Annotated in this window: 198 protein-coding genes, 3 tRNA genes and 5 pseudogenes (2 of these 206 cut by a window edge); 126 read left to right on the forward strand and 80 right to left on the reverse strand. The window is 72.1% G+C overall.

The genetic code is table 11. The features are described from left to right. Nucleotides 1-284, forward strand: the 3' portion of a protein-coding gene (locus tag ACFY3I_RS19165; RefSeq protein ID WP_390861603.1) for a hypothetical protein. It extends 109 nt beyond the left edge of the window; the window shows 284 of its 393 coding nt (coding positions 110-393); its start codon lies beyond the left edge, outside the window; it ends in the stop codon at nt 282-284. Here the strand turns inward: ACFY3I_RS19165 and ACFY3I_RS19170 are convergent. The 4 genes from ACFY3I_RS19170 to ACFY3I_RS19185 form a co-directional block, all read right to left on the reverse strand. After that, nucleotides 232-918, reverse strand: coding sequence for a hypothetical protein (locus ACFY3I_RS19170; protein ID WP_390861605.1), 687 nt, complete (start codon nt 916-918; stop codon nt 232-234). The two genes, ACFY3I_RS19165 and ACFY3I_RS19170, sit on opposite strands and share 53 nt — an antisense overlap. Before the next feature lie 78 nt (nt 919-996). After that, the gene (locus ACFY3I_RS19175; protein WP_390861606.1) at nt 997-2,841 is read right to left on the reverse strand and encodes a glycoside hydrolase family 3 protein; all 1,845 of its coding nucleotides are present in this window, start codon (nt 2,839-2,841) and stop codon (nt 997-999) included. A 357-nt stretch (nt 2,842-3,198) separates the two neighbouring features. Next, on the reverse strand, nt 3,199-3,999 hold the full coding sequence (locus ACFY3I_RS19180; protein WP_390861607.1) for a sugar phosphate isomerase/epimerase family protein: 801 nt from the start codon (nt 3,997-3,999) through the stop codon (nt 3,199-3,201). A 17-nt stretch (nt 4,000-4,016) separates the two neighbouring features. Then, nucleotides 4,017-4,952 carry a GNAT family N-acetyltransferase gene (locus tag ACFY3I_RS19185; RefSeq protein WP_390861609.1) on the reverse strand — a complete coding sequence of 312 codons (936 nt, stop codon included), beginning with the start codon at nt 4,950-4,952 and terminating at the stop codon, nt 4,017-4,019. 361 nt (nt 4,953-5,313) lie between these two features. Between ACFY3I_RS19185 and ACFY3I_RS19190 the strand changes: the two genes are divergently transcribed. Beyond that, nucleotides 5,314-5,793 (forward strand): hypothetical protein, encoded by a 480-nt coding sequence (locus ACFY3I_RS19190; RefSeq protein ID WP_390861610.1) that lies wholly within the window; start codon nt 5,314-5,316, stop codon nt 5,791-5,793. A gap of 642 nt (nt 5,794-6,435) precedes the next feature. On the opposite strand, the gene ACFY3I_RS19195 is transcribed toward ACFY3I_RS19190, so the two are convergent. Beyond that, the gene (locus ACFY3I_RS19195) at nt 6,436-7,482 is read right to left on the reverse strand and encodes a LacI family DNA-binding transcriptional regulator (protein WP_365292066.1); all 1,047 of its coding nucleotides are present in this window, start codon (nt 7,480-7,482) and stop codon (nt 6,436-6,438) included. A 251-nt stretch (nt 7,483-7,733) separates the two neighbouring features. Here ACFY3I_RS19195 and ACFY3I_RS19200 point away from each other — a divergent pair, with 251 nt between their 5' ends. The 7 genes from ACFY3I_RS19200 to ACFY3I_RS19230 all read left to right on the forward strand — a co-directional run bounded on the left by ACFY3I_RS19200 (nt 7,734) and on the right by ACFY3I_RS19230 (nt 15,048). Then, nucleotides 7,734-8,891 (forward strand): Gfo/Idh/MocA family protein, encoded by a 1,158-nt coding sequence (locus ACFY3I_RS19200; protein ID WP_390861612.1) that lies wholly within the window; start codon nt 7,734-7,736, stop codon nt 8,889-8,891. Beyond that, entirely contained in the window at nt 8,888-10,039 is a 1,152-nt protein-coding gene (locus ACFY3I_RS19205) for a dihydrodipicolinate synthase family protein (protein ID WP_390861614.1), read from the forward strand. The genes ACFY3I_RS19200 and ACFY3I_RS19205 overlap by 4 nt, the downstream gene beginning before the upstream one ends. A gap of 32 nt (nt 10,040-10,071) precedes the next feature. Then, nucleotides 10,072-10,872, forward strand: coding sequence for a sugar phosphate isomerase/epimerase family protein (locus ACFY3I_RS19210; RefSeq protein ID WP_390861777.1), 801 nt, complete (start codon nt 10,072-10,074; stop codon nt 10,870-10,872). 257 nt (nt 10,873-11,129) lie between these two features. Then, nucleotides 11,130-12,212, forward strand: a complete 1,083-nt coding sequence (locus tag ACFY3I_RS19215; protein WP_390861615.1) for a MerR family transcriptional regulator — start codon at nt 11,130-11,132, stop codon at nt 12,210-12,212. A gap of 298 nt (nt 12,213-12,510) precedes the next feature. Beyond that, a complete protein-coding gene (locus ACFY3I_RS19220) occupies nt 12,511-13,578 on the forward strand; it encodes a DUF5937 family protein (protein WP_390861617.1) in 1,068 nt (355 codons plus the stop codon). A 93-nt stretch (nt 13,579-13,671) separates the two neighbouring features. After that, nucleotides 13,672-14,088 carry a hypothetical protein gene (locus ACFY3I_RS19225; RefSeq protein ID WP_365292056.1) on the forward strand — a complete coding sequence of 139 codons (417 nt, stop codon included), beginning with the start codon at nt 13,672-13,674 and terminating at the stop codon, nt 14,086-14,088. A gap of 78 nt (nt 14,089-14,166) precedes the next feature. Beyond that, nucleotides 14,167-15,048 (forward strand): hypothetical protein, encoded by an 882-nt coding sequence (locus ACFY3I_RS19230; protein WP_390861618.1) that lies wholly within the window; start codon nt 14,167-14,169, stop codon nt 15,046-15,048. A gap of 28 nt (nt 15,049-15,076) precedes the next feature. On the opposite strand, the gene rbsD is transcribed toward ACFY3I_RS19230, so the two are convergent. The 9 genes from rbsD to ACFY3I_RS19275 all read right to left on the reverse strand — a co-directional run bounded on the left by rbsD (nt 15,077) and on the right by ACFY3I_RS19275 (nt 24,543). After that, a complete protein-coding gene (gene rbsD / locus ACFY3I_RS19235; RefSeq protein ID WP_390861620.1) occupies nt 15,077-15,466 on the reverse strand; it encodes a D-ribose pyranase in 390 nt (129 codons plus the stop codon). Then, nucleotides 15,463-16,365, reverse strand: coding sequence for a ribokinase (locus ACFY3I_RS19240; protein ID WP_390861622.1), 903 nt, complete (start codon nt 16,363-16,365; stop codon nt 15,463-15,465). Before ACFY3I_RS19240 ends, rbsD begins: the two co-directional genes overlap by 4 nt. Nucleotides 16,366-16,438: 73 nt before the next feature. Then, complete coding sequence (locus ACFY3I_RS19245; protein ID WP_390861624.1) at nt 16,439-18,385, reverse strand: substrate-binding domain-containing protein; 1,947 nt, start codon at nt 18,383-18,385, stop codon at nt 16,439-16,441. Continuing rightward, nucleotides 18,375-19,901, reverse strand: coding sequence for a sugar ABC transporter ATP-binding protein (locus ACFY3I_RS19250; protein ID WP_390861626.1), 1,527 nt, complete (start codon nt 19,899-19,901; stop codon nt 18,375-18,377). The genes ACFY3I_RS19245 and ACFY3I_RS19250 overlap by 11 nt, the downstream gene beginning before the upstream one ends. Continuing rightward, nucleotides 19,898-20,929, reverse strand: coding sequence for a LacI family DNA-binding transcriptional regulator (locus ACFY3I_RS19255; RefSeq protein ID WP_365292032.1), 1,032 nt, complete (start codon nt 20,927-20,929; stop codon nt 19,898-19,900). Before ACFY3I_RS19255 ends, ACFY3I_RS19250 begins: the two co-directional genes overlap by 4 nt. A 201-nt stretch (nt 20,930-21,130) precedes the next feature. Then, a complete protein-coding gene (locus tag ACFY3I_RS19260) occupies nt 21,131-21,988 on the reverse strand; it encodes a PhzF family phenazine biosynthesis isomerase (RefSeq protein WP_390861627.1) in 858 nt (285 codons plus the stop codon). A gap of 160 nt (nt 21,989-22,148) precedes the next feature. Continuing rightward, entirely contained in the window at nt 22,149-22,931 is a 783-nt protein-coding gene (locus ACFY3I_RS19265; RefSeq protein ID WP_390861628.1) for a VOC family protein, read from the reverse strand. A 120-nt stretch (nt 22,932-23,051) separates the two neighbouring features. Further along, nucleotides 23,052-24,017 carry an SGNH/GDSL hydrolase family protein gene (locus tag ACFY3I_RS19270; protein ID WP_390861629.1) on the reverse strand — a complete coding sequence of 322 codons (966 nt, stop codon included), beginning with the start codon at nt 24,015-24,017 and terminating at the stop codon, nt 23,052-23,054. A 121-nt stretch (nt 24,018-24,138) separates the two neighbouring features. Continuing rightward, a complete protein-coding gene (locus tag ACFY3I_RS19275) occupies nt 24,139-24,543 on the reverse strand; it encodes an ATP-binding protein (RefSeq protein WP_390861631.1) in 405 nt (134 codons plus the stop codon). A gap of 206 nt (nt 24,544-24,749) precedes the next feature. Between ACFY3I_RS19275 and ACFY3I_RS19280 the strand changes: the two genes are divergently transcribed. From ACFY3I_RS19280 to ACFY3I_RS19300, 5 genes and pseudogenes are all read left to right on the forward strand, one after another. Next, nucleotides 24,750-25,586, forward strand: coding sequence for a helix-turn-helix transcriptional regulator (locus ACFY3I_RS19280; RefSeq protein WP_390861632.1), 837 nt, complete (start codon nt 24,750-24,752; stop codon nt 25,584-25,586). Between the two features lie 8 nt (nt 25,587-25,594). After that, nucleotides 25,595-25,741: pseudogene (locus ACFY3I_RS19285) on the forward strand (DUF397 domain-containing protein); the annotation flags it as partial. 6 nt (nt 25,742-25,747) lie between these two features. Further along, on the forward strand, nt 25,748-25,957 hold the full coding sequence (locus tag ACFY3I_RS19290; protein WP_390861779.1) for a DUF397 domain-containing protein: 210 nt from the start codon (nt 25,748-25,750) through the stop codon (nt 25,955-25,957). A gap of 66 nt (nt 25,958-26,023) precedes the next feature. Beyond that, entirely contained in the window at nt 26,024-28,309 is a 2,286-nt protein-coding gene (locus tag ACFY3I_RS19295; protein ID WP_390861633.1) for an ATP-dependent RecD-like DNA helicase, read from the forward strand. A gap of 179 nt (nt 28,310-28,488) precedes the next feature. Further along, nucleotides 28,489-29,778 carry a citrate synthase gene (locus ACFY3I_RS19300; RefSeq protein ID WP_365292006.1) on the forward strand — a complete coding sequence of 430 codons (1,290 nt, stop codon included), beginning with the start codon at nt 28,489-28,491 and terminating at the stop codon, nt 29,776-29,778. A gap of 652 nt (nt 29,779-30,430) precedes the next feature. Here ACFY3I_RS19300 and ACFY3I_RS19305 read toward each other — a convergent pair. The 3 genes from ACFY3I_RS19305 to ACFY3I_RS19315 all read right to left on the reverse strand — a co-directional run bounded on the left by ACFY3I_RS19305 (nt 30,431) and on the right by ACFY3I_RS19315 (nt 34,044). Continuing rightward, nucleotides 30,431-32,710, reverse strand: coding sequence for a heavy metal translocating P-type ATPase (locus ACFY3I_RS19305; protein WP_390861634.1), 2,280 nt, complete (start codon nt 32,708-32,710; stop codon nt 30,431-30,433). A gap of 148 nt (nt 32,711-32,858) precedes the next feature. Further along, nucleotides 32,859-33,098 carry a heavy-metal-associated domain-containing protein gene (locus ACFY3I_RS19310; protein ID WP_390861635.1) on the reverse strand — a complete coding sequence of 80 codons (240 nt, stop codon included), beginning with the start codon at nt 33,096-33,098 and terminating at the stop codon, nt 32,859-32,861. 73 nt (nt 33,099-33,171) lie between these two features. Beyond that, nucleotides 33,172-34,044 carry a PrsW family intramembrane metalloprotease gene (locus ACFY3I_RS19315; RefSeq protein ID WP_390861781.1) on the reverse strand — a complete coding sequence of 291 codons (873 nt, stop codon included), beginning with the start codon at nt 34,042-34,044 and terminating at the stop codon, nt 33,172-33,174. Nucleotides 34,045-34,597: 553 nt separating this feature from the next. Here ACFY3I_RS19315 and ACFY3I_RS19320 point away from each other — a divergent pair. Then, the gene (locus ACFY3I_RS19320) at nt 34,598-35,641 is read left to right on the forward strand and encodes a zinc-dependent alcohol dehydrogenase family protein (RefSeq protein ID WP_390861636.1); all 1,044 of its coding nucleotides are present in this window, start codon (nt 34,598-34,600) and stop codon (nt 35,639-35,641) included. Between the two features lie 34 nt (nt 35,642-35,675). Here the strand turns inward: ACFY3I_RS19320 and ACFY3I_RS19325 are convergent, their stop codons facing one another. Continuing rightward, a complete protein-coding gene (locus ACFY3I_RS19325) occupies nt 35,676-35,876 on the reverse strand; it encodes a MerR family transcriptional regulator (RefSeq protein WP_351328093.1) in 201 nt (66 codons plus the stop codon). A 413-nt stretch (nt 35,877-36,289) separates the two neighbouring features. Here ACFY3I_RS19325 and iolC point away from each other — a divergent pair, with 413 nt between their 5' ends. Genes iolC through mmsA form a run of 5 tightly spaced genes read left to right on the forward strand, consistent with a single transcriptional unit; the run spans nt 36,290 to nt 42,383 of the window. Continuing rightward, a complete protein-coding gene (gene iolC / locus ACFY3I_RS19330) occupies nt 36,290-37,240 on the forward strand; it encodes a 5-dehydro-2-deoxygluconokinase (protein WP_365291996.1) in 951 nt (316 codons plus the stop codon). Between the two features lie 53 nt (nt 37,241-37,293). Then, on the forward strand, nt 37,294-38,175 hold the full coding sequence (locus ACFY3I_RS19335; RefSeq protein WP_390861782.1) for a deoxyribose-phosphate aldolase: 882 nt from the start codon (nt 37,294-37,296) through the stop codon (nt 38,173-38,175). Nucleotides 38,176-38,182: 7 nt separating this feature from the next. Continuing rightward, on the forward strand, nt 38,183-38,998 hold the full coding sequence (gene iolB / locus ACFY3I_RS19340; RefSeq protein ID WP_390861637.1) for a 5-deoxy-glucuronate isomerase: 816 nt from the start codon (nt 38,183-38,185) through the stop codon (nt 38,996-38,998). Continuing rightward, on the forward strand, nt 38,995-40,866 hold the full coding sequence (gene iolD, locus ACFY3I_RS19345) for a 3D-(3,5/4)-trihydroxycyclohexane-1,2-dione acylhydrolase (decyclizing) (RefSeq protein WP_390861638.1): 1,872 nt from the start codon (nt 38,995-38,997) through the stop codon (nt 40,864-40,866). Before iolB ends, iolD begins: the two co-directional genes overlap by 4 nt. A 14-nt stretch (nt 40,867-40,880) precedes the next feature. Next, nucleotides 40,881-42,383: a CoA-acylating methylmalonate-semialdehyde dehydrogenase gene (gene mmsA / locus ACFY3I_RS19350; RefSeq protein ID WP_390861639.1), complete on the forward strand. Its 1,503-nt coding sequence runs from the start codon at nt 40,881-40,883 to the stop codon at nt 42,381-42,383. Nucleotides 42,384-42,437: 54 nt separating this feature from the next. Here mmsA and ACFY3I_RS19355 read toward each other — a convergent pair whose 3' ends face one another. Further along, nucleotides 42,438-43,262 carry a hypothetical protein gene (locus ACFY3I_RS19355; RefSeq protein ID WP_390861640.1) on the reverse strand — a complete coding sequence of 275 codons (825 nt, stop codon included), beginning with the start codon at nt 43,260-43,262 and terminating at the stop codon, nt 42,438-42,440. A gap of 349 nt (nt 43,263-43,611) precedes the next feature. Between ACFY3I_RS19355 and ACFY3I_RS19360 the strand changes: the two genes are divergently transcribed. The 5 genes from ACFY3I_RS19360 (at nt 43,612) to ACFY3I_RS19380 (ending at nt 52,638) form a co-directional block, all read left to right on the forward strand. Next, on the forward strand, nt 43,612-45,009 hold the full coding sequence (locus tag ACFY3I_RS19360; protein WP_390861641.1) for an APC family permease: 1,398 nt from the start codon (nt 43,612-43,614) through the stop codon (nt 45,007-45,009). Between the two features lie 444 nt (nt 45,010-45,453). Then, a complete protein-coding gene (locus tag ACFY3I_RS19365; protein ID WP_390861642.1) occupies nt 45,454-48,102 on the forward strand; it encodes a CocE/NonD family hydrolase in 2,649 nt (882 codons plus the stop codon). Next, on the forward strand, nt 48,099-48,953 hold the full coding sequence (locus ACFY3I_RS19370) for an ABC transporter permease (RefSeq protein WP_390861643.1): 855 nt from the start codon (nt 48,099-48,101) through the stop codon (nt 48,951-48,953). The genes ACFY3I_RS19365 and ACFY3I_RS19370 overlap by 4 nt, the downstream gene beginning before the upstream one ends. Nucleotides 48,954-49,114: 161 nt before the next feature. Then, complete coding sequence (locus ACFY3I_RS19375; RefSeq protein WP_390861644.1) at nt 49,115-50,614, forward strand: VWA domain-containing protein; 1,500 nt, start codon at nt 49,115-49,117, stop codon at nt 50,612-50,614. A gap of 113 nt (nt 50,615-50,727) precedes the next feature. Further along, the gene (locus tag ACFY3I_RS19380; protein WP_390861645.1) at nt 50,728-52,638 is read left to right on the forward strand and encodes an AMP-dependent synthetase/ligase; all 1,911 of its coding nucleotides are present in this window, start codon (nt 50,728-50,730) and stop codon (nt 52,636-52,638) included. Nucleotides 52,639-52,708: 70 nt separating this feature from the next. On the opposite strand, the gene ACFY3I_RS19385 is transcribed toward ACFY3I_RS19380, so the two are convergent. Next, nucleotides 52,709-53,119, reverse strand: a complete 411-nt coding sequence (locus tag ACFY3I_RS19385; RefSeq protein WP_365291978.1) for a rodlin — start codon at nt 53,117-53,119, stop codon at nt 52,709-52,711. Nucleotides 53,120-53,350: 231 nt separating this feature from the next. Continuing rightward, the gene (locus ACFY3I_RS19390; RefSeq protein ID WP_390861646.1) at nt 53,351-53,764 is read right to left on the reverse strand and encodes a rodlin; all 414 of its coding nucleotides are present in this window, start codon (nt 53,762-53,764) and stop codon (nt 53,351-53,353) included. Nucleotides 53,765-54,034: 270 nt separating this feature from the next. Between ACFY3I_RS19390 and ACFY3I_RS19395 the strand changes: the two genes are divergently transcribed. The 3 genes from ACFY3I_RS19395 to ACFY3I_RS19405 all read left to right on the forward strand — a co-directional run bounded on the left by ACFY3I_RS19395 (nt 54,035) and on the right by ACFY3I_RS19405 (nt 55,860). Continuing rightward, a complete protein-coding gene (locus tag ACFY3I_RS19395) occupies nt 54,035-54,451 on the forward strand; it encodes a rodlin (RefSeq protein ID WP_390861647.1) in 417 nt (138 codons plus the stop codon). A gap of 241 nt (nt 54,452-54,692) precedes the next feature. Next, entirely contained in the window at nt 54,693-54,920 is a 228-nt protein-coding gene (locus ACFY3I_RS19400) for a chaplin (protein WP_390861783.1), read from the forward strand. 115 nt (nt 54,921-55,035) lie between these two features. Beyond that, nucleotides 55,036-55,860, forward strand: coding sequence for a chaplin (locus tag ACFY3I_RS19405; RefSeq protein ID WP_390861648.1), 825 nt, complete (start codon nt 55,036-55,038; stop codon nt 55,858-55,860). A 66-nt stretch (nt 55,861-55,926) separates the two neighbouring features. Here ACFY3I_RS19405 and ACFY3I_RS19410 read toward each other — a convergent pair whose 3' ends face one another. Both ACFY3I_RS19410 and ACFY3I_RS19415 read right to left on the reverse strand, forming a co-directional pair. Then, nucleotides 55,927-57,183, reverse strand: a complete 1,257-nt coding sequence (locus ACFY3I_RS19410; RefSeq protein ID WP_390861649.1) for an FAD-dependent oxidoreductase — start codon at nt 57,181-57,183, stop codon at nt 55,927-55,929. After that, complete coding sequence (locus ACFY3I_RS19415; RefSeq protein ID WP_390861650.1) at nt 57,183-58,544, reverse strand: ATP-grasp domain-containing protein; 1,362 nt, start codon at nt 58,542-58,544, stop codon at nt 57,183-57,185. Before ACFY3I_RS19415 ends, ACFY3I_RS19410 begins: the two co-directional genes overlap by 1 nt. A 125-nt stretch (nt 58,545-58,669) precedes the next feature. Between ACFY3I_RS19415 and ACFY3I_RS19420 the strand changes: the two genes are divergently transcribed. Next, nucleotides 58,670-60,004 (forward strand): glycoside hydrolase family 26 protein, encoded by a 1,335-nt coding sequence (locus tag ACFY3I_RS19420; RefSeq protein ID WP_390861651.1) that lies wholly within the window; start codon nt 58,670-58,672, stop codon nt 60,002-60,004. On the opposite strand, the gene ACFY3I_RS19425 is transcribed toward ACFY3I_RS19420, so the two are convergent. The 9 genes from ACFY3I_RS19425 to ACFY3I_RS19465 form a co-directional block, all read right to left on the reverse strand. Beyond that, nucleotides 60,001-61,119 carry a GNAT family N-acetyltransferase gene (locus ACFY3I_RS19425; RefSeq protein WP_365296917.1) on the reverse strand — a complete coding sequence of 373 codons (1,119 nt, stop codon included), beginning with the start codon at nt 61,117-61,119 and terminating at the stop codon, nt 60,001-60,003. The two genes, ACFY3I_RS19420 and ACFY3I_RS19425, sit on opposite strands and share 4 nt — an antisense overlap. After that, a complete protein-coding gene (locus ACFY3I_RS19430) occupies nt 61,116-61,763 on the reverse strand; it encodes a lipopolysaccharide biosynthesis protein (protein ID WP_390861652.1) in 648 nt (215 codons plus the stop codon). The genes ACFY3I_RS19425 and ACFY3I_RS19430 overlap by 4 nt, the downstream gene beginning before the upstream one ends. Then, nucleotides 61,760-62,899 carry a glycosyltransferase gene (locus tag ACFY3I_RS19435; protein WP_390861653.1) on the reverse strand — a complete coding sequence of 380 codons (1,140 nt, stop codon included), beginning with the start codon at nt 62,897-62,899 and terminating at the stop codon, nt 61,760-61,762. Before ACFY3I_RS19435 ends, ACFY3I_RS19430 begins: the two co-directional genes overlap by 4 nt. Continuing rightward, nucleotides 62,900-63,589 carry a polysaccharide deacetylase family protein gene (locus tag ACFY3I_RS19440; protein ID WP_390861784.1) on the reverse strand — a complete coding sequence of 230 codons (690 nt, stop codon included), beginning with the start codon at nt 63,587-63,589 and terminating at the stop codon, nt 62,900-62,902. It abuts the gene before it with no gap. Nucleotides 63,590-63,653: 64 nt separating this feature from the next. Further along, nucleotides 63,654-65,342, reverse strand: a complete 1,689-nt coding sequence (gene murJ, locus ACFY3I_RS19445; protein ID WP_390861654.1) for a murein biosynthesis integral membrane protein MurJ — start codon at nt 65,340-65,342, stop codon at nt 63,654-63,656. After that, the gene (locus ACFY3I_RS19450) at nt 65,339-66,634 is read right to left on the reverse strand and encodes an O-antigen ligase family protein (RefSeq protein ID WP_390861655.1); all 1,296 of its coding nucleotides are present in this window, start codon (nt 66,632-66,634) and stop codon (nt 65,339-65,341) included. The genes murJ and ACFY3I_RS19450 overlap by 4 nt, the downstream gene beginning before the upstream one ends. A 2-nt stretch (nt 66,635-66,636) precedes the next feature. Further along, nucleotides 66,637-68,058, reverse strand: coding sequence for an exopolysaccharide biosynthesis polyprenyl glycosylphosphotransferase (locus ACFY3I_RS19455; protein WP_390861656.1), 1,422 nt, complete (start codon nt 68,056-68,058; stop codon nt 66,637-66,639). Then, on the reverse strand, nt 68,055-69,221 hold the full coding sequence (locus ACFY3I_RS19460) for a glycosyltransferase (RefSeq protein ID WP_390861657.1): 1,167 nt from the start codon (nt 69,219-69,221) through the stop codon (nt 68,055-68,057). Before ACFY3I_RS19460 ends, ACFY3I_RS19455 begins: the two co-directional genes overlap by 4 nt. A gap of 57 nt (nt 69,222-69,278) precedes the next feature. After that, nucleotides 69,279-70,406, reverse strand: a complete 1,128-nt coding sequence (locus ACFY3I_RS19465) for a DUF3344 domain-containing protein (RefSeq protein WP_390861658.1) — start codon at nt 70,404-70,406, stop codon at nt 69,279-69,281. A 255-nt stretch (nt 70,407-70,661) separates the two neighbouring features. On the opposite strand from ACFY3I_RS19465, the gene ACFY3I_RS19470 reads away from it, so the two are divergent. From ACFY3I_RS19470 to ACFY3I_RS19500, 7 genes are all read left to right on the forward strand, one after another. After that, a complete protein-coding gene (locus ACFY3I_RS19470) occupies nt 70,662-70,901 on the forward strand; it encodes a chaplin (RefSeq protein WP_390861659.1) in 240 nt (79 codons plus the stop codon). Nucleotides 70,902-71,232: 331 nt separating this feature from the next. Beyond that, nucleotides 71,233-71,988 (forward strand): hypothetical protein, encoded by a 756-nt coding sequence (locus tag ACFY3I_RS19475; protein WP_390861660.1) that lies wholly within the window; start codon nt 71,233-71,235, stop codon nt 71,986-71,988. A 145-nt stretch (nt 71,989-72,133) separates the two neighbouring features. Next, nucleotides 72,134-72,424, forward strand: a complete 291-nt coding sequence (locus ACFY3I_RS19480) for a hypothetical protein (protein ID WP_365295091.1) — start codon at nt 72,134-72,136, stop codon at nt 72,422-72,424. A gap of 130 nt (nt 72,425-72,554) precedes the next feature. After that, nucleotides 72,555-73,055 (forward strand): DUF5949 family protein, encoded by a 501-nt coding sequence (locus ACFY3I_RS19485; protein ID WP_390861661.1) that lies wholly within the window; start codon nt 72,555-72,557, stop codon nt 73,053-73,055. 130 nt (nt 73,056-73,185) lie between these two features. Then, the gene (locus tag ACFY3I_RS19490) at nt 73,186-73,701 is read left to right on the forward strand and encodes a hypothetical protein (RefSeq protein WP_390861662.1); all 516 of its coding nucleotides are present in this window, start codon (nt 73,186-73,188) and stop codon (nt 73,699-73,701) included. A gap of 134 nt (nt 73,702-73,835) precedes the next feature. Beyond that, a complete protein-coding gene (locus ACFY3I_RS19495; RefSeq protein WP_390861663.1) occupies nt 73,836-74,330 on the forward strand; it encodes a tyrosinase cofactor in 495 nt (164 codons plus the stop codon). Continuing rightward, the gene (locus ACFY3I_RS19500; protein ID WP_365295084.1) at nt 74,314-75,180 is read left to right on the forward strand and encodes a tyrosinase family protein; all 867 of its coding nucleotides are present in this window, start codon (nt 74,314-74,316) and stop codon (nt 75,178-75,180) included. Before ACFY3I_RS19495 ends, ACFY3I_RS19500 begins: the two co-directional genes overlap by 17 nt. A gap of 63 nt (nt 75,181-75,243) precedes the next feature. Here the strand turns inward: ACFY3I_RS19500 and ACFY3I_RS19505 are convergent, their stop codons facing one another. The 3 genes from ACFY3I_RS19505 to ACFY3I_RS19515 all read right to left on the reverse strand — a co-directional run bounded on the left by ACFY3I_RS19505 (nt 75,244) and on the right by ACFY3I_RS19515 (nt 77,670). Further along, entirely contained in the window at nt 75,244-75,537 is a 294-nt protein-coding gene (locus tag ACFY3I_RS19505) for a chaplin (protein ID WP_390861664.1), read from the reverse strand. Between the two features lie 241 nt (nt 75,538-75,778). Continuing rightward, nucleotides 75,779-76,708 carry an NAD-dependent epimerase/dehydratase family protein gene (locus ACFY3I_RS19510; RefSeq protein ID WP_390861665.1) on the reverse strand — a complete coding sequence of 310 codons (930 nt, stop codon included), beginning with the start codon at nt 76,706-76,708 and terminating at the stop codon, nt 75,779-75,781. A 26-nt stretch (nt 76,709-76,734) separates the two neighbouring features. Continuing rightward, complete coding sequence (locus ACFY3I_RS19515; RefSeq protein WP_390861666.1) at nt 76,735-77,670, reverse strand: ScbA/BarX family gamma-butyrolactone biosynthesis protein; 936 nt, start codon at nt 77,668-77,670, stop codon at nt 76,735-76,737. Between the two features lie 459 nt (nt 77,671-78,129). Between ACFY3I_RS19515 and ACFY3I_RS19520 the strand changes: the two genes are divergently transcribed. Beyond that, the gene (locus ACFY3I_RS19520) at nt 78,130-78,945 is read left to right on the forward strand and encodes a response regulator transcription factor (RefSeq protein WP_390861667.1); all 816 of its coding nucleotides are present in this window, start codon (nt 78,130-78,132) and stop codon (nt 78,943-78,945) included. Nucleotides 78,946-79,101: 156 nt separating this feature from the next. Beyond that, nucleotides 79,102-79,710 (forward strand): ScbR family autoregulator-binding transcription factor, encoded by a 609-nt coding sequence (locus tag ACFY3I_RS19525; RefSeq protein WP_390861668.1) that lies wholly within the window; start codon nt 79,102-79,104, stop codon nt 79,708-79,710. Between the two features lie 59 nt (nt 79,711-79,769). Here the strand turns inward: ACFY3I_RS19525 and ACFY3I_RS19530 are convergent, their stop codons facing one another. Next, nucleotides 79,770-80,351 (reverse strand): TetR family transcriptional regulator, encoded by a 582-nt coding sequence (locus ACFY3I_RS19530; protein WP_390861669.1) that lies wholly within the window; start codon nt 80,349-80,351, stop codon nt 79,770-79,772. 406 nt (nt 80,352-80,757) lie between these two features. Between ACFY3I_RS19530 and ACFY3I_RS19535 the strand changes: the two genes are divergently transcribed. The 40 genes and pseudogenes from ACFY3I_RS19535 to ACFY3I_RS19730 all read left to right on the forward strand — a co-directional run bounded on the left by ACFY3I_RS19535 (nt 80,758) and on the right by ACFY3I_RS19730 (nt 121,999). Then, nucleotides 80,758-81,381, forward strand: a complete 624-nt coding sequence (locus tag ACFY3I_RS19535; protein ID WP_390861670.1) for an OvmZ protein — start codon at nt 80,758-80,760, stop codon at nt 81,379-81,381. A gap of 61 nt (nt 81,382-81,442) precedes the next feature. After that, nucleotides 81,443-81,631: a hypothetical protein gene (locus ACFY3I_RS19540; protein ID WP_390861671.1), complete on the forward strand. Its 189-nt coding sequence runs from the start codon at nt 81,443-81,445 to the stop codon at nt 81,629-81,631. Between the two features lie 349 nt (nt 81,632-81,980). Next, nucleotides 81,981-82,352, forward strand: coding sequence for a dehydrogenase (locus ACFY3I_RS19545; protein ID WP_390861672.1), 372 nt, complete (start codon nt 81,981-81,983; stop codon nt 82,350-82,352). Further along, nucleotides 82,349-83,356 carry an ester cyclase gene (locus ACFY3I_RS19550; protein ID WP_390861673.1) on the forward strand — a complete coding sequence of 336 codons (1,008 nt, stop codon included), beginning with the start codon at nt 82,349-82,351 and terminating at the stop codon, nt 83,354-83,356. Before ACFY3I_RS19545 ends, ACFY3I_RS19550 begins: the two co-directional genes overlap by 4 nt. A gap of 121 nt (nt 83,357-83,477) precedes the next feature. Continuing rightward, nucleotides 83,478-83,882 (forward strand): nitroreductase family deazaflavin-dependent oxidoreductase, encoded by a 405-nt coding sequence (locus ACFY3I_RS19555; protein ID WP_390861674.1) that lies wholly within the window; start codon nt 83,478-83,480, stop codon nt 83,880-83,882. Further along, nucleotides 83,879-84,469 carry an NADPH-dependent FMN reductase gene (locus tag ACFY3I_RS19560; RefSeq protein WP_390861676.1) on the forward strand — a complete coding sequence of 197 codons (591 nt, stop codon included), beginning with the start codon at nt 83,879-83,881 and terminating at the stop codon, nt 84,467-84,469. The genes ACFY3I_RS19555 and ACFY3I_RS19560 overlap by 4 nt, the downstream gene beginning before the upstream one ends. 65 nt (nt 84,470-84,534) lie before the next feature. Further along, nucleotides 84,535-85,839 carry a cation:proton antiporter gene (locus ACFY3I_RS19565; protein ID WP_390861677.1) on the forward strand — a complete coding sequence of 435 codons (1,305 nt, stop codon included), beginning with the start codon at nt 84,535-84,537 and terminating at the stop codon, nt 85,837-85,839. 180 nt (nt 85,840-86,019) lie between these two features. Then, nucleotides 86,020-87,489, forward strand: coding sequence for an MFS transporter (locus tag ACFY3I_RS19570; protein ID WP_390861678.1), 1,470 nt, complete (start codon nt 86,020-86,022; stop codon nt 87,487-87,489). A gap of 211 nt (nt 87,490-87,700) precedes the next feature. After that, nucleotides 87,701-88,621 (forward strand): MarR family winged helix-turn-helix transcriptional regulator, encoded by a 921-nt coding sequence (locus ACFY3I_RS19575; RefSeq protein WP_390861679.1) that lies wholly within the window; start codon nt 87,701-87,703, stop codon nt 88,619-88,621. A gap of 143 nt (nt 88,622-88,764) precedes the next feature. After that, a complete protein-coding gene (locus ACFY3I_RS19580; protein WP_390861680.1) occupies nt 88,765-90,477 on the forward strand; it encodes an NAD(P)/FAD-dependent oxidoreductase in 1,713 nt (570 codons plus the stop codon). Nucleotides 90,478-90,675: 198 nt separating this feature from the next. Continuing rightward, nucleotides 90,676-91,548 carry a glucose-1-phosphate thymidylyltransferase RfbA gene (gene rfbA / locus ACFY3I_RS19585; protein ID WP_390861681.1) on the forward strand — a complete coding sequence of 291 codons (873 nt, stop codon included), beginning with the start codon at nt 90,676-90,678 and terminating at the stop codon, nt 91,546-91,548. Nucleotides 91,549-92,044: 496 nt separating this feature from the next. Then, nucleotides 92,045-92,704 (forward strand): hemerythrin domain-containing protein, encoded by a 660-nt coding sequence (locus ACFY3I_RS19590; protein ID WP_390861682.1) that lies wholly within the window; start codon nt 92,045-92,047, stop codon nt 92,702-92,704. A gap of 145 nt (nt 92,705-92,849) precedes the next feature. Next, nucleotides 92,850-94,106, forward strand: a complete 1,257-nt coding sequence (locus ACFY3I_RS19595) for a nucleotide disphospho-sugar-binding domain-containing protein (RefSeq protein ID WP_390861683.1) — start codon at nt 92,850-92,852, stop codon at nt 94,104-94,106. A 6-nt stretch (nt 94,107-94,112) separates the two neighbouring features. Continuing rightward, nucleotides 94,113-94,712 (forward strand): dTDP-4-dehydrorhamnose 3,5-epimerase family protein, encoded by a 600-nt coding sequence (locus ACFY3I_RS19600; RefSeq protein ID WP_390861684.1) that lies wholly within the window; start codon nt 94,113-94,115, stop codon nt 94,710-94,712. Nucleotides 94,713-94,852: 140 nt separating this feature from the next. Beyond that, on the forward strand, nt 94,853-96,448 hold the full coding sequence (locus tag ACFY3I_RS19605) for an MFS transporter (protein ID WP_390861685.1): 1,596 nt from the start codon (nt 94,853-94,855) through the stop codon (nt 96,446-96,448). Nucleotides 96,449-97,508: 1,060 nt separating this feature from the next. After that, nucleotides 97,509-98,471: a dTDP-glucose 4,6-dehydratase gene (gene rfbB / locus ACFY3I_RS19610; RefSeq protein ID WP_390861686.1), complete on the forward strand. Its 963-nt coding sequence runs from the start codon at nt 97,509-97,511 to the stop codon at nt 98,469-98,471. Nucleotides 98,472-98,482: 11 nt separating this feature from the next. After that, the gene (locus ACFY3I_RS19615) at nt 98,483-99,466 is read left to right on the forward strand and encodes an NAD-dependent epimerase/dehydratase family protein (protein WP_390861687.1); all 984 of its coding nucleotides are present in this window, start codon (nt 98,483-98,485) and stop codon (nt 99,464-99,466) included. 80 nt (nt 99,467-99,546) lie between these two features. Continuing rightward, a complete protein-coding gene (locus ACFY3I_RS19620) occupies nt 99,547-100,374 on the forward strand; it encodes an NAD(P)H-binding protein (RefSeq protein ID WP_390861688.1) in 828 nt (275 codons plus the stop codon). Nucleotides 100,375-100,579: 205 nt separating this feature from the next. Next, a complete protein-coding gene (locus tag ACFY3I_RS19625) occupies nt 100,580-101,767 on the forward strand; it encodes an acyltransferase family protein (RefSeq protein ID WP_390861689.1) in 1,188 nt (395 codons plus the stop codon). Nucleotides 101,768-101,915: 148 nt separating this feature from the next. Beyond that, nucleotides 101,916-102,722 carry an SAM-dependent methyltransferase gene (locus ACFY3I_RS19630; RefSeq protein ID WP_390861690.1) on the forward strand — a complete coding sequence of 269 codons (807 nt, stop codon included), beginning with the start codon at nt 101,916-101,918 and terminating at the stop codon, nt 102,720-102,722. 227 nt (nt 102,723-102,949) lie between these two features. Beyond that, a complete protein-coding gene (locus tag ACFY3I_RS19635) occupies nt 102,950-103,513 on the forward strand; it encodes a flavin reductase family protein (protein WP_390861691.1) in 564 nt (187 codons plus the stop codon). A 1-nt stretch (nt 103,514) separates the two neighbouring features. Then, nucleotides 103,515-104,991: pseudogene (locus ACFY3I_RS19640) on the forward strand (acetyl/propionyl/methylcrotonyl-CoA carboxylase subunit alpha); the annotation flags it as partial. Between the two features lie 71 nt (nt 104,992-105,062). Beyond that, a pseudogene (locus ACFY3I_RS19645) lies at nt 105,063-105,296 on the forward strand (acetyl-CoA carboxylase biotin carboxyl carrier protein subunit); the annotation flags it as partial. Nucleotides 105,297-105,353: 57 nt separating this feature from the next. Then, nucleotides 105,354-106,271 (forward strand): hypothetical protein, encoded by a 918-nt coding sequence (locus tag ACFY3I_RS19650; RefSeq protein WP_390861692.1) that lies wholly within the window; start codon nt 105,354-105,356, stop codon nt 106,269-106,271. 59 nt (nt 106,272-106,330) lie between these two features. Beyond that, nucleotides 106,331-107,797, forward strand: a complete 1,467-nt coding sequence (locus ACFY3I_RS19655; protein ID WP_390861693.1) for an FAD-dependent monooxygenase — start codon at nt 106,331-106,333, stop codon at nt 107,795-107,797. A gap of 121 nt (nt 107,798-107,918) precedes the next feature. Beyond that, nucleotides 107,919-108,248, forward strand: a complete 330-nt coding sequence (locus tag ACFY3I_RS19660) for a TcmI family type II polyketide cyclase (RefSeq protein ID WP_217549284.1) — start codon at nt 107,919-107,921, stop codon at nt 108,246-108,248. Further along, a complete protein-coding gene (locus tag ACFY3I_RS19665) occupies nt 108,245-109,519 on the forward strand; it encodes a beta-ketoacyl-[acyl-carrier-protein] synthase family protein (RefSeq protein WP_351328193.1) in 1,275 nt (424 codons plus the stop codon). Before ACFY3I_RS19660 ends, ACFY3I_RS19665 begins: the two co-directional genes overlap by 4 nt. Further along, entirely contained in the window at nt 109,516-110,724 is a 1,209-nt protein-coding gene (locus tag ACFY3I_RS19670; protein ID WP_390861695.1) for a ketosynthase chain-length factor, read from the forward strand. Before ACFY3I_RS19665 ends, ACFY3I_RS19670 begins: the two co-directional genes overlap by 4 nt. Before the next feature lie 231 nt (nt 110,725-110,955). Further along, nucleotides 110,956-111,231, forward strand: a complete 276-nt coding sequence (locus ACFY3I_RS19675) for an acyl carrier protein (protein WP_390861696.1) — start codon at nt 110,956-110,958, stop codon at nt 111,229-111,231. A 110-nt stretch (nt 111,232-111,341) separates the two neighbouring features. Beyond that, on the forward strand, nt 111,342-112,127 hold the full coding sequence (gene fabG, locus ACFY3I_RS19680) for a 3-oxoacyl-ACP reductase FabG (RefSeq protein WP_365295037.1): 786 nt from the start codon (nt 111,342-111,344) through the stop codon (nt 112,125-112,127). 29 nt (nt 112,128-112,156) lie between these two features. Beyond that, nucleotides 112,157-113,095: an aromatase/cyclase gene (locus ACFY3I_RS19685; protein WP_390861697.1), complete on the forward strand. Its 939-nt coding sequence runs from the start codon at nt 112,157-112,159 to the stop codon at nt 113,093-113,095. 3 nt (nt 113,096-113,098) lie between these two features. Beyond that, nucleotides 113,099-115,384 (forward strand): SDR family oxidoreductase, encoded by a 2,286-nt coding sequence (locus tag ACFY3I_RS19690; protein WP_390861698.1) that lies wholly within the window; start codon nt 113,099-113,101, stop codon nt 115,382-115,384. A gap of 4 nt (nt 115,385-115,388) precedes the next feature. Then, a complete protein-coding gene (locus ACFY3I_RS19695; RefSeq protein WP_390861699.1) occupies nt 115,389-116,957 on the forward strand; it encodes an MFS transporter in 1,569 nt (522 codons plus the stop codon). A gap of 2 nt (nt 116,958-116,959) precedes the next feature. Further along, on the forward strand, nt 116,960-117,415 hold the full coding sequence (locus tag ACFY3I_RS19700) for an acyl carrier protein (RefSeq protein ID WP_390861700.1): 456 nt from the start codon (nt 116,960-116,962) through the stop codon (nt 117,413-117,415). An 8-nt stretch (nt 117,416-117,423) separates the two neighbouring features. Beyond that, nucleotides 117,424-118,269 (forward strand): 4'-phosphopantetheinyl transferase family protein, encoded by an 846-nt coding sequence (locus ACFY3I_RS19705; RefSeq protein ID WP_390861701.1) that lies wholly within the window; start codon nt 117,424-117,426, stop codon nt 118,267-118,269. Between the two features lie 7 nt (nt 118,270-118,276). Beyond that, the gene (locus tag ACFY3I_RS19710; RefSeq protein ID WP_365295026.1) at nt 118,277-119,890 is read left to right on the forward strand and encodes an acyl-CoA carboxylase subunit beta; all 1,614 of its coding nucleotides are present in this window, start codon (nt 118,277-118,279) and stop codon (nt 119,888-119,890) included. After that, entirely contained in the window at nt 119,887-120,198 is a 312-nt protein-coding gene (locus tag ACFY3I_RS19715; protein WP_390861702.1) for an acyl-CoA carboxylase epsilon subunit, read from the forward strand. The genes ACFY3I_RS19710 and ACFY3I_RS19715 overlap by 4 nt, the downstream gene beginning before the upstream one ends. A gap of 36 nt (nt 120,199-120,234) precedes the next feature. Further along, nucleotides 120,235-120,834: a nuclear transport factor 2 family protein gene (locus ACFY3I_RS19720; RefSeq protein ID WP_390861703.1), complete on the forward strand. Its 600-nt coding sequence runs from the start codon at nt 120,235-120,237 to the stop codon at nt 120,832-120,834. 3 nt (nt 120,835-120,837) lie between these two features. Beyond that, nucleotides 120,838-121,146 (forward strand): acyl carrier protein, encoded by a 309-nt coding sequence (locus ACFY3I_RS19725; RefSeq protein ID WP_365295022.1) that lies wholly within the window; start codon nt 120,838-120,840, stop codon nt 121,144-121,146. Nucleotides 121,147-121,309: 163 nt separating this feature from the next. Next, the gene (locus ACFY3I_RS19730) at nt 121,310-121,999 is read left to right on the forward strand and encodes a GAF and ANTAR domain-containing protein (protein WP_390861785.1); all 690 of its coding nucleotides are present in this window, start codon (nt 121,310-121,312) and stop codon (nt 121,997-121,999) included. A 163-nt stretch (nt 122,000-122,162) separates the two neighbouring features. On the opposite strand, the gene ACFY3I_RS19735 is transcribed toward ACFY3I_RS19730, so the two are convergent. Next, a tRNA-Arg gene (locus ACFY3I_RS19735) sits at nt 122,163-122,235 on the reverse strand. Nucleotides 122,236-122,554: 319 nt separating this feature from the next. On the opposite strand from ACFY3I_RS19735, the gene ACFY3I_RS19740 reads away from it, so the two are divergent. The 5 genes from ACFY3I_RS19740 (at nt 122,555) to ACFY3I_RS19760 (ending at nt 129,634) form a co-directional block, all read left to right on the forward strand. Then, nucleotides 122,555-124,162 carry a dynamin family protein gene (locus ACFY3I_RS19740; RefSeq protein WP_365295005.1) on the forward strand — a complete coding sequence of 536 codons (1,608 nt, stop codon included), beginning with the start codon at nt 122,555-122,557 and terminating at the stop codon, nt 124,160-124,162. A gap of 480 nt (nt 124,163-124,642) precedes the next feature. After that, on the forward strand, nt 124,643-126,691 hold the full coding sequence (locus ACFY3I_RS19745; protein ID WP_390861786.1) for a YfjP family GTPase: 2,049 nt from the start codon (nt 124,643-124,645) through the stop codon (nt 126,689-126,691). Nucleotides 126,692-127,007: 316 nt separating this feature from the next. After that, nucleotides 127,008-127,478, forward strand: coding sequence for a single-stranded DNA-binding protein (locus ACFY3I_RS19750; protein ID WP_365295003.1), 471 nt, complete (start codon nt 127,008-127,010; stop codon nt 127,476-127,478). A gap of 371 nt (nt 127,479-127,849) precedes the next feature. Next, complete coding sequence (locus ACFY3I_RS19755) at nt 127,850-129,232, forward strand: Cys-Gln thioester bond-forming surface protein (RefSeq protein WP_390861704.1); 1,383 nt, start codon at nt 127,850-127,852, stop codon at nt 129,230-129,232. A 36-nt stretch (nt 129,233-129,268) separates the two neighbouring features. Continuing rightward, nucleotides 129,269-129,634, forward strand: coding sequence for a hypothetical protein (locus tag ACFY3I_RS19760; protein ID WP_390861705.1), 366 nt, complete (start codon nt 129,269-129,271; stop codon nt 129,632-129,634). 76 nt (nt 129,635-129,710) lie between these two features. Here ACFY3I_RS19760 and ACFY3I_RS19765 read toward each other — a convergent pair whose 3' ends face one another. The 5 genes from ACFY3I_RS19765 to ACFY3I_RS19785 form a co-directional block, all read right to left on the reverse strand. After that, nucleotides 129,711-130,211 carry a DUF3761 domain-containing protein gene (locus tag ACFY3I_RS19765; protein ID WP_365294997.1) on the reverse strand — a complete coding sequence of 167 codons (501 nt, stop codon included), beginning with the start codon at nt 130,209-130,211 and terminating at the stop codon, nt 129,711-129,713. A 179-nt stretch (nt 130,212-130,390) separates the two neighbouring features. Then, on the reverse strand, nt 130,391-130,996 hold the full coding sequence (locus tag ACFY3I_RS19770; protein WP_390861706.1) for a GNAT family N-acetyltransferase: 606 nt from the start codon (nt 130,994-130,996) through the stop codon (nt 130,391-130,393). Beyond that, the gene (locus tag ACFY3I_RS19775; RefSeq protein ID WP_390861707.1) at nt 130,993-132,090 is read right to left on the reverse strand and encodes a ThiF family adenylyltransferase; all 1,098 of its coding nucleotides are present in this window, start codon (nt 132,088-132,090) and stop codon (nt 130,993-130,995) included. The genes ACFY3I_RS19770 and ACFY3I_RS19775 overlap by 4 nt, the downstream gene beginning before the upstream one ends. 710 nt (nt 132,091-132,800) lie before the next feature. Then, a complete protein-coding gene (locus tag ACFY3I_RS19780) occupies nt 132,801-133,361 on the reverse strand; it encodes a GNAT family N-acetyltransferase (RefSeq protein WP_390861708.1) in 561 nt (186 codons plus the stop codon). Nucleotides 133,362-133,512: 151 nt separating this feature from the next. Beyond that, on the reverse strand, nt 133,513-133,722 hold the full coding sequence (locus ACFY3I_RS19785) for a hypothetical protein (protein WP_390861709.1): 210 nt from the start codon (nt 133,720-133,722) through the stop codon (nt 133,513-133,515). Between the two features lie 610 nt (nt 133,723-134,332). On the opposite strand from ACFY3I_RS19785, the gene ACFY3I_RS19790 reads away from it, so the two are divergent. Continuing rightward, entirely contained in the window at nt 134,333-135,349 is a 1,017-nt protein-coding gene (locus ACFY3I_RS19790) for an SGNH/GDSL hydrolase family protein (protein ID WP_390861710.1), read from the forward strand. Between the two features lie 86 nt (nt 135,350-135,435). Here the strand turns inward: ACFY3I_RS19790 and ACFY3I_RS19795 are convergent. Continuing rightward, nucleotides 135,436-135,627, reverse strand: a pseudogene (locus ACFY3I_RS19795) (IS5/IS1182 family transposase); the annotation flags it as partial. A 518-nt stretch (nt 135,628-136,145) separates the two neighbouring features. On the opposite strand from ACFY3I_RS19795, the gene ettA reads away from it, so the two are divergent. The 3 genes from ettA to ACFY3I_RS19810 are packed head-to-tail and all read left to right on the forward strand — an operon-like array spanning nt 136,146 to nt 138,895. After that, the gene (gene ettA, locus ACFY3I_RS19800) at nt 136,146-137,810 is read left to right on the forward strand and encodes an energy-dependent translational throttle protein EttA (RefSeq protein ID WP_390861711.1); all 1,665 of its coding nucleotides are present in this window, start codon (nt 136,146-136,148) and stop codon (nt 137,808-137,810) included. A 6-nt stretch (nt 137,811-137,816) separates the two neighbouring features. Next, on the forward strand, nt 137,817-138,230 hold the full coding sequence (locus tag ACFY3I_RS19805; protein WP_390861712.1) for an acyl-CoA thioesterase: 414 nt from the start codon (nt 137,817-137,819) through the stop codon (nt 138,228-138,230). Next, nucleotides 138,227-138,895, forward strand: a complete 669-nt coding sequence (locus ACFY3I_RS19810) for a hypothetical protein (RefSeq protein WP_390861713.1) — start codon at nt 138,227-138,229, stop codon at nt 138,893-138,895. Before ACFY3I_RS19805 ends, ACFY3I_RS19810 begins: the two co-directional genes overlap by 4 nt. A gap of 48 nt (nt 138,896-138,943) precedes the next feature. Here ACFY3I_RS19810 and ACFY3I_RS19815 read toward each other — a convergent pair whose 3' ends face one another. Then, on the reverse strand, nt 138,944-139,348 hold the full coding sequence (locus ACFY3I_RS19815) for a globin (protein ID WP_365288944.1): 405 nt from the start codon (nt 139,346-139,348) through the stop codon (nt 138,944-138,946). 78 nt (nt 139,349-139,426) lie between these two features. Between ACFY3I_RS19815 and ACFY3I_RS19820 the strand changes: the two genes are divergently transcribed. Continuing rightward, on the forward strand, nt 139,427-140,410 hold the full coding sequence (locus ACFY3I_RS19820; protein ID WP_390861714.1) for a methyltransferase domain-containing protein: 984 nt from the start codon (nt 139,427-139,429) through the stop codon (nt 140,408-140,410). 30 nt (nt 140,411-140,440) lie between these two features. Here the strand turns inward: ACFY3I_RS19820 and ACFY3I_RS19825 are convergent, their stop codons facing one another. The 14 genes from ACFY3I_RS19825 to ACFY3I_RS19890 all read right to left on the reverse strand — a co-directional run bounded on the left by ACFY3I_RS19825 (nt 140,441) and on the right by ACFY3I_RS19890 (nt 159,341). Further along, on the reverse strand, nt 140,441-141,961 hold the full coding sequence (locus ACFY3I_RS19825) for an FHA domain-containing protein (protein ID WP_390861715.1): 1,521 nt from the start codon (nt 141,959-141,961) through the stop codon (nt 140,441-140,443). 82 nt (nt 141,962-142,043) lie between these two features. Continuing rightward, entirely contained in the window at nt 142,044-143,384 is a 1,341-nt protein-coding gene (locus ACFY3I_RS19830) for a VWA domain-containing protein (protein ID WP_390861716.1), read from the reverse strand. 124 nt (nt 143,385-143,508) lie between these two features. Continuing rightward, nucleotides 143,509-144,894: a PP2C family serine/threonine-protein phosphatase gene (locus ACFY3I_RS19835; protein ID WP_390861717.1), complete on the reverse strand. Its 1,386-nt coding sequence runs from the start codon at nt 144,892-144,894 to the stop codon at nt 143,509-143,511. Then, nucleotides 144,895-147,405, reverse strand: coding sequence for a tetratricopeptide repeat protein (locus ACFY3I_RS19840; RefSeq protein WP_390861788.1), 2,511 nt, complete (start codon nt 147,403-147,405; stop codon nt 144,895-144,897). It lies immediately after the preceding gene. A 23-nt stretch (nt 147,406-147,428) separates the two neighbouring features. Continuing rightward, the gene (locus ACFY3I_RS19845; RefSeq protein ID WP_390861718.1) at nt 147,429-148,760 is read right to left on the reverse strand and encodes a hypothetical protein; all 1,332 of its coding nucleotides are present in this window, start codon (nt 148,758-148,760) and stop codon (nt 147,429-147,431) included. 47 nt (nt 148,761-148,807) lie between these two features. Next, nucleotides 148,808-149,833 carry a glutamate ABC transporter substrate-binding protein gene (locus ACFY3I_RS19850; RefSeq protein ID WP_365288960.1) on the reverse strand — a complete coding sequence of 342 codons (1,026 nt, stop codon included), beginning with the start codon at nt 149,831-149,833 and terminating at the stop codon, nt 148,808-148,810. Nucleotides 149,834-149,862: 29 nt separating this feature from the next. After that, nucleotides 149,863-151,275, reverse strand: a complete 1,413-nt coding sequence (locus ACFY3I_RS19855) for a hypothetical protein (protein WP_390861719.1) — start codon at nt 151,273-151,275, stop codon at nt 149,863-149,865. Nucleotides 151,276-151,496: 221 nt separating this feature from the next. Further along, complete coding sequence (locus tag ACFY3I_RS19860) at nt 151,497-152,468, reverse strand: N-acetylglucosamine kinase (RefSeq protein ID WP_390861720.1); 972 nt, start codon at nt 152,466-152,468, stop codon at nt 151,497-151,499. Continuing rightward, complete coding sequence (locus tag ACFY3I_RS19865) at nt 152,459-153,727, reverse strand: 6-phospho-beta-glucosidase (RefSeq protein ID WP_390861721.1); 1,269 nt, start codon at nt 153,725-153,727, stop codon at nt 152,459-152,461. Before ACFY3I_RS19865 ends, ACFY3I_RS19860 begins: the two co-directional genes overlap by 10 nt. Nucleotides 153,728-153,734: 7 nt before the next feature. After that, complete coding sequence (locus ACFY3I_RS19870) at nt 153,735-154,631, reverse strand: carbohydrate ABC transporter permease (RefSeq protein WP_390861722.1); 897 nt, start codon at nt 154,629-154,631, stop codon at nt 153,735-153,737. Nucleotide 154,632: 1 nt separating this feature from the next. Next, the gene (locus ACFY3I_RS19875; protein WP_365288935.1) at nt 154,633-155,574 is read right to left on the reverse strand and encodes a sugar ABC transporter permease; all 942 of its coding nucleotides are present in this window, start codon (nt 155,572-155,574) and stop codon (nt 154,633-154,635) included. 2 nt (nt 155,575-155,576) lie between these two features. Then, on the reverse strand, nt 155,577-156,920 hold the full coding sequence (locus ACFY3I_RS19880; protein WP_390861723.1) for an ABC transporter substrate-binding protein: 1,344 nt from the start codon (nt 156,918-156,920) through the stop codon (nt 155,577-155,579). Nucleotides 156,921-157,014: 94 nt separating this feature from the next. Continuing rightward, nucleotides 157,015-158,226, reverse strand: coding sequence for an ROK family transcriptional regulator (locus ACFY3I_RS19885; protein ID WP_390861724.1), 1,212 nt, complete (start codon nt 158,224-158,226; stop codon nt 157,015-157,017). 281 nt (nt 158,227-158,507) lie between these two features. Beyond that, nucleotides 158,508-159,341, reverse strand: a complete 834-nt coding sequence (locus tag ACFY3I_RS19890) for a hypothetical protein (RefSeq protein WP_390861725.1) — start codon at nt 159,339-159,341, stop codon at nt 158,508-158,510. A gap of 254 nt (nt 159,342-159,595) precedes the next feature. On the opposite strand from ACFY3I_RS19890, the gene ACFY3I_RS19895 reads away from it, so the two are divergent. Then, a complete protein-coding gene (locus ACFY3I_RS19895; RefSeq protein WP_390861726.1) occupies nt 159,596-160,132 on the forward strand; it encodes a hypothetical protein in 537 nt (178 codons plus the stop codon). A 99-nt stretch (nt 160,133-160,231) separates the two neighbouring features. Here the strand turns inward: ACFY3I_RS19895 and ACFY3I_RS19900 are convergent, their stop codons facing one another. Next, nucleotides 160,232-161,335: a mechanosensitive ion channel family protein gene (locus ACFY3I_RS19900; RefSeq protein WP_390861727.1), complete on the reverse strand. Its 1,104-nt coding sequence runs from the start codon at nt 161,333-161,335 to the stop codon at nt 160,232-160,234. Between the two features lie 348 nt (nt 161,336-161,683). Here ACFY3I_RS19900 and ACFY3I_RS19905 point away from each other — a divergent pair, with 348 nt between their 5' ends. After that, nucleotides 161,684-162,220 carry an HNH endonuclease gene (locus ACFY3I_RS19905; RefSeq protein ID WP_365288929.1) on the forward strand — a complete coding sequence of 179 codons (537 nt, stop codon included), beginning with the start codon at nt 161,684-161,686 and terminating at the stop codon, nt 162,218-162,220. Nucleotides 162,221-162,255: 35 nt separating this feature from the next. On the opposite strand, the gene ACFY3I_RS19910 is transcribed toward ACFY3I_RS19905, so the two are convergent. Beyond that, complete coding sequence (locus tag ACFY3I_RS19910) at nt 162,256-162,561, reverse strand: hypothetical protein (RefSeq protein ID WP_390861728.1); 306 nt, start codon at nt 162,559-162,561, stop codon at nt 162,256-162,258. 25 nt (nt 162,562-162,586) lie between these two features. Then, a pseudogene (locus ACFY3I_RS19915) lies at nt 162,587-163,036 on the reverse strand (RNA polymerase sigma factor); the annotation flags it as partial. Between the two features lie 152 nt (nt 163,037-163,188). On the opposite strand from ACFY3I_RS19915, the gene ACFY3I_RS19920 reads away from it, so the two are divergent. The 3 genes from ACFY3I_RS19920 (at nt 163,189) to ACFY3I_RS19930 (ending at nt 165,996) form a co-directional block, all read left to right on the forward strand. Continuing rightward, nucleotides 163,189-163,398 carry a hypothetical protein gene (locus tag ACFY3I_RS19920; protein ID WP_390861729.1) on the forward strand — a complete coding sequence of 70 codons (210 nt, stop codon included), beginning with the start codon at nt 163,189-163,191 and terminating at the stop codon, nt 163,396-163,398. After that, on the forward strand, nt 163,399-165,591 hold the full coding sequence (gene malQ / locus ACFY3I_RS19925) for a 4-alpha-glucanotransferase (RefSeq protein ID WP_390861730.1): 2,193 nt from the start codon (nt 163,399-163,401) through the stop codon (nt 165,589-165,591). A 138-nt stretch (nt 165,592-165,729) separates the two neighbouring features. Further along, the gene (locus tag ACFY3I_RS19930; RefSeq protein WP_365288923.1) at nt 165,730-165,996 is read left to right on the forward strand and encodes a hypothetical protein; all 267 of its coding nucleotides are present in this window, start codon (nt 165,730-165,732) and stop codon (nt 165,994-165,996) included. Nucleotides 165,997-166,087: 91 nt separating this feature from the next. Here the strand turns inward: ACFY3I_RS19930 and ACFY3I_RS19935 are convergent, their stop codons facing one another. Then, nucleotides 166,088-166,687 carry a TetR family transcriptional regulator gene (locus tag ACFY3I_RS19935; RefSeq protein ID WP_390861732.1) on the reverse strand — a complete coding sequence of 200 codons (600 nt, stop codon included), beginning with the start codon at nt 166,685-166,687 and terminating at the stop codon, nt 166,088-166,090. A 177-nt stretch (nt 166,688-166,864) separates the two neighbouring features. Here ACFY3I_RS19935 and ACFY3I_RS19940 point away from each other — a divergent pair, with 177 nt between their 5' ends. Further along, a complete protein-coding gene (locus tag ACFY3I_RS19940; protein WP_390861733.1) occupies nt 166,865-168,331 on the forward strand; it encodes an FAD-dependent monooxygenase in 1,467 nt (488 codons plus the stop codon). Nucleotides 168,332-168,357: 26 nt separating this feature from the next. On the opposite strand, the gene ACFY3I_RS19945 is transcribed toward ACFY3I_RS19940, so the two are convergent. From ACFY3I_RS19945 to ACFY3I_RS19955, 3 genes are all read right to left on the reverse strand, one after another. Further along, on the reverse strand, nt 168,358-168,810 hold the full coding sequence (locus tag ACFY3I_RS19945) for a DUF5707 domain-containing protein (protein ID WP_365288920.1): 453 nt from the start codon (nt 168,808-168,810) through the stop codon (nt 168,358-168,360). A 228-nt stretch (nt 168,811-169,038) separates the two neighbouring features. Further along, complete coding sequence (gene pepN / locus ACFY3I_RS19950; protein WP_390861734.1) at nt 169,039-171,612, reverse strand: aminopeptidase N; 2,574 nt, start codon at nt 171,610-171,612, stop codon at nt 169,039-169,041. Between the two features lie 130 nt (nt 171,613-171,742). Further along, nucleotides 171,743-172,759 (reverse strand): aspartate-semialdehyde dehydrogenase, encoded by a 1,017-nt coding sequence (locus ACFY3I_RS19955; RefSeq protein WP_390861735.1) that lies wholly within the window; start codon nt 172,757-172,759, stop codon nt 171,743-171,745. Nucleotides 172,760-173,056: 297 nt separating this feature from the next. Between ACFY3I_RS19955 and ACFY3I_RS19960 the strand changes: the two genes are divergently transcribed. Together ACFY3I_RS19960 and ACFY3I_RS19965 are read left to right on the forward strand one after the other, a co-directional pair. Continuing rightward, nucleotides 173,057-173,584 carry a sigma-70 family RNA polymerase sigma factor gene (locus ACFY3I_RS19960; RefSeq protein WP_365288917.1) on the forward strand — a complete coding sequence of 176 codons (528 nt, stop codon included), beginning with the start codon at nt 173,057-173,059 and terminating at the stop codon, nt 173,582-173,584. A 2-nt stretch (nt 173,585-173,586) separates the two neighbouring features. Next, nucleotides 173,587-174,309, forward strand: coding sequence for a hypothetical protein (locus ACFY3I_RS19965; protein ID WP_390861736.1), 723 nt, complete (start codon nt 173,587-173,589; stop codon nt 174,307-174,309). Nucleotides 174,310-174,429: 120 nt separating this feature from the next. On the opposite strand, the gene ACFY3I_RS19970 is transcribed toward ACFY3I_RS19965, so the two are convergent. Then, on the reverse strand, nt 174,430-177,726 hold the full coding sequence (locus ACFY3I_RS19970) for a S8 family serine peptidase (protein WP_390861737.1): 3,297 nt from the start codon (nt 177,724-177,726) through the stop codon (nt 174,430-174,432). Between the two features lie 211 nt (nt 177,727-177,937). Here ACFY3I_RS19970 and ACFY3I_RS19975 point away from each other — a divergent pair, with 211 nt between their 5' ends. From ACFY3I_RS19975 to ACFY3I_RS20000, 6 genes are all read left to right on the forward strand, one after another. Beyond that, nucleotides 177,938-178,402: an NUDIX hydrolase gene (locus ACFY3I_RS19975; protein ID WP_390861738.1), complete on the forward strand. Its 465-nt coding sequence runs from the start codon at nt 177,938-177,940 to the stop codon at nt 178,400-178,402. Between the two features lie 308 nt (nt 178,403-178,710). Next, nucleotides 178,711-180,489, forward strand: a complete 1,779-nt coding sequence (locus ACFY3I_RS19980) for a TIGR03767 family metallophosphoesterase (protein ID WP_390861739.1) — start codon at nt 178,711-178,713, stop codon at nt 180,487-180,489. Between the two features lie 107 nt (nt 180,490-180,596). Beyond that, a complete protein-coding gene (locus tag ACFY3I_RS19985; RefSeq protein WP_390861740.1) occupies nt 180,597-181,790 on the forward strand; it encodes a serine hydrolase domain-containing protein in 1,194 nt (397 codons plus the stop codon). A gap of 42 nt (nt 181,791-181,832) precedes the next feature. Beyond that, nucleotides 181,833-182,249 (forward strand): YciI family protein, encoded by a 417-nt coding sequence (locus tag ACFY3I_RS19990; RefSeq protein ID WP_390861741.1) that lies wholly within the window; start codon nt 181,833-181,835, stop codon nt 182,247-182,249. Next, nucleotides 182,249-183,394, forward strand: a complete 1,146-nt coding sequence (locus ACFY3I_RS19995) for an RNA polymerase sigma factor (RefSeq protein ID WP_390861742.1) — start codon at nt 182,249-182,251, stop codon at nt 183,392-183,394. Before ACFY3I_RS19990 ends, ACFY3I_RS19995 begins: the two co-directional genes overlap by 1 nt. Nucleotides 183,395-183,705: 311 nt before the next feature. Next, complete coding sequence (locus tag ACFY3I_RS20000) at nt 183,706-184,908, forward strand: glycosyltransferase (protein ID WP_390861743.1); 1,203 nt, start codon at nt 183,706-183,708, stop codon at nt 184,906-184,908. A gap of 79 nt (nt 184,909-184,987) precedes the next feature. On the opposite strand, the gene ACFY3I_RS20005 is transcribed toward ACFY3I_RS20000, so the two are convergent. Next, nucleotides 184,988-186,025 carry a hypothetical protein gene (locus ACFY3I_RS20005; RefSeq protein ID WP_390861744.1) on the reverse strand — a complete coding sequence of 346 codons (1,038 nt, stop codon included), beginning with the start codon at nt 186,023-186,025 and terminating at the stop codon, nt 184,988-184,990. Nucleotides 186,026-186,232: 207 nt separating this feature from the next. Beyond that, nucleotides 186,233-188,812 (reverse strand): aminopeptidase N, encoded by a 2,580-nt coding sequence (pepN, locus tag ACFY3I_RS20010; RefSeq protein ID WP_390861745.1) that lies wholly within the window; start codon nt 188,810-188,812, stop codon nt 186,233-186,235. 136 nt (nt 188,813-188,948) lie between these two features. Between pepN (ACFY3I_RS20010) and ACFY3I_RS20015 the strand changes: the two genes are divergently transcribed. Further along, nucleotides 188,949-189,611 (forward strand): DsbA family protein, encoded by a 663-nt coding sequence (locus tag ACFY3I_RS20015; RefSeq protein WP_365288906.1) that lies wholly within the window; start codon nt 188,949-188,951, stop codon nt 189,609-189,611. Nucleotides 189,612-189,703: 92 nt separating this feature from the next. Here ACFY3I_RS20015 and ACFY3I_RS20020 read toward each other — a convergent pair whose 3' ends face one another. The 6 genes from ACFY3I_RS20020 to ACFY3I_RS20045 form a co-directional block, all read right to left on the reverse strand. Next, nucleotides 189,704-190,597 carry a TauD/TfdA family dioxygenase gene (locus ACFY3I_RS20020; RefSeq protein ID WP_365288905.1) on the reverse strand — a complete coding sequence of 298 codons (894 nt, stop codon included), beginning with the start codon at nt 190,595-190,597 and terminating at the stop codon, nt 189,704-189,706. Between the two features lie 11 nt (nt 190,598-190,608). Further along, on the reverse strand, nt 190,609-191,958 hold the full coding sequence (locus ACFY3I_RS20025; RefSeq protein WP_390861746.1) for an LLM class flavin-dependent oxidoreductase: 1,350 nt from the start codon (nt 191,956-191,958) through the stop codon (nt 190,609-190,611). Beyond that, entirely contained in the window at nt 191,955-192,668 is a 714-nt protein-coding gene (locus ACFY3I_RS20030) for an ABC transporter ATP-binding protein (RefSeq protein ID WP_365288903.1), read from the reverse strand. The genes ACFY3I_RS20025 and ACFY3I_RS20030 overlap by 4 nt, the downstream gene beginning before the upstream one ends. Then, nucleotides 192,644-193,480 carry an ABC transporter permease gene (locus ACFY3I_RS20035; RefSeq protein WP_390861747.1) on the reverse strand — a complete coding sequence of 279 codons (837 nt, stop codon included), beginning with the start codon at nt 193,478-193,480 and terminating at the stop codon, nt 192,644-192,646. Before ACFY3I_RS20035 ends, ACFY3I_RS20030 begins: the two co-directional genes overlap by 25 nt. Beyond that, nucleotides 193,477-194,544, reverse strand: a complete 1,068-nt coding sequence (locus ACFY3I_RS20040) for an ABC transporter substrate-binding protein (protein WP_390861748.1) — start codon at nt 194,542-194,544, stop codon at nt 193,477-193,479. The genes ACFY3I_RS20035 and ACFY3I_RS20040 overlap by 4 nt, the downstream gene beginning before the upstream one ends. 224 nt (nt 194,545-194,768) lie before the next feature. Next, nucleotides 194,769-195,953: an ROK family protein gene (locus ACFY3I_RS20045; RefSeq protein ID WP_390861749.1), complete on the reverse strand. Its 1,185-nt coding sequence runs from the start codon at nt 195,951-195,953 to the stop codon at nt 194,769-194,771. Nucleotides 195,954-196,396: 443 nt separating this feature from the next. On the opposite strand from ACFY3I_RS20045, the gene ACFY3I_RS20050 reads away from it, so the two are divergent. After that, nucleotides 196,397-196,981, forward strand: a complete 585-nt coding sequence (locus ACFY3I_RS20050) for a biotin transporter BioY (RefSeq protein WP_390861750.1) — start codon at nt 196,397-196,399, stop codon at nt 196,979-196,981. A gap of 68 nt (nt 196,982-197,049) precedes the next feature. Here ACFY3I_RS20050 and ACFY3I_RS20055 read toward each other — a convergent pair whose 3' ends face one another. Further along, nucleotides 197,050-197,745 carry an LPXTG cell wall anchor domain-containing protein gene (locus ACFY3I_RS20055; protein WP_390861751.1) on the reverse strand — a complete coding sequence of 232 codons (696 nt, stop codon included), beginning with the start codon at nt 197,743-197,745 and terminating at the stop codon, nt 197,050-197,052. 384 nt (nt 197,746-198,129) lie between these two features. On the opposite strand from ACFY3I_RS20055, the gene ACFY3I_RS20060 reads away from it, so the two are divergent. Next, the gene (locus ACFY3I_RS20060; RefSeq protein ID WP_390861789.1) at nt 198,130-199,836 is read left to right on the forward strand and encodes a protein kinase; all 1,707 of its coding nucleotides are present in this window, start codon (nt 198,130-198,132) and stop codon (nt 199,834-199,836) included. A 12-nt stretch (nt 199,837-199,848) separates the two neighbouring features. On the opposite strand, the gene ACFY3I_RS20065 is transcribed toward ACFY3I_RS20060, so the two are convergent. Beyond that, nucleotides 199,849-201,327 (reverse strand): amino acid permease, encoded by a 1,479-nt coding sequence (locus ACFY3I_RS20065; protein WP_390861752.1) that lies wholly within the window; start codon nt 201,325-201,327, stop codon nt 199,849-199,851. A gap of 205 nt (nt 201,328-201,532) precedes the next feature. Here ACFY3I_RS20065 and ACFY3I_RS20070 point away from each other — a divergent pair, with 205 nt between their 5' ends. After that, a complete protein-coding gene (locus ACFY3I_RS20070; RefSeq protein WP_365288896.1) occupies nt 201,533-202,018 on the forward strand; it encodes a ribose-5-phosphate isomerase in 486 nt (161 codons plus the stop codon). A 213-nt stretch (nt 202,019-202,231) separates the two neighbouring features. Continuing rightward, entirely contained in the window at nt 202,232-203,035 is an 804-nt protein-coding gene (locus ACFY3I_RS20075; protein ID WP_390861753.1) for an Fpg/Nei family DNA glycosylase, read from the forward strand. A 43-nt stretch (nt 203,036-203,078) separates the two neighbouring features. On the opposite strand, the gene ACFY3I_RS20080 is transcribed toward ACFY3I_RS20075, so the two are convergent. After that, the gene (locus ACFY3I_RS20080; RefSeq protein ID WP_390861754.1) at nt 203,079-204,320 is read right to left on the reverse strand and encodes a GNAT family N-acetyltransferase; all 1,242 of its coding nucleotides are present in this window, start codon (nt 204,318-204,320) and stop codon (nt 203,079-203,081) included. 175 nt (nt 204,321-204,495) lie between these two features. On the opposite strand from ACFY3I_RS20080, the gene ACFY3I_RS20085 reads away from it, so the two are divergent. Both ACFY3I_RS20085 and ACFY3I_RS20090 read left to right on the forward strand, forming a co-directional pair. After that, nucleotides 204,496-205,659, forward strand: coding sequence for a PP2C family protein-serine/threonine phosphatase (locus tag ACFY3I_RS20085; protein ID WP_365288893.1), 1,164 nt, complete (start codon nt 204,496-204,498; stop codon nt 205,657-205,659). 298 nt (nt 205,660-205,957) lie between these two features. Beyond that, a complete protein-coding gene (locus tag ACFY3I_RS20090; RefSeq protein ID WP_390861756.1) occupies nt 205,958-206,410 on the forward strand; it encodes an HD domain-containing protein in 453 nt (150 codons plus the stop codon). Nucleotides 206,411-206,430: 20 nt separating this feature from the next. Here ACFY3I_RS20090 and ACFY3I_RS20095 read toward each other — a convergent pair whose 3' ends face one another. Beyond that, nucleotides 206,431-207,570, reverse strand: a complete 1,140-nt coding sequence (locus tag ACFY3I_RS20095; RefSeq protein WP_390861757.1) for an acyltransferase family protein — start codon at nt 207,568-207,570, stop codon at nt 206,431-206,433. 462 nt (nt 207,571-208,032) lie between these two features. On the opposite strand from ACFY3I_RS20095, the gene ACFY3I_RS20100 reads away from it, so the two are divergent. After that, complete coding sequence (locus ACFY3I_RS20100; RefSeq protein WP_054231893.1) at nt 208,033-208,227, forward strand: hypothetical protein; 195 nt, start codon at nt 208,033-208,035, stop codon at nt 208,225-208,227. Between the two features lie 207 nt (nt 208,228-208,434). On the opposite strand, the gene ACFY3I_RS20105 is transcribed toward ACFY3I_RS20100, so the two are convergent. After that, a tRNA-Gly gene (locus tag ACFY3I_RS20105) sits at nt 208,435-208,508 on the reverse strand. Nucleotides 208,509-208,671: 163 nt separating this feature from the next. Here ACFY3I_RS20105 and ACFY3I_RS20110 point away from each other — a divergent pair. From ACFY3I_RS20110 to clpX, 5 genes are all read left to right on the forward strand, one after another. Beyond that, nucleotides 208,672-208,748: transfer RNA gene (locus tag ACFY3I_RS20110), tRNA-Pro, on the forward strand. Nucleotides 208,749-208,935: 187 nt separating this feature from the next. Then, on the forward strand, nt 208,936-210,318 hold the full coding sequence (tig, locus tag ACFY3I_RS20115; protein WP_390861758.1) for a trigger factor: 1,383 nt from the start codon (nt 208,936-208,938) through the stop codon (nt 210,316-210,318). 345 nt (nt 210,319-210,663) lie between these two features. Continuing rightward, nucleotides 210,664-211,269: an ATP-dependent Clp protease proteolytic subunit gene (locus ACFY3I_RS20120; RefSeq protein ID WP_365288955.1), complete on the forward strand. Its 606-nt coding sequence runs from the start codon at nt 210,664-210,666 to the stop codon at nt 211,267-211,269. A gap of 73 nt (nt 211,270-211,342) precedes the next feature. Next, a complete protein-coding gene (locus ACFY3I_RS20125) occupies nt 211,343-212,008 on the forward strand; it encodes an ATP-dependent Clp protease proteolytic subunit (RefSeq protein ID WP_390861759.1) in 666 nt (221 codons plus the stop codon). 189 nt (nt 212,009-212,197) lie between these two features. Further along, nucleotides 212,198-213,484 (forward strand): ATP-dependent Clp protease ATP-binding subunit ClpX, encoded by a 1,287-nt coding sequence (clpX, locus tag ACFY3I_RS20130; protein ID WP_351319384.1) that lies wholly within the window; start codon nt 212,198-212,200, stop codon nt 213,482-213,484. Between the two features lie 72 nt (nt 213,485-213,556). Here clpX and ACFY3I_RS20135 read toward each other — a convergent pair whose 3' ends face one another. Next, nucleotides 213,557-214,501 carry a hypothetical protein gene (locus tag ACFY3I_RS20135; RefSeq protein WP_390861760.1) on the reverse strand — a complete coding sequence of 315 codons (945 nt, stop codon included), beginning with the start codon at nt 214,499-214,501 and terminating at the stop codon, nt 213,557-213,559. 137 nt (nt 214,502-214,638) lie between these two features. Here ACFY3I_RS20135 and ACFY3I_RS20140 point away from each other — a divergent pair, with 137 nt between their 5' ends. The 11 genes from ACFY3I_RS20140 to ACFY3I_RS20190 form a co-directional block, all read left to right on the forward strand. After that, complete coding sequence (locus ACFY3I_RS20140) at nt 214,639-217,269, forward strand: valine--tRNA ligase (RefSeq protein ID WP_365288888.1); 2,631 nt, start codon at nt 214,639-214,641, stop codon at nt 217,267-217,269. A gap of 196 nt (nt 217,270-217,465) precedes the next feature. Beyond that, a complete protein-coding gene (locus ACFY3I_RS20145) occupies nt 217,466-219,919 on the forward strand; it encodes a SpoIIE family protein phosphatase (RefSeq protein ID WP_390861761.1) in 2,454 nt (817 codons plus the stop codon). Between the two features lie 46 nt (nt 219,920-219,965). Next, nucleotides 219,966-221,510 carry a bifunctional folylpolyglutamate synthase/dihydrofolate synthase gene (locus ACFY3I_RS20150; protein ID WP_390861762.1) on the forward strand — a complete coding sequence of 515 codons (1,545 nt, stop codon included), beginning with the start codon at nt 219,966-219,968 and terminating at the stop codon, nt 221,508-221,510. Between the two features lie 2 nt (nt 221,511-221,512). Beyond that, a complete protein-coding gene (locus ACFY3I_RS20155; protein ID WP_390861763.1) occupies nt 221,513-221,869 on the forward strand; it encodes a DUF4233 domain-containing protein in 357 nt (118 codons plus the stop codon). Between the two features lie 105 nt (nt 221,870-221,974). Beyond that, complete coding sequence (gene ndk, locus ACFY3I_RS20160; protein ID WP_351319394.1) at nt 221,975-222,388, forward strand: nucleoside-diphosphate kinase; 414 nt, start codon at nt 221,975-221,977, stop codon at nt 222,386-222,388. 329 nt (nt 222,389-222,717) lie between these two features. Then, on the forward strand, nt 222,718-223,737 hold the full coding sequence (locus ACFY3I_RS20165; protein ID WP_004001297.1) for a rod shape-determining protein: 1,020 nt from the start codon (nt 222,718-222,720) through the stop codon (nt 223,735-223,737). A 148-nt stretch (nt 223,738-223,885) separates the two neighbouring features. Further along, on the forward strand, nt 223,886-224,896 hold the full coding sequence (mreC, locus tag ACFY3I_RS20170; protein ID WP_390861764.1) for a rod shape-determining protein MreC: 1,011 nt from the start codon (nt 223,886-223,888) through the stop codon (nt 224,894-224,896). A 16-nt stretch (nt 224,897-224,912) separates the two neighbouring features. Then, complete coding sequence (mreD, locus tag ACFY3I_RS20175) at nt 224,913-225,587, forward strand: rod shape-determining protein MreD (protein ID WP_390861765.1); 675 nt, start codon at nt 224,913-224,915, stop codon at nt 225,585-225,587. Nucleotides 225,588-225,681: 94 nt separating this feature from the next. Continuing rightward, nucleotides 225,682-227,931, forward strand: a complete 2,250-nt coding sequence (gene mrdA, locus ACFY3I_RS20180; RefSeq protein WP_365288882.1) for a penicillin-binding protein 2 — start codon at nt 225,682-225,684, stop codon at nt 227,929-227,931. A 28-nt stretch (nt 227,932-227,959) separates the two neighbouring features. Further along, entirely contained in the window at nt 227,960-229,159 is a 1,200-nt protein-coding gene (gene rodA, locus ACFY3I_RS20185; RefSeq protein WP_365288881.1) for a rod shape-determining protein RodA, read from the forward strand. Between the two features lie 164 nt (nt 229,160-229,323). Beyond that, on the forward strand, nt 229,324-230,686 hold the 5' portion of the coding sequence (locus tag ACFY3I_RS20190; protein WP_390861766.1) for a CHAD domain-containing protein. Its footprint extends 143 nt past the window's final position; the window shows 1,363 of its 1,506 coding nt (coding positions 1-1,363); the start codon lies at nt 229,324-229,326; the stop codon falls past the right edge of the window.

The following is a 230,686-nucleotide window of genomic DNA, read 5'->3' on the forward strand; positions in this document are numbered from 1 at the left end:
ACGGCTGCGCCGGGCGCCAGGTGCGGACGCTGCCCTTCCGCACCGGTGTCGTGCACGTCTACCGTCAGGGCGGCTACGTCTGCGCGATCACGCTGCCCAGGGCGTCCGGCGGCAGGCGCGTGATGTCCGTCAGCGTCCAGGCCCGCGGCAACCGGCCGGTCGTCGACAAGGGCAGGTACCAGTTCCACGCCGGGCCGGTGACCGTGCACGCCGGGCACCGGTGCGTCTGGGTCAGGGGCGCGGTGGGCCGCTCGTCGGGGAGTTCGGGCTGGATCCTGTGCTGAGGCCCTGACCGGCCGTCCGCACCCGGCGGGCGCAGCCCACCGGCCGGTCGCCGCCGAGCCGGACGTACAGGGCCGTCGACGCCGGACACCGGTCCCGCGCGGTCACCGCCCGGACCACCCGGTACCGCGGCTCGCGCCGCCCCGAGCCGTCGCAGGCGGTCTCCCGGACCCGGCCGCGGCCCGAGCCGTAGAGGCAGTCGCCGACGATCGTGCGCGGTCCGCCGCCCCCGCCGGGGTCACCGGGGTGCGGCGGCTCCAGGCTGCGCATGCAGGCGTACCCCCGCGGGACCCGTCCGCCCCCGCCCGGGCCGCCGCCGGTGCGCTGGGCGCCGATGTGCAGCACGAAGTCGGTGGTCGCCGGGCACGGCGGGCCGGCGGCGATCGTGCCGTCGTGGCGGGCGACCACCCGGGCCGCCGCCCGTTCACCGGTGCAGGGCACCTCGGTGAAGCCCGCGGTCCCGAACGAGCTGCACTCGCCGGCCGCGAGGAACCGCGCGCCGTACCCGGACGGCGTCCCGCCACCGGTCGGCCGCGCGCCGCCCGCCGGCGCCCCGGACGAGGACGGCGAGCACCCGGCCAGCAGCAGGGCGACGGCTGCCGTCACCAGCGTTCCGGTGAAACGTCCGCGCCCCATGTCGCCCCCCCCTGCCGGCGTGGCCCGCGCGCACGGCCCGCGCCGGCCGTGTGGGATGCTTTCCACCCGTTGGGGGCGTTACGCCCGATCCGCTGCGTACGTCTGGTACGTCAGCCCGTGACCGATCGGGTACAGCACCCGCGCCGGATCGTCCGCCCGCTGCACCGGTACCGGCAGTCTGCCCCGCGGCGCGACCCGCCCGGCGATCACCCGGGCCGCGGCACGCAGTTCGACGTCGGTCCACGAGTAGGCCGCCAGGAAGGCCGGTACGAAGGGAAGTTGGGCGATGTCGTACGGGTTGCGCACGGCCACCGCCACCACCGGCCGCCCGGTCGCGACCAGTTGCTCCACCAGAGGCCGCTGTGCGCTGTCCGCCGTCACGTTGTAGGTCGCGACGACGACCGCGTCCACGTCCCGGGCCGCCGCGACCGCCTGTTCGGCCGTCGCCCCCGAAGGGGCCGTGCCCGTGGACAACGCGGTGGCGGCGAAGCCCAGTTCGGTGAGGGCGGCGGCGAGCACCCCCGTCGGCGGGCCGGTGGTGCCGGACGGGGAGGCCGGGTCCGCGCCCACCACCAGCACCCGGCGGTGCGTACGGCGGGACAGCGGGAGCAGCTCCGCCTCGTTGACCAGCAGGGTGGTGGTGCGCTCGGCGATCCGGTCGGCGGTGGCGAGGTGCGGGGCCGTGCCCACCACCCGGTCGACGTCCTCGGTGTCGACGTACGGCCGGGCGAGCAGACCCAGCCGGGACTTCAGGCGCAGGATCCGCAGGATCGACTCGTCGAGCCGCGCCTCGGTCAGCTCTCCGCCCCGTACGGCCGTCAGGACCGCGTTCCAGGCCACGTCCAGGGAGGGCGGGTCCAGGAGCTGGTCGACCCCGGCCCTGAGGGCCAGTACGGGCACCCGGTCGTCGCCGTACTTGGTGCGCACCCCCTGCATGCCCAGCGAGTCGGTCACCACGACCCCGTCGTAGCCGAGCTCGCCGCGCAGGATGCCGGTGAGGATCGGGTGGGAGAGGGTCGCCGGGTCGCCGGAGTCGTCCAGCGCCGGGAACTGGATGTGGGCGGTCATGATCGAGTCGATGCCCGCCCGCACCGCCGCCCGGAAGGGGACCGCGTCCAGCCTCTCCCACAGGTCACGGCTGTGCGTGATCACGGGGAAGCCGGTGTGGCTGTCGACGGCGGTGTCCCCGTGGCCGGGGAAGTGCTTGGCGGTGGCCGCGACCCCGGCGTCCTGGTACCCGCCTGCCGCGGCCGCGACCAGGTCGCCCACCGCGTCCGGGTCGGCTCCGAAGGACCGGACGCCGATGACCGGGTTGGCCGGGTTCACGTTGACGTCGGCGTCGGGGGAGTAGTCCTGCCGGACGCCCATCGCCCGCAGCTCCGCGCCGGAGATCCGGCCGAGGGTACGGGCGTCGGCGCGGGAGCCGCCCGCCCCCATCGCCATCGCGCCCGGGAAGAGCGTGGCGGGTTCGCCGATCCGGCAGACGGCACCGTGCTCCTGGTCCGTGGCGATGAGCACGGGCAGCCCGCGCGGCTGTTCCAGGGCGGCCCGCTGGATCCCGTTCGACAGGCCGGCGACCTGCCGCGGATCGCGGGTGTTGTGCGTCCAGGTGAAGTAGATGATGCCGCCGACGCGGTACCGGGCGATCAGCTCGGCGGCCGTGCGGACGCCGATCTCCTTGAGATTGGCGTCGATGTCCGCCTGGTCGGGGTCGGTGGCGGAGTGGCCGTAGACCCGCGCCACGAACAGCTGGCCGACCTTCTCCTCCAGGGTCATGCGGGAGATGAGGGAACGCAGACCGCGGTCGTCGGCGTGGTGGTGGCCGGCGCCGCGGCCGACGCCGAAGGCGGGCGCGCCGGTGCCGACGGTCAGTCCCGCGGTGACGCCCGCGGTCGCGGCGAGAACGGTGCGTCTGGAGGGCACGTGCGCTCCTTCCGGTGGGGAAACCGGGTGAAGGAAACTTCCGTAGCCACACCAATATTCGGGAAGTTTCTTTCCGTCAAGGGAACACGCGGACCCCCGGGGGCCGCCGTCGGCGCAAGGGAGGGGGCGCGCCGACGGCGGCGGGCCGGCGGCCGTGGTGCGGCGAAGGGGCGGGTCGGCGACCGCGGATCAGCGGCGAGTGCCGAGACCGCACCACGGAGGCTCTTCCGACGGCCCGCGCGTTGGACGGACGGGGACGGGACGGGGTTCCCGGGCGGCCGGGAATCACCGGAAGTCGGGAGAGGGGGGACCGGTGCGGCCGCTGGTGCGCCGCCCCCGCTCGCCGGCCCGTGCCGGTCAGGCCGATTCGGTGAGCAGGCGGGTCAGGTGGTCCCGCCCCGCCGTCAGCAGGCCGGGCAGCGGGGCCGCGTCCTCGTACCAGCGCTTCTCGTACTCCCAGCACAGCCAGCCGTCCCAGCCGTGCCGGGAGAGCACCTCCACGCAGTCGGAGAGCGGCAGCGTCCCGGCGCCGAGCGGCAGCGGGGCGGTGTCCTCGGCGGAGGCGATGTCCTTGACCTGGACGTATCCGAGGTGCGGGGCGAGGGCCGCGAAGGTCTCGGCGGGCTGCTCGCCGCCCAGCCAGGTGTGCATCACGTCCCAGAGCGCCCCGGCCATGCGGTGGCCGACCGGGCCGAGGACGCGGATCGCGGCGGCTCCGGTGCGGTGCGAGTCGTGCGTCTCCAGCAGGACCCGGACGCCGAGCGCGGCGGCGTCCTCGGCGACCGTGCCGAGGCGCCGGGCGGCGATGGCGTCGGACTCGGCCGCGGGCAGTTCCGGGTCGGCGCCGGGGAAGACGCGCACGAAGGAGGCGCCCAAGTCGTGGGCCAGCTGGAGGAGTCGGCGCATCTCGTCGAGGACCGGGGCGTCCTCGCCGGGAGCCGCCGCCCGCGCGTACCCGGCGACGCCCATGACCTCCACGCCGGCCGCCGCGAACTCCGCCGCCACCTCGGCGCGTGCCGCCGGACCGAGGCCGGGATGCACCGGCTCCTCGGGGTGGGCGCGCAGTTCGACGCCCTGGTAGCCGTGCGCGGTGGCGAGTGCCAGCACGTCCGGGATCGGCAGACCGGGAACCCCGAGGGTGGAGAAGGCGAACCTCATGCCCACCAACCTACGTCTCACCCGCCGGTTCCGTGCAGGTCCAGGCGCCAGTCCTGCCCGACCAGGTCCTTTCCGAAGGAGCGGTGCGGGGTCTCGGCGCTGAGGACGAAACCGTGCCGCCGGTACAGGCGGCGGGCGGCGGAGAGGACGTCGTTGGTCCACAGCACCAGGTCGCGGTAGCCGACTCCGCGCGCGAAGTCGGTCACGGCGGTGACCAGCCGGTCCCCGATGCCCAGCCCCCGCGCCTCCGGTTCGACGAGCAGCAGTCGCAGCCTGGCGGTGCCGGGGGCCTCGTCCCGCACGCACATCACGCACCCCATGGGCCGCCCCGCCCGCTCGGCGATCCAGACCCGTTCCAGGTGCGGGTCGTGGTCCTCGGCGTAGTCGGCGACGATCCGGGCCACCAGGCCCTCGTAGTCGGTGTTCCAGCCGTACTCGGCCGCGTACAGCGCGGCGTTGCGCTGCACGATCCAGCCCAGGTCGCCGGGGTGCGGCTCGCGCAGCACCACCTCGTCGCCGCCGTCGGGGGCGTGCGCGTCGCCGAGGATCGTCCGGATGGTGCGCATGGCCTCGGTGAGCCGTGGCCGCGCGCTCGGGTCGACGGTGTCCAGCAGTGAGCCGACCGAGTCCCGGGCTCGCCCGTCGAGCAGTTCGGCGGCGGAGAGGCCGGCCGCGGTGAGCGACACCCGCCGCCGCCTCGGGTCCTTCCCGGAGGGCGCGCGCCCGATCAGGCCGGCCTCCTCGAACTTGTTGAGTATCCGGCTCAAGTACCCGGCGTCCAGCGCGAGATCGGCCCGCAGGTCGGCCGCGTCGGTGTCGGCGGAGTGCGCGAGCTCGTACAGCACCCGGGCCTCGGTGAGGGTGTACGGGGCGTAGAGGTGGCGGCCGTGGTCGAGGGCGCCGATGACGTTGGTGTAGAAGCGGTTGAAGGCGCGGACGTCCTGGACGGTCATGGCTGGACCCCGATGATTGACTGAGTCAGAGAAACCGTGGTCCGAGGCTAGCCCGTCGCTTCGGACGGCCGGAAGGCGTCGGCGCGAACGACGGCCCGGCTGGCTTTACTTGTCCATCCTTGCCTGGTTTCGTTCCTGCTTTTGACTTCGTCGCGCCCGCGCCGTAGGTTTATACACGAACGTCACTAATGTCCGTTTCAACCTCGGATATGACGTGGTCCGCCGAAGGGCCCGTGCCGGTGCGGAGAAACCGGTCTCGGGCGGCGGACGCGCTCAGAGCTGCGCGCAGGCTCTGGAGTGCACGCAAGGCGGCCCCCAAGTGGCCGTCGTAACACAACCACACCCTCGGAGAGGGGCGATCATGCGCGCGCACACCACACGTATGAAGAGGGTCGCCATCGCTGCGATCTCGGCACCGATTCTCGCGCTCGGCGCGGGTGCCGGAATCGCCAGCGCGGCCACCCACTCGTCGGCGCCTGACCACGTTGTTTCCTTCCAGAACAACGGAGGCGGCGGCGGAGGCCACGGCGGCGGTGGCGGAGGCCACGGCGGCGGCGGCGGTGGCCACGGCGGTGGCGGCGGTCACGGTGGCGGCGGCTACGGCGGTCACGGCGGCGGCGGTTATGGCGGTCGCGGTGGCGGCGGCTACGGCGGCTGGGGCGACAACGGCTACGGCCGTGGTGGCTACGGCGGCTGGGGCGACAACGGCTACGGCGGCTGGGGTGGCGGCGGCTACGGCGGCCATGGCGGCGGCGGCTACGGTGGCGGCGGTCACGGTGGCGGCGGCGGTCACGGCGGCGGCGGTGGCGGTGGCCACGGCGGTGGCGGTGGCGGTCGGTGACTGACTGACACAACCCTGACAGCAAAGGAATGGGTCCGGGTGCCCGCGTTCGGGCACCCGGACCCATGCGTCTGCCACCACGCTCACAACGGGGCGCGGGACTTCCCCGGGGTGCGGGACTTCCCCGGGGTGCGGCGCTTCCCTGGGGCCAGACGCCATCGGCCCGGCGGGCGCGGGGGCCGGCGCGGCGGCGGCCGGACCGGGGGCCGGTCTGGTGGGGGCCTGGGATCCGACCCCGTGGCGGCTGGGACGCCATCGGCCCCGCGGGCACGGGGCGGGTGCGGCAGCGGCCCGGGGGCCGGTCTGGTGGGGGTACGGGATCCGACCCGGTGGCGGCTGGGACGCCATCCGCCCGGCGGGAACGGGGCGGGTGCGGCAGCTGCCCAGGGCTGGTCTGGTGGGGACCTGGGGATCCGACCCGGTGGTGGCCGGGTCGCCTATCCGTCGGTTGCCCGGGGAACCGGCCGGGCGGCGTCTGAGGAATCGTTCCTGCTGGCTCGGTGCCGCGTGGTTCGTCCGCCCGCCGGTGCTCCCGCCTTCCGTCCCGGTGTCGCGAACCCTCCGGGCTCACGCCCCGCGCGTCCCCGTACCCGCGCCTACCCGGCCGGCCGCGTACCGCTTCCGCCGTCCGGCCACCCGCGCTCAGCCGCGCGGCACGCCCGAGGAGCCGCGGACCATCAGCTCCCCCCGGACCGTCGCGATGCCGCCCGGCGGCGGCTCCTCGCGGCCCATGGCGATGCGGCCCGCCCGGGCACCCGCCTCCGCCAGCGGCAGCCGTACCGTCGTCAGCGAGGGCACCGCGTCGATGCTGAACGGCAGGTCGTCGAAGCCGGCCACCGACACGTCCGCCGGGATCCGCAGTCCCGACTCCCGCAGTGCCGCGCACGCGCCCAGCGCCACCGAGTCGTTCGCCGCCACCACCGCCGTCAGCGACGGGTCGCGGCGCAGCAGTTCGAGTGTCGCCTCGTACCCCGCCCGCCGGTCGTAGCGCCCGTGCACGGTCCAGCGCGGGTCCTCCTCGACGCCGGCCGCGGCCAGCGCCTCCCGGTGGCCCTCCAGGCGGTGCCGGGTGGTCGTCCGCTCCTCGGGGCCCGCGATGTAGCCGAGGCGCCGGTGGCCCAGCCCGATGAGGTGCTCGGTGAGCTGCCGTCCGCCGCCGCGGTTGTCGAAGGTCAGGGCGACCGCGTCGGTCTCCGGTGCCGGCGGCCGCCCGCACAGCACCACCCGGGTGCCCGCTTCCGCCAGCCTGCGCAGCTTCGCCGCCACCGCCGCCGCGTGCGGCGCGTCCTCCACGGCCCCGCCGGTCAGGATCACCGCCGCCGCCCGCTGCCGCTGCAGCAGGGTCAGGTAGGTCAGTTCCCGCTCGGGTGCCCCGCCGGTGTTGCACACGACCGCGAGCCGTTCCCCGCCGGCGCGCCCGCCCGGGCCGCCGATCTCCGCCTGGATCGCGCTCGCCATGATCCCGAAGAACGGGTCGGCGATGTCGTTGACGAGGATGCCGACCAGGTCGGAGGTGGCCGCCGCGAGCGCGCTCGCCGGGCCGTTGAGGACGTAGTCCAGCTCGTCCACCGCCCGCAGCACCCGCTCCCGCGTGGAGGCCGCCACCGGGTAGTTGCCGTTCAGTACGCGCGACACCGTCGCGGGCGAGACCTGGGCGCGGGCCGCCACGTCCGCCAGGGTCACCGTCATCTCGTCGTCCTCCGGTCGCGCGTCTCTCGGTACGCCGTCGTACACAGCCTGATCAAAGGAAGCCCCCTTGCCGTGCAGACCATAAGGCCATTCACTCGAGTTGTTCGCCCCCTCGAACAACTCGACCCCATCACGGTCTTGTACGGACCAGTGGTGAAAGGCTAGCTTCAGACCATGTAGAAAGCGCTTGCTGCAACGGCGCGGCGCACACGGACGGCATCAGTGCGGCGCACACGGACGAAAGGAATCACGTGACACGCAAGACGGTGCGTATCGCCATGAACGGCGTGACCGGACGCATGGGCTACCGCCAGCATCTCGTCCGCTCGATCCTCGCGATCCGCGAGCAGGGCGGCCTCGACCTCGGCGACGGCACGGTGCTGTGGCCGGAACCGGTCCTCGTCGGCCGCCGCGAGCCGGCGCTCCGCGAGATCGCCGACCGCCACGGGCTGCCCGCCGGGCACGTCTCCACCGACCTGGCGGCCGTGCTCGCCGACCCCACCATCGACATCTACTTCGACGCGCAGGTCACCTCCGCCCGCGAGGGGGCCATCAGGCTGGCCGTCGCCGCCGGGAAGCACGTCTACACCGAGAAGCCGACGGCCACCGGCCTGGCGGGCGCGCTGGAACTGGCCCGGCTGGCACACGCGCGGGGCGTCCGGTCCGGTGTCGTCCAGGACAAGATCTTCCTGCCCGGCCTGCTGAAGCTGAAGCGGCTCGTCGACGGCGGCTTCTTCGGCCGGATCCTGTCGGTCCGCGGCGAGTTCGGCTACTGGGTCTTCGAGGGCGACTGGCAGCCCGGGCAGCGCCCGTCCTGGAACTACCGCGCCCAGGACGGCGGCGGCATCGTCGTCGACATGTTCCCGCACTGGGAGTACGTGCTGCACGAGTTGTTCGGGCGGGTGACGTCCGTCCAGGCCCTCACCGCCACCCACGTCCCGCAGCGCTGGGACGAGAACGGCAAACCCTACGACGCCACCGCCGACGACGCCGCCTACGGCATCTTCGAGCTCGACGGCGGCGCCGTCGCCCAGATCAACTCCTCCTGGGCGGTCCGCGTCAACCGTGACGAACTGGTCGAGTTCCAGGTGGACGGCACCGAAGGCTCAGCGGTCGCCGGCCTGCGCAACTGCCGTGCCCAGCACCGCAGCGCGACCCCCAAGCCGGTCTGGAACCCGGACATCCCCGCCACCTACGCCTTCCGCGAGCAGTGGCAGGAGATCCCCGACAACACCGACTTCGACAACGGCTTCAAGGCGCAGTGGGAGCTCTTCCTCAAGCACGTCTACGCCGACGCCCCCTACCACTGGGACCTGCTGGCCGGCGCCCGTGGCGTCCAGCTCGCCGAGCTGGGCCTGAAGTCCTCGGCGCAGGGCCGCCGCATCGACGTACCGGAGATCTCCCTGTGACCATCCGGCTTCCGGGCGCCGACGGGGCGCTGCGGACCTACGAGCCGCGCACCGAGCCGCTCGCCGCCACCCCCGGCGCCCCCTTCACCTCCCGTACGGTCTTCTCGGCGGCCCACGTGGTCGCCGACCCGTTCGCCGACGTCTCCCCCGACTCGCCCGCCGCCGTCGACTGGGACGCCACCCTCGCCTTCCGCCGCCACCTGTGGGCGCACGGCCTGGGCGTCGCCGAGGCGATGGACACCGCCCAGCGCGGCATGGGCCTGGACTGGGCGGGCGCGGCCGAGCTGATCCGCCGCAGCGCCGCCGAGGCGAAGGCGGCCGGCGGCCGGATCGTCTGCGGCGTCGGCACCGACCAGATCAGCGGCGGCACGCTCGCCGCGATCCGGGCCGCGTACGAGGAGCAGCTCGCGCTCGTCGAGGAGTCCGGCGCCCGGGCCGTCCTGATGGCCTCCCGGGCGCTCGCCGCCACCGCCGCCGGACCCGAGGACTACCAGGAGGTCTACGGCCACCTGCTGCGCCAGGCCGCCGAACCCGTGGTCCTGCACTGGCTCGGCCCGATGTTCGACCCGGCGCTGACGGGCTACTGGGGTTCGGCCGACCTGGACGCGGCGACGGAGGTGTTCGTGGAGATCATCGCCGCCCACCCCGACAAGGTCGACGGCGTCAAGGTCTCCCTGCTGGACGCGCGGCGGGAGATCGACCTGCGCCGGCGGCTGCCGCGGGGCGTCCGCTGCTACACCGGCGACGACTTCAACTATCCCGAGCTGATCGCCGGTGACGAGCAGGGTTTCAGCCACGCCCTGCTCGGCGTCTTCGACCCGCTGGGACCGCTGGCCGCGCGGGCGGTAAGGACCCTGGACACGGGCGACACGGCGGGTTTCCGCGCGCTGCTCGACCCGACCGTGGAACTCTCCCGCCACCTGTTCCAGGCGCCCACCCGCTTCTACAAGACGGGCGTGGTGTTCCTGGCCTGGCTCGCCGGCCACCAGGATCACTTCGCCATGGTCGGCGGCCTCCAGTCGGCCCGTTCCCTGCCGCACCTCGCCCGCGCCTACGAACTCGCCGACGGCCTGGGGCTGTTCCCCGACCCGAAGCTGGCCGAGGACCGGATGCGGACCCTCCTCGCCCTGTACGGGGTGACCCGGTGACCGGCGACCTGTCCCGTTTCTCCATCAACCAGATGACGGTGAAGCAGCTGTCGCTGCCCGAACTGGCCGACGCCTGCCGGGAACTGGGCGTGCCCGGTGTCGGCCTGTGGCGGGAGCCGGTGCGGGCCTACGGCGTGGCGGCGGCCGCCAAGCTGGTCCGCGACGCGGGCCTGACCGTCACCACCCTGTGCCGGGGCGGCTTCCTCACCGCGACCGACCCCGGGGCGCGGGCGGCGGCCCTCGCCGACAACCGGAGGGCGGTCGAGGAGGCGGCGGCCCTCGGCACCGACACCCTCGTGCTGGTCTCCGGCGGCCTGCCGGCGGGCTCCCGCGACCTGCGCGGGGCGCGGGAGCGGATCGCGGACGCGCTCGGGGAGCTGGGGCCGTACGCGGAGCGGCACGGGGTCCGCCTGGCCGTCGAACCCCTCCACCCGATGTACGCCGCCGACCGCTGCGTGGTCTCCACCCTCGCCCAGGCCCTGGACCTCGCGGAACGCTTCCCCGCCCACCAGGTCGGCGTCGCCGTGGACACGTACCACCTGTGGTGGGACGACCGGGCGCCCGCGCAGATCGCCCGGGCGGGCGCGGACGGCCGTATCCACACCTTCCAACTGGCCGACTGGACCACGCCGTTGCCCGCGGGCGTCCTCAACGGCCGCGGCCAGATCGGCGACGGCGCGATCGACATGCGGGAGTGGAGGGGGTACGTGGAGGCGGCCGGTTACACCGGCGCCATCGAGGTCGAGCTGTTCAACGAGGGGTTGTGGGCGCGGGACGGGCGCGAGGTGCTGGCCGAGACCGTGAACCGGTTCACGGAGCACGTGGTGGGCTGACGGGCCGGTGGCCTGCCCGCGTCCGGTGATGACGGGCAGGCCACGCCCCTGGTGCCGGGGCGAAACCCGGACGGACGTCGACGCCCGGACACGTCGGCCGGATCATCGTGAAGGACCTCGAGTCCTTCCAGGTCCCGCGAAGTCGGTCTCACGCCGGCCCGCCCCAACAGCCGAGTGTGCCGCCGAGAGCGGGGGTGCTCGGTCGGGTTGACCCTCGACCTTGTGCAGGGCCCACAGTGTCGGATGTGGAGAACGACATGCGCAGCATCGGGGAGCTGGCCCGCGACAGCGGCCTGGGCGTGAGCGCCCTGCGGTTCTACGACCGTGCCGGTGTGCTGGTTCCGGCCTGGGTGGACCCGGTGAGCGGGTACCGCTGGTACGAGCCCGGCCAGCTGGAGGAGGCCCGTCTGCTGGCCTGCCTGCGCCGGGCCGGCATGCCGCTGGCCGACATCCGGCTGGTGCTGGCCAGCTGGTCCGGAGCGGACTCCGATCTGGTCCGGAAACTGCTCGGGGAGCACCTGCGCCGCCTCGAGAAGGGGCTGTCCGACGCCCGCGGTGAGTTCGCCACGCTCCGTGACCGACTCGATCTCCGGGAGAACCCCATGACCTCGCTCCGCAGTGCCACCGTCCGTCTGTCCGTCGCCGCGCCGGAGCTGGCGGCCGCGCTGGACGCGGTTCGCTTCGCGGCCGGCACCGACCCCGAGCTGCCGATGCTCGGCGGGGTGCTGTTCGACGTCGAGGGCGAGAACCTGCACACGGTGGCCACCGACCGGTACCGGATGGCGGTCGCGCGGGCCGGCGTGGCCGGGCACGACGGAAGCCGGGTGCAGGTCATCGTGCCCACGCCGCTCGTCGACGCGATGCGTGCGCTGGCGGACGGCGAGGGGCCCGTGCGTCTGACCCTCGACGGTGACCGCGTGTCACTGGAGGCGGGGAACGGACAGGTGGCCGGACAGTGCCTCGACCACGAGTTCCCCGACTACCGCCGTCTGCTGCCCCGGCCCGGCGGGCGCAGCACCGTCGTCGAGGTGGCGGCCTTCCGGCAGGCTCTGGAGACGGGTCCGGTCCGCTTCGAAGAGGCCGGGGGGCACGAGCTCAGCGTGCTCCGGGTGGAGGACGGCGGCGCGGTGACCCTCCACGCCGACGGCGAGGGAACCGGTGCCGACGAGGACCCGAACCGCGTCGCCGTCAACCGTGGGTTCCTGCTGGCCGCGCTGGCCGCCGGCGCCCGCGACCGGCTGGTTCTGGAGTTCGGTGCGCCCACGGCGCCGATCACGATCCGCCGCCCCGACGACGAGGGCGCCTTCTCGCTCCTGATGCCGGTCAGGCTGGACGACTGACGGCACGTTCGTCCCGCCCGGCCGCCGGTACCCGGAAAAACCTCCCGTCCCCCGCACAACCATCCCCCCGCCCAGCCGGTCGTATTGGGCGCCGGGACTTCGGAGGGGGTCTGGGGGGATCACGGGGGTTCCGGCCGGAGGGGGAAGACCGAGGGGGTTCGATCGACGGATCGGGCCCCCTCGAAGCATGTCCCGGCGTTCTCGGGGTGTCCGGCCGGTTCCCGCGTTGTTCGTGGGGGCCGCGTGCCCCAGGCTGCTGCCTGAACGGGACGACTTGTCGACTCGGGGGGCGGCTCTCGTGCTGCGTATCCACTTCACGCCTCAGGATCTGGCCCGCGTCCGGGTGGCGACCGCTCCCGACCCGCTCTGGGAGATCACCTGCAGCCTGCACCGATTACAGACCTCGCGGGGCCGCTGGGCCTACGCCGACTGGTACCGGGAGACCCGGGCCGCCCTCGCCGGCACCCAGCTCGGCGCGGCCGTCCGGCGGCTGCTGGTCCCGGTGCTGCCCCGGGCCCGCTACCTGCCCGACTTCCTCACCCCGCACGTGTCCGCCGACGGCCTGGACCACGGGCTCGCCGCGATCGTCGACACCCCGCCCGAGCGGGTCGACCTCGAGATACGGACGCTGGACCGGATCACCGGCGCCCCGGACTGGGCGCACCGGCTGCGGGAACGCGAGACCCGGGAGGAACTCGCCAAGCTCCTGCGCACCTACCACGAAGCGGTGATCGCCCCCCACGAGAGCCGCGTCGGCGCCGCCCTCGCCGGCGAGCGCGCCCTGCTCGCGCGCCACACCCTCGACACCGGCCTCGACGGACTGCTCCGCGGGCTGTCACCGGCCGTCCGCTGGCGGCCACCGGTCCTGCACGTCGACTACGTCGAGGACCGGGACCTTCACCTGGCCGGCCGCGGACTGCACCTGGTCCCCTCGTACTTCTGCTGGCAGTCACCGATCTCGATGGCGGACGACACCCTTAAGCCGGTCCTCGTCTATCCCGTGCACGGAGTCCGCGCGACCGCCCCCGACGTCCCGGCGGACGCCACGCTCGCCGCGCTGCTCGGCCGGACCCGCGCGGCGGCGCTGCGCAGTCTCGCGCTCGGCGCGACCACCTCCGAACTGGCCCGTCAGCTGGGCGTGTCGGTGCCCACGGCCTCCCACCACACCACCGTGCTGCGCGACGCCGGCCTGGTCTTCAGCCACCGACACCACAACACGGTGCTGCACACCCTCACCCCGCTCGGCGCCGCCATGCTCAGAGTGACGTCACGTCAGGAGCCACGGCTCTCCGGAAGCCCACAGATCACAGGAGCCACAGAGGCATCGCCGGAGCAGCGTGCTCCGCAGCCTGGCGCGGGACTTTAGAGCCCCGTCGAAGGGCGTGGTCCACGGGGCGGGTGCTCTGCGAGCGTTTCGGTTGCTCGATCCGGCCACAACCGATCACCGCAAGGGGGAACCATGAGGAAGGCCATCGCCGCGGGCGCGCTCGCGCTCGTCTCCGCCGCAGGCTGTCTGGTGCTCGCGCCCGCCGCGTCCGCCGCCCCGGCCGCCTGTGTGACCGTGACGCTGAAGACGGGGGCCTACCAGGGCGTCGGCGGCACCGCGACCAAGTCGTCGTCCAGCAGCTGCGGCGACCTCAACCTGACCTACTCGGACGACTCCACCACCACGTACGGCGACGAATACGCCGGGCGTCTCTACCACACCTCCAGCAGCTCCTGGGTGACCTGCAACAAGGGTTACGTCTGGGCCTCCGACGGCAGCCACAGCGTCAACGACTCCACGTACTGGCTGTGCACCGACGTGTCCGGCGGCACCAAGTTCACCGTGGCGAGCTACTACGACGGCGGCGACACCGTCCACATCACGCACTGACCCGGTGCCGCCACTCCAGAGGTGCCGCGGGCCCGAGCGGCCCGCGGCACCCGCTCCCACCCCCGCAGGCAGGACCCCATGACCCGGATGCTCCGCGCGGCCCGTCCCGCCGCCGCTCTCGCCCTGCTCGCCGCCGTCACCGCCGCCGGCTGCACGGCCGGCCCGGCTCAGCAGCCCGTCTCCGGTCCCCGCGCGGCCACCGTGACCCCGGCCCGGCTCAGCGACACCCTGCCGGCCGACCCGGTGCGGATGGTGCTGCCCGCGACCGGCGCCGAGTCCCGCTGGACCCAGGGGCTGGACGTGTTCGTACGCCAGGTGCAGCGTGTCGCCGCGGCCTCCTGCGCCCGTGACCGCGGCTTCACCCTGCCCGAACAGGTCCCGCTCGCCTTCATCCGCTACTACGAACTCCCCGACCTGGACTTCATCGCCCGGCACGGCACCAGCGAGAGCGCCGCCGTGCCCGCCCCGCCGGCGAGTTCGGCCCCGGCCCGCACCGGATCCGCCGCCGACGTGCGCGACTGTCTCGCCGAGGGCACGGCCGCCGCCCAGGCCCTGCGCGAGCGCTATGCCGGCGTCCAGGGCCAGTGGTTCGGCACGCTCACCACGCTGCGCCGCGATCCGGCCACCCTCGACGCCCTCGGCACGCTGCCGGACTGCCTGGCCCGGTACGGCGTCCGGGCCCGCGACGAGAACGCCTTCTTCGCCCTCGCCGACGCCAGGATGCAGACCGCGGGCCCCGACGGACCCGCCCCGGGGGACAACGCGCTGGGGCGGGCGTACGCCACCTGCATGCGCCCGGTGGAGGCGGTACGGGAGCCCGCCCGCGCCGGGCTGCGCACCCGGTTCCTGGCCGCACCCGGACACGCGGACGCGGTCCGCGCGGTGCGCACCACCCTCGTCCCGGCCCTGCGCGCGGCCCAGCGCCGCTACGGCGTGCCGCTGGTGTTCCCCCAGCCGTGACACCGGGGCCCGCGGCCCCGGCCGGTACCTAGAAGAACACCCCGCACCGCAGCAGCACGTTCGCGTACGGCCGGGCCTCGCCGGTGCGCACCACCAGGTGGGCGCCGCCCGACAGCTCCTTCAGCCGCTCGTGCGGGACCAGGGCCAGGTCGGGGAAGTACCCGTCCAGCAGTCCGGCGGCCGCCGGATTGGCCCCGCGTATCTCGGTCGCCGCGGTGGCACCCTCCACGACCAGCTCGGACAACAGCCCCTCCAGCACCTCCGCGAAGGACGGCACCCCGGCCCGGAAGGCCAGGTCCACCACCCGCGGCCCCCGCGGGATCGGCATCCCGGCGTCGCAGACCAGCACCCCGTGCCCGTGCCCCAGCTCCGCCAGCGCACCCGAGAGATGCCGGTTCAGGATTCCCGTCCTCTTCACAGCGCCTCGACCTCCGCCGCCGTCGGGTACGAGTCCTGCGCGCCCCGCCTCGTGACCGCCGCCGCCCCGACCCGGGCCGCGTAGGTTGCCGCCTCCGTGAGCGACGCGCCCGCCCCGAGCCGTACCGCGAGGGCCGCGGTGAAGGCGTCCCCGGCCCCGGTGGTGTCCACCGCGTCGACCTTCACGGAGGGGACCGCCTCGGTCCCGTGTGCGTCGGCGACCAGCGCGCCCGCCGCGCCCAGCGTCACCACCACCGACCTCGGGCCCCTGGCGAGCAGGAGCCGCGCCCAGTCGGCCGGGTCCTCGCCCGCGCCCGCCTCGCCGAGGAGCACCTTCGCCTCGTGCTCGTTCACGATCAGCGGGTCGCAGGCCGCGAGTACCTCGTCCGGAAGGGGCAGCGGCGGGGACGGGTTGAGCACGAACAGGCTGCCGGGAGCCAGGTTCCGCACCACCTCGACGACCGTCTCCAGCGGGATCTCCAGCTGCGCGGAGACCACTCGGGAAGCCCCGATCAGGCCCGCGGCGGCCCGTACGTCCGCCGGGGTGAGCCGGCCGTTGGCGCCGGGGGAGACCACGATGCTGTTGTCCCCGGAGGGGTCGACGGTGATCAGCGCGACGCCCGTCGGGGCCCCGCCCACCAGCACGCCCGCCGTGTCCACCCCGGCGGCCCGCTGCGAGTCGAGCAGCAGCCCGCCGTGCGCGTCGTCGCCGACCCGGGCCAGCAGGGCGGTGCGGGCACCGAGCCGGGCGGCCGCGACCGCCTGGTTGGCGCCCTTGCCGCCGGGGTGCGTGGCGAGGTCCCCGCCGAGCACGGTCTCACCGGCGGCCGGCCGCCGGTCGACCCCGATCACCAGGTCGGCGTTGGCCGATCCCACGACCAGGAGGTCGTAGTCGTACATGAAGTGACTCCCTAAGAGAACGAGTTGAGGCGGCCGGGCCCGGCAGGTCGGGCCCGGCCGCCTCCTTGGTACCTCAGCCCGTGAACCCGGCCACGTTCTCCTTCGTGACCACCTTCACCGGAACCTTGATCGTCGACTCGACCTTCTTGTCCTGGATCGCCTTCAGGGCGTTGTCCACGGCGATCTTGCCGAGCTGCGAGGGCTGCTGGGCGACCGAGGCGTACAGCGTGCCGTTCTTGACCGCGGCCAGACCGTCCGGGGTGCCGTCGAAGCCGACCACCGAGACCGACTTGCCGGCCTTGGAACCGAGCGCCTTGATCGCGCCGAGCGCCATCTCGTCGTTGGCGGCGATGACGCCCTGGACGTCCGGGTGGGCCTGCAGCAGGTTCGACATCACGTCGAGACCCTTGGTGCGGTCGAAGTCGGCCGGCTGCTGGGCCACCACCTGGATGCCCGGGAAGGCCTTCAGGCCGGCGGCGAAGCCCTGCGCGCGCTCGCGGGCGGCCGAGGTGCCGGCCTGGCCCTGCAGGATCACGATCTTGCCGTGGCCGCCGAGCTTGTCGCCGATCGTCTTGGCGGCCAGCTCACCGCCGGCCACGTTGTCGGAGGCGACCAGCGCGTCGGTCTTGGCGTTGTTGACGCCGCGGTCGACGGCGATGACCGGGATGTCCGCCTTGTTGGCGGCCTTCACGGAGTTGCTCGCCGCGTCCGAGTCGACCGGGTTCACGATGACCGCGCCCAGTCCCGAACTGGTGAAGTTCTGGAGCTGGTTGGCCTGCTGCGAGGCGTCGTTCTGGGCGTCCGTGACGGTCAGGTCCACACCCAGCTTCTTCGCCTCGGCCTGCGCGCCGGAACGGATCTGCACGAAGAACGGGTTGTTCAGGGTGGACAGGGACAGCCCGACCTTCGGGTTGCTCCCGCCGGAGCCCGTGTGCAGGAGCGAGGTCGCGGCCACCAGGCCCACGGTGACGACCGCCGCGAGCGCGTAGGTACCGGCCTGCTTGCCCTTGTTCCCGCCGGTTCCGGCGGCCACCGGGGTGGCCCCGGCCTTGCGGCGGACGGTGTCCAGCAGCACGGCCAGCGCGATGACGACACCGATGACGACCTGCTGCCAGAACGCGGAGACGTTCAGCAGGTTGAGGCCGTTGCGCAGCACCGCGAGGATCAGCGCGCCGATCAGCGTGCCGGAGGCCTTGCCGGTACCGCCGGCCAGCGACGCGCCGCCGATCACCACCGCGGCGATGGCGTCCAGCTCGTAGCCGTTGGCGGCCTGCGGCTGCGCCGAGGACAGCCGGGAGGCCAGCACGATGCCCGCCACGGCCGCGAACAGCCCGGACAGCGCGTAGATGGCCAGCTTCTGCTTCGACACCCGCAGCCCGGACAGCCGGGCGGCCTCCTCGTTGCCGCCGATCGCGTACATCGAGCGTCCGATGTACGTACGGCCGAGCACGAAGGCGGCGATCAGACCCATGACGATCATCACGAGGACCGGCACCGGCAGCCAGCCGCCGAGCGTGTCACCGAGGTGCGAGACCGAGTCGGGGAAGGCGATCGGGGAGCCCCCGGAGATCACCAGCGAGAGACCGCGGGCCACCGACAGCATGGCCAGGGTGGCGATGAACGGCGGCAGCTTGCCGTACGCGATCAGGAAGCCGTTGACCAGACCGGCCACTATGCCGGTGGCGACGGCCAGCACCACGGCCAGGAACACCGGCACCCCGTGCGAGGTGGCGCTCCACGCCAGCACGGTGGCCGACAGGGCGGCGACCGATCCGACCGACAGGTCGATGCCCGCCGCGACGATCACGAAGGTCACGCCGAAGGCGAGGATCGCGGTCACGGCCGCCTGGACACCGACGTTCAGCAGGTTGTCGGTGGTGAGGAAGTCGCCCGACAGCGCCGACATGGCGATGACGAGGACGATCAGCGCGGTGAGCGCGCCGTTGTCGAGGAGCAGCCGGCGCACGCCGGAGACGCCACCGGCGCCCGCGTTCTTGCTCTTGAGGGTGTCAGTGGCCACGTCCGGCCTCCTTGTCGGTTGTGGTGGTGGGGGTGGAGACGGCGAGGGCCATCACGGAGTCCTGGGTGGCCTGGTCGGCGGAGAGTTCGCCCGCGATCCGGCCCTGGGCCATCACCAGCACCCGGTCGCTCATCCCGAGCACCTCGGGCAGATCGCTGGAGATCATCAGGACCGCGGCCCCGGCGGCGGTCAGCTCGTTGATCAGCTGGTAGATCTCGACCTTGGCGCCGACGTCGATACCGCGCGTCGGCTCGTCGAGGATCAGCACCTTGGTGTCGGCCAGCAGCCACTTGCCGATGACGACCTTCTGCTGGTTGCCGCCGGAGAGGGTGCGCACGTGCTGGCCGAGACCGGCCATCCGCACACCCAGCTGCCCGGCGATCCGCTCGGCGGCGACATGCTGCCCCCGGAGGTCGACGATCCCGGCCCGGGTCGCCCGGCGCAGGGTCACCAGGCCGAGGTTCTCCTCGACGGAGGCGTCCAGCACCAGCCCCTGGCCCTTGCGGTCCTCGGGGACGAGCCCGATCCCGGCGGCCATTGCCGCGTTCACGTCGTGCCGCTTCAGCGCCGTCCCGGAGACCTGCACGGCCCCCTTGTCGTACGGGTCGGCTCCGAACACCGCCCGCACCACCTCGGTGCGGCCGGCCCCGACGAGACCCGCGATGCCGACGACCTCACCGGCGTGCACCTGGAAGCTCACGTCGTGGAAGACGCCGTCGCGGGTCAGTCCGTCCACGGACAGCAGCACGGCGCCGGTCTCGGCCCGCTCGCGCGGGTACTGCTGCTCGATGGAGCGTCCGACCATGAGCCGGACCAGTTCGTCCTCCGGGGTGGTGGCGGGCACCTGGCCCACGCTCTTGCCGTCCCGGATGACGGTGACCCGGTCGCCGATCGCGGCGATCTCCTCCAGGTGGTGGGTGATGAAGACGATCCCCACCCCGTCCGCGCGCAGCTGCCGCACGATGGTGAAGAGCTTGTCCACCTCCTCGGAGGTGAGCACGGCGGTCGGCTCGTCCATGATGAGCACGCGCGCGTCCAGGCTGAGCGCCTTGGCGATCTCGACCATCTGGAGACGGGCGATACCGAGCTCACGCACCCGAGCCCGCGGCGAGACGTGCACACCGACCCGCTTGAGCAGGGCCTCGGCGTCCGCCTCCATCCGCTTGCGGTCGATCATCCCGAGGCGGCGCGGCTGCCGGCCCAGGAAGATGTTCTCGGCGACCGTGAGATCGGGTACGAGGTTGAACTCCTGGTAGATGGTGGCGATCCCGAGGCGCTCGGAGTCCTGCGCACCGTGGATGCGCACCTCCTCGCCGGCGGCCAGGATCCGCCCCTCGTCGGGGGTGTAGGCACCGGAGAGCATCTTGATGAGGGTGCTCTTGCCCGCTCCGTTCTCACCGAGGAGTACGTGCACCTCGCCGCGGCGCAGATCGAAGTCGACACCGTCGAGCGCGATCACGCCGGGGAAGGATTTCCGTATGCCCTCGATACGCAGCAACTCGTCCGGGTTGCTCACGACGTGCTCCTTTGCACAGGGGTCTGGTTCATCCCGGGGCGCGCGCCGCAGGAGCGGCGCACGACGAGCCGGGCGGGGAGGGTCACGGACTGCGGAGGCCGCCCCTCGATACGGTCGATGAGCGCGCGTACGGCGGCGCGTCCCAGTTCGCCGGTCGGCTGGGCTATCGCCGTGACCGGCGGGTCGGTGTGCACGAACCACCGGATGTCGTCGAACGCGGCGAGCGCGATGTCGTCCGGCACCCGCAGACCGCGGGCGCGTACGGCGTCGAGCGCGCCGAGTGCCATCAGGTTGTCGGCGGCGAAGACCACCTCGGGCGGCTCGGGCAGGTCGAGGAAGCCCTCGGTGACCCGCCTGCCGCTCTCGGCCTGGAAGTCGCCCTGGCCGATGTACGCGTCCGGGAGGGGGACGCCGTACTCGGCGAGCGCGTCCCGGAAGGCCCGCACCCGCTCACTGCCGGTGGTGGTGGCGGCGGGGCCGGAGATGATCGCGAGCCGCCGGTGCCCCAGCCCGTGCAGATGGGCGACGAGGTCCCGTACGGCGGCCTGTCCGTCCGCCCGCACCACGGGCACGTCGACGCCGGGGATCCAGCGGTCGACGAAGACCATGGGCGTCCCGCCGCGCGCCGCCTCCAGCATCAGCGGGGAGCCGCCGTCGGTGGGGGAGACGAGCAGCCCGTCGATACGGCGGTCGAGCAGCGTCCGGACGTGGTGGTCCTGCAGCTCGGGGCGTTCGTCGGCGTTGCCGATGATCACGCTGTAGCCGACCGCGCGGGCCTCTTCCTCGACCGAGCGGGCCAGCTCCGTGAAGTACGGGTTGAGCACGTCGCTGATGACCAGGCCGAGGGTGCGGGTCTGGTCGGTGCGCAGGGAGCGGGCGACGGCGTTCGGGCGGTAGCCCAGCGTCTCGACGGCGGCCAGCACGCGGGTACGGGCGTCGGCGCTGACCGACGGGTGGTCGTTCAGGACACGGGACACCGTGGCGACGGAAACGCCCGCCGCGGCGGCCACGTCCTTGATACTCGCCATCGCCGCTCCACCTCCTCGTGGAACTCGTGGAATCGATTACACGCACTGCGTAGAGAGGATTGGAAACGATTACACGAGGGCTCTGCAAGAGGTCTGGAGTGGCCGAAACCGAATCGTGACCGTGGCTCGTCGTCGACCGCGGGTGCGACCAGCCCCCACCGACCCGCGGCCGACCGCGGCGGCGCGGCCCGGTGGTGCCCGTCAGCCGATGCGGGTTCCCGTGCCGCTGACCCGGACCCGGGGGTCGCCCGCCCGCAGGGTCACCGTGAGTTCGCCGGGGCGGCCCAGGTCCTCGCCCTGGTGCAGGGTGAGGACGGCCTCCTCCGGGACCAGGCCCAGCTCACGGGCGTACGCCCCGAACGCGGCGGCCGCGGCCCCGGTCGCCGGGTCCTCGACGACACCCCCGACGGGGAACGGGTCGCGGACGTGGAAGACGGTGGCCGACTCCCGCCACACCAGCTGCACCGTGGTCAGGTCCAGGCGGTGCATCAGGGCCTCCAGGCGTGCGAAGTCGTACGCGAGATCCGCGAGGCGCGCCCGGGTCGCCGCCGCGAGCACGAGGTGGCGGGCGCCGGCGAACCCGATCCGGGGCGGGAACGCCGGGTCGAGGTCGGCGGCCGGCCAGTCGAGCGCGGCCAGCGCCTCCGCGAGGTCGGCGTCGGCGATCTCCTCGACGTGCGGCTCGACGCTGGTGAGAGTGGCGGTCACCGTCCCGTCCCGCTCGGTCACCGTCACCGGCACCGTGCCGGCGCGCGTGGCGAACACCAGCTCGCCGGGGCCGGTCCGTTCGGCGATCGCGATCGCGGTCGCGATGGTGGCGTGCCCGCAGAACGGAACCTCGGCCTTGGGGCTGAAGTACCGGACGGTGTAGGCCCGTTCGGTCGCGGACGGGGTGAGGAACGCGGACTCCGAGTATCCGAGGCCGGCGGCGATGGCCAGCATGGCACCGTCGTCCAGACCACGGGCGTCCAGCACCACGCCGGCGGGATTCCCGCCCTCGGGCCGTCCGGAGAAGGCGGTGTATCGCAGGACCTCGGGGTGCGGCGCGTTGGTCGTCATGACCGCGCAACGCGGCGCGGCGGCGGGGCTATTCCGGCGGGGGAGACCGGCGGCCGCCCCCGCCACCGCGCGCCGGTCGCCCCGGGGCCGTACCGGGCACGCGGCCGAGGGACCGCCGAACGCCGCGAGCCCGGCGGTCCGTTGGCCTGCCGGCGGTGGGTCACATGGGCTTCGGCTTGAAGACCGCGAAGGTCGCGCCCTGCGGGTCGGCGACCACCGACATCCGGCCGGCCATCATCTCGAACGGCGGTGCCAGCACCGAGCCGTTCCGCTTGACCAGCGCGTCCACGGTGGAGTCGACGTCGTCCACCGCGAAGTACGTCAGCCAGTGCGGCGGGACGCCGGGCCGGTCCTCGCCCAGCCGGGCGGCGCCGCCGACGCCCTTGCCGCCGATGTTCAGCGCCCAGTAGTCGCCGTCGGCGCCCTCCATCGGCTGGATCTCGATGCCGAAGGACTCGCCGTAGAAGCCCGTGGCGGCGGGGACGTCGCTGGTGTTCAGCTCGTTCCAGATCAGCGCGCCCGGCTCGTTGACCAGCCCGGCGCCGTGGAAGGTGCCCGGCTGCCACACCCCGAACACCGCGCCCTGCGGGTCGGCGGCGATCAGCATCCGGCCGAGGTCGCCGACCTCCATCACGGGGGCCAGCAGGGTGCCGCCGGCCGAGACGATCGCGTCCTGGGTGGCCGGCGCGTCGGTGCTGGCCAGGTAGGTGGTCCAGACGGTCGGCGGTTCGGGCTGGCCCTCGGGCGCCATGGCCGGGCCGATGCCGGCCACCGGCTTGCCGTGCAGCGTGCAGACCGCGTACCCGCCGAACTCGCCCGGGCCGATCTCGCCCTGCCAGCCGAACAGGTCGCGGTAGAAGTCCAGCGCGGCCTGCTGGTCCTGCGCCATCAGGTCGACCCAGCACGGGGTGCCGGTCGCGTACGGAGTGGTGATCTCGGGCATGTCGGACTCTCCCTGCGCGCGAAAATTTCCCCGCCGCCCACCCTTACCGCCGACGGCGGTTCCCGCCACCCGGGCCGCGGGAGAAATTACGTTCGCCTGCCGCCCCGGTTCGGCACCGGGTCAGCCGTGGCCGACGGCGTTCAGGAGTGCGGAGGCGACATGGGCGGCGGCGTTGCGCTGGCCCTCGGCGTTGGGGTGGACCAGGGCCGGCCGCCCGTCGTGGTCGAGGATGCCCTCGACCCACTGGTCGGTGTCGCAGACGCTGTGCCTGCGGGAGGAGGCGGACAGGTCCACGAAGGACGCCCCGTGACCGTCGGCGGACTTCTCGATCGCGGTGTCGAGGGGGCCGAGGACGTCCCGGCGCAGCCAGTCCAGGTCGCCCGGGGTGACCGAGCCGAACTGGCGCAGGTCGCCGTAGCGGCAGCGGGAGGTGTCCTCGGGGACGACGGTGGGATAGCCGACGGCCAGGATCCTCGCGTGCGGGGCCCTGGCGCGGAGCGCGCCGAGCATCCGGCCGTACTCGTCGGCCACCGCGGCCAGCCGGCCGGGGACGCCGGCGGCGAGTTCGTCCCGGCACGGTGTGCCGGTGCCCTTGCTGCCCTCGCCCAGGAGCAGGCACCGCCCGACGATGTCGAACCCCAGGCTGTTGCCGCCCACACCTACGGTGATCACGTCCGTGCCCGGCCCCACGGCCTCCGCCTGGGCGGGCACGGGCGGGAACGGGTAGTCCGGGTCCTCGGAGTAGGGCGGCAGGTGACGGCCGTTCGGCTGCTGGGCCTTGGAGGTGACGTTCTCGATGGTGGCGGCGGCGCAGCTGACGTCGGTCAGGTCGACGAGCGCGCCGAGGGCGCGGTGGATGATCCGCGGGTACGACTGGTCGGTCCGCTCGCAGCCGTCGCGGGGTGACTCGTAGACGTCGCCGGTGGCCGGGATGCCCCCGGCGGTGTACGAGTCGCCGAGGGCGACCCACCGGTACTCCGCCGTGGCGGCGGCCCGCGCCCCGGCGGACTGCGCGGGAGCGAGGACGCCCGCGGCGAGTGCGGTGGCCGACCCCAGCAGTGCCAGGTACGTGCGGAAACGAGCCATGGATCCTCCGTCCGTGCGGCTTTGGTGCCGCTATGACCATATGGAGATGGTCGCGTTCCGTGCCACACCGGATACGCAAGGTGATGACGGGCGCACCTCCGGCCGACGGCGTCGGCCGCGATCAGGCGGCGGCCAGCTCGCACCGCGCGTACTTGCCGCGGTTGCCGAACCTCGACAGGGGCTGCCAGCCCCACAGGTCCGAACGCGCCCGCACCAGTGCCAGCCCCCGCCCGTCCTCCGTCTCCGCGAACCCTTCCAGCGGCTGCGGGGGCTCGGGCGGCCCGGGATCCGCGTCCCACGCACCGATCCGCAGTGTGCCGGGCGGCGGCCACCGCACGCGCAGGGCCGCGGGCCCCCTCGTATGCCGTACGGCGTTGGAGACCGGCTCGGTGGCGAGGAGTTCGGCGACGTCGAGAAGGTGGGTCAGCCCGTGCGCGGTGAGGATCAGTCTCAGCGCGTGCCGGCTGACGGTGACGGCACGGAGGTCGTTGGGGATGCTGAGCGTGTACTCCCAGGTTTCGGGCATGCGTCATCAACTCCGTTGAATGTGGGGGACTTTCGCGCAGGGTGGCGTTGTCGCGGGCCACCGGGCAGGGCGGGGCGGGGCACTTCCACTGCGTGAGCGGTGCGTCACTGAAGGTAGACCTGAAAGTTTCGGTTGAGCAAGCCGGTCGCGTAATCTGACCCTCGAACCAGTTGCACCGACAGGTGCGTTGGAGCGGGGAGTGGTCGATGGGTACCAGGCGTGAGCCGACGGCCCGGCAGTTGCGCCTGGCGACGGAGCTACGCAGACTCCGCGACGCGGCCGGACTCACGGCCCGGGAGGCGGCCAAGCTGCTCGGCGTGAGCAACGTGCAGATCAGTCAGATCGAAGCGGGCTTGTCCGGCGTGAGCGAGCAGCGACTGCGCCGTCTCGCTTCTCATTACGCCTGTACGGATGAGGAGTTCATCACCGCCTTGGTGGCGATGGCGACCGATCGGACGCGGGGATGGTGGGAGAACTACCGGGGTCTGCTGCCTACCCCATTCCTGGACCTCGCCGAGTTGGAGCATCACGCCGCTTTCCTGCGTGATGTGGCGATCCTCTTCGTGCCGGGGCGATTGCAGACGGCCGACTACGCCCGCGCGGTTTTCTCGTCCAGGCTGCCTGAACTCACCGACGGCGAAATCGATGTGCGTGTCCGGCATCGGATGCAGCGTCAAGAGCAAGTCGTCCCGCATGAGGTCGTCATCCACGAGGCGGCCCTGCGCATGAGGGTCGGCGACCGCGCCACTTCCAGGGCTCAGCTCACTCGGCTGCTCGAGTTCTCGGAGGCGCCCCATATCGCCCTGCGTGTCGTCCCCTTCGACCTGGACGGCTTTGCCGGGGCGTCGGGCACGATGACGTACGCAGGTGGCCGCCTGTCCAAGTTGGACACCGTGGTGCGTGACGCACCCCATGGCTCGGTGCTGATCGACTCCGAGGCTCAGCTCAACACCTACCGAACAAGCTTCCGTAGAGTGGAAGCGGCGTCACTTGACGCCGACAGGTCGCGTGACTTCATCCGCAAGCTGGCAGAAGAGTTGTGAGGCAAACCGTGGACAACTGGCGGAAGTCGTCTTACTCCGGCGAGGGCGATGGCAACAGCTGTGTGGAAATCGCGAACACCGACACCCACGTAGCTGTCCGCGACTCCAAAGTCCCCGCCGCTCACACCCTCATCTTCCCCGTCGAAGCCTTCACTGCCTTCATCGGTAACTTCAGGCGTGGCGGCTGGCGGAAGTCGTCCTATTCAGGGCCGGACGACGGCAACGACTGCGTAGAGGTGGCCGCCACCCCGACCCACGCCGCCGTCCGCGACTCCAAGGCCCCCACCCGTGCCACCCTGACCTTCCCGGTCACGGCCTTCGTCGCGTTCGTCGAAGCGGTGAAGGAGCGGCCCGCGCACCCCGGTCGATGAACGCCCCGTCCACAGGGGCCGACGGACGGCCGTGGCCCTGTCGGTGCTCACCGGTACCGTCGGGTCATGGCTCAGCAGACGGGGACCCCCACCGGTGAACGACGGCTCGCCACCGTCGAAGGCGTGCTCGAACGGATCACCTACGCCAACGAGGAGACCGGTTACACGGTCGCCCGGGTCGACACCGGCAGAGGCGCCGGTGACCTCCTCACCGTCGTCGGCGCGCTGCTCGGCGCCCAGGTGGGGGAGTCGCTGCGGCTGGAGGGCCGCTGGGGGTCGCATCCCCAGTACGGCAAGCAGTTCACCGTCGAGAACTACACGACCGTGCTGCCGGCCACCGTCCAGGGGATACGGCGGTATCTGGGGTCCGGGCTGGTCAAGGGGATCGGGCCGGTGTTCGCGGACCGGATCACCCAGCACTTCGGCACGGACACCCTCCGCATCATCGAGGAGGAGCCGAAGCGGCTGATCGAGGTGCCGGGGCTCGGGCCGAAGCGGACGAGGAAGATCGCCGACGCCTGGGAGGAGCAGAAGGCGATCAAGGAGGTCATGCTCTTCCTCCAGACCGTCGAGGTGTCGACCTCCATCGCCGTAAGGATCTACAAGAAGTACGGCGACGCGTCGATCTCCGTCGTGCGGAACCAGCCCTACCGGCTCGCCGCCGACGTCTGGGGCATCGGGTTCCTCACCGCCGACAAGATCGCCCAGTCGGTGGGGATTCCGCACGACAGCCCGGAGCGGGTGAAGGCCGGGCTGCAGTACGCCCTGTCGCAGTCCGCCGACCAGGGGCACTGCTACCTCCCCGAGGAGCGGCTGATCGCGGACGCGGTGAAACTGCTCCAGGTCGACACCGGGCTCGTCATCGACTGCCTCGCCGAGCTGGCCGCACCACCGGAGGACGGGGAGGACCCGGGGGTCGTACGGGAGAGGCTGCCCGGGGCCACGCCCGGGGCCGAACCCGTCACCGCCGTCTACCTGGTGCCCTTCCACCGGGCCGAAGTGGCGCTCGCCGGGCAGCTGTCGCGGCTGCTGCGCACCGGCGAGGACCGGATGCCGTCGTTCCGTGACGTGGCCTGGGACAAGGCGCTCGCCTGGCTGAAGGACCGCACCGGCGCCGACCTGGCCCCCGAGCAGGAGGCGGCCGTCAGGCTGGCGCTGACCGAGAAGGTCGCCGTACTGACCGGCGGGCCCGGCTGCGGCAAGTCGTTCACCGTCCGGTCGATCGTGGAGCTGGCCCGGGCCAGACGGGCCAAGGTGGTGCTCGCCGCCCCAACCGGCCGGGCCGCCAAACGGCTCGCCGAGCTGACCGGCGCCGAGGCCTCCACCGTGCACCGCCTGCTGGAGCTGAGGCCCGGCGGCGACGCGGCCTACGACCGGGACCGTCCGCTCGACGCCGACCTGGTGGTGGTGGACGAGGCGTCGATGCTGGACCTGCTGCTCGCCAACAAGCTGGTGAAGGCCGTACCGCCGGGCGCGCACCTGCTGTTCGTCGGGGACGTCGACCAACTGCCGAGCGTCGGGGCGGGCGAGGTGCTCCGGGACCTGCTCGCCGAGGACAGTCCGCTGCCCGCCGTCCGGCTCACCCGCGTCTTCCGGCAGGCCCAGCAGTCGGGGGTGGTGACCAACGCGCACCGGATCAACGCGGGACAGCATCCGGTAACCGACGGCATGAAGGACTTCTTCCTCTTCGTCGAGGACGAGACGGAGGAGGCGGGGCGGCTCACCGTCGACGTCGCCGCCCGCCGGATTCCGGCGAAGTTCGGGCTCGACCCGCGCCGGGACGTGCAGGTGCTCGCGCCCATGCACCGGGGGCCGGCGGGCGCCGGGGTGCTCAACGGCCTGTTGCAGCAGGCCGTCACGCCCGGGCGGCCGGACCTCGCCGAGAAACGGTTCGGCGGCCGGGTGTTCCGGGTGGGCGACAAGGTCACCCAGATTCGCAACAATTACGACAAGGGAAAGAACGGTGTCTTCAACGGCACCGTGGGCGTGGTCACCTCGCTCGACCCGGTCGACCAGCGCCTGACGGTGCTGACCGACGAGGACGAGGAGGTTCCGTACGACTTCGACGAACTGGACGAACTCGCCCACGCCTACGCGGTGACCATCCACCGTTCACAGGGGAGTGAATATCCCGCCGTCGTGATCCCGGTCACCACCGGCGCCTGGATGATGCTGCAGCGGAACCTCCTCTACACGGCGGTCACCCGGGCCAGGCAACTGGTCGTCCTCGTCGGTTCACGCAAGGCGATCGGCCAGGCGGTGCGCACGGTGTCGGCGGGCCGGCGGTGCACAGCGCTGGACTTCCGGCTCCGCGGGGCCATCACGAAAAATGATCGATCAAATGAGTCGTGAAGGTCACAGACCACTTCCAGATGGGGAATCAAGGGGGCAGGATGAGCAGGTTGGCGGCACTGAGTGCCGCCGATGGGCCTAATGGTCGACCCCGAGTGCACTCTCCTGAGCCAAATGGGGGATGGTAGAGACAGTCAGGGCACCTCGAAGATGAGGCACTACGTCGGGTGAGGGAAGACGTGAGCGACAACTCTGTAGTACTGCGGTACGGCGACGGCGAGTACACCTACCCGGTGGTCGACAGCACCGTCGGTGACAAGGGCTTCGACATCGGGAAGCTCCGCGCCCAGACCGGTCTGGTGACCCTGGACAGCGGATACGGCAACACCGCCGCATACAAATCGGCCGTCACCTACCTCGACGGCGAGGCGGGCATCCTCCGGTACCGCGGCTACCCCATCGAGCAGCTGGCCGAGCGCTCCACCTTCCTGGAGGTGGCCTACCTGCTGATCAACGGTGAGCTGCCCACGGTGGACGAGCTCACCACGTTCAAGAACGAGATCACGCGGCACACCCTGCTGCACGAGGACGTCAAGAACTTCTACAGGGGCTTCCCCCGGGACGCCCACCCGATGGCCATGCTGTCCTCGGTGGTCTCCGCGCTGTCCACCTTCTACCAGGACAGCCACAACCCGTTCGACGCGAAGCAGCGCGACCTCTCCACGATCCGGCTGCTCGCCAAGCTTCCGACGATCGCCGCGTACGCGTACAAGAAGTCGGTCGGCCACCCGTTCGTCTACCCGCGCAACGACCTCTCCTACGTGGAGAACTTCCTGCGCATGACGTTCTCGGTGCCGGCCCAGGACTACGAGCTGGACCCGGTCGTCGTCTCGGCGCTCGACAAGCTGCTGATCCTGCACGCCGACCACGAGCAGAACTGCTCCACCTCGACGGTCCGCCTGGTCGGCTCCTCGCAGGCGAACATGTTCGCGTCGATCTCGGCCGGCATCTCCGCCCTGTGGGGTCCCCTGCACGGTGGTGCCAACCAGTCCGTGCTGGAGATGCTGGAGGGCATCCAGGCCTCCGGCGGCGACGTCGACTCCTTCATCCGCAAGGTGAAGAACAAGGAGGACGGCGTCCGCCTGATGGGCTTCGGCCACCGGGTCTACAAGAACTTCGACCCGCGCGCCAAGATCATCAAGGCTGCCGCACACGACGTCCTCTCGGCCCTCGGCAAGTCCGACGAGCTGCTGGACATCGCGCTGAAGCTGGAGGAGCACGCGCTCTCCGACGACTACTTCGTCTCGCGCAGCCTCTACCCGAACGTCGACTTCTACACCGGCCTGATCTACCGCGCCATGGGCTTCCCGACCGAGATGTTCACGGTCCTGTTCGCCCTCGGCCGGCTGCCGGGCTGGATCGCCCAGTGGCAGGAAATGATCAAGGAGCCGGGCTCCCGCATCGGCCGTCCGCGCCAGATCTACACGGGTGTCGTCGAGCGCGACTTCGTGCCGGTCGAGGAGCGCTGACCCACCGCCCACCGGTCAGGGGGCGCCGACTTCATCGGCGCCCCCGCCGCGGGCGCACGGATACGCGCGGGCGTGAAGCCACGCGCTGACATACGGGCACAGCAGAAGGCGCCCTGGAGCGCCGGTCCCCCCACGGGCCGGCGACCAGGGCGCCTTCCCGTGTCCCGGTACGGATTCCCCCCACGGGATCCGGCCGGGCGCTCGGTGCGGCAGCGCCTGAATTCGCTGCTTCGGGCACGGCGAGCAGAACTCGCCGTGCCACGTGCTGAACTGCTGTTGTGCTCCAGTGATGCGGTGCGATCTGCCGGGACGCGTACCGCACGGGAGGGCCGCTCAAAGCTTCCCGTCGTACGTGTCCCGGCGACGCATCTCTGAGGAAGTCCCCCAAGACATCCCCAGATGCCAGGTCAGCGCCCCCCAAGACGCCGGTCTGACATCGCCAACTTAGACCTTCGAACCCCTTCGATGGTTACGTTCACATCACTGTGATCTGTGTCTCTTGCATATGTCCGTTAGATGCGCAAGAGCCCCGATACGGCGATCGGAGCTCAAGCGTAAGGATGATGCACGAGCCTTGTGAAGAGCTTATGTGAGGTGCGCGTTGGACTCCAGGGGGACTGCCGCATCCGCTGGCGCGAACCGGCGGTAACTTTCAGCGGAAGGTACGCAGTCGCAGACTGTTCGTCACCACGAACACCGACGAGAAGGCCATCGCCGCCCCGGCGATCATCGGATTGAGCAGTCCGGCGGCGGCCAGCGGGAGCGCGGCCACGTTGTAGCCGAAGGCCCACACGAGGTTGCCCTTGATGGTGGCGAGGGTCCGACGGGAAAGCCGGATCGCGTCCGCCGCCACCCGCAGGTCGCCGCGGACCAGGGTCAGGTCGCCGGCCTCGATCGCCGCGTCCGTCCCCGTTCCCATCGCGAGCCCCAGATCGGCGGCGGCCAGCGCGGCCGCGTCGTTGACACCGTCGCCGACCATGGCGACCGTGCGGCCCTCGCCCTGCAGCCGCCGTACGACGTCGACCTTCTCCTCGGGCAGCACCTCGGCGACGACCTCGTCGATCCCGGTGGCCCGGGCGACCGCCTCGGCCACCGCCCGGCTGTCGCCGGTCAGCAGCACCGGCCTCAGTCCGAGGGCGCGCAGCTCGCGCACCGCCCCGGCGCTGGTCTCCCTGACCGTGTCCGCGACGGCGAGGACCGCGCGGGCCCGTCCGTCCCAGCCCGCCAGGACGGCCGTACGGCCCTCCTGCTCGGCGCGGGCGCGGGCGGTGGCCAACTCCTCGGGCACGATGTCGAAGAGGCGCCCCACGGCGACCTCGTGGCCCTCCACCAGCCCGCGGACACCCCGCCCGGGGACGTTCTCGAAGCGGTCGGAGGCAGGCAGGGTCCCGACCCGCTCCGCGGCCCCGGCCGCGATCGCCCGCGCCACCGGATGCTCCGAGGCGTGTTCGAGGGCGCCCGCGAGCCGCAGCACCTCGTCCCGGTCGGCGCCGTCGGCGACGTACACCGCCTGGAGACTCATCCGCCCGGTGGTCACCGTGCCGGTCTTGTCGAGGACGACGGTGTCCACCCGGCGGGTGGACTCCAGCACCTCCGGGCCCTTGATGAGGATGCCGAGCTGCGCGCCCCGCCCGGTGCCGACCATCAGCGCGGTCGGTGTGGCCAGGCCCAGGGCGCACGGGCAGGCGATGATCAGCACGGCGACGGCGGCCGTGAACGCGGCGGCCGTGTCACCGGTGACGCCGAGCCAGACCGCGAAGGTGCCGAGCGCGATCAGGATGACCGCGGGGACGAAGACGGCGGAGATCCGGTCGGCGAGCCGCTGTGCCTCGGCCTTGCCGTTCTGCGCGTCCTCCACCAGGCGTGCCATGCGCGCGAGCTGGGTGTCGGCCCCCACCCGGCCGGCCTCGACGACCAGCCGCCCGCCCGCGTTGACGGTCGCCCCGGTGACGGCGTCGCCCACGGTCACGTCCACCGGCACCGACTCGCCGGTCAGCATGGACGCGTCCACCGCCGAGGCGCCCTCGACCACGGTCCCGTCGGTCGCGATCTTCTCCCCGGGCCGTACGACGAACCGGTCGCCGACCGTCAGCGAGGCCACCGGGACCCGTACCTCGCGCCCGTCCCGCAGCACCGCCACGTCCTTGGCGCCCAGCTCCATCAGCGCCCGCAGGGCGGCCCCCGCGCGCCGCTTGGAACGGGCCTCCAGATAGCGGCCGAGCAGGATCAGCGCCACGACCCCGGAGGCGACCTCCAGGTAGATCGAGGACGCGCCCCCCATGCCGTCGTCCGCCCTGGAGACGGTGAACCGGAACGTGTCGTGCATGCCGGTCATGCCCGCGTGGCCGAAGAACAGCGCCCACAGCGACCAGCCGAACGCGGCCAGCGTGCCGACCGAGACCAGGGTGTCCATGGTGGCCGCGCCGTGCCGGGCGTTGGTCCAGGCGGCCCGGTGGAACGGCAGGCCGCCCCAGACGACCACCGGAGCGGCCAGCGTCAGGGACAGCCACTGCCAGTTGTCGAACTGCCACGCCGGAACCATGGCGAGCAGCACCACCGGCGCCGCCAGCAGCGCGCAGACCAGCAGGCGCTCCCGGAGGGCGGCGAGTTCGGGGTCCCGCCCGGGCCGCTCCCGCGGCTCCGGCGCGCCTTCCGGCTCCGGCTCCGGGGGCGCGGGCTCCTCGGCGGTGTACCCGGTCTTCTCGACCACGGCGATCAGGTCGGCGACCCGTACCCCTCCGGGGTACGTCACCTTCGCCTTCTCGGTCGCGTAGTTCACGGTGGCCGTGACGCCGTCCATCCGGTTGAGCTTCTTCTCGACCCGGGCCGCGCAGGAGGCGCAGGTCATCCCGCCGATGAGAAGCTCGACCTCGGCCGTCGGGCCGGGCGCGGGCTCGGCTATCCGGGTCTCTGCGGTGGTGGTGCTGGTCATGTCCGGACTCCAGACAACTGACCGGACCGTACGGATCCAGTATCAGCTGGTCGGCACGGCCCGGCGGAGAGATACGTTTCCGTCGTACGTACTGTTCGTGGTGCGCGTGTTGCTCGTACCGCGGGTACCGCCCGCCGGGGCCCCGATGTCAGGCGCGGCCGACGAGTTCGAAGCCGGCCTCGTCGACGGCGGCGCGGACCGCCTCCTCGTCGAGCGGGGCCGCGGAGACGACCGTGACCTCACCGGTGGACGCGACGGCCTTGACCGAGCCGACGCCCGGCAGCTCGGAGATCTCGGCGGAGACGGAACCCTCGCAGTGTCCGCAGCTCATGCCGGTCACCTGGTAGACGGCGGTCACGGAACCCGGGGTGTCGGTCTGGGCGGTCATGTCGTTCTCCTCGTCGAGGCGTGTGGGGCCGGTGGGGCCCGCGAGGGAACCCCACTGTTTTCACACTATACCCCTAGGGGGTATTTCTCCAAGGGATGCCGCGGCGCGCCAGCGAGCTCACCCAGGCGATGCCGAGCAGCGACACCAGCACCAGCAGGCCGACCGAGAACAGGGTGAAGAGGTGCTCCTGCGCCGCCGTGGGGCGCGGGAGGTACCCCTCGGCGAACAGCCGCCGGTCCGGCCCGGCGCCCGCCAGCCGGGTCGCCAGCCAGAGCGCGATGCCGTGCGTGGAGTCCCACAGCGCGTGCAGCAGGGCCGCGCCGAGGCAGGTGGCCGCCACCGGCGAGGTGACGCGGAAGCGGCCGTTCGGGCGGCGGCAGGACAGCAGGACCCCGCCCGCGATCGCCGTCCACAGGCCGTGCCCGACAGGGGCGAGCACCCCGCGCAGGAACTCCGTCTCGATCAGTGCCCGCGGATCGGCGCCCGCGGTGGAGACCGCCGCGTCGAAGGCGTAGCCGGCGCCCTCCAGGGCCGCGAAGCCGAAGCCGACGGCGGCGCCGAGCACCAGCCCGGCCCGCACGCCCCGGATCCCGGGCAGCCGGCGCAGCACGAACACCAGCGCGCCGAGCTTCGCCGCCTCCTCGATCAGGCCCACGCAGACGAACATCCCCCAGGAGGGCTGTACGAGGTAGGACTCCGCGGCGCAGGCGCCCAGCACCCCGAGCGCGCCGCCGGCCAGGAAGCAGCCGAGGACCGCGCTGACCCCGAGGTCGCGGCTGTGCCGCTCGTACGCCCACAGCACGAAGACGACCGGGACGAGAAAGCTGCCGAGCAGGATGAGCGCCGGCAGCGGCGCGGTGTCCTGCGTCGCGTAGGTGACCGCCGCGGCCAGGGTCCACAGGCCGAGCCCGCCGCCGAGGCAGCGCCTCCACAGCCCGGCGCGGATACGGGGGTACGGCGGGGGCGGCTGCTGCGGACCGGGAATGCGGGCCTGCGGCCGACGGGGCGACGGAGAGTGGGTCACGGCGGGATCCCCCTGGGTGCTCCTGCGGGCGCGCTCGGCGCATGGCGGATCGGGGCGAGGCGGTCACCCGCACTCTAGGCATATGCGCGAAATGTCGCAGTCCGAAGAACCCGCGCCAATCCGATTCCGCCGGTCGAGGGCAGCCGGCCTCAGGGGCGCGGGGAACCGCGCGCCCGGCCCCCAGTGTTCGGACGACCGTGGCACGCGACAACCGATACCGCCGGTCGAGGGCAGCCCACCTCAGGGGCGCGGGGAACCGCGCGCCCAGCCCCCACCGGCCCGCAGGCTTCGGACCACCGTGGCACGCGCCAATCCGATTCCCCCGGTCGAGGGCAGCCCACCTCAGGGGCGCGGGGAACCGCGCGCCCAGCCCCCACCGGCCCGCGGGGACACCTCGGCCGTCCGCCCCCCCGCACCGTCGCCGTCGGCCCCCCACCCCCCTAGTCTTCGCGCAGCCCCCGAAAGGAGCACCCGCATGCGAGCAGTCGTCTTCGACCGGTTCGGCGGTCCCGCCGAGGTGCGGGACGTGCCGGACCCCCGCCCGGCCCCGCACGGAGTGGTGGTCCGGGTCGAGGCCACCGGCCTGTGCCGGAGCGACTGGCACGGCTGGGCGGGCCACGACCCGGACATCACGCTCCCGCACGTGCCCGGCCACGAGCTCGCCGGGGTCGTCGAGGAGGCCGGCGCCGCCGTGAGCGGCGCCCGCCCCGGCGACCGGGTCACCGTCCCGTTCGTTTGCGCCTGCGGCCGCTGCCCGTCCTGCGCCTCCGGCGACCAGCAGGTCTGCGAACGCCAGACCCAGCCCGGGTTCACGCACTGGGGCTCCTTCGCCCACTACGTGGCCCTGGACCACGCCGACGTGAACCTGGTGCCGATCCCGGAGGACATGGCGTACACCACGGCCGCCGCCCTGGGCTGCCGCTTCGCGACCGCGTTCCGCGCGGTGGTGCAGCGCGGCCGCGTCGCCGCGGGCGAATGGATGTCGGTGTACGGCTGCGGAGGCGTGGGCCTGTCGGCGGTGATGATCGCGGCGGCGGCCGGCGCGCGGGTGATCGCGGTCGACGTCTCCGCCGGGGCGCTGGAGCTGGCGCAGAGGTTCGGCGCGGCGCACTGCGTGGTCGCCGGCGAGGGGGCCGACCCCGCCGCGGCGGTCCGCGAGCTGACCGGCGGCGGCAGCCACCTCTCCCTGGACGCCCTCGGCTCACCGCGCACCGCCGCCGCCTCGGTCGACTCCCTGCGCCGCCGCGGGCGGCACGTCCAGGTGGGCCTGGTGCCGTCGCCGGACGGCACCACCCCGGTACCGCTGGCCCGCGCGCTCGCCCTCGAACTGGAGCTCCTCGGCAGTCACGGCATGGCGGCGCACGCCTACCCGGCCATGCTGGAACTGGTCCGCGCGGGCACCCTGCGCCCGGACCTCCTGGTGACCTCGACGATCGCCCTGGACGCGGCCCCACGGGCCCTGGCCGCGATGGGTGAGGGGCCGGGGCCGGGGGTGACGGTCATCGAGCCGTGGGCCTGAACACCGCGCCGGGCGCCGGTCCGGGCCGCTCCGCTCAGTCCTCTCTGCGGTTTCTGTTGCCCGGCCGGGAGGCGACCCAGGCGCGGACCGTGTCCGCGTACCAGTAGGGCTTGCCGCCCTCGACGTGGTCGGGGGGCGGCAGCAGCCCGTGCTTGCGGTAGGAGCGGACGGTGTCGGGCTGCACCCTGATGTGCGCCGCGATCTCCTTGTAGGACCACAGCCGTCGGTCGGTCATGAGATGCACCTCCCTGCGCGCGCCGCGGGGGCGACCGGAGGCGGTCGTCGGGGGAGCCGGGCGCTGCGCTGGCGATCACAAAGCCTGCGCCCGGTGAACGACGGAGCGTGACGGTGCGCAAGCGGCCGTGGACCTGGTGTGACGGAGAGGCCGCGTAGGCGCGACATGTGTGACACAGGAGGGGTATTTGTGACACGGCTGGAGCACAGGGGTTCGCCGGGTCGCGGGCGGGGCGCGTTGACATCCGGGCCGGCGGCGGTGGCGGGCGGGTGGTGCGGCCGGTTCGGCGGGTCCCGACCGGCGCGTGCGGTCCGGTTCTCGATGTACTCTCGTCCGAATGTCCGGACAAACCATTGACACGACCTCCTGTCCCGGACTACAAACCGGGGGAGAGCCGTGACGAAGGGAAGCCGATGGCGTACGACCTGATCACCATGGGGCGGATCGGGGTGGATCTCTATCCGCTCCAGACCGGGGTCCCGCTCGCCCAGGTGACGACCTTCGGCAAGTTCCTCGGCGGTTCGGCGACGAACGTGGCCGTGGCGGCCGCCCGCCTCGGCCGCGCCACCGCCGTCATCAGCCGCACCGGCAAGGACGCCTTCGGCGCCTATCTGCACGAGGCGCTGCGCGACTTCGGGGTCGATGATCGCTGGGTCACCGAGGTGCCCGGACTGAACACCCCGGTCACCTTCTGCGAGGTCTTCCCGCCGGACGACTTCCCGCTGTACTTCTACCGGCAGCCCAAGGCCCCCGACCTGGAGATCGACGCCCACGACCTGGACCTCGACGCCGTCCGCGAGGCCCGGATCTTCTGGGTCACCGGCACCGGCCTGAGCGAGGAGCCCAGCCGGACCGCGACCCTCGCCGCCCTCGCCCACCGCGCCAAGGCCGGCACCACCGTCTTCGACCTCGACTGGCGGCCGATGTTCTGGAGCGACCCGGACGCGGCCCGCCCCTTCTACGCGGAGGCCCTCAGGCACACCACCGTCGCCGTCGGCAACCTCGACGAGGTCGAGGTCGCGACGGGCGTGCGCGAGCCGCAGGCCGCCGCACAGGCACTGCTCGACGCCGGGGTCGAGATCGCCGTCGTCAAGCAGGGGCCCAAGGGCGTCCTCGCCGTCCACCGCGACGGCGACCGCGCCGAGGTGCCGCCGCTGCCGGTGAACGTCCTCAACGGCCTCGGCGCGGGTGACGCCTTCGGCGGCTCCCTGTGCCACGGCCTCCTCGAAGGCCGGGACCTGGAGACGATCATGCGGCACGCCAACGCGGCCGGCGCCATCGTCGCCTCCCGCCTGGAGTGCTCCTCCGCCATGCCGACCGCCGACGAGATCGCGGCCGCGCTCGCCGCCGGAGCGGTGCTGTGAGGGCCGGCCGGGTCGCCGGCTCGCACCACGGGAGCGGGACCCCCGACCGGCAGGTGAAGGTGGACGTCTCCGCCCTCGTCCACACCCGCACCCACCACCCCGAGGCGATCGCCGAGGCGGCCGCCCGCCGCGTCCGCCGTCCGCTCCTCGACGAGGACGGCCGGCTGATGATCATCGCCGCCGACCACCCGGCCCGCGGCGCCCTCGGCGTGGGCGGCGACAAGCTCGCCATGGCCAACCGGGCGGAACTGCTGGAGCGCCTCTGCCTGGCACTGTCCCGGCCCGGCGTCGACGGCGTCCTCGCCACCGCCGACATCCTCGACGACCTGCTGCTGCTCGGCGTCCTCGACGGCAAGGTCGTCATGGGCTCGATGAACCGCGGTGGCCTGCAGGGCGCCCGCTTCGAACTCGACGACCGGTTCACCGGCCACCGCGCCGAGGACATACAGCGCCTCGGGTTCGACGCCGGGAAACTGCTGCTGCGCATCGACTACGACGACCCGGGCTCGCTGACCACCCTGGAGTCCACCGCCCGCGCCATCGACGACATGGCCGCGCGCCGGCTGCCGGTCTTCGTCGAACCGTTCATCAGCGGCCGCACCCCCGAGGGCAAGGTCAGGAACGACCTGTCCGCGGAGGCGGTCACCCGGTCCATCGCCATCGCCTCGGGCCTCGGCGGGAGTTCGGCCTACACCTGGCTGAAGCTGCCGGTCACCGAGAACCCCGACGACATGGCCCGGGTCATGGAGACGTCCACCCTGCCCGCCGTGCTGCTGGGCGGGGAGGTGGGCGAGGACCAGGACGGCGCCTACGAGAAGTGGCGCGGCGCCCTGCGCCTGCCCACCGTGCGCGGCCTGGTGGTCGGCCGCTCCCTGCTGTACCCGGCGGACGGCGACGTGGCCGCCGCCGTGGACACCGCCGTAGGACTGCTGTGAGGCCCTGATGACGACGAACGAGCTGCACCTGAGCAAGGGTTCGACCGCGAACGCGCAGTACGTGCTCGATGTCGACCCGAAGCGGGCCGGCTGGGCGCACAGCAGCCTCCGCGTCGTCGAACTGCCGCCCGGCGGAAGTCACTTGTTCACCACCGGGGACAGCGAGTGGATCGTACTTCCGCTGCAGGGCGGTTGTACGGTGCGGACAGAGGGAACAGAGTGCCAGATCCTGGGCCGGGAGAGCGTGTTCGCCGGAGTCTCCGACTTCGCCTACGTGCCCCGGGACGCCCAGGTCCAGATCGCCTCCGGCGCGGGAGGCCGCTTCGCCCTGGCAGGAGCGAAGTGCGAGCGACGACTCCCCGCCCGCTACGGCCCCGCGCCGGAGGTCCCCGTCGAAGACCGCGGCAGCGGCACCAGCGCCCGCCGGGTGCGCAACTTCGCCTCCGCGGACTCCTTCGACTGCGACAAGCTGATCGCCGTCGAGGTGATCACCCCCGGCGGCAACTGGTCCTCGTACCCGTCGCACAAGCACGACGAGTACCGGCCCGGCGAGGAGTCGGTGCTGGAGGAGATCTACTACTTCGAGATCGACGGCCCGAACGGTTTCGGCTATCAGCGCGTATTCCCCTCCCGTGAGGGCGGTACCGACGTCCTCGCCGAGGTCCGCTCCGGCGACGCCGTGCTCGTTCCCGACGGATGGCACGGCCCGTCGATCGCGCAGCCCGGGCACGACATGTACTACCTGAACGTCATGGCGGGGCCGGGTGAGACGCGGGAGTGGCGGATCTGCTTCCACCCGGACCAGACCGAGGGGTATCGATGACGATACGGCTCACCGTCGCGCAGGCGCTCGTCCGCTTCCTCGCCGCCCAGTACACCGAACGGGACGGCGAGCGCCGCCGGCTGATCGGCGCCACCTGGGGCATCTTCGGCCACGGCAACGTGGCGGGCCTCGGCCAGGCGCTCGTCGAGTACGCGGACGAGATGCCCTTCCACCAGGGCCGCAACGAACAGGCCATGGTGCACGCGGCCGTCGGCTACGCGCGTCAGTCGAACCGTCTCGCCACGCACGCCGTGACCACGTCCATCGGCCCCGGCGCCACCAACCTGGTCACCGGCGCCGCCCTCGCCACCGTCAACCACCTCCCGGTCCTGCTGCTGCCCGGCGACGTCTTCGCCGGCCGCCCCGCGGACCCGGTCCTCCAGCAGCTCGAGGTCCCGCACGCCGCCGACGTGTCGGTCAACGACACCCTGCGGCCGGTGTCGAGGTTCTTCGACCGGATCAACCGCCCCGAACAGCTGATCCCCTCGGCCCTCGCGGCCGTCCGGGTCCTCACCGACCCCGTCGAGACCGGCGCCGTCACCCTCGCGCTCCCGCAGGACGTCCAGGCCGAGGCGTACGACTGGCCCGAGGAGTTCTTCGCACAGCGGGTGTGGACGATACGGAGGCCGGGCCCCGACCCGGCCGAACTCGCCACCGCGGTCGAGGCGATCAGGACCGCCCGCCGCCCCCTGGTCGTCGCGGGCGGCGGGGTCCACCACAGCCGCGCCGAAGCGGTCCTCGCCGAGTTCGCCGAGGCCACCCGGATACCCGTCGCGTCCACCCAGGCAGGCAAGGGCTCGCTGCGCTGGGACCACCCGCAGGACGTCGGCGGCGTCGGCCACACCGGCACCGCCACCGCCGACGAACTCGCCCGCACCGCCGACCTGGTGATCGGCGTCGGCACCCGCTACACCGACTTCACGACGGCCTCCGGCACCCTCTTCGAGAACCCGGACGTCCGTTTCCTCAACCTCAACATCGCCTCCCACGACGGCCACAAGCTCGCCGGCCTGCCCCTGGTCGCGGACGCCCGCGACGCCCTCGCGGAGCTGTGCCGGGAGCTGGACGGCCACCGCACCGCCGACTCGTACGTCACCGAGTACACCGAGGACAAGGAGCGCTGGGAGCAGCGCGTCGACGCCTGTTTCGAGGCCGGGGAGCCGGACGTCCGGCCGACCCAGCCGCAGGTCCTCGGCGCCCTGGACGCGCTCGTCGACGAGAGCGACATCCTCGTCAACGCGGCCGGTTCGCTCCCCGGCGACCTGCACCGGATGTGGCGGACCCGGTCCCGGGACCAGTACCACCTGGAGTACGGCTACTCGTGCATGGGCTACGAGATCCCGGCCGCCATCGGGGTGAAACTCGCCGCGCCCGAGCGGAACGTGTGGGCGCTGGTCGGCGACGGCACGTATCTGATGATGCCGACCGAGATCGTCACCGCCGTACAGGAGGGGATCGCCATCAAGGTGCTGCTGGTGCAGAACCACGGCTACGCCTCCATCGGCGGCCTCTCCGAGGCGGTGGGCGCCGAGCGGTTCGGCACCGCCTACCGGCTCCCCGCGGGAGACGGCACCCTCACCGGTGCCCCGCTCCCCGTCGACCTGGCCGCCAACGCGGCCAGCCTCGGCATGCGCGTCCTGCGCGCCAGGACCGTCGACGACCTGCGCTCGGCGCTCGCCGAGGCGCGGGCCGCCGACACTCCCACATGTGTCTACGTGGAGACCGAAACGGCCGACACTGTGTCGGGCCCGCCTCCCGCGCAGGCCTGGTGGGATGTACCCGTGGCCGCGACCGCGACCCGATCGTCCGCGGTCAAGGCCCGTGAGCTGTACGAACGGCACGTCTCGACCCGACGCCGCCATCTGTGAAGGAGTAACCGGTCATGACGAAGATCGTCAACCACTGGATCGGCGGCAAGACCGTCGAAGGCGCGTCGGGCACGTACGGGCCGGTCACCGACCCGGCGACCGGCGCCGTCACCACCAAGGTCGCGTTCGCCTCCGTCGACGAGGTCGACGCGGCGGTGCAGGCCGCCAAGGAGGCCTACGCGACCTGGGGCCAGTCCTCGCTGGCCAGGCGCACGGAGATCCTGTTCCGCTTCCGCGCCCTGCTGGACGCCAACCGGGACGCGATCGCCGAGCTGATCACCGCCGAGCACGGCAAGGTGCACTCGGACGCGCTCGGCGAGGTCGCCCGCGGCCTGGAGATCGTGGACCTGGCCTGCGGCATCAACGTGCAGCTCAAGGGCGAGCTGTCGACCCAGGTCGCCAGCCGGGTGGACGTCGCCTCGATCCGCCAGCCGCTGGGCGTGGTCGCGGGCATCACGCCGTTCAACTTCCCGGCGATGGTCCCGATGTGGATGTTCCCGATCGCCATCGCGACCGGCAACACCTTCGTCCTCAAGCCGTCCGAGAAGGACCCGTCCGCCTCGATCAAGATCGCCGAGCTGCTGGCCGAGGCCGGTCTGCCGGACGGCGTCTTCAACGTCGTGCACGGCGACAAGGTGGCCGTGGACCGGCTCCTGGACCACCCGGACGTCAAGGCCGTCTCCTTCGTCGGCTCGACCCCGATCGCCCGTTACATCCACACCACCGCCTCGGCCAACCACAAGCGCGTGCAGGCCCTCGGCGGCGCCAAGAACCACATGCTGGTGCTGCCCGACGCCGACCTGGACGCGGCGGCCGACGCGGCCGTCTCCGCCGCCTACGGTTCCGCGGGCGAGCGCTGCATGGCCATCTCGGCCGTGGTCGCGGTCGGCTCCGTCGGCGACGAGCTGGTGGCGAAGATCCGCGAGCGCGCCGAGAAGATCAAGATCGGCCCCGGCAGCGACCCGGCCTCCGAGATGGGCCCGCTGATCACGGCCGTCCACCGCGACAAGGTGGCCTCCTACGTCTCCGGCGCCGCCGCCGAGGGCTGCGAGGTCGTCCTGGACGGCACCGGCTACACGGTGGACGGCTTCGAGGACGGCCACTGGATCGGCATCTCGCTCCTCGACAAGGTGCCCACGTCCGCGAAGGCCTACCAGGACGAGATCTTCGGCCCGGTGCTGTGCGTACTGCGCGTGGACACCTACGAGGAGGGCGTGGCCCTCATCAACGCCTCGCCGTTCGGCAACGGCACCGCGATCTTCACCCGGGACGGCGGCGCCGCCCGCCGCTTCCAGCTGGAGATCGAGGCCGGCATGGTCGGCGTGAACGTCCCGATCCCGGTCCCCGTCGGCTACCACAGCTTCGGCGGCTGGAAGGACTCGCTCTTCGGCGACCACCACATCTACGGCAACGACGGCACGCACTTCTACACCCGCGGCAAGGTCGTCACGACCCGCTGGCCGGACCCGTCCGAGGCCCCGTCCGGCGTCGACCTGGGCTTCCCGCGCAACCACTGAGAACGACGGCGCCCCGCCTCCCGTCCAGGAGGCGGGGCACCGGTGCGTCCGGGGTCAGCCCTTCCGCTGCGACTTCACCAGCTCGGTGAGGTCACCGGTCTGGGCGGCCGGCGGAGCCTTCACCGGGGCCGTGGCGCCGAACTTCTCGAAGTCCATGGTCACGGTCATCTTGCCGATCCGCTCCTTCAGGCGGACCGGCAGGTCCTTGGCGTCGAGCCACAGGTTCATCGTCATCGAGCCGCCGCCGGTCATCGCGTTCACGGTGTCGTTGGCGAAGGCGTCCTTGAACTTCCCCATCTGCGCCTGGCTGACGACGGCCTGGTAGTGGGTCGTGCGCTTTCCGTCGACGGTCTCCGTGCCGAAGTCCTTCACGTGGTCCGCGTACTTGATGTACTTCAGCGTGGCCGCCGGGTTGCCCGCGGTGTTCCCGCTGAAGGCCTGGGCGCCCTTGTCGCCGAAGAGGGCCGACGAGTCGATCTTCATCCACTGCTTGCCCTTGAGCGGGCCGGCGGGCTGCGGGTCGACGTCGTAGTAGTAGGCGCCGTCCACGAACAGGGTGCGGATGGTCGGGCTGTGCTGGAGCGCCTCCATCTTCGTGGCCTTGGTGTCCATCAGGACGTCCATCGCCAGGCCGTCTCCCCAGGAGAAGGTGCCGTTCATGGCGATGGGGGTGCCGGTACCGAGGTCGGTGCTCATCCTGACCTTCGCGGAGCCGAGCGCGTCGGTCCGGTCGGTCGCGCGGGACAGCAGGGCCATGATCTTGTCCCCGTTGTCCACCGCCTTGGTGGCCGCCTTCACGCCCTCGGATCCGCACGCGGACACCGCGACCATCGCCGCCGCCGTGAACCCCACCCAGGCGGCGGTGTACTTCAGCTTCATGAGTCCCCACCCATTGCTGTGATTCGGTTGTGAGTTCTGCTGTCGATGACTCTAACGGGACACACTGACAGGTCCGGATACCGGACGTCCTCACGTTTTTTTGACGCCGGTGCTGCGGTTCCCGTACGGGACCAGGGCGCGGAACCGCCTACCTCGTACCGACGCATGCGCGGAAAACGGCGAGTGGATCAACGAATTCCGTAGGTTAACAACCATTGACGCAATGGTTTTCGTCGGGGTTCCATGCATCGCAACCGGGAGCGGACGAAGAGACATACGAGACGAGCCGCCGGAGGCGATAACACTCCCGGCCGGAACTTCTCGCCGCTTCAGTCGATCGGAACGCCGCATGACCGACACGCTCCGCCCTGTCGAGACCGCCCTCCCCGAGGTGTCCGACAGCCCCAAGACCCTCAAGCGCTCCATCGGCGTGGTCGGCGGCACCCTCCTGACCCTCTCGTGCGTCACTCCGGCCTCCACGCTCTTCGTGGTCGTCCCCGACCTGTTCGGATCCCTCGGCACCGCCACCGCCCTCACGATCGCCATCGGCTCCCTCCTCTGCATCGCCGTGGCGTTCTGCTACTCGGAGCTGGGCACCCTCATCCCGAGCGCGGGCGGCGAGTACGCGATGGTCTCCACGATGGCGGGGCGGCTGGCCGGCTGGCTGGTCTTCGTGCTCTCCCTCCTCGTCGTGATGATCGTGCCCCCGGTGATCGCCATGGGCACCGCCGACTACCTCGCCCCGATCGTCCACCTCGATCCCGCCATGACCGGCGCCGGCGTGATGCTCCTCGCGACCCTCGCCGGCCTCCTGGACCTGCGCGCGAACGCCTGGATCACCGGAATCTTCCTGGTCCTGGAGGTCATCGCGGCGGGCGTGGTGGCCGTCCTCGGCTTCTCCCACAGCCACCGGGGCGTCGGCAGCCTGACCTCCATGCAGGTCGCGGACTCCGGCGGTCACACCACCACCGTCACCGCGATGCTGGTCGTCTCCGGCCTCGCCATCGCCCTCTTCGTCACCCAGGGCTTCTCGACGGCGGTCTACCTCTCCGAGGAACTGGAGGACCCGCGCCGCAACGTCGCCCGTACGGTCCTCGCCACGCTCGCCATCTCCACGGTGATCATCCTCGTCCCGGTCGCCGCGATCACCATGGGCGCAACCGACCTCAAGGCCCTCACCGGCGGCGACATCAGCTCCATGGTCACCGCCTGGTCGAACTCCGCGGTCGGCACCTTCGTCAGTCTCTGCGTGGCCCTCGCGATCATCAACGCGGGCATCGTCATGGTCATCCAGAACTCCCGCGTCCTGTTCGCCTCCGCCCGCGACAAGGCCTGGCCGGCCCCGGTCAACAGCGCCCTCTCCCGCCTGGGCCGCTTCGGCTCCCCCTGGGTGGCCACCCTCGCCGTCGGCGTCCCCGGCGCCCTGCTCTGCTTCGTCAACCTGGACACCCTGTACGGCGTGACGGGCGTGTCGGTGACCGGCATGTACCTCCTGGTCGCCGTCGCCGCCCTGCTGGCCCGCCGAGGCGCCCACAAGCACACCCCGGCCTGGCGGATGCCCCTGTGGCCGGCGATGCCGATCCTCCTCATCGCCGTCCTCGCCTACATCCTCACCCAGCAGGAGGCCGTCTACCTCCTGTGGACCGGCGGCATCACGGCAGCGGCAACCCTCTACTGGGCCCTCTACCTCCGCCCCCGCAAGGACACCCACTGGGTCGTCTCGATCCCGGAGGACGTCCGGTCCTGAGACCCACCGGCCCACGGTGGGCCACGGGCGGGTCCGGCACCGCCGGGTGCAGCCATGCACCCCGGCGAGCCCGACCGACCCAAGGGGCGCGGGGAACTGCGCGCCCGACCCCCTACCGGCCCGCGGGGCACCACGGTCGTGGTGACGGACCGTTGCAAACACCGGGCAGGACAGCCCACCCAAGGGGCGCGGGGAACTGCGCGCCCGCCCCCCACCGGCCCGCGGGGCACCACCGGCGGCCCCCGCACCGGCCCCCCATCGGCCCGCCGGACACCACCGGCGGCCCCCGCACCGGCCCCCCATCGGCCCGCCGGACACCACCGGCGGCCCCCGCTCCGTACCGCGCTCGAAGTACGCCCGTACCCCCCGTACTCCTGAGGGATGGCCCGCTGTTCAGCCCACCGTCGGCATCGGATGCCGGACCGGGCCCGTACCGTTGAAGCCATGGATCTTCGACCCCCCGGCCTACGAGCCCTGCTCCGGCGGCCGCGACGGCTGGCGGCCGCCGCGGCCGCCGTCGTCGTGCTCGTCGGCGCCGGCACCTGGACGGCCGTCGCCTCCGACGCCCCGCCCCCGGTGCACCGGTCCGACCAGGTCATGGCCGTCGACGGGGTGCGGCTGGACACCTCGTACTTCACCACCGCCGGCACCGCCCGCCGCCCCGCCGTCCTCCTCGCCCACGGCTTCGGCGGCTCCAAGGCCGACATGCGCCAGGAGGCCGAGGACCTCGCCCGCCAGGGCTACGCGGTCCTCACCTGGTCCGCCCGCGGCTTCGGCAGGTCGACCGGCCGGATCGGCCTGAACGACCCGAAGGGCGAGGTCGCCGACGTCTCCCGGCTCATCGACTGGCTGGCGAAGCAGCCCCAGGTCCGGCTCGACAAGCCCGGCGACCCCCGCGTCGGCATGGCCGGCGGCTCCTACGGCGGCGCGATCTCCCTCCTGACCGCCGGTCACGACCCGCGCGTGGACGCCATCGCCCCGTCGATCACGTACTGGAACCTCGCCGACGCCCTGTTCCCGGACGGCGTGTTCAAGAAGCTGTGGGCCGGGATCTTCTTCAACACCGGCGGCGGCTGCGCCCGGTTCGAGCCGGCGCTGTGCGCGATGTACGACCGGGTCGCCGAGTCGGGCAGGCCGGACGCGGCCGCGGTCGCGCTCCTCGAGGAGCGGTCGCCGTCGGCGGTCGGCAGCCGCGTCAAGGTGCCCACCCTGCTCGTCCAGGGCCAGACCGACTCCCTCTTCACGCTCGCCCAGTCCGACGCCGCCGCGAAGGCGATCAAGGCCAACGGCGCCCCCGTCGACGTCGACTGGATCGCCGGCGGCCACGACGGCGGGGACCTGGAGACCGGCCGGATCGAGGGCCGGGTCACCTCCTGGTTCGACCGCTACCTCAAGGGCGACCGGTCCGCGGACACCGGCCCGGCCTTCCGGATCACCCGCACCGGCGGTGTGGACTCCACCGACGGCACCGCACAGCTGCGGGGCGCCACCTCGGACCGCTATCCGGGCCTGACGGGCGACCGCAGGTCCATCGCCCTGACCGGCGGCACGCAGCGCGTGGAGAACCCGGCGGGCGCCACCCCGCCCGCCGTCTCCGCGCTGCCCGGCCTCGGCACCGCGGGCGGCCTCGCCCAGCTCTCCTCCCTCGGCGTCGGCGTCTCGCTCGACTTCCCGGGCCAGTACGCGCACTTCGACTCGGCGCCGGTCGCCGACAACCTGCAGATCACCGGCTCACCCACGGCCACCGTCCACATCACCTCGACCAGCGACGACACCGTGCTCTTCGGCAAGGTGTACGACGTCGGCCCGGACGGCACCCGCAAGGTGCTGCCCTCCCAGCTCGTGGCGCCGGTCCGGGTCGCGGGCACGAGGTCCGGCAAGGACGTCACGATCACCCTCCCGGCCATCGACCACGAGGTGCAGAAGGGCCACCGCCTGAGCCTGGTCCTCGCCTCCACGGACCTCGGCTACGCCTCCCCGGCCGCCCCGGCGGTCTACACCGTCTCCCTGAAGGGCGCCCTCGGCGTGCCGACGGCCCCCCGGGTGGAGACGGCCGCCGCGGCCCTGCCCGCCTGGGTGTGGTGGCTGCCCCTGGCCGGAGCGCTCGCCGCCGCCGCCCTGCTGGTCACCGGCCGCCGCCGCACCGCCGCCCCGGCACCGGACCCCGGACTGGCCGGAGTCCCGCTGCAGATCACGGACCTGAGCAAGCGCTACGCCCGCTCCACGGACCGGTACGCGGTACGGGAGCTGTCCTTCCGCGTCGAGAAGGGCCAGGTCCTCGGCCTGCTCGGGCCGAACGGCGCGGGCAAGACCACCACCCTGCGCATGCTGATGGGCCTGATCAAGCCGGACGGCGGCGAGATCCGGGTCTTCGGCCACGCGATCCGTCCGGGCGCCCCCGTCCTGTCCCGGGTGGGTGCCTTCGTGGAGGGCGCCGGCTTCCTGCCGCACCTGACCGGCCGGGAGAACCTGGAGCTGTACTGGCAGGCCACCGGCCGCCCGGCGGCCGACTCCCACATGGAGGAGGCCCTGGAGATCGCGGGCCTCGGCGACGCCCTGGCCCGCGCGGTACGCACCTACTCGCAGGGCATGCGCCAGCGCCTGGCCATCGCCCAGGCCATGCTCGGCCTGCCGGACCTGCTCATCCTCGACGAACCCACCAACGGCCTCGACCCGCCGCAGATCCGCGAGATGCGCGAGGTGATGATCCGCTACGCGGCGGCGGGCCGTACGGTGATCGTCTCCAGCCATCTCCTCGCCGAGGTCGAGCAGTCCTGCACCCACCTCGTGGTGATGGACCGCGGCCGGCTCGTGCAGGCCGGACCGGTCGCGGAGATAGTCGGCTCCGGCGACACCCTGCTCGTCGGCACCGGTGTGCCCGTGGAGGAACCGGTGGTGGAGAAGGTGGCCGCGCTGCCCGGCGTCGCCTCGGTGACCCGTACCGACGACGGACTCCTGGTCCGCATGGAGCCCGGCGGCAGCGCACCCCGCCTGGTCGCCGACCTCGTCCGGCTCGACGTGCCGGTGGCGTCGGTGGGGCCCCACCGCCGTCTCGAAGACGCCTTCCTCACCCTGATCGGAGGTTCCGCATGAGCACGCTCACCGAGGCCGCCTCCGGCTATCAGGCGGGCCGCACCCTGCCGCTGCGGGTCGAGCTGGTCCGCCAGCTCAAGCGCCGCCGCACCCTGGTGATGGGCGCGATCCTGGCCGCGCTGCCGTTCGTGCTGCTGATCGCGTTCGCGATCGGCGGCCAGCCGGGCGCCCGGAACGGCCAGGTCACCCTGCTGGACACGGCCACCGCGTCCGGCGCCAACTTCGCCGCCGTCAACCTCTTCGTGTCGGCGGGCTTCCTGCTGGTCATCCCGGTCGCCCTGTTCTGCGGGGACACGGTGGCCTCGGAGGCCGGCTGGTCCTCCCTGCGCTACCTGCTGGCCGCGCCCGTGCCCCGGGCCCGGCTGCTCCGCTCCAAACTGGTCGTCGCCCTCGGCCTCAGCCTGGCCGCGATGATCCTGCTGCCCCTGGTCGCGCTGGCCGTCGGCACCGCCGCCTACGGCTGGGGGCCCCTGCAGATCCCGACCGGCGGCGAACTCGCCACCGGCACCGCCGCCCAGCGCCTCGCGGTCGTGGTGGCGTACATCTTCCTGTCCCAACTGGTCACCGCCGGCCTGGCGTTCTGGCTCTCCACCAGGACGGACGCGCCCCTCGGCGCGGTCGGCGGCGCGGTCGGCCTGACCATCGTCGGCAACGTCCTGGACGCGGTCACCGCGCTCGGCCACTGGCGCGACTTCCTGCCCGCGCACTGGCAGTTCGCCTGGGCGGACGCCGTACAGCCGCATCCCGAGTGGTCCGGCATGATCCAGGGCGTCGCGGTCTCGGTAACGTACGCCCTGGTGCTGTTCGCCCTGGCCTTCCGGGGTTTCGCCCGCAAGGACGTGGTCTCCTAGGTCACCGGACGATCTCCCTCCGGCCTCGAAACCCCTGGTCCGTGCCCGGTTCGAGATCCATCCGCAACGCTTTGGGCCGCACGTTCCACCCCCCTGCGCCGTCACAGTCGACACCAGGCCACAGAGCCAGGAAGCGACTCCGACCGGCACAGGGGGCACACATGACAGACCGACACCGGACCCGACGACAGCTCTCCGGGGCGCTGCTCGCCCTCACCGCCGCGAGCGCCCTGCTGCTGACGGCGTGCGCGGCGGACGAAAACGGCGGGTCGGCGACCGACTCCAGGTACGGCAACGGCGTTCCGGCCCCGGCGCCCGACCGGCCGCGCGGCGAGGACTCGGCGACCGCACCGTCCGCCGACCACCTCTCCACCTTCGCCCTGGACGTGGACACCGCCTCCTACGGCTACGCCCGCCGCACCCTCGCCGACGGCAGGCGTCCGGCGCCCTCGACCGTCCGCGCCGAGGAGTTCGTCAACAGCTTCCGCCAGGACTACCCGACCCCCGACGGCAACGGCTTCACGGTCACCGTGGACGGCGCCCGCACCAGTGATCCGGACTGGTCCCTGGTCCGGGTGGGCCTCGCCACCCGGACCGCCGACGCCACCGCCGAACGCCCGCCCGCGGCCCTGACCTTCGTCATCGACGTCTCCGGCTCCATGGACGAGGAGGACCGGCTGGACCTCGCCAAGCGGTCCCTGGACACGATGACCGACCGGCTGCGCGACGACGACTCGGTGGCGATCGTCACCTTCAGCGAACACGCCGAGAAGGTCCTGCCGATGACCCGCCTCGGCGGACATCGCGGCCTGGTCCACCGCGCCGTCGACGGCCTCGCCGCCCGCTACTCCACCAACCTCGGCGAGGGCGTGGAGACCGGCTACGCCACCGCCGTCGAGGGCCTGCGCAAGGGCGCCACCAACCGTGTCGTCCTGATCTCCGACGCCCTCGCCAACGACGGCGAGACCAGCCCCGACGCCATCCTGAAGCGCATCGCCGGCGACCGCCGCGAGTACGGCATCACGCTGTTCGGCGTGGGGGTGGGCGGCGACTACGGGGACGCGCTCATGGAACGCCTCGCCGACCGGGGCGACGGCCACACGGCGTACGTCTCCGACACCGCCGGCGCCGACCGGGTCTTCTGCGAGCAACTCCCCGAGAACATCGAGCTGGTGGCCCGTGACGCCAAGGCGCAGGTGGCCTTCGACCCGCAGACGGTCGACGACTTCCGTCTCATCGGCTACCAGGACCGCGAGGTCGCGGACGAGGATTTCCGCGACGACCGGGTGGACGGCGGCGAGGTGGGCCCCGGCCACACGGTGACGGCCCTCTACGCGGTCCGCACCAGGCCGGGCGCGGACGGCCACCTGGCCACGGCCACGGTCCGCTGGCTGGACCCCGGGACCCGCGCCCCGCACGAGAACACCGGGTCGGTGGAGACCAAGGTCCTGCACGACGACGTCTGGTCGGCCTCCCCACGCTTCCAGGTGGCGGCGGTGGCGGCCTACTTCGCGGACGCGCTGGCGAACGGGAAGTACGACATGCCGGGAGCACCGAGCCTCACGACGCTGCAATCGCGGGCAACGGCTCTGGCGAGGGCGGCCGAGGACGAGGACGTGGCCGAACTCTCCACGGCGATCGGTGAGGCAACGCGGCTGTAGGGGCACGGGAGCCGCGCGGCCGGCCACGACGCACCCGCACTCGGCACACGCCACCGCATCCCCTGCGGCGCAACCCATTGACCTCACCTTACTTGTGAGTAAGTTGGCGTCCCATGGGCGTACGCAGCGACCTCGAGCGAGCACGTCGACGCACCGACCTGGCCGCCCGCGGCCGGATCGACGTCGTCAGGGACGGGAACGGCGTCGTGAGGGAGGTGCGCCGTGAGCGTCTCGCCGCCCCGCTCGCCGGCGGATCCCTGGCCGACCTCCCGTTCACCAACGCGGCGGTGGACCCCCGCGCCACGGCGGTCCGCCGCGACGCGGGCACCGTCACCGCCGCGGAGTTCGCCGCCCAAGTGACGGCGGTGGCCAAGGGGTTGATCGCGGCCGGCCTCGAACCGGGCGGCCGGGTGGCCCTGATGTCCCGCACCCGCTACGAGTGGACGGTCCTCGACTTCGCCATCTGGTCGGCCGGCGGGGTGAGCGTCCCCGTCTACCCCACCTCCTCCGCCGAGCAGGTGGAGTGGATCGTCCGGGACTCCGGCGCCCGCCACGTCGTCACCGAGACACCGGAGAACACCGCCACCGTCACCACCGGCACCGTCGGGCACCCCCGACTCCCGCGCGTCTGGGAGCTGGACGCGAACGCGCTCGCCGAACTCGGTGCCCTCGGCGCGGACCTCCCCGACGAGGCCGTCGCCGAGCGCCGTGCCGGACTCACCCCCGGCTCGACCGCCACCATCTGCTACACCTCCGGCACCACCGGCCGCCCCAAGGGCTGCGTCCTCACCCACGCCAATCTGCACGCCGAGGCCGCCAACACCGTCGAGCTGCTGCACCCGGTCTTCCAGGAGGTCACCGGGCAGCGCGCCGCCACCCTGCTGTTCCTCCCGCTGGCCCACATCCTGGGGCGGACCCTGCAACTCGCCTGCCTGATGGGCCGGATCGAGATCGGGCACTTCCCGAGCGTCAGCCCGGACGAACTCAGGCCCGCACTACGGAAGTTCCGGCCGACCTTCCTGGTCGGCGTGCCGTACCTCTTCGAGAAGATCCACGACACCGCGCGGGCGACCGCCGAGAAGATCGGCCGGGCCGCCTCCTTCGACCGGGCGGAACGCGTCGGCACGCGGTTCGCCGAGGCCCACCTGAACAGGTTCCTCGGCACCGGCAAGGGTCCCGGCCTCGGGCTCTACGCCGCCTGGACGCTGTACGAACTGCTGGTCTACCGGCGCATCCGCGGGGAACTCGGCGGCCGGATGCGGTACGCGGTCAGCGGCGGCTCCCCGCTGGACCGGAACCTCAACCTGTTCTTCCACGGGGCCGGGATCGTCGTGTACGAGGGCTACGGGCTGACCGAGACCAGCGCGGCCGCCACGATCGTGCCGCCGCTGGCCCCCCGCCCCGGCACGGTCGGACAGCCGATCCCCGGGACGGCCGTCCGGATCGCCGACGACGGCGAGGTGCTCGTCAGGGGGCCGGTGGTCTTCGGGTCGTACTGGAACAACCCGGCCGCCACCGCCGAAGTGCTGCCCGGCGACGGCTGGTTCGCGACCGGCGACCTCGGCGCGCTGGACGCGGACGGCTATCTCACCATCACCGGGCGCAAGAAGGACCTCATCGTGACCTCCGGCGGCAAGAACGTCTCCCCGGCCGTCCTGGAGGACCGGCTGCGCAGCCGCGCGCCCGTCGGCCAGTGCCTGGTGGTCGGCGACAACCGGCCCTTCGTCGCCGCCCTGATCACCCTGGACCCCGAAGCCCTCGCCCACTGGCTGTCCGTACGGAAGCTGCCGCCGGACACCCCGCTCGCCGGGCTGGTGCGCGACGACCGGCTGCGGGCCGAGGTGCAGAAGGCGGTCGACCACGCCAACGCGGCCGTCTCCCGCGCCGAGTCGATCCGTGCCTTCGCGCTGGTCGAGGGCGAGTTCACGGAGGCCAACGGACTGCTCACCCCGTCGCTCAAGGTGAAGCGGCACGCCGTGACCGCCCGCTACGCCGAGGCGATCGAGGCGCTGTACCGGAAGTGAGCCGCGGAACACCAAAAGGCGGCGGGCCACCGGGAGAACCGGTGGCCCGCCGCCCGCGGAAACCTCTGGACTACTGGTTGCCGGTGCCGTTGGCGGACAGCGCCGAGATGTCGTCCAGGATGTGCGACAGCGGCTCGTCACCCTTGGCCTGGGTGGAGTTCTCGGCGCACTGCTGGTTCTGCGGCGCCGACAGGACCGGCACGTCCTGCAGGACGCCGACGGCGGCGGCGCCGACCAGGCCCTGGAGGTTCGCCTTGACCGGGAGACCGACGCACGGCTTGTTCAGCGTGCCCTGAACCAGCGAGAGCTGCGGGCTCTGGTCCCCGAACGTGGCCGAGTTGCCGAACTCCGACTTGGCCAGGTTGCCGCTGGCCGAGGAGGTGCCGTTGTCGTTGCCGGTGGCCAGGGCCTGCGGGGCGGCCGTCGCGGCGAAACCGGCGACGGTGGCGGCGACGGCCGCGGTTGCCCACAGCTTCTTCATGTTCGATCCCTTTCGAAAGGCGGACTCCGGGGAGGAGCTGCGTGATCGTCAACGGCCGGAACCCCGCGGGGGTTGCGTGCTGTGCCTCCATCGGAGTAGCGCAGTCCGATTAGGCGAAGAGCGCCCCGTCCGGGAGCGACGGCGCCGGAAAAGACGCAGGCCGGCGGGGCGCCGAGAAGTCGGCGGCCCGCCGGCCGGAGGCGCCCCGAAGGGGCCCGGAAGGCGCGGGGACTACTTGTTGCCGGTGCCGTTGGCGGACAGCGCCGAGATGTCGTCCAGGATGTGCGACAGCGGCTCGTCGCCCTTGGCCTGGGTGGAGTTCTCGACGCACTGCTGGTTCTGCGGCGCGGAGAGGATCGGCACGTCCTGGAGGACGCCGACGGCGCCGAGGCCGACGAGGCCCTGGGCGTTCAGCTTGGCGGGCAGGCCGATGCACGGCTTGTTGAAGGAGCCCTGGATCAGTGCCAGCTGCGGGCTCATGTTGCCGTACGTGGCGGAGTTGCCGAACGCCTGCGAGGCGCCGTTGCCACTGAACGAGGTGGTGCCGTGGTCGTTGCCGGTGGCCAGGGCCGGCGAGGCGGCGACGGCGGTGGCGCCGGCCGCGGAGGCGGCGACGGCGGCGACGGCCAGAACCTTCTTGATCACTTGCGATTCCCTTCAGGAAGAACCCCGTCCACCGGAGCCCACTGGTCAACTCCCCGCGACGCTTTTGGTTGCTCGGATTCACTCCGATGGCCCACACGCCGAAAATCCCCGAAGTCGCCGTGGGAGCCCGCGTCCGCACGGGAATTCCGGGTCCTTGGCCGGTCCGATCGGGTGACGTGCCGCGCCCCCGCCGCAACCATTCCGGGCGCGGACGGTTGATGCGGGGCAGGAACGTGCGTCTTGCGCACGGAGCCAGGAAAGGAAAGCGAAATGCTGAAGAAGGCAATGGCCGCGGCGGCGGTCGCCGCGTCCGTCGTGGGTGTGTCGGCGGCGGCAGCCCCCCAGGCGCTTGCCACCGGCAACGACCACGGCACCACCTCCGCCAGCGGCAACGGCGCCCAGGAGCAGTTCGGCAACTCGGTGACCAAGGGCAAGATGAGCCCGCAGGCCACCCTGGTGCAGGGCTCGCTCAACAAGCTGTGCGTCGGTCTGCCCGCCAAGGCGAACCTCCAGGGGATCCTCGGCCTCATCGCCGCTGTCGGCGTGGCCCAGGACGTGCCGGTCCTGTCCGCGCCGCAGAACCAGCAGTGCGCCGAGAACTCCACCCAGGCCAAGGGCGACGAGCCGGTCTCGCACGTCCTGGACGACATCTCGGCCCTGTCGGCCAACGGCGTCGCCAACCAGTGACCCCGGCCCCCTGAAATCCGCCCGGACGGCGCGTTCACGCGCTGTCCGGGCGGATTTCGCTGTGCCCGGAAATTGTCGCGGTGAAGGCGTTCGAGTGAATTACCCGATGGTGCGCGTTCCGTAGTTTCTTCGGCCGCCTATTTCTCGTTCTACAGTCCGCCGGTCATGAAGCGAGCCGTTCATGCTGTGCTCGCTCGGTTTCGGCCGTCATACGGGCATGACCGCAGAGAAGGGAAATTTCATGAAGAAGACCGCTGCTGTCGCTGCCGGTGCGATCCTGGCCCTGGCCGGTGCCGTCCCGGCCTTCGCGGACTCGGGTGCCGAGGGCGCTGCCGTCGCCTCCCCGGGCGTCGTCTCCGGCAACGTGATCGAGGTTCCGGTCCACGTCCCGGTCGAGGTCTGCGGCAACACCGTCGACGTCATCGCCCTGCTGAACCCCTCGTTCGGCAGCGCCTGCGTCAACGACTGACGACGTCGCGGCACACCAGCCGTCCGGCTGTGTCATGGCCGGCCTCGGACCGCCGATCCTTCGCATCCGCGCTCCGAGGCCGGCCTTTCCACTTATGAGCAGGAAGACCACGAGAATGCGACAGACCCTCGGCAGGGGAATGGCCGTGGCCGCCGCCGCGACCGGCATTCTGTCCCTGTACGCCAGTCCCGCGCTCGCCGACTCGGACGCGACCGCGACCGCGGGCGGTTCACCGGGTGTCGTGTCGGGAGACAACGTCCAGGCCCCGGTGGACGTGCCGGTCGACGTGTGCGGCGGCTCGGTGGACCTGGCGGCGGCGCTGAACCCGGCCTCCGGCAACTCCTGCGCCGACGAGCCGGATTCCGGCGAGCCGGCCGCCGACCGGGCGCACGAACCGTCCTACGGCGATACGGAGTGCGACCCGGGCCACGGCACCGAGACCCCACCCACGGACACCCCGCAGCCGTACGGCGAGGAATCCTCGCCTGCCTATGGCGATGAGAAGCCGTCTGCGTATGGCGATGAGAAGCCGTCGGCTTACGGTGACGAGAAGCCGCCTGCCTATGGCGATGAGAAGCCGTCGGCTTACGGTGACGAGAAGCCGCCTGCCTACGGTGACGAGAAGCCGCCTGCCTACGGGGAGGAGGCGCCGCCCTCCTGCGGCGGGAGTCCGAGTCCGACGCCGCCGTCACCGACGCCGCCCGGCCGGACGCCCCCGGCGCCGACTCCGAGTCCGACGCCGCCCGTGCCGAGCCCGACGCCTTCGTCGCCGAGCCCGACGCCCCCGCCCGGCGGTCACCACGGCCCGCCGCCCTCCCTGCCGTACACCGGCAGCGACCGCGGGACCATGGTCGCGGCCTCGTCCGCCGCCGCCGCGCTGATCGCGGCCGGGACGATGCTCTTCCGCCGGGGCCGGGCCGCCGCCTCCCGCCGCCCCTAGGGCCGGCCGTATCGGCCCACCCCGGGTGCCGGCCCCCTCCGAGGAGGAGGCCGGCACCCGCGTTCGTCAGCTCCGCACCGCGTCCGGCACCGGGTCGCGGCGGTCCGCGCCGACACCCCAGCCGGCCGGACCCGACCGCAGTCGCCGCCGGACCCCGCGCACCAGTGTGTCCGCGGTGAACGTGGCCCCGTGCACGAAGCGCATCGCCGGGCCGAAGCCCGAGGCCGTGATCAGACCGGCCAGGAACAGCCCGGGGTACGACGACTCGAAGCCCCGGTCGACCTCCGGGGCCCCGTCGGCCCCGGTCCCCAGCGTCGTCCGCAGGCCGTCGGACAGGAGCCGGAGCCGCTCGCGGGTCGCCCTGAACCCCGTGGCCGCGATGACGTGTTCGGTGGTCAGGGTGTCCGTACCGTCGCCGCGCACGGCCGTGTCCAGGCGGACCCCGCCCGGGGTCGCGCGGGCGGCCATCACCTCACGGCCGAGCAGCACCTCAACCCCGGACTCCACCCGCTCCCGCACCCACCAGGCGCCGGCCGGGCCGAGTGCCGTGGCCGCGATCCGCGCCCGGGTCGGCTCCGTCAGCCGCCGGTACAGGCCGGGTCGCTCCGAGTAGAACCAGTTGCGCCAGCCGGGGCCGAGGCCGCTGTGCGGCGCCCGCGCCGACTGCCACCAGGGGCGTTCCCAGGGCGGCGGCACCTCGTTCCAGCACAGCTCCTTCGCGCGCACCAGCACCCTCACCCTGCCGCCCTGTTCGGCGAGGAGCGCGGCGGTCTCCAGGGCCGCCTGGCCGCCGCCGACCACCGTGACGTCCCGGCCCCGGAAACGGTCGAGGTCGGCGTGGTGGCTGCTGTGCGAGACCAGGTCGGGGGAGAGGCCGCGCAGCGCGGACGGGATCTCGACGAACGGCAGAACGCCGACCGCGAGGGCGACGGTCCGTCCGCACAGCGTCTCGCCGTCCTCCGTCGTCGCGTCGAAGCCGCCGGTGCGGGGCTCGATCCGGATGACGGTGCGCTCGTCGACGGGCGGAGCGGCGTTGCGGGCGAACCAGAGCCCGTACTCGGCGAACATGTCCAGCGGGATGGGCCGGCCGTGCCGGGCCTCGACCCCGCGGCCCGCGCAGTACGCGTCCAGCCGCCAACGCGCCTCGGGGTCCGAGAGGTTGGAGGCCCAGGGCTCGGACTTGAGGAACATCCCGCGGGGCATGTGGTCGCGCCAGGACGCCATCGGGCGGCCGAAGAGGCGGACGTTCAGCCCGGCCGCCGCCGCGTGGGACGCGATGGACAGACCGTACGGGCCCGCGCCCACCACCAGCAGGTCGTACATCAGCGGCTGCTCGCTTTCTCGTCGTCGGACCGGTCGGACCGGTCGGACCGGTCGGGCGGACCGGCGCGGCCGGCGGCGCCGGACACCGTGGAGAGTTCCTCGTCGGGGACCACCGGGCGGCGCTCCCCGGCCGGTTCCCCGGCCTGGCGGACCACGACGGAGGCCGGAGCGGGGACCGGGGCCCGCCCGGGGCGCAGCCGGCCGAGGAGCCGGCCCGCCACGTGCCGGCCCCACAGCGCCCACATCGCCAGGCCCGGTCCCCGGTCGTCCGGCGCGCTCCAGGCCAGCTCGCGTCCGCGCGGGGCCGGCCGCAGCGCGCTCAGCGGCGCGTAGTTCTCCACCACGAACGCCCGCCCGGCCAGCGGCGCCCCGGCGGTCAGCGGACAGTTGGTCAGGTCCAGGTGCAGGGCGCGTACGACGTCCAGGCCCATGCCGTCGGTGAAGAGCCGGAACTGCGCGCCCGGACGCGGGTTGAAGTCGAGGAGGTGGTAGCGGCCGGTGCTGCCGCAGCGCCGGAAGTCCAGGTCGAAGATGCCCCGGAAGCCCAGTTCGCCGGTGAGCCGCTCGGCCAGTCCCTGCACCTGCGGGTTGGGCGTCCACAGTCCGACCGAGGTCAGGCCCGCCCCGCGCGGCCAGGACCGCTGCTTGCGGCCCGAACCGCCGGCGCGCACCGTCCCGGTGCTGTCGGCGTAACCGTGGAAGAACCAGTCGCGGTCCTGGCCGGGCGGCAGGAACTCCTGGAGCAGCAGCCTGCTGCCCGCCTCCTCGGCCCGCAGGAACAGCTCCCGCGCCTCCCGCGCGGAGCGCACCACCACCGTGCTGCGCAGCCCGGATCCGGCCGGCAGCAGCCAGGGCCGGCTCCACTTGGCGACCACCGGGAGTCCGAGCCGCCAGGCGGCGGCAGCGGCCTGCTCGGCGCTGTCGGGGACGAGGGTCTGCGGGTGCGGGATGCCGGCCGCCGTGCACACCTCGGCCAACTCGGCCTTGTCGGCGACCTGTTCGGAAAGCAGGGCGGGCTGCTGCGGCAGCAGGTAGGCGGGATGGAGTTCCTCGCGGTACCGGCCGACGGCGATCGCGCTCGCGTCGTCCATCGGGATCAGCACCGCCGGCCGGGCGATCCGCGCCGCCACCCGGCGCAGCACGGCCACGATCTCCGTGGCGGACGCGCCCGGCGCCGGCGGCGGATGCAGCTGCCGTACGAAACGGGACCTGCCGACCGGGCTGCCGGTGGAATCGGCGACCAGATGGACGTCCACGCCTGCTCTGCCGAGCGAGCGGACGGCCCCGAGGGTGCCGTGGTGAAAGGGATTCCGGTCGATCCGCAGCAGAACCGCGGGAACCCGGATGTCTAGCAGCGACACGGACTGTTTCCTTTGCGTCGGTTCACCCGCGCGGGCGTTCGGCACACCCGAAAGCCGCAGCCGCACTGGCGGAATTCATATTGATATGACTGAGTGTCAGTAATGTCGTGGAGAAAGGAGCAGGAATGGCTCCACAGCAGCGAAAGCAGCCGAGGTCCCGGTCGCACCGGGGGGCTGTGGTCGCGGCGGTGGCGGCGGCCGTCGTAGCCTCGGCGACCCTGGCCACCGGTCCGGGATTCGCCGCGGGTGCGGAGGTGGCGCTGGTCACCGACCCGACACCGGCTCCGACCCCCACGACCTCCGTCCCGGCGTCGGCGGCTCCGCTGCCGGCGGTGGTGAGTCCGGCGGCGGTACCGGCGAGTCCGGTGCCGGTCGCGGCCTCATCCGCCAAGGCGGCGCCGCCGGCCTTCGGGGCCTTCCTGGACTCCGGCCCGCTGGGCGTGGCCCGCATGGCCCAGCTGAGCGGCTGGCTCGGCGGCACCGAACTGAAGGTCGCGCACACGTATCTGCCCGGCGACCGCTGGGCCGACATCGAGGGCGCACCCGGATTCCTGGACGTCTGGGCGCACTGGCGGCGGGAGAAGGACGACCGGATGCTCGTCCTCAACGTGCCCATGCAGGAGCGCAACGAGGACCACATCGGGGACGCCGAGGTCCGGTCCCTGCTCGCGCGGGGCGCCGCCGGGCAGTTCGATCACCACTTCAGGGCGCTGGCCGAACGGCTGGTGAAGCTGGAGGTGCCGGACACGGTCGTGGTGCTCGGCTGGGAGATGAACGGCATCACCTACACCCATCGCTGCGGGCCCGACCCGGAAGCCTGGAAGAAGTACTGGAACCGGATCGTCACCACCATGCGCGCGGTGCCGGGCCAGAGATTCCGGTTCGACTTCACGCCGAGCCGGGGCCGCGACGCGGTGCCGTGGACGCAGTGCTACCCCGGGGACGACACGGTCGACATCGTCGGCATGGATTCCTACGACCAGCCGAGCGGCCTTTCCTTCGACGAGCAGGTGCGGGAGCCGTTCGGGCTCCAGGAACACGTCGATTTCGCGAAAGCCCACAAGAAGCCCGTCTCCTATCCGGAATGGGGCCTGTTCCGCAACGGCGACAACGCCGAGTACATGCGGCGCATGCTCGCCTGGATGGAGGAGCACAAACCGCTCTACAACACGCTGACCGACTACTGCCCGCACGGTGTCTGGCAGTGCTCGGACAACCCACTCGCGTCGCGGGTCTACCGGACGGCCCTGTCCGGCCGGACCGACACCGCGACCCCCACCCCGGCCGCCTCCGAGCCGAAGCCGACACCCACTCCGACACCCACTCCCACTCCGACTCCCACTCCCGGCACCACGCCACCGGCCGGCTGCGCGCCGATGGACCTGGGCGACTGGATCGAGTACTGGCTCGGCGGGAAACTGTGCCTCCGCCTCGACTGGTGGTCGCGCACCCGGAGCTAGTCCTGCCGGCGCTCCTTCCAACGGTGCCGCACCTCCTTGACCCGCTGCCGGGCGGCGGCGTCGCACAGCGCCGCCGTCAGCAGCGGCGCGGTGCGGCGCCGGGCCAGCAACAGCCGCTGGTTGGCGACCGGCCGGGGCCGCCAGTGGTGCTTGTACGGCTCGTTCCCGCGCAGCAGGCTCAGCGCGCCCCGGTCGCCGGCCCCGGTGTGCTGGGTACAGGCGTCGAGCAGCATCACCGCCACGTCCGCCTTGCGCTCCCGCAACCGCGGATGCGCCCCGTACAGATAGCCGCCGGCCAGGCTCGGCGACAGCAGCGTCAGATCGACGGCGACCACCTCGTCGTCGAGCCGGAACTCGGTGACCACCGCGTCCCCGGAGCGCACCATCGGCCCCACCGAGCGCACCAGGTGCTCCCGGAACCGCGACTGGAGGTGTTCCGTCGTCACCTTCCGCTCCTGCCACTGCAGCCGGTGCAGATCGAGGAGCCGGCCGAGCGCGGTGTCCACGCCCTCCGGTGCCACGACGTCCCGGCGCACCCCGAGCGAGCCGAGCTTGCGCAGCTTGGCGCGCACCCGCTGGGCCTGCTTCGCGGGCAGCCGGGCCATCAGCTCGTCCATGGGGACGGCCGGCAGCTCCAGGCACAGCGAGTCGGGCACCTTCCGGCACGGTCCGTGCCAGCGCTCGTACACCCGTTCCACCGCACCGCCCGGACGCACCTCGCGGAAGTCGATCAGCGCGGTCCGCGCCGCCACGGCGAGTTCCCGGGTGAGGGCGTCGGCGGCCCGGCCGTCGTCGCCGTCGGCGAGCAGCACGTCCGTGTAGTCCGAGATCGCCCCGCCGAGCGGTACCAGCGCGGGCAGCGGCCGGTGCGCCAGCATCAGGGGGGCCGCGCCGACCAGTTCGCCGCCGTGGCGCACCAGGACCAGGCGGAGCCGGCCCGGAACCCCGTAGGAGCGCCACCAGGAGTGCAGCCAGGCGTGGCTCTGGAACGGGGTGGCCGTACCGCACCGCCGGTACAGGCGCCCCCAGGCGGGGGCCAGTTCGGCGAAGACGCGCTCGTCGGTGACGAGTTCCGTGGTGTGCGCGGCGAGCGTCGGGTGGGCCGTCGTCGTCACAGCTGGCCGTGCACGTCGGCGGCGACCGTCGGTCCCGGCACGGAGGCCTGCGGGACGCTCTCCTCCTCGCGGCGCCGGGGCCGCACCAGCAGCGCCAGCCCGGCCAGCAGCCCGCCCGCGCTCGCGCCCACCAGACCGGTCACCTTCGTCGACGCCGAGGTGGGCGCGGCCGGCTTCAGGGCCCGGGAGAACTGCAGGAGTTCGACGTGCGTGTCGGCCTTGGTGTCGTTGGCGTGCTGGGTGAGCGAGCGGGCCACCGCGTTCGCCATGTCGGCGGCCTGCAGGGGGTGCGGCGAGGTGGCCGACACGGCGACCATCGGCGCGTCCGGCGAGGTCTCCGACTGCACGCTCCGCCGCAGCGTGTCCACCGGCACCCCGGCCCACGCCTGGGCGTCCCCGAGCACCGCGAGCTGGGTCGCGACCCGGCCGTAGGCCTGCGCGAAGCCCTGCGCGGTGGCGGTGTCGGACCGGTCCGTGGGCACCACGACGACATAGCTGGTCGCGGTGTAGTCGGCGGGCGTGAGCACGCCGTAGGCGCCGCCCAGCAGCCCGCCGGCGAGGACCCCGGCCGCCAGCAGCGACCAGGGTGGGACCCCGCGGGTGCGGGTGAACGGGCGGGCTGCCCTGATGGTGTTCTCGGTCATGGCGTGCTGACTCCCTGAGGGACGGTGGCGAGTGCGGCCGCGTAGACGTCCATGAGCTGGGCGGCGCTGCGGGTGATGCAGTAGTGACGGGCGGCCTCCGGCGCGGTGCGCGGGCCCGGCCCGGCGGCGCGGACGGCGGCCAGCGCCCCGGCGAAGGCGTCCGCGCCGCCCTCGACCCGGCGGGCGGCGGGGGCGGCCCCGGGCGGCAGGTCCTCGACGGCCGGGCACGAGCTGTAGAGGACGGGCAGCCCGGCGGCCAGCGCCTCGACCACCGCGAGCCCGAAGGCCTCCTCGGCGCAGGGCGAGGCCAGGACGTCCATGGCGGAGGCGAGGGCGGGCAGGTCGGGATCGGCGGGATCGGCGGAGAGGTACGGTCGCTCACCGGCGAACACGACCCTGGCGGCGACCCCGTACTGCTCGGCGGCCCGGCGGAGCGGCCCCTCCTGCGGCCCGCCGCCGACGAGCAGCAGCACGCAGTCGGGCGGGAGTTCGAGGAGCGCCCGGATCAGGACGTCGAACCGCTTGCCGGGCGCCAGCCGCCCGACGCCGCCCACCACGAACGCGTCCCGCGCGATCCCGAGCCGGTCCCGGGTACGCCGCCGCAGCTCCGGGTCGTGACGGAACCGCTCCAGGTCGATGCCGTTCGGGACGACCTCGATCCGGGGCCCCGGCACCCCCCAGCGGCGCAGCCGCATGGCGACGCTGGGGGAGACGGCGACCGTGGACCGGCCGAGCCGCTCGCCCGCGAGGTACAGCGCCCGGACCCCGGCGGTCAGCCTGCGCCCCTCCAGCTGGGTGTCGCCGAGCGAGTGCTCGGTGGCGACGACGGCCCGGACACCCGCGAGACGCGCGGCGATCCGCCCGTAGAGACAGGCCCGGTAGAGATGGGTGTGGACGAGGTCGTAGCGGCCCTGCCGGATGACCCGGACCAGGCGGGGGAGCGCGGCCAGGTCCCGGTTCCCGGCCATGTCCAGGTTGACCACCCGCACCCCGTCGGCGGCCAGCCCGTCGGCCACCGCACCGGGGTTGGTGAGCGTGACGACGTCACAGGAGACCGGCAGATGGCGCAGCAGCAGCCGGAGCTGCTGTTCCGCACCGCCGACCCCGAGCCCGGTGATGACATGCAGAGCCCTCATTCACAGCCCCTCGACGGGACGCCGGCGCAGCCGGTGCAGCCGGTACTTCAGGAAGAGGCGCAGGGCCCGGTCGCGCTGGCCGACGTGCACCCGGGGCAGGGTGTGGAGGCCGGTCAGCTCACCGGGGTCGATGGCGCAGCCGTAGCCGTATCCGGCGTCCCGCACGGCCTCGACGGCGCGCCGGTCGACGGTCCCGTAGGGGTAGCAGAAGCCGTCCACGGGGGCCTGGACCAGCTCCTCCAACAGGGCCCGGCTGTCGGCGGTCTCGGCCCTGAGGGTGTCCGCGTCTGCCTTCGTCAGGTCGACGTGGGTGAGCCCGTGCGAGCCGATCTCCACGCCGCCCGCCGCCGCCCGCCGGACCCCCTCGGCGGTCAGCAGCGGCTTGCGCGGCCCGAGCGAGTCCCAGCGGTTGTCGCTGCCCAGCCGCCCGGGCAGGACGAAGAGAGTGGCGCCGCAGCCCCAGCGGTCGAGCAGCGGCAGGGCGTGATCGAGGAAGTCGGCGTAGCCGTCGTCGAAGGTGAGCCCCACCAGCCGCCGCCCCTCGCCGCGGGCGCGGGCGGCGAGCAGTTCGCGGACCGACACCCCGCGCAGCCCGCGCCGGCGCAGCCAGCTCAGCTGTCCGGCCAGCCGGTCGGGACTGACGGTGACCTGGTACGGGTCGTCCGAACAGTCGCCCACGGAGTGGTACATGGCGATCCAGGGAACCGGGCCCGTCAGGTGTCTGACGCGCTCGGCGGACTCGATCTCGGCGGACTCAATGGAAGACGGCATGCGCGAGCCTTCGGGTGACGGTGCCTACGGAACGGAGTGCGGGTGCGAAGCCCTGGGCGTCCAGCGCCCAGCCGAGCAGGACGAAGACCGCGGTCACGGCCGCGGAGCCGGCCAGCAGGCCGGTGAACGGGTCCGCGGGCCGCGCCGCGACGAAGGTGCCGACCACCGTGGCGATCACGGCGGCCCGCACCGGCCGGCTCAGTTCGGCCAGCACCCGCCGGGTACGGATCGGGACGCTGCGCGGGCCCATGCCGGACAGCAGGAGCACGGCGGTGACGGTGATGCCGGTGGCGTTGGCGGCGGCGATGCCGGTGACGCCGTACCGGCCCACCGCCATGGCGCCGATCCAGGAGGTCACGACGATCCCGGCGGCCATGGCGGCGACCGGGTACCAGGTGGCGCGGCCCGCCGAGAAGTAGGAGCGGACCAGCACGCCGACCATGGTCTGCCCGAGCAGCCCGAGCGCGTAGACACGCATCACCGCGGCGGTGGCGGCGGTGTCCGCCGCGGTGAACGCCCCGCGCTGGAACAGGAGATGGATGAGCTGCGGCGCGCACGCCACGACCACGGCGGTGCCGAGCAGGACGACGGCGGCGGCCACCGACAGGTCCCGCTCCACCCGGCGCCTGGCCCGTTCGGTGTCGCCCTCGGCCAGCGCCCGGGCCACCACCGGGAAGGTGACCGTGCACAGCATCAGCGACATCGACATCGGGATCTGCGCGACCTTCTGCGCGTAGTTGAGGTGCGAGATGGCCCCCGAGTGCAGATGCGAGGCGAGGAACCGCTCGATCAGCACCTGCGACTGCCGGCACAGCGCGAACAGCAGCACGGTGGCCATCAGCACGATGTTCAGCGGCTCCGCCTCGGCGACCGGGGCGCCTTCGGCGGTCTTGACCCGCCGCCGCAACTGCCTGAGCAGGGAGGGAACCTGTACGGCGACCATCAGCAGGCCCCCCGCCGCCACCCCGGCCGCGGCCGACCGCACGCCCCAGTGGCCGCCGAGCGCGAACATCGCCACGATGATGCCGGTGTTGTAGGCGACGTAGATCGCGGCCGGCGCGAGGAACCGCCGGTGGGCGCGGAGGGCGGCGCTGCAGTACCCGGCCAGCCCGAAGGTCAGCACACAGGTGGCGGTCAGCCGGGTGCAGGTCACGGCGAGCCCGGGGTCGGGCAGACCGGGCGCGAGCACCTCGACCAGCTGCGGGGCACCCACGATGAGCAGGGCGCCGACGGCCGCGAAGGCCAGGGACAGCCTGGGCAGGGTCCCGGCGACCAGGGCCCGGACGGGGTCGCCGGGGGTCCCCTGGGCCCGCTTGGCTAGCGCCACGCTGAAGGCGGGGATCAGCGCGAAGGCGAGCCCGTCCTCGATGAGCAGCGTCGCCGCGAACTCCGGAACGGTCCAGGCGACGAGAAAGGCGTCGGTCTCCTGGCCGGCCCCGAACAGCCGGGCCAGCGACTGGTCCCGGATGAGTCCGAGGAGCGAGCCGACGACGGAGAAGGTCGCGGTGACCAGCGCCGCCTTGGCGAGCACGCCGCGGGAGGACGGATCCTCGCCCGCGGGGCCCGGCTGTGACGGCTGCGGTTCGGCCGGGCGGGAGCGCCCGGCCCCCACCGATCCGCTGTCGATGCGTGACCCGGGCACACCCGAGGTCCTCGACGGTGTGATCGTCATGCCGACCGCTCCGCCCCCGCCAACGCCCACCAGGCGACCGCCCCGAACACCACGGCCGTCAGCACGGTCGACGGCCCGCCGATGTCCGCGTAGGCGAAGTCCACGAGCTGCCAGACCAGCAGTCCGCACCCCACCAGCGCACAGTCCAGGCCGTCGCCGCCGCGCACCCGCCACAGCCCGCGCAGGCCGCACACCAGCAGCGCCAGCCAACTGCCCGCCAGCGCCAGCGCCCCGAGCAGCCCCTGCTCGCTCAGCACCAGCAGGTACATGTTGTGCGGCGACAGCAGCGGCTGCCTGCGGAACGCGGCCCCGGCCCCCTCGGTGTCGCTGCCGGAGGACAGCGCCAGGGAGGCATGCCCGTCCCGGTACGCCGGGAAGTTCTTCAACCCGACGCCGGTCACCGGGTGTTCGCGCCACATGCCGGAGGCGGCCGCCCACAGTGTGTAGCGGTCGACCACCGACTGGTCCGGGGCGTCGGTCACCTGCCCGATGCTGCTGAGCCGCTCCTGGAGCATGGCCGTACCGACCCCGAGGCCCCCCACCAGCACCACGCCCGCGGCGAGGGCGACCGCCGCCACCTTCAGCGCCCGCCGCAGCCCGGCCAGCGCCAGCTGAACACCGCAGGTGAGCACCGTCGCGATCCAGGCCCCGCGGCTGAAGGACACGGCCAGCGGCAGCAGCAGGGCGAGCGCGCACGCGCCGGCCGCCACCCGCTGCCGTACCGGGGAGCGCCCGAGCGCCAGCCCCAGCGCGCAGACCACGCCGAACGACACCACGGTCGCCATGCCCATCACGTCCTGCGGCCCGAACGTGCCGACCGCGCGGATCTCCTCGCCCTGGTAGGAGGCCCCGGTCCCGGTGAGGTACTGCTGCACCCCCACCGCGCCCTGCCATCCCGCGAGCCCCACGAACGACCAGGCCAGCAGCCGGAAGTCGGCCCGGTCCCGGATCAGCAGCAGGACCGCGGCGGGGACCAGGACGAACACCTGGAGGTAGCGGCCGAGGCCGGTCAGCGCGGCGCCCGGCGAGGCCGCGCCGGCCGCCGCGACGGCCAGCCCCACCACGGGCATGCCCAGCACCACCGCGGCGGTCGCGGACAGGGGCCGGCGCCGCTCGCGCACGGTCCGCACCGCCGCGTACAGGACCACCAGCGCGGACACCGCGTCCGCCGGGCCCGCCCCGCTCTCGTCGCCGGCCGGGGTGAGCGGAAGCGCCAGGACGGCGAGCACGGCGACCGCGGCGAGGACCGGTGGCAGCCGCAGGGGCCTGGCCGGGGAGAGTGCGAAGCTCATCGTCAGCTCCCCGTCGAGCGCACGAGCGAGGCCGCGGTGCGCAGCAGGATGCAGATGTCCTGCCACAGCGACCAGTTGTCGATGTAGGCGTTGTCGAAGCGGGCCCGGTCCTCGATGGAGGTGTCACCGCGCAGCCCGTGGATCTGGGCGAGTCCGGTGATGCCGGTCCGCATCCGGTGGCGGGCCGCGTAGCCCGGATAGGTCTGGCTGAACTGACCGACGAAGTAGGGCCGTTCGGGGCGCGGCCCGACCAGGCTCATGTCGCCCCACAGCACGTTCCACAACTGGAGCAGCTCGTCCAGCGAGGTCTGGCGCAGGAAGCGGCAGAACGGGCTCATCTCGCGCTCGCCGGCCACGCTCCAGCGTGTCGCCGCCTCGTGCGCGTCGACCGGGCGGTGGGTGCGCAGCTTGAGCAGGGTGAAGGGGCGCCCGCCGCGGCCGATGCGCTCCTGCCGGAAGACCACGCCGGGGCCGTCGGTGAGGCGCAGCACCGTCGCGCAGACCAGGAGCAGCGGGCTGACCAGGACGAGCGCCGACCCGGAGACCACGATGTCGAGGACCCGCTTGCCGACGCTGCCGCGTCGCCGCGCGCCCATCTCCAGGCGGCGGCAGGAGAACCCGGCGAGCTGGTCGCGCATCTCGTACGCCGGTGAGTCGGCGTCGACCTCCCAGACCACGCAGCCCGACTCGGCCAGCGCCCGCAGCAGCGGGCCCTGTTCGGTGCGGACGGCGGGGTGGACGGTGAGGACGGCCCGGACCCCGTTCTGGATCAGGGCCCGCTCGACCTCCTCGCCGGTGGTCAGCACGGGCAGCCCTTCGGGGCCCTCGGGGTGTTCGGCGACCACCCCGACCGGCCGTACCCCGGAGCCGGGGTGACGCAGCACGGCGGCGGCGACCCGCTGGGCGGTGGCGGCGGGGCCGATGACCAGGGCGGCGCGCGGGCGGCGCAGCCGGGCCAGACGGCGGCGCCAGTGCACCAGACCGCGGCCGGCGAACGCCGCCGCCGTGTGCAGGGCGCAGCCCAGCAGCAGGGTGCGCGCGGGCAGCGCGCGGTCCGGGTTCCAGGTGGCGAGCGCGGCGGCCAGTCCCAGCCAGACCACGGCGATCCGGCCGCAGACCGCCGGGAGTTCGTCCAGGACCCCGGCCACCCGGCCGCTCGGCTGCGGGCGCAGCAGTATCGCCCCGGACACCAGGAGCCCGACCAGGACCGGCCCGTGGACGGACACGTCGAGGACGACGGCCCCGAGCAGCGCGGCGCACAGGTCGGCGGCGAGCAGCGGCACCGGGGAGGCGGGCCGCGCGGGCGGCCGGCGCAGCGGGAACCGGAAGCCTCCGGCGGTGCGGGCCGGCAGGACCGAGACAGGCGAGAATCCGTGCTCCCGTGGCTGCGGGCCGGGGGAGGGGACGGTGCTTTCCGCGGTCACGAGTGGATGGACTCCCTGCACTCAAAGGTCATGAGGGGGCGCTCGCCGAGGAGTTCGCGGTACAGCTCCGCGACCGCCTCCGCCGTGCGCCGCACATCGTGCGTGGACTGGACGTGCCGGCGTCCCCGGTCGCCGAGCGTCGCGCGCAGCCCGGGGTCGAGCAGCAGCGCGGTGACGGCACCGGCCAGCGCGTCCGGCCGGTCCGGCGGCACCAGGCAGCGCGCGTCGTACGCGGGCGGCAGGCTCTCGCGGGCGCCGTCGACATCGGTGACCAGCACCGGCCGGCCGCAGGCCATCGCCTCCAGCGGAGCCAGTGCCATGCCCTCCCACCGCGACGGCAGCACGACCAGGTCGGCGGCCCGGTACCAGGCGCCGACGTCCGCGACGGCGCCGGTGAACTCGACCGACCCGGGGGCGGTCCGGCGCAGCTCGGCGCCGTCCGGCCCGTCGCCGACCAGCGCCAGGCGGGCGTCCGGCACCCGGCGCAGCACCTCGGGCCAGGCCCGCAGCAGCACGTCCTGCCCCTTCTGCGGGCACAGCCGGCCGACGCAGACGACCAGGGGTGCCGGCCGCCGCCCCGTCGCGGGCCCGGAACGGCCGGGGGCGTCCTGGGCGCCCGGGGTGAAACGGTCGGTGTCGATGCCGTTGGGGACGACGGCGTACCGGGCACGGATCCCGGCGCGCACGCCGGTCGCGCGTTCCGCCTCGCTGACGCACACCACCCGGTGCGCCCAGCGCGCCGCCCACCGTTCCCAGCGCAGCGCCAGCGCGGCGGTGACCCCGCCGACCGCCTCGAAGGACCAGGCGTGCGGCTGGAACAGGGTCGGGATCCGGCCGCGTACCGCCAGGCGGCCCGCCAGGCCCGCCTTGGCGCTGTGCGCGTGCACCAGCTCCGGCCGCACCTCGTCGAGGAGCCGGCCGAGCCGGCGCACCTCGTCTCCGAGACCGGCGCCCGGAGACCGGCCGGCGCGCCACCCGCGCACCTCGGCGCCCAGTTCCCGCGCGGTCTCGGCCAGCTCACCGTCCGGACAGCCGACGGTGACCCGCATGCCCGCCGCGAGCTGGGCCTTCGTCAGGTCGAGGACCACCCGAGCCACCCCGCCCTCGACGGGTTGCGCCAGGTGCAGGACCCGTCGCCGAGGGTCGGTTGCTGATCGGTGCATACGCGGTATTCCTCGCTCACGGGGGGCGCTCGGGACTGCGGGCGGGAACGCGCCGCACTACTGCACGTCCACGGCGGCGAAGAGGGCGCCCGCCCACGCCGCGTCGCGCTGGGAAACGAGCCTGAAGGTCAGCTGGTCACCGCCCTGAGCGAGAGCGGTACCGAGATCGAACACATCCGAGTCGTAACCGAGCGTGTTGTCGTACGCGGGCTCACGCCGGGCGCGTACCGGGCCGGGGTCGTTGATCGTGGAGTCGAGTACGTCGTCGGCCGGACCCGTGGAGTCGGCGAGCGCGGTGGGGATCCGCCCGGCGACGGAGCACGTGAGCGAGTCACCGGTGCCGCCCCGGTCGCCGTTGTAGGCCACCAGACCCACCCGGCCCCCGGCGCCACGCGGGACGCGTAGCCCGTTCAGCCGTACCTCGGTCGCCCTGTCGAGTGAGTCGAAGCCGTCCCAGAGGGCGAGCGTGCGCAGGGGTTCCGCCGGGTTCCGGTACGCCACCACCAGCGTCCAGCCGCCCCAGGCGCCCGGCCCGGACCTGCCCTTGGCGATGTTCACCTGGCCGACCGTCCACAGCCCGGAGCCGCTCGAGCGGACCAGGTCGGTGATCTCCGCCGAGGCCTGGAAGGCGTCCGCGCCGCTCTCCGTCCGGTGGCCCACGACCGTGTCGGCGAGCAGTTCCTTGTACCGGCCGCCGGGTTCGGCGACGAGCACCCGTCCGTCGTCCGCGGCCGGCTTCTGCTCGCCGGCCAGCAGGTTGCCTCCCCAGTACAGGCGCGCGTACGTCACCCGGGCGCCCTCCGGCAGCCGGACCTCGGCGCGCGAGGAGTTGTAGGTGTCGGGGTCGTCGTCGACGTCGACGTAGGACATGTCGAAGTCCCCGTTCACCGCCGGGAATCGGCCCGCGCGCGCGGCCTCGCAGGGCGGTTCCGCCGGGTCCGCGGGCTCCGGTGTCCCGGCCGGGTCGTCGGCCGTCGTACGGCAGCTGACGGACGCGTTGGCCGCCCGGACGATGCCGCCGCGCTGCACCACGTGGTAACGCTCGGCGAAGGGGATGCGCGGTGCCTCGGGGGAGGGCGGTGCGGCCGGAGCGGTCGCCCGGGCGGTGCCCGGCGCCCAGACCGCGGCTAGGGCGAGCACGCTCACCGACGCGCGGCGCAGCGGCGGGCCCAGGGGAATGCGCATGACCGGCTTCGCCCTTTCGGGAAGGGAGGGGAGGCGGGAGGAGTGCGAGGTGGTGCCGATACGGGTGGGTGGGGAGATCCGCAACTCTAGTCGCTATCCGAACTAATCGGTCGATATCGGGCATGTGTGTCGGAATGGTGAAGGCGGGTGACGGGGAGATCACTCGTTCGGCGGCACAACCCGGGCCGGTGTCACGCGTTGACACGGCGCTGGGCATCCGCCCGGATGTTTGTCTCGACCCCAAGGAGCACCTTCATGTCGCGTATCGCGAAGGGCCTGGTCCTGTCCACTGCCGCCGTCGCGGCCGTCGCCGGCGGCGCCGGTGTGGCCGCCGCCGACAGCGGCGCGAACGGCGCAGCCGCCCACTCCCCGGGCGTGCTGTCCGGCAACGTGATCGAGGTTCCGGTCCACGTGCCGGTCAACGTCTGCGGCGACACCGTCGACGTGGTCGGCCTGCTCAACCCCGCGTTCGGCAACACCTGCGCCAACGACTGACGCAGCGGTACCTCCCTCCGGCCGTCCGCCCGCGCACCCCGCGGGCGGACGGCCGGTCCGCGTGTGGGCGGTCCGCGTGTGGGCGGGGTGCGGGCCCGGGCCCGTTCCCCGCTCGGCCGTTCACTGCCCGGCCGTTCCCCGCTCGGCCGTTCCCTCGAACGGCCGGAGTCGGGGCGGACCTGGCGAGGCGGCCTGGGCAGGGCGCCTCATCAGGCACGATGCCGGCCACGCGGAGAGCGGTCGGGGACGGCGGGCGGTCGCGCGGTTGCAGGCCGACATGGGTGATTTCACGGTGGGCAGCAAGATCCGATGCGCATCGAAAGGAACACCCATGCGTGCTCTGCCCGCACGGCGTCTCGCGTCCACCGCGCTCTGCGCCCTTCTTCTGGCCGGGGTCACCGGCCCGGCGGCCGTCGCCGCCGACTCGGCCCACGAGCGTGCCCACGCGAAGTCGAAGGCGCCCGTCCCCGGGGCCGACGCGCTGCTCGCCCAGGCCAAGTCGCTGGGCAACCTCGGAGCCGTGCTCAAGCCGGTCACGGACCTGCTCGCCGCCGTGCTCGCGGCGGACAACGGCCAGCTGACGCCCGATCAGGCCACCCAGTTGGGCGACGCCGTGAAGGCGGCCATCGCCCAGGTCGCCGCGGCCGCCCCGGCCGCCCCCTCGACCCCGGCCCTGCCGTCGACCCCGGCCCTGCCCTCGACCCCGGCCCTGCCCTCGACCCCCGCGCTGCCGTCCACCGCGGCGCTGCCGGGGCTGCCGGCCGTGGCGTCGGCTCCCGCCGTGCCGGCCGCGTTCCCCGCGTCGGGCGCGGCCCAGGCCAAGGGCCTCGGTGGCACCCCCGCCGCCAAGGACCTGGCGGGCGACGCGCTGGCCGCCCTGCAGACCGCGGTCGACAACCTCCTCAAGGCAGCCACCTCCGGGGACCCCACCCAGGTGCTGCCGGCCGCCACCGCGGTGGTGACCGGCCTGGTCAACCTGGTCGCCGCGATCCTGCTCGGCGGCGGCCTGCCCGCACCGAACCTGCCCGGGCTGCCGAGCCTGCCCAGCCTGCCGGTCTCCACGCCGGTCCCGCTGCCCACCGGCTGACCGGCCCGCTCAGGGATCTCATATGTCTTCCGAGCTCGGGGTTTCCGGCCCGCCGGGCCGTCGTTAGGCACGGCGTCAGAACTCCCCCTGGTGGCTTCCGCTACGTGGCTCGCGCCGCCGCAAGTCGCCGAAGAAAGGAAGCACGATGAAGTCCCTGAAGGCTGCCGCTGTCGTCGCCGGTTCCGTGGCCCTCGCCGGCTTCGCCGCCCCCGCGTTCGCCTCGAACAACGCCGACCTGACGCCCACCAGCCTCAACGGCGCCGTGGACACGATCACCAAGAGCCCCCTGACCCTGGACCAGGCGATGCCGCTGAAGCACCAGTCGGACGCCCTCAACACCGAGAACAAGCGCTCCGTGCTCAACAAGGTGAAGAAGACGACCGGCGCGGTCAACCAGCACAACCCGCTGCTCGGCGGTCTGCCGCTGCAGGGCTGAGACCCGGGTGGGACGCGGTTCGAGGGACGCCGGGGCGGCGTCCCTCGTTCGTGTGGCCGCGCGGCCGGGTGTCCGCCGGACGGGTGAGTGACCGCCCTGTCGTCCCGCACCCCGTCGGTAGGGTCGCGCGGTGACCTCAACCCCAAGCGAAACCCGCCCCTTCCGCGTCGCCGACCTCGGCACGGTCGCCGTGCTGGCCTGGAGCGGAGAGGCTCCCGACGGCAGCGACATGCCCTACCTGCTGGCCTACTCCCTCGGTGACGCCGCGGGCGGTGCCCGGGCCACCTCGGCCGCCGTCGAGGCACTGCTGGAGAACAACGGACTGCCGGTCGGCGGCGACCTCGTCGACGGCACCGCCCGGCCCGGCCTGCCCGTCACCCTGCTGGTCGAGTCCGGTACGGCCGTCCTCAACCTGGCACCGCTCAACGCCCAGTGCGCGGTGCCCGATGAGTGGCTGGCCGCCGTCGGCGAACGCGGCTACGCCTACCTGGTGTTCACCACCAGGCCGTGGCCCGGCGGCGAGCCCGGCAAGCCCGTCGAGGCGGCCGCCCTCAAGGAGTTCGCGGGATCCGACGAGACCCTGACGGCCGCCGCGCACGTCGTGCTGCCCGCCCGCAGCCTGCGCGGCTGAAGCGACGAGCCGATGAGTGAACAGCCGACTAATGGTGCGCCCGGGCGAATTGTGAACTGATGCCGGTTTCCGGCTCGTTACCCGGTACGGACCCCGCTCGTCCCGCCTCCTGAAAGGGCCCGTACCCGACATGAAGCCGACCACCCGAGGAACCCTTGCCGCCGTCGTCACGGGCGTCGTGGCAGCCGTGGCCGCCGCCGCCACGCCCGCCGCCGCGTCCCCGACGGTGCCCGTCCCCGTGCCGCTGGACGGCGTCGAGAAGTCCCTCGGCGTGGAGGTGCCCAGAATCGGGATGGAGCTGCCGCTGCTGATCCCCGGCACCCCGCAGGGCCCGCGTTTCACCGAGGGCCGGCTGCTGCCGGACCGGACGCTGCCGCAGGTGCCGCTCAACGGCGGGCTGCCCGGCGTCGGCGTGCGGGTGCCGCTGCCGCACGTCCTCGGCGACGGCTACGACCACATCGGCATCGACACCCCTGCCTCCGGCCTGCGCGCCCTCACGCCCGGTCTGGCGCTGGTCGCCCCGCTCACCGCGCCCGACCCGCGCCACCTCGGCATGCCGGCCCCGCAGCTTCCCGACGCCGGGGTGCTCGCCCCGGCCCTGCGGACGGTCGTCGGCGGCGACCTGGGCGCCGGCCCCGGCCTGTGACCCGCCGCTGAACCGGCCGGGACGGCCGCTCGCGGGGCCGGCCGTGCGCCGGTTGGCGGCGCGGCGGTGACCGGGCGGCCCCTCGGACGGTTACCGGTACCGACAGCGATCGGTGAACCGTACGAGGAGTGGGCATGGTCGTCGGAGCAGGCGGTGTGGCGGTGGGCGCGGAACCGGGGGCGGGGCGGCCGGACAGAGCCGGGGCGGGCGGACCGACGCGGCGCGAGGTGACCCGGGGGCTGCTCGCCTCCGCGGCGGCCGTGGCGCTCGCCCCGCTGGTCGCCGCCTCCCGGCCGGTGCCACCGCTGGACGAGCCGGTCGGCGGTTCCTTCGACGAGACCTACCGGGGCCGCCGTATCCGGGGTGTCCTGGTGCCGGGGGCGGGCCGCGGGCACGACGAGGGCGAGTGGCAGGTCACCGTGGCGGGCCGCCCGCTGCACCTGATGCGGCGGGCCGACGGCACCTGGCTGAGCATGGTCGACCACTACAGCTCGTACCCGACCCCGCTGGCGGCGGCCCGGGCGGCCGTCGACGAGATCGGGCCCGGGCAGCGGCTGCGCGACCTGGCCCCGGGACCGATGGGCGGGGGGCACCGGCACATGGGGGGCGGCCATGGCGTACGTGCGTAAGGACGTCGGCAGGCTGACGTCCGGCGAGCGCAAACGGCTCGTGGACGCCTTCCTCGAGGTCAAACGGCGAGGCGAGTACGACGAGTTCGTGCGGACGCACATCGACCACTACACCGCCGACGGGGAACGGGGTCTGCGCACCGCCCACATGGCTCCCTCCTTCCTGCCCTGGCACCGCCGTTTCCTGCTGGAACTGGAGCGCGCCCTGCGCCGCGTGGACGGGTCGGTGACCGTGCCGTACTGGGACTGGACCAAGGACCGTACGGCGTCCTCCGTCCCGTGGACGAGGGACCTGCTCGGCGGGAACGGCCGGGCCCGGGACCAGCAGGTGATGACCGGGCCGTTCGCCTACTCGGCCGGGCACTGGACCATCAAGGAGGGCGTCACCGACGGCGAGTTCCTCGCCCGGGACCTGGGCCGGGCCCGCGCCCCGATCGCCCTGCCCACCAGGGCCCAGCTCGCCCGGGCGCTCGACGACCCGGTGTACGACGCCGCCCCCTGGGACTCGACCGTCGGCCGGGGCTTCCGCAACAAGCTGGAGGGCTGGGGGGCGGGCAGCGGCAGTTCGTCGTGGCGCAACCACAACCGGGTGCACCGCTGGGTGGGCGGGGCGATGCTCGGCGGCGCCTCCGTCAACGACCCGGTCTTCTGGTTCCACCACGCCTTCGTCGACCTGCAGTGGGAGCGCTGGCGGGCCCGGCACCGGGGACAGCGCTACGTGCCGGCCCGGCCGCCCGGCCGCGGCGACCCGCAGTACGGGCGGGTGGTCGCCCGCGGCGAGAGGCTGCCGCCGTGGAACGTCACGCCGGAGTCGCTGGAGGACGTGAGCCGGATCTACCGCTACGCCTGAGGCGGGCGGACACGGGAGGAGCCCCGGCACCCAGGGTGCCGGGGCTCCTTCGCGGGTGGTGGCTCAGTTGCCGTAGCCGCCGTTCTTGCCGTCCATGGTGCCACCGGCCTTCATGTGGCCCTCGTTGGCGCAGGTGGCGCCGAACGCCGGGTTCAGCAGACCGATCACGTCGATGGTGTCGCCGCACAGGTTCACCGGGATGTTGACCGGGACCTGGATGACGTTGCCGGACAGCACGCCGGGCGAGCCGACGGCCTCTCCGTTGGCACCCGCGTCGGCCAGCGCCAGGCCGGCCCCGCCGATCACCACAGCGCCGGTGCCCAGGGCGACGACGGCGGCCTTCGCGATGCGAGACATCACGTTCTCCTTCTTGTTGCTCGGGGAGTGCGGCGGCAGGACCAGCCGCCGCACTCCCCGTTCAACGCCACGACCTGCGGCTGGTCACGCCGATCGCCCGACGATCACTCCAAGGGCCCGAGTCGGGGCAGTCGCCGTACCGGGGAGCCCGCCGGGAAGGGCCGGGTGTTCCGCACCGCCGGGCCGCGCCACGTCATGTGGTTGGCGTAGGTGACACGGCGTCGGCGTACCGGGGAGGCGGTCAGACCCCCGTCAGCGTCGACCGGTACCAGCGTTCGGCGCGGCGGAAACAGCTCGCGAAGCCCGCGCCCGGCGGTTCGCCGAGGTCGGACCAGAGCGCGTCCGCCTCGAAGAAGTGATCCGTGGTCAGGATGTCGAGCGTCTCAGGCCGGACGCCCTTCGCCGTGAGGATCGCCTTGGCCCCCTCGACGGTGAGGTTGTCGCGCGGCCAGGCGATCCCGGCGCACTCGGCGACCGCCCGCAACGCGCTGTCCACGGTGACCGGAACGGGATGCGCCGCGTGGTAGACCCGCGAGGTCAGTGCCGCGTCCGGGGCGAGTGCCGTGGCCACCAGCAGCCGGGCCAGGTCCGGCGCGGTGATCACCGACGCCCGTGCCGGCCAGCCGGCCACCACGCCCGGCAGGGCGCGCAGCAGCCGCGCCAGGTTGGGCCCGACCCACAAGTCCCCCTCGCCGAACACCAGGTGGGGGCGGAGCACCACACCGCCGGCGGCGAGGACCGCGTCCTCGGCCGCCGCGCGGGTGCGGGAGGTGACGGAGCCCGGGTTGCGCGTGAGCTCCTCGGGACGGGAGCCGCGGAAGGTGCCGCGGCCGTAGACGGAGGCGGTGCTGAGCTGGACGATCCGGCGTACCCCCGCGCGCCGGGCCTCGGCGACCAGCGCCGCCGTCCCACGTGTGTTGACGGCCTCGTTGGCCGCCGCGCTGCCGCCGATCTGCGCGGCGCAGTGCAGCAGGACGTCGACCCCGTCGCAGACCCCGCGCAGCGAGCCGGGGTCGGTCAGGTCCGCGGACACGCTCCGCGCTCCGGAGCAGGCCCGGGGCACCGACCTGCGGTGGGTCATGAGCCTGAGGTCGGCGCGCCGGAGCCGCGCCTCGTGCGTCACGTGCGTGCCGATGAATCCGGACGCGCCGGTGATGAGGATGGTGGGCACGGAGACTCTCCCGGAGGCGGTCAGGGTCAGCGGACACGTGGCCGCAGGACGAGTTCGGCGGTGAAGACCGTCTCCTGCCGCTGGCTGCCGCGCACCCGTACCAGCAGGTCGCCCGCGCTGCCGTACGGCTCGGGGTCGGCCGTGATCCAGCAGGGCGCGTCGAGTTCGGCGTAGCGCAGGAACTCGCTGCGCATGCCGAGCAGGAGGGCGCCGGGCGCTCTGGTGCGGGCGTGCGCGGCCTGCCGGGCGGCCTCCAGGAGGAACATGCCGGGTATGTGGTCCACGGGGTGGTCGAAGTAGGTCGGGTGCGCGGTGTCGACGCGCAGTTCCCACCGGTCGCGGACGCCCGGCTCGGGCCGGCCGAGGACGACGTGCCGGGGTCCGGCGTGGCCGACGGCCGCCGGGTCGAGGGCCGGTGGCGGGGTGCGGCCGGTGGTGGGGCGTTCCCCGCGCATCCGCCGGTAGACGTCCGGGCTCATGCAGCGGAACGCGGCCGAGGCGGTGGCCCGGGCGCCGTTCTCGCGGACCACCGTGACGTCGTAACGCATCTCCCGCAGCCGGCCGGCCCGGCGGACGACGTCGCGGCAGACCGTGTGCATCTGGGCGTCGGTGGGGACCGTGTCCGCGACCAGCAGCTCAGGTTGAGTGGTCACGGACATGTCAGACATGAGGAACTGGTGGCCGAACGGCACGTCGAACTCGGCGTGGGCGAGCAGGGAGCCGATCTGGCGGACGGACTCGACCAGCAGCATGGGGTCCTGGTAGCCCCGGTCGGGTGCGAACAGGGCGTGGCAGCGCGGCCATTGGGCCCGGACGACGAAAACATCCGGTTCGGTCTGTTCCCAACTGGTGAGCAGGACTTCGGAGACCGCCGCGCGATGGACGTACTCACGCGGCACGGTGGTGGTGAGTCCGGGAAGGCGGGACTCCGGGGCGATGGCCCGGTTGGTGAGGTGCGGCATGTGCAGCGCTCCTGTCGATGTGACGGAAGGGGGCAACAACATGCCGTACGCCGGCTGTCACCCCCGTGGCCGACGTTCTAGCCACAAGATACAGACAAGTCGGTCCGGTTCTGCAAGGGGCAAATTGATTTCCCAGGCACGCCGGGAGGGTGGCGCCTGATGGATGTGACACCTTTTGGGCGGTCTGCGGCAAACGCACCCGCAGAGCATGTAGGTTTGTATGTTTTAAAGCGCAAACACGGTCCTGGGTTGGGCTCGTTTCCGGGGTCGCCTACTGGAGTCTCATCTATCACTTGTCCGGCAAATCGGAGAAACTGCAGCTCAAGGCGGAGGAGCCGAGGGGCGGGTGGGGAGTGCGGGTCGCTGGCCTGGGTAATTGACAATCAGACAAGTCTGTTTGGTATGGTCTGGTTGTGAACCCGCAGTCCAAGACGAAGTGACGTGGCTCAGGGGGAGCAGATGACCCGGCAGTACGCGAACCTCATGACGCCGTCACCGCGGCGTCACCGCTCGCACGCACCGGCCCTCCCGGCCGCTCCGGCGGTGCCGGCCGCCTCGGTCGGCCCGGTGGCCCCGTCGTACGGTGCGCCGCCGACGGGAGCCGTGAACGTCCTGGTCGTGGAGCACGACCAGCGGTCCGCCGACGCGCTGCTGCACGACCTGGTCCGGCACGGGTACGCCACTCGCAGCGCGGCCACCGGCGCACAGGCGCTGCGCGGGCACCGCGAGGCCGATCTGATCCTGCTCGACCTGGACCTGCCCGACCTGGACGGCCTGGAGGTGTGCCGGGGCATCCGGGCGGTCAGTGACCTGCCGATCATCGCCGTCACGGCGCGCGACTCGGAACTTGACTGCGTGCTGTGCCTGCAGGCGGGCTCGGACGACTACCTCGTCAAGCCGTACGGCTTCAGGGAGTTGCTGGCCCGGATGGAAGCGGTGCTGCGGCGGGCGAGGGTGCAGCCGGCGGCCCAGCCGGCCGGCGGTCGGGCCGTCGCCCACGGACCGCTGCGCATCGACCCCGGCGCCCGCACGGCCACCCTCGACGGCCGGCCGCTGGACCTGACGCGCAAGGAGTTCGACCTGCTTCACCTGCTGGCCTCGCAGCCTGGCATGGTGATCCCGCGCCGCCAGATCATGGCCCAGGTGTGGGACGACGCCTGGTCCCCGCGCGGCCGCACGGTCGACACCCACGTCGGCACCCTGCGCGGCAAACTCGGCTCCAGTTCCTGGATCGTCACCGTCCGCGGGGTCGGGTTCCGGATCGGACGTCCGTAGCGCTCGCGCGCATTGCCCGAGGTCATGCCCGGTTCCGTAGCCGGTCCGGTAATCGCTTTCCGACGACTCTCGACGCGGTACTGACCGTATGCCGTGGATGCGGCTTACGATACAGACAAGTCTGTTGAATTCAGTGGGAGAGCGTAAGGATCTGGCATGGCTCAGCAAGAACGCGGCAAGCGATCACGGCGGTCGATCCTGGAGGCGGCGGCCCAGGTCTTCGACGAGCGCGGCTACGACGCCGCCAGCACCAACGAGATTCTGGCCCGCACCGGACTCACCCGCGGTTCCCTCTATCACCACTTCCCCTCCAAGGAAGCCATCGCACTGGCGCTGGTGCAGGCCCACGCCGAGGCCCTGGAAGTGCCCGAACGGCCGATCAAACTGCAGTCGGTGATCGACCTGACCATGGAGTTCGCCCGGCGCCTGCAACACGACGCGGTGCTGCGCGCGAGCGTGCGGCTGACCATAGAGCAGACCTCGTTCGACTGCCCGCCGCGGAGCACCTACGAACAGTCCATGGAAGCCATTCTGACGCTGATGCAGGAGGCCGAGAAGGGGGGCGAGATCCTGCCCGGGGTGGATGTGCACGAGGTCACCTCGCTCGTCGTCGGTTCCTTCACCGGGCTGCAGATCATGTCCCAGGCCTACACGGGCCGTGCCGACCTGCCCGAACGCACCGGCGTCTTCTGGAGATTCCTGCTGCCCGGCCTTGCCACGCCGGGACTGGTCGGCCGGCTGCGCACGACGCCGCCGCCGGACTGACCGGCGCCGCCGACCGGCTTCCGGTCCGTCCGCCGCGTGCGGGGCGGACCGGCGCGGGGTCAGATCCGCCGTTCCCCTCCGCGGCGGGGGCGGCCGTGGTCGAACAGCGGACGCAGCAGCCCCCACAGCCGCCTGCTGATGTCGCCGTCCCACCAGCTCGGGTCGGTGTGCCCCAGGGACTCGATGCCCGCTGCCATCACCATGGCCAGGTCCGCCAGGTCCTCGGCCGCTTCCTCGGCCTCCTTCTGCGCCTCCGTGACCCGTTCGTGGACGGCGGTCAGCAGGTCGTCGCGCAGCCGGGGCGGTCCGGACGAACCGTCCGCGGCCAGTTGCATGCCCGCCCGGACGACCTTCTCGGTGCGCAGGGCCTCGCCGAGTGCGAGCAGGAAGCGTTCCGGCGCGTCCGCCGCCGGACCCGCGAACGCCTCCTCGGTCAGCGCCTCGACGCGCTGCCGGGCCTCCTCGTACACGGCGGCAGTCAGGGCCGTGGTGGAGGAGAAGTGGTGGTAGAGCGCCCCCCTGCTGACGCCGGCGCGGCGGCAGATGTTGACCAGTCCCGCATCGGTCAGCCGGCCGTCCGCGATCAGTTCGGCGGTGGCATGGAGGAGAGCCCGACGGGTCTGCTCGGATCGCGCCTGCATCAGGTCGCACCTGCCTTCCCTGCCAACAGTGTGCCTGTTGCGCGCAATGCCTGTGGACGCCGGCGTCCATGGTGGCATGAATCATACAACCATGCCTGTTTACTGAGAGAGTCCCCGTAGAGGAATGTCTCCTCGCATTTTCCGGTCAGGTCTGAATCCCCAGGTGGTGGCAGTGGCTGTCCGGAAACAGGTGTGGTGGATGAAGGTCCAGGGTCAACCTCTAAGCAGACAGGTCTGTTTGTTATGATGGCTTGCATCCGGCCACTTGACACGGGTTTGACACTCCGCTGACAGAACTGCGCAGGATTGTGGGAACCCTGAACCGTCGTGCGTTGAAGCGGTCGGCGACCCCCGTGAGACTGGATGCAGTTCCGCATGGCATAGGCCTAGGAAACGGGGGATCATCATGGAAGGTTTTCAGCAACTCACCGACAGTCACCGCAGCCGCGACTGCCGACGGCTCTGCGGCCGGATCTGTGTCCGCTGTCTGGACCGGATGGACCGAGGGCTGCGCGCCCTGCTCGGCCTGTACCGGGAGAGCGACGAGGCGCTGGCGCCCGGGGCTCCGGTACTGCGGGAGCGGGTGAGCGGCAGTCGCGCGACCGTCGGCATCGTGCTCGATGAACGGGCCCTGGCGCTGCGTACCCGGACGGCCGAGGTGATGGCGCTGTGGGCGCGGCTCGTCGTCGACGAGCGCACCGGCGACCGTCCCGCCGGCCGCGGGATGGGCGCGCTGGTGCGGTTCCTGCGCCAGCAACTGCACTGGCTCGCCGGGCATCAGGCGGGTCCGGACTTCGACGAGGAACTCGCCGAACTGCTCGGCGACCTCAGAGGGCTGCTCGGCATGGGTCCGGTGAGCCGGTTCGAACTCGGCCCGTGCACCCGGCCGGAGTGTGCCGGCACGCTCTACGGCGTACTGCCGGCGGACGGTGGCGGCGGTGTGCCGACTCATGTCACCTGCGACGACGGTCATGCTCTTCCCCCACGCCAGTGGCTGCTGGTCGCCGACCGGATGCGGGAGGCGGCCTGATGCGGGCGGTGGTGCATGCAGGGGGCGGAGGGAACGCGCGGAACGGGAGGGGGCGAAAGCCGTGATCGAGCCCGCGCCCACGCCGCGCACGGTGCCGACCGAGCTGGCGGCCCTGGCCATGGGGGTCACCCCGGCGACCATCCGCAAATGGGCCAGCCGCGGAAAGATCACCCGGCACGGGGGCCCACGGCGGGCCGAGTACGACCTCGACGAATTGTTCGCGCTGGCCCGGCAGGGCGAGCGCGCATAGGAGAAGCGAATCCGTACAGCCGGCTGACAGCTGCCGGTATCTCAGGACCAGCACCCCACAATGAACCGGATCCGTGCGGGGATCCGGTCCGAAGCAGCCCCCGCGGCCCATCCCCCCCGCCGCGGGGGCTGCTTCGCGTATTCGCATTCAACTTCCCTATATACGAGCTGAGTTGACGCATCGGAGTCGAAGGTGTCACACTCTTTTCGGCGCCTCCATGCCCTGACGGCGGTGGCGCCCCGGCCGGACTCCTTCTGCCGAGTCCGCAGCATCCTTCTCGAAATCCGCGTCCCGCTCGGGGCGCGGATTTTTGTTTCTCTCCCATTCCCTACGTGAGGAAGTGTGGGCGATGCCTGTTTCCACCTGGACACCCGTCGGTCAATGGACGGGGACGGTCACGCACGACGGCGAGGCGGACCGGTACACCGTCGCCTTCGCACCGGACGGTTCGCTCTCGGTCACCACGCAGAAGAGCACCGGCACCGGCTCCTGGGCCGTCACCGCCGACGGCCTGCTGGAGTTCTCCCTGCGCGAGGACTTCAACCTCGACGTCACCCAGATCAGCCCCAACGGCCACCGGGCCGCGTACATCCAGATCGACATCACCGCGCGGCACGACGGCGACGCGCTCACCGGCGAGGGCAAGGCCGTCGTACACGGCCCGGACGACGTCGTGATCTACGCGACGGACGCCCGGACCGAAGCGCGCCGGGTGTCATGACGGCCGAGGTCGCCCGACTCACCGACGTGCTGAGCCTGCGGGACCTGGCCGGGCGCTATCTGGCCGGCCTCGACGAGGGCGGCTTCGACGAGACCTGGGCGAGGTCCCTGTTCACCGAGGACATCGAGATGACGTTCCCGGTGGGCAGCCACCGGGGCTTCGCCGGGGTGTGCGGCTTCACCACCGAGATCATGGCGCGCTGGGGCCGTACCCACCACCACGGCTCCGAGAGCCAGGTCGACCTCGACGGCGACCGGGCCCAGGTCACCTGGAGCCTGATCGCCTCCCACGTGCACCACGGCTCACCGCTGCCCCCGGACCCCACCCAGTACTTCCAATTGGGCGGGCGCTTCACCGCCACGGCCCGGCGTACCCCGGAGGGCTGGCGCTTCGATCGGCTGCGGCTGCGGATCGTGTGGACGACCGGAGCCGTACCCAAGGGCGTGACCCAGGTCGACAGGCAGACGCTCGACACCCGGGGCAACACGACAGCACCTTCAGCAGCAGAGGAGAACGCACCCATGCCCACCACGCTCACCGCGGACCAGCAGAAGGAACTGATCGAGAAGGTCTTCCACGAGGGACTGGACCTCGGCGACCTCTCGGCCGCCGACCGCTATCTCACCGCGGACTTCCGCAACCACGGCAGCCACGACGACTCCATGCGCGGCCCGGAGGCGTTCAAGCACACCATCAGGATCCAGCAGTCCGCGTTCAGCGACATCAAATACGAGATCCTCGACTTCATCTCGATGGGTGACAAGGCCGCCATCCGCTGGGTCATGCACGGCAAGCACACCGGCCCGTTCATCGGCATCAAGCCGACCGGCCTGCAGGTCCAGCACCAGGCGATCATCTGGTTCCGCTTCGAGGGCGACCGGATCGCCGAGCGCTGGGGCATCGTCGACAACTTCTCCCTGCAGAAGTTCCTCCAGTCCGGCGGCAAGCCGGCCGGCCCGCTCACCCCGGCGGGCGGCCCCGGCGCGGCCAAGCCCGCGGCCTGAACACCGTCCGGCCGGCCGGCCCCCTCCGCGGTCTGCGGCAGGGGCCGGACGGCCGGCGGCCGGGGCGTACGCCGACGGAGCCGACGGAACCGATGGAACCGATGGAGCAAGGGACACAGGCATGCCGATCGACAGGAAAGTCGCCCGCTTCAACCGGCGGTTCGCCAACCACTTCGTGGGGCCGCTGTTCAGCCGGCTGCCCGGGTTCGGAAAGGTCCACCACCGCGGACGCAAGTCGGGGCGCGAGTTCGCCACGCCGGTGAAGCTGTTCCGGCGCGGCGCGGACGTCATCATCACACTGCCGTACGGACCCGGTTCCGACTGGGTCAAGAACGTGCTGGCGGCGGGCGGGTGCGAGATCACCACCCGGGGCCGCCGTATCCGGCTCACCAGTCCCGTGGTCTTCAGCGACGACGGGACGACGCGGATGCCCGCCCTGACCCGGCGGATCCTCGCCCGGGTCGAGGCCACGGAGTTCCTCGCGCTGACGCCGGTCCAGGCGTCGACGCCGGTGAGCCGGACATGAGCGCGGTCGGTCGGGTGACCCGGCCGCTTCGGGTGGGGCTGCTGGTCGGCTCCGCCCGCGACGGCCGGCTCGCCCCGGACGTCGCGGGCTGGTTCGCGCGCGTGGCCGCCCGCCGGGACGACCTCGTCCTGGACGTCGTCGACGTGGCCGAGCATCTGCTGCCCGTCGGCCTCGACGCCGACGATCCCCGCACGGTGGCACTGCGACCGAGGCTCGCGGGGGCAGAGGCCTACGTCATCGTCGTCCCCGAGTACAACCGCAGCGTCCCGGGTCCCCTCAAGACCCTCATCGACAGCTTTCAGTCGGAGTGGGAGGCCAAGCCGGTCGGCTTCGTCGGCTACGGGCTCGGCATGGCCGGCGGGGTGCGCGCGATCGAGCATCTGCGGCAGATCTTCGCCGAGTTCCACTGCGTGGGGATGAAGGACATCGTGACGTTCCCTCGGGTGCTGGAGCACTACGGCGCCGACGGCACGTTCCCGGCCGAGCCCGAGGGTGCGGAGACGGCGGCCAAGCTGATGCTCGATCAGCTCACGTGGTGGGCGACGGCCCTGCGCGAGGCCAAGGCCCTCCGCCCGTACGGCACGTGAGACGCCCCGGCCGCACGCCTCGCCAGGGGCGCCGTACCTGACCCCTCGTTCACCAGGAGACCCTGATGGCTGCCGCCGTCCCCGATCCCCTCACCCCTCTCCTCGTCGCCGTGCCCGTCGTGATCCTCTCCTGCCGGGCCGGTGCCCAGTTGCTCAAACGGCTCGGGCAACCGCCTGTGGTCGGTGAGATCCTCGTCGGCATCCTGCTCGGCCCCTCACTGCTGGGCTGGCTCTGGCCCGACGCGCAGACCTGGCTCTTCCCCCCATCGGCCCTGCCCTACATCGGCGTGCTCGGCAACATCGGCCTGCTCGCCTTCATGTTCCTCGTCGGGCTGGAACTGGACCTCACGTCACTGCGCGGAAACAGCAGAACCGCCGTGGCCGTCTCCCAGGCCGGCATCGTCCTGCCACTGGTGCTGGGCACTGTGCTGGCGCTCGGCATGTACGGCGACTTCGCCCCCGCCGGCACCAAGAAGCTGCCGTTCGTGCTGTTCATCGCGGTCTCGATGAGCATCACCGCCTTCCCTGTGCTGGCCCGGATCCTGACCGACCGTGGCCTGTACCGGACCGGGGTGGGCTCGCTCGCCATGGCCAGCGCGGCGGTGGACGACGTGAGCGCCTGGTGTCTGCTGGCCGCCGTGGTGGCGGTGACCAAGAGCAACTCTCCGATGGAGGCCGTCGTCACGGCCGGATACGCGCTCGCCTTCGCGGCGGCCATGTTCCTCGTCGTACGACCGCTGCTGGCCAGGTGGGCCGCGCGTGCCGAGCGGCGGTACCCCGACGGCGTCGTGATGGTCGTGCTGTTCAGTGGGCTGTGCCTGGCTGCTTACGCCACCGACCGGATCGGGGTGCACGCGCTGTTCGGCGCGTTCCTGTTCGGCGTGGTCGCCCCGCGCGGCAGCCGGCGGATCGAGGCCGGCGCGGTCCGGATGCGCACGTTCGCGGTGCCGGTGCTGCTGCCGCTGTTCTTCGTCAGTACCGGTCTGAGGACCGATGTGGGCCTGCTGGGCAGTAGCGGCACCCACTGGCTGTGGGCGGCCGCCGTGCTGGCCGTCGCCGTGGTGGGGAAGTGGGGCGGCGGCACGCTCGCGGCCCGTTTCTCCGGCCGCGGCTGGCGAGACGCCATGTCGCTCGGCGCGCTGATGAACTGCCGGGGCCTGACCGAGCTGGTCGTGCTGAACATCGGGCTGGGCCTGGGCGTCATCGGCCCCGAGCTGTTCACCGTTCTCGTGCTGATGGCCCTGGTCACCACGGCCATGACCACTCCCGCGCTGACCCGGTTCCGCAAGGGAATCGACGAGGACCTCGCGTCGGGCACGGCCGCGACCGGCCAGGAGGAGCCCGCCCTGCAGTCCGCGAGAACACACTGACCCGCGTCCTCGACCGGTTCGACGAACCCCCACGTCCGGGCACACATAGCTAGTTCGAGTCCTGATGGTTGGTAGATTGCTGATTGGGGACTTGATGGATAAGTGCCTTGACGATACTTTGAGGGTGAGCTCCACACCTCCACCCGACCGTGAAGCACCCTGAGACAACGGAGACCTCTCGTGTCGCTGCAAGACCGCACTCAGGCCGTCCCCGAGGCCGCGGCTCCGCCACGGCAGGACGCCAGGCTGGGCCTCGCTCTGCTGGTCATCGCCACGGCCCAGCTCATGCTCGTTCTCGACAACACGATCGTCGCCGTGGCGCTGCCGAGCATGCAGAACGCACTGGGCCTGAGCGAGTCCGGCCTCGGCTGGATCGTCACCGCCTACGCGCTCGCCTTCGGCGGTCTGCTGCTGGCGGGCGGGCGCGCCGGTGACCTCTTCGGCCGCCGGCGCGTGTTCCGCACCGGCCTGATCCTGTTCACCGCCGCCTCGCTGCTCGGCGGCCTCGCCCAGAGCGGGGCCCTGCTGATCGCGGCCCGCGTGATCCAGGGGGCGGGCGCCGCCATCGCCGCCCCCACCGCCCTGTCCCTGCTGGCCACCACGTTCCCGGCCGGTCCCGCCCGCAACAAGGCGCTCGGTGTGTACGGAGCGATGGGCGGCCTCGGTTCGGTCGTGGGCCTGTTGCTCGGCGGTGCGCTCACCGAGTACCTCAGCTGGCGCTGGGTGATGTTCGTGAACATCCCGATCGCGCTCGCCGTCCTGCTCGGCACCAAGGTTCTCGTGGGCGGCGAGCGTGAACGCGGCAAGGTCGACGTGCCCGGCGCCCTCACCGCGACCCTCGGCTTCGGCTCGCTCGTCTACGCCATCAACCGCGCCGGTGACAAGGGTCTCGGCGACACCGTCACGCTGGCCGGGCTGGGCGCGGCGCTCGTGCTGATCGGCGGCTTCGTCGCCATCCAGCGCGGCAGCGGCTCGCCGATGATCCCGAGCGGTCTGCTGGCCGACAGGAGCCGTGTGGGCGCCAACCTCGTCATGTTCCTGGTCGGGGCCGGCATGCTCGCCACCTTCTACTTCCTGACGCTCTACATGCAGGTCGTCAAGGGGTACGCGCCGATGGTCACGGGCGTCGCCTACCTGCCCTTCGCGCTCGGCATGGGCATCGCCGGTGGGGTCGGCCCGCAGCTGCTCGCCAGACTGCCCGAGCGCAACGTGATCGCGCTCGGCCTGGTCGTCGGCATCGCGGCCATGGTCTGGTTCAGCTTCGTGGCGCCCGGCCAGAACCCGTGGGCCGCCCTGCTGCCGGCCCAGCTGGTCGCCGGTCTCGGACTGGGCATGGTCTTCGTGGCCGTCACCATCGTCAGCGTCCGCGGCGTCGCGCCGCAGGCCACCGGTGCGGCCTCCGGCCTGGTCAACACCGCACAGCAGATCGGCGGTGCCGTCGGCCTGGCCGGGCTGGCGGCGGCGGCCACGGCTGTCACCGACCACGAGCTGCCCGGCAGCATGCCGCACGCGCTGACCACCGGTTACTCCTTCGGTTTCCTCCTCGGCGGCGGCCTGTACCTGCTGGCCCTGATCACAGCCCTGGTCACCTTGCCGGGGGCGACCCCGCAACCCCTCCAGGACGGCGAGCGCACCCCCGCCACCCGGTGAGACCCGACGCGCGGCCCCGCGTCCGACCGACCGGGCACGGGGCCGCCGGCCGCCTCCCGACCCGGGCGACGGCCGGGTGCGCGAGCGGTCCCCGCTCCGTGGGAGCGGACTTCGGCGGCGGGGCGGCGGACGTACGAGGGTATGCGCCGCTGCATATACTCGAGCAGGAGGTGCTGTCGTGCGGCGTGAAAGTGGCGAAGGAGGAGGTCCGGTGAGCCGGACCGAGGAGACCGCCGAAGTCCCCGGTGTCCTTCCGGAAGAGCTGACCGGCTTCATCGGTTACCTGCTGCGCCGGGTGTACGCACAGTTCTCCGCGAACGGGAACGGCGGCGACAGCGACTCGCGCGACTTCCTGGTCCTGGACGCGCTCACCGGCCGGGACTGGGAATCCCAGCTCGACCTCGCGGAACGGCTCGGCATCAACCGCACCATCATGGTGGCGGTGATCGACCGTCTGGAGGCCCGCGGGGAGGTCCAGCGCACCCGCAACCCGGACAACCGGCGCCAGTACGTCCTGTCCCTGACCGGCCTGGGGCGGGAGGGCGTGGAGGCCAGGCGCCGGGCGGTCGCCGAGCGGGGCGCACGGCTGACCTCGGTACTGACCCCCGACGAGGCCGCGCGGCTCGACAAGCTGCTGGCCCGGCTGCTGCCCGAGTCGGCGCAACCCCTGGTGCAGGGCACCGAGTACCTGGTGGCCCAGGCCCACCACCGGCTGCGCAAGCACGGCGACGACAAGCTGGCAGGGACCGGACTGCGCGTGCGTCACTACGGCCCGCTGTCCGCCCTGGACGTGTTCGGGCCGATCGCGCAGCAGCAGCTCGCCGACATGCTCGCCATCACCGGCCCGGCCGCCTCCCAACTGGTGGACGAACTGGTGAAGTCGGGCCTGGTGAGCCGCGGCCGCGACCCGCACGACCGGCGCCGCTACGCGCTCGAGGTGACCGAACGCGGCCGCGAGAGCCTGGTGGTCGTCGCCGGCGCCGTGGCCGGCCTCGCCGCGGACGTCGCCGACATGCTCGGGCCGGGTGGCGAAGACGAATTGCGGGCGCTGCTACTGAAACTCCTGGCCCCGACGCATTCCGGCCCCGCATTCTCCGAGAACGCCAAGTCGTCTGTTTCTGCCAGGGGTTGACCCTCTGTCCAAGGAATGTCACGCTTGATTCCGCGGCTGGACCGTGCCGCTTTCCAGGCTCTTCGCATGTGCGAGGGGCCTTTTTTCATGCCGCTATCCCGGCGTGCACCACGCTTCGACGCCCTCGACGAAGGAGACAGCTCATGGTCGCGAAAAAGACCGACGGCTCGCCGGAAACGGCGCGCGTACCCGAGGACATGACCTTCGACGTCGTCATCCTCGGATCGGGACTGGCAGGTTCCGTGACCGGCGCGATCCTGGCCAGGCACGGCGCCAAGGTGCTGCTGGTCGACGCGGCCGCGCACCCGCGCTTCGCCATCGGTGAGTCCATGACCCCGCAGCTCGTGGAATGGATCCACATCCTTGCCGAGCGCCACGACATTCCCGAGCTCAAGAGCCTGGCCAGTGTCGAGGCCTCCACCCGCGACATCGGTCCCACCTTCGGTACGAAGGCTCACTTCGGGTTCATGAAGCACGAGGTCGGCAAGGAGCCCGATCCGCGTGAGGCCACCCAGCTCGCGCTGCCGAAGATCTTCCACCAGAACAGCCACATGTTCCGTCAGGACAGCGACGCCTTCATGTTTCACGTGGCGATCAAGTACGGCTGCACGCCCCGGCAGAACTGGCGCGCCAACGAGGTCGAGTTCGACGACGACGGTGTGACCGTGGTCGGCAGGAGCGCCGCCCCGGGCGCGCAGCCCGAGCGGTACCGGGCGAAGTACCTGGTGGACGCCTCCGGCTTCCGCTCCCCGCTGGCCGACAAGTTCGATCTGCGGGACAAGCCGGCCCGGTTCAAGCACCACTCCCGGTCCATGTTCACCCACTACGTCGGCATCAAGCGGTTCGACGACGTCAGCGGGCACCCGCAGGACCTGCGCCCGCCGGCCGACTGGCACACCGGGACGATGCACCACCTCATCGAGCGCGGCTGGTTCTGGATCATCCCGTTCGACAACCACGAGAAGTCCCGCAACCCGCTGTGCAGCGTCGGCCTCACGATGGACGAGCGCACCTATCCCAAGCCCGACGACCTCACACCCGAGCAGGAGTTCCAGCTCTTCCTGGACCGGTATCCGGCGGTCAAGCGGCAGTTCGACGGCGCCACCCGGGTGCGTGAGTGGATCTCCACCGACCGGCTCCAGTACTCGTCGAAGCAGACCATCGGCGACCGCTGGTGCCTGATGTCGCATGCGGCCGGCTTCCTCGACCCGCTGTTCTCCCGTGGCCTGTCGAACACCATGGAGGTGGTCGACGCGCTGACCTCGCGGCTGGTGTCCGCCCTCGAGGACGGCGACTTCTCCGCGGAGCGCTTCGAGTACGTCGAGAGGGTGGAGCAGGGGCTGCTCCAGTACAACGACGACCTGGTCAACAGTTCCTTCATCGCCTTCTCGCACTTCCGGCTGTGGAACGCGGTCTTCCGGGTCTGGGGTTCCTTCATCACCCCGGGCACCATGCGGCTGACGCGGGCCCGGCTGCGGCACTTCCGCGACCACGACGAGCGGCACTTCGACGAGCTGGAGAACGTCGCCCACCCGGGCCTGTGGTGGCCGCAGAGCGACTCGTTCAAGAGGCTGCTGGAGGCCACCGCGGAGACCTGCGAGAAGTACGAGGCCGGCGCGCTGACCGGCGACGAGGCCGCCGACATCGTCTTCGGGCTGCTCCAGGAGTCGCCCGTCGTCAACCCGGTCTTCGGCTGGAAGGACGAGAAGCGGCGCTTCATCTACCCCTCGACGCTGACGATGGCCCGCTTCCTGTACTGGGCCTCGGTCCAGGCCCCGGCCGAGATGAACAGCGTCGGCCGCGACTTCCTGCTCGGGATCGTCAAGGCCGGGGTGAAGGTCCGCAAGCTCCTCTGACCCGCGCGACGCTCTGGCACGCGGCCGCGGACCGTCCCGTCGCCGACCGCGCCCGTGCGTCCTCCACGGGCGCGGCGGGCGGGGGACGGCCCCGCGGTTCCCGGGAGACGTCGCCGTGGAGGACCGCACGTCCGCGGTCCGCCCCGTGGGCCGGGCTCGTGCCCGCGGGCTCCCGTTGTCGTTCTACGGAGGTAGCAGGTGAAAGGCGTCATTCTGGCCGGCGGAAGTGGGACGCGCCTGCATCCCATTACTCTCGGGGTTTCCAAGCAGTTGCTTCCCGTCTATGACAAGCCCATGATCTATTACCCCCTCTCGGTGCTGATGCTGGGCGGGATCACAGACATCCTGCTGATTTCGGCGCCCGACGATCTGCCGGGATTCAAGAGGCTGTTGGGGGACGGATCCGATCTCGGTCTGCGCCTGACGTACGCGGAGCAGGACGAACCGCGCGGGCTCGCGGATGCGTTCGTGATCGGCGCGGACCACATCGGTGCGGACGACGTGGCCCTCATCCTCGGGGACAACATCTTCTACGGGCCGGGTTTCGGCGGCCTGCTCAAGGCCAGGGTGCGGCAGCACGGGCAGGGTTGTGTCCTCTTCGGCTACCCGGTGCGTGACCCCCATCGATACGGAGTGGGGGAGGTTGACGCCTCCGGGCGGCTGGTGTCGATCGAGGAGAAGCCTGAGCGGCCGAAGTCCAATCTCGCGATCACCGGGCTGTACCTGTACGACAACGACGTCGTGGACATCGCCAAGAATCTGCATCCGTCCGCCCGTGGTGAACTGGAGATCACCGACGTCAACAACGAGTACCTGCGGCGCGGCACGGCCGAGTTCGTCTCCTTGGGGCGGGGCTTCGCCTGGCTGGACACCGGAACGCACGACTCGCTCATCGAGGCTTCGCAGTACGTGCAGATCCTGGAGCGGCGCCAGGGGGTGAGGATCGCTTGCGTGGAGGAGATCGCCTGGCGCCAGGGATTCATCGACCGGGAGAGCTGCCGCCGGCTGGGAAGCCGGCTCGCGAAAACCCCCTACGGTCAGTACGTGATGGACATCGCGGACGCGAGCTGAACATGCGCACAGTGTCGATCGGGGCGCTCAAAAGCCGCTCAGAAATCAGTCGTTGACGATCCCGGCCGATATGTGTCACGCTAGCCGAGGCGGATTCGTGCTGCCCTGAAACAGGATGCTGGACTTCTTCTTCCCTTCCTGTCCCCCTTCCCCCTTTTTTCCTTTTCTCCTTTCCTCGCATTTCCCGCTGCTGAACTCCGGTCGGGATTGCGTCGTCCTCGCGTGCGCCCAAGGTGCGGGCTCTGCCCGCGCCTTGGGCGCACCGTGCTGCCCGGGCCTGGCGCCCAGGGGATCTGGATCCGGTCGGCGACAGCCCGGAACCGGCCAAGAAGAGCCGGCCTCCGGCCCGGCGGAGCACGCCGAAAGCTCATCCGACCTGCGCTTCCATCGTCCGATGGGGGATTGATGGTTGGGAGCCTGCTAGTTAAGTACATTGATAGATGAATGCGTTGACGATACTCTCGTGGTCTGGCAACGCGCACCGAGGGAGACAGTGATGAGCCAGGAGTTCAAGAACCACGACATGACGATGATGTTCACGATCCACGCCGCCCTGCGGCGCGAGGTGGAGCGGATCGCCCGGATCACGGCCCGGGTCGACGAGGACCCCCGTCATGTGCTGAGCACCGCGGTCGGCTGGGAGCTGTTCAAGAAGTTCCTGACGATCCACCACACGGCCGAGGACGTCACCGTGTGGCCGGTGATGCAGAAGGCGCTGGCCGACAAGCCCGACGAGCTCGCCCTGCTGGCGGACATGGAGGCGGAGCACGCCGTCATCGACCCGCTGCTCGCGGACATCGACGCGGCCCTCGCCGACCGGGACTCCGGCCTGGAGCGTCTGGGCGGCCTGGCCGACGCACTGCACACGCACCTCAACACCCACCTCGACCACGAGGAGGGCGACGCGCTCAAGCTCATGGACATCACCATGAGCAAGGAGGAATGGGCGGTGTTCGCCGTCGCGGGGCGCGATGCCATCGGCGACGACGCCCGCCGCTACCTGCCCTGGCTGCTCGACGGCATGCCCGCCGACCAGCTGGCCGCATTCGTCTCCAACATGCCCGACGCTCTCCGTATCCCCTACGAGAACGACTGGCGCGCCGCCTACGAGGAGCTGGACATCTGGCACGCCAGGTCCCGCTCCGCCAATCGCTGACGTGGCCCCACGCGCCGCCGTGAGCCGTGCTGATCCCGCCCGTCGAGGGCCGGAGCGGCGCCCGGCCGGCGGCGCGACGCGCCGGGAGCGATACGGCGGTTCGTCCCCGGGCCCATCACTCACGTACGGATGAAAAGGAACTGCTATGCGTGTTCTGATCGCGGTCGCGCCATTGACGGCCCATCTGTACCCCAGCGTTCCGCTGGCGTGGGCGCTGCAGAGTGCCGGGCACGAGGTCCGGCTGGCCAGCGGCACGGAGCTGGCCGGACAGATCTCCGCGGCCGGCCTCACCGCGGTTCGGCTCGGCGGAGACCCGGCTTCGCCGATGCCGCACATCTCCGAGGCGGAGCTGGACCGGTTCAGCGAAGCGCTCGGGTTCGAGCCCGGCTCCGACCACGGCCGGCTCTGGCAGGCGATCCGCTATTACCTGGTGGCGAACGTCGCGCGCTACTACCCGGACGCCGAGGGGCAGCAGCCGCTCGCGGACAACCTGGTCGAGTTCGCCCGTGAGTGGCGGCCGGACCTGGTGATCTGGGACGTGGCCAACCCCGTGGGCTCGGTCGCGGCGCGGGAGTGCGGGGCCGCGTCCGCCCGGCTGCTGTGGGGCCCCGACTACTTCGGCTGGATCCACGGGCGGCTGACCGAACGTGCCGCACAGGCGAACCCGCTGGCCGAGACCCTGGCACCGGTCTTCGGGCGGTACGGCCACGACTACTCACAGGACATGGTCCTGGGCGACTTCACCATCGACCCGCTTCCCACCCACACGCAACTGCCCCGCTCGCCGGGGCAGCGCGTCGTCCCCATGCGCTTCGTGCCGTACACCGGGGCGGTCCCGGTGCCGGAGTGGCTGCTGCGGGCGCCGTCGCGGCCCCGGGTGTGCCTGTCGCTCGGCGTGACCAAGCGCAAGGTCACCGCCGGCCGGGACGAGCGGCTCGCGGCCGTGTTCGAGGCGGTGGCCGGAATGGACGTGGAGGTGGTGGCCACGGTCAACGCCGATCAGCTGGGCGAGGACCAGAAGGTGCCCGACAACGTGCGGCTGGTCGACTACCTCCCACTCACCCAGGTGACACCGACCTGCTCGGCGATCATTCACCATGGCGGCTTCGGTACGTTCTTCGCCGCGGCCGAGCACCGGGTGCCCCACATGATCATCACGGAGGAGCTCGGTACCGGGCTGTCCAGCAGTCGCTACCTGGAGGCCCGGGGCGCGGGCGTGTCCCTGCACACCGATGATCTGACCGCCGCGCAGGTGGCCCGTGAGCTGTCCGGGCTGTTGACCGAGCCGTCGTTCCAGCAGGGTGCCGCAGCCGTGTACGCGGACATGGCCGCCGCTCCCAGCCCCGCCGAGATCGTTCCGATCCTGGAGCGGATGGCCGCGCGGCACCGGACGGGGGACTGACCGGCGATGGACGTGGACGAGACCCGGATACCCGGCGCGTTCGTCTTCACGCCGAGGCAGATCCACGACGAACGGGGCGCGTTCGCCGAAGTGCTCCGCTGCGACCGGGTCGAGGAGGCCACCGGACGTCCGTTCCGGCCCGCGCAGATCAACTCCTCGGTGTCCCGGCGGAACACCCTCCGCGGTGTCCACTCCGTGATCACGCCGCCGGGACAGGCGAAGTACGTCACCTGCGTGCGCGGAGCGGTCCGCGACATCATCGTCGACCTGCGGGTGGGCTCGCCCGCCTTCGGTGTGCACCACGTGGTCGACCTGGACCCCGAAGCCGGCCGGTGCCTGTACGTACCGGAGGGGGTCGGGCACGGGTTCCTGGCGCTCACCGACGACTCCTGTGTCTGCTACGCGGTCTCCACGCAGTACGTACCGGGGACCCAGATCGAGATCGACCCCTTCGATCCGGAACTCGCGCTCCCGTGGGGGCACACCGAGCCGCCGGTGATGTCGGCGAAGGACGCGCAGGCACAGGGAGTTCGTGCGGCGCTCGACGCGGGGCTGCTGGCGAACTGGCGGGATGTCACGGCGGCGATTCCCGCCGGCCGGCAATGACACGGAGGTCCGGCGCACGGCTGCGCCGGGTGGGGTCCGCAAGCTCCTGACTGACCGTCAACTGCGTTGACCTTAAGTGCAGTTGAGGTTCTACGGTTCCGTCATTGAGCGTCGTCAACGACAAGGCAAGGAGATTCGCGTTGAGTACCGACATCGGTCCGGCGGCAGTACCGCGGGCGACCCGAAAGGAATGGCTGGGGCTGCTGGTCCTCGGGCTCCCCACCATGCTCATGGCCATGGACCTGACCGTCCTGCACCTGGCCCTGCCCGCACTCACCGAGGATCTGCGGCCCAGCAACACCGAGTTGCTGTGGATCGTGGACATCTACGGCTTCCTCACCGCCGGTCTCCTGATCACCATGGGCTCGATCGGGGACAGAATCGGCCGTCGGCGGCTGCTGCTGATCGGCGCGGCCGTGTTCGGGGTGGCGTCGGTGCTCTCCGGATTCGCGGTCAACCCGGCGATGCTCATCGCCTCCCGGGCGCTCCTGGGCATCGCGGGCTCCACGCTGATGCCCTCCACCCTCTCCCTGATCCGGGTCATGTTCCAGGATCCCAAGCAGCAGGGTGCCGCGATCGGGGCCTGGACCGGTTTCTTCGGCCTCGGCACGGTGATCGGCCCGCTGGTCGGCGGCACGTTCCTCCAGCTGTTCTGGTGGGGATCGGTCTTCCTGATCGGCGTCCCCGTCATGCTGCTGCTGATCGTGTGCGGCCCGACCCTGCTGCCGGAGTACCGGGACGAGTCGGTACGCCGCCCGGACTTCCCGAGCGCGGTCCTGTCCATCCTCGCGATTCTCGGCCTGATCTACGGTCTCAAGCGGATCACCGCCGACGGTCTGGGCCTGGAGTCGGGCGGTGCCATCGTCATCGGCCTGGTGCTGGGAGCACTGTTCATCTCCCGTCAGCGCCGGCTCGAGCAGCCGCTGGTCGAGCTCTCCCTGTTCCGCAGCAAGCTGTTCGGCAGCGCCCTCGGCATGCTCCTCCTGGCGACCCTGCTCAACTCGGCCGCGCAGTTCTTCGTCATGCAGTACCTGCAGCTGGCGCACGGGCTGTCCGCGATCCATGCCGGGCTCTGGTCGCTGCCCACCACCCTCGCGGTCATGGTCGGCGCGATGGCGGCCCCTGCCCTCGCGAGTCGCATGAAGCTGAGCACACTGCTCGCAGGCGGCCTGGCGCTCACCGCGGCGGGCATGCTGCTGCTGGCCCAGGTCAGGAACCCCTCCGACCTGTATGTCGTGGTGGTGGGGGCGGCGGTCATCGGACTCGGGCTCGGGCCGATGATCTCGCTGGGCACCGGACTGATCGTGGGAGCCGCACCGCCCGAGCGGGCCGGTGCCGCCTCCGCGATGGCGGCGACCGGCACCGACCTCGGCGCGTCGCTGGGCATCGCCGTGATCGGCAGCGTCGGCTTCGCCGTGTACCGGGCGAACCTGGCGGACAACCTTCCGGCCGGACTGCCGAACGGCGTCGCCGAGACGGCCAAGCAGACCCTGGCCGCCGCGGTCGACGTCGCCGGTACGCTGCCGGCCGCCGAGGGATCCCGGCTGCTGTCGGTGGCCCGGGAGGCCTTCGTGCACGGTCTCCAGACGACCGCGCTGGTGGGCGCGGCGATCGCCGCGCTGCTGGCGGTGGGCGCCGCCACCCTGCTGCGCAGCGCCCGGATGCCGGGCCCTCCGCCCGAGGCGGAGACGGAGGCCGAGAACGCGGCGAAGTCCCCCGCGGCAGTGGAGGGCTGACACGCCGCCGACAGGCTCCGCCGGCCGGCCGGGTCGCCCGCCGGTGTGAACCGACATCTCGACCGGGCTCCCGAGGGACCGCCCTTGCCGTACGGGCCGGCGGCGGTCGTGGTCACCGTGCCCCGGGCCGACGCACCGGCTGTGGTGGCCGACGACGCTCTGCCGCGGGCTGGTGCCCGCGGCAGGGGCTGCGCGGCCGCCTGTCCGTCCGGTCGGGCGGCGCGATGAACGGCCGTCCTTCCTTCCGGCGGGTGGACGCGGCCAGGGCCGACGCCCGCGAAGGGTTCGGCGACGTGGACGCGGATACGGCCGGGCGGTGCCGCCGCCCCTGTGCTCGGCCGGGCCCGGCGGCGGCCCGGTCTCCGGGGCGGAGCGGCTCTCCGGCCCTCTGCGGTGCCCCTTCCCGCAGGTCCCCCGTACCGCGCACGCGGGCCGGAACCGCGCATACGGCACACCGCCGTCCTGGATCCGCCCGACCGGTTCGGGTCCCGGCCCGAACGGCCGGGCAGGACGACGTCGGATCACCGACGTGATACGCCCCAAGGCCCCGGAGAATCGCGCACGGCGAGCCGGCCGGCCTGCCCGGGCGGAGGCATCCTCCCTCTCCCGATGAGCGGCGCCGCCCCGCTGTCCGTGCGGCCACGCCGACAGTCCCAGGTGACGCCCGGTCCCCGAGGGGCCCGGCCTCGATGCCGGGCGTCGGTGTCAGAACCCCCTCTCCTGCTTCCCCTCCGCTCGTCCGCCCGCCGTCAACAGCGGTCCCGGAGGGAAGCGGGCGGCCCGGCCTCGCGACCGATGCCGAGCCGACGTGCTTTTCGCGCCCCCGCGACAGCACCTTCCAGCGATCACACCCCCAGTCGCGTTCTGGCCGCGTCACGGAGGCACCCTCCCCGGCCCGTACGCCGGAACCCCGCGTACGGCTCGGCCCGACGCCGGCCAGGGACGACGGAAGGAGAGAAGTAGTGAAGGCTCGCATCAGCCGCGAGGCGCAGGCGCCCCCGGCACCGCACCCGCCTCCCGTGCACGGACCGGTCCCCGGCGATCACGGCGGGGGGCGGACATGCGCGTACTCGTGACCGGCGCCGCAGGGTTCATCGGATCGGCCTATGTCAGGGAGCTGCTCGCCGGTACCTACCCGGCCTGGCAGGACGCTCAGGTCACCGTGCTCGACCTGCTCACCTACGCGGGCAACCTCGCGAACCTGGACCTGGTAAAGGGGCGGTTCACCTTCGTGCACGGCGACATCGGCGACGTCGGGCTGCTCGACCGGGTGGTGCCGGGGCACGACGTAGTGGTGAACTTCGCGGCCGAGTCCCATGTGGACCGCTCGATCGCGGAGTCCGCCGACTTCGTGCGCACCAACGTGCTCGGTGTCGACAGGCTGTTCGACGCCTGTCTCAGGGCCGGAGTCAAGCGCGTCGTCCATGTCTCCACCGACGAGGTGTACGGCTCCATCGACGCCGGTTCCTGGGACGAGACCGCGCCTCTGGCGCCGAACTCGCCGTACGCCGCCGCCAAGGCCGCCGGCGACCTGCTCGCGCGCGCCTACCACGTCACCCACGGGCTGCCCGTGGTCATCACCCGGTGCGGCAACAACTACGGCCCCTACCAGTACCCGGAGAAGGTCATCCCGCTCTTCGTGACGCGGCTGCTCACCGGGGGGACGGTGCCGCTCTACGGGGACGGCGCGAACGTACGGGACTGGATCCACGTCACCGACCACTGCCGGGGCATCCAGGTCGCCGCCGAGCACGGTGAAGCCGGCGAGGTCTACCACATCGCCGGCACCCGCGAGCTGAGCAACATCGAACTGACCGACCGGCTGCTGGCCGCCTGCGGAGCGGGCTGGGACCAGGTGGAGAAGGTGCCGGACCGCCTCGGCCACGACCGGCGGTACTCGCTGACCGACGCGAAGCTGCGCGAGCTCGGATACGCGCCGCGCATCCCGTTCGAGCAAGGACTGGCCGACACCGTGCGCTGGTACGCCGAGCACGCCGGCTGGTGGCAGGAGGGGCGACAGTGAGGAGCGACCACGTGCACAGTGACACCACGACAGGTGGGACGGCGTCTTCGCCGTCGGCCGACGCACGGTCAGGTGAGCCACGACCGGCCGTCGCGGTCCTGGGGGCGAACGGCTCCATCGGCAGGCATGTCGTCTCGGCCTTCGAGACCACTGGCTACCGAGTTCTCGCGGTAGCCAGGAAGCGGCCCCCGACGGCGGCAGGGGCCGGGTTCCTCGAACTGGATCTCTCCGCGACCTCGCCCGCCGAGCTCGCCGAGGTCCTGACGGCGGCGGGCGCCCAGGTGATGGTGAACGCCGTCGGAGGGTGGTCCCCGTCCACGGAGGACAACCAGCACGTCCATGTCGAGCTCGTCCGGCGCCTGCTGGACGCCGCCGCACTGATGCCCGCACCGCCGCGGCTCGTACAGATCGGTTCGGTCCACGAATACGGTCCGGTACCCCACGGCACGGTGACGAGCGAGTCCCGCGAGCCGAGACCACAGACTCCGTACGCCCGCTCGAAGCTGGCCGGCACGGAAGCCGTGTTGCGGGCGACCGGGACAGGCCAGGTGCAGGGGATCGTACTGCGCGTGGTGAACGTGTTCGGCCCCGACGCGGCGGCGGGCAGCTTCCTCGGTTCGGTCGTGCGAAGGCTCCGCGCGCTCCCGGCCGGTGCCCGGCTGCGACTCGAGGTGAGCCGGGACGAACGGGACTACGTCGATGTACGGGATCTTGCCGACGCGGTCGTGCGGGCGGCGGAATCCCCGCTTGCCGGGCGGACCGTCAACATCGGGCGTGGCGAGGCGCTCGACATGCGCCGGATGCTCGGACTGCTCGTCGCCGAGGCCGGACAGGACCCGGACGTGCTCGATCTGACGACCGGACCGGTGAGCTCCAACGGAGGCGCCTGGACCAGGGCCGACATCCGCAGTGCGCGCCGGCTGCTGGGCTGGGCGCCGAAGATCGATGTCCGGCAGTCGTTGCGGGACATGTGGGAGGCCGCCGCCGAACTCTGACGGTTCGGCGCCGCAGGCGTCCGCGCCCTCCGTGAACACCCCGTACGCCCTTGTCCGGGGTACGCAGAAAGAGGACTTTCATGATCTTGGTCACCGGCTCGACCGGAAACGTCGGCCGCAACGTCGTGCGCGAACTCCTTGCCGCGGGCGAGCAGGTGCGCGCGCTCACTCGGAACCCCACCGGGTGCGGCCTGCCGGCCGAGGCCGAAGTGGTCGAAGGGGATCTCACCCGGCCCGAGACGCTCTCCGCCGCACTCGACGGGGTGCAACGGGCCTTCCTCTTCCCGCTCTTCGGGGAACTCGAGGCCTTCCTCGGTCACGCACGCCGAAGCGGCCTCGACCGGATCGTGCTGCTCTCCTCCTCGGCGGCGACCTTCACCGTTCCGGGGTGGATCGGCGAAGCACACCGGGGCAACGAGGCGCAGGTGCGCGCCTCCGGGATCGACGCCACGTTCGTGCGCCCCACCCTCTTCATGGCGAACGACCTCTCCTGGGCGGAGCAGATCGCTTCGGCAGGAGTCGTCCGCGGTCCCTACGCCAAAGCCGCCACCGCACCCGTGGACGAGCGTGACATCGCCGCGGTGGCCTCCGCGGCCCTGACGTCCACCCGGACCCTGGACCACGTCTCGCTCACCGGGCCCGAATCGCTGAACCCGTCGGAGCGTGTGGGGATCATCGCCGAAGTGCTCGGCGTGACGGCGGAGTACGAGGAGATCTCGCGCTCCCAGGCGCACGCGCACCTGGTCCGGGAGATGCCGCCCCAGGCCGCGGACTTCATGCTCGACCAGCTCAAGGACGCAGCCGAGGGCGGGGCCGAGCCCGTCTCCACCGCCGAGGCCGTCATGGGCCGGGCGGCCCACACGTACGCGTCCTGGGTCGGGCACCGCAGCGCCGACTTCCGGCGATGAACCCTCCCTTCGGCAGGAGCGCCCGCGGGAACGCCCCCGCGGGTCCGCTCCGGTCGGGCTCCGGATGTGAGGCCGGCTAACCGGCTCGGGGCCGGGCCCTCGTACCCATCGACGCCGCACCGCGGGCTCTCCAGTCCGCCGCGCGGTGTTTTTTCGCGCCGCGCAAGCGGTTCCTTTTCGTCCATGTCCCTTGAAGGAGGGATCCGTGACCACCACCGAATACCCCAAGGCGGCCCCACCCGGCCGATCCGGGCGGGCCCCGTCGCTGACCTCGCTGCCGTCGCTGACAGGGCTCCGGTTCTATGCGGCTACGGCCGTGTTCGTCTGCCACGTCACCACCGGCAACATGGGCCTTTTCAGCGGGGAGAGGGGGAAGGACATCGCCCGTTGGTTCAATGTCGGGGGCGGCCTCGGGGTCTCGTTCTTCTTCATCCTCAGCGGATTCATCCTCACCTGGTCCGCCCGCCCCTCGGACACCCCGCTGCTGTTCATGCGCCGCCGTGTGGTCAAGCTGTTCCCCAACCACCTGGTCACCTTCGTCCTCGCCCTGCTGGTCTTCGCCGGCGCGACCATCACCTCCTGGAAGCAGTGGCTGCCCAACCTGTTCCTCGTGCAGACCTGGTCCTGGGATCCGTTGGTGACGTTCAGCGTCAACCAGCCCAGCTGGTCGCTCGGTTGTGAGCTCGTCTTCTACCTGTGCTTCCCGCTGCTGTACCGCGCGGTGAACAAGATCTCCCCGGCGCGACTGTGGGCCTGGGCCGTCGCCTTCCTGGCCGTCATCGTCGCCGTACCCGTGTTCGCGTCCGCCGTGCTGCCCAGTGACGTCACCCTCCCCGGCTGGCAGACGAACGAGATCCAGAACTGGTTCATCTACAACCTTCCGCCGGTGCGGATGCTGGAGTTCGTGCTCGGCATGCTGCTCGCCCGGATCGTGCTGACCGACCGGTGGGTGGGCGTGAAGGTGTGGCAGGCGGTGGTGCTGACCGCCATCGCGTACTACGTGTCGCTCCAGATCCCCCTCCTGTACTCCCTCTGCGCGATCTGGGCGGCCCCGATCGGCCTGCTCATCGCCGCCACCGCGGTCGCCGACATCCGCGCGAAGCGCTCGCCGTTCCGCGGACGGGTGATGAAGTGGCTCGGCGAAGTGTCCTTCGCGGTCTACCTGATGCAGGCCACCGTGCTGATCGGGGCCCAGCGCCACATCCTCTCCAAGCACGGCCCCTACACCCTCGCCGAGGGAATCGGAGTGGCCCTGCTGCTCTGGGTCGTCACCACCGCGCTCGCGTACCTGCTGTACGCGCTGGTCGAGCGGCCGGCGATGAAGCGCTTCAGCCGGCCTCGCCGAAAGGACCTCGGGGTGCCCGCAACCGGGCAGCTGGAGAACGCCCGTTGACACCGTGAGTGTGCGCAGAACACGCTCACGGCCTGAGTCATTTTGTCATGAGAGTGAACGATTTGAGTGATCCGAACTCTCCGCTCCGTGCGGTCGTGCGCGGACTCCCCACCCGAACTCTGCAACCCCTGAACAAGGACGTGTCGACATGACCGAGACCCCCGTACCCGAACAGTTCCCGAACTCCGCGCGCATCATGGACTACTTCCTCGGCGGCTCCGAGAGCCTCCCCGTCGACCGTGCCGCGGCCGACAGCATCGTGAAGCTGCTGCCGGGCGGCCCCGTGGGGGCACGCGCCAACCGGCGCTTCCTCAACCGCGCGGTCCGCACCGCCGCCCGGCGCGGTGTCAGCCAGTTCCTGGACCTCGGCAGCGGTATCCCGGCCGTAGGGGCCACCCACGAGATCGCCCCCGAGGCCAAGGTCGTCTACAACGACAACGACCCGGTCGTCGGGGACATCGCCCGCCGCATCCTGGGCGAGTCCCCGGACGGCCGCACGGCCTACGTCGACGCCGACTTCCGTGACCCCGGCTCGGTGCTCTCGGCCCCGGCCACCAAGGAACTCCTCGACCTCTCCCGGCCGGTGGGGGTGCTGTTCGGCGCTCTCCTGCACTTCGCGGTCGCCGCCGACGACCCGTACGGCATCGTCGAGCGCTACAAGGAAGCGTTGGCGCCCGGCAGCTTCATCGTCATCACCCACTCCAGCCCCGACTACGTCTCCGCACCGGTGCGGGCCGCGGTCGCCGAGTTGTACACCAAGCTCCAGGTCGACCTCGCCCAGCGCTCCCGCTCGGAGATCAGGCAGTTCGTCGACACCGAGGGCTGGACGGTGCTCGAACCCGGTGTGGTGTCCGTCAACGAGTGGGAGACGGAGGAGGAGCGGGCGGACGACGCGGACTACCAGACCAGCCGGGAGGACGCCGCCGGATACGCCGCCGTCGCCGTGAAGAACTGATCAACGCCTCTGTCCGGCAACTCTGTTCGGCCGTCGACGCCGCGGCGCCGGCGGCCGGACACCCCACCGGCTTCGACAAGATGATCCGTGAGCACGGGAACGAAGCCGGGCGGACGGTCGACCGCCCGCCGCCCCGGGCGGCCCCCGAATCACCGAAGCCGGGGCGCAGGTCCGCACCCTTCTCTGTCCGGCGCGACACCACTCCGACTCCCATGAAAGGGATGCGCATGTCCGCATCAGCGCGATCGCTGACCCGTGCCCGAGAGACCGGGCCCATCGAGCCACTGAGTCTGCGCCGAGTGTGCGGCCTGTTCACGACCGGTGTCACGGTCATCACCACCGGCCCCGACGGCGACGCCGACGGCACCACCGTCAACTCGTTCACGTCCGTCTCACTGGAACCCCCGCTGGTGCTGTTCTGTCTGCACCAGCAGTCCCGGCTGCACACGCTTCTGGAGCAGAGCGGCGGGTTCACCGTCAACTTCCTGTCCGGACGGCAGCAGTCGCTGGCCCGGCACTTCGCCGGACGCCGGGCTGGTGCCTCCGCCTTCGAGGGCGTCCCGCACCACTTCACCGAAGACGGGCTGCCGGTGCTCAGCGAGGCCCTCGCCCACCTGACATGCACCACGGTCGACGTCCACACCGCCGGCGACCACGACATCGTCATAGGCGAGGTGGTGGACCTGGGCGTCCCCGAACACGGCCGGGAGCCACTGATCTTCTTCGACGGCTCGCTGGGCCCGCTGGAGACCGGCGCGGACCGCTTCCAGCACACTCGGCAGGCGTCCTGACATGCGCCGGGTGCTCATCGCCAACCGTGGCGAGATAGCCGTGCGTGTCGCCCGGGCCTGCCGGGACGCGGGGATCGCGAGCGTGGCCGTCTACGCGGATCCGGACCGGGACGCTCTGCATGTCCGATCCGCGGACGAGGCGTTCGCCCTGGGCGGTGACACTCCGGCCACCAGTTACCTGGACATCGACAAGGTCCTGAACGCGGCACGCGAGGCGGGGGCCGACGCCGTCCATCCGGGCTACGGCTTCCTGTCCGAGAACGCGGAGTTCGCCCAGGCCGTGCTGGACGCGGGCCTGACCTGGATCGGTCCGCCGCCGCAGGCCATCCGTGACCTCGGTGACAAGGTCGCCGCCCGGCACATCGCCCAGCGCGCCGGCGCGCCGCTGGTGGCCGGCACCCCGGACCCGGTCTCGGGCGCCGACGAGGTCGTCGCGTTCGCCGAGGAGCACGGTCTGCCGATCGCCATCAAGGCGGCCTTCGGCGGCGGCGGGCGCGGGCTGAAGGTCGCCCGCACCCTGGAGGAGGTGCCGGAGCTCTATGAGTCGGCGGTGCGTGAGGCGGTGGCCGCCTTCGGGCGCGGGGAGTGCTTCGTGGAGCGGTACCTGGACCGGCCGCGGCACGTGGAGACGCAGTGCCTGGCCGACCGGTTCGGCAACGTGGTCGTCGTATCGACGCGTGACTGCTCGTTGCAGCGTCGGCACCAGAAGCTGGTGGAGGAGGCGCCGGCGCCGTTCCTGACGGCGGAGCAGACGGCCGAGCTGTACCGCGCCTCGAAGGCGATCCTGCGGGAGGCCGGGTATGTCGGCGCGGGGACGTGTGAGTTCCTGGTCGGCCAGGACGGCACGGTCTCCTTCCTGGAGGTCAACACCCGCCTCCAGGTCGAGCACCCGGTGACCGAGGAGGTCGCCGGCATCGACCTGGTCCGCGAGATGTTCCGGATCGCCGACGGCGAGGAACTCGGCTACGGCGACCCCGAGCTGCGGGGCCACTCGTTCGAGTTCCGGATCAACGGCGAGGACCCGGGCCGGGGCTTCCTGCCCGCCCCGGGCACGGTCACCCGCTTCGACCCGCCGACGGGTCCGGGCGTCCGCCTCGACGCGGGCGTGGAGTCGGGCAGCGTGATCGGCCCGGCCTGGGACTCCCTGCTGGCCAAGCTGATCGTCACCGGCCGCACCCGCAAGGAGGCCCTGGAGCGGGCCGCCCGCGCCCTGGACGAGTTCCAGGTCGAGGGCATGGCCACGGCCATCCCCTTCCACCGTGTCGTGGTCCGGGACCCGGCGTTCGCCCCCGAGCTCACCGGCTCCGCGGACCCGTTCACCGTCCACACCCGGTGGATCGAGACCGGGTTCGTCAACGAGATCGAGCCCTTCGCCGCGCCCGCCCCCGGCACGGGGACGGAGGAGGACGCCCGCGAGACCGTGGTCGTCGAGGTCGGCGGACACCGCCTGGAGGTCTCGCTGCCGGCGGTGCTCGGCCGGGTCCCCGACCGGATGCCGAGTCTGGTGGGGGCGGCCGCGCCACGGGCCCGCCGCCGCGGCACGGGCGGCTCGGCACCGGCCGTGTCCGGGGACACCCTCACCTCGCCGATGCAGGGCACGGTCGTCAAGCTCGCCGTCACCGACGGGCAGAGCGTCGAGAAGGGCGACCTGATCGTCGTCATCGAGGCCATGAAGATGGAACAGCCCCTCACCGCGCACCGCGCCGGCACCGTGACCCGGATCGCCGCCGAGGTGGGACAGGCCCTCGCCGCCGGCGCCGCCGTGTGCGCCATCAAGGACTGAAGCAGCCGACGGATCGAGGACTGGTCGACAGTGGCACACCTCACCTACACCGATGCCATGAACGGAGCGCTGGAGCGCCTGCGTTCCGTGGGGTACGAGCACGGGCGCAGCTTCGTCAACCACGCGCCGATGGCCGCCGAGGCCCTGGCGCACATGGGATACGCCGACGAGGTACCCGCCTGGGTGGAGGGGCATCTGCGCAGCCACACCTTCCACGACGTGCCCGAGCGGCGGTTCACCCTCGATGCGGCCGACGAGGCCGACTGGCGCCAGGCGCTCGGCGAGTTCGGCCGGGTCGCCGACTGGACGGCCCTGTTCGAGCGGGAGCTGGTCGAGGAGCCTTGGACCGAGGTCCTGGCCCGCTGGTGGCCCCGGCTGCTGCCCGGCATGTCCGGGGTGCTCACGCACGGCGTCATCCGCACCGCGCACGCGGTCCGTGCCGTGGTGAGCGCCGGCCCCGGCCACCGGATGCAACTCGCCGAACTCGCCCAGGGGCTCGGCTACTGGGCGGCCCGCTACTCGGAGGGCGGTGTCGTCGTCCAGGAGCACCCGGGCGAGGACGGCGGCCGTGACGCCGTGGGGGCCCTGGACGACCTCGTCGCCGAGTTCTCCGGGATCTACGCCACGCTCTCCCTGAACCATCCGATTCCGCTGATCCACTCGGTCACCGGGCCCGCCGCCGTACGCCTGGTGGTGGAGCACCTGCCGCAGGGGCAGCGGTGGCCCTCGTACCAGGTCGCGCGGGCCGTCAGCCGCACGATGCTCGACTGGTTCCACGCCGTGCCCCGGCCCGCGGTCCCGCTGCCCGACGCCCCCGACGTGGCCGGCCTGTTCGCCGAGGCCGTGCAGATCGGCGACGAGCACGCCATCAAGCTCGCCGAAGTGGCCGTACGGCACGAGGCGTGGGCGCCCGATCCGCGGCACGCGGCGGCCGCGCACGTGGCCAACCGGGCCATCGGGCGCCTCTACCGCTGACAGATCGTCTTCGACGGTCCCGCAGAGCGGACCGTACGGAACCGTTCCCGAGGAGTGTCATGGACGCACAAGTCATCGTCGTGGGCGCCGGTCCGGCCGGCATGATGCTCGCGGGCGAGCTACGGCTCGCGGGCGCCGACGTCATCGTTCTGGAGAAGCTGCCCGCGCGCACCGGAGAGTCACGCGGCCTCGGCTTCACCGCCCGCACCATGGAGGTCTTCGACCAGCGCGGCCTGCTGCCCCGCTTCGGGGACATCGAGGTCAGCAACGTGGGCCACTTCGGCGGCCTGCCGGTCGACTTCGGTGTCCTGGACGGCGCCCACCAGGCTGCCAAAACGATCCCTCAGTCGGTCACCGAGACCGTCCTGGAGGAGTGGGCCGGGCGGCTCGGCGCCGACATCCGGCGCCGGCACGAGGTGCTGTCCGTCAAGGAGAAGGAGGACAGCGTCGAGGTCGAGGTGCGCGGCCCCGAGGGCGTGCACCGGCTGCGCGCCGAGTACCTGGTGGGCTGCGACGGCGGCCGCTCGACCATCCGCAAGGCCGCCGGCTTCGACTTCCCCGGCACCCCCTCGACGCTGGAGATGTACCTCGCCGACGTCAAGGGCATCGAGCTGGAGCCCCGCATGATCGGCGAGACCCTGCCCGGCGGCATGGTCATGGTCGGGCCGCTGCCCGGCGGCGTCACCCGCCTGATCATCTGCGAGCGCGGCACCCCGCCGCAGCGCCGGGACAAGCCGCCCACCTGGGCCGAGGCCGCGGCCGCCTGGCAGCGGCTGACCGGCGACGACATCTCGCACGCCGAAGCGGTGTGGGTGTCCTCCTTCGGCGACGGCACCCGCCTGGTCACCGAGTACCGGCGCGGCCGGATCCTGCTCGCCGGAGACTCCGCGCACATCCACCTCCCGGCCGGCGGCCAGGGCATGAACACCAGCATCCAGGACGCCGTGAACCTGGGCTGGAAGCTCGGCGCGGTGGTCCGCGGCCGGGCCCCCGAGGCACTGCTCGACACCTACCACGACGAACGGCACCCGGTCGGCGAGCGGCTGATGATGAACACCCGCGCCCAGGGCCTGCTGTTCCTGTCCGGCCCCGAGGTGCAGCCGCTGCGCGACGTGCTGAACGAACTGATCCGCTACCCCGAGGTCAGCAAGCACCTGGCCGCGATGGTCTCCGGCCTGGAGATCCACTACGACCTCGACGCCGGCGCGGGCGCGCTGCTCGGCCGGCGGCTGCCGAACGTGCCGCTCACCGGCCACGACAGGGTGGCCTCCAGCACGGAGGCGCTGCGCGCCGGGCGGGGCGTGCTGCTCGACCTCGCCGGCAACCCGCGGCTGCGGGAGCGGGCGTGGGCGTGGCGGGACCGGGTGGACGTGGTGACGGCGCCGGCGGACCTGCCGGCCGGCAGCGCGCTCGCGGACACCACGGCGGTGCTGGTGCGGCCCGACGGATACGTGGCCTGGGTGGCGCCGGGCAGCCACGCGGATCTGCCGATGGCTCTGGAGCGGTGGTTCGGGCCGGCGCGGTGAGTGTGGCGCCGAGTGCGCCGCTGAGAGTGCCGCGTCGTGCCGTCGTGCGGCTGCCCCGCCGTCGTGGCTCGTCGCGCAGTTCCCCGCGCCCCTTCGGGCGCGCTTTCCTTGAGGAGTTTTCATGCACAGCACCCTGATCGTCGCCCGGATGGAGCCGGCTCACAGCCAGGAGGTGGCCCGGCTGTTCAAGGAGTTCGACGAGACCGAGATGCCGCACCTCATGGGCACCCGGCGGCGTGAGCTGTTCGCCTACCGCGGGCTGTACTTCCACCTCCAGCACTTCGACACCGACAACGGCGGTGAGCTGATCGAGTCGGCCAAGACCGACCCGCGGTTCGTGCGGATCAGCGAGGACCTGAAGCCGTTCATCCAGGCGTACGACCCCGCCACCTGGCGCTCTCCCGCCGACGCGGTCGCCACGCGCTTCTACGACTGGGAGGGCCGGGCGTGAACGCCAGGCGAGTGGTCATCACCGGGGTCGGCGTCATCGCCCCCGGCGGTGTCGGCACCAAGAACTTCTGGAACCTGCTCAGCGAGGGCCGCACCGCGACCCGCGGCATCACCTTCTTCGACCCCTCCTCCTTCCGGTCCCGGGTCGCCGCCGAGGTCGACTTCGACCCGGAGGAGCACGGGCTGAGCCCGCAGGAGATACGGCGCATGGACCGGGCGGCGCAACTGGCCGTCGTCAGCGCCCGCGAGGCCCTCGCCGACAGCGGACTCGACCTGTCCGGCGCCGACCCGCACCGGGTCGGGGTCACCATCGGCAGCGCGGTCGGCGCGACCATGGGGCTGGACCAGGAGTACCGGGTGGTCAGCGACGGCGGCCGGCTCGACCTGGTCGACCACACCTACGCCGTCCCGCACCTCTACAACTACCTGGTGCCCAGCTCCTTCGCCGCCGAGGTGGCCTGGGCGGTGGGCGCCGAGGGCCCGGCCGCCGTCGTCTCCACCGGCTGCACCTCGGGTCTCGACTCCGTCGGGCACGCCGTCGAGCTGATCAGGGAGGGCTCCGCCTGCGCGGTGATCGCCGGCGCCACCGACGCCCCGATCTCCCCGATCACCCTGGCCTGCTTCGACGCCATCAAGGCCACCACCCCGCGCAACGACGACCCCGAGCACGCCTCGCGTCCCTTCGACGGCACCCGCAACGGGTTCGTCCTCGGCGAGGGATCGGCCGTCTTCGTCCTGGAGGAGCTGGAGGCGGCCCGCAGCCGGGGCGCGCACATCTACGCCGAGATCGCCGGCTACGCCTCGCGCTGCAACGCCTTCCACATGACCGGACTGCGGCCGGACGGCGCCGAGATGGCCGAGGCGATCTCGGTCGCCCTGGACGAGGCGCGCCTGAACCCCGAGGCCATCGACTACATCAACGCGCACGGCTCCGGCACCAAGCAGAACGACCGGCACGAGACCGCCGCGTTCAAGAAGAGCCTCGGCGACCACGCCTACCGGACCCCGGTGTCCTCCATCAAGTCGATGGTCGGGCACTCGCTCGGCGCGATCGGCTCCATCGAGATCGCCGCGTCCGTGCTCGCCATGGAGCACCACGTGGTGCCCCCGACGGCGAACCTGCACACCCCCGACCCCGAGTGCGACCTGGACTACGTCCCGCTCACCGCCCGCGAGCACCGCACCGACGCGGTCCTCACCGTGGGCAGCGGGTTCGGCGGCTTCCAGAGCGCGATGGTGCTCGCCCGACCGGAGAGGAACACGGCAGCATGAGCACGCGCACGGTTGTCACCGGGCTCGGCATCGCCGCGCCCAACGGACTCGGCACCGCCGACTACTGGGCCGCGGCCCGCGCCGGCAAGAGCGGCATCGCCCGGATCACCCGGTTCGACCCGTCCGGATACCCGGCGAAACTGGCCGGGGAGGTTCCCGGGTTCAACGCCGGGGAGCACCTGCCGAGCCGGCTGCTCGCCCAGACCGACCACATGACCCGTCTCGCGCTGGTCGCGACGGACTGGGCGCTGGCCGACGCCGACGTCACCCCGGCCGACCTGCCCGCGTACGACATGGGCGTGGTCACCGCCAGCTCCTCCGGCGGTTTCGAGTTCGGCCAGGGCGAGCTGCGGAAGCTGTGGAGCCAGGGCAGCCAGTTCGTCTCGGCATACCAGTCGTTCGCCTGGTTCTACGCCGTCAACAGCGGCCAGATCTCCATCCGCAACGGGATGAAGGGACCGAGCGGGGTCGTCGTCTCGGACCAGGCGGGCGGCCTGGAGGCACTGGCCCACGCCCGCCGGCAGATCCGCAAGGGGACGCAGCTCATCGTCTCCGGGGCGATCGACGCGTCCATCTGCCCGTGGGGGTGGGTGGCGCAGCTGGCCAGCGACCGGCTGTCCACGTCGGAGGAGCCCGAGCGGTCCTACCTGCCGTTCGACCCGGCCGCGGCCGGGCACGTGGCCGGCGAGGGCGGGGCGATCCTCATCCTGGAGGACGGGGAGACGGCCGTACGGCGCGGCGCGCGGGTGTACGGGGAGATCGCCGGGTACGGCGCCACGTTCGACCCGGCGCCGGGCAGCGAGCGGCCTCCGGGGCTGCGCAAGGCCGTCGAACTGGCCCTCGCCGACGCGGGCGTGGACGCGGCCGACGTGGACGTCGTCTTCGCCGACGCGGCGGCCGTGCCGGAGCTTGACCGGGTGGAGGCGGACGCGCTGAGCGACGTCTTCGGCCCGCACGGGGTGCCAGTGACGGCGCCGAAGACGATGACCGGGCGGCTGTACTCGGGTGCGGCGCCGCTGGACGTGGCCACCGCGCTCCTCGCCATCAGGGACGGGGTCGTGCCGGCGACGGTGCACGTCTCGCCGGAGGCGGGCTACGACCTCGACCTGGTGGTGGGGGAGGCGCGGCTGACCGAGGTGCGTACGGCGCTGGTGCTGGCGCGTGGCTATGGCGGCTTCAACTCGGCGATGGTCGTTCGGGCCTGATCCGTCCCGGGGGTGCGCGCCGTACCGCGACCGCGGGTCCGCCGTGGCTGGTCGCGCAGTTCCCCGCGCCCCTTACGGGGCGCTGTCCCCCCGCTCCCTTACGGGGCGCTGCCCTCGCCCCTCCCAAAGACACACCCGTCCTTCCGGTCCACCACTCTCTCCCACGCCGGGCCGGAAGGGCGGGTGTTCCCGTTCGTGGAAACGATTCGCAGAACCGAAAGGAAGATCACCGTGGCCACCCAGTCCTTCACCCTCGACGACCTCAAGCGGATCCTGCTGGAGGCCGCCGGTGCCGACGAGAGCGTCGACCTCGACGGGGACATCCTCGACACCGACTTCGAGGAGCTCAGCTACGAGTCGCTCGCCATCCTGGAGACCTGCGGGCGCATCGAGCGGGAGTACGAGATCACGCTCGACGACTCCGTGGTGACCGAGGCGAAGACCCCCCGCGAGCTGCTCGCCCTCGTCAACACCCAGCTCGGTGACGTCACCGCCACCGCCGCCTGACCACTCTCCATCCCCTCCGGCCGCCGGCGCCCGCCCCCGAACGTTCCGGGCGCCGGCGGCACCCCCACGCCCTGTGCACGACCCGAACGCCCTGAAAGGGAGCGGCAGACATGTCCGAACAGCAGCAGAAGGTCGCCCTGGTCTCCGGGGCCACCAGCGGGATCGGCCTCGCCTCGGCGCGGCTGCTGGCCCAGCAGGGCCACCGCGTCTTCATCGGCTCCCGCGACGCCGCGAACGTGGAGCGGACCGTCAAGGAACTGCGCGGCGAAGGCCTGGAGGTCGACGGGACCACCCTCGACGTCCGGTCCGCGCTGTCCATCGCGAACTTCGTGCAGGCCGCCGTCGACCGCTACGGCAGCGTCGACGTCCTGGTCAACAACGCCGGCCGGTCCGGCGGCGGGGTGACCGCCGACATCGACGACGAGCTCTGGTACGACGTCGTCGAGACCAACCTGAACAGCGTCTTCCGCCTCACCCGCGCCGTCCTGACCACCGGTGGCATGCGGGACAAGAGCCGCGGCCGGATCATCAACATCGCCTCGACGGCCGGCAAGCAGGGCGTGGTGCTGGGGGCGCCGTACTCCGCCTCCAAGCACGGCGTGGTCGGCTTCACCAAGGCCCTCGGCAACGAGCTGGCACCCACGGGCATCACCGTCAACGCGGTCTGCCCGGGATACGTCGAGACGCCCATGGCCCAGCGCGTCCGGGCCGGCTACGCGGCCGCCTACGCCACCTCTGAGGACGCCATCCTCGACAAGTTCCAGGCGAAGATCCCGCTCGGCCGCTACTCCACCCCCGAGGAGGTCGCCGGACTCGTCGGCTACCTCGCCTCCGACACCGCCGCCTCCATCACCGCCCAGGCCCTGAACGTCTGCGGCGGCCTCGGCAACTTCTGAAAACCCCGGCATCCTCTAGGAGTTCACGCATGTCCGAGCCGAAGGAAGTCGAGCACGGGATCACCATCTCGGCGCCGGCCGCCGAGGTCTACCGGCTGATCGCCGACGTGGCCAACTGGCCGCGGATCTTCCCGCCGACCATCTACGTCGACCATCTGGAGCGCTCCGGGAACGAGGAGCTGATCGGGATCTGGGCCACCGCCAACGGCGAGGCCAAGAACTGGACCTCGCGCCGGGTGCTGGACCCCGCCGGTCTGCGGATCACCTTCCGGCAGACGGCCTCCACCCCGCCCGTCGCGAGCATGGGCGGCGCCTGGATCATCGAGCCGCTCGACGACGGCACCGCCCGGGTCCGGCTGCTGCACGACTACACCGCCGTCGACGACGACCCGGCCGGGCTGGCCTGGATCGACGAGGCCGTGGACCGCAACTCCCGCTCCGAGCTGGCCGCGCTGAAGTCCAACGTCGAACTCGCCACCGCCTCCGCGGAGCTGACCTTCTCCTTCGAGGACACCGTCGAGGTCGACGGCTCCGCCAAGGACCTCTACGACTTCGTCAACGAGGCCGACCGCTGGTCCGAGCGGCTGCCGCACGTGGCGACCGTCCGCCTCACCGAGGACACCCCGGGCCTGCAGACCCTGGAGATGGACACCCGCGCCAAGGACGGCTCGACGCACACCACCAAGTCCTACCGGGTCTGCCTGGACGGCCGGAAGATCGCCTACAAGCAGACGACCCTGCCGGCCCTGATGAACCTGCACACCGGCTACTGGACGTTCCGCGAGACCGACGAGGGCACCTTCGCCTCCTCGCAGCACACGGTCGTGCTGCGCCCCGAGAACATCGACAAGATCCTCGGTCCGGACGCGGGCCTCGCCGAGGCCCGCAGTTACGTCCAGGGCGCGCTCAGCACCAACAGCCGCGCCACCCTGAACCACGCCAAGGCGTACGCCGAAGCGAGGCGCTGACCCATGGCCGGTGCCGACGCTGTCGAGACGCACGTCGTGGTGGTCGGCGCCGGGCCCGTCGGGCTGATGCTCGCCGGGGAACTGCGGCTCGGCGGCGCCGACGTGACCGTACTGGAACGGCTGGACGCCCCGACCACGGAGTCCCGGGCGTCCACCCTGCACGCCCGCACCATGGAACTGCTCCGGCAGCGCGGACTGCTCGACGGACCCGGCGGCTTCGGCGACCCCGAGCCGCCGCCCCACGAGCCCCGCGGTCACTTCGGCGGCCTCCCGCTCGACCTCACCCTGCCCAGCAGCCACCCCGGGCAGTGGAAGGTGCCCCAGACCCGCACCGAGGAACTCCTCGGCGCCTGGGCCGCCGGGCTCGGCGCGCGGGTACTGCGCGGCCACGAGGTCGTCGCCCTGCGGGAGGACGCCGACCGCGTGACCGTGGTCGCCGAACACCAGGGCCGGAAAACGGAGTTCACAGCCCGCTACGTCGTCGGCTGCGACGGCGAACACTCCGTCGTACGGCGGCTCGCGGACATCCCCTTTCCCGGCAACGACGCCGGCCGGGAGCTGATCCGTGCCGACGTCGACGGCATCGACATCCAGAACCGGCGGTTCCAGCGGCTCCCGAACGGGCTCGCCATCGCCGCCCGCCGCGGCGACGGCGTCACCCGCGTCATGGTCCACCGGTTCGGCACCCCGCCTCGCGGCTCGGGCGAGGCGGAGTTCGCCGACATCGTGACCGCCTGGCGGGACGTCACCGGCGAGGACATCGCCCACGGCACCCCGCTGTGGGTCAACTCCTTCGGCGACGCCTCCCGGCAGGCCGAGCACTACCGCGCCGGCCGGGTGCTGCTGGCCGGCGACGCCGCCCACCAGCAGATGCCGATCGGCGGCCAGGCCCTCAACCTCGGCCTCCAGGACGCCGTCAACCTGGGCTGGAAGCTCGCGGCCACCGTCCTCGGCCGGGCCCCGGCGGGGCTGCTGGACACCTACCACGACGAACGGCACGCGGTCGGACGGCGCGTCCTGTCCAACATCCGCGCCCAGGCCCGGCTGCTGCTCGGCGGACCCGAGGTCGACCCGGTCCGTTCGGTCGTCGGCGAACTCACGTCGTACGAGAACGTCCGCGCGCATCTCGCCGGGATGATCAGCGGCCTCGACGTGCGGTACGGCGACGCTCCGCACGGCGAGGACCCCGGACCCGTCGGCGCACGGCTGCCCGAGCTGCGGCTCGACTCGGGAGCGACCACCGCCGAACTGCTGCACTCCGCACGCGGGTTGCTGCTCGTCACGGACGGGTCGCTGACCGGGGCGGCCGGCGACTGGTCGGCCTCGGTCGACACGGTCACCGCCCGCCCCCAGGACACCGGCCCGCTCTCCTTCGGGGCCGTGCTCGTACGACCCGACGGTTACGTCGCCTGGGCGGGCGGCTCCGCGGACGGACTGCGCACGGCCCTCGGCCGCTGGTTCGAACCCGCAGAGCCCGCCCCGCGTGCCGTCGCCCCCTCACCACAACTGACTGGCAGGAGAAGGAACATGGCCAACCTGACGGGAAAGACCGCCCTGGTCACCGGCGCCAGCCGGGGCATGGGCCGGGCCACCGCCGAGCGGCTCGCCGCCGACGGCGCGCTGGTCGCCGTGCACTACGGCACCAGCGAGGAGGCCGCCTCCGAGGTGGTCGCCGGGATCGAGAAGGACGGCGGCCGGGCGTTCGCGGTCAAGGCGGAGCTGGGCACGCCCGGCGACGTCCACGAGCTGTTCCTCGCCGTGGAGGCGGGACTGAAGGAGCGCACCGGCGAGACCGACCTGGACATCCTGGTCAACAACGCGGGTGTGATGGGCGGCGTCAAGGCCGAGGACACCACCCCGGAGCAGTTCGACCGGATCTTCGCCGTCAACGCGAAGGCGCCGTTCTTCGTCATCCAGCGGGCGCTGGTGAACATGCCCGACGGCGGCCGGATCGTGAACATCTCCTCGGGCCTGACCCGGTTCGCCAACCCGGACGAGATCGCCTACGCCATGAGCAAGGGCGCCGTGGAGCAACTCGCGCTCCACTACGCCAAGCTGCTGGGCCCGCGCGGGATCACCGTGAACAGCGTCGCGCCGGGCATCACCCGCAACGGCAACCCGGTGTTCGGCATCCCCGAGGCCGTCGAGGCCATGTCGGCACTGTCCACCTTCAACCGGGTCGGCGAACCGCAGGACGTCGCCGACGTCATCGCCTTCCTCGTCTCCGACGACGCCCGCTGGGTCACCGGCTCCTTCGTCGACGCGAGCGGCGGCACCCTCCTCGGGTGACGCGGTGACCAGGACCCTTCCGGCACCGGTCGCCGCCGGTGCGGACGAGCGGTTCGGCCTCCGCCTGTGGGGCCTGCTGCTCGTCCTCGCCGGCAACATGCTCATCGACGCACTGGAGGTGTCCGTCGCGGTGGTGGCGCTGCCCGCCATCGGCACGGACCTCGGCGCCGCGCCGACCGTCACCCAGTGGGCGATGACCGGCTTCGCCGCCGGCTTCGGCGGACTGCTGCTGTTCGGCGCCCGTGTGGTGACCCTGCTCGGCCGCCGCCCGGTCTACCTCGCGGCGCTCCTCGCCTTCGCCGCCGCCTCCGTGCTCAGCGCCCTCGCCCAGGACCCGTGGCTGCTCCTGGCCACCCGCCTGGTCAAGGGCTTCTGCGCGGCCCTCACCGCCCCCACCGGCCTCGCCATCATCACCAGCACCTTCCCCGAGGGCAGGCCCCGCAGCCGGGCGGTCTCCGTCTACACCCTGTTCGGCGCGGGCGGCTTCACGGCCGGCCTGGTCCTGTCGGGCTGGCTGACGGAAACCTCCTGGCGCTGGGCGTTCGCCTTCCCCGCGCCGGTGGTGCTGGTGCTCTTCGCGTTCGGGCTGAGCCTGATCCCGAGGGAAGCCGACCCGAACCCCGGGACAAGGAGCGGTGGCAGCGCCCCCAAGGGGCGCGGGGCCGTCTCGGATATGCGGCTACCGCCGCGTGGGCGCGACCAGCCCCCACCGGGCCGCAGCCGAACGACGACGTCGCAGCGCTACGACATCCCCGGCGCCGTCACCCTCCTGGCAACCCTCCTCGCCCTCGTCCAGGGTGTCACCCGGCTCCCCGGCCACGGCTGGAGCGACCCGAGAGCCGTCGGGCCGCTCACCGCTGCCGGGTTGCTCCTGCTGCTCCTGTGGCGAGTGGAGCGGCATGCACCGGCCCCCCTGTTGAGGCTCGGCCCCTCCCTGCGCGGCAACCCCGCCCTGCTCCGCTCCGCGGCCGGCGCCGCCTGTCTCAACGGTTCCTACCTGGGCCTCCTGTTCGTCCTCACGTACCAGACCCAGACCCTGGCCCACTGGTCCCCGCTGCGCGCCGCCCTCGCCCTCACCCCGGCCGCCGTACCCCCGGCGCTGACCGCGCTGGCCTCCGGCCGCCTGGTCGCCAGGTTCGGTGCCCCTCGCCTGATCGTGGCCGGCGCGGCCTGCGCGTTCGCCGGCTACCTGCTCCAACTGCGGTCCCACGCGTGGCCGTTGGACTACCCCGGCCGCATGCTCCCCACACTGCTGCTGGTCGGCACCGGCTTCGTGCTGTCCTTCGCCGCGCTGAACATGCAGGCGATGTCCCGCCTCGCGCCCGCCGACAGGCTCACCGGCAGTGGCCTGTACCAGACGGCCGTACAGCTCGCCGCGGTCGTCACGGTCGCGCTCGTCGCCGCCCTGCTCGCCGCCGGGACACCCGCGGCGGGCGCCGGCCCGGCAGCCGCGGCGGACGCCTGCCGGCCCGCGCTGACCCTGGTCGCCGTCCTCGGCTTCCTGGGCCTGCTCGTCGGCCTCGCCGGCCTGCTCCGAAAAACCCCACCCTCCTCACTCCACCACGGGGATTGACCATGGACCAGACAACGCAGACCTGGGTCTTCGACGACCTGGAGGACGAGTTGGACGATCTGGACTACGAGTTCGAGCGGGACCAGATCGTCGAGGTGGCGCCGCCCAGCCTCGCGCACCTCGCCTCCGTCGGCCTCGCCGAGCGCACCCGGATCATCGACGCCTACGTACGCGGCGAACTCGCCCGGGTGCTGCGGGTGTCGCCCGAGAGCATCGACACCGTGGGCCGCCCGATGAACAGCCTGGGCATCGGGTCCATCAACGGCCTGGAGCTCCAGCTCCGGATGGAGGCCGCGCTGTGCGTCGACGTCAACCTCAACCGGCTGCTGCGCGCCAACAGCGCCGCCGAGCTGGTCGAGTGCCTGGCCGGACAGCTCGGCCCGGAGGACAGCCCGCACAAACACGCCGGGAGGGCCGAGTACCACCTGGTCGCGCACGACGCGCCGAGCCCGAGGTGACCGGACGGATGCCGGTGCTGGAGTTCGGCGCGGCCGCCCTCGCGGTCGCGCCCAGGCTGCCCGCCACCGGGCAGCTGGACGTCTGGATGGTCCGCCGGGCGCCGCTGGAGACCGCGGCCGAGCTGCTGGACCTGACCGAGCTGAGCGAGGCGGAGCGCAGGCGGACCGCGTCCTTCGTCCGGCCCACGGACGGGGTGACGTACGCCTCCGCGCACGTAGCGCTGCGCCGGCTGCTGGGTGCCTACCTGGGGACGGCTCCGCAGGACGTGCCGTTCGTACGGGAGCCCTGCCCGGGCTGCGGCGAACCGCACGGCCGTCCGGCGGTCGCCCACCCCGACCCGCCGCTGCACTTCTCGCTGGCGCACAGCCACGGGATGGCCGTGGTCGCCGTCTCCCGCGCTGTCGTCGGCGCGGACGTGGAGCGGCTGCCGCGGGCCGAGACCGCCGAGGTGTGCACCCCGGCGCTGCACCCGGGGGAGCAGGCGGAGCTGGCGGCGTTCGACGAGGCCGGGCAGCGGCGCGCCGCCTTCGGGCGGCTGTGGACCCGCAAGGAGGCCTATCTCAAGGCGCTGGGCACCGGTCTGTCGCGCGACCCCGGCCACGACTACCTGGGTGCCGACCGGCACCGCAGGCCGGCCGGCTGGACCCTGCTCGACCTGCCCTCCGGGCCCCGGCACAACGCGGCCGTCGCGGTGCGCGGCGGGGCCCCCGACCAGGTCACCGTGCGCTGGGTGCCGCCCTTCGCGCTGTACGCGGGGCAGACGGTCGACCTGGACGCCGACGGCACCGTGGGCGTGCCCGTGCACCGGGACGCCGAAGGCACGACCACCGCAGTATCCGACTGGGGAGCGTGACCCACCGATGTCACTCGAACAGAAAACCGACCGCGACCGCCCGAGCCTGCACGACCGCGAGCACCGCGGTCAGTGGAGCGCCACCGAGCGGATCGAGGAGCTCGGCCTCATGAAGGAGGCCGCCCGGCACGGCGACCCGCTCGCCACCGAGCGCCAGCACGCCAAGGGCAAGCTCACCGCGTACGAACGCATCGAACTCCTGCTCGACGAGGGGTCGTTCAACGAGGTCGAGATGCTCCGCCGGCACCGCGCCACCGGCTTCGGCCTGGAGAAGAAGCGGCCCTACACCGACGGTGTGATCACCGGCTGGGGCACGGTCCACGGCCGTACCGTCTTCGTCTACGCGCACGACTTCCGCATCTTCGGCGGCGCCCTCGGCGAGGCCCACGCCCAGAAGATCCACAAGATCATGGACATGGCCGTCGCGGCCGGGGCCCCGCTGGTCTCCCTCAACGACGGCGCCGGCGCCCGGATCCAGGAGGGCGTCTCGGCGCTGGCCGGCTACGGCGGCATCTTCCAGCGCAACACCCGCGCCTCCGGGGTGATCCCGCAGATCAGCGTGATGCTCGGCCCGTGCGCGGGCGGCGCCGCCTACTCGCCCGCCCTGACCGACTTCGTCTTCATGGTCCGGGACATCGCCCAGATGTTCATCACCGGACCGGACGTGGTCAAGGCGGTGACCGGCGAGGAGATCACCCAGAACGACCTCGGCGGCGCCGACGTCCACGCCACCGCCTCCGGCGTGGCCCACTTCGCCTACGACGACGTGCGCAGCTGCCTGGAGGACGTACGGCACCTGCTGTCGCTGCTGCCGTCCAACAACCGCGACCTGCCGCCCCGGGTGCCGACCGAGGACCCCGCCGACCGGCGCACCGACCACCTCCTCGAACTGGTCCCCGAGGACCCCGGCCGGGTCTACGACATCCGGTCCGTCATCGAGGAGATCGTCGACGACGGCGACTACTTCGAGATCCAGCCCGGCTTCGCGACCAACGTGGTGTGCGCGCTGTCCCGGCTGGACGGCGAGGTCGTCGGCGTCGTCGCCAGCCAGCCCGCCTCCTTCGCGGGCGTCCTGGACATCGACGCCAGCGAGAAGGCGGCGCGGTTCGTGCAGTTCTGCGACGCGTTCAACATCCCGCTGGTCACCCTGATCGACGTGCCGGGCTTCCTCCCGGGAGTCGACCAGGAGCACAACGGCATCATCAGGCGCGGCGCGAAGCTGCTGTACGCCTACTGCAACGCGACCGTGCCGCGCATCTCCCTGGTGCTGCGCAAGGCGTACGGCGGCGCGTACATCGTCATGGACTCCCGCTCCATCGGCACCGACCTGGCGCTGGCCTGGCCGTCGAACGAGATCGCCGTGATGGGCGCCGAGGGCGCGGCGAACGTCATCTTCCGCCGGGAGATCGCGGCCGCGGACGACCCCGAGTCCACCCGCGCGCAGAAGATCAAGGAGTACCAGGCGGAGCTGATGCACCCCTACTACGCGGCCGAACGCGGTCTGATCGACGACGTCATCGACCCCCGGCAGACCCGCTCCACCCTGATCCGCGCCCTCGCGATGCTCCGCAGCAAGCAGGCCGACCTGCCGTGCCGCAAGCACGGCAACCCGCCGCAGTGAACGCGGCCCGGACCGCGCCGCCCGGCCCGGCGGAGGCCACCGCCGCCGGCGGCGCGGAGGCCGCCGGCGGTGCCACCGGTCCCTCCGGCCCGGACGGCGCCCTGGTCATCAAGGTCGTCAAGGGCGCGGCGAGCCCCGCCGAGCTGGCCGCGCTGACCACCGTCCTGCTGGCCCGCGCGGCCGCCCTGGCCGCCGTGGACCCGTGCCCGCTGGAGTCCCGTCCGGTGGCCGGCTGGCGCCGCCCGGAACGCCTCGCGGCACACCGCGACCCCCGCGGCTGGCGGGTCGCGGGCTCTCCCGCGGCCTGACCGGCATCCCCGACCCGAATTGGAGCCACGGACCCCATGACGTCCCCGTCCCCGTCCCCGTCCCTTCCCCTGCCCCTCGACCGGGCCGGCACGGTCCCCGAACTCCGCGCCGAACTCGACTCCCTGCGCGCCGAGTTCACCGCACTCGCGGACCGCGCGGCCGTCGCCGAGCTGATCGACCGCTACGTCACCCTGCTCGACACCCAGGACGAACACGGCTTCGACCCCGCCTGGCCGGCCGCGGTCTTCACTCCCGACTGCCGGCTGGAGTTCCCGGTCGGCACGGTCGAGGGCCGCGACCAGGCCGCCGCCTTCCACTACGACCGCAAGTCCCGCTTCGCCCGCACCCACCACCTGGCCGCCAACTACGGCATCCGGGTGGACGGGGACACCGCCCGGATCCGCATCCACCTGATCGCGTCCCACGTGCACCACGACGACGGTCCGGACCCGGACGGCCGCTTCGACATCGGCGGCCACAGCGAGGGCGAGGCGGTCCGCACCCCGGACGGCTGGCGGCTCAGCCGCTGGCGCTTCCACCTGACGTGGTCCGACGGGGCCGGCCCGCGCCCCGGACCGGACGCCCGCGCACTGCGCAGTTCCCAGCCACGCCCACGCCAGACGAAAGGACGATGAGACGTGTCAGCCACACCGACCACCGCGCTCGACCTGGGCGCCCTGCGCGAGACTCCCGGCGACGACCGCCGGCGCGCGTTCGAGACGTTCCTCTGCCGGAACCTGGCCCAGCACCTGGACATCCCGCCGGCCCACCGCATCGCCCGCAACCGGCCCCTCTACACCCAGGGCATCGACTCCCTCACGGCCCTGACCCTCCAGCGCACCCTGGAGTCGGCCCTGAACATCCCGGTGCCGGCCCACCACCTCCTGCGCGAGCAGTCGGTGGGGGAACTGGCCGCGACCCTCAGCGACTTGGTGGACCGGACCTGAGGCTCGGCGGTTCTCCTGTGCCGTCGGGTGCGAGATGCCCGCCATCTCGCACCCGACGGCACAGGAGACCTGTGACAACGATGTCAGTCCTCGTTTCCTCCGGGCCCGGCGCCCGCCGCGTGGCATGCTGAGCGCGACGACGGACCGAGAGGCGGCGGACACGATGGACTGGGCCCGGTTCGCGCAGCAGCTGGCGTCGATGGCACGCGACCTGCTGGCGCAGGAGTCGGTGGACGCCACCCTGGCCCGTATCACCGCCTCGGCCACGGAGCTGGTGGAGGGGTGCGACGCGGCCGGCATCCTGGTGCTGCGCGGCAAGGAGGTGCGGACGCTCGCCCCCACGAACCAGCTGGTCGTCGACAGCGACCGGCTCCAGGAGCGGCTGGGCGAGGGCCCGTGCTTCGACGTCGCCCAGGCCGAGAACGACGAGCGGGTGTTCCGCATCAGGGACTTCACCCGGCCGCAGCCCCGCTGGCCCGCCTACGCCCCCGCGGCGCACCGGCTGGGCGTGGGCAGCATGATGGGCTTCCTGCTGTACACCGAGGACGAGGAACTCGGCGCGCTGAACGTCTACTCCCACCGCCCCGGCGCCTTCACCGAGGTCGGCGAACTGGCGGGCTGGCTGCTGGCCTCCCATGCCGCTGTCGCCTTCTCCAGCGCCCGTACCCAGACCCAGCTGGAACAGGCCGTCGCCACCCGGCATGTGATCGGGGAGGCCATGGGCATCCTGATGGGCGGCCACCAGCTCACCGAGGAACAGGCCTTCGGCGTGCTGCGCCGCTATTCCCAGGAGAACAACGTCAAGCTCCGCGAGGTGGCCCGCCGGGTGTGCGAGGAGGGCCCGCTGTCCTGACCGGCGCCGCGGACTCCGGGCCCGGCGAGGCGTCGACTACCGGCCCTTTCGCGCCCGTCCGGTCGGGCGGCCCGCGAACCCCGGCCGGGCCGGCTCCGGAACCCGCTTCCGGCCTGCGTCTTCCCGTCGGGACGGGTGACCGCGGCCTGTTGTGGCGGTAGGGCGCCCCCGGCAGGACTCGAACCTGCGGCCAAGCGCTTAGAAGGCGCCTGCTCTATCCACTGAGCTACGGGGGCCGGCTGTGCTGGCCTCGTACGTACGGCCCGGTCGGGCCGGTCCGTGACGCTGCCGGGGACAAGGATAGAACTCCCCGGTCCTCGTCCCGGTTGCTTCGCCTCCGTGGCTCGATGTGGAGGTTCGGTGAAGCGGTCCTGATAATCGCAGGCAGGTACGAATCGTGCATCGCTTTTGGCGCCCGGCGCACCGGGTGTTGTGCACTCGTTATGCCTGGACTTTGCCTCCGTCCCAGTCGCCCCTTCCGCCCGTTGTGTCCTGTCGGCGCGCAGACATGTCTATATGCTTCATAATTCCCCTAAAATTGGGCATTCTTCGCATGTGGTGACCTTGGACGTACGGCCCCAGCTGCTCGACACCCTCTCCGCTCTGCGCGATCGTGTCGCCGCCGCACGCTTTCCGCTGCCCCTGGCGGGGGCCGCCCGCGCGCGTGCCAATCGCGACGAACTGCTCGCCCAGCTCGACGACTACCTGGTGCCCCGGCTCAAAGAGCCGGAAGCGCCGCTTCTGGCCGTCGTGGGCGGATCGACCGGGGCAGGCAAGTCGACCCTCGTCAACTCTCTGGTGGGCCGCCGGGTCAGTGAGGCGGGTGTGCTGCGGCCGACCACCCGCACACCGGTCCTCGTCTGTCATCCGGAGGACCATCACTGGTTCAGCGGCATGCGCGTGCTGCCCGACCTCACACGCGTGTGGGTACCGCACCAGGAGGGCGGCGAGGAGCCCCTCCTGCCCGGCGAGAACCCCGCGCGCGTGCTGCGCGTCGAGACCGTCGACAGCCTCCCGCGCGGACTCGCCCTGCTCGACGCCCCCGACATCGACTCCCTGGTCGTCGACAACCGTGTCCTCGCCGCGGAACTGATCTGCGCCGCCGACATCTGGGTGATGGTCACGACGGCCGCCCGCTACGCCGACGCCGTCCCCTGGCACCTGCTGCGCACCGCCAAGGAGTACGACGCCACCCTGGTGACGGTCCTCGACCGGGTCCCGCACACGGTCGTCTCCGAGGTCTCCCGCCAGTACGGCGCCCTCCTCACCAAGGCCGGGCTCGGCGAGGTACCCGGGTTCACGGTGCCCGAGCTGCCCGAGTCCGCGTGGGGCGGCGGCCTGCTCCCGGCCACCGCGGTGGCCCCGCTGCGCGCCTGGCTCCTGCAGCAGGCCCAGGACCCCGGCGCCCGCCGGCAGACCGTGGCCCGCACCGCCCACGGTGTCCTCGACTCCCTCAACGCCCGGCTGCCCGAGCTGGCCGGGGCCGCCGCCGCCCAGTACGCCGCGGCCCTGCGGCTGAACTCCGCCGTCGAGACGGCCTACGACAGCGAGCACACGCGGCTGCGCGGCCGGCTGCAGAGCGGCGCGGTCCTGGCCGGCGACGCCCTCAAGCGCTGGCGGGCCTTCCCCGTCGACTGCGCCGCCGGGGAACTGCTGGACGCCCTGGTGGAGAGCCTCGCGGCGCTGCTGCTGTGCGCCGTCACCGCCGCCGACGAGCGGGTCGACGACTCCTGGCGCCGCGAACCCGCCTCCTCCGCCCCCGGACTCACCGAGCGCGATCCCTCCCTGGAGAGCGCCGAGCACCGCATCGGCATCGCCGTCCGGCGCTGGCGCCGCGAGCTGGAGGAGTACGCCGACGACGAGGTGCGCGAGCTGGACCGCAGCGTCGCCCCGGAGTCCGAGGGGGTCGCCGCCCTGGTGGCCACCGCGCTGCTCGGCGGGCGCCGCACCCGGGCGGCGGGGGAGCGGCTCGCCGAACGCATCGGCGCCCATGGCGCGCTGCGGCTGCGGGACCGGGCGGGGCGGCTGCTCGGCGAACACGTGGACCGCGTCATGCACGCCGAACGCGAACGCCGGCTCGCCCCGTTGGACGCCCTGGACGTGCACGCCGAACCCCAGGCCGAACTCATCGCCGCCCTGTCCGTCCTCCAGAAGGAGAGGTGACCGGTGACCGCCGTCACTGACCACGACCACACGGATCGCATGGAACGCATGGATCACAACGGTGACTACACAGGTGACCGCCCGAGTGACTACACCGCCGGGTACACCGGTGGCGGCACCAGTGACCTCGAAGGCGGCCGGACCGCACCGGACTCCGCGCAGGAGGCCGTGGGACGGCAGCCGGGGCGTGACGCGGACCGGCAGCCGGGACGGGCGCCGGGGCGGGAGACACGTCGGGAACCGGGCCGGGACCCCGGGGCGGAGTCCGGCCGCGAGACCGGGCCGGACCTCGGCCACGCCCCCGGTACCGACCCGGGGAGGGCCTCGGTGAGGACCTCTGCGAAGGACACCGCGAAGGGCACCGTGATGGAGTCGGCCAGGGATTCGGGGCGGGATCCGGGGCGCGACCCGGCGACGGACCCGGGGCGGGACCCGGCGGCGGGATCCGGGAAGGGCACGGGGGCTGGATCCGCGAAGGCCATGGGGGCGGACTCCCCGCGGGACCGCTTTCGGGACGTCGAGCGGGAAGCCGAGCGGGACGTCGCTCGGAGCCCCGCTCACGACGTCGCGCACAACGCCGTGAAGGACTCCGCGAGCGCTTCCGGGCACGCCTCCGCGCACACTCCGGTGCCGCGCCCCGTGCAGGATCCGGCGCCGGAGGGCGCCGGGGACCGGCGGGAGGGCGCCGGGGCGCGGTCCGCGGACCCGGCTGAGGCGGCCGGCGGGACCGACACCGAGACCGTCCCGCACGCGCGCGCACGGGAACAGCAGGAGCAGCGGGAGAAGCGCGAGTCGCCGGAGCCGGCCGACGACGGACAGGCCGGCACCGACGAGGACGTCTGGGACGACGGCCTCATCGCCCGCCGGGTCACCGAGACCGCCAAACCCGCCGTACCCGTCGTGGAGACCAGGGGCCCGGGAGCCCCGCCTCCCGCCCCGCTGGCGTACGAGGGCCCGCTGCGTTCCCGCCTCGACGCGCTGCGCGAACTCGTCGGTCTGTCCCGCACCCGCCTCGACAGCCGGACCCTCGCCGAGGCGGGCCGGGTCCTGGACGAGGCCGCCGCCCGGCGCCGGCTCTCCGGCCAGCACACCGTCGTCGCCATCGCCGGTGCCACCGGAAGCGGCAAGTCGCAGCTGTTCAACGCGCTCGCGGGGGTCGCCATCTCGGAGACCGGCGTACGGCGCCCCACCACCGCCGCGCCCATCGCGTGCAGCTGGAGCGACGGCAGCGCGGCCCTCATCGACCGGCTCGGCATCCCGGGCCGGCTGCGCCGCCGCCCGGTGCACAACCCGGAGGCGGACGCGCAGCTGCGCGGGCTGATCCTGGTCGACCTGCCGGACCACGACTCGGCCGTGGTCCAGCACCGCGACCACGTCGACCGGATCCTGCGACTGGTGGACGCGGTGATCTGGGTCGTCGACCCCGAGAAGTACGCCGACGCGGTGCTCCACGAGCGTTACCTGCGGCCCCTGTCCGGTCACGCGGAGGTCATGTTCATCGTCCTCAACCAGACCGACCGCCTGCCCGGCGAGGCCGCCGACCTGGTCCTGGACGATCTGCGCCGGGTGCTCGACGAGGACGGCGTCGCGCTCGGCGAGTACGGCGAACCGGGTGCCACGGTGCTCGCGCTGTCCGCGCTCACCGGGGACGGGGTCGGCGAACTGCGCGAATCCCTCGGCCAGTTCGTCTCCGAGCGGGGAGCGGCGGCCCGCCGGGTCGCCGCCGACGTCGACGCCGCCGCGGCCAGGCTGCGGCCCGTGTACGCCACCGGGCACCGCCCCGGGCTCAGCGAGGAGGCCCGCGACGACTTCGCCGCGCGGCTGGCCGACGCGGTGGGCGCCACCGCCGCCGGCGAGGCCGCCGAACGCGCCTGGCTGCGCAACGCCAACCGGGCCTGCGGCACGCCCTGGCTGCGGCTCTGGCGCTGGCACAAGGGACGCGGCGACCAGCCCACGGGTCGCCTGCAGCAGGCCCAGCCGGAGGAGGAGGCCACCGCGCGCCAGCGCGTCGAGCAGGCGGTGCGCACCGTCTCGGAGCGGGCTTCGACCGGTCTGCCCGCGCCCTGGGGGCAGGCGGTGCGGGAGGCGGCCCTGCGCGGCTCGCAGGGGCTGCCGGAGGCACTGGACGACCTGGCCGCCCAGGCCGGGCTGCCACCGGGGCGGCCGCCGCGGCCGGGCTGGTGGCCGGTGGCGGTGCTCGCCCAGGCCGCGATGACGCTCCTCCAGGTGGTCGGCGGGCTGTGGCTGGCCGGGCAGATCACCGGGGTGATGGCGCCCAACCTGGGCGTGCCGGTGCTCCTGATGGTCGCCGGGATCGTCGGCGGGCCGCTGGTCGAGTGGGGCTGCCGGATGGCGGCGAGAGGACCGGCCAGGCGGTACGGCCTGGACGCGGAGCGCCGGCTGCGGGAGGCGGCGGCCGGGTGCGGCCGGGCCCGGGTCCTGGATCCGGTGGCCGCGGAGCTGCTGCGCTACCAGGAGGTGCGGGAGCAGTACGGCAGGGTGACGCGGACGGGCGCCGGAGTGGGATGACACCGACGCCGCTGCCGGGCCGCCTCGGCCGGCAGCGGCGCCGGTCGGCGTCCGCTGGGGTCGGCAGCGGCGCCGGTCGGGGTCGGCCAGGGTGGGGCGGGTCCGCCGTGGGGGACGCGGGTCACTCGTCCGGGTGGCGGGGTTTTCCACAGGGCGACGGTGGTCCACAGCGCCCGGCGGCTGCGGCCCGGTGACGGCAGTCTGGGTCCCGCGGCGATCGCCACGAGGGCGGTCGCCGCGAAGGACACAGCCGTACGGGACGGCCCCGTAGGCGGATCCGGCCCGGCCCCGCGGCCGGGCGAGGGAGGGGTTCGGGATGAACGAGACGTTGGTCTGCGCGGTGGGCAACGTGGCGACGCAGCCGGTCTACCGGGAGCTGGCGGCGGGACCGTCGGCGCGGTTCCGGCTGGCGGTCACCTCGCGCTACTGGGACCGGGAGAAGAGCACCTGGACGGACGGCCACACCAACTTCTTCACGGTGTGGGCCAACCGTCAGCTCGCCACCAACGCGGCGGCGTCGCTGTCCGTCGGCGACCCGGTGGTCGTGCAGGGGCGGCTGAAGGTGCGCACCGAGACCCGGGAGGGCGGCCAGCAGTGGACCTCCGCCGACATCGACGCGGTGGCGATCGGACACGACCTCGCACGGGGTACGGCCGCCTTCCGGCGGGCCGCGAAGCCGGAGACGGCGGCACCGGCCCCGCCACGGCCGGAGCCGGACTGGGAGACACCGCGGGAGTCCGCCGACACCCCCGCGCAAGGGCAGCAGGAACCCGTGCCCGTGAGCTGAAGTCGCCTTGTCAGAAGCCCAGTTCGCCATGATCGGCGTGAACTGCGCACACCTGAGCGCCCTTTGACGGCCTATCGGTCATGCCACTCCAAAGCACCCATCGCGGCGACCGGACGTATTTGTCGACAAGTGCCGCTCGTCCGGCACCCCGCGATAACGATTACGGATCGGATCGCCCATCCGACCATCACACCGGGAATGGGCGGTCCGGCTGATCCATAGGATGCCGGGCATGGCCCCTGGGGCCACTGATTCTGCTGGTGGGACCACCCCCCGCAATCAAGGGGTCCTGCTCGAAGGGGAATTCTGTGCTCGCTGCGTTCTCTGGTTCCTCGGCGCCCGGTGCGTCCGCCAGGCACTCCGGTACGCCCGTGTCCGCGAGAGGCGTGGCCCGTGTGGCCGCCGCGGCGCTGGCGTCCGGACTGGTGGCCGTCGCCGTGCTGACCGGCGCCGGCCGGGCCGCGGCCGACGACGGGACCGGGCAGAGCCAGAGCGGGGCGACGGCGACCATCGGCGGCCTGAAGACCTACGGCGAGGCCGTCGTGCACGGCGCCGACGGCGAGGAGCGGGTGTCCGCGGGCCTCTTCGAGATGTCCGTGGACGGCGGCGGCACGCTCCAGACGTACTGCGTGGACCTCCACAACCCCACCCAGCGGGACGCCAAGTACCACGAGACGGCCTGGAGCGGCACCTCGCTCGGCGCCAACACGAACGCGGGCAGGATCCGTTGGATCCTGCAGAACTCCTACCCGCAGGTCAACGATCTCGCCGCGCTCGCCCGCAAGGCCGGGGCCGGCACCCTCAGCGAGCAGGACGCCGCGGCCGGCACCCAGGTGGCGATCTGGCGCTACTCCGACGGCGCGGACGTCGACGCCGTGGACCCCCAGGCCGAGAAGCTCGCCGACTACCTGGAGAAGAGCGCCCGCGGCCAGTCGGAACCGCAGGCCTCCCTGACCCTGGACCCGCCCGCGGTCTCCGGCCGGCCCGGCGCACTGCTGGGTCCGGTCACGGTGCACACCAACGCGCGCGCCGTCACCGTGGTCCCGCCCGCCGACGCGGCCCTGACCGGCGTACGGATCACCGACAGGTCCGGCAGGCCGGCCGGCACCGCGCACGACGGCAGCGAGCTGTACTTCAAGGTCCCCGACGACGCCACGGACGCGTCCGCCGAACTCACCGTGCAGGCGTCGACCACCGTCCCCGTCGGCCGCGCCTTCACCTCCGAGAGCCGCAGCCAGACACAGATCCTCGCCGGATCCAGCGAGTCCACGGTCGCCGCGACCGCGAACGCCACCTGGGCGGAACAGGGCGCGATACCGGCCCTGTCGGCCGAGAAGAACTGCGCCACCGGCGGCGTGGACATCACCGCGGCCAACACCGGCGACCAGCCGTTCACCTTCGAGCTGATGGGTGCCGAGCACACCGTCCCCGCCAACACCTCCCGGACGGTGACCATCCCGCTCCAGGAGGACCAGGTCTACGACTTCACGATCACCGGCGCCAACGGCCTCGAACGGCGCTTCACCGGCGTCTTCGACTGCAAGACCCAGGCCGCCGAGAGCGGGCTCGCCGCCCAGACCCTCAGCGAGCCCAGCCCCGCCTCGGTCGGCGGCACCGCCTCCGACGTCAACCTCGCCGCCACCGGCGGCGACTCGGCGACCGGAGTGATCACCGGTGTCGCCATCGGCCTGGTGGTGATCGGCGGCGCCGTCCTGGTGGTCCTCCGCCGCCGCGAGAACCCGACGGGCCACTGACCCCCGCAGAACGGCCGCGCGAGGCAGTATGACGTCATGACCAAGTCATCGCGCAGCATTCCGTCCGGCTCGATGCTGTCCCTGTGGTCCAAGGACTCGGTGCTGTCGATCGGCTCGGTGGACTCCGTCCTGTCCATCGGATCGGTCGGCTCGGCCCTGTCCGTGGGCTCGATCGGCAGCGCCCTGTCGGTCGGATCGGTCGGCTCGACCCTGTCCCTGTTCTCGGCGGCGTCATGGCTGAGCACGGGATCGGTCCTGTCGGCCCAGTCCCGCTGGTCGGTCCTGTCCTGGCGCTCCTCCCACGCGCTCCGCGCGACCGGAGCCGTGACCGCGGTGGCGGCCACCGCCTTCCTCCTCCACCGAGCCCTGCAGACGCCCTCCCCGGACGTCCGACGCGGCTGACGTCGGCCCGCACCGGACGCCCGAAGACCCCGGCACCGGCGAGAGAGCCGAGGCCGGGGTCTTCGCGTCGGCGGGACTACCGGTAGAAGACGGCCACGCCACCGTGGTGCGAGCAGGCCCCCTGGTGGTGAGCGGCGTACGAGTACGTACCGTCGTTGCACTTGGCCGTGGCGCCACCGCCCGCGGAGCCGGACCCACCGGACGAACCACCGGACGACGAACCGCCGGACGACGAACCGCCGCCCCCTCCCGCGGACGCGGCGTGCGCGGTGACGGTCACCCTCACCTTCACCTTGACCGTCTTCGTCACCGTCGGCGCGGGCTTGGGCTTCGCGGTCTCCGTCGCCGTGGCCGTAGCGGTGACCGTGGCCGTGGCCGCCGGCCGCGCCTTGTGGTCGGCCACCGTCTTCGTCGCGTCCGTGTTCTGGCCGCCGTTCCCGGCGCTCCCCACGCCGATGACGAACGCGAGGCCCAGTGCGGGCAGAACGAATCGCTTGCGGGCCCACTTGGGCGCCGGCCGGACGACCGGCGGCCCGGCCGGAGGCTGGAACGGCGGTTGGGGCGGGTAGTAGCTCACAGGTCCCCCCTGCTCAAGTACGTGAACGGTGAAGCTATCCGTACCTGTGCGCCGGATGTGAGGGATCAGTGAAGAAAGAAACCCACTTGTGACAAGCCCCGACACCGACCCCCCGCGCCGGGCCGGTAGGGGCGGTTCCCGACCTCCCCGTGACGGACGACCGGCCCCGCCCCGGTCGTTCAGCTCGACTGGAGGCTGTGGTCCCGTGCGAGGACGGCTCGCTCGGCGGGGGTTGCCGAGCGTCGCCACTCCGGAGCCAGCGCGGCGTAGGTGGTGACGTCGTGCCAGCGGCCCTGGGTGTGGAACAGTTCGCGCAGGGTGGCCTCGGGACGCAGACCGGCGGCGAGCATGACGTCGCCCATGCGCGTGTGGTCGGCGCGGTGGCCGGCCCAGACGCGGTGCAGGCCGAGCGGGCCGAAGCCGTAGGCCATCAACAGGCGCCCCGCCTCGTGTCCGTGGCCGCGTACGGGTGCGTCGGGCAGCAGCACCAGACCGGTGAGCATGGCATTGCGGCCGTACTCCTCGACCAGCAGTCCCATCGTGCCGACCATCATGTCGTCGCCCGGTGCGCAGATCGCGAGGGTGTGCCGGCGCCGGGGGTGGGTGTAGGGCTGGGCGAGGCACTGGGCGAACGCGTCCTGTGCCTGGCGGGCGTCCATGCGGTCGATGCCGAGGTAACGCGTCAGGACGGGGTGGGTATGGATGCGTTCGAAGGCGATGAGGTCGGTGGCGCGCATCTCGCGCAGCCAGAGGTGCTCGCCGTGCAGCTCGGGAAGATGGGTCATGCCGGGCCCCCGGCAGGACCGGCCTGGCCGGCGGGGACGAGGGCTTCGAGGTCCACGTAGTAGCGCCCCGAGGGCACCGGCCTGCCCAGCAGGATCCGTCTCGCGGTGTCGGTGACCAGCGCGCCGCCGAGCATGACGCCGCTGGCCAGCTGCGGCCAGCTCGACAGGGTGCGGCCGATCCTGCCGAGCGCGTCGGTCATGGCCGGACTGAGACGGTCGGCGTCCACGATCCGCAGCAGGACCTGCAGCGCCTCGGCGGGGTCGAGGCCCCGGACGTCGTCGGCGGTCGTCCCCTCCGCCCGGCCGTGGAAGAGGGGCAGGTCCGGATCCTCGTCGAAGCGTTCCACGTCCAGCAGGCCACGGTCGTTGGTGTCCATGAGGACCGGAACGCGCCGGGCACGGGCGTGCTCCCGGGCGGCGAACTTCGCCCACAGGGTGTCGCACTCCTCGACAAGGAGGTCGAGCACACCGCTCGCCGTGGTGCCGAAGAACTCCTCGACCGTCGACTCCGTGAGGCCCGCACGGAAGATCTCGATGTCGAGGTAGGGGTCGATCTCGAACATCTGCCGTGCGCACAGAACGGTCTTCTCCACGCCCAGGTCGTGGACGCCGGCGCGCAACCGGTTCATGTTGGTCAGTCCGAGCCGGTCGAAGTCCGCCAAGCGGAACGATCCTCCAACTCCTTCCATGGCGCAGGTGAGCGCCGCGCTGTTGCCGACGGACAGCCCCAGCACGCCGATGCGGCGGCCGAGCAGCGCCTGCTGCTCGGCCCGTGTGATCTTGTCCCGGTTGCGGTCGGTCCGGACCAGGCGGAACTCCTCGGGCGGAAGCACGTGCACCAGCCGCCCCGACCACGGATACCAGACCCAGGTTCCGTAGCCCCGACGGCGCGTTCCCGGGCACACCTCGGCAGCGGCGGCCGCCCGGCCTCCCGCGTCCATCGCTTCCCCCGGCCGCAGGCAGCGGACCAGTTCCTCCAACTGGTCGTCGATGCGGTCGTGAACCTCGCGCACGGCACCCGACTCCAGCAGGGCCGCCAACGCCGCTTCCCCCTCGGCGTCCGCGGCGCCGAGCAGGACGGGCCGATAGGTCACCCGACCGTCCCCGGTCGTTTCGGGGGCGGGCCGCGGGTGTCTGACAAGAGCCGTATTCGAGTGAGTCACGAGGCGCGAAGCTAGCAGCCGGACGATCTTGGAATTCTCCCGTCACCCGGGAGCGCGCCCTCGAATTCATGCGCGACCCGCGGTGGAAGGCGATCACGCGATGCGGGCGGTCCCCGACTTCCCCGCTTACCCGACACCGTGCCCGATGTCCGCCCCGCCAGGGAGGCGCCGCTGGAGGAGCAGGGCATCCTCGCCGGGGACCACCACGGTCGTGACGATAGCGTCCGGCTCCCTCCGAACCGAAGGGACTCCCCGCCGGACAGGACGGGTGACCGGCACCGAGCCGAGCCGTGCCGACCGCTCCGGCCGGCGCTCTGCCGAGTGATCACCCCGGCGCTCTGCCGAGTGATCACCTCCGGGCCGCACCAGGGCCGTCCGAGGCTTCCCGGGGCCGGTCGACGGCGACCGACAGTGACAGGCCGGCCACCGTAGCCGCCGTCGAACCCCCAGGTCACGGCCCCCGCACCAAACGGGTTAACACCCAACGCTGGACGTCAGGCAAGAGGGGGTGTGTCTGGCGGCCCGAAGCCGTAAAGGGCCCCTGACCAGTGGCGTAGCCGTCAGACAGGGGCCGGTTTGGGACCGTGGGCCGGTTGGGGGCCGGTAGCGGTCCGGGTGGGGGATGTCGGTGGTCCCAGCAATCACTCAAGTTCGCTCATCGAGTGCAACTGCGCGAACTCGTCGGCGAGTAGTCCCATGTGGACTAGATCATGGTGCCGGCCGGCGAAGAAAACGTGATCACGCAGGCGTCCTTCCTCGGCAAAGCCGAGACGGCGATGCAGTGCCAGCGATGCCTCGTTGTGCCCGAAGATCCGCGCCTCGCACTTGTGGTACCGCCGCTCCGCGAACATGAATCGCAGCAGCATCACCACGGCTTCGGCCGCGTAGCCCTTGCGTCGATGCGCAGCCCCCATCGTGATGCCGTACTCGAACCGTCCCGCCTGCGGATTTGCGTGGTGCGAGCCGACTGCCCCGACGATCTGTCCCGTGTCCAAGGCTTCTACGGCCAAGCCGAAGCAGTCACTGTCGGACTTCGCGACGGACTGCTCCCTCGCCCAGGCGCGGAACCCCTCGGCAGACCGAGGGGGATGCAGCAGGTCCCCCAGCCGCTCTTCGTCGACGGCGAAGCCCATGAACGCCTTCCAGTCCTCAGGCTCAATACCGCGCAGACGTGCCCGCTTACCGGTCCAGAACGAGGTCATCCCCTATTCGATCACAAGCAAGACGCGCTGCACAGACCAACGGCACCCCGCCCGAACTGCCTTGTCATACCGGTGGAGTCAGATCAACTTGGTACGGAACGGAGCCAGTGGACGCAGGTGCGTTGCTGCCCAAAGAAGTGCTTACAAACAGTCAGGCTGCTTCCGGGAGCTCCGGCGGGTGGATGCGCTGGAACACCGAGGACACAGCCGCCCGCGCCTTGTCCTCACCGCTCGGCAGGAGGCGGGTGTAGATCTTCAGCGTGAAACCCGGGTCGGAGTGCCCTAGGCAGACGCTCAGAGCCTTGATGCTGCCGCCGGCCTCCAGGACCACCGAGGCGTAGAAGTGTCGCAGCGCGTGCATCCCGTCGTCCGGGGCGGCGGCATAGCGCCGTTGGCCCGGCACCCTGCGCGGGATGACACCCGCGTGGACAAGAGCTTGTTCGTACGCGAGCCCTACGTCAGATGCGCTACCTGCGCGTTGCCCAGCTGCCGCGGTTTCCGAGGGGAGGCCTCTACGCGCACGCGCGCGCAGGGCGGGCGGAAACTGCCGTCTCATGGGCGTCCCGTGAGGACGCAGGCGGCCGTTCAGGCCTTCGAGGGTTCCGGTGGCCGCGAGGCGGCACAGGCGCCCCCGATGGGTGTACGCAGCCTCTACCCCCGAAGCGGTCGCCGCGTGAGCGGAGCGAGCCGCCAGGAAGCGTGCGGCCGTAGGCCACTCCTTCCATCGGTCGCCGGAGTCGGGGCGCGGTCGGTTCCACGTGGTCAGCCCTGGGCCTGTCTCCTTGACGCCCTGGCTGAACAGGGGGGATGGGCGCACGCGAGGGACTGAAGGAAGCGCCGGGATGTCGCACAGAGTCACTTGACTGATTACCCTCCGTGCGTGAATGATCACCAAGTGTTCCATCTGACTGGCCCCTTCTCGTGGGCCTTGACGACAGGGCACATCCATGTCTTCAGCCATGCGCAGGACGATGAACACTCCAGCGGCGCGGCGGCTGGCTGGCGCGGCCGTCGCGCTGGGCAGCTGCCTGGCGCTCGCCGGGCCGGCGGGAAGCGCCGACGCGGCGCCTGCCGACCCCGTACCGACCGTCTTCTTCGGCGACTCCTACACCGCCAACTTCGGCATCGCCCCTTTCCAGGAGGGCGACAGGACCTTCTGCTTCCAGGCGAAGGAGAACTATCCCGCCGTCGCCACCCGGCGCCTCGCGGACAAGGGCATCGCACTCGACGTCCAGTCGGACGTCTCCTGCGGAGGCGCCCTCGTCCACCACTTCTGGCAGGAGCAGGAGCTGCTGCTGCCCGGCGTGAAGGTCCCGCCGCAGCAGGACGCGCTCAAGCAGGACACCCGGCTGGCCGTGGGCAGCATGGGCGGCAACACGCTGGGCTTCAACCGCATCCTGAAGCAGTGTTCCGACAAGCTCCGGACGGAGGGCGTTCTGCTGCCGGGAGAGCCTGTGGACGGGGACGAGCCGGCCTCCAAGTGCGGTGAGTTCTTCGAGTCTGGAGACGGTAAGAATTGGCTGGACGGTAAGTTCGAGCAGGTCAGTGGGGATCTGGAGGAGCTGCTCGATCGCATCGCGTACTTCGCCCCCGACGCGAAGCGCGTCCTGGTCGGCTACCCCCGGCTCGTGCCCGAGGACACCGCCAAGTGTCTGACCGCGGCGCCCGGTCAGACTCAGCTGCCGTTCGCCGACATCTCCAAGGACGCCCTGCCGGTCCTGGACCAGATCCAGAAGCGGCTGAACGACGTCATGAAGAAGGCCGCCGCTGACGCCGACGGCGGCGCCGACTTCGTCGACCTCTACGCCCACACCGGCAGCAACACGGCGTGCGACGGCGCCAACCGGAGCATCGGCGGCCTGCTGGAGGACTCCCAGATCAAGTTCGGCAACGACCACGTCCCCTGGTACGCGCACCCCAATGCCAAGGGCCGTGACATGCAGGCCAAGCAGGTCGCCGACAAGGTCGAGCAGATCCTCAACCGGTAGGAAGGAACGCGGCCCGGCCATCCCAGGGCGCAGAAATCTGCACGCTGACGAGGCGCAGATGGTGGACAGAAGTCTGGAACCGCCGGTCATCTGCGGCTCCAGATGAGGATGGCGGCAAGGTGGAGTGCGGCCTGGTAGGCGATGGCGAGCTTGCCGGTTCTCATGGCCAGGCCGCGCCACTGCTTGAGCCGATTGATGCAGCGTTCGACCGCGTTGCGCTGCTTGTACGCTTCGGTGTCGAAGGCGGGCGGCCGGCCACCGGCGCCAAGGCGGTTGATGCTGCCGGGCGGCGCTACTGGGTAGCGGGGTGCGCCCCGCTACCGTGTTCCTTTGTCTTGTCTTGTCGCTTGTCGCATCCCAGGTCACAGCCGGTTCGGGGAGCTGCGGACCGGTGTGGTTCATGGTCTGTCCGGCGACAGGACGAGCGACGAGCCGCACGGTGCTGGCACGCGAATGCAGGCCGCTCCCTCTCGCTGTACCCACGCGACGTGCCGATGATCGGCCGGCGCTAAAGGTGGATCGAGCTCAAAGCCGGAACCTCGCTGGGACTGCACGGCGGACACGGGACAAGGTTCCGTACCCCAGGAACAGCAGCTCAGCAAGCGGATCGCCGGGCCGGTCGTGGGCCGGTAAACGTCGACCAACGACGACCAGAGACGACGGGTACCGCAGGCGCCCCGAACGCTCCGCCGCAGGTCAGACGCTTCGACCATACGGGTTTCCGTCTAGGGGTAGCAGTACGGCAAGATGGGGTGTATCTGCCCACTGCCAGATTCAAGCTGCCGGACGGTTTCTCTTGGCTGAGTTCATTTACACCATGCGCAAGGCGCGCAAAGCGCACGGCGACAAGGTGATCCTCGACGACGTCACCCTGAGCTTCCTGCCGGGGGCGAAGATCGGCGTCGTCGGTCCGAACGGCGCCGGTAAGTCGACCGTGCTGAAGATCATGGCGGGGCTGGAGCAGCCCTCCAACGGTGACGCGTTCCTCTCTCCCGGCTACAGCGTCGGCATCCTCATGCAGGAGCCGAAGCTCAACGACGAGAAGACGGTCCTGGAGAACGTCCAGGAGGGCGTCGCCGAGATCAAGGGCAAGCTCGACCGGTTCAACGAGATCGCCGAGCTGATGGCGACCGACTACTCGGACGCGCTGCTCGACGAGATGGGCAAGCTCCAGGAGGACCTGGACCACACCAACGCGTGGGACCTCGACGCCCAGCTGGAGCAGGCCATGGACGCGCTGGGCTGCCCGCCCGGCGACTGGCCCGTCACCACCCTCTCCGGCGGTGAGAAGCGCCGCGTGGCGCTGTGCAAGCTGCTGCTGGAGGCCCCCGACCTGCTGCTCCTCGACGAGCCCACCAACCACCTCGACGCCGAGTCGGTGAACTGGCTGGAGCAGCACCTCGCCAAGTACGCGGGAACCGTCGTCGCGATCACCCACGACCGGTACTTCCTGGACAACGTCGCCGAGTGGATCCTCGAGCTCGACCGCGGGCGCGCTTACCCCTACGAGGGCAACTACTCCACCTACCTGGAGAGCAAGGCGAGCCGTCTCAAGGTAGAGGGCCAGAAGGACGCCAAGCGGCAGAAGCGCCTCAAGGAGGAGCTGGAGTGGGTCCGCTCCAACGCCAAGGGACGCCAGGCCAAGTCCAAGGCCCGTCTCGCGCGGTACGAGGAGATGGCCGCCGAGGCCGACAAGATGCGGAAGCTGGACTTCGAGGAGATCCAGATCCCGCCGGGCCCGCGCCTGGGCAGCATCGTCGTCGAGGTCGACAAGCTGAACAAGGCCTTCGGTGAGAAGGTCCTCGTCGACGGCCTCAGCTTCACGCTGCCGCGCAACGGCATCGTCGGCGTCATCGGCCCGAACGGCGCCGGCAAGACCACCCTCTTCAAGATGATCCAGGGCCTGGAGACGCCGGACTCCGGTGACATCAAGGTCGGCGAGACCGTCAAGATCTCCTACGTCGACCAGGGCCGCTCCAACCTCGACCCGAAGAAGACGCTGTGGGAGGTCGTGTCCGACGGGCTCGACTACATCAACGTCGGCCAGGTCGAGATGCCGAGCCGCGCCTACGTGTCGGCCTTCGGCTTCAAGGGCCCGGACCAGCAGAAGCCGACCGGTGTGCTCTCCGGCGGTGAGCGCAACCGCCTCAACCTCGCGCTCACCCTGAAGCAGGGCGGCAACCTGCTGCTCCTCGACGAGCCCACCAACGACCTCGACGTGGAGACCCTGTCCTCCCTCGAGAACGCGCTGCTGGAGTTCCCCGGGTGCGCCGTGGTCGTCTCCCACGACCGCTGGTTCCTGGACCGGGTCGCCACCCACATCCTCGCCTACGAGGGCGAGTCCAAGTGGTTCTGGTTCGAGGGCAACTTCGAGTCGTACGAGAAGAACAAGATCGAGCGGCTCGGCCCGGACGCCGCCCGTCCGCACCGCGCCACCTACAAGAAGCTGACCCGGGGCTGATCGGACTTGCGCCACATCTACCGCTGCCCCCTGCGCTGGGCGGACATGGACGCGTACGGCCACGTCAACAACGTGGTCTTCCTCCGCTACCTGGAGGAGGCACGTATCGACTTCCTGTTCCGCCCGGACAGGGACTTCAAGCAGGGGTCGGTCGTGGCGCGCCACGAGATCGACTACAAGCGGCAGCTCGTCCACCGGCACCGTCCGGTCGACATCGAGCTGTGGGTCACCGAGATCAGGGCCGCGTCCTTCACCGTCACCTACGAGGTGAAGGACGACGACCTCGTCTACGTGCGGGCCTCGACGGTCATCGTGCCGTTCGACTTCGAGACCGGGCGCCCGCGCCGGATCACCGCCGAGGAGCGGGAGTTCCTCGCGGAGTACCGGGACGACGACAAGGAGGAGGCCGTCGCCGCATGACGGTTCTCCACCTCGCCGACGAGGGGGAGGCGGCGGACCTCGCGGCCTTCCTCTCCCGGCTGCTCCACTACGACCGTTCGGCCGCGGTACGCCTCCAGGCGGCCGGAACCGCGCTGGCCGTCTTCGGGCGTCCGCCGTCCTTCGAGGTACTGGCGATCCGCGCGGTACGGCTCGCCAAGCCGTACGAGCGGGGACTCGACGTCACGCTCGATGTGACCGTCTCCGCGGGGGAGTTGCTGGAGTCGGTCGAGGAAGAGGCGGCCACGGCCGCGGTGCCCGGCGCGGTCACCGGGCCGCCGTGGGCGGGCGTACTGCCGCCGCGCGGCGGCTGGCGGCCGGAGCCGGGACTGCCCGCGCCCGGGGCGCTGGCGGCCACGGTGGCGGCCGCGGTCGGTGAATTCCGTTCCCGCACGGCGGAGTTGGCGCCCCAGGGTCGTACCAGGGCGGAACTCGACCGGATCGGACGGGACATCTGGTCCCGGACCGTGGGCGGCACCCGGCTTCCGGTGCGTGCCGTGCACGCCGCCCAGTCGCTGCGCTTCCTGCGCCCGGCCGACGAGGCCGTGCTGCTCTCCGCGGGGGCGTGGCTGCGGCTGCGCACGCCGTTCGGGTCGATCGCCGTACGACGGGCGGGACTCGGGGCGCTCGACGTCAGCGTGCGCTGATCCGGCGCCCGCGGTCCGCCCGGCGTTAAGGACGGCGGGGGACCGGGGTCAGTCCGGGGTGTTCACCATCGAGGCGGCCGCGTAGGTGAGGTAGTTCCAGAGGGTCTCCCGGTGCTCCTCGGAGAGGCCCAGTTCGTCCACGGCCACCTGCATGTGCCGCAGCCAGGCGTCGTGCGCCGCCCGGTCCACGGTGAAGGGTGCGTGCCGCATCCGCAGCCGGGGATGGCCGCGGTTGTCGCTGTACGTCGTGGGGCCGCCCCAGTACTGCATGAGGAACAGGGTGAGCCGTTCCTCGGCCGGGCCCAGGTCCTCCTCCGGGTACATCGGCTTGAGGAGCGGGTCCCCGGCGACGCCCTCGTAGAAACGGTGGACCAGCCGGCGGAAGGTCTCCTCCCCGCCGACCTGCTCGTAGAAGGTCTTCTCCTGAAGCGTGCCGCGCCGAATCTCTCTCACCCCTCCATGGTCTCAGACGCGGTGACCGAGGACTCCAGGCTTAGGACCCCTCGCGGGGCCGGGCTCTAGGGTGGAGGCATGGGCGCCTACGACTCGGACATCCCGGACATCGAGGGGCTTGCCGCGGCGGCGCGGGGCGAGCTGGTGCGGGAGATCGACGCCGAGGGGGTCTGGGCCGCGGAGCCGGTGTGGCGGGAGGCCTTCGAGGCGGTGCCCCGGCACCTGTTCGTGCCGTACTACTACGTCGCCGGGCCGGGCGGCCATGAGCGCCGGTGGGGCGAGAGCGCCGACCCCGCGGCCCGGGAGCGCTGGGTGCTGGGCGCCTACGAGGACGTTCCGCTGGCCACCCGGCTGCGCGACGGCCGGCCGCTGTCCTCCAGCAGCCAGCCCTCGCTGATGGCCCGGATGCTGGTGGCGCTGCGGGTGGCCGACGGCGACCGGGTGCTGGAGATCGGGGCCGGGACCGGGTACAACGCGGCGCTGCTGGCCCACCGGCTCGGCGACGACGACCTCGTCACCACGGTGGACGTCGACCCGGAGATCACCGAGTCGGCGCGGCGGCACCTGGCCGCGGCCGGACACCGGCCGGCCGTCGTCACCGGGGACGGGGCGCGGGGGGTGCCCGAGCGCGCGCCGTTCGACCGGATCATCGCGACCTGTGCCCTGCCGGGCGTGCCGCGGGCATGGATCGGCCAGTGCGTGGCGGGGGCGCGGATCCTCGCGCCGGTGTCCACCGGGCTGCTGGCGATGACCGTCCGGGGCGGCGGGCGCGCCGAGGGCCGGTTCCTGCCGTCGGCGGCGTTCTTCGTGCCGTTGCGCGGCGCGCGGCGGGCGGCGGTGGGCGAGGTGGGCGGGGTGCCGTCGCGGGCTCTGGAGGACGAGCTGTTCCAGTTCCTGATGGAGCTGACCCAGGGGGTGCTCGGTCCTGCGGAGGCATACGAGGTGTGGGCACGCGCCGGAAGGCCGGGGCGCGAGCGGTACGGCGTCACGGTGGACGAGACCGGGGAGTGGCTGTGGCTGGACGACCGGGAGGGCCCGTGGGTGTGGCCGCTCCCGGTCTGAGTACCGGCTTCTCGCTGCGGGTGTTCGGGGTCAGCCCCGTCGCACGGTGATCGTCGTCCAGGCGCCCACGTGCACCCGGTCCCCGTCCTGGAGCGGCACCGGGACGAACGGCTGGATCGGTTCCTCGCCGCCGTTCACCGTCGTGCCGTTCGTCGAGTTCTGGTCGACGACCGCCCAGCTGCCGTCCGGCTGCTGGACCAGGACCGCGTGCTGGTGCGAGACGCCCGGGTCCTCCGGCGGCACGGCCAGGTCGATGTCGGGGGTGTCACCGGTGGAGTGCCGGCGGCGGCCGATGGTGACCTGGTTGCCGGCGAGGGTGCGCTGCTGCTCGGGGGAGTAGGCGGGCAGGTTGAGGCCGGCCGCCTCCGGGCCCGAGCGCTGCATCATCGCCATGAAGTACTCGCGGTCCGGGCCGATCGTCGCCGTCCAGGTCGCCGGGCCCTGGGGGGCCTGCGGGAAACCGGGACCGGCGGGGGCGCCGGGCTGCGGGTAGCCGTAGCCGTTGGGGCCCTGGGCGCCGGGCGCGCCGGGACCGCCCGCCGGCGGGGAGATCACCCAGTCGTCGTCGCCGAAGGACGGCCCGCCGGCCGGGGGCCTGCCGGTCTCCTGCGGGAATCCGGGCGGTGCGGGCGGAGCCGACTGCTGGAACGCTCCGGGGCCGCCGGTGGTCGCGCCGGGGCCGCCGGGCTGCGGCGGAACCGGCGACCGGGACGGGTCGCCGCCGAACGGGCCGCCGCCAGGAGCGCCGGAGGGGTCACGGGTGAAGGGGCCGGCGGCCGGGCCGGCGCCGGGGGCGTTGCCGAAGGCGGACGGGCCGCCGGTGTTCTGGCCCGGACCGCCGCCGAACGCCGGGGGCGGGCCCGAGGGGCCCCGCTCGCCGCCGAAGGGCGGCGGTGAGGACTGGCCGCGGTCACCGCCGAACGCCGGGGGGCCGGACTGGCCCCGCTCGCCGCCGAAGGGCGGCGGTGAGGACTGACCCCGCTCGCCGCCGAACCCGGGAGGCCCGGACTGGCCGCGGTCGCCGCCGAACGCCGGAGGTCCGGGCGGACCCGACGGGCCCGCGCCGCGCTCGTTCGCGAACGGCGTCGGCCCCGAGGGCTCGCTGCCGAAGGACGGGATCGGTTCCGCGGGGCGGTTCATCTGGGAGGGACGCGAACCCTGGTACTCGTACGAGTCGGTGTTGCCGCCGTACGACGGCGGGGTGGGCGGCCGGAAGGTCGGCGCCGCCGGGCCGCCGCCCGCGGGCGGGCGCGGGGCGGCCGGGGTGTACGAGGTGGCGGTGTTGGTCAGGAAGTTCCAGCGGCACTCCTCGCAGAAGGGCGCGCCGCCCTCCCGGGGGGTACGGCACTGCGGGCACAGCTCCGGCTCGTGCGCGTTCGGCACGGCGGACAGATGGCGGCCGCCGGCCTGGGCCCCGGGCCCGGGCGGCGGGAAGCCGTAGCCGCCGGCGGTCGGCGGGGGCGGCGGAGGTACGGCACCGGCCATGCGGTGACCGCACACCTCGCACCAGTCGTCGGAACCCGACTGGTGTCCGTTCGGGCAGGTCGGCATGTCGGTGGTTACCTCTCTGTCAGGTTCGTCCTCTGCCAGGTTCGTCCTGAGCCTGTCTGGGTGTCCCGCGTGTGCTGCTAGGTCACTTCTTTACACGAACAGTCTTTGTGGACCGTGTTTCGAGAGTCATCTCGTCGGCCTCCGCGACCTTCGCCTTCAATCGCACAGTACCTGTCGCGGCGTCCACCACGTCCACCACCTTCGCAAGCAGTTTCGCAGTATCCGCGTTCCCGGAGGCACTGGCGAGCTGAACGGCCCGGCCCAGTTTGGCCGTTGCTCCATCCATATCGCCCGCTTTGCGAAGATCCAGCCCTTGTTGGATGGCCTGTGCCAGTTCGGCCTGGCCGGTGTAGTGGGCGACTTGGGGGTTGATGGAGGTCGAGGCGACCATGTCGTCCGTCCACACCGCCCTGACCAGACCCTGCGCGCCCAGGTTCTGGGCGCTGCCGTCGGGCTGTGGAACGACCAACGACACCCGGGCGGCGAGCATTTCCTGTCCCAGGCCGGCTGTGGGGACCTCCACGCAGACGTGGTAGTCCCGGGACTCGTCGCCCCAGGAGCCGGTCGGGTAGTCCCCGGCGCGCGGCCCGGCCTCGGTACGGCGGCCGGTCAACTCCTCGACCCTCGGAGCCACTTGCTTGACGAACTTGATGGTCGTGCCGACCGGGGTCCACAGCCGCAGCGCGACGTCCGCGACCTCCTTGCCCATGGCCGTCTCCATCATCCGCGTGAAGTCGGCCGCCAGGTGCGCGGGGTCGGCGACGATGTCGGCGGTGCCGAGGAGCGCGGAGGCTATCCCTGTGACTTCTTTCACTTCCCAGTCGGTGCCCACACCGCGGGCGTCACAGGTGAACCGTCCGGCGCAGGAGTCCAGGGCGGCCCTGAGGTCCTCCGGCGCCTCGTGCTCGTTGCGGCCGTCGGTGAGCAGGATGCCGTGCCGGATCGAGACGTCCGCCGAGGACAGCAGCCGGTCGGCCAGCCGCAGCCAGGTCCCGATCGCCGTGCCGCCGCCCGCGCTCAGCCGGCGCAGCGCCTGCTTGGCCTGCTCCCGGGTGGTGCGGTCGGCCACCGCGAGCCGCCCGCCGCCCGGGTAGACCTCCTTGGCGACGTGCGTGCCGCCGACGACCGCGAAGTGGGTGCCGTCGCGCAGGGTGTCGATCGCGGCCGCCGTGGCGTCCCGGGCGTTGCGCATCTTGGTCGGCGGGTAGTCCATCGAGCCCGAGCAGTCGACCATGATCACCACCCCCGCGGCGGGCCCCTGCCCCGGTGCGTACGACGCGCCGGCCGCGCTCCCCACCGTGCCGCCGCCGGTCGACGTCACCGTGACGATCGCGTTGACCTCACGGCCGCCGTCCGGCAGGTACTCGTTCTGGTAGACGTCCACCGAGAACTGCGGCACGTTCGACTTCGAGAAATTGGCCATGACTGCTCTGGTCCCCCTCCACCCCACGCGTGGTGGGTGCTGACGGTGTGCGGACCGGTCCCCTCCGGTCCGCGGGTACTGCCTCGTGCGTCGCGCTCCCGTTTACGGCCGTTTTGCGGCGGCCTCAGGCGGATCCTGCCCCCTGCGGCGGTGCCGGGAACGGGAGCAGAGCCACTGTTACGTTGTCGTGGCCCCCGCCGTCCAGGGCGTGGCCGACCAGGACCCGGGCCGCGTGCAGCGGACGGGTGGCCGCGTCGGCCGGCACGGCCTCGGACATCTCCTCGGCCGACTCCGCGTAGTTCCACAGGCCGTCCGTGCACACCACCACCACACCGGGCCGGTCCGGCTTGAAGGAAGCGGTGTGCGGCTCCAGTTCGTAGGCGTCCGCGCCGAGCCAGCCGGTGATGGCGTGGGCCCGCTCGTCGGCGTACGCCTCGGCCTCGCTCATCAGTCCCGCGGCCACCATCTGCGCGGCCCAGGAGTCGTCCTCGGTGAGCCGGGCCGGCGGTGCGTCGCGGTCCACCGGCACCCAGTAGGCGCGGCTGTCGCCGACCCAGCCGACCACCAGCAGGCCCGCGGTGACGATCGAGGCGACGATCGTGCACGCCGGGGCGTTCTGGTGCGGGGTGTGCTCGCGGGCCGCCGGGGGCTCCTCGGCGAGGGCGTTGACGGCCTGGGAGGCCGCGACGATCGCCTCGTGCATCGCCGCCTGCGGATGGGTGCCCTGAGGCAGCGCGGCCAGCAGGGACTCGCTCGCGGCCCGGGAGGCGGCCAGGGAGGCCTCGTCCGGGCGGGTCGCCGAGGAGACGCCGTCGCAGACCACCGCGAACACCGCCGGGGCGTTGTCGGGCAGTGCGGCGTGGCCGAGGGCGAACGCGTCCTCGTTGCGGTGGTGGCGCAGCCCGCGGTCGCTGACGGCGGCCACCGGTCCCGCCTCCTGCTCCATGTGGTCGCGTTCGCGCGGCTGGGCGTGCCCGCAGTTCTCGCAGTAGCCGTCGTCGTCGACCCGGCCCGCCCGGCAGGCCACGCACACCTTCGGCAGCTCGGTGGTCTCGGCGCTCTCCGCGGCCGAGGCGGCCACCCGCGGGTCGGGCGCCTGCAGCGCGTAGTCGTCGTCGGGACTCGGCGGGCGGTCGAAACGCACCCCGGAGGCCGGCGGCACGGGCGAACCGTGCGGCGCCGAACCCTGTGGTGCCGAACCCTGTGGTGCCGATCCGTGCGCCGCCGACCCGTGCGCCGGCCCGCCCGGCAGGGCCTTGCCGCCCGAGTCCGTGCCGGGCAGATCCGTGGGCAGGTGCGGGGCCGCCGACGGGTCGGAGCCCTGCGGCTCGGGCGGTGGCCAGGCCACGCCGGAGGCGCCCATGGTGAGGGTCGGGTGGTCCTGCGGGGCGGCGGGCACGGCCGACAGGTCGTACCCGCACGCACCGCAGAACAGGTCACCCGATTCGAGCGGCTCCGCGCAGCTCGGGCACTTCGCCGGTGCGGTCTGCTGGGGCATCTGCGACATCAACTACACCCACGTCCGGGGGCGGTAACGGTTGGCCCGTTCCACCAGGTCGATCCTCTCCTCACCGCCGGTCGCCAGCCTGGCCAGCGTCCGGTACGAGCGTTCCAGGCCGAAACGGAGGCCCCGCTCGTCCAGACCGCTGCCGAGCAGCATCCGGCCGCCGACGACGGGCTGGATGTCCTGGCCTCCGGAGAGTATCCAGTCCAGCGCGCAGCCGAGGACTTCCGCCGACAACTGCTCGCGCCGCGCCGGATCCAGACCGTACGCGTCCAGCGCCTCGATCTGCCCGGCCGCGGCCGTCAGATCGTCCAGGAAGGGCGTGTCGTCGGGCGTCCCGGCCCGGTGCCGCAGCCGCGACCGCACGGCCGCCACCCGGGCCGCCGTGTAGTGGATCGACGCCTCCGGCACCGATTCCAGGGTACGCACCGCGCCCCGCCGGTCCCCGGCCGCCAGCTGCACCCGGGCCAGCCCGAACGCGGAGCTGACGAAGCCCGGGTCGGTCGCCCACACCAGCCGGTAGTACTCGGCCGCGTTGTCCAGCTGGCCCAGCACCTCCGCGCACAGGCCGAGCGCCAGCTTCGGCGTGGTCTCGCCCGGGAAGGCGTCGTAGATCGCGTCGAAGGCCAGCGCCGCGCCCTCGTGGTCACCGGTGACCAGGGCGGACACGCCCCGGTACCAGACCACCCGCCAGTCGTCGGGATGCTCGTCCTCCAACTGGCCGAGCGTCATCAGCGCGGCCTCGAAGTCGCCGTTCTCCAGCCGGGCGCGGATCTGGCGCAGCCGGGTCTCGACCGTCTGAGCCGGTGCCGACGCCAGCGCGCTGAGCAGGCTGACCTCGCCCGCCCCCGAGGTGGTGAGGCCCGCCAGGAAACCGGCGTTCGAATCGTTCGGGTCGACCATCGGGACCGGCAGGGCGAGCGCGACGGCCGGCACGGGGACGGGCCGTACCAGGGTCCGGGAGACCGGGACGCCGCCGTCGGCCGCGCCCGGTGGCTCCAGGGCGAGCGATCTGGAGGCCACCGCCCGCGCCCCCAGCCGGGACACGTCCCCGTCCAGCTTCGGGAACAGCTCGGTGTCGGTGACCTTGACCTCGGGTCCGAACAGCGTCGACAGCGCGGGCCGGGCCTTGCCGGTCTGCACCGACACCACCTCGCGCAGCACGCCCGTCAGCTGCTCGGCCATCTCCTGCGCGGAGGCGAACCGGCGGGCCGGGTCGGGATCGGTGGCCCGCACCAGCAGCCGGTAGAAGGACTCGTAGCTCCGGAACACCTCGATGTTGTCCGGGTCGGGCAGCGAGTCCACGAAGACGGTCGTGTAGCCCTGGAAGTCGAACGTGAGGACCGCGAGGGTACGGCCGACCGTGTACAGGTCGGAGGCGACCGACGGGCCGACCTCGGCGACCTCGGGGGCCTGGTAGCCGACCGTGCCGTAGATCGCCGACTCGTCGTCGTCCATGCGGCGCACCGCGCCCATGTCGATCAGCTTGAGCTGGTCCTCGGTCTGGATGGCGTTGTCGACCTTGAAGTCGCAGTACAGCAGGTTGCGGCTGTGCAGATGACCGAGGGCCTCCAGGGCCTCGATGCCGTAGGCGCAGGCCTGTTCCACCGGCAGCGGGTCGCGGCGGCCCTCCGGGGTGCGCCGGTCGTTGGCGATCTCCTTGAGGGACTTGCCGCCGACGTACTCCATGACGATGTAGCCGTCGAGCGAGCCGGTGCGCTGGTCCAGATGCTCCACGAAGTTGTAGATCCGGACGATGTTGGCGTGCTCGATCTCCGCGAGGAACCGCCGCTCGGAGATCGCGGCCGCCATCGCGTCCTGGTCGCCGGTGTCCAGCAGGCCCTTGAGCACCACCCAGCGGTCGGACACCGCCCGGTCCACCGCGAGGTAGATCCAGCCCAGGCCGCCGTGCGCGATGCAGCCCACGACCTCGTACTGGCCGTGCACGACGTCCCCGCCCTTCAGCTTGGGCACGAACGAGTACGGGTTGCCGCACTTGGTGCAGAACCCCTCGGTCCGCCCGGGCCGCTCGCCACGGGCCCGGCCGACCGGAGCCCCGCAGTCCGAGCGCGAGCAGAACCGCTTCCGCTCGGGCACCTCCGGGTTCTCCAGGACCATCTCGCGGGGATCGGGCTTCGGCACCTGCGGCACCGTGACCAGCCCCGCGCCCAGCCGGCTGCGCCCCGACCCGCTGGTCGACGAACCGGAGCTGCGCACCGACACCGAACGGCCCGTGGACCCGCCCGACAGGGACCGCGAGAGCCGCCCGGAGACCGAGCGCCGTGACTTCGACGACTGCGAGGACGTACGCGAACTGCGGCCGGTGGAGCGTGCGCTCGCGCTGCTCGCCGAATCCCGGCCGCCGGCCGTGACCCCGGTGGGCGGCGACCCGACCATCCCCCCCGCCGAGACGACCGGGGCCAGACCGCAGGTGTCGCAGTACAGCTCGCCGTCGCCGACGTCCTCGTACGTGCCCTCGCAGTCCGGCCGCTGGCACGTCTGTCCCGCCTGGCTCATCGCCGTCGCATCCCCCTTGTCGCTCACGCTCCGGGTCCCCTCCGGTCCTCGGGACCGCTCTGCTGCGGCACCCGCGGCGCGCCCAGCGCCTCGGCCGCCGCCTGCTGGTAGCGCAGCACCGCCTGCTCCGCGACCCGCAGGTCGCAGGGCGCGCTCCACAGCATCCGCCGGGCCGCGTCGTACCGTTCGATCAGGAACGGGTCCTCCGCCAGCCCGTGCCGCGCCACCTTCGCCTTGTACGCGTCCAGCCGGCCGCGCAGCTCCGCGCGTACCGCCAGCGGCGCGGTGACCGCCGTCAACGACTCGCGGGCGCGCAGCAGTTCGTCCTCCGCCTTCTGCTCCAGGGACTCCAGGAGCGGCGACAGCCGGTGCCACTGGGCCGTCCTGCGGTACTCCGCGGCCGTCGCCAGCTGCTCCTGCAGCGCGGTCGGCGGACCGCTGACCACCGGCACCTCGGTCGCCGCGATCTTCGCCAGCACCTCGCCGCGCGCGGTGCGCGCCTCGGCGAGGGTGCGGTCCGCGCGGGACAGTACGTCCCGCAGGGTGATCAGGCGGGCCTCCGCGTCCTGCCGGACCGTCAGCACGGCGTCGATCTCCCGCCGGACCTCCTCCAGCGCCCGCGCCTGACGGTCGTAGGCCCCGGTGTCCGGGCGGCCGCCGCCCGGCGCCGAACTGCCCTGCGCCGGAACCCAGAAGGCCAGCGGGTCCGAGACCACGTCCGCACGCAGCCTCGTCAGTATCCGGGTGATCCGCTCCAGGTCGTCGCCCGAGGGGTGCTCGCCCGGACGCACCCCCACCGAGTGCGCCAGCGTGCGGGTGCGCTGCAGCTCGGCGGCGAGTAAATCGATCCGCGCGGGCAGCGCCGACCACACCGCGTCGGCGGTGACGACCATGTCCAGCGAGGTCGCGTACAGCTCGTTCATCCGGTCGACCAGGGTCTCCAGCGAGAAGCGCTCGGTGAGCCGGCCAGCCGCCGACAGCAGCGTCGGCGCGTTCGCGGCGGCCGTGGCGCTGCCCGCGACCGTCACCGACTCGCCGCGCAGCAGCTCGGTCAGCTCCACCAGGTCCTCGCGGCTGGACCAGCGGCGCCGCGACCTGATCTCGCGGGCGGAGCGCAGGGCGTCCGTGTAGGCGTCGAAGTAGGCCCACAGCAGGGTGATCGAGGCGTCGGCGGACACCCACCGCTCCCGGGTCGTCCCGGTGAGTTCGGCGCCCTCCAGGAGCCTGCGGCCCGCGTGGTCCTGCAGGGCGAGCAGCGAGGTCTCGATCGCCTCGTGCTCCGCGCCGAGCCGCGCCAGCGCACGGTCCACCTCGTCCCGGTCCATCACCGGCCCGGCGGGGTCCGTGACGCCCATCGATCACCTCTCGCTTGCTCGTCGGGGCTGGGCCCCGCGGATGCGGGTCAGCTGGTGCGCAGGTACTGCGGCGTGGGCGGTTTCGACGCCGCCGAGTCCGTTCCCAGTGTCGCCGACAACCATTTGTCGTACGACGCCTGCCAGCCGTCGGACCGGTAGCCGACCAGGATCTGGTTGACCCGGCGTACCAGATCGGTCGCGCCCTGTTTCATCGCCACGCCGTAGTACTCGGTGGTGAACGCGGCACCCTTCAGCTCGACCGTCGGGTCCTGCGCGGCCTGGCTCGCGGCCAGCGCGCCGTCGGTGACCACCGCGTCGGCCTCACCGAGCTGCAGCCGCACCAGACAGTCGAGTTGGTTGGGCACGGTGGCGGAGATGTCGGCCGAGGCGGGCAGCTTCCCGGACTTCTCGTCCGCGTCCAGCTTGGCGTACGCCGTCGAACCGGCCGCCGTGCAGATCCTCTTGTGCGCGAGCGAGTCGTCGTAGCCCGTGATCGGCGACGACTTGGACGCCAGCACCTGCTGGCCGGTCTTGAAGTACGGCGCGGAGAACGCCACGTCCTTCAGCCGGTCGCAGTTGATGGTCATGGTGCGGACCACCATGTCGACCCGGCCGTCCTTGATCGCCGGGATCCGCTGGCTGGTCGGGATCGCCTTGAACTGCACCGCGTCCGGATCGCCGAGGATGTCCTGGGCGATCCGGTGCACCAGGTCGATGTCGAAACCCTCCAGCTCCGCACCCGAGTTGTTCGGGTTGCGGTAGCCCCAGCGGTAGCTGTTCTGGTCGATGCCGACGATCAGCTTCCGCTTGGCGCCGGTACGGGCCTTGATGGCGTCGATCGTCGGGCCGTCCGCGCCCGACGGCGACCAGGTCTCGTCCTGGGCCCGGGAGTCGACGCAGCTGTCGGCCTTCGCCGGGTCGGCCGTGGCCAGCCCCGGACCGCCGAGCCCCCGGCCCGTCCCGCTCCGCCCCGCGGACTGGGTGAGGGGCAGCAGCAGGACGAACGCCAGCGCCAGAGCGCAGCCGACCGCCATCGCGCCCACGCCGCCCCAGCCGCGCAGGGAGGCCCGCATCCTCCGCACGAACACCGCCACGCCCCCTCTCACCGGTACTCCGAAAGCCTGCGCCCGATACCGAACAGCGCCCCGGAGGCCGCCGCCACACCCAGCATGGCGGCACCGATCGGCAGCCCGGACATCGCGTCCCGGCCGTCGGTGGCCCGCTCCCGGAACTCGCCCTCCTCGTGGGCCAGAGCATTCTTCAGGTTCGCGTCGACGCTGTCGAAACACTCGCCGGTCGCGCCCTTGGCCCCTATCACCTTGTCCAGCGCCGCCTGGTAGTCGCCGTTCTCGTCCTCGGTGCGGGCGTCGGCGTGCCGCTCCTTCCACACCTTCATGTTGCCCTCGGCCGCCTGCACGGGCCTGCTGCCCGCCGCGTCGTCCGCGAGCGCCGCGGCCCGGGCGAGGCCCTTGCCGAGAGCGTCCATGTCCTGGTCGAAGTCGTAGTAGTAGGCGTCGTAGGTCTGCCCGTCGACCGTGACCGTCTCCGCGCCCCGCGAGACCAGGCTGAGGTTCTCGTTCCCCCGGGCCTTCAGGGAGGCGATGCGGGCGTCGTGCAGCACGTTCAGCGAACGGACGCCGTGGTCGTAGGAGTCGTCCAGGCCGGCCCGCGCGAAGGCGTGGCCGACGACCAGCCACAGCAGGGTGACGACGGTGGCCGCGGAGGCCGCGACCAGACCGTGGTTGAGTACGCGGTTGGTACGGCGGTAGTGGCGCAGCTGCGCCCAGCCGAGCGCGAGGAGGGCGAGGAGACCGAGGGCTATCGCCGCCCACGGGTACGGGGTCGCGTCCGCGTAGTCCGAGGACAGCCGGGCGTTCTCCTTGGTGTAGAGATCCTCCGCCGCCGGGAGCATCTCCTTCTCCATCTTCTCGTTCGCGTACCGCAGGTAGGCGCCGCCGACCGGGTAGCCCTGCCGGTTGTAGACGCCGGCCCGCTCGACGAGCCCCTTGTACTCCGGGAGCAGCTTGTTCAGCTTCGCCACGGCCGCCTCGGAGGGGGAGCCGGGCTCGGAGTTCGCGGCGGCGGTGACCAGCTTGGCGGCGGCGGTGCGGATGTCCGCCTCGTACCTGGCGCGGGAGGCCGTCGTCTCCTGACCGCCCGCCAGGAACCCGCTGGAGGCGGCCGTGTTGGCGTCCGCCAGCGACCGGTAGATGTCCGCCGAGCCCGAACTGAGCGGCTGGCTGCGGTGCAGCACGTCGTCGGCGGCGGCCGCGCGGTCGGTCATCTGCCAGGCGGTGACCGCGCCGAAGGCGACGATCAGGGCCGCCAACACGGCGCCGATGAGGCGGAGCCGGCCGGGCTCGGTGGTGACGGCGGCACGCACCTGCCTGACGCCCTCCACGAAGGCGCTGCGGCGCGGCGGCGTCGCCCCGGGTACGGGGGAGCCGGTCCGCTGCGCGGGCACGACGATGCCCGCGCCCGGTGGTGCCGCGCTCGTCGTCGGCGGGTGTGTCACTCGACCTCCCCCATGGTCATCCGGTCGCCGCCCAGTATCGCCGCCCGGACTGACATTCGGCACCGGCCGTCACGGGATCTTGATCCGATCGCAGCGGAACCCCTGCCCATGAATACGCCGGGGGAATCGGTTCGGTTCCGGAGGGGTTGTGCGGTCGCGTTCGGGGCGCGGGCCGGTGGGGGCCGGCCGCGCGGTTCCTCCCCCAGCCGCCGCACCCCGGGTCACCCCTCGAAGTACGCCCGCGCCCTCTCCTGCACAGGCGCCCGCGCGCCCACCGCGTCCAGCCCCAGCAGCGCCGCCCCCAGCACCGGCCGCGCCCGTACCACCCTCGGTACCGCCTTGGGCGCGCGTGCCGCCAGCAGTTCGCGTACGCCGTCGTCCAGTTGCGGGTGACCGCCGGTCAGCACGCCGCCGCCCAGCAGCACCGGCGTCTCCTCGTCCAGCAGGTCGAGGCGGGTCAGGGCGACCGTGGCCATCGTCGCGACCTCCTGGGCCAGACGGTCCACCACCGAGCGGGCGATCGGGTCGCCCCCGGCCGCCGTCGCGAACAGCACCGGCGTCAGCTCGTGCCGGCGGCCGTGCTCGACGTGCTCCAGGTGCAGCGCCTCGATCAGCGCGTACATGGACGTCAGCCCGAAGTGCGCCGGGAGGGTGTCGACCAGGGCGGTCGCCTCGCCGCGTCCGTCCTCCGCGCGCGCCGCGTGCCACAGCGCCTCCTCGGCCAGCCCCCAGCCGCCGCCCCAGTCACCGGAGATGCGCCCTATCGCGGGGAAGCGGGCGGTGCGGCCGTCGGGGCGCATGCCGACGCAGTTGATGCCCGCGCCGCAGACCACGGCGACGCCCCGGGGCTCGGCCACGCCCGCCCGCAGGATGGCGAAGGTGTCGTTGCGGACGGTCACCGAACCGCCCCAGCCGCGGGCGGCCAGCGCGGCGGCCAACTGCTCCTCCTCCACGGGGAGGTCGGCGTTGGCGAGGCAGGCGGAGACATGGCCGGCGGAGGTGACACCGGCGGCGGCGTACGCCTCGGTGACCGCCGCCGCGACCTCGTCCACGGCCTGCTCCACGCCCACCACCGGCGGCCGGAAGCCACCCCCGCGGGCCGTGGCGAGGACCTCGCCGTCCGCCGCCACCACCGCGACGTCGGTCTTGCTGTTGCCCGCGTCGATGGCGAGGACACTTGCGGTCAGGCCCACGCGAGGTGCTCCCGGTTGTGCGCGATCAGCTTGTCGGTCAGGGCCTCGGCGTACTCGTACTGGCCGACGAGGGGGTGCGAGAGCAGGGCCCGGAAGACCCGGTCCCGGCCGCCGCGCAGCGCCGCCTCCAGGGCGAGTTCCTCGTACGCCGTCACGTTCGCCACCAGGCCGGCGAAGAGCGGGTCGACGTCCGGGACGGACAACGGCACGGGGCCGCCCGTGCCGACCGCCGCCTGCACCTCGATCACCGCGTCGTCGGGCAGGAAGGGGAGCGTGCCGCCGTTGTAGGTGTTCACCACCTGGTACGGGTTGCCGGCGCCGCCGAGCAGCGCCGCCGCCAGGTCCACCGCCGCCTCCGAGTAGTAGGCGCCGCCCCGCTTGGCGAGCAGCTCCGGCTTCTCGTCGAGCGACGGGTCGCCGTACATCTCCAGCAGCTGCTTCTCCATCGCGGCCACTTCGGCGGCCCGCGACGGCTTGGTGCCCAGCTCCCGTACGACCTCGTCGTGCGCGTAGTAGTAGCGCAGGTAGTACGAGGGGATGACGCCGCCCAGGCGGTCCAGGAGGGCGGGCGGCAGCTTCAGGTCGGCGGCGATGGTGTCGCCGTGCTCGCCGAGCAGTTTGGGCAGTACGTTCTCGCCCTCGGGGCCGCCGAGGCGGACCGCCGTCTCCCAGGTGAGGTGGTTGAGGCCGAGGTGGTCCAGGTGGACCTCGGAGGGCGTGACCCCGAGCAGGTTCGCGAACTTCCGCTGGAAGCCGATCGCCACGTTGCACAGCCCGACCGCCCGGTGCCCGGCCTGCAGCAGGGCGCGGGTCACGATCCCCACCGGGTTGGTGAAGTCGATGATCCAGGCGTTCGGGTTGGCCCGGCGGACGCGTTCGGCGATGTCCAGGACGACGGGCACGGTCCGCAGCGCCTTGGCGAGACCGCCGGCGCCGGTCGTCTCCTGCCCGATGCAGCCGCACTCCAGCGGCCAGGTCTCGTCCTGCTGCCGGGCCGCCTGGCCGCCCACGCGCAGCTGGAGCAGCACCGCGTCGGCGCCCTCGACCCCGGCGTCCAGGTCCGAGGTGGTGACGATGCGGCCGCCGTGGCCCTGCTTGGCGAAGATCCGGCGGGCCAGGCCGCCCACCAGTTCCAGGCGGTCGGCGGCCGGGTCCACCAGGACCAGTTCCTCGATGGGCAGGGTGTCCCTGAGCCGCGCGAAGCCGTCGATGAGTTCGGGGGTGTAGGTCGAGCCTCCGCCGACCACAGTGAGTTTCATACGTGGGTTAACCCTTCACTCCGGTGAGCGTGACGCCCTCGACGAACGCCTTCTGGGCGAAGAAGAACACGAGGATCACGGGAGCCATGACCAGTACGGTCGCGGCCATGGTGAGATTCCAGTCGGTGTGGTGCATGCCCTTGAACGACTCCAGGCCGTAGGACAGCGTCCAGGCGCCCGGGTTCTCCGAGGCGTAGATCTGGGGTCCGAAGTAGTCGTTCCAGGCGTAGAAGAACTGGAAGAGGGCGACGGCGGCGATGCCCGGCTTCGCCATCGGGACCACCACCCGCAGCAGGGTGCGCAGGTCCCCGCAGCCGTCCACCCGCGCCGCGTCCAGGTACTCGTTGGGGATCGTCGTCAGGAACTGGCGGAGCAGGAAGATGGAGAACGCGTCACCGAACGCCATCGGCACGATCAGCGGCCACAGGGTGCCGGACAGGCCCAGCTGCTTCGCCCAGAACAGGTACATCGGGATGATGATCACCTGCGGTGGCAGCATCATCATCGAGATCACCAGCATGAGCGAGAGATCGCGGCCCCGGAAGCGGAACTTCGCGAGCGCGTACGCCACCGGCAGCGAGGAGACGACGGTCAGGACGGTGCCCAGACCGGCGTAGACCAGCGTGTTCCGCCACCAGGTCAGAAAGCCCGGGGTGTCGAAGACCTTGCGGTAGTTGCCCCACTCCCAGGTGTGCGGGATCAGGTCCCGGCTGAGCGCCTGGCTGTCGCTCATCAGCGAGGTCAGGAAGACGAACACGAAGGGGAGGGTGAAGAAGAGGGCGGCGGCGATGCCGAGGGAGTGGACCGCCACCCAGTTCAGCAGCGCCTTGCGGCGGGCGGTGCGCTCGGCCGGCGACGCCGGCCGCGGGGTCACGTCCACCGGCCGGTCCAGTACCTGTGCCATGTCAGTCACCTGCCTGGATGAGACCGCCCCGGCGCCGCATCAGGAACGCGGTGAACACCATGGACAGGACGAAGAGGACGAGCGCGACCACGCACGCCGAGCCGTAGTCGAAGCGCTGGAATCCGAGGTTGTAGACGAGCTGGGGCAGGGTGAGCGTCGACTTCTCCGGATAACCGGGCTCGAACTGCGTACCGGCGCCCTGGATCACGCCCGAGGCGACCTTTCCGGCGATCAGCGGCTGTGTGTAGTACTGCATCGTCTGGATGACACCCGTGACGACCGCGAACATCACGATCGGCGAGATGTTCGGCAGCGTCACGTACCGGAACCGCTGCCACGCCGAGGCGCCGTCCAGCTCCGCCGCCTCGTACTGCTCGGCCGGCACGTCGAGCAGCGCGGCCATGAAGATGACCATCAGGTCGCCGATGCCCCACAGCGCCAGCAGGGTGAGGGCCGGCTTGGACCAGGTGGGGTCGTTGAACCAGCCCGGGGCCGGGATGCCGACCTTCTCCAGGATGGAGTTGACCGGGCCCGTACCGGGGTTGAGGAGGAAGGCGAAGGCCATGGTGGCCGCGACCGGCGGGGCCAGGTAGGGCAGGTAGAAGAGGGTGCGGAAGACGCCCGTACCCGTCTTGATCTTCGTGATGAGCATGCCGATGCCGAGGCCGAAGACGACCCGGAGCGAGACCATCACGACCACGAGCCACAGGGTGTTGCGCATCGCGGGCCAGAAGTAGGGATAGTGCTCGAAGACGTACGTCCAGTTCTTCGTGCCGCTCCACGTCGCCGGTTTGAAGCCGTCGTAGTGCATGAACGAGAAGTAGACCGTCGAGATCAGCGGGTACGCGAAGAAGACCGCGAAACCGATCAGCCAGGGCGACATGAAGGCGAGATTGCGAAGCGCCGCCTTACGGCGCTTCGACGCCAGTGTGATCGTGCTCATCGCTACTTCGCCTGCGCGATGTCCGTGTCGATCTGCGCGGCGGCCTGCTTCAGGCCCGCCTTCAGGTCGGTGACCTTGCCGCTCTCGTAGTCGTAGCCGAGCTGCTGGACGGTCGTCAGGTACACACCGCCGTTGACGGAGGCGGGCGCCGTAGTGGAGTCGGGGTTCGCGGCGATGTCCAGGAACGTCTTGAACCGCGGGTCGTACTTCAGCTTCGGCGACTTCAGGGCGGCCAGCGTGGACGGCACGTTGTGGATGGCGTTGGAGAACTCCACCACCGCGTCCGTGTCGGTGCTGATGTACTTCACGAACTCCCAGGCCGCGTTCTGCTTCTTGCTGGTCGCGGCGATGCCGGCGATGGTGCCGGTGATGTAGCCCTTGCCGTACTGGGCCGCCTGGTCGTCGGGGACCGGCATCGGCGCGACGCCGATGTCGAACTTCGGCTTGGCGTCCAGGGCCATGCCCAGGCGCCACTCGCCGTCGAGCTGCATGGCGACCTGACCGGTCTGGAAGGGGTGCTTGGGGCCCCACTCGTCGCCGAGGGTGGCGCGGAACGTCTCCAGTTTCTTGTAGCCGCCGAGCGCGTCGACGAGCTGCTTCTGGAGGGTGAAGGACTTCTCGAAGGCCGGGTCCTTGGCGACGTTCGACTTGCCCTTGCTGTCGAAGTACGTCGGCGAGAACTGCCCGAGGTAGTGCTCGGTCGTGGTCTCCCAGCCGTGGTAGTCCGGCATGAAACCGAGCTGCTTGAAGCTGTCGCCCTGCGCGATCGTCAGTTTCTTGGCGTCGGACTGGAATTCGGACCAGGTCTTCGGCGGGCTGGTGATGCCGGCCTTCTTGAACGCCGTCTTGTTGTAATAGAGGCCGTAGGCGTCCCCGAGCAGCGGCACCGAGCAGCGGTTGCCCTCGAACTGGGTGTACTCGTTCATCGCCTTCGGGAACGTCGTCCGCGGGTCGATGTCCGACTTCTTGAAGAAGGGGTTGAGGTCGACCAGCGCGCCCGAGTCGCAGAACTTGCCCACACTGTTGGTGGTGAACGACGAGATGACGTCCGGGGCCTTGTCGCCGCCGGTGCGCAGCGCCTGGTTCATCTTGTCGTCCGTCATGTTGCCGACGACGTTGACGTGGATGTTGGGGTGCGCCTTCTCGAAGCCCGCGATCAGCGCGTCGACCGCCTTGACCTCGCTCGGCGCGCTCCAGGCGTGCCAGAAGTTGATGGTGGTGTCGGCCGAGGCGTCGTCGTCGGCGCCCGAGGAGGACTGGCCGGTACAGGCGGTGAGCAGGGCGAGCGAACTGGTCAGGGCGGTGAGGGCAAAAGCCGTCTTTCGGGCGGTTGAGGATATGGGCATGGCAAGGTCTCCCAAGGGCGGGCGGTGCGGAAGGGGACGGTGCGGGGGGTTGAGCGGTGCGGGGCTGAGGGGCCGGTGCGGGGTCTGGTGCGGGTCAGCGCGAGGTGTCGAAGACCTCGTCACGAGTGGTCGCGAGCGCGCTCTCCAGCGCGCCGCGCAGCACGGGGTGTTCCTGGACGTCGCCGACGACGAGCCGCGGCCGGGCGGCCGCCAGTTCCCCCAGCTCCGCCTGGACCAGGGCGCGCAGCACCTCGCCGCCGGCGGTCAGGACGGTGCCGCTGAGGACGACGAGTTCGGGATCGAGGACGGACACGAGGGAGGCGAGACCGGTGGCGAGGCGGGTCGCGTAGGTCCGGAGCAGTTCGTGGTGCGGCCCGCTGCCGTGATCGGCGGCGCGGGCGACGAGCGCGGCGGCCGTCTCGGAGTACGACCCGGCCGGCAGGTCCCCGATGCCGAGCGTGCCGGCCAGCAGGGGCAGCGACTGGGCGCCGGCGAGCTCCTGGTAGCCGCCGCTGTTGGCCTTGGTGACCTGGCGGACCAGCGGGGTGCCCGGCACCGGCAGGAAGCCGACCTCGCCGGCGCCGCCGGTCCAGCCGCGGTGCAGCCGGCCGCCGAGGACCAGGGCGGCGCCGAGGCCCTCCTCGTTCCACAGCAGGACGAAGTCGCCGTGGCCGCGGGCCGCGCCGAGCCGTTGCTCGGCGATGGCGACGAGGTTGACGTCGTTCTCGTACTCGACGGGCATCGGCAGGGCGGCGGCGAGTTCGTCGAGCAGCGCGGGGGAGTGCCAGCCGGGCAGGTGCGAGGCGTAGCGCAGCCGGCCGGTGTTGGGGTCGAAGGCGCCGGGTGTGCCGATGACCAGCCGCCGGACGTCGGCCCGGGCCAGCCCGGCCGCCTTCACGGCGCCGTCGAGGGCGTCGGTGACCTGTCGTACGACGGACTGGCCCGACCGCCGTCCCGGAGTGGGCAGTTCGTACTCGCCGACGGTGCGGCCGGTGACGTCGGCGACGGCGGCCCGGATCCGGCCCGGGTTGACGTCGAGGCCCGCGGCGTAGGCGGCGGCCGGATTCACCGAGTACAGCTGGGCGTTGGGGCCCGGCCGGCCCTCGCTCGTGCCGGTCGCGAGCACCAGCCCGGCCGCCTCCAGGCGGGCCAGCAGCTGCGAGGCGGTCGGCTTGGAGAGGCCGGTGAGCTTGCCGATCCGGGTGCGCGACAGCGGGCCGTGCTCCAGCAGCAGGTCCAGTGCGGCGCGGTCGTTCATGGCACGGAGTACGCGCGGGGTGCCCGGCGTGCCTGTGGTTCCTGCCATGCGGTTCGACACCTGCCTTTCCAGCCGCTCAGTTTCCCAGTGATCCGGGCGATCGGTCCACCCGGGTGACACGCCGGGAGCACGTGCCGGGATCACCGACCAGGACCGATCATCCATGATCACTGTTAGGAAAGTTTCCTGTTGGCTGGAAAACGTAAGCCGCCGACGGGGGAGCGTCAATAGCCCGACTGCGCGGCAACCCACTCGTTACCTGGGCTCGGACACGCGAAGGGCCCGTCCGGACGACCGGACGGGCCCTTGTGGCGAAGCGGCCGCGAGTGCTACTTGACCTTGATGAAGTCACCCGTGGCGGTCGCCGCCGCGGTGGTCGCCGTACCGGCGAAGACGAAGCGGTAGTAGCCGCTCTTCGACGCCTTCACGGTGGTGGACAGGGTGCCGCCGGTGCCGGAGGTGATGCCCTTGACGTTCGTGTACGTCCTGCCGCCCTCGGGACGGAACTGCAGGACGGCCTTCTGGCCCTGGTAGCCCTTGAACGCGGACGCGTCCCAGTCGGCGCGGGTCAGCTTGCCCCGGACGGTGATCGTCTTCCCCTTGGCCACCGGCTCCGGAGAGGCGTCGGCGGTCAGCCTGGCCTCGCGCCGCACGGTGGCCGTGCCGAGGTTGCCCCAGATCGCGGAACCCGTGTTGCTGCTGACGAAGTCGTCCGAGACGGTGCCGTCCATGTAGCTGTAGAAGCCGCCGACCTTCCAGGTGCCGGCGTCGGCGGCCTCGAACAGGTCGCCCCTCGGGGAGATGACGATCTTCTCGGAGCAGCTCGCGGTGACGGTCGTGTCCGTCGTCGCCGTCGTCGTGCAGGTGGGCAGGTCGTCGGGACCGACGATGTTGGCCAGCTTCTTCAGGGTGCCGCGGTAGAGGACCACACCGGTGAACGTCGAGTCGCCGTCCACGTCCGTGTCCACGGGCCGGGTCAGCGTGTACGTCACCGGCGCGCTCACCGTCTTGGTGGTGCCGACCACGATGGCCTTGCCGTTGTTCACCTTGATGTCGGTGAACTTCAGGTCGGGCGTGCTCGGCGCCGCCGAGGCGGCGGGCGCCGCGACACCGGCCAGGGCCAGGGCGCCGGACAGGGCGGCGCCTATGGCGAGCTTTCTCATCTTTCCCCACATTCGCCACGGGTCCCCGGGCGGCTTCGCGCTCCAGATCAAGGTCCCTGTGGTGGAGCGACAGTAGGACACCGCGGGACACGTGGAGAATGCGGGGGACCTGTGAAGACGCCTGGTCCCGCACCGGGACCCCAGGCCATGATCACGACTCCGTCACGATCTCCGTCACCCCTGGTCAAACGGGCTGCCGGTACGGCTTCCTGCTCCTGTACCCCGACACCGGCCAGGAGAGCGGCGGCAAAGACATGACCCCTCGGAGAGGGTTGTTCGTACGGCTGCTGCGGAGCACCTTCGCCGACTTCCTGCCCTCGCTGTTCATGATCTGGGTGCTCAACTCCGTCAACAACGGCCTCACCTGGTCGACCGCGGGGGAGACGGCGCTGCTCGTCCCGGTGCAGCTGCTGTTCGCCCTGGCGTGGGCGGCCTGGCGCACCCGTTCGATGGAGCGGGCGGCGCGCGGGCTGGGCGTCGAGGTCTCCGTGCACGCCCTGGACGGCGTCCAGGCGCACACCCTCACCGGTGTCCCGCTCTCCCGGGTCCGTGCCGGGCTGGGCGCGGCCCCCAGGGCGGTGGAGACCGGAGGCGGCAACCCGGTCTGGTTCCGGTGGCGCCCGCTTCGGAGCCGGGTGTCGGCCGACGGGACGGTCGCCTACGAGGAGTCCACCGGGGAGACCCGCGTCGAGGTCCGCGCCGGCAGACGCCTCAGGAGCGACAGCGTGTTCCTCCGGGGTGCCGTCTTCATCGCGCTCTGCCAGGTCGTGCGCACGCTCGAGGACCACTGAACCGGGGGCGGCCGGACACGGAACGATGGGACACCCCGCACGTCGTGAGACGCCGGAATGCCCCATCGTTCACTCGAACGAGTGTGCTGAGCCGTTCCGCTACTTCCCGGCCGTCGCCCCTCGCTGCGCCGTGATCGGGGCCGTCGCCGCCACCTGCGGCGAGTCCGCGTTGGAGAACACCGACGGGGCCGCCACGGTCGCCGCCGGGTCCACCTGCTCCTCCTCGGTGAGCGCGACCGGCACCCCGCCGACGATCCGGATGTCCGCCGCGTCGAAGGCCCGCTTGATCCGCCAGCGCAGCTCGCGCTCCACCGTCAGGGCCTTGCCCGGCATGGTCTTCGCGGAGAGCCGGACCACCATCGAGTCGATGAGGACCGAGTCCAGGCCGAGGATCTGGATCGGCCCCCAGAGCAGCTCGTTCCAGGGCTCCTCCTTGGCCATCTTCTCGGCGACGTCCTCCAGCGTGGCCCGGACCCGGTCCAGGTCCTCGGTGGGCCGGACGGTGACGTCCACGCCGGCCGTGGCCCAGCCCTGCGAGAGATTGCCGATGCGCTTGATCTCGCCGTTGCGGACGTACCAGATCTCACCGTTGTCGCCGCGCAGCTTGGTCACCCGCAGGCCGACCTCGACCACCTCGCCGGAGGCGACCCCCGCGTCGATCGAGTCGCCGACGCCGTACTGGTCCTCAAGGATCATGAAAACACCGGACAGGAAGTCCGTGACCAGGTTGCGGGCGCCGAAACCGATCGCCACACCGGCCACACCGGCCGACGCGAGCAGCGGCGCCAGGTCTATCTGGAAGCTGCTCAGCACCATCAGTGCGGCCGTGCCGAGGATCAGGAAGCTCGCCACCGACCGCAGCACGGACCCGATCGCCTGCGAGCGCTGCCGCCGCCGTTCGGCGTTGACCAGCAGCCCGCCGAGCGTGGTGCCCTCCGTCGACTCGGCCGCCCGGCTCATCCGGTCGATGAACTTGGTGATCGCCCGGAGCACGACCTTTCTCAGCACCACCGCGATCACCAGGACCAGCAGCACCTTCAGCCCGATCGCCAGCCACGTCGACCAGTTCTGCTCGATCCAGCTCGCGGCGTTGGTGGCGCTCTCCTGGGCGTCCTGGAGCGTGGGCACCGCCGGTGTCTGCGATCCCGAGGGGCTCGGAGACGGCGACGGACCGGCGGCCAGTGGGACGGCGGGCAAGGACACGGCGGGTACCTCCAGGCGGTGCGGTACTGCCCTCCGGCACGGCGTTCAAGGTCACGTACGGCGTTCCAGGTCACGAAAAGGTCACCGGACGGGCAGGATCACCACACTAACGGGGCATCGCGTGCGCGCCCGACGGATACGGGAAGGAGAGACCGTGCTCACGCCCCGGGCCTCCCGTTGAGCAGGCTCGCTTGCGGAGAGCGGTGTCCGGGGCATGGACGCGGTGTGGTCGAAAACACTCCCAGGCCGTTACGCGGACATGGTGGCGCGTCCACCAGGCAAGAGGGGAGACTGACCACAGATCGTCCCGGCGCGAGCCACGCGCCGCCGACGCCCAAGGAGGCCCCTGTGCCGCATGTCCTGGTCCTCAACGCGTCGTACGAGCCCCTCGGCGTCGTACCGCTCCGCCGCGCGCTCGTCCTCGTCCTGGAGAACAAGGCAGTCGCCTTGGAGGAATCCGGCGCCTTCATGCACAGCGCAACCGTCACAGTCCCCGCACCCAGCGTGGTCCGGCTCAAGCGATTCGTGCGGGTTCCCTACCGGGGCCCCGTTCCGCTCACCCGAAGGGCGCTCTTCGCGCGCGACGGGGGCCGGTGCATGTACTGCGGTGGCGTCGCAACCAGCGTCGACCACGTCATCCCGCGCAGCCGCGGGGGTCAGCACGCCTGGGACAACGTGGTCGCGTCGTGCCGTCGCTGCAACCACGTCAAGGCCGACCGCCATCTCGTCGAGATCGGCTGGCGGCTGCGGCACAAACCGGCCCCACCCACCGGCCTGGCCTGGCGCATCATCGGGACCGGCCATAGGGATCCGCGCTGGCTGCCCTACTTGCAGCCGTACGGCGCGGACGACGCCCTGGCCCGGATCGACGGCATCTCCGCCTGACGATCCGGGCCTTCGCACACCCCGTGGCGACCGCCTCAGCCACGGGGTCCCCCGGCACGCGCCCCGCGTACGGCGTACAGCGCGCCGCCCACCGCGAACGCCCCCAGGGCCGCGGCCCAGGCGCCCGGTTGCGCACCGGGTTGCACGGGCCACGCCCACACGGCCGCCGCGCTTCCGCGCGCCCCCGCCGAGCCCAGGTACACGGCGCTCACGTACCCGAAGGCGGGCAGCCAGCTCAGCCGCGCCCCCAGCAGCACCGCCGCCGCGGCCGTGATGCCGGCACAGCCCAGCGTGTCGCGGACCATGGCCGGCGGCCCGAAGACCTCCGGATGCCCCAGCACCGCCGGCAGCAGCAGGACGGCCGCGAGCGCCCAGCACCTCGCGCAGTTCGGGGGAGATCCGGTCCAGGGCGGTGCCGACGTCGCCGTACTCCAGGGCCGCGAGCACCCGGTCCTCGGCGGAGGGCGTGACGGCGGGGCCCGGCAGGGGCTCCACCCGCGCGGCCCGTTCCTGCACCCGGCGGGCGTCCACCAGCCGGCGGGCGGCGATCGTCCACAGCCAGCCGCCGGCCTCCTGCCCGCGGTGCCCGGCCGCCGACCGCCACACCGTGACGAAGGTGTCCTGGAGCACCTCCCGGACCACCTCCGGGTCGGCGCAGCGCCGGGTCAGCCGGGCGTGCAGCCAGCCCGCGTGCCGGTCGTACAGGGCTGACAGCGCCGAGTCGTCCCCGGCCGCGACGGCCCGCAGCAGCGCCGCGTCCCCCGCGGTCGTCGCGTCGGTCCTCCCATGGCCCCTCACGGGGCGGAACAGTCTCACACCGTCTCTATCGACCACCCGGACGCGCACGGTTCACCCGCCTGCGGGGACGGCCCCGGGGAGTGCCCCCGCCGCGACGGGGTAGGCCTGCCGTGACGCGGCGCCCGCCGCGGTACCGGACACACGAGGAACCCGAGGACAAGGAGGCCACCGTGGCCGCAACGGTTCACCATCCGATCCCGGCCCAGTTCAAACCCCCGGTGGAGACCGTGGAGGAGTCCCTGCTGTGCGCGTTCAGCGCCGAGACCGTCTGCGCGGAGGCCCCGCTGACCAGCGAGCCGCCGCTGCCCGACGCCGAGCCGCTGACCAGCGAACCGCCGCTCGCCGACCTGGCCCCGCTGACCAGTGAGCCGGGGTTGTAGATGAGCGGAGCCCTGGACGGGGAGTTGTGCCGGCTCGCCGAGCTGCACGGTGTCGCCACCTCCTACAGCCCTTCCCCGGACCGTACGGTCGCGGCCTCGGCCGCCGCCGTGACCGCCGTACTGGCCGCCCTGGGCGTCGACGCGAGCGGCCCGGAGGCCGTCCGAACCGCCCTCGCCGACCGGGAGCGGGACCTCGCCGGACGGCTGCTGCCGCCGACCCTCGTGCACTGGGCCGGCTCCGGCGACCCCGCCCTCGGCCTGCCCGCCGGCACCCGGCTGGAGGTACGGACGGAGGACGGCGGGACCCGGCACGACGTGGCGGACCTGCCGACCGGGGTGCACCTGCTGACCGCCGTCGCCCCCGACGGCCGTACCGCCCGGACCCACCTGATCGTCGCCCCCGACCGGCTGCCCACCCCCGCCGGGCGCTCGCACGGCCTCCTCGTCCAGCTGTACTCGCTGCTGTCCCGCCGCTCCTGGGGCATGGGCGACCTCGGTGACCTCGCCGACCTGGCCGACTGGGCCGGACGCACCGCGGGGGCCGGATTCGTCCAGGTCAACCCGTTGCACGCGGCCGTGCCAGGACCGCCGACCGACCCCTCGCCGTACCGCCCCTCCTCCCGCCGCTTCCCGGACCCGGTGCACCTGCGGCCGGAGGACGTCCCCGAGTACGTCCCCGACCCCGCGCTCGCGGAACGCGCCGCACGGCTGCGTGCCGCCGTCCTCGACGAGGGCGCCCTCATCGACCGGGACGCGGTCTGGGAGCTGAAGCGACAGGCGCTGGAGGCGCCCGCCGCCGCCCCGCTGAGCACCGCCCGGCAGGCCGCCTACGACGCCTTCCGCGCCGAGCAGGGGCAGGCCCTGGAGGACCACGCCACCTGGTACGCGCTCGCCGAACGGCACGGCTCCGACTGGCACCGCTGGCCGGAGCCGCTGCGCGACCCGCGGTCCGAGGAGACCGCCCGCGCCCGCGCCGGGCTGAGCGACCGGGTCGCCCTCCACACCCGGCTCGCCTGGCTCACCGACACCCAGCTCACCGCCGCCCAGCGCACCGCCCGCGAGGCCGGGATGCCGGTCGGGATCGTGCACGACCTCGCCGTCGGCGTGCATCCCGGCGGCGCGGACGCCTGGGCGCAGCGCGCGTTCTTCGCCGCCGGGATGTCCGTCGGAGCCCCGCCCGACGCCTTCAACGCGCGCGGCCAGGACTGGGGCCTGCCGCCCTGGCGTCCCGACCGGCTCGCCGACTCCGGCCACGCCCCCTACCGCGAGTTGCTGCGCGCCCTGTTCCGCTACGCCGGCGCGCTGCGCATCGACCATGTGATGGGCCTGTTCCGCCTCTGGTGGGTGCCGGAGGGCAGGCCTCCCACGGAGGGCACGTACGTCCGCTACGACGCCGAGGCGATGCTGGCCCTGCTGGCGCTGGAGGCGACCCGGGCGGAAGCGGTGGTGATCGGGGAGGACCTCGGGACCGTGGAGCCGGGAGTGCGCGAGACGCTCCAGCGGCACGGGGTGCTCGGCACGTCGGTGCTCTGGTTCGAACGGGACTGGGACGGCGACGGCCACCCCCTCCCCCCGGAGAGCTGGCGCGCCGACTGCCTCGCCACCGCCACCACCCACGACCTGCCGTCCACCGCCGCCCGGCTCACCGGCGAACACGTCGAACTCCGCGACCGGCTGGGCCTGCTGACCCGTCCGGTGGCCGAGGAGCGGGCGGACGCGGCGGCCGACACGGCGGAATGGCTGGCCCTGCTGACCCGGCTCGGCCTGCTCGCGGCGTCCGACGCCGGTGACGAGGAGGCCGAGATCAGGGCCGTGCACCGCTTCCTGCTCCGCACCCCGGCCCGGATGGTCGGCGTCTGGCTCCCCGACACGGTCGGCGACCGCCGCCCGCAGAACCTCCCCGGCACCTGGGACCAGTACCCGAACTGGCGCCTGCCGATCGCCGACGCCACCGGCCGCCCGGTGACCCTCGAGGAGCTGACCGCATCGCCGCGGGCCCGAGCGCTGCTGGAGGTACTGCGGTCGGACGACCAGGGCCGCCCGGAGCCGGACCGGCCGTCCCGCCCGGAGCCGGACCGGCCGTCCCGCCCGGACCAGGGCCCGCCGCCCGGCCCCGGGCAGGATCCGCCGCCCGGCCCGGAGGACGGCGGCCGCCCGGTCTCCCTCGCCGACGCCGGCCCGCCCGGGGCGTGAGGGCCGGTCGCGGACGCCCGCCGGCACCGCTCCCGGGGCGGTCCCGGGGCGGTCCCGGAGCGGTCCCGGGCGCGTGCGGCGGCGGCTACGGGTACCCCGGACGCGCGCCCCGCGGGCGGGCCCGCTAACTTGGGCAGCGTGGACAAGAAGAACGCCCTGCGCGCCGGCGCCCTGGCAGCCGGTACGACGCTGATGATGCTGCTCCTGTCGTCCCCCGCTCTCGCGCTCACGCGCGACGACGGCGACGACCCCGGCAACGGCCTGAGCGTCATCGAGACGCTGGGCCTCTACGTCCTGATCCCGCTCGCGCTGTTCGTGGTCATCGCGGGCCTGGTCATGGTCCTGGACAGGTCCAAGATCCGGGTCACCAGGCCGGGCACGACGAAGGCCAAGGCCAAGGCCTGACCTCCGCTTCTCCACCGAGGGCGCCGATCGCCCTCCGCACGTCCCACGCCGGACGTACGGGGGCCGAGCGGCGCCCTCCGTGCGTCGTCGCTCAGGGGCTCGGCGCGGTCAGGTACCGCTGCAGGGTCGGCCCGAGCCACGCCAGCACCTCCTCCGGCGCCAACGCCGTCACCGGCGGCAGCCGCAGCACGTAACGGGTGAGTGCGAGCCCCAGCAGCTGCGCGGCGCACAGCCCCGCCCGTGTCTGCACCTGCTCGGGGTCGGGGCACACCCGCTGGGCCACCGGGACGACCTGCTCCCGGAAGATGCCCTGCAGCCGCTCGGCACCTGCCTTGTTGGTGATGCCGACCCGCAGCACCGCGGTGAGCTCCTCGTTCGTCTCCCAGACGGTCAGGAAGTGGGCCACCAGTGTCCGCCCGGCCTCGGCGGGCGGCACTTGGGACACGTCGGGCAGTCGCAGGTCGAAGGCGACGGCCGCCGCGAACAGGCCGTCCTTGCTGCCGAAGTAGCGCATGACCATGGACGGGTCGATGCGCGCGTCCTTGGCGATGGCGCGGATGGTGGCGCGCTCGTAGCCGTCCGTGGCGAAGCGCTCGCGGGCCGCGGCCAGGATGGCGGAGCGGCTGGCGTCGGAGCGGCGCGTCGGCGAGCCGTTCGCGGGCCCGGTGTTTCTACTGGGGGTGCCGGTCATGCCCACGAGCGTAGGCCAACGCCCGTGGGCCAACAACTGTTGACTGCGGGACCGCCCCGTCCTAGGGTTGCCAACAAGCGTTGGTCAACAGATGTTGGCCAACGGATGTTGGTGAACAGCCGCCGGCCGCCGGCCACCGACCGCCGGCCGGCAAGCGCAGGAAACCAGGAGGCCCCCATGTCCGGCCCGACCACCGTCCCCGAAACCGCCCGCGTCATCGTCGTCGGATCCGGCCCCACCGGCCTGCTCCTGGCCGGTGACCTCGCCGCCGCCGGCGTCCCGGTCACCGTCCTGGAGAAGCGGCCGCACGGGATCAGCAACCTCTCCCGCGCGTTCGTCCTGCACGCCCGCGCCCTGGAGCAGCTCGACGCCCGCGCCCTCGCCGACGACCTGGAGGCCCTCGGCAACCCGCTCACCCGGCTCAACCTCTTCGACGGGCTCACCCTCGACCTCGGCACCCTCCACTCCCGTTTCCGGCACGTGCTGGTGATCCCGCAGTACGAGGTGGAGAAGGTCTTGGAACGCCGTGCGGTCGAGGCGGGGGCCGAATTCCGTCACGAGTCCGAGGTGACCGGGCTGAGCCAGGACGCCGACGGGGTCACCGTGCACGTCGAGGGCGCCGGGGGCGCCGAGGAGCTGCGTGCCGCGTACGTCGTCGGCGCCGACGGGATGCGCAGCGCGGTGCGGACGGCGGTGGGGCTGCCGTTCCCCGGACGGTCGGCCATCCGGTCCGTCGTCCTCGCCGACGTGCTGCTCGAAGAGAAACCGGAGTCGCTGATCACGGCCGGGGCGGTCGGCGACGCGTTCGCCTTCCTCGCGCCCTTCGGCGACGGCTATCACCGCGTCATCTGCTGGCACCGCGGCCGTGACGTCCCCGACCACGAGCCGGTCGGCCTGGACGAGGTCAGGGAGATCACCCGGGAGGCACTGGGCCGGGACTTCGGGATGCACGACGCCCGCTGGATGTCCCGCTTCCACAGCGACGAGCGGCAGGCACCCCGCTACCGGGTGGGCCGGGTCTTCCTGGCCGGGGACGCGGCGCACGTGCACACCCCGGCCGGCGGCCAGGGCATGAACACCGGTCTGCAGGACGCGGCCAACCTGAGCTGGAAGCTCGCCGCCGTCCTGCACGGCCGCGCCGACTCCGCCCTGCTCGACACCTACCAGAGCGAACGCCACCCCGTCGGCAGGTCGGTGCTGCGCAGCAGCGGCGCGATCGTCCGGCTGGCGATGGCCAAGGGCTGGCAGCTGCCGGTGCGTTCGGTGCTCATGGCCGCGCTCGCCCGGCTGGCCCCCGTCCGCGCCAGGATCACGGGGCAGGTCACCGGCGTCGGCTACCGGTACCGGGCGCCGCGGGGCGCCCACCCCTTGGCCGGGGCACGCGTTCCCGATCTCGCCCTGGCCGGCGGCGGCCGGCTCTACGAGGCGCTGCGCGGCGGCCGGTTCGTGCTGGTCACCCCGGACGCGCACGGCCCGGAGGGGTACGACGCGGGGGAGGGGCGCGCCGACCGGCTGGCCGTGGTGCGCCGGTCCGGCGGCCGCGGTACGACGCTGCTGGTGCGTCCCGACGGGTACGCGGCATGGGCCGCGGAGGACGCCCGGGCCGCGGACATCGAGTCGGCGCTGGCCGCGCACGTCGGCTGAGCGCGGGCCGTCGGCGGCGGACCGGCTCAGCCGACGGTGAAGCCGGCGGCCTCGGTGTCCAGGGTGGTGCTGCCGTCCTCGGCGGTGGCCAGCACCGCGACGTGCCAGGTGCCGTGCGGCGAGGACGCGGCGTCGGCGGCGGACACCACGGTCCGGTAGGTGCACCGGGTGGTGTCGCCCTCGGCCGGCGCGCAGGTCGCCGACTCCACGCCGGCCATGTCCTTCGCGGTCAGCGGCTTCTTCGCGAACTCCGACTTCTGCGGCCAGGCCAGCACCTTCAGGCTCTTCACCCCGGAGGACGCGGTGACCTCGGTGGAGAAGGCGAGGGAACCGTCGTGGCCGCCGCCGGGCGCGGTGTAGCGGGCGGTGCTGTGCGCGAAGGCGGGCGGCTGGTCGCCGGCGTAGGCGAGGGCGAAGGCACCGGCGCCCGCGAGGACGACGACACCGGCGGTGAGGGACAGGGCGATGCGACGGGACATGACGGCTTCTCCGTAACTGGCTGACTGCTTCGGCTGGACGAACCGGCGCCGCGTGCCGCGCCGTTGCACCGATGCTCGCAACCGGCGGGTGCCCCGGGCCTGAGCGCGGGTACTCAACTGCGCCTAGGTGATGGGGACACGGGAGCCTGCGCATACGGAAGGGGGCGCCCGGCCGGGCGCCCCCTTCGTCGTGCCGTCCGCCGCCTACTGCGCGGCGACGTCCGCCGCCTACTGCGCGGCGACGTCCGCCGCCTGGGCCCGCAGGGCGCGCTCGACGCCCGCGCGGGACTCCGAGACGAGACGGGCCAGGGCCGCGTTCGGCTCGGCCGCGGCCAGCCAGGTGTCCGTCTTGGCGACGGTCTCCTCGGAGACCTGGAGGGACGGGTAGAGGCCGACGGCGATCTGCTGCGCGATCTCGTGGGAGCGGGTGTCCCACATCGTCTTCAGCACCTCGAAGTACCGGTCCGTGTACGGCGCCAGCAGCTCACGCTGGTCCATCTGGACGAAGCCGCCGATCACCGCCTCCTGCACGGCGTTCGGCAGCTTGTCGGACTCGATGACCGACGCCCAGGCCTCGGCCTTGGCCTCCTCGGTCGGGCGGGCGGCCCGGGCGGTGGCCGCGTGGCGCTCGCCGGCCGCCGTCCGGTCCCGCTCGTACTCGGCGGCGATCTCCGCCTCGTCGAACCGGCCGACCGCCGCCAGCCGCTCCACGAACGCCCAGCGCAGGTCGGTGTCGACGGCCAGGCCCTCGATGGTGTGGGTGCCCTCCAGCAGGCTGTCCAGGAGGTCCAGCTGCTCCGGGGTGCGGGCGGTGGCCGCGAAGGCACGGGCCCAGGCCAGCTGGTGGTCGCTGCCCGCGGCGGCCGACCGCAGGTGGGCGAGGGTGGCGTCGGTCCAGCGGGTGAGCAGCGCCTCGCGGGCGGTCGGGTCGGCGTACAGCTCGACGGCCAGCTTCACCTGGCGGTGCAGGGACTGCACGACACCGATGTCGGACTCCTTGCCGATGCCGGCCAGCACCAGGGCCAGGTACTCGCGGGCCGGCAGTTCGGCGTCGCGGGTCATGTCCCAGGCCGACGCCCAGCACAGCGCGCGGGGCAGCGAGGCCTCGAAGTCGCCCAGGCGCTCGGTCACGAAGCTCAGCGACCGCTCGTCGAGGCGGACCTTCGCGTACGAGAGGTCGTCGTCGTTGAGCAGGAACACCGCGGGGCGGGGGCGGCCGGTCAGCTGCGGCACGGCGGTCAGCTCGCCGTCCACGTCCAGCTCGATCCGCTCGGTGCGCACCAGCTTGCCGGTCGCCTCGTCCAGGTCGTACAGGCCGACCGCGATGCGGTGCGGGCGCAGGACCGGCTCGCCCTTGGCGCCGGCGGGCAGCGCCGGGGCCTCCTGGCGGATCGTGAACGAGGTGACCACGCCGTCCGCGTCCGTCTCGACCTCGGGGCGCAGGATGTTGATCCCGGCGGTCTGCAGCCACTTCTTCGACCAGGTGCTCAGGTCCCGCCCGGAGGTCTCCTCCAGGGCGCCCAGCAGGTCGGACAGGCGCGTGTTGCCGAACGCGTGCCGCTTGAAGTAGGCCTGCACGCCGGTGAAGAACTCGTCCATGCCGACGTAGGCGACGAGCTGCTTGAGGACGGACGCGCCCTTGGCGTAGGTGATGCCGTCGAAGTTGACGAGGACGTCGTCCAGGTCACGGATCTCGGCCATGATCGGGTGCGTGGAGGGCAGCTGGTCCTGCCGGTACGCCCAGGTCTTCATGGAGTTGGCGAACGTCGTCCACGAGTGCGGCCAGCGCGAGCCGGGCGCGTACGCCTGGCAGGCGATGGAGGTGTAGGTGGCGAACGACTCGTTCAGCCACAGGTCGTTCCACCACTCCATGGTGACCAGGTCGCCGAACCACATGTGGGCCAGCTCGTGCAGGATCGTCTCGGCCCGCACCTCGTACGCCGCGTCGGTCACCTTGGACCGGAAGACGTACTGGTCGCGGATGGTCACCGCGCCCGCGTTCTCCATCGCGCCCGCGTTGAACTCCGGCACGAACAGCTGGTCGTACTTGTCGAACGGGTACGCGTAGTCGAACTTCTCCTGGAACCAGTCGAAGCCCTGCCGGGTCACCTCGAAGATCGCGTCCGAGTCCAGGAACTCGGCCAGCGAGGGACGGCAGTAGATGCCCAGCGGCACGCTCTGGCCGTCCTTCTCGTACACGCTGTGCACGGAGTGGTACGGGCCGACGATCAGCGCGGTGATGTACGACGAGATGCGGGGCGTCGGCGCGAAGGCCCAGACGTCGTCCTTGGGCTCGGGCGTCGGCGCGTTGGAGATCACGGTCCAGCCGCTCGGCGCCTTCACCGTGAACTGGAACGTCGCCTTGAGGTCGGGCTGCTCGAAGCTGGCGAAGACCCGGCGGGCGTCCGGCACCTCGAACTGGGTGTACAGGTAGGCCTGCTCGTCGACCGGGTCGACGAAGCGGTGCAGGCCCTCGCCCGTGTTGGTGTACGCGCAGTCGGCCACGACCCGCAGGACGTTGCGGCCCTCCAGCAGGCCCGGCAGCGCGATCCGGGAGTCCGCGAAGACCTCGCCGGCGTCCAGCGGGTCGCCGTTCAGGGTGACCTCGTGGACCGCCGGGGCCACCAGGTCGATGAAGGACGCGGCGCCTGCTTCGGCGACGTCGAAGCGCACCGTGGTCACGGACCGGTAGGTACCGCCCTCCTGCGCGCCGGAGAGGTCGAGTTCGATCTCGTACGAGTCAACGGTGAGCAGCTTCGCCCGCTGCTGTGCCTCTTCGCGAGTCAGGTTTGTGCCAGGCACGCGGTCATCTCCTCGTTATGTGTGGGTTGCGCCATCCTTCCACGGCGGCCCTGCCCCGGGCGACGAGGGAAAACCCCAGACATCGCCCGGACGGCAGGCCTCGGCCCCGGCCCCCTGAGGCGGACGGCGCCTAGGCGGACAGCTCCGCCGCCACCAGCTCCGCGATCTGCACCGCGTTCAGCGCGGCACCCTTGCGGAGGTTGTCGCTGGAGATGAACAGCGCGAGCCCGTTGTCCACCGTCTCGTCGCGGCGGATCCGGCCCACGTACGACGGATCCTGGCCGGCCGCCTGCAGCGGGGTCGGGATGTCGGAGAGCTCGACGCCCGGCGCGTCGGCGAGCAGCTCGGTGGCGCGCTCCGGGCTGATCGGACGGGCGAACCGCGCGTTGACCTGGAGGGAGTGGCCGGAGAACACCGGGACGCGCACGCAGGTGCCGGAGACCTTCAGCCCGGGGATCTCCAGGATCTTGCGGGACTCGTGGCGCAGCTTCTGCTCCTCGTCGGTCTCGTTGAGACCGTCGTCGACGAGGTTGCCGGCGAAGGGGAGGACGTTGAAGGCGATGGGCCGCTTGTAGACGCCGGGCTCCGGGAAGTCGACGGCCGCGCCGTCGTGGGTGAGCTTGTCGGCGTCGGCGGCCACCTTCTGCACCTGCCCGTGCAGCTCGGCGACGCCCGCCAGACCGGAGCCGGACACCGCCTGGTAGGTGGTGGCGACCAGCGCCTGCAGGCCCGCCTCCGTGTCCAGCACCTTCAGGACCGGCATCGCGGCCATCGTGGTGCAGTTCGGGTTGGCGATGATGCCCTTGGGGCGGTCGGCGATCGCGTGCGGGTTGACCTCGGACACCACCAGCGGGACCGCGGGGTCCTTGCGCCAGGCGGAGGAGTTGTCGATGACCACGGCACCCTGGGCGGCGACCTTCTCCGCGAGCGCCTTCGAGGTGGCCCCGCCCGCCGAGAACAGCACGATGTCCAGGCCGGTGTAGTCGGCGGTCGCCGCGTCCTCCACGGTCACGCCGTCCAGCACGGTCCCGGCGGAACGGGCCGAGGCGAACAGCCGCAGCTCGGTGACGGGGAAGTCGCGCTCCGCGAGGATCCTGCGCATGACCGTGCCGACCTGACCGGTGGCTCCGACGATTCCGACCCTCACGGTGACTCCCTCTGCCTGTGGTGACGTGTGTCTACGGCCTTTCCATCATGCGGCCGACCCGGGTCAGCCTGTCCAATTCTTTGCCCGCCATGCCCGGGGAGCGGACCGCACGGTCGGCGGAACTACTGTCGGCACGGGCGCTGAGCTGCATAAATTACCTCCGAGTCGCTCTCGTGCCGCAAGCTGTGCTGCGTGGCGCACCGGTGTGACATACGCCTCGGAAAAGATTTCCGGGAGGGGTGCGAACGTTTCGGGGAGCCGTGGCGTCGTAGGGGAAACGCGGTGAGGGGGTGGGTTGTGCTGCGCAGAAAGGCCCGCCGGGCCCAGGGGGACCAGCACGGTGATCCCCTGGACGTGGACCAGGAGCGCCGGGTGCGGGCGGTGCTCGCGCTGGGCGGCGTACCGCAGGCGGACCTGCCGGACGGGGTACAGCAGGTCCGCCTGCGGCTGCTGGAACGGGCCGCGAGCGGGCGGGAGGCACCGCGGGACGTCTCGGCGTGGGCGGCGGTGGTCGCCTCCAACCTCGCCATGGACTGGCACCGCGCCAAGCGCCGTCAGGAGCGCCTCGGCGAACGCCTGGCCGCCCTCCGCGTCCCCGACCACGCCCTGGGCGAGGACAGCAGCCTGCTCTCCGTCGCCGTGGCCCGCGGTCTGGACGAACTGCCGAGCGCCCAACGCCAGGTCCTCGTCCTGCGCTTCTACGCCGATCTGCCGGTACGCGGCATAGCCGAGGAACTCGGCATCCCCGAGGGCACGGTCAAGAGCCGGCTGCACTCGGCGGTGCGCGCGCTGCGCGCCCGCCTGCACGAGGACGAGGTGGTGTGACCATGCCCGCCGGACACGACGGCCGCGAGGGCGAGAGCGAGGGCGTCGACGCCCTGTACGCGGTCCTTACGGGGGAGCGGCTCACCGACGCGCAGCGCACCGACCCCGGCTTCATGGCCGAGCACCGGGCCGCCGCCGACGACGTGGCGCTGCTGCGCGCACAGCTGGCGACCATCGGGGACGCCCTCGCCGAGCCGCGCCCGGTGCCCCGGCCGGAGCCCCGCCCCAGCCGGTGGCGGCGTCCCGGCGTGCGATCGCTCGGTCTCGCCTGCGCCCTCGCCGCCGCTTTCGCCTCGGCCGTCATCGGCGTCGGCTGGCTCACCGCGAACGGCGTGGACGACAAGGGGGCCGGCGGGAGCGCCGACAGCGCGGCCGCGAGCGTGTCCGGCGGGAAGGCCGATGCCGGACCCGGCCGGCCGGCCTGTGCCCGGCTCGTGGTGGAGGGCACCGTCACCGGGGTGCGGCGGCTTCCGGACGCCGGTCTCGAACGGGTCACCCTGCGGGTGACCCGCGCCTACGAACCGGCGGGGACCACCGGCGAGGTCGGCCTGGTCCTCGCCCTGGACGCCCGGATCCGCACCGGGGCCCGGCTGCTGGTCGGCGTCGCCCGAGGCGCGTCCGTGGCCGACCTGTACGCCGTCGGCGAGACCGGGATCGCGCGGGAGCGGGCCGGGATCGTCCGCGACCTGTCCGGTCCCGGGTCGACGACCTGCCCCGGCACGTGAAGCCGGGGCGCCTGCGGTCCGGGCGGCTGTGGTCCGGGCGGCTGTGGTCCGGGCGCCTGTGGACCGGCGAACGAAGAGGCGGGCGTCCCGCAGGACGCCCGCCTCAGGATCGGTTCCCGCCTACGGAACGACCTTCTCGATCTTCACGCTGCCGACGCCCGCGACCGTGCCGCGCGCGTTGACCAGCTGGACCCGGCCGAAGAACTCACGTCCCTCGGGGGCCGCCGCGACCGCGGTGACCTGCCCGCTCACCGTGGCCGAGGCGCCGGTGCCGAGCTTGACCGGCGCCGAACCGTCGACCGTGACGGTGCCGAGCGCGGCGGAGAAGAACACGTCCCGGTAGTCGTAGTCCGTGGAGCCGGACGGCACCGAGTAGCCGGCGACCTCGACCGTGTAGGTGCCGGCGGCGGGCGAGGCGATGGAGACCGCCTCCTCCGAGTCGCCGTCGGCGGACTGCGCGACCTGCTTGCCGGTCGCGTCGTACACCGTCAGGTCCAGGTCGGCGGCCGTGTCGGAGACGCCGCCGATGGCCACGTCCAGCGACTGCGCACCCGCCGGCACGGTCACCGTGGTGGACTGGACCTCGCCCTCCTTGATGGAGGGGCGGGTCGTCTTCGAGGAGCCCAGCGGACCGCCGACCAGCCTGCCGTCGAGCGCGGCGAACTCGTTGGTCACCTTCCAGGAGGCGGTGACCGGGGTGCCGGCCTTGGCCTCGGGCAGGGTCACGGTCTCCGGGTCGAAGGCCGCGCCGAGCACGGTGACGCCCAGCCTGTACGGGTTGTCGAGCAGCGGCGAGGTGCGGCGCGACTCGACCTCGATCTCCCAGACGCCGGCCTGCGGGTCGGCGTAGGAGCGGACGTCCGGCTTGCAGCCGTTGCCGTCGAGGTAGTTGTTGTAGCAGTACGGGGTGCCGGTGTCCTCGACCGGGACGCCGTACGGGTGGATGGAGATGAACCGGGTCTGGCTCTTCGCGGCCAGCCCGCTCATCGCGACCTCCAGCGACCTGGCGCCCTCGGGCACGGTCAGGAAGTACGACGTGGAGCTGTTGCGCTGCACCGAACCGGACGTGGCCCAGGTGTAGTGCACGGGCGCCGCCACCACGACCGTGGTCAGGATCTGCTTGTCCACGCCCTCGGTCCGCGGGTCGTCGGCCTCCAGGATCGCCGACTTGATGCCCGCGCTCTTCGGCTTCGCCTGGAGCCTGACCGTCACCGGCTGGTTCAGCGGAAGCTTCACCTCGTCGTCGTCGAGGATCTTGAAGGTGTGCCCGGCGTTGTTCTCGAGACGCAGCTCGTGCCGGAGCGCCTTGTCCGGGCCGGAGGTCCGGGTGATCGTGACGTCGTACGTCTTCTTCTGGCCCGCCTTCAGGCCGCCCTCGCGGTCGTACAGGCCGGTGCCGAAGCCCGGGGTCTTCAGCGCGTAGTCGATCGCGGTGTCGACGGGCGCCTTGACGGTGTAGTCGTGCGCGGTGGCGTGGTCGCGGATGGACTCCCAGGCGTCGACGATGTCGATGCGGCCCGCGCCCTCCTCGTACGCCTGCACGTCCTTGATGTGGTGGGCGGTGGAGGTCAGCGCCGTGCGCAGGTCGGCGGGGGAGAGGGCGATGTGCTTCTCCTTCGCCGCCGAGAGCAGCAGCGCGGAGGCGCCGGCCGCCTGCGGGGAGGCCATCGAGGTGCCCTGGAGCATGGAGTAGCCGGCCGGCAGCGCGTAGCCCGCCTCGGCGACCGGGGAGCCCGGCAGCCAGGTCTGGGTGGTGTTGATCGCGGCGCCGGGGGCGACCAGCGTCGGCGTGAAGCCGCCGTCCTCCCGCGGACCGCGCGAGGAGAAGGGCAGCAGCTGGTACTTCGTGGTCACCTGGGAGCCGTAGTTGGCGGCCCAGGTGTCCCGGGAGATGCCCGCGCCGACCGAGATGACCTTGTCGGCCAGGCCCGGGTCGCCGATGGTGTTCGCGCCGGGGCCGGAGTTGCCCGCGGAGATCACCAGCTGCACGCCGTAGGTGTCGATGAGCCGGGTGTACAGCTCGGCGCGCGCGTTGTTGCCGTCGTTCAGCGCCGGAAGGCCGCCGATCGACATGTTCACGATGTCGACGCCCCGGTTGGCGACCAGGTCGATCATGCCCTCGGTGAGCGCGACGTTGGTGCAGCCGCCGGTCCAGGTGCAGGCCCGGGAGGAGACGATCTTCGCGCCCGGTGCCGCGCCGTTCATCTTTCCGCCGAACAGCCCGTTGGCGGCGGTGATGCCGGCCACGTGCGTGCCGTGCTCGGACTCGATGACCCCGATGTTGACGAAGTCCGCCGTCTTGCCGACCCAGTCCCCGCCGTACGGGTCCATCGGGACGTCCTTGCGGATCTGCACGACGAACGGCTGCCGCTCGACGACGTCGGTCGCCGGGTTGTCGGTGCCGAAGTAGCCGACCTGGTAGCCGTCCTTGTACGGCTTCATCGGCGTGTCGTCGGAGAAGTCGTGGTTGTTGTTCAGGTCGACGGTGACCTTGCCGGCCGCCGGGTCGTAGAGCACGCCCCAGCTGTCGGTGGTGTCCCCGTCCCGGTTGGCGTCACCGGCCGCGTCGCCGCCCGCGGTGTACGACTCCTTGAAGGTGCTGATCTGGTACGACCCGGCGGGCGCCGTCCAGGTCTGGCCGCCGTAGCCGAAGCTCGGTCCGGACACGGCGGTGACCATGGGCCGCCAGGTCTGGTCGCTGTCGACGATCGGGTCGGTCGCGGTGACCCAGTCGACGATCTTCCGCTCGCCGGTGGTGGTCCGCTGCAGCGCCGGGTGGCCGAGGTCCACGCCGGAGTCCAGGATGCCGATCGTGACGCCCCGGCCGTCCGCCTTCGGGTGCTCCTCGACGAAGTCGACGGCGCCCGTCTCGAAGGAGGGGTTGTACGGGTTGCGCGCCGCGGTGTTCCTGCCCGGCGCCGGGTAGGTCTTCGAGGACCTGGCCGACCGGGCGGTGTCCGCCACCGCCGGGTCGTCGAGCTGGATCTCCTGGCGCAGGTCGATCGCGTGCACCGAGGACAGCTTCGCGGCGGCGGCGATCGCCGAGTCCGCCCGGCCGGTGGGGACGGTGGCACGGACGTAGCCGAGCCTGTCGTAGGTGCGGCCCACCGAGCCGCCCCTGACGCCGTCCAGCGCCTCGGCGACCTGCGCGGTCTGTCCCGGCGCGGTCGCGATCATCATCGTGACGTTCTTGGTGCCGTCGGACTTGGCCTCGGCCAGCAGTTCGGCGTCGTCCGAACCAAGTTTGTCGTGGGCCGACTTGACGTCTGCGGTGGCGGCCGGAGCCGGAGCCGTGGCGGCGGCCGCCAGGGGTATCGGCCCGGCGGCGGAGAGCGCGGCCACCACACCGACGGCGACGGCGATCCGGCCCAGGCGTCTGTGGCCCGGTATCGGGTCGTGCTGGGGGCTGAGGGTCATCTGCATCCCTTGTAGGTAAAGGAACGAGCATGGAACGGCCGGAACCTGGTCAAGAACCGGCGCGTGGCCGCACAGCTTTCCCCAAGAGAGCGGACTTTTGGGAACGTTGACCGAATCGGTATGAACGTATGGGGAAAACCCCCTATCCGTCGCCTGGCCGTGGACGGAAATCCCGTTGGCCGACGGGCCGCGCGCCCCCTACCGTGCCGATGTGCGCGAGAAGCTGAGGGTGGCGGCCTACGCCGTGTGCGTCCGTGACGGACAGATCCTGCTCGCCCGGTCACCCGCCGACGACGGCACCCCCGAGTGGGTCCTGCCGGGCGGCGGCATGGAACACGGCGAGGACCCCTACGACACCGTCCGCCGCGAACTCGTGGAGGAGACCGGCTACCGCATCGAGGTGACCGGACTGCTGGGCATCGACTCCCGGCACCACCGCTTCGCCCGGGAGAGCCTGCTGGCCCGCGTCACCGACCACCACCACGTACGGATCGTCTACAGCGGCGAGATCATCGGAGGCGAGCTGCGCAACGAGGTCGACGGCTCCACCGACATGGCCGCCTGGCACGACCTGGACGCCGTACCGGACCTGAGGCACATCCGGCTGGTCGACGTCGCCCTGCGGCTGTGGCGGGAACGGCCGGCGGCGGGGCGGTTCGCGCACGAGCAGCCCTAGCGGTCGTCGCGGCCCTGGCGGTCGTCGCGGTCGTCGCGGCCTTGGCGGTCGTCGCAGTAGTAAGCGCCGGGGACTCTCCCCTTCCCCGGCAGATGAACGCGGAGTGACCGGCCCCGGGCCGCCCGCAATCCGCTCCATGACCGGTCCCCACCTCACCTGATCCACGTACGGTGATCGGCGCTGCGCGTTGCCGCCGCGTTCACGCGCAGGCCATCCCCGGTGCCAACGATCCAGAGTGAGCGGGAAGTTCGCGGAAGCGATCGCCCGCGACCACTGCCGGACGCGTTCGCACTCGGGGAGACCGCGCCATGTCGCGCATACGCTCAGTCGCCACCTCCGCGGCCCAGAAGGGCCGCGAGGCACTGGAGATCAACCGCCGTACCGTGCTCGCCACCGCCGGAGCCGTCTCGCTGTCCGCGGGCGTCGGCCTCGCCCTGCGCCCCACCGCCGGCCGGGCCGCGCCGGCCGCGCCCGCCGAGCCGCAGCCGGTCGCCGAGGGCCGCCGCGCCGCGGCGGCGCCCCTCGCCCCCTACACCAAGGGCACCACCGTCGCCTCCGTCGCCGCCCCCCGCAACGGTTCCGGCTACCGCCGGCTCGGCGACGGCGCCGGCTGGTCGCGCGTGGTCCGCTCCGACCTGGCCGCCGCCAAGTCCGGCCGGGCCGACCGACGTACCGCCCTGGCCGCGTTCGTGCAGTTCACCGACCTGCACCTGATGGACGTCCAGCACCCGCTGCGGCTCGAGTACCTGCGCGCCCACGACCCGCACGCCTGGCGCCCGCACGAGGCGCTCACCGTGCCCGGCGCCATCTCCCTCGTGGAACGCGTGAACGCGCTGCGCGGCGCCCCGGTCACCGGCTCCCCGCTGCACTTCGTGATGACGACCGGCGACAACACCGACAACAACGCCCACTCCGAGCTGGAGTGGTACATGAAGGTGATGAGCGGCGGCCGGATCACCCCCAACAGCGGTGACCCCCGGCACTACGAGGGCGTGCAGAACAGCGGCCTGAAGCTGTTCTGGCAGGCGGAGTCCACCGTCCGCGACGGCGACAAGGCGCTCGGCTTCCCGCACCTGGCCGGCTTCCTCGCCGCCGCGATCCGCGAGGTGAACAGCCCCGGCCTCAACCTTCCCTGGTACTCCACCGTCGGCAACCACGACGCCCTGCCGCTCGGCTGCTACGGCTCCCACGCCGACCCCTACCTGGCCGCGGCCGCCGTCGCCGGCAAGAAGCTGATGTCGGTGACCGACGCCGAGGCGAAGAAGCTCCAGGACTCCATCCGCACCGCCCAGGACCCCAAGGGCAGCGGCTACCGCGACTTCCTCAAGGCGCACGCCCGCTCCGCGCGCTCGGTCACACCCGACCCCTTGCGCGCCCCGTACACGGCGGCGGACTACCTCAAGGCCCACCTGGACCCGGCCCACCAGGGCGTCGGCCCGGTCGGCCACGGCTACTCGTCCGCGAACCTCGCGGCGGGCACCCAGTACTACGCCTTCCGCATCTCCGACGACGTCATCGGCATCAGCCTCGACACGACGGACGCCGGCGGCCACTACGACGGATCGATCGGCTCGGCCCAGCTGGCCTGGCTGGAGAAGACCCTGCGGGAGAACAAGGACTCCTACGCGGTCGTCTTCAGCCACCACACGAGCAAGACGATGACCAACACCCGCCCCGACCCGGCCCACCCGGGCGACCGCCGCCACTCGGGCGCCGAACTGGTCAACCTCCTCAACCGGCACGGCAACGTGCTCGCCTGGGTGAACGGCCACATCCACCGCAACCTCATCACCCCGCACAAGGCCTCCAACGGCAACTCCTTCTGGGAGGTGACCACCGCCTCGCACGTGGACTATCCGCAGCTGGCCCGGGTCGTGGAACTGGTGGACAACAAGGACGGCACGGTCTCGCTCTTCACCACGCTGATCGAGTCCGCGGCCCCGCACCGCACCGACTTCTCCGACCTCTCCCAGACCGGCCTCGCGGCCCTCTACCGCGAACTGGCCTTCAACGCCCCCGGCTCCAGCAAGGCGCTGGGCGGCGACGCCGTGGACCGGAACACGGAGCTGGTCCTGAAGAAGGGCTGAAAATCGCCCAACCCTCCCATGTGCGGGCAACCAGGCCGATCACGGCGGTGTCCCTCCCCCCGACCGAATCCGGTGATCCGACCGGAGGATCCGACTGGGGGAGAGACATGTCCGTACGTACGGCACTGGTGGCGGCCACGGCACTGGCCCTGTCCGCGGCACTGGTGGCTCCGGCGGCCGCGGCGCCCGCCGACGGCCACCGGGCCACCCGCGAGGCGGCCCGGGCGGCGGTCGCGGCCGGTGTCCCCGGGGTGACGGCCACGGTCCGCGACCCGCACGGCACCTGGTCCACGACGGCCGGGGTGGGCGACACCCGCACCGGCGCCCCGCGTTCCGCGTCCGACCACTACCGGGTCGGCAGCGTCACGAAGACCTTCGTGGCGACGGTCCTGCTCCAGCTGGAGGCGCAGGGCCGCCTGTCCCTGGACGACACGGTGGACAAGTGGCTGCCCCGGGTGGTCCGCGGCCACGGCCACGACGGCCGCCGCATCACCGTCCGCCAACTGCTCAACCACACCAGCGGCATCTTCAACTACACGGCGGACGACGACTTCGGCCGCACCTACTTCCTGAAGGACGGCTTCCTCCGGCACCGCTACGACACCCTCACCCCCGCCGAACTGGTCGGCATCGCGATGCGGCACGAGCCCGTCTTCGCACCGGGCACCGGCTGGTCCTACTCCAACACCAACTACGTCCTGGCGGGCATGGTGATCAAGGCGGTGACGGGCCACTCGTACGCCCGGGAGATCACCCGCCGGGTGATCGAGCCGCTCCACCTGACCGGCACCTCCGTCCCCGGCACCCGCCACACCCTGCCGAGCCCGAGCAGCCGCGCCTACTCGAAACTGGCGGACACCGCCACCGGCCCGACCTACGACGTCACCGCCCTCAACCCCTCCCTGGCCTCCTCGGCCGGCGAGATCGTCTCCACCTCCGCCGACCTGACCCGCTTCTACCAGGCCCTGCTGCGCGGCCGTCTGCTGCCCGCGCGGCAGCTGACGGAGATGAGGACCACCGTCCCGGTGCCCGGCGACCCCGGCAGCGCCTACGGCCTCGGCCTGATCGACCGCACCCTCTCCTGCGGGGTCCACGTCTGGGGCCACGACGGCGGCATCCACGGCTCCTCGTCCACGGCGGCCACCACCGCCGACGGCCGGCACGCCCTGGCCGCGAACTTCAACGGCGACTGGACGGGTGACCCGGGGGCGGTCCTGGAGGCGGAGTTCTGCGGGGACGCCCGGAAGAATGTTCCGCCGGGTGATGTCGAGAACGCGCGCCCCGCTCCGTCCCAGGGGTGAGCGCGGCCACAATGGGCCGTACGAGCACCGAGGAGAACCGTCATGGCCAAGTACCTGCTGCTCAAGCACTACCGAGGCGCCCCGGCCGCGGTCAACGACGTACCGATGGACCGGTGGACGCCGGAGGAGATCTCGGCGCACATCCGGTACATGAACGACTTCGCGGCCCGGCTGGAGGAGTCCGGCGAGTTCGTCGACGGCCAGGCCCTCGCCCCCGACGGGATGTGGGTCCGCTACGACGGCGAGGGGCGCCCGCCGGTCACCGACGGGCCGTTCGCCGAGACCAAGGACCTCATCGCCGGCTGGATGGTGATCGACGTCGACAGCCGGGAGCGCGCCGTGGAGCTGGCGGGTGAACTGTCGGCGGCCCCCGGAGCGGGCGGGCGGCCGATCCACGAGTGGCTGGAGGTGCGCCCCTTCCTGACCGCGCACCCCACCATCGAGGAGTCCTGCCACTGATGGACGAGGTCCTGCTCAGGAGCCTCACCCCGAGCGTGCTCACCGTCCTCGTCCGCCGCGGAGCCGACTTCGCGGCGGCCGAGGACGCCGTGCAGGAGGCCCTGGTCGAGGCGGTCCGGGTGTGGCCCGCCGATCCGCCGCGGGATCCGAAGGGCTGGCTGGTCACCGTGGCCTGGCGGCGGTTCCTCGACGCGACGCGCGCGGACGCGGCCCGCCGCCGGCGCGAGGACCGGGTGGACGACGAGCCGCCGCCCGGCCCGGTCCCCGGCGCCGACGACACCCTTCAGCTCTACTTCCTGTGCGCGCACCCCTCGCTGACCCCCTCCGCCGCCGTCGCCCTCACCCTGCGCGCCGTCGGCGGCCTCACCACCCGCCAGATCGCCCGGGCCTACCTGGTGCCCGAGGCGACCATGGCCCAGCGGATCAGCCGCGCCAAGCGCACGGTCTCCGGTGTCCGCCTCGACCGGCCCGGCGACGTCGCCACCGTGCTGCGCGTCCTCTACCTGGTCTTCAACGAGGGCTACTCCGGTGACGTCGACCTCGCCGCCGAGGCCATCCGGCTCACCCGGCAGCTCGCGGCCCGGGTCGACCATCCCGAGGCCGCCGGACTGCTCGCCCTGATGCTGCTCCACCACGCCCGCCGCGCCGCCCGCACCGCGCCCGACGGCAGCCTGGTGCCCCTGGCGGAGCAGGACCGCGGCCGGTGGGACACCCGGCTGATCGCCGAGGGCGTCGGGATCCTCCAGGGGGCCCTCGCCCGCGACCGGCTCGGCGAGTACCAGGCCCAGGCCGCCATCGCCGCCCTGCACGCGGACGCGCCGACCGCCTGTGAGACCGACTGGGTGCAGATCGTCGAGTGGTACGACGAACTCGCGCGCCTGACCGACAGCCCCGTGGTCCGCCTCAACCGCGCGGTCGCCGTCGGCGAGGCCGACGGACCCCGCGCCGGGCTCGCCGCCCTCGCCGAACTGGACGCGGCCCTGCCCCGGTACGCCGCGGTCGCCGCCCACCTGCACGAACTCGACGGCGACCGGACGACCGCGGCACGCCTCTACGCCGAGGCGGCCCGCCAGGCCCCGAACCTCGCCGAGCGCGACCACCTGACCCGCCGGGCCGCCCGCCTCAACGTCGGCCGCGGTCTGTGACATCGTCGCGCGTCCGGGGTGGTCCGCTTGCCGTTTTTTTGCCGTCGGCGGTGCTCGTCCGGAGGACGGGCGGGAGTCGAAAGCCCTCGTAAAGATGCAGGTCAGAGGGGTGTGAATGAGAGAAACGGAATGATGTTGGAGGGGGCGGGTCCGGCGCCGATCCTGTAAACGCAGCCGACTTCGACACGAGACACTCCGTTCATCCCGATGAAACGTCCGTACCGCCTCATATCGGCTAACCCGAGGTTCCCGGGGATGGCTCGATATGGTGCAAGGCTGGTGATCGTGTGGGCGGTCGGCTCGGACTTCGTGTGCTCTCGGTCTACGAGGGCTTTTTCTCCGGGGGAGCCCGGATCGTGCACAGTGATGTGCTGCTGGGCCTGGTCGAGGGCGGCCAGCAGTGGCATCGCGTGTTGAGTCTGCACGGTGAGGTCCACCGAGAAGCCACCACGCAACGGATGGAGGACGACGCCTGCTACCGCGCGCTGACGGCCGGCGGCATCGACGTCACCTCCCTCGGCCGTACCGCGGGCCTCGTCGACGGCGCGGTCGCGGCGTCGGTTTTCAGCGGGCCCGAACTGGCCGATACCGCACGGGCGATGGCCGGTGCGGACGTCATCCTCTCCCTGAAGGAGCAGCCGCTCGCGCTCCTCAACCAGGCCGGGCTGCCCCGCCGCCCCGTCGTGGTCTGCCTGCACCGGTCCGACCCGGAGAACCAGGGCCCGGCGCTGGACGAGCTGAAGACCGCCATCGCGGACGGGACGGTCGTGGCGTGCGTGTGCTGCGCCGAGTCGACCCGGGACGCCTACGAGGCGGCCGGCATCCCCGGTGAGCTGCTGCACGTCATCCCGAACGGGGTCGATCTGCTCCGCTTCCGGCCGGACGCGGCGACGCGCCTCGCCTTCCGCGAGTCGGCCGGCATCCCCGCGACGGCCCCCGTCGTCGTCTTCGCCGCCCGGTACGCAGGCATGAAGAACGTGCCGCTCTTCCTGCGCGCGGCCCGGGCCTGGCTGGCCCGCGAGGGCGGCGGTCACGTGGTGATGTGCGGGGCCGGGATGACCGAGGACAACCCCGCGCTCTGGGCCGACATGGAGATCGCCTTCGGCGGCGACCGGGCGGCGCTCGGCGACCGGGTGCACCTGCTCGGCGTGCGGCACGACATGGAGGCCGTCTACGCCGGTTCCGACGTGGTCGCCCTCACCTCGGTCTCCGGCGAGGCGGCACCGCTCTGCCTGATCGAGGGCATGATGTGCGGCGCCGTACCGGTGACGACCGACGTCGGCGACAGCGCGTCGATCGTCGAGGGGCACGGGCTCGTCACACCCTTCGACCCGGACGCGATCGCCTTCGCGTGGTCGGCGGCGGTGGCCGAGCGGGAGGCGTTCGCGCCGGCGCTGCTCGCCGGCCGCGAGCGGTTCAGCCGGACCCGGATGATCGCCGCGTACGCCGACCTGCTCGACCGTGTCGCCGGCGAGGTGCGCGACGAACTGCGGCCCGGCGTCGGCGGGCAGTAGCACCTCGGGACACCGAGGGGCCGTCGGTTCCCCTCCGAACCGACGGCCCCTGCGTTCCCCTGCGTGGATCCCTCCTCGGTCACCGGGGCAGCACCACGACATTCGCGGCCGGATCCCGGTCGCCGGCGGCCATCAGCGCGGTACGGACCACCGCCGCCTGCTGCTCCGTCGTTTCGCGGAGCTTCCGCGGGGTGACGTGGACGACGGTGATGCCCAGCCGTTCCAGGAGTTCCCGCTTACGGGCGTACTCGGACCACAGCGCGTCCTCGTCCTGCCGTGGCGCCCGGGTGTCCAGTTCGAGGGCGACGGCCTGCTCGGGCCAGTAGGCGTCCACACCGCCCAGGTGGGGGCCGCCGGGCAGGCGCAGGTCCACGTTCCACACCGGGTCGGGCAGGCCGTGTTCGCGGACCATCCGGTAGAGGCGGTCCTCGGCGATGGCCCGGCCCTCGGCGACCAGCGAGTCGACGGCGTCGACCACGTGCGGGCGGGACAGCAGCTTCGCCTCGTTCAGCGCCCGTACCACCGCGGCCGGTTCGCAGTGCTGGCCGCGTACCGCCTCCGTCAGCAGCCGTCGTACCTCCTCCGCGTCGGACAGGTCGGCGACCGCGTCCGCCAGGGCGCGCGGGACCGGGGCGACGGGCAGGCCCGTGACCGCGTCGGGGGTCGGCAGGTCGGGGGTGCGCAGTACCCGGACGTAGGAGGCGGAGCGGATCCGGCGCAGCCGCGGCACCAGGACGTCCACGTGCTCCAGGGACAGCAGCGGCGGGGTGGCCGAGAAGCCGTGCAGGGTCAGGGCGGCCAGGCCGGTGATCATCGCCTCCGGGTAGACCGTGCGGTGCGGGGAGCCCGCGCCGGGCTGGTTGGGGACACCGGGGGCCGGCTCGCGGGCGGCGAACAGCAGCGCGCCGTGCAGGCGTTCCTCGCTGGTCGGCGGGCCGGGGTGGAGCAGGACCACGCCGGGGAGCAGTTGCTGCCAGGCGCCGCCGGCCCGGCACTGCTCGGTGATCTCGGCGGCCGGGATGCCGTGGGAGCGGAGCTGAGCTGTCGTCAGCACCCGGCGGTGGACGTCGGAGAGGTGACGCAGGGGGCGGGGGGAGAGTGGGGTGTTGTGGGTCATGGACCGGAGATTCCCGCGTCCGGTCTGCCCGGTAACCGCTGTTACGTTCCTGTTGAAGAATGCGGACAGAATGGTGCTAAAGGTCAGGTGTTCGAGTGCCGAGTAGGAGGCGAAAACCCCTGGTCCGAACGAGTGCGGACCAGGGGTTACGGTCATGATTGACTGAATTCCGTAACGGTCACCCGGCGGGGAACCCAAGGCCAAAGGTCAGCCGGTGACGGCCCCCGCGTCGCACTCCTGTCCGCGCAGCGCGCGGGCCAGGTCGTCCCGGGCCTCCAGCACCAGCCTGCGCAGCGCGGGGGGCGCCTCGGCGTGCTCCGTGAGCCAGGCGTCCGTCGCCTCCAGCGTCCCGGGGCGGTCCTGGAACGAGGGGTACAGGCCCCGGACCACGTCCATGCCGATCTGGATCGACCGGTCCTCCCAGATCCGCGCGATGACCTCGAAGTACTTCTCCCCGTAGGGAGCCAGCAGGTCCCGCTGCGACGGCTGGGCGAAGCCCGCGATCGTCGCCTCCACCAGCGCGTTGGACAGCGCCTGCGACTCCACGACCTGCGCCCAGGCCTGCGCCTTCACGGCCGCGGACGGCCGGGCGGCCAGACAGCGCACCTGGTGGCGCTTGCCGGAGGCGGTGTCGTCCCGGGACAGTTCGGCCGCCAGCACCGAGTCGTCGGCGACGCCGTGCGAGGCGAGGGGTTCCAGGAACGCCCAGCGCAGTTCCTGGTCCACGTCCAGACCGTCGATCGTGACCGTGCCCGACAGCAGCTCCCCGAGCAGCCCGAGGTCGGCCTCGTCCGCCGCCGTCGACGCGAAGAACCGTGCCCAGGCCAGCTGGTGCTCGCTGCCCGGCTCGGCCTGCCGCAGCTGACGCAGGGCGCCCTCGGCGAGCAGCCGCCCGGCCGCCTCCCGCGCCTCGGGCGCCACGTAGTGCACCAGCGCCGACTGCGCCCACGTGTGCAGCATCTGCAGCACCCCGATGTCCGACTCGCGGCTCGCGAACCGCAGCACCAGGCCGACGAAGTCCCGGGCCGGCAGCAGCGCGTCCCGGGTCAGGTTCCACAGCGCCGACCAGCACAGGGCGCGGGCGAGCGGGTCGGTCAGGTCCCCCAGGTGGTCCCGGAGCGTCGCCAGCGAGGTGGCGTCGAAGCGGATCTTGCAGTAGGTGAGGTCGTCGTCGTTGACGAGGACCAGCTCCGGTGCCTCGGCACCCGCGAGGCCGTCCACGACCGTGCGCGGGCCGTCGACGTCCGTCTCCGCGCGCGCGTACCGCTCCAGCGCGCCCTCGGCCGTACGGCGGTACAGGCCGACCGCGACCCGGTGCGGGCGCAGCTCGGGGTGCGAGGGGGCGGCCTCCTGGAGCACGGACAGCTCGGCGACCCGCCCGTCCCCGTCCAACAGCACCTGCGGGGTCAGCGAGTTCACCCCCGCCGTCTGCAGCCACTTGCGCGACCACGCGGTCATGTCCCGGCCGCTGGTCTCCGCGAGGACCGACAGCAGATCACCGAGCCGGGTGTTGCCGTACGCGTTGCGCTTGAAGTAGCGGCGGGCGCCCTCCAGGAACGCGTCCTGGCCGACATACGCCACCAGCTGCTTGAGCACGGAGGCGCCCTTGGCGTAGGTGATGCCGTCGAAGTTGAGCTTGGCGTCCTGGAGGTCGCGGATGTCGGCGGTGACCGGGTGCGTGGAGGGCAGCTGGTCGGCGCGGTACGCCCAGGCCTTGCGGCGGTTGGCGAAGGTGATCCAGGCGTCGGTGAACCGGGTCGCGCCGACGTTCGCGAACGTGCCCATGAAGTCCGCGAAGGACTCCTTCAGCCACAGGTCGTCCCACCACACCATGGTGACCAGGTCGCCGAACCACATGTGCGCCATCTCGTGCAGGATGACGTTGGCCCGCGCCTCGTAGGACGTCTGGGTCACCTTGCCCCGGAAGATGTACTCCTCCCGGAACGTCACCAGACCCGGGTTCTCCATCGCGCCGAGGTTGTACTCGGGCACGAACGCCTGGTCGTACTTCCCGAACGGGTACGGGTAGTCGAAGTGGTCGTGGAAGAAGTCCAGGCCCTGCTTGGTGACGAGGAAGACGTCGTCCGCGTCGAAGTGGGGCGCCAAACCCTTGCGGCACATCGCGCCCAGCGGGATCTCCAGCGTCGTCCCGTCCGGGAGCGTCCGCTCGTACGCGTCCGTCACGTAGTGGTAGGGACCGGCCACCACACAGGTGATGTACGTGGAGATCGGCTTCGTCTCGGCGAACCGCCACACGCCGTCGGACAGTTCACCGGCGCCGTTGCTCCACACCGTCCACTCCTCGGGCGCCCGCACCTCGAAGCGGAACGGCGCCTTGAGGTCCGGCTGCTCGAAGTTGGCGAAGACCCGGCGCGAGTCGGCCGGCTCGTACTGGGTGTAGAGGTAGACCTCGCCGTCCTCCGGGTCGACGAAGCGGTGCAGGCCCTCACCGGTCCGGGAGTAGGCGCACCGGGCGTCCACCACCAGCTCGTTCTCCGCGGCCAGGTCGTCCAGGGCGATCCGGGTGCCGTCGAAGACCTCGCCCGGGTCGAGATCCTTGCCGTTCAGGGTCACGGCCGTCACGCTCGGGGCGATCAGGTCGGCGAAGCTCGACGCGCCCGGCTCGTCGCAGCGGAAGCGGATCGTGGTCACCGAGCGGAAGGTGCGCGGCTCGTCCTGGCCCTCGCCGACGGCCGACCGCACGTCCAGCGACACCTCGTAGCCCTCCACCGAGAGCAGGGCGGCCCGCTCCCGGGCCTCGTCGCGGGACAGATTCTCACCGGGCACGGGCTGCACTCCCTCATCGTTGTCGGTACGCCGGAACAGCACCGATCCTCCCACGCGCACCTGACCGGCGGGTCAGGGAATGGGGTGGACGATGCCGGTGTTGGCCCTGGAAACGGACCTTATTCCGAGGAGAACCATGTCCGAGACCGTGACGCGTTCCGGCAAGACCCCCGTCGACTTCTGGTTCGACCCGCTGTGCCCCTGGGCCTGGATGACCTCGCGCTGGGTGCTGGAAGTGGAGAAGGTCCGGGACATCGAGGTCCGCTGGCACATCATGAGCCTCGCCGTGCTGAACGAGCCCAAGCTGGACGAGCTGCCCGCGGAGTACCGCGAGCTGCTGGAGACCAAGGCGTGGAAGCCGATCCGGGTGGTCACCGCGGCCTGGCAGAAGCACGGCTCCGACATCCTCGGCCCGCTCTACACCGCGCTCGGCACCCGTATCCACAACAACGGCGAGGGCCCGACCCTGGAGGCGATCGCCGGCGCCCTCGCGGACGTCGGTCTGCCCGCCGACCTGATCGACTACGCCGAGCAGGAGGACTTCGAGTTCGACGCGGAGCTGCGCGCCTCCCACAAGGAGGGCATCGACAAGGTCGGTCAGGACGTCGGCACCCCGGTCATCGCGGTCCCGGGCGCGGACGGCGAGCAGATCGCCTTCTTCGGCCCGGTCGTCACCCCCGCCCCCAAGGGCGAGGAGGCGGCCCGCCTGTGGGACGGCACCCTCGCGGTCGCCTCCGTCCCCGGCTTCTACGAGATCAAGCGGACCCGCACCAAGGGCCCCGACTTCAGCAACCTGTAGGACCCGGCGGCCGCGGGCCGCGACGGATCCGGACGGGCGGGCCCCCGCGAGTCACCTGCTCGCGGGGGCCCGCCCCTGTCCGGTTCCCGCGGTCACGCGGCCACCGTCGTGTAGTGCGAGGCGTCGCCCGCGAGCGAGCGGCTCTCCTCGCCCCCGGTGCCCACCGGCACGTCCCCGGCGAGTGTCACCCGGTGCAGCCGGCGCGGCAGGCCGTCGTAGTTGTCGACGGCGTAGTGCTGGGTGATCCGGTTGTCGAAGATCACCAGCTGGTTCGGCGACCAGCGGTGGCGCAGGACGTTCTCCGGGCGCGTGACGTACGCCTGGAGCAGGTCGAGGACCTTGCGGGACTCGGACGGCGACAGACCGGCGATCCGCTGCGCGAACCCGCCGATGAACAGGCCGCGCTCACCGGTCAGCGGGTGGACGCGGACCACCGGATGGAGCGTGCGGTAGGTGATCGAGGTGAACTGGGCGCGCTGCGCGGCCTGCTGCGCGTCGATCTCCTCGTCGGGCGCGGCGTAGTCGTAGTCGTTGGTGTGCTCCGCCCACAGCGAGTCCGCCAGGCGGCGCAGCGGCTCGGGGAGCTGCCGGTAGGCGGCGGCCGAGCTGGCGATCAGGGTCTCGCCGCCGTAGGGCGGGACGGTGACCGAGCGCAGGGTGGTGGCCTGCGGCGGGTTGAGGACGAAGGTGACGTCGGTGTGCCAGTGGTTGGCGGCCCGGCCGCGCTCGCTGTCGACCGGGAGGACGTTCGGGACGCCGGCGATCGAGGAGACCGTCGGATGGGCGGTGGTGACCTCGCCGAAGTGCCGGACGAACGCCTGCTGGGAGTCGTCGTCGAGGTGCACGTCGTCGAAGACGAGCGCCTTGTGCGCGCTGAGGGCCTCGCGGATCGCGGCCGCCGTCGCCGCGTCGAGGGGGCGGGAGATGTCGGCGCCGGAGACCCGGGCGCCGATGTTCGCGGTGATCTTGGTGATCTCCAGGGACATGACGGTTCCTTTCAGGCGAGGACAGGGCTGGTGGGGCTGGTGGTGTACCGGTTGGCGGGGCGTGGCAGGCCGTAGCGCTCGCGCAGCGTCCGGCGCGGGCCGTACTCCGTGCGCAGCAGGCCGCGGGCGCGCAGCAGCGGGACGACGTGGTCCACGAAGGCCTCCAGACCGGAGGGCAGGACCGGCGGCATGATGTTGAACCCGTCGGCGGCGCCCCCGGTGAACCAGGTCTCGATCGCGTCGGCGACCTGCTCGGGCGTCCCGGCGAAGGTCAGATGGCCGCGGCCGCCACCGAGCCGCCCGATCAGCCGCCGCACGGTGAGCCGCTCGCGGCGGGCCAGACCGACGACCAGGGTGTAACGGCTCTTGGCGCCCTCGACGGCGTCCTCGGACGGCAGACCGGCGGGCAGCTCCCGGTCCAGCTCCAGGGTTCCGGACGGCAGCTGGAGGAGCCGCTCCAGGTTGGCCACGCCGTGCCGGTGCACGATGTGGTCCTCCAGGAGCTGTTCGAGCGCCCGCGCCTCGGCCCGCGTCGACCCGATCACCGGGACGATGCCCGGCAGCACCTTGACGTGGCCGGGGTCCCGGCCGGCCGCCGCGGTACGGGCCTTCAGGTCGGTGTAGAAGGCGCGGGCGTCCTCGAAGGTCTGCTGCGCGGTGAACACCGCCTCGGCGTACCGGGCCGCGAACGCCTTCCCGTCCTCGCTGGAGCCCGCCTGCACCAGCAGCGGGTGACCCTGCGGGGAACGCGGCACGTTGAGGGCGCCCTCGACACGGAAGTACGGCCCCTCGTGCCGGGGCGGGTGGATCTTCGCGTCGTCGCCCCAGACGCCGGCCGCCTTGTCGGCGACGACCGCGTCGTCCTCCCAGCTGTCCCAGAGCTTCCGGGCCACGTCGAGGAAGTCGGCCGCCCGGGCGTACCGCTCGGCGTGCGCGGGCTCCGCGTCCAGACCGAAGTTGCGGGCCGCGTCCGCCCCGGCCGTGGTGACGATGTTCCAGCCGGCCCGGCCGCCGCTGACGATGTCGAGGGAGGCGAACCTGCGGGCCAGGTTGTAGGGGGAGTTGTAGGAGGTGGAGGCGGTGGCGATCAGTCCGACGTGCTCGGTGGCGGTGGCCAGCGCGGTGAGCAGGGTGAGCGGCTCCAGGGCGCCGGCCGGCCGCTGGGCGACACTGCCCCACAGGTGCGGTCCGTCGGCCAGGAAGAGCGAGTCGAAGGTGCCGCGCTCCGCGGTCCTGGCCAGCCGCACGTAGTGCGCGAGGTCGGTGTGCGCGTGCGGGTCGCTCTCCGGGAGGCGCCAGGAGGCCTCGTGGTGACCGGTGTTCATCAGGAAGGCGTTGAGGTGGAGCGGCGGGCGGGTCATGCGGGGTCCTCCGTGACGCCGAGGGCGGTGAGCAGCTGCTTCCGGTACACGTCCCGCGGGCGGTCGTGGTCCACGGTCAGGTCGAGGCCGATCCGGCCGTTCTCCAGGACCAGCACGCGGTCGGCGAGGACGATCGCCTCGTCGACGTCGTGGGTGACGAGCAGCACGGACGGGCGGTGCCGTCGCCACAGCTCGCGCAGGAGACGGTGCATCTTGATGCGGGTGAGGGCGTCCAGCGCGCCGAACGGTTCGTCGGCGAGGAGCAGTTCGGGCTCGCGGACCAGGGAGCGGGCGAGCGCGGCACGCTGCGCCTCGCCGCCGGACAGCTCGCCCGGCCAGGCCCGCTCCCGGCCGCCGAGGCCGACCTCCTGGAGCGCCGAACGGCCCCTGGCCAGGGCGTCCTTGCCGTCCAGGCCCAGTACCACGTTGTCCAGGACCCGCCGCCAGGGCAGCAGCCGGGAGTCCTGGAAGACCACCGACACCCGCTCGGGGGCGCTCAGTTCGCCGCTGCCGGTGACCCCGTGGTCGAGTCCGCCGACCGCCCGCAGCAGGGTGGACTTGCCCGAGCCGCTGTGCCCGAGCAGCGCCGTGAACTGACCGGCGGGCAGGTCGAGGCCGATGCCGTCGAGGACCGTACGGTCCCCGAACGACCGGGTCAGCCCCCGCAGCCGGACGGCCGGGCGGGTCAGCTGCTCAGTGTGCGGCGCCACGACAGCACCCTCCGTTCGATACGGCGGACCACGGTGTCGGAGACGAGGCCGAAGACGCCGTAGATCAGCAGACCGACGAGGATGATGTCGCTGCGGCCGTAGTTCTGGGCCTGGAACATCATGTAGCCGAGGCCGCTGGTGGCGTTGATCTGCTCCAGCACGACCAGTCCGAGCCAGGATCCGGTGACACCGAGCCGGAGTCCCACGAAGAATCCGGGCAGCGCCCCGGGGATCACGATCTCCCTGACGAACCGGAGCCTCGACAGGCCCAGCACCTCGGCGAGTTCGACGTAGCGGCTGTCGATGGCGGACAGCGCGGCATGCGTGTTCAGGTAGACCGGGATGTAGACGACGATCGCGATGACGGCGATCTTGAAGGTCTCGCCGATGCCCAGCCAGAGGATGAACAGCGGGATCAGACCGAGGGTCGGGACCGCCCGGTTGATCTGGACGGTCCCGTCGATCAGGGCCTCACCGGCGCGGCTGAGCCCGGCCGCCAGGGCCAGCAGCACCCCGGCGGTCAGCCCGATCACGAAACCGTAGCCGGCCCTCTCCACCGAGGTCAGGATGTCGGTGCGCAGCGTCCCGGTCGTCCACAGGCGGACGGCGGTGTCCAGGACGGTCCAGGGCGCCGGGATCGCGCCGGGGTCGAGCCGCCCGGCGGCGGACGCGGCCGCCCAGGCGGCCAGCAGGAGCAGGGGCCCGGCCAGGCGGGCGGCGGGCAGCCGGCGGCCGGGGGAGAGACGGCGGCGCGGGCGTACCCGGCCGCTCTCCCCGGCGGCGGGGACGAGGGTGGTGGCGGTGGCGGTCATTTCCGGTACTCCGCGGGTACGGCCCGCGCGGCGATGGACTCGAAGCGGCGGTCGAAGAGCGCGGAGACGTCGGTCTTCTTCACGAAGCCGCCCTCCGCCAGCAGATCGGCGGTCTCCTGCTCCCACTTCACCGCCTCGTCCCAGCTCGGCGGGAACAGCGGCTTGTTGGCGAGCGCGGTGACACCCCTGGCCTGGGCGGGGGTCAGGTTCTGGGTCTTCACGTAGAACTCCTCGTTCCAGGTGTCCGGGTTCTCCCACTGCCAGACCAGTCCCCTGGCCCACTGCGGGATGTACGCGGCGACCGCGGCCGCCCTGGCCCGGTCGTTCAGCACCTCCTGCGGCGCCCAGAGCAGGTTGAGCAGGTCGACGACGTCGGTGGCGATGGTGCGGGCTCCCTCGGCCCCGTACTGCTGGAGGTAGGCCGGCGCCTGGGTGTTGGCCAGCGGGGCCACGTCCACCTGTCCGGACTGCAGGGCGGTGAGGAACTGGTTGCTGGTCAGCGGCACCAGCCGCGCGTCGTCGTAGGCGAGCCCGGCCTCCTTCAACGCCCGCAGCAGTACGACCCCCTGGGCCTGCCCCTGCGAGAAGGCGAGCCTCTTCCCCCGGAAATCGGCGACCGTGCGGATTTCGCTGCCCGGCTTCGTGGCGAACAGGTAGTTGGGTTTGCGGGTGATGTCGATCGCCACGATCTTCGCGGCGAAACCCTGGAACTGCGCCTGGATCGGCGGAATTCCCGCGTTGTTCGCGAGGTCCAGCGACCTGGCGCGGAACGCGTTGATGACATCGGGACCGGCTCCGATGTTCAGCCAGCTCGACACCGTGAACGGCAGCGCGGGCAGTTTCGCCAGCCTGAACTGCAACTGCTGGGTGTTCAGATAGGAGGCGATCTTCAGGGTGGTGCCGGCCGGGACCCTGCGGGCGAGCGGGGCGGTGGCCGAGCCCGCCGTCTCGGCGGCGGCCGTGCCGCCCGCGCAGCCGCCGAGCCCGGCCACGGCCGCCGAGGCGCCGAGCAGCGAGGTGAGGAGGAACCGGCGGTCGACGCCGGAGGAGTAGGCAGAGGGCATGGGAGGACTCCCGTGAGAAAGCGGCCGAAAGGCGGCTGAAAAGTGATGGGAAGCGGCGTAAGGCAGCTCGAATTCCCGGCGAAGGAAAGCCGGAAGGGAGATCTCACGCGGTGGGAAATGCGCGCTCGGCGCGCTTCAAGACGTCAGCAACAGAGGGTGCGACAGGTCATGGGATCGATGTTCCTTGCCGTGGACGACGGCTGTCAACATTCCGAGTTTCTGAATTAAATAATCCGTGGTGACGCGTTCAGCGGGTCCCGGTACAGCACGTCGAGGACCACCGAGCCGCCCGCCACCGCCAGCACCCGGTCGCCGAAACTGGTCGGTGCGACCACCTCGGCCCGGCCGGGCCCGACCGCCTCGCGCAGCGCGGCCAGACAGTCCTCGCGGTACAGCACGCCCACCTCGGTGACCACCACGCTCTCCGGGTTGAGCACGTCCAGCAGCAGCCCCGCCGCCCGTCCGGTCAGCCGCGCCCGTTCCCGCAGCAGCTCCGCCGCCACCGGGTCACCGGCGCCGGCCGCCGCGAGGACGTCCATCGGATCGCCGCCGTCGACGACCCCGGCCGCGCGCGCCCGCCGTACCAGCGTCCGCTCGCCCAGCTCCGCCTGGAGACAGCCGGTGCGCCCGCAGTCGCACCGCTCGGTGCCGCCGGGCACCGGGAGATGGGCGATCGTGCCGGCCTGCGAGCGCGGGCCGTGGTGCACCTCGTCGCCGGTGGCGAAGGCCGCGTCGACCACGTTCCCGACGAACAGGTGCAGCAGGCTGTGACCGGCCCGGGCCCGCCCGAACAGGCGCTCCCCGTTGACCAGCGCCCGGGCGTGACCGTCCACGTGGACCGGCAGTCCGGTGTCCGCGCCGAGCAGTTCGCGCACCGGAACCTCGCGCCAGCCCAGCAGCGGGTGCTCGACGACGGTCCCGGAGTCCCGGTCCACCCAGCCGCCGACCGCGACCCCGACGCCCAGCGGCCGGCTGCCCGGTACCGCGTCGAGCAGCGCGGTCAGCGCGGCGGCGGCCCGCTCCAGCACCCCGCGCGGCTCGGTGTCCCGGTGCTTCAACTCCCGTCGCACGAGCACCCGGCCGCGCAGGTCGAGCAGGGCGACCGTGGTGTACGGCACGGCCACGTGCACCCCGCCGACCACGAACCGCGAGTCGTCCACGTCGACCGGGACGTGCGGCCGGCCCACCCCGCCGGCCCGGTGCGGCGCCCGTGCCTCCCGGATCAGGCCGAGTCGGGTGAAGCGGGCGCAGTAGTCGGTGACGGAGGCCGGGGAGAGCCCGGTGAGCCGGGCGATGGTGGAGCGGGCCACCGGTCCGTGCTCGAGGACCGACCGCAGGACCACGCTGGCGCTGGCCCGACGGCGGTCGCCGGGGGGAGAGATGAGCGGGGGTGCCGCGGTACGGGGCATGGGATCCGTCCTCGGGAACGGGGGCCGACACGTCTGGGCGGACGAGGCGCGCCGGGGCGGGTCCCCGCGGCGCGGCCTCAGGCCGGACGGCGACAGGTGGCAGCCCCTTGCCGTCGCAGGTCGACATAGCGACGCGACGTGAGGTTCCGGGACTGGGCGGCCATGGGCGAGAGCGTAGGCCGACAACCCGGAATCCCACCAGACCACTGGGATTCGCTTGGCAGAACTCCACAGACCCGTTCAACGCCGTTGACGTGACTGAAACATCTCTGCCTCAGTGATCGGCGTCACCCCGAATCGCGTGTAGCAGGCACTCTTTGTGGGGAGCCCACCAACTGTCCGTTCCGCCCTTTGTCGATCGCTGACGTGTTCGGCTCAGGCGGCCCGGGATAGCGTCACGGTGTCCCCTGCCCGTCCGCCCACCCTCACCCAGCGGAGTCCCCATGAGCACCGCCACCGCAGCCGCGTCGACCCGCACCGGCACCGTCCTCGCCGACCTCCTGCCCGTGTCCCGGGTGCGCGACGTCGCCCTCGTGGCCGGCGGCGCCGCGCTCACCGGCCTCGCCGCCCAGATCGCCGTCCCGGTGCCGGGTTCGCCGGTGCCGGTGACCGGCCAGACCTTCGCGGCCCTGCTCGTCGGCACCGCCCTCGGCGCCCGCCGCGGCCTGCTCTCCCTCACGCTGTACGCGCTGGCGGGCCTCGCGGGCGTGCCGTGGTTCGCGAGCGGCACCTCCGGTGTCTCCGTCTCCTTCGGCTACGTCCTCGGCATGATGCTCGCCTCCGCCGTCGTCGGGTCCCTGGCCCGGCGCGGCGCCGACCGCGACGTGCTGCGGATGGCGGGCACGATGCTGCTCGGCGAGGCGATCATCTACGCGATCGGCGTGCCGTACCTGGCCTACGCCGCCCACCTGTCCGCGTCCGCGGCGATCGCCGCCGGCCTCACCCCGTTCCTGATCGGCGACGTGGTGAAGGCGGCCCTGGCGATGGGCGCTCTGCCGGCCGCCTGGAAGCTCGCCGGCAGGAACTGACGGGACCGGAGCCGCGAAGGGGCCCGGGGCGCGCACGCGCCCCGGGCCCCTTCCCCGTTGCGTCCCGCTCAGTGCGCCCGGCGCCGCGACCACCACACGCCCGCCGCCCCGGCCGCCACGAGCGCCGCGCCGGCCGCGCCGAGCGGCAGTACGTCAGGTTCCGCGCCGGTCTTCGGCAACTGGTCGCCGCCCGGCCCCACCGGCTTGTTGTCGGTGCCGAGCAGCAGCGGGGTGGCCGGGGCGTTCGGCGACGGGTTCGTCGTCCCGAACGGCACCGGGCCCTGCTGCCAGAAGGTCTTCTTCCCGTCCGCGCTCTGCACGGGCAGGCAGATCTTCCCGGTCCTGCCCAGGTCGAACGTGGCCTCCACCGGGTACGACTTCGACCTGCCCGCGCCGAGCGCGCCGACCGGGCAACTGAAGGCGCTGTTCGAACCGGCCGGCAGATCCTTCGCCGCGACGGCGTCGCAGCCCCGCACGCCGGTGACCTTCAGGCCGTCGAAACCGACCACCAAAAGCCTGATGTCGGCACTTTCCTTGGTTCCTTCGTTCTTGACGGTGGCGGTGATCGCCGTTTTCCGCGAACTGTTGTCGACCGAGATCCTCGCGGGCAGCGTGGTCGTCGGTTTCACGCCCGCGGGAGCGGCCTCGACCGCCTTTCCCCCCTTGCCGCTCGCCGGTCCCTGGTCATCGGCGGCAGCCGCGGACGGGAGGATCATCACGGCCGAGAAAGATGCCGCGACCAGCGATCCCGTGACGACTGCCATACGACGAGAACTCATGTTCGTCCCCCTTGCAACCCCCTGGACCGCACCTGAATTCGCGGCCACTTGAAGAGGTACCACAAGATTTCTCCGCACTATGCTGGTACGGCCGTAAGTGTGACCATTGTGTGTCAGTAGAGGCGGTCGTTGAGGGGGTGCGACGAATTGCCGGGGAATTCAGGGAGTCCGGGGAATTCAGGGAGTCCGGGGAATTCAGGGAGTCCGGGGAATTCAGGGAGTCGGGAGAATTCAGGGAGTCCGGGGAATTCAGATGGTGCAGGGAATCCCGTTGGGCGAGGGGGTTCCGTGGGCGCGGGGCCGGGCGGTGCCCCGGGGCTGCTGGTGACCGGTCGCTACCGGCTGGCCGAGAGTATCGGCCAGGGGGGAATGGGGCGGGTGTGGCGGGCCGCCGACGAGACGCTCGACCGGCTGGTCGCCGTCAAGGAGATGCGGATAGACGGTCTCGACGCCGAGGACACCCGCACCCGCCGCGAACGCACCCTGCGCGAGGCCAGGGCCACCGCCAGGATCGACCACCCCAACGTCGTACGGGTCTACGACGTCGTCGACGAGGGCGAACGCCTGTGGATCGTCATGGAGCTGGTCAACGGCCGCTCCCTCGAGTGGATCATGGCGGAGGAGGGGGCGCTGAGTCCGCGCGCCGCCGCCCGGATCGGTCTCGGCCTGGTCGCGGCGCTGCGGCAGGTGCACGTCCAGGGAGTGCTGCACCGCGACATCAAACCCGGGAACGTACTCGTCGAGAGCACCGCCGGACGGGTGGTCCTCACCGACTTCGGCATCGCGGCGATCCAGGACGCCAAGGCGCTCACCATGGCGGGCATGCTCGTCGGCTCGCCCGACTACATGGCACCCGAGCGGGTCTCCGGGCGCCCCCAGGGCCCGCCGTCCGACGTCTGGTCGCTCGGCGCGACCCTGTGCGCGGCCCTCGGCGGCCACTCGCCCTTCGCCCGCGGCACGACCCTGGCCACCCTGCACGCGGTCCTCTACGAGGAGCCCGAACTCCCGGCCGCGGCGGGCCCGTTGTCCGAGCTGCTGGCAGCGCTGCTGGCGAAGGAGCCGGCCGCGCGCCCCGGCCTCGCGGAGGTCGAGGAGACCCTGCGGCCGGTGGCGTACCCGCCCCGGACCCCGACGGTGACGTACCAGGCCCCGCCTCCGGAGGAGCCTCCGGCTCCGACGTACGTGGACCTGACGAAGCCGGGTGTTCCGGAACCCGAGGACGAACGCCCGCGGCCGCGGCCGACGCAGGTACGGACATCCCCACCGACGAGTGCCTCGACGGAGACGGCGACGGAACGCTCCGAGACCGGCTCGGAGAGTCCGCCCGGCAGTCCGGCGGGCCCGACCCTGCCGACACGCCCCGGGACGGGCCTCGCGTCACGACACCCCGAGCCGAAGCGCCCCGGCAGGGGCGCGGGGAACGGCGCGACGAGCCACCACGAACCCGCGGCGCCCCGCCGCCGCAGCGCCCCCGGACCCACGACCGTCCTTGCCGTACTGGGAACCGCGGCCGTGGCCACCGCCCTCGCCGTGCTGCTCACCACGACGGGCGGCGGCGACAGGGCGGCAGGTACCGCCACGACCGCCACGCCCACCACGTCGGCGCCCACCACATCGGCGCCCACCGTGGAGGGCACCGTCCGTCCCCGCTCCCTCCCGCCCGGCGCCCACGAGGAGGCCGGCGGCTTCGCCTGGGTGACCCCGAAGGGCTGGCGCAGGGACGTGAAGACCGGCGCCGAGGTGCACTACACCTCGCCCGACGGCGGCCAGGAACTCGTCGCCAAGTCGTCGCTGGCCCGCGGCGACCTCATGGACAGCTGGAGTGCCTCAGAACGCAGCGCCCACCAGGGCCGGGACTACAGCAAGATCCGGCTGGCGGAGACGGAGTTCCGCGGCCATCCGGCGGTGGTCTGGGAGTACACCTTCACCCTCAAGGGCGTCCGCTGGCACGCGCGGCTGCTGGGCTTCGACGCCGACGGGAAGTCGTACCAGATCAACACCTGGTACCAGCCGGCGGTCGAAGCCCAGGCCGTGCGGACCTACGAGCAGGTGAAGGAGGACTTCACCCTGCTGTGAGCGGCGGACGGCTCAGCCGACGGACACCCGGTCGGCGGGCTCACCGGCCTCCGCGACGGCCGCGGCCGCACGGTTGCCCGCGAGCTTCTGCTTCACCAGCGCGACGGCGATCACGAGCGCCGCGACGAGCAGCGACAGCAGCACGGTCGTACGGCCGCTGCTCTCGCCCTCCGTGTCGGTCAGCATGTAACCGAGGACGAACACGATCAGACCGGCCGTCGCCCAGGTCAGGTACGGGTACAGCCACATCTTCACGACGAGCTTCTCCGGCGCCTCGGCCTGGATGATCTTCCGCATGCGCAGCTGCGAGAAGCAGATGACCAGCCAGACGAACAGGGCGACCGCGCCGGAGGAGTTGACGAGGAAGAGGAAGACCGAGTCCGGGAACCGGTAGTTGAAGAAGACGGCCACGAAGCCGAAGACGACGGACGCGACGATCGCGGCCATCGGCACACCGCGGGAGGTGGTCCGGGCGAACGCCTTCGGCGCGTCGCCGCGCCGGCCGAGCGAGAACGCCATCCGGGAGGCCGTGTACAGGCCGGAGTTGAGACAGGACAGCACCGAGGTCAGCACGATGAAGTTCATGATCTCGCCGGCGTGCGCGATGCCGAGGGAGTCGAGGGCGGCGACGTACGAGCCCTTCTCCTTGATCGACGGATCGTTCCACGGCAGCAGCGCGATGACGATGAGGATCGAGCCGAGGTAGAAGACGCCGATCCGCCAGATGATGCTGTTGGTCGACTTGGTGACCGCGCGCTGCGGGTTCTCGGACTCGCCGGCCGCCAGCGTGGCGATCTCGCTGCCCATGAAGGAGAAGACGACCAGCAGGACGCCGGTGAGGATGGCGCCGGGCCCGTTGGGCAGGAATCCGCCGTGGTCGGTGAGGTTGGCGAAGCTCGCCTTGTCCGTGTGGACGCCGGGCAGCACACCGAAGACCGCCAGCAGTCCGACGACGATGAACGCGCCGATCGCGACGACCTTGATCCCGGCGAACCAGAACTCGAACTCTCCGTAGGAGCCGACCGAGACCAGGTTGGTGGCGGTCAGCACCACCATCACGATGAGCGCCCAGCCCCACTGGGGCACGGCCGGGATCCAGCCCTCCAGGATCTTGGCGCCGGCGGTCGCCTCGACCGCCAGCACCACGACCCAGAAGAACCAGTACAGCCAGCCGATGGAGAAACCGGCCCAGCGGCCGAGCGCGCGGTCGGCGTGCGCGGAGAACGAACCGGAGGTCGGATTGGCGGCGGACATCTCGCCGAGCATCCGCATCACGAGGACGACGAGCGTGCCGACGAGTGCGTACGACAGGAGGATGCCGGGTCCCGCGGTGGCGATACCCGAGCTGGAACCGACGAAGAGACCGGCGCCGATGACACCGCCGATGGCGATCATCGACAGGTGGCGGTTCTTGAGTCCTGCGTGCAGACCGTTGCCGTCGCCGGGATCACCGGCCGGGGGCGGGGCAGTCGTGGTCGGCTGCGAAGTCATGGGGGAATTCCTTTGCGCCGTGAATGGGGGGTCCCGTACGAGCGGCGTACGAGTTGGTCCAGTGAAACGGAGGCGAAGGAATTCCTGAACCTTTGAATCCAGATCGTTACTTGAGGTTTTCCTGAGGTTCTGTAGGGTTACTCACACTTCCCGGGGGTGTGGCCCCCGTACTGCCGCGGATCAACGGCCGTGTCACACTCGTGCCATGCGCGTGTATCTCGGCTCCGACCATGCGGGCTTCGAACTCAAGAACCACCTCGTCGAGTGGCTGAAGGCGGCGGGCCACGACCCCGTCGACTGCGGCCCCCACATCTACGACGCCCAGGACGACTACCCGCCCTTCTGCCTCCGCGCGGCCGAGCGGACGGCGGCGGACCCCGAGTCCCTCGGCATCGTGATCGGCGGCTCCGGCAACGGTGAGCAGATCGCCGCGAACAAGGTGAAGGGCGTGCGCGCGGCGCTCGCCTGGAGCGAGGAGACCGCCTCGCTCGGCCGGCAGCACAACGACGCGAACGTCGTCGCGGTCGGGGCGCGGATGCACACGCAGGAGGAGGCGACGAAGTTCGTCGAGACCTTCCTGAACACGCCGTTCTCGCAGGGCGAGCGGCACATCCGGCGCATCGAGATGCTCAGCGAGTACGAGACCACGGGCACCCTCCCGCCGATCCCGGCCCACCACCCGCAGCCGTAGGGCGCCCGCCCGCCCGGCTCGGCGGGCCGAGAAGCGGCGCCGGGCACTGGCGGGCCGGAGCCGGACGGCACACGCACACGCACACGGCGCAGGCAGGCGACGGCGCCACCCGCCGGCCGCGGACCGGGGACCGCTCGCGCGGGTCACTCCCGGCCCTCGGCCGGAGGCGACCCCGGCGCCCGGCGAGGGGCGCCGCAGGAAAGGAAGGGCTTCGTGCCGGAAGGGCACACGATCCACCGGCTCGCGCTGGACTACCGACGGCTCACCGGGCCGGTGCGGGCCAGCAGCCCGCAGGGCAAGTTCTCCGACGCCGCCCAACTCATCGACGGCGCCCCCCTCGTCCGTACCGAGGCGCACGGCAAGCACCTCTTCCTGGGCTTCCGCGACGGCGACTGGGTCCACATCCACCTCGGGCTGTTCGGCAAGGTCACCTTCGGCGACGCCCCCGCGCCCCCGGCCACCGACACCGTCCGGCTCCGCCTCGCCGACACCACCGCCTACGTCGACCTGCGCGGCCCCACCACCTGCGCCCTGATCACCGACGCGGAGAAGGACGCCGTCCACGCCCGGCTCGGCCCCGATCCGCTCCGCGCCGACGCCGACCCGGACGCCGCGTACCGAAAGATCTCCCGCAGCCGTACGACCGTCGCCGCGCTCCTGATGGACCAGAAGGTCGTCGCGGGCGTCGGCAACGTCTACCGCGCCGAAGTGCTGTTCCGGCACGGCATCGACCCCTACCGCGAGGGCCGGGGGATCACCACGGCCGAGTGGGACGCCGTGTGGGCCGATCTCGTCGGGCTCATGCGCGAGGGCGTCCGCAACAACCGGATCGACACCGTCCGGCCCGAGCACACCCCGCAGGCGATGGGCCGCCCGCCGCGCGTGGACGACCACGGCGGCGAGGTGTACGTCTACCGCCGGGCCACCCTGCCCTGCCACGTCTGCGGGACGCAGATCGCGACCGCGGGCCTGGCCGCCCGCAACCTCTTCTGGTGCCCCCGCTGCCAGAGCCGCTGAGCAGGCCCCGGGGGCCGATCCGCCGGGGACCGGGGGGCGGACCTCAGAAGCCGTGCGGCAGCCACGGCAGCGCCGCCGAGCCGAACGCCGTCGACGCCTCCGCCAGCGCGCCCGGCCGCAGCTCCCGCACCCGGCCGGCCCGCGCCAGCGACCGCAGCGGGACACCGCCGAGGTACGCGGCCGCCAGCTCCCGCACGGACAGGGCGAGTTCGGCCGGGTCCGTCGTACGCTCGCAGGACGCGCCCTTGGCGTCGCCGGTCAGCCGCCAACGCCCCGTGTTCCACGGGCAGAAGGCGTCGTCCACGTCCAGCACCACGTCCACCGGCGCCTGGTAGGTCCGCGCCGCGAGCGCCCCGCCGACGTCGACGAGACGCAGGTATCCCATGTCCCGCACCCGTGTCAGACACCGCCGGATGTCGGAGACCAGGTACTGCCAGGCGTCGTCGACCGGCCGCCCCCGCATGGTCAGCTTCGACATCAGGTCGATGCCGAACAGGAACCGCCACAGCGCCGCGTCGCTCGCCGGGTCCAGCGCGGCCAGGGACTCCAGCGTCACCGTGCCGTCGTGCCCGCTCGGCGACCAGCCGAGCTTGGTACGGAACCGGGCGTACCCGGTGACCCGCCCGTCCCGCTCGGCGACCACGCACTGCAGCGCCGACGCCCCGCCCCGGTCGCTCTCCGGGTCCACCAGGGCCGCCCGCTCCCAGCCGGGCTGCCGGGCCAGCATCCCGGGCCGCGACGGCACCAGCTCCGTGTACACGGCCTCGCACGCGTCGAGCACGTCGGCGGGCGCGGCGTACCGCAGCCGCACGTCGTCGGTGCCGGCCGGCACGGCCAGCGTCACCCGGCTCGTGTCGATCTCGGCCTGCAACTGCTGGACGGCCAGGTCGTACCCGAAGCGGCCGTAGATCGCCGGCTCGGAGGCGGTCAGCGCGGCCAGCACCTCGCCCCGCTCCCGCACGTCGTCGAGCTGGCGGCGCATCATCGCGGTCAGCACCCCGCGCCGCCGGTGCGTCGCGGACACGCTCACCATGGTGACGCCCGCCACGGGCAGTACGGCGCCGCCCGGCACGGTCATCCGGAAACTGAACGCCCCGCCCGTCCCGACCAGGTCGGTCCCGTCCCAGACGGCGAGCGAACGCTCGAACTCGGTGAGGGAGCGGTCCAGTTCACGCTCCTCGGACGACGTCGAACCGCCGCCGAAGGCCCGGATCAGGTGGTCCCACCACCCGTCGAACTCCTCGGCACGCAGCACCTTCAGCTCGGTCGTACGGTCGCTCGCCATGCGCCATGCGTACCAGGGGCGATGCGGTACGGGCCAGCGAATTTCTCCCGGACGGCGACGCGGGGGCCTCCGGTGAAGTTCACTGTGAAGTCGCACCCGAAGGCGAACCCCGGACGGGGGACAAGTGGGACCTCCCGTGCCGAGCGGCCGGTCCGATGGATAGGGTCCCGAACTGATGGCAGTAGACGGAGAGCGGCGCGGGAAGGCCGAGACCTTCACGGCCCGGTGCAGGATGCAGTGGCACCGGGTCCGCGTCGGGCTGCGCAGAAGCGCCGTGGACTACTTCCGCGGCGACGGCTCGGACTGGATCGCGCTCGCCGGCCTCCTGCTCACCGTCCCCGTACTGGCGGCCATGACCCTCGCCAACTCGGTGTGGTTCTCGCCGGCCTCCCTGGTCCTGCCGATCGTCGCGGGCGGCCTGCTGCTGCGCCCGGCGAGCCTGCTCGGCCTGTACGCGGCGGGGGCCACGGCACTGATCGTGGAGTCGGTCCGGCTCGGCCCCTACACCGAGGGCCCCTCCCGGGTCACCCCGGGCGTGGTGCTGGTCGTGGCGGCCTGCGGTTTCTTCGGCCTCCTGACCGCCCAGTTCCGCAGCCGGGTCGGCGTGCCCTGGCGACGCGGCGGCACCATGCTCTTCGACCTGCGCGAACGCATCCGGGTGCAGAGCAAGCTGCCCAAGCTGCCGCCGGGCTGGCACCGCGAGATGGCGCTGCGGCCGGCCGGCGGACAGTCCTTCTCCGGCGACTTCGTGGTCGCCGCCCGCACGAACAACGGCCGCACCATGGAGGTCGTCCTCACCGACGTCTCCGGCAAGGGCATGGACGCGGCCTCCCGCGCCCTGCTGCTGTCCGGCGCGTTCGGCGGCCTCCTCGGCTCCCTGCCCCCGCACGCCTTCCTCACCGCCGCCAACGGATACCTCCTGCGCCAGGACTGGGACGAGGGCTTCGCCACCTCGATCCACCTGGTCCTCGACCTGGACTCCGGCGACTACGAGCTCTACTCCGCCGGCCACCCGCCGGGCCTCCAGCTCAGCGCGGGCAGCGGCCGCTGGGAGGAGAAGGCCGCGGAAGGGCCCCTGCTGGGCGTCTACGACGGCGCGCAGTTCGACTCGGTCAAGGGCTCGCTGCGCCCCGGCGACGTGCTGATGCTCTTCACGGACGGCCTGGTGGAGACGTCGGACCGGGACATCGTGGAGGGCATCGACCGGCTGACGGGGGAGGCCGACCGCTATGTCGCCGGCGGCTTCCACGGGGCGGCCTGGCACCTGATCGAGGCGGTCGCGAAGGACGTCAACGACGACAGGGCGCTGCTGCTGATCTGCCGCGAGGCGGCGAGGTAGAAGGCCGGTAGTACCGGATCGGCGGCCGATACGCGGCCGCTGCGCGGTGCCTCGTGGTGTCCGGCTGAGGTCCCGTGTCCGGCCGCACGCCGGTGGGGGCTCGTCGCGCAGTTCCCCGCGCCCCTTAAGGGTGCTGCTCCGGAAACCTGTGACGGGTGTCGCTCCCGAAGCCTGTGACGGGTGCTGCTCCCGGCGTTCCCGGAAGGCGCTGTTCCCCAGGAGGCGCGGTCGGGAGCGGGGGTCCGCCGCGGGCGCCGGTGAGCGGCACGCTCCGCACCCGCTACGCGATACTCGCACCATGACCCGGACCCCGCTGCCCCTCCCCGAAGTCGAGGAGCTCGCCCGAGCCGCGCACGCCGCGCAGACCGACAAGGCCGGGCGGCCCTACGCCGAGCATCTCGCCGCCGTCGCCGAAGGTGTCCGCGCCCGCGGCGGTGACCCCGACCAGATCGCCGCCGCCTGGCTGCACGACGCCGTCGAGGATGACGTCCTCACGGAGGACCGGCTGGCCGCGGCGCCCCTGAGCGCCCGCACCCGGGCCATCGTCCTCGCCGTCACCAGGCGCCCGGGCGAGCCCCCCGAGGACTACGCCCGCCGCATCCTCGACACCCCGGGCGCCCTCCTGGTCAAACAGGCCGACCTCGCGCACAACGCCGACCCCGGCCGGCTCGCCGTACTCGACGAGGACACCCGGAAACGGCTGACCGAGAAGTACGCGCGGATGCGCGCCCTCCTCGGTCTCCCCGCGTAGGCGGAACCGCGCGGGCGGAATCAGACCTTGGCCATCTCCCGGCCTTCGCGGTCCTCCCGGCCCTCGGCGCTCTGCCGTCCGCGCGCCAGTTCGGCCGCGTCCTGCCGGAACGCCCAGGCCATCCTCGGCTCCATGGCGAACCGGAACACCCGCCGGACGGGCGCCGAGCACAGCAGTGTGACGGTGGCACCCGCGACCGCGGTGACGAGGATCTCGCCGAGCGGGCCGTGCAGCCACCGGGGGTCGAACCAGCCCGCGTGGTCGGCGTACTTCACGACGAAACCGTGCAGCAGGTAGCCGTACAGCGTGCCCGCGCCCATGGCCGTGAACCACATCCGGCGTCCCGGTACCCAGGACAGGAAGCCGGCCGTCAGCAGCATCGAGCAGCCGAACATCGCGAGCACCATCACCGGCCCGCACCACCACGGCACACCCAGCTCCTGCGCGGAGTCCCGGTGGTAGAACCACGCGGTGTTCATCCGCGGCACCGACCACCAGGAGAACACCAGCGCGAAGGCGAACACCGGCACCGCGGCGATCCGCACCGGCCACCGGCGCACCAGTCGGAAGTGCTCGGGCCGCAGGCACAGACCGAGCACGAAGTACGGCAGGAACTGCAGGACCCGCTGCAGGTCCAGGTCGTCACCGATGCTGGGGGACACGGACGCCAGCATCGCGATGACGAAGGCGACCGGCAGCGGATGGCGGACCGCCCGCCAGATCGGCGTGGTCAGCCGCCAGACGAACAGCGCGCACAGGAACCAGGTCAGGTACCAGGGGTCGAGCAGGCTGATGTCCTGACCGGGGGAGTCGTTGACGTACCGCTCGAACAGCGAGTAGCCGGTCTCGAACAGGACGTACGGCACCACGACGCCGGTGATCAGGCGCTTCAGCCGGTCCGGACGCGTGTCGAAGTTCCGGGAGAAGTAGCCGGAGATGACGATGAACGCCGGCATGTGGAAGGCGTAGACGACGCAGTACACCGCCTCCAGGACGCGGCTGTCGCCCTTCAGCGGCTCCCAGGAGTGCCCCATCGCGACGAGCACGATCGCCAGGTACTTCGCGTTGTCGAAGAACGCGTCGCGCTGTCTGTCCGCCGGCGGCCGGGCCGGGGGACGCGGTGCGGGGTTCTGGCCGGGGGACGTGGCGGCGGCAAACATCTGAGGCACCCTAGCGTCGCCTGTGGGATTTCGTAAAACCCTCGACGTGAATGCCTGATATCCGCGGTGACTGCCTGTGAACCGCCGGTTCATTTAGCCGGGTCGACTCCTGTGCTCATGCGGTTTCATGGGCCATTTACACCCTTGATGTCCGTATTCATACCGACGAATTGGGGCATAACGCCAGCTTGTGACCTCGTCTTGTGGTGCCTGTGTCAATAATTCGAATTGGCTGCGCGCGCGTTGTGTGGACACCGAAACCAAGTCTGCCAATTGCCCTGGATCCACGGCCGCTTGGAGATTCGAATTACCGTGCGGCCGGGGGCCGGTGGGCGGTGAGTTGTCGACGTTGTGTCACGGGCCGCATAGTGCGGCCGGGTTGGTGGCACGATGGTTCTGGCGGGGGTGCGGGGCAGTACCCCCGGGCCGGGAGAGCGGAACCGACCGAGGGCGTGATCAGTTGTGGCCATTTCACTGTCTGTGGTGCTGCTGTTGGCGATCATCCTGGTAGTGCTGATCAGAGGGGGGAGCATCAAGGCAGGCCCCGCGATCGTCGCCGTCCTGTTCGGCTTCTTCCTCGCGTCGACGGGGATGGCCCCCTCCATCCAGCGCTTCCTCGACTCGATAGCCCAGACCATCAACTCGATCAGCTTCTGACCGCGCTCCCATGGCGCGCGGGCGTGCGCGGGCGCGTGCCCGTGGCGTGCGAGGGCGACCGCGCTACGAAAACCCGGGACGTGGTTCCGCCGCGCCCCGCGACGCCTCCGCTCCGCGCGGGTGACCGGCATGTCCGGCCCGCCGTGCCCGGACGCACCGAAGGCCCGGGCGAGCGGGTCGGAACCTCTCACCTGGGCCTTCGGCATGTGGAGCGGGCGACGGGAATCGAACCCGCGTAGTCAGTTTGGAAGACTGGAGCTCTACCATTGAGCTACGCCCGCACACCGTGCGCCGCAGGTCCGTGACCGCGGCACAGGACGCATCGTAGCGGGTCGCCCGCCGCGGTGGCCAACGTGTTGGTCCGCGCGGACGTGGCGCCGACGCGGGTGAACAAAGCGGCCGACGCGGGCGGCCCGGGCATGTACCCTACGTGTCGCACGGAAACGGGGTGTGGCGCAGCTTGGTAGCGCGTCCGCTTTGGGAGCGGAAGGCCGTGGGTTCAAATCCCGCCACCCCGACCATCGACGACGGCGTCCGTCCTGATCGCCCTTTTGGGGCGCTGAGCGGCTGCGGTTACTATGCAAGCTGCGCGCCCGTGTGTCCCGGCCCGCCTCACGGCGGCCTACGAACTCCTCCGGGCGGCGAAACTCCGCCGGGCCCCTCTGGCGCCGGCAGAACCCAAGCAGTCAGCCACAAGGAGACCGAACCGTGAAGAGCGCCGTGGAGACCCTGAACCCGACCCGGGTTCGGCTCACTGTCGAGGTGCCCTTCGAGGAGCTCAAGGACAGCCTCGACGCGGCGTACAAGAAGATCAACCAGCAGGTCACGGTGAAGGGCTTCCGCAAGGGCAAGATCCCGGCCCGCGTCATCGACCAGCGGTTCGGCCGCGGGGCGGTGCTGGAGGAGGCCGTCAACGACGCGCTTCCGAAGTTCTACACCGAGGCGGTCAACGAGGCCGAGCTCAACCCGCTGGGCCAGCCCGAGGTCGACATCACCGAGCTGAAGGACGGCGAGACGCTGAACTTCACCGCCGAGGTCGACATCCGCCCCGCCCTGGAGATCCCGGACTACTCCGGCATCGAGGTCGAGGTCGACGCCGTCGAGGTGACCGACGAGGACATCGAGAAGTCGGTGGAGCAGCTCCGTGAGCGCTTCGCCTCCACCTCCCCGGTCGAGCGGGCCGCCGAGGACGGCGACGTCGTCACCATCGACCTGGAGGCCAAGGTCGACGGCGAGGTGCTGGAGGACGGCATCGCCGGCGGTGTCTCGTACACCATCGGCTCCGGCGAGCTGCTCGACGGCATCGACGACGCCGTGAAGGGCCTGGAGGCCGGTGGCGAGGCCACCTTCACCTCCGAGCTCAAGGGCGGCTCCGCGGCCGGCCGCGAGGCCGAGGTCACCGTCAAGGTCACCCAGGTCGCCGCCCGCGAACTCCCCGAGCTGGACGACGAGTTCGCGCAGCTCGCCTCGGAGTTCGACACCCTGGACGAGCTGAAGGCCGACAGCCGCAAGCGGCTCGCCGACATGAAGACGTACGACCAGGCCACGCAGGCCCAGGAGCGCGTCCTCGAGAAGCTCCTGGAGCTCGTCGAGGTGCCCGTCCCCGAGAAGCTGCTCGAGGACGAGATCAACACCCGCAAGCACAACCTGGAGCACCACCAGCTCGGCCAGATGGGTCTCGACCTGGAGAAGTACCTCGAGATCCAGGGCAAGACCGCCGAGGAGTTCGAGGCCGAGACCAAGGAAGCCGCGGTCAAGGGCATCAAGACCCAGTTCGTCCTCGACGAGCTGGTCAAGGTCGAGAAGCTGAACGTCAACCAGGAGGAGCTCACCGAGCACCTCATGCGGCGTGCGGCCTCCTCCGGCATGTCCCCCGACCAGTTCGCCCAGGCCGTCGTCGAGGGCGGCCAGGTCCCGCTCCTGGTCGGCGAGGTCGCCCGCGGCAAGGCCCTGGCCGTCGTGGTCGAGGCCGCCACGGTGAAGGACACCAACGGCGAGGTCGTCGACCTGGACGACGAGGAGGAGACGGAGGCCCCCGAGGCCGCCGCCGAGTCCGCGGACGCCGCCGCCGAGGAGAAGACCGAGGGCTGAGCCCGCGGCGCCTCCAGCAGACGCAGAAGGGGCTCCTGGGCACTGTCCCGGGGGCCCCTTCGGCATAGGGCTCGGGTGTCAGCGCCCCGTAAGGGGCGCGGGGAACTGCGCGAGCGACCACGACGCACCCGTACGCGCCCGCGCACCCGTACCACCACGGCGAGTAGCCGTCGGCCACCGCCGAAGGCGACTACGCCCCCGGCGAACAGCCCTCTTACCGGGATTCCCCGAAGGGACCATCGCGTTAGGGTCCATGAGTACGAGGGCAGCCAAGCCCCCGGCTAGGCAAACGTGAGACGGCCCGGCGCCGTCGTAAGACGAGCAGGTGGATACGTGACGAATCTGATGCCCTCCGCCGCCGGCGAGACTTCCTTCGGTGGTGGCCTCGGCGACCAGGTCTACAACCGGCTGCTCGGCGAGCGGATCATCTTCCTCGGCCAGCAGGTCGACGACGACATCGCCAACAAGATCACCGCGCAGTTGCTGCTGCTGGCGGCCGACCCCGGCAAGGACATCTACCTCTACATCAACAGCCCCGGCGGCTCGGTGACGGCCGGCATGGCGATCTACGACACCATGCAGTACATCCCGAACGACGTGGTGACCATCGCGATGGGCATGGCGGCCTCGATGGGCCAGTTCCTGCTCACCGGCGGCGCCGCGGGCAAGCGCTTCGCGCTGCCGCACGCCGACATCATGATGCACCAGGGTTCCGCCGGCCTCGGCGGTACGGTCTCGGACATCAAGATCCAGGCCGAGTACCTGCTGCGCACCAAGAAGCGCATGTCCGAGCTGACCGCGCAGCACTCCGGCCAGACCGTCGAGGCGATCGTCCGCGACGGCGACCGCGACCGCTGGTTCACCCCGGAAGAGGCCAAGGAGTACGGTCTCATCGACGAGATCATCACGCATGCCTCCGGTGTTCCGGGAGGCGGCGGCACCGGCGCCTGAGACCAGGCCCGGCCACGCCACGCTCCGCCGAGACTCCAGCCCCCCGAACGCCACCAGGACGGTGAACACCCTCATGAGCAACATTCCCGGCGCCGCTGACGCCCGCTACGACGGGCCCCGGCCCGACGCCCGCTACGTCATCCCGCGCTTCGTCGAGCGCACCTCCCAGGGCATCCGCGAGTACGACCCGTACGCGAAGCTCTTCGAGGAGCGCGTGATCTTCCTCGGCGTCCAGATCGACGACGCCTCCGCCAACGACGTCATGGCGCAGCTGCTGTGCCTGGAGTCGATGGACCCCGACCGGGACATCTCGATCTACATCAACAGCCCGGGCGGCGACATGACCGCCCTCACGGCGATCTACGACACGATGCAGTTCGTCAAGCCCGACATCCAGACGGTCTGCATGGGCCAGGCGGCCTCCGCCGCGGCGATCCTGCTGGCCGCCGGCACCCCCGGCAAGCGCATGGCGCTGCCGAACTCCCGGGTGCTGATCCACCAGCCCGCCGGTTCCACCGGCCGCGGCCAGCTCTCCGACCTGGAGATCATCGCCAAGGAGTTCACGCGGATGCGTGACCAGCTGGAGACCATGCTGGCCAAGCACTCCAACAAGCCGATCGAACAGGTCCGCGAGGACATCGAGCGGGACAAGATCCTCACGGCCGAGGAAGCGCTCGACTACGGCATCGTGGACCAGATCATCTCCACCCGGAAGATGAACAACGCTGACGTCCGCTGACAGAGAATGTAGTCTCTGCCGCCCTTGGCCCGGTTCGACTGCGGGCTCGGCAAGGTGCACGTCAAAGTGAACCGTGCCAAGGGGGGCCCGTACGGGGGTCCCGGCAAGGTACCGTCGACATAAGGCAGCACCAGGAGCCGCTGGATTCGGAAGAGTCCAGGCGTCTCCCAGGCGAAGGGGAAGCACACCGTGGCACGCATCGGTGACGGCGGCGATCTGCTCAAGTGCTCGTTCTGCGGCAAGAGCCAGAAGCAGGTCAAGAAGCTCATCGCAGGGCCCGGTGTGTACATCTGCGACGAGTGCATCGACCTCTGCAACGAGATCATCGAGGAGGAGCTCGCCGAGACGAGCGAGGTGCGCTGGGAGGAACTCCCCAAGCCCCGCGAGATCTACGAGTTCCTGGAGGGCTACGTGGTCGGCCAGGAGGCCGCCAAGAAGGCCCTCTCGGTCGCGGTGTACAACCACTACAAGCGGGTCCAGGCCGGCGAGAACGGCGGCGGCCAGAGCCGCGAGGACGCCATCGAGCTGGCGAAGTCCAACATCCTGCTGCTGGGCCCCACCGGCTCAGGCAAGACCCTGCTGGCGCAGACCCTGGCCCGCATGCTGAACGTCCCGTTCGCGATCGCCGACGCGACCGCGCTGACGGAGGCGGGCTACGTGGGCGAGGACGTCGAGAACATCCTCCTCAAGCTGATCCAGGCGGCCGACTACGACGTCAAGAAGGCCGAGACCGGGATCATCTACATCGACGAGATCGACAAGGTCGCGCGGAAGAGTGAAAACCCGTCGATCACCCGGGACGTCAGCGGCGAGGGCGTGCAGCAGGCCCTGCTGAAGATCCTGGAGGGCACCACCGCCTCGGTCCCGCCGCAGGGCGGCCGCAAGCACCCGCACCAGGAGTTCATCCAGATCGACACGACGAACGTGCTGTTCATCGTGGGCGGTGCCTTCGCGGGCCTGGAGAAGATCATCGAGTCCCGGGCGGGCGCGAAGGGCATCGGCTTCGGCGCGACCATCCGCTCCAAGCGCGAACTGCAGTCCAAGGACCAGTTCGAGGACGTCATGCCCGAGGACCTGGTGAAGTTCGGCATGATCCCCGAGTTCATCGGCCGGCTGCCCGTCATCACCTCGGTCCACAACCTGGACCGCGAGGCCCTGCTCCAGATCCTGATCGAGCCGCGCAACGCGCTGGTCAAGCAGTACCAGCGGCTGTTCGAACTCGACGGTGTGGAGCTGGACTTCGAGCGCGAGGCGCTGGAGGCCATCGCCGACCAGGCCATCCTCCGCCAGACCGGCGCCCGCGGCCTGCGCGCCATCATGGAGGAGGTCCTCATGTCGGTGATGTACGAGGTGCCGTCCCGCAAGGACGTGGCCCGCGTCGTCATCACGGCCGACGTCGTCCACTCCAACGTCAACCCGACCCTGATCCCGCGCGACGCGCGCGGCCGGGGCGCGGGGGAGCAGAAGTCGGCGTAGCCGCACCGGTAGTGACGAGGAGGGGCGCCCGCGAGTCTCGCGGGCGCCCCTCCTCTGTGTCCCAGGGGACCGTCAGCCCTTGACGCGGACGTCGTCGCGGAGCTTGGCGGTGAGGGCGGCGGTGTCGTCCATCGAGCCGCTCTTCCCGGTGGCGATGGCGGCCAGGTCGTAGGCGAACACGTAGGCCACCGTGCTGTGGTCGCCCCACACGCAGAACGGCATCGTCGTGGACTTGCCGGTGGAGCTGTCCTTGGACTCGATCTCCTGGCACTTCATGATGCCGTCGAAGCCGGCGGGCTTGAACGTCCGGGGCTCGCCCACGAGCTTGCCCTCCGAGTCGCTCTTGGCGCTCTCCGCCTTGGTCTCGGCGAACATCGCGTCGACGGTCTTGGCGGGATCGTCGATGGTGCCGTACACCCCGCTGAACGTCAGGGACTTGACCTTCAGACCCGAGCCCTGCACGTAGCTCGCGCTCACGTCCTTGGGGTCGTGGATGCCCCACGCCTCGGCGTCCTTGACGTCGGACGAGGTCAGCTTGCCCGACTCGGAGTCGCCCTGCTTCTTGTAGGCGCCGTCGATGACCGCGGCCGGTGCCGTCAGCTTGTGCGGCCCGTCGTCGGCGACCGAACCGCCGCTGCCGCCGCCGTTGCCGAGGGCGAAGTACGCGCCGACCGCGATCGCCGCCACCACCGCGACCGCCCCGATGATCAGGCCCGTCCTCTTCTTCCCGCCGCCGGGCGCCGGCGGCTGCGGGACGCCGCCGTAGGGCTGCTGGCCGTACGGAGGCTGGCCGAAGGGCGGCTGCTGCTGGCCGTACGGGTTCTGCTGCGGCGGGACCGGCGCGCCCTGGGGCGGGTAGCCGTAGCCCGGCTGCGGCGGCTGCGCCGGGGGCTGCTGGGGGTAGCCGTAGCCGGGCTGGGGCGCCTGCGGCGGCTGGCCGTACGGACCCGGCTGCTGTCCGTAGGGTCCAGACTGCTGCGGCGGTCCCCCGTACGGGCCCGGCTGGTTGTGACTCATCTCTGGGTTCCCCTCCAGATGCTTATGTGTTCCTGACATCCTGGCCCAGTCACAGGGAACGCACGGCACGGGGGTGCGCACCGTTACAGAACAAAGGCGTTTCGGGACAGCGCCGGGACACCCCTAAACTGAGCCCCGTGACCGAGAACGCTCAGCAGCAGCCCACAGCGCCCAGCACCGAACTGCCGACCCAGTACGCGCCGGCCGACGTAGAGGGGCCGCTGTACGAGCGCTGGGTAGAGCGCGGTTACTTCGCGGCCGACGCCAAGAGCGACAAGCCCGCGTACACCATCGTCATCCCGCCGCCCAACGTCACCGGCTCCCTGCACCTGGGCCACGCCTTCCAGCACACGCTGATGGACGCGCTGACCCGCCGCAAGCGCATGCAGGGCTTCGAGTCGCTGTGGCTGCCCGGCATGGACCACGCCGGCATCGCCACCCAGAACAAGGTCGAGCAGCAGCTCGCCGAGGAGGGCAAGTCCCGCCAGGACCTCGGCCGCGAGGAGTTCGTCGAGCGGGTCTGGCAGTGGAAGGAAGAGTACGGCGGCAGGATCCTCGGCCAGATGCGCCGGCTCGGCGACGGCGTCGACTGGGACCGTGAGCGCTTCACGATGGACGAGGGCCTGTCCAAGGCCGTCCAGACCATCTTCAAGAAGCTCTACGAGGACGAGCTGATCTACCGCGCCGAGCGCATCATCAACTGGTGCCCGCGCTGCCTGACGGCCATCTCGGACATCGAGGTGGAGTACCAGGAGGACGACGGCGAGCTGGTCTCCATCACGTACGGCGAGGGCGAGGAGACCCTGGTCGTCGCCACCACCCGCGCGGAGACGATGCTCGGCGACACCGCCGTCGCCGTCCACCCCGACGACGAGCGGTACAAGCACCTGGTCGGCCGGCGCATCAAGCTCCCGCTGACGGACCGTACGATCCCGGTCGTCGCCGACACGCACGTCGACCCCGAGTTCGGCACGGGTGCCGTCAAGGTCACCCCGGCCCACGACCCGAACGACTTCGCGATCGGCCAGCGGCACGGCCTGGAGTCCATCACCGTGATGGACGAGCGCGCCGTCATCACCGTCCACGGCCCGTTCGAGGGCCTGGACCGCTTCGAGGCGCGGTCCGCGATCGTCGCGGCGCTGCGCTCGCAGGGCCGGATCGTCGCCGAGAAGCGGCCCTACGTCCACTCGGTCGGCCACTGCTCGCGCTGCGGCACGACCGTCGAGCCGCGGCTGTCCATGCAGTGGTGGGTCAAGGTCGGCCCGCTGGCGAAGGCCGCCGGTGACGCGGTCCGCGACGGCCGGGTCAAGATCCACCCCGAGGACATGTCGAAGCGGTACTTCGACTGGGTCGACAACATGCACGACTGGTGCATCTCGCGCCAGCTGTGGTGGGGCCACCGCATCCCGGTCTGGTACGGCCCGGACGGCGAGGTCGTCTGCGTCGGCCCCGACGAGCGGCCGCCCGGTACCGAGGCGGAGGGCTGGCGGCAGGACACCGACGTCCTGGACACCTGGTTCTCCTCCGGCCTGTGGCCCTTCTCCACCCTCGGCTGGCCCGAACAGACCGCGGACCTGCGGAAGTTCTACCCGACCGACGTGCTGCTGACCGGCCACGACATCATCTTCTTCTGGGTTGCCCGGATGATGATGTTCGGCCTGTACGCCATGGACGGCGAGGTCCCCTTCCGCACCATCGCGCTGACCGGCCTGGTCCGCGACGAACGCGGCAAGAAGATGTCGAAGTCCTTCGGCAACGTCGTCGACCCGCTGGACTGGATGGACAAGTACGGCTCCGACGCCGTCCGCTTCACCCTGGCCCGCGGCGCCAACCCCGGCACCGACGTGCCGATCGGCGAGGAGTGGGTCCAGGCCTCCCGCAACTTCGCCAACAAGATCTGGAACGCGACCCGGTTCGCCCTGATGAACGGCGCCACCGCCGAGGGCCCGCTGCCGGACGCGTCCGAGATGTCGGCGACGGACCGCTGGATCCTGTCCCGGCTCAACAAGACGGTCGCCGAAGTCGACGCGTTCTACGACGACTTCCAGTTCGCGAAGCTGTCCGACGCCCTCTTCCACTTCGCGTGGGACGAGGTCTTCGACTGGTACGTCGAGCTGTCGAAGACGACGTTCCAGGCCGGCGGGCGGGCCGCCGAGGTCTCCCAGCGGGTCCTGGGCGAGGTCCTCGACGTCACCCTGAAGCTGCTCCACCCGGTGGTCCCGTTCGTCACGGACACCCTGTGGACCACTCTCACGGGCGGCGAGTCGGTCGTCGTCGCGCAGTGGCCGTCCGACAGCGGCTTCCGCGACGAGGCGGCGGAGCGGGAGATCGAGTCCCTCCAGTCCGTCATCACCGAGGTCCGCCGCTTCCGCGCCGACCAGGGCCTGCAGCCCGGCCAGCGGGTCCCGGCCCGCCTCACCCTCGACGGCACGGCCCTCGCCCCGCACGAGGCGGCCATCCGCCAGCTGCTGCGCCTCCAGCCGGAGGGCGACGACTTCGCGGCCACCGCCACCCTCCCGGTCGCCGGCGCCACGGTCGCCCTCGACCTCTCCGGCACGATCGACGTGGCGGCGGAGCGCAAGCGCCTCGCCAAGGACCTCGCGGCCGCGGAGAAGGAGAAGGCCCAGGCGACGGCCAAGCTGGGCAACGAGGCGTTCCTCGCGAAGGCCCCGGACAACGTGGTGGACAAGATCCGCGGCCGGCTGGCCAAGGCGGACGAGGACATCGCCCGTCTCCAGGCCCAGCTGGACAGCCTCCCGGAGGCGTAACGCCCGGCACGCGCCGTCGCACGACCCGCACGACCGCACGCCCCGCAGGCGTCCGGCCGCCCGCTCCCCGGGCCGCCGGACGCCTGCGCGCGTTCGTCCGCCACCAAGCGCCGACCGGCCATCGACCTACAATCCAGAAGTAGGGACATGGCCGAGATGTTCCGTTTTGACGCTATGTGGCGGAGGTAACGCCCGCATGCTGCGCAGGGGCCTGAGGAAGACACCTCCGCACGGGGGGCTGGTCCCCCTGACGGCTGTCACGGGTGCCCTGCTCGCCGTGCTCATCGGCATCGTCTTCCTGATGCTGGTGTGGGCGGTCCAGGACGCGCGCGGCTCCCTGCAGACCGCCCGCGCCGGCCGGCCGGCCCTGGACCAGGCCGGGGCGGTCCAGAAGGTCGTCCTCGACATGGAGGGCGGGCAGCTGGGCTACGTCATCACCCGGCAGGACGAGTTCCTCGGACCCTGGCGGGCCGGGCGCGACGCGTTCCCCGCGCAGGCGCAGCGGCTCGTGGACGTCAGCCCCTCCGACGGCCAGCGGCGGCTCGCCCGGCAGATCCAGCAGGCGGGCCAGTCCTTCATCGACGACTACTCGGCCCCGCTCGTCGACGCGGTCAGGCGCGGCGATCCGCAGGCGGCGAGCACGGAGAGCACCCGGGAGGGCAGGCGGCGCGTCGAGGAACTGCGGAGCCGGCTGAGGGACTACCTGGGCGGCGAGCGCCTCGTCATCGACGCCCAGGAACACGCCATCGAGCACCGGATGGACCGGCTGGCCATCGGGGCCTCCATCGGTGTGGCCGGGGCGGTCGTGCTGATCGTCGGCTACGGCGCCTACGTGACCCGGGTGATCGTCTGGCCGGTGCGCAGGATGGCCGGCACCGCCACCCGGCTCGCCGCGGGCGACCTGAGCGCACGGGTGCCGCCCTCCGGCAGACGGGAGATCGGACAGCTGGAGACGGCGTTCAACACCATGGCCGCCTCCCTGGAGAAGAGCCACCGACGGCTCCGGCTGCTCTACGACGCCGGTACGGCCCTGGGCAACACCCTCGACGTGCGGCGGACCGCCGACGAACTGGTCCGGGTCGCCGTCCCCCGGTTCGCCGACCACGTCACCGTCGACGTGGCGGCGGCCGTCCTGACCGGCGGTGAGCCGGACGGCGCCGACGGCACCGCCCTGCACCGGGTCGCCCGCGGAGGCGTCCGCGACGACGCGCCGCTGAACCCCGTCGGCGCGCCGGCCGCACTCTGCCGGGGCGCCACCGGGGCCGGCGCCGCCCTCCACACCGACCTGCGCACCGCCCCCGCGGGGTGGGCGGCCGACCCACGGTGCGCGGACCGGCTCCTCGACTACGGCATGGGCTCGTTGATCACCGCGCCGCTGTCCGCGCAGGGCGTCCCGATGGGCCAGGTCGCCTTCTGGCGGACCGGCGACTCTCCGCCGTTCGAGGCGGCCGACCTGTCCGACGCCGAGGAACTGGCCGCGAAGACCGCGGCCGCCATCGACAACGCCCGGCGCTACACCCGCGAACGCGAGACCGCGCTCGCGCTCCAGCACAGCCTGCTGCCGCACGGTCTGCCCGAGCGCCCGACCGTCGAGGTCGCCTACCGCTACCTGCCGACCGGCACCCCGATCGGGGTCGGGGGCGACTGGCTCGACGTGATCCCGCTGTCGGGCACCCGGGTGGCCCTGGTCGTCGGCGACGTCGTCGGCCACGGCATCCACGCCTCGGCCACCATGGGACGGCTGCGCACGGCGGTCCGCACCCTCGCCGACGTCGACCTGCCGCCCGAGGAACTCCTCACCCACCTCGACGACCTCGTCCTCCATCTCGACGACGGCGCCCTGGAACCGGCCGGGGAAGTCGGCTCGACCTGCCTGTACGCGGTCTACGACCCGGTCTCGCGGCGCTGCTCGCTGGCCAGCGCCGGCCATCCTCTGCCCTTCGTGATCACCCCGCAGGGCGCCGTGGAGAAGGCCCCCGGCCAGGCCGGACCGCCGCTCGGCCTCGGCGGGCTGCCGTTCGAGACGACCGAGCTGGACCTCGCCGGGGGCACCACGCTCGCGCTGTTCAGCAACGGCCTGGTGCACTCCCGCAACCTCGACCTGAGCCAGGGCCTCGAACGGCTCCGGGCCGCGCTGGCGACGCCCGGGGAGTCCCTGGAGGCGACCTGCGACCACGTGGTGGCCGCACTGCGCAGCTGCGAACCCGCCGACGACGTCACGCTGCTGCTGGCCCGCACCCACGCCCTGCCCGGTGACCGGGTGGCCACCTGGGAGGTTCCCGCGGACCCCGAGGAGGTCGCCCGGGCGCGGACCCTGACCACCGGCCAGCTCGGTGCCTGGCACCTGGACGAGCTGTCGTTCACCACCGAACTGGTGGTCAGCGAGCTGGTCACCAACGCCATCCGCTACGGCGGTTCCCCCATCCAGCTGCGGCTCATCCGGGACGACGCGATGCTGATCTGTGAGGTGTCCGACGGCAGCAGCACCGCCCCCCACCTGCGGCGGGCCCGGATCTTCGACGAGGGGGGCCGCGGTCTGCTGCTGGTCGCCCAGCTCACCCAGCGCTGGGGCACCCGGCAGACCTCGGCCGGCAAGACCATCTGGTGCGAGCAGGCGCTGCCTCCCGTCGAGGCCTCCCCGCCGGGATAGCCCTCCTGGGCCGACGGGCGGGTGCCGGGCTCCGTAGACTGGTCCCGTGAGTGATCTGCCCCCGCGCGACCCCCATGACAGCTTCGACGGCGACGACGAGGAGGCCGGAGCCGGCTTCGACGACTTCGACGGCATCATCGAGGCCGAGACGGACCGCGACCCCGATCTCGCGGTGATCGAAGCCGGCAGCCGTACCCTGCGCACCCAGGGCGGTACGCCGCAGGCCGACGTCCCGGCCCGCCCCGAGGACCCCGAGGTCGACCGCGCCCTGCGCGAGGTGGAGGCGGAGCTGGCGACCCGCTGGGGCGAGACCAAGCTGGAGCCGTCGGTCACCCGGATCTCCGCGCTGATGGACGTCCTGGGCGACCCGCAGCGGTCGTACCCGTCGATCCACATCACCGGCACCAACGGCAAGACCTCCACCGCCCGCATGATCGAGGCCCTGCTCGGCGCCTTCGACCTGCGCACCGGCCGCTACACCAGCCCCCACGTGCAGTCGATCACCGAGCGCATCAGCCTCGACGGCGCCCCCATCGGCGCCGAGCGGTTCATCGAGACCTACGAGGACATCAAGCCCTACGTCGAGATGGTCGACTCCCGGCAGGAGTACCGGCTGTCCTTCTTCGAGGTGCTCACGGCCATGGCGTACGCGGCCTTCGCCGACGCCCCCGTCGACGTCGCCGTCGTGGAGGTCGGCATGGGCGGCTCCTGGGACGCCACCAACGTCATCGACGGCGACGTCGCCGTGGTCACCCCCATCGACCTCGACCACACCGACCGGCTCGGCGGGACCACCGGCGAGATCGCCGGCGAGAAGGCCGGGATCATCAAGCAGGACGCCACCGTGATCCTGGCCCAGCAGCCGGTGGACGCGGCACAGGTGCTGCTGAAGAAGGCGGTCGAGGTGGACGCCACGGTGGCCCGGGAGGGCCTGGAGTTCGGCGTGGTCGCCCGTCAGGTCGCCGTCGGCGGCCAGCTCCTCACCCTGCGGGGCCTGGGCGGCGAGTACGAGCAGGTCTACCTCCCGCTGCACGGCCCCTACCAGGCCCACAACGCGGCCGTCGCGCTGGCCGCCGTGGAGGCGTTCTTCGGCGTCGGCTCCCAGCGTCCCGAGCCGCTGGCCGTCGACACGGTCCGCAAGGCGTTCGCGGCGGTCACCTCGCCGGGCCGCCTGGAGGTCGTCCGGCGCTCGCCCACCGTCGTCCTGGACGCCGCGCACAACCCGGCCGGGGCCCGCGCCACCGCCGAGGCGGTCGGCGAGGCCTTCGACTTCAGCAGGCTGATCGGCGTGGTCGGGGCCAGCGGCGACAAGAACGTGCGGGGGCTCCTGGAGGCCTTCGAGCCGATCTTCGCCGAGGTCGTCGTCACCCAGAACTCCAGCCACCGCGCGATGGACGCCGACGAACTGGCCGCGATCGCCGTCGAGGTCTTCGGGGAGGACCGCGTCCAGGTCGAGTCGCGGCTGCCGGACGCCCTGGAGGCCGCGATCACGCTGGCCGAGGAGGAGGGCGAGTTCGCGGGCGCGGGAGTGCTGGTCACCGGCTCGGTCATCACGGTCGGCGAGGCCCGGCTGCTGCTCGGGAGGGCCTGACCATGCGCACGCTCTGCTCCTCCACCCTGGTCGGCGAGTTCTTCGTCATCGGCTTCGCCGCGCTGGTCGCGATGAAGGACCCCGACCTGTCCACCGGCACGGTGTGGCTGGTCAGCGGCATCGCCATGGTGCTCTGCGTGGCCCTGTGCGGGGTCATCACCCGGCCCGGCGGCGTCGCCCTCGGCTGGGCGCTGCAGATCGCGCTGGTCGCCTCCGGTGTCTTCGTGCCGACCATGTTCTTCCTGGGGGCCGTGTTCGGCGCCCTGTGGTGGGCCTCCGTCCACTACGGACGGAAGATCGACGAGGCCAAGGCCCGCTTCGCGGCGCAGCGCGACGAGAGCAGTCCGTCCGGCGCCTGAGGAACGGGCCCGTACCGGCTGACCTGCACACTGCGTGACGGACGCACGGAACGGCCCTGTAGCCTCTCCTCACCGCACACGTAAGTACCGCGAAGGAGCCCTCACGTGACTCAGCGCACCCTCGTCCTGCTCAAGCCCGACGCCGTCCGTCGTGGCCTGACCGGCGAGATCATCGGCCGTATCGAGCGCAAGGCCGACTGGCGGATCACCGCGCTGGAGCTGCGCTCCCTGGAGCGGGCGACGCTGGAGCAGCACTACGCCGAGCACGTCGGCAAGCCGTTCTACGAGCCGCTGGTCGAGTTCATGGCCTCCGGCCCGGTCGTCGCCCTGATCGCCGAGGGCGAGCGGGTCATCGAGGGTGTCCGCGCGCTGGCCGGTCCCACCGACCCGATCGCCGCCGCGCCGGGCTCCATCCGCGGCGACTTCGGTGTCATCGTCCGCGAGAACCTGATCCACGCGTCGGACTCCGAGGAGTCCGCGGAGCGCGAGATCAAGATCTTCTTCCCGGGCCGCGCGTAACCCCGCGCGGGGCGGACACGCCCCCGTAGGGATTTTTCGTGGACGTTTCTGACGAGACGTCAGTCCGGTGGTCCGTGTGACCTGGGACGGCCGAATGATTTCGGCCGTCCTTCGGCATATGCGTGCCGATCGGGGGAACGCGTGCCCCCGTCGGACCGTCTCCACAAGCGAGACGGCCCTGCACGTGCTGACAATGGCGAAGACCCTCGCGCAGTGTCCGTGCAGGCGCGTCTACGATGGAAGCCTTCACGTCACAGCACCCACTTCGCCGACCTGAAATGCCCTCAAAAGCTCCCGGGAAGGCCAGACGAATCCTGATGGGGAACTCAATGTCGTTCATCGGCCGTGACATGGCTGTCGACCTCGGGACCGCCAACACGCTGGTGTACGTCAGGGGTCGCGGGATCGTACTCAACGAGCCGTCCGTTGTCGCGATCAATACGAACACCGGTGGAATTCTGGCAGTCGGCGCAGAGGCGAAGAAGATGATCGGGCGCACGCCCGGCAACATCGTCGCCGTACGCCCGCTGAAGGACGGCGTGATCGCCGACTTCGAGATCACCGAGCGCATGCTCCGCTACTTCATCCTGAAGATCCACAAGCGGCGCTACCTGGCCAGGCCGCGGGTCGTCGTGTGCGTGCCCTCCGGTATCACCGGAGTCGAGCGCCGCGCGGTGATCGAGGCGTCCTCGCAGGCGGGTGCCCGCCAGGTGCACATCATCGAGGAGCCCATGGCCGCGGCCATCGGCTCCGGCCTGCCGGTCCACGAGGCCACCGGCAACATGGTGGTGGACATCGGCGGCGGCACCACGGAGGTCGCGGTCATCTCGCTGGGCGGCATCGTCACCGCCCAGTCGATCCGCGTGGCGGGCGACGAACTGGACAACGCGATCATCCAGCACATCAAGAAGGAGTACAGCCTCCTCCTCGGTGAGCGGACGGCCGAACAGATCAAGATCACGATCGGTTCCGCGTACGACCTGGACTCCGACGAGCACACCGAGATCCGTGGCCGGGACCTGGTGTCGGGGCTGCCGAAGACCGTCGTCATCTCGGCCGCCGAGGTCCGCAAGGCGATCGAGGAACCCGTCAACGCCATCGTGGACGCCGTCAAGACGACGCTCGACAAGTGCCCGCCGGAGCTGTCCGGCGACATCATGGACAGGGGAATCGTTCTGACCGGCGGCGGAGCGCTGCTGCGCGGTCTGGACGAGCGGCTGCGCCGGGAGACCGGCATGCCGATCCACATCGCCGAGGACCCGCTGGACAGCGTGGCGCTCGGATCCGGCAAGTGCGTCGAGGAGTTCGAGGCGCTCCAGCAGGTCCTGGACGCGCAGCCGCGCAGATGACGTAACTCTTCGATTCCGCCGTACGAGATGATCCCCTCTCGTGCGGCGGATCGTTGATATGGAGGCATAGGCTCACACCCGTGGAGCCCCTCCCATTGGTACGACAAGCTCCCGCAGGTTCCTATCGAGGAAGGCACGGCCGCCGCACGTGAGGGACACGAAAGAGAGCCGGCTGCTCCTGGTGCTGCTGATCGCGATCGCGTTCGCGCTGATCACGGTGGACATCCGAGGTGGCAGGAACTCCCCGGCCGACGGCGCCCGGCAGGCCGCGGCCGCGGTCTTCGGCCCGATCGAGAACGGCATGTCGACGGTGGTGGACCCGGTGGGCAACGCCGTCTCCGCCGTCCGCGACTCCGACGACCGGCACGACCGGCTGGCCCGGCTGGAGAAGCAGAACGCGACCCTCAAGGCGAAGCTCGGCAGCGACGACCGCAACCGCAGCCGCCTGAACCAGCTCGACAAGATGCTGAAGATGGCCGGCGAGGGCCAGTACGGCATCAAGGGCGCCCAGGTCATCGCCATAGGATCGGCGCAGGGTTTCTCCTGGACCGTCACCATCGACGTCGGCGCCAACGACGGCATCAGGCGTGACATGACCGTGCTGAACGGCAATGGCCTGGTCGGCCGCGTGACCACCGTCGGCCCGGACGCCTCCACCGTGCTGCTCGCCAACGATCCCGACTTCACCGTCGGCACCCGTATGGAGGGCAGCGACGAACTCGGCTTCGCCTCCGGGCAGGGCGACCGCCCGCTGCGCGTCGAACTCCTCAACGGCAAGGCCGAGGTGAAGAAGGGCGACCGGCTCGTCACCTTCGGCTCCGAGGCCGACCGGCCCTTCGTGCCCGGCGTGCCGGTCGGCACGGTCACCGGCGTCGACCCGTCCAACGGCGGCCTCACCCGCACCCTCTACGTCACGCCGTTCGTGTCGTTCACCAAGCTCGACATCGTCGGCGTGGTCGTCGAGGCGCCGAAGAAGGACCCGCGCGACGAGGTGCTCCCGGCCAAGCCGAAGCCGACCCCGATCCCTACGGTGACCGTCACGGTCACCCCGTCCGCGAGCGCGAACACGGGATCGGACTCGGGCACCGGCTCCACCACGGACTCCGGCACGAACTCGGGTACCGACGAGACCGACACCAACGACCAGCAGCAGCGGTAGGAGCTGAATCCCCTTCATGCGTGTCAACCGGATCCTGCTCTCCTCCGCCCTCGTCGTCGTCGCCCTGGTGATCCAGGTGAGCGTCCTCGCCCGCCTCCACCTGCCGGGCGCCGTCCCCGACCTGATGCTGCTCACCGTCCTCGGCCTCGCCATGGTGTACGGCCATGTGGGCGGCGCCCTCGTCGGCTTCGGCGCCGGCCTCCTCGCCGACCTGGCTCCGCCCGCCGACCACGCGGCCGGGCGCTACGCCCTGGTGCTGTGCGTCGTCGGCTACTTCGCGGGCCTGATCAGGCCGGAGAACGGCCGGCTGAAGTCCGCGACCGGCCCGATGGTCGTCGTGGTCGCCGCCGCCATCGGCTCCACCCTGCTCTACGCGGGCGTCGGCGCCCTCGTCGGCGACACCGCGGCCCGGCACGTCGGCATGACCAGCCTGCTGGTCACCGCCGCCCTCTACGACCTGCTGCTCGCCCCGTTCGTGGTCCCCGGCATCATGTGGCTGGCCCGCCGCGCCGACAGCGACCCGCTGACCGAGGCCAACTCCGGCAAGGGCGGCGACATCTCCTCCGGCTGGCTCTCCTCCGGCACCGGACTGCGCATCGGCGGCCAGCGCGGCGGCCTCGGCTCCCTGAAGGCGAGAGCCCGCACCCGCAACGTCCGCGTCGGCCGCATCAAGGGAGTCAAGCGCCTGTGAGCGCGGGGGAGTTCACCCGACGGCCCGGCGCCGCGGTCCACAGCTTCGTCGTATATGACACACACGTACAGCACGGAGAGGGGGAGGCAACCCAGTGACCAACATTCCCGAGACCGGGCGGAGCCCTCGGGTCCAGATCCGTCTCGTCGTCATCCAGATCCTGGTCCTCTCCCTGCTCGGCACCCTCGGCGGCCGCCTGTGGTACCTGCAGATCCGTGAGGGCGCCGAGTACCAGAAGGAAGCCTCCGGCAACCACGTCCAGCAGGTCGTGGAACCCGCCGTGCGCGGCTCGATCCTGGACGCCCGCGGCGTGCCCATCGCGGACAACGAGACCCGGCTGGTGGTCTCCGCCTCCCGCACCGACCTGCTCAAGCAGAAGGACGACGGCAAGGCGGTCCTCACCAAGCTCGCCGGCGTCCTCGGGATGAACCCCACCGACGTCACGCAGAAGGTCCGCCTCTGCGACTCCAAGACCCCCCAGCCCTGCTGGAACGGTTCGCCCTACCAGCCGATCCCGATCACCGACGAGGCCACCGCCAAGCAGGCCCTGCAGATCCGCGAGCGCGCCGAGGACTTCCCCGGCATCACCGCCGAGCCCGAGGCCGTGCGCCGCTACCCGGCCCCCGGCAAGGCCAACACCTCCCAGGTCCTCGGCTACCTCTCGCCGGTCACCGACGACGAGATCCAGCAGGCCCAGAACACCAGCTCGCCGTACCTGCGTTCGGACATGGTCGGCCGCTCCGGCCTGGAGCGCCAGTACGACAAGGAGCTGCGCGGCAAGGCCGGCGTCACCCGCTACGAGGTGGACAACCTCGGCCGGGTCATCGGCAAGGCCAAGTCGGACGCCGCCGAACCCGGCGCCAACCTGGTCACCAGCATCGACTCCCGCGTGCAGCGGGTCGCCGAGAACGAGCTGGACAAGGCCATGAAGACGGCCCGCAAGCAGTACGACAGCATCACCCACGAGAACTACAAGGCCGACTCGGGCGCCGTCGTCGTGATGGAGGCCAAGACCGGCCGGATCGTCGCGATGGCCTCCGCGCCGACCTACGACCCGAACGTCTGGGTGGGCGGCATCTCCGCCAAGGACTACAAGGCCCTCACCGGAAAGAACTCCGACTACCCGCTGCTCAACAGGGCCATACAGGGTCAGGCGGCGCCCGGTTCGACGTTCAAGGTGGTCTCCACGGCCGCCGCGGTCCAGGCCGGTTACGTGTGGGACGGCGGTTACCCCTGCACGAGTTCGTACTCGGTGGGCGGCCAGGTCTTCAAGAACTTCGAGGGCGAGAACTTCGGCCCGATCTCACTCGGCCGCGCCCTGGAGGTGTCCTGCGACACCGTCTTCTACGGACTCGCCGACCGCGAGTGGAAGCGGGACGGCGGCATCAACCCGAAGAAGGGCCAGCCCAAGGACTGGTTCTTCAAGACGGCCCACCAGTTCGGCCTCGGCAAGGAGACCGGCGTCGACCTCCCCAACGAGGTCACCGGCCGGGTCCCCGACCGCCAGTGGAAGCTCGACTACTGGAAGGCCAACAAGGACGCCTGGTGCAAGTCCGGCAAGAAGGACGGCTCCTACGTCGAGAAGATCGAGTACGAGAACTGCCTCGAAGGCAACAAGATGCGCGAGGGTGACGAGATCAACTACTCGATCGGCCAGGGCGACACGCTCGTCACGCCGATCCAGGAGGCGATGATCTACGGCGCGGTGGCCAACGGCGGCACCGAGTACGCGCCCACCATCGGCAAGGCGGTCATCAGCGCCGACGGCAAGAGCGTCCAGGAGATCAAGCCCCGGGCGGTGCGCAAGCTGCCCGTCACCCAGGCCACCCTCAAGGGCATGGACGACGCCTTCGCGGGCGTCATCACCCGCGGTACCGCGGCCTGGAAGTTCGGCGGCTGGCCGCAGAACAAGATCGCCCTGCACGGCAAGACCGGTACCGCCGAGGTCTACGGCAAGCAGACCACGTCGTGGCTCGCCACCTACAGCAAGGACTACACGGTCATCATGACCATCGCCCAGGCCGGTACCGGTTCCGGTGCCTCCGGTGAGGCGGTCCGCAACATCTACAGCGCGCTGTACGGCGTCGGCGCCGACGGCTCCATCGACAAGAACAAGGCGCTCCTCTACACCCCGCAGCAGGGCCTGCCCAAGGTCCGCCCGGACGGCACCATCGCCTCCCCGAAGGTCTCCAAGGACGCGGCGAAGGACTTCCAGGCGACCCAGAAGGGCGACAAGGGCGACGACGGCCAGCCGACCCCGGCCACCTCGTCCTCGCCGTCGTCGGGCAACCGTGACACCCGCAGGCGGGCGCGGAAGAGGGGAAGCCGGAGGATGCTGACGTGACGAGCGTTCGTGACGGGAGGGGACCGGCATGACCGGGGCCAACAGCTTCTCCGTCTCCGGATACGGTCCCGCGCGGGCCGGCTGGACCCGGGTCTTCGCCCGTGACTCGCTGGCCCGCCGCCTGGACTGGCCCATGATCATGGCGGCCCTGGCGCTGTCCCTGCTGGGCTCGCTGCTGGTGTTCTCGGCGACCCGCAACCGCACCGAGATCAACCAGGGCGACCAGTACTACTTCCTGCTCCGGCACCTGATGAACACCGGCATCGGCCTCGCCCTGATGATCGGCACGGTCTGGATCGGCCACCGCCAGCTGCGCAACGCGGTGCCGATCCTCTACGGCCTGTCGCTGCTCGGCATCCTCGCCGTGCTCACCCCGCTGGGCTCCACCGTCAACGGCGCGCACTCCTGGATCGTGCTCGGCGGCGGCTTCTCGCTCCAGCCGTCCGAGTTCGTCAAGATCACGATCATCCTGGGGATGGCGATGATACTGGCGGCCCGGGTGGACGCCGGTGACAAGAAGTACCCGGACCACCGCACGGTCCTGCAGTCGCTGGGCCTGGCCTCGGTGCCGATCCTGATCGTGCTGCTGATGCCCGACCTCGGCTCGGTGATGGTCATGGTCATCATCATCCTGGCCGTGCTGCTCTCCTCCGGCGCCTCAAACCGCTGGATCTTCGGCCTGCTGGCGACCGGTGTGCTGGGCGCGGTCGCGGTCTGGCAGCTGCACATCCTGGACGAGTACCAGATCAACCGCTTCGCCGCCTTCGCCAACCCGGAGCTCGACCCCGCCGGCGTCGGCTACAACACCAACCAGGCCCGCATCGCCATCGGCTCCGGCGGCCTGACCGGTGCGGGACTCTTCCACGGCTCGCAGACCACCGGTCAGTTCGTGCCCGAACAGCAGACCGACTTCGTCTTCACGGTGGCGGGGGAGGAGCTGGGCTTCGCCGGCGCCGGCCTGATCATCGTGCTCCTGGGCGTCGTCCTGTGGCGCGCCTGCCGGATCGCCCGCGAGACGACCGAGCTGTACGGCACGGTCGTGGCGGCGGGAATCGTGGCCTGGTTCGCGTTCCAGGCGTTCGAGAACATCGGCATGACCCTCGGCATCATGCCGGTCACCGGCCTGCCGCTGCCGTTCGTGTCGTACGGCGGCTCGTCGATGTTCGCGGTGTGGGTGGCGGTGGGACTGCTCCAGTCGATCAGGGTGCAGCGCCCGATGTCGGCCTGACCGGAGGCCAAAGGGGTGAGTCGGGCGCGAGGGTGAGCTGAACACGTCGTATGCGGCGAAAGGGCCGTTTGTCTCGTGTTCACCTCGCCCTCGTTTTTGCTCCCCCTCCGATTCACCTTCCATGCCCGCTGTCCTCGCGGCGCCGGGGCGATTAGATTCGGTTCATGGCGGATACGAAGCGTGAGATCGAGCGCAAGTACGAATCCGACGAGAGCGGGCTGCCCGACCTGACCGGCGTCGCCGGCGTGGCGAACGTCGTGGACAAGGGCACCGCCGAACTCGACGCCACCTACCACGACACCTCCGACCTGCGCCTGGCCTCGGCCCGGGTCACCCTGCGCCACCGCACCGGCGGCACCGACGCCGGCTGGCACCTCAAGCTCCCGGTCGCTCCCGGCGTCCGCGACGAGATCCACGCCCCGCTCGCCGACGCCGTCCCCCGCGAACTGGCCGCCCTGGCCCGCTCCCGGGTCCGCGAGGGCCGGCTGGTCCCGGTCGTCCGCCTGCGCACCACCCGCGACATCCGCCACCTCGTCGACGCCGACGGCACCCTGCTCGCCGAGGTCAGCGTGGACAGCGTCCGGGCCGAGCGGCTCTTCGGCGGCACCGGCAAGGCGCAGTGGACCGAGATCGAGGTGGAACTCGCCGACGGCGGTGACCCGGCCTTCCTCGACAAGGTGGAGAAACGGCTCGGCAAGGCCGGCGTACGGCCCTCGAAGTCCGCCTCGAAACTGGACCGGGCCCTGTCCGCTACCAAGGGCGGCAAGCCGCACCCGGCGAAGCCCGACCCCGCCCCGCCCGTCACCGCCGGCGACCACGTGCTCGCCTACGTCCGCGCCCAGCGGGACGCGATCGTCGCGCTCGACCCGGCCGTCCGCCTGGACACCGAGGAGGGCGTCCACGACATGCGGGTGGCCACCCGCCGGCTGCGCAGCACCTTCCGCACCTTCGGCAAGGTCCTCGACCGGAAGGTCACCGACCCGGTCGCCGACGAGCTGAAGTGGCTGGCCGGGGAACTCGGCGTCGGCCGCGACCAGGAGGTCCTAGCCGAACGCCTGCTGGCGGCCCTGGACGCGGTTCCCGGCCCCCTGGTCTCCGGCCCGATCGACCACCGCCTGCGGACCTGGGCCGAGGCCCAGGAACGCGGCTCCCGGAGCCGGCTCCTCGGCATCCTGGACTCCAAGCGCTACCTGGCCCTGCTGGACACCCTCGACGCCCTGGTCGCCGATCCGCCGCTGCGGAAGGCGGCCGCCGGCGACCCGGAGAAGGTCCTCGCCGAGGCCGTGCACAGGGACTTCGAGAAGGTCGGCGGCCTGATCGAGGCCGCCATGGCCGAGCCCCCCGGCCACGACCGCGACCTCGGCCTGCACGACGCCCGCAAGAAGGCCAAGCGCACCCGCTACGCCGCCGAGGCGGCCCGCCCCGCCCTCGGCGGCCCCGCGAAATCCCTGGTCAAGTCCATGAAGTCGCTCCAGTCCCTGCTCGGCGAGCACCAGGACAGCGTGATGGCCCGCGAGACCCTGCGCG

It is taken from the genome of Streptomyces sp. NPDC001068 (assembly GCF_042897315.1).
Classification (GTDB): Bacteria; Actinomycetota; Actinomycetes; order Streptomycetales; family Streptomycetaceae; genus Streptomyces.

Coding starts and splice junctions, on each gene's coding strand:
- ACFY3I_RS19170 (WP_390861605.1), bottom strand. CDS start 918: ATGGGGCGCGGACGTTTCACCGGAACGCTGGTGACGGCAGCCGTCGCC.
- ACFY3I_RS19180 (WP_390861607.1), bottom strand. CDS start 3,999: ATGAGGTTCGCCTTCTCCACCCTCGGGGTTCCCGGTCTGCCGATCCCG.
- ACFY3I_RS19185 (WP_390861609.1), bottom strand. CDS start 4,952: ATGACCGTCCAGGACGTCCGCGCCTTCAACCGCTTCTACACCAACGTC.
- ACFY3I_RS19190 (WP_390861610.1), top strand. CDS start 5,314: ATGCGCGCGCACACCACACGTATGAAGAGGGTCGCCATCGCTGCGATC.
- ACFY3I_RS19195 (WP_365292066.1), bottom strand. CDS start 7,482: ATGACGGTGACCCTGGCGGACGTGGCGGCCCGCGCCCAGGTCTCGCCC.
- ACFY3I_RS19210 (WP_390861777.1), top strand. CDS start 10,072: ATGACGGTGAAGCAGCTGTCGCTGCCCGAACTGGCCGACGCCTGCCGG.
- ACFY3I_RS19215 (WP_390861615.1), top strand. CDS start 11,130: ATGCGCAGCATCGGGGAGCTGGCCCGCGACAGCGGCCTGGGCGTGAGC.
- ACFY3I_RS19225 (WP_365292056.1), top strand. CDS start 13,672: ATGAGGAAGGCCATCGCCGCGGGCGCGCTCGCGCTCGTCTCCGCCGCA.
- ACFY3I_RS19230 (WP_390861618.1), top strand. CDS start 14,167: ATGACCCGGATGCTCCGCGCGGCCCGTCCCGCCGCCGCTCTCGCCCTG.
- ACFY3I_RS19240 (WP_390861622.1), bottom strand. CDS start 16,365: ATGTACGACTACGACCTCCTGGTCGTGGGATCGGCCAACGCCGACCTG.
- ACFY3I_RS19255 (WP_365292032.1), bottom strand. CDS start 20,929: ATGGCGAGTATCAAGGACGTGGCCGCCGCGGCGGGCGTTTCCGTCGCC.
- ACFY3I_RS19260 (WP_390861627.1), bottom strand. CDS start 21,988: ATGACGACCAACGCGCCGCACCCCGAGGTCCTGCGATACACCGCCTTC.
- ACFY3I_RS19265 (WP_390861628.1), bottom strand. CDS start 22,931: ATGCCCGAGATCACCACTCCGTACGCGACCGGCACCCCGTGCTGGGTC.
- ACFY3I_RS19270 (WP_390861629.1), bottom strand. CDS start 24,017: ATGGCTCGTTTCCGCACGTACCTGGCACTGCTGGGGTCGGCCACCGCA.
- ACFY3I_RS19275 (WP_390861631.1), bottom strand. CDS start 24,543: ATGCCCGAAACCTGGGAGTACACGCTCAGCATCCCCAACGACCTCCGT.
- ACFY3I_RS19280 (WP_390861632.1), top strand. CDS start 24,750: ATGGGTACCAGGCGTGAGCCGACGGCCCGGCAGTTGCGCCTGGCGACG.
- ACFY3I_RS19295 (WP_390861633.1), top strand. CDS start 26,024: ATGGCTCAGCAGACGGGGACCCCCACCGGTGAACGACGGCTCGCCACC.
- ACFY3I_RS19305 (WP_390861634.1), bottom strand. CDS start 32,710: ATGACCAGCACCACCACCGCAGAGACCCGGATAGCCGAGCCCGCGCCC.
- ACFY3I_RS19310 (WP_390861635.1), bottom strand. CDS start 33,098: ATGACCGCCCAGACCGACACCCCGGGTTCCGTGACCGCCGTCTACCAG.
- ACFY3I_RS19320 (WP_390861636.1), top strand. CDS start 34,598: ATGCGAGCAGTCGTCTTCGACCGGTTCGGCGGTCCCGCCGAGGTGCGG.
- ACFY3I_RS19325 (WP_351328093.1), bottom strand. CDS start 35,876: ATGACCGACCGACGGCTGTGGTCCTACAAGGAGATCGCGGCGCACATC.
- iolC (WP_365291996.1), top strand. CDS start 36,290: ATGGCGTACGACCTGATCACCATGGGGCGGATCGGGGTGGATCTCTAT.
- iolB (WP_390861637.1), top strand. CDS start 38,183: ATGACGACGAACGAGCTGCACCTGAGCAAGGGTTCGACCGCGAACGCG.
- iolD (WP_390861638.1), top strand. CDS start 38,995: ATGACGATACGGCTCACCGTCGCGCAGGCGCTCGTCCGCTTCCTCGCC.
- mmsA (WP_390861639.1), top strand. CDS start 40,881: ATGACGAAGATCGTCAACCACTGGATCGGCGGCAAGACCGTCGAAGGC.
- ACFY3I_RS19355 (WP_390861640.1), bottom strand. CDS start 43,262: ATGAAGCTGAAGTACACCGCCGCCTGGGTGGGGTTCACGGCGGCGGCG.
- ACFY3I_RS19360 (WP_390861641.1), top strand. CDS start 43,612: ATGACCGACACGCTCCGCCCTGTCGAGACCGCCCTCCCCGAGGTGTCC.
- ACFY3I_RS19365 (WP_390861642.1), top strand. CDS start 45,454: ATGGATCTTCGACCCCCCGGCCTACGAGCCCTGCTCCGGCGGCCGCGA.
- ACFY3I_RS19370 (WP_390861643.1), top strand. CDS start 48,099: ATGAGCACGCTCACCGAGGCCGCCTCCGGCTATCAGGCGGGCCGCACC.
- ACFY3I_RS19375 (WP_390861644.1), top strand. CDS start 49,115: ATGACAGACCGACACCGGACCCGACGACAGCTCTCCGGGGCGCTGCTC.
- ACFY3I_RS19380 (WP_390861645.1), top strand. CDS start 50,728: ATGGGCGTACGCAGCGACCTCGAGCGAGCACGTCGACGCACCGACCTG.
- ACFY3I_RS19385 (WP_365291978.1), bottom strand. CDS start 53,119: ATGAAGAAGCTGTGGGCAACCGCGGCCGTCGCCGCCACCGTCGCCGGT.
- ACFY3I_RS19395 (WP_390861647.1), top strand. CDS start 54,035: ATGCTGAAGAAGGCAATGGCCGCGGCGGCGGTCGCCGCGTCCGTCGTG.
- ACFY3I_RS19400 (WP_390861783.1), top strand. CDS start 54,693: ATGAAGAAGACCGCTGCTGTCGCTGCCGGTGCGATCCTGGCCCTGGCC.
- ACFY3I_RS19405 (WP_390861648.1), top strand. CDS start 55,036: ATGCGACAGACCCTCGGCAGGGGAATGGCCGTGGCCGCCGCCGCGACC.
- ACFY3I_RS19410 (WP_390861649.1), bottom strand. CDS start 57,183: ATGTACGACCTGCTGGTGGTGGGCGCGGGCCCGTACGGTCTGTCCATC.
- ACFY3I_RS19420 (WP_390861651.1), top strand. CDS start 58,670: ATGGCTCCACAGCAGCGAAAGCAGCCGAGGTCCCGGTCGCACCGGGGG.
- ACFY3I_RS19430 (WP_390861652.1), bottom strand. CDS start 61,763: ATGACCGAGAACACCATCAGGGCAGCCCGCCCGTTCACCCGCACCCGC.
- ACFY3I_RS19435 (WP_390861653.1), bottom strand. CDS start 62,899: ATGAGGGCTCTGCATGTCATCACCGGGCTCGGGGTCGGCGGTGCGGAA.
- ACFY3I_RS19440 (WP_390861784.1), bottom strand. CDS start 63,589: ATGTACCACTCCGTGGGCGACTGTTCGGACGACCCGTACCAGGTCACC.
- murJ (WP_390861654.1), bottom strand. CDS start 65,342: ATGACGATCACACCGTCGAGGACCTCGGGTGTGCCCGGGTCACGCATC.
- ACFY3I_RS19450 (WP_390861655.1), bottom strand. CDS start 66,634: ATGAGCTTCGCACTCTCCCCGGCCAGGCCCCTGCGGCTGCCACCGGTC.
- ACFY3I_RS19460 (WP_390861657.1), bottom strand. CDS start 69,221: ATGCACCGATCAGCAACCGACCCTCGGCGACGGGTCCTGCACCTGGCG.
- ACFY3I_RS19465 (WP_390861658.1), bottom strand. CDS start 70,406: ATGCGCATTCCCCTGGGCCCGCCGCTGCGCCGCGCGTCGGTGAGCGTG.
- ACFY3I_RS19470 (WP_390861659.1), top strand. CDS start 70,662: ATGTCGCGTATCGCGAAGGGCCTGGTCCTGTCCACTGCCGCCGTCGCG.
- ACFY3I_RS19475 (WP_390861660.1), top strand. CDS start 71,233: ATGCGTGCTCTGCCCGCACGGCGTCTCGCGTCCACCGCGCTCTGCGCC.
- ACFY3I_RS19480 (WP_365295091.1), top strand. CDS start 72,134: ATGAAGTCCCTGAAGGCTGCCGCTGTCGTCGCCGGTTCCGTGGCCCTC.
- ACFY3I_RS19490 (WP_390861662.1), top strand. CDS start 73,186: ATGAAGCCGACCACCCGAGGAACCCTTGCCGCCGTCGTCACGGGCGTC.
- ACFY3I_RS19495 (WP_390861663.1), top strand. CDS start 73,836: ATGGTCGTCGGAGCAGGCGGTGTGGCGGTGGGCGCGGAACCGGGGGCG.
- ACFY3I_RS19500 (WP_365295084.1), top strand. CDS start 74,314: ATGGCGTACGTGCGTAAGGACGTCGGCAGGCTGACGTCCGGCGAGCGC.
- ACFY3I_RS19505 (WP_390861664.1), bottom strand. CDS start 75,537: ATGTCTCGCATCGCGAAGGCCGCCGTCGTCGCCCTGGGCACCGGCGCT.
- ACFY3I_RS19515 (WP_390861666.1), bottom strand. CDS start 77,670: ATGCCGCACCTCACCAACCGGGCCATCGCCCCGGAGTCCCGCCTTCCC.
- ACFY3I_RS19520 (WP_390861667.1), top strand. CDS start 78,130: ATGACCCGGCAGTACGCGAACCTCATGACGCCGTCACCGCGGCGTCAC.
- ACFY3I_RS19525 (WP_390861668.1), top strand. CDS start 79,102: ATGGCTCAGCAAGAACGCGGCAAGCGATCACGGCGGTCGATCCTGGAG.
- ACFY3I_RS19530 (WP_390861669.1), bottom strand. CDS start 80,351: ATGCAGGCGCGATCCGAGCAGACCCGTCGGGCTCTCCTCCATGCCACC.
- ACFY3I_RS19535 (WP_390861670.1), top strand. CDS start 80,758: ATGGAAGGTTTTCAGCAACTCACCGACAGTCACCGCAGCCGCGACTGC.
- ACFY3I_RS19545 (WP_390861672.1), top strand. CDS start 81,981: ATGCCTGTTTCCACCTGGACACCCGTCGGTCAATGGACGGGGACGGTC.
- ACFY3I_RS19550 (WP_390861673.1), top strand. CDS start 82,349: ATGACGGCCGAGGTCGCCCGACTCACCGACGTGCTGAGCCTGCGGGAC.
- ACFY3I_RS19555 (WP_390861674.1), top strand. CDS start 83,478: ATGCCGATCGACAGGAAAGTCGCCCGCTTCAACCGGCGGTTCGCCAAC.
- ACFY3I_RS19560 (WP_390861676.1), top strand. CDS start 83,879: ATGAGCGCGGTCGGTCGGGTGACCCGGCCGCTTCGGGTGGGGCTGCTG.
- ACFY3I_RS19565 (WP_390861677.1), top strand. CDS start 84,535: ATGGCTGCCGCCGTCCCCGATCCCCTCACCCCTCTCCTCGTCGCCGTG.
- ACFY3I_RS19580 (WP_390861680.1), top strand. CDS start 88,765: ATGGTCGCGAAAAAGACCGACGGCTCGCCGGAAACGGCGCGCGTACCC.
- ACFY3I_RS19590 (WP_390861682.1), top strand. CDS start 92,045: ATGAGCCAGGAGTTCAAGAACCACGACATGACGATGATGTTCACGATC.
- ACFY3I_RS19595 (WP_390861683.1), top strand. CDS start 92,850: ATGCGTGTTCTGATCGCGGTCGCGCCATTGACGGCCCATCTGTACCCC.
- ACFY3I_RS19600 (WP_390861684.1), top strand. CDS start 94,113: ATGGACGTGGACGAGACCCGGATACCCGGCGCGTTCGTCTTCACGCCG.
- rfbB (WP_390861686.1), top strand. CDS start 97,509: ATGCGCGTACTCGTGACCGGCGCCGCAGGGTTCATCGGATCGGCCTAT.
- ACFY3I_RS19620 (WP_390861688.1), top strand. CDS start 99,547: ATGATCTTGGTCACCGGCTCGACCGGAAACGTCGGCCGCAACGTCGTG.
- ACFY3I_RS19630 (WP_390861690.1), top strand. CDS start 101,916: ATGACCGAGACCCCCGTACCCGAACAGTTCCCGAACTCCGCGCGCATC.
- ACFY3I_RS19635 (WP_390861691.1), top strand. CDS start 102,950: ATGTCCGCATCAGCGCGATCGCTGACCCGTGCCCGAGAGACCGGGCCC.
- ACFY3I_RS19650 (WP_390861692.1), top strand. CDS start 105,354: ATGAACGGAGCGCTGGAGCGCCTGCGTTCCGTGGGGTACGAGCACGGG.
- ACFY3I_RS19655 (WP_390861693.1), top strand. CDS start 106,331: ATGGACGCACAAGTCATCGTCGTGGGCGCCGGTCCGGCCGGCATGATG.
- ACFY3I_RS19660 (WP_217549284.1), top strand. CDS start 107,919: ATGCACAGCACCCTGATCGTCGCCCGGATGGAGCCGGCTCACAGCCAG.
- ACFY3I_RS19670 (WP_390861695.1), top strand. CDS start 109,516: ATGAGCACGCGCACGGTTGTCACCGGGCTCGGCATCGCCGCGCCCAAC.
- fabG (WP_365295037.1), top strand. CDS start 111,342: ATGTCCGAACAGCAGCAGAAGGTCGCCCTGGTCTCCGGGGCCACCAGC.
- ACFY3I_RS19685 (WP_390861697.1), top strand. CDS start 112,157: ATGTCCGAGCCGAAGGAAGTCGAGCACGGGATCACCATCTCGGCGCCG.
- ACFY3I_RS19690 (WP_390861698.1), top strand. CDS start 113,099: ATGGCCGGTGCCGACGCTGTCGAGACGCACGTCGTGGTGGTCGGCGCC.
- ACFY3I_RS19700 (WP_390861700.1), top strand. CDS start 116,960: ATGGACCAGACAACGCAGACCTGGGTCTTCGACGACCTGGAGGACGAG.
- ACFY3I_RS19705 (WP_390861701.1), top strand. CDS start 117,424: ATGCCGGTGCTGGAGTTCGGCGCGGCCGCCCTCGCGGTCGCGCCCAGG.
- ACFY3I_RS19710 (WP_365295026.1), top strand. CDS start 118,277: ATGTCACTCGAACAGAAAACCGACCGCGACCGCCCGAGCCTGCACGAC.
- ACFY3I_RS19720 (WP_390861703.1), top strand. CDS start 120,235: ATGACGTCCCCGTCCCCGTCCCCGTCCCTTCCCCTGCCCCTCGACCGG.
- ACFY3I_RS19730 (WP_390861785.1), top strand. CDS start 121,310: ATGGACTGGGCCCGGTTCGCGCAGCAGCTGGCGTCGATGGCACGCGAC.
- ACFY3I_RS19745 (WP_390861786.1), top strand. CDS start 124,643: ATGGGGGCGGACTCCCCGCGGGACCGCTTTCGGGACGTCGAGCGGGAA.
- ACFY3I_RS19750 (WP_365295003.1), top strand. CDS start 127,008: ATGAACGAGACGTTGGTCTGCGCGGTGGGCAACGTGGCGACGCAGCCG.
- ACFY3I_RS19760 (WP_390861705.1), top strand. CDS start 129,269: ATGACCAAGTCATCGCGCAGCATTCCGTCCGGCTCGATGCTGTCCCTG.
- ACFY3I_RS19770 (WP_390861706.1), bottom strand. CDS start 130,996: ATGACCCATCTTCCCGAGCTGCACGGCGAGCACCTCTGGCTGCGCGAG.
- ACFY3I_RS19780 (WP_390861708.1), bottom strand. CDS start 133,361: ATGACCTCGTTCTGGACCGGTAAGCGGGCACGTCTGCGCGGTATTGAG.
- ACFY3I_RS19785 (WP_390861709.1), bottom strand. CDS start 133,722: ATGCACGCGCTGCGACACTTCTACGCCTCGGTGGTCCTGGAGGCCGGC.
- ACFY3I_RS19790 (WP_390861710.1), top strand. CDS start 134,333: ATGAACACTCCAGCGGCGCGGCGGCTGGCTGGCGCGGCCGTCGCGCTG.
- ACFY3I_RS19810 (WP_390861713.1), top strand. CDS start 138,227: ATGACGGTTCTCCACCTCGCCGACGAGGGGGAGGCGGCGGACCTCGCG.
- ACFY3I_RS19820 (WP_390861714.1), top strand. CDS start 139,427: ATGGGCGCCTACGACTCGGACATCCCGGACATCGAGGGGCTTGCCGCG.
- ACFY3I_RS19825 (WP_390861715.1), bottom strand. CDS start 141,961: ATGCCGACCTGCCCGAACGGACACCAGTCGGGTTCCGACGACTGGTGC.
- ACFY3I_RS19830 (WP_390861716.1), bottom strand. CDS start 143,384: ATGGCCAATTTCTCGAAGTCGAACGTGCCGCAGTTCTCGGTGGACGTC.
- ACFY3I_RS19840 (WP_390861788.1), bottom strand. CDS start 147,405: ATGAGCCAGGCGGGACAGACGTGCCAGCGGCCGGACTGCGAGGGCACG.
- ACFY3I_RS19845 (WP_390861718.1), bottom strand. CDS start 148,760: ATGGGCGTCACGGACCCCGCCGGGCCGGTGATGGACCGGGACGAGGTG.
- ACFY3I_RS19850 (WP_365288960.1), bottom strand. CDS start 149,833: ATGCGGGCCTCCCTGCGCGGCTGGGGCGGCGTGGGCGCGATGGCGGTC.
- ACFY3I_RS19865 (WP_390861721.1), bottom strand. CDS start 153,727: ATGAAACTCACTGTGGTCGGCGGAGGCTCGACCTACACCCCCGAACTC.
- ACFY3I_RS19870 (WP_390861722.1), bottom strand. CDS start 154,631: ATGGCACAGGTACTGGACCGGCCGGTGGACGTGACCCCGCGGCCGGCG.
- ACFY3I_RS19875 (WP_365288935.1), bottom strand. CDS start 155,574: ATGAGCACGATCACACTGGCGTCGAAGCGCCGTAAGGCGGCGCTTCGC.
- ACFY3I_RS19880 (WP_390861723.1), bottom strand. CDS start 156,920: ATGCCCATATCCTCAACCGCCCGAAAGACGGCTTTTGCCCTCACCGCC.
- ACFY3I_RS19885 (WP_390861724.1), bottom strand. CDS start 158,226: ATGGCAGGAACCACAGGCACGCCGGGCACCCCGCGCGTACTCCGTGCC.
- ACFY3I_RS19890 (WP_390861725.1), bottom strand. CDS start 159,341: ATGAGAAAGCTCGCCATAGGCGCCGCCCTGTCCGGCGCCCTGGCCCTG.
- ACFY3I_RS19895 (WP_390861726.1), top strand. CDS start 159,596: ATGACCCCTCGGAGAGGGTTGTTCGTACGGCTGCTGCGGAGCACCTTC.
- malQ (WP_390861730.1), top strand. CDS start 163,399: ATGAGCGGAGCCCTGGACGGGGAGTTGTGCCGGCTCGCCGAGCTGCAC.
- ACFY3I_RS19935 (WP_390861732.1), bottom strand. CDS start 166,687: ATGACCGGCACCCCCAGTAGAAACACCGGGCCCGCGAACGGCTCGCCG.
- ACFY3I_RS19940 (WP_390861733.1), top strand. CDS start 166,865: ATGTCCGGCCCGACCACCGTCCCCGAAACCGCCCGCGTCATCGTCGTC.
- ACFY3I_RS19945 (WP_365288920.1), bottom strand. CDS start 168,810: ATGTCCCGTCGCATCGCCCTGTCCCTCACCGCCGGTGTCGTCGTCCTC.
- ACFY3I_RS19965 (WP_390861736.1), top strand. CDS start 173,587: ATGCCCGCCGGACACGACGGCCGCGAGGGCGAGAGCGAGGGCGTCGAC.
- ACFY3I_RS19970 (WP_390861737.1), bottom strand. CDS start 177,726: ATGACCCTCAGCCCCCAGCACGACCCGATACCGGGCCACAGACGCCTG.
- ACFY3I_RS19980 (WP_390861739.1), top strand. CDS start 178,711: ATGTCGCGCATACGCTCAGTCGCCACCTCCGCGGCCCAGAAGGGCCGC.
- ACFY3I_RS19985 (WP_390861740.1), top strand. CDS start 180,597: ATGTCCGTACGTACGGCACTGGTGGCGGCCACGGCACTGGCCCTGTCC.
- ACFY3I_RS19990 (WP_390861741.1), top strand. CDS start 181,833: ATGGCCAAGTACCTGCTGCTCAAGCACTACCGAGGCGCCCCGGCCGCG.
- ACFY3I_RS19995 (WP_390861742.1), top strand. CDS start 182,249: ATGGACGAGGTCCTGCTCAGGAGCCTCACCCCGAGCGTGCTCACCGTC.
- ACFY3I_RS20005 (WP_390861744.1), bottom strand. CDS start 186,025: ATGACCCACAACACCCCACTCTCCCCCCGCCCCCTGCGTCACCTCTCC.
- ACFY3I_RS20015 (WP_365288906.1), top strand. CDS start 188,949: ATGTCCGAGACCGTGACGCGTTCCGGCAAGACCCCCGTCGACTTCTGG.
- ACFY3I_RS20020 (WP_365288905.1), bottom strand. CDS start 190,597: ATGTCCCTGGAGATCACCAAGATCACCGCGAACATCGGCGCCCGGGTC.
- ACFY3I_RS20025 (WP_390861746.1), bottom strand. CDS start 191,958: ATGACCCGCCCGCCGCTCCACCTCAACGCCTTCCTGATGAACACCGGT.
- ACFY3I_RS20035 (WP_390861747.1), bottom strand. CDS start 193,480: ATGACCGCCACCGCCACCACCCTCGTCCCCGCCGCCGGGGAGAGCGGC.
- ACFY3I_RS20040 (WP_390861748.1), bottom strand. CDS start 194,544: ATGCCCTCTGCCTACTCCTCCGGCGTCGACCGCCGGTTCCTCCTCACC.
- ACFY3I_RS20045 (WP_390861749.1), bottom strand. CDS start 195,953: ATGCCCCGTACCGCGGCACCCCCGCTCATCTCTCCCCCCGGCGACCGC.
- ACFY3I_RS20050 (WP_390861750.1), top strand. CDS start 196,397: ATGAGCACCGCCACCGCAGCCGCGTCGACCCGCACCGGCACCGTCCTC.
- ACFY3I_RS20055 (WP_390861751.1), bottom strand. CDS start 197,745: ATGGCAGTCGTCACGGGATCGCTGGTCGCGGCATCTTTCTCGGCCGTG.
- ACFY3I_RS20060 (WP_390861789.1), top strand. CDS start 198,130: ATGGGGCGGGTGTGGCGGGCCGCCGACGAGACGCTCGACCGGCTGGTC.
- ACFY3I_RS20065 (WP_390861752.1), bottom strand. CDS start 201,327: ATGACTTCGCAGCCGACCACGACTGCCCCGCCCCCGGCCGGTGATCCC.
- ACFY3I_RS20070 (WP_365288896.1), top strand. CDS start 201,533: ATGCGCGTGTATCTCGGCTCCGACCATGCGGGCTTCGAACTCAAGAAC.
- ACFY3I_RS20080 (WP_390861754.1), bottom strand. CDS start 204,320: ATGGCGAGCGACCGTACGACCGAGCTGAAGGTGCTGCGTGCCGAGGAG.
- ACFY3I_RS20085 (WP_365288893.1), top strand. CDS start 204,496: ATGGCAGTAGACGGAGAGCGGCGCGGGAAGGCCGAGACCTTCACGGCC.
- ACFY3I_RS20090 (WP_390861756.1), top strand. CDS start 205,958: ATGACCCGGACCCCGCTGCCCCTCCCCGAAGTCGAGGAGCTCGCCCGA.
- ACFY3I_RS20095 (WP_390861757.1), bottom strand. CDS start 207,570: ATGTTTGCCGCCGCCACGTCCCCCGGCCAGAACCCCGCACCGCGTCCC.
- ACFY3I_RS20120 (WP_365288955.1), top strand. CDS start 210,664: ATGCCCTCCGCCGCCGGCGAGACTTCCTTCGGTGGTGGCCTCGGCGAC.
- ACFY3I_RS20125 (WP_390861759.1), top strand. CDS start 211,343: ATGAGCAACATTCCCGGCGCCGCTGACGCCCGCTACGACGGGCCCCGG.
- ACFY3I_RS20135 (WP_390861760.1), bottom strand. CDS start 214,501: ATGAGTCACAACCAGCCGGGCCCGTACGGGGGACCGCCGCAGCAGTCT.
- ACFY3I_RS20145 (WP_390861761.1), top strand. CDS start 217,466: ATGCTGCGCAGGGGCCTGAGGAAGACACCTCCGCACGGGGGGCTGGTC.
- ACFY3I_RS20155 (WP_390861763.1), top strand. CDS start 221,513: ATGCGCACGCTCTGCTCCTCCACCCTGGTCGGCGAGTTCTTCGTCATC.
- ACFY3I_RS20165 (WP_004001297.1), top strand. CDS start 222,718: ATGTCGTTCATCGGCCGTGACATGGCTGTCGACCTCGGGACCGCCAAC.
- mreD (WP_390861765.1), top strand. CDS start 224,913: ATGCGTGTCAACCGGATCCTGCTCTCCTCCGCCCTCGTCGTCGTCGCC.
- rodA (WP_365288881.1), top strand. CDS start 227,960: ATGACCGGGGCCAACAGCTTCTCCGTCTCCGGATACGGTCCCGCGCGG.